The sequence below is a fragment of the Geobacillus sp. CX412 genome (assembly GCF_027942335.1).
In the GTDB taxonomy this organism is placed as follows: domain Bacteria; phylum Bacillota; class Bacilli; order Bacillales; family Anoxybacillaceae; genus Parageobacillus_B; species Parageobacillus_B toebii.
In genome coordinates this window covers 807,400-1,038,085 of record NZ_CP103461.1, presented here as the reverse complement: position 1 = coordinate 1,038,085, position 230,686 = coordinate 807,400, and the positions used below count along the sequence as shown (strand labels likewise).

Below are 230,686 nucleotides of genomic sequence, written 5' to 3'. Positions count from 1 at the left end.
CATCATGCAAAAGCGTCGCATCGGCTTATCGGATTTATATGTCAGCGAAATCGGGCTCGGCTGCATGTCGCTTGGCACGGACGAAAAAAAAGCGATTCGCATTATTCATGAGGCGTTAGAACGGGGCATTAACTATTTAGACACGGCCGACCTTTATGACCGTGGACTAAATGAAGAATTTGTCGGAAAAGCAATCAAAGGAAAACGCGATCAAGTCATCCTTGCAACAAAAGTGGGCAACCGCTGGGAAGACGGAAAAGACGGCTGGTTTTGGGATCCGTCCAAAAAATACATTAAATCGGAAGTAAAAGAAAGCTTGCGCCGTCTGCAAACGAATTACATTGACTTATATCAGCTTCACGGCGGTACGATCGATGACCCGATCGACGAAACGATTGAAGCGTTCGAGGAATTAAAACAAGAAGGAGTGATCCGCTATTACGGCATTTCTTCCATTCGCCCAAACGTTATTCGTGAATATGTAAAACGTTCCAATATCGTCAGCGTCATGATGCAATACAGCCTGCTTGACCGCCGACCAGAAGAGTGGTTTCCGCTTTTGCGCGAACACAACATCAGCGTCATCGCCCGCGGGCCTGTTGCGAAAGGATTGCTCACAGAGCGGCCGCTGGAGGCGGCGAGCGATTCCGTCAAGAAAAACGGTTATCTTGATTATACATATGAGGAATTGCAGACGCTGCTTCCAAAGTTAAAAGCGAAAACAGCGCAAAAACGTTCATTCACCGCAACGGCGCTGCAGTTTTGCCTATATGACCCGGTTGTCGCCGCCGTCATTCCAGGAGCGAGCAGCGTTGAGCAGCTCATCGAAAACATAAACGCCGCTTCCGCCCCACGCTTAACAGAGGAAGAATATGAATGGCTCCGTCAGCATACGAAATCTTCCGTATACGAAATGCATCGATAGGATACTTACAATGATGCGGAAAGAGAACTTTCTCTTTCCGCAAATACACATCCGACAGCGAACAAACAGCGTGATTGGCATCCGAAAATTCGCCGCAAGAAAAATCACGCTTTGTATGCGGATTTCTCCGCTCTCCCATAAAACAGGATATCTCCATTCAACGATTTACTTAAAATTCCGCCAATCCAAATTGCTCTCATTCAGCAACTCTTCAAATGTTTTTTGTTGTTCGCGTTTGCGCTGTTCCTCTCGTCTCCGTGCTTCTTCTTCCTCTTTTCGTCGCTGTTCTTGTTGTTCCAATTCCCGTTTTTTCTCCTTCAGCTTAGCGAACAATTCCTCATTTAAACGATCCTTCAGCGTAAGCAATTCGTCTGCTCGATTTTTTTGTTTCTTGTTCACACCTATCCCTCCAATGTATAAAACGTTGTTCATTCTTCCATGATAAAAACAAACACTTTCAAGAAAAGGAGTTAAACGAAATGGCAAAAAACAGAGCGCAAAAAGGAAAACCAACTGCTGATACCGTAAAACAAACAATCGCAAAAGAAGAATTAGAAAAAGCGATCCATCCAACAAAACGCCAAAACACCCCGCAATAACGAAAAGCGGAAGGCGCAAACAAAATGAATGATAAAACCGTAACCGAAGTGGGTTACGGTTTTATAAGATTTCCGTAATATTAGGCATATGCTCATCCATCCACGCTATTGCTTCATCTAGTGTGGCAAATTCTTTTGTCTCAAACGTCATTTCATTCTGCAAAAGCCAGACGTCTTTTGGCTCATGATATACACCGGCAATCGACCAATGCAGCAAACTGTATGGATCGTTTTCATGCAAAAATGATACCCAAGTTTTTTGCTTCGCTACATTGGCGATTTGTTTCAGCTTATCTTTCATGTTGCTCACTCACTTCTACAAGCGGCATGCGTGGACTTAAAATTTGTCCAGGGCTTTTCAGCAAAAACTGCTCGTCCCTTCGACAACGTCAATCGCCATCGTATCGTCATAAAAGACGAGACGGGACTTTTCCAAAAGAACGGGAACGAAATTCGTCTCGACAACGATATCGTCATCATCGGCTTGATCGACTAACCATAACGAAATAACACCGCTTACAAGGCATCCACATCCATCTGTATCATATTTCAGCTTTAACATTCGCCCTGTTTCCGTTAAAATAGGAGTAAGCTGTTTGATTGCTTTATCTGTAAAAGAAATATTCACGCTACACGATGCTCCTTTTCCTCTTGTTTCAGCTCCTATTTTACCTACATAGGCAAGTTGCTGTCAAAAATAAAAAGGAGGAATGGATGATGGCAAAAGTGCAAATTAAAGTCAACGATAACGGTTCCTACCGCGTCACTGGCGATGTGGAGCTCATTGACGCGGAAGGAAATAAATTTGTGACAAAGCAGACGTTTTCGCTTTGCCGATGCGGCCTGTCCAACAATAAGCCATTTTGCGACGGCACGCATAAAGGAAAATTCCACTCTGTTGTCCGTGCCACTCCGTCTGAATCGCAATGATCGGAAGTGACGCCATGGATGAAAAATGGCTGGCAAAACTTGTTCGCAATTGCTTGCTGCAATACGGATATGACACGGAATCGTTTCCGCTTAACGATTCGGAATGGAGACAGTTGCGCGAAAAAATTTTATCTGCAAAAATAAACGATGAAGAAATGGATATGTACGAAATTGTCAATGACGTCATTTACGAATATATAACGAAATAACACTCCTTGTCTTGGCAAGGAGTGTTATTTTTTGAAGAATGCGCGTTTTCCCACTTTCTCGACAATCGACGGAAATAAGCGATGGAGTTGACTGCCAATATTCATCCAGCGTGGCATATTTACTTCCCTTGTCGGCGTCATCATAATCGAAACGACCTGTTTTGCTACTTTTTCCGGCGAGAGCATCCATCGTTCCACATTTTTTACATATTCTCCCGATTGGTCGGCTACATGAAAAAAATTCGTCCGAATCGGTCCCGGATTGACAGCAGTAACAAAAATCCCGTACTGTTCCGCTTCCATCCGCAAGCTGTCCGTAAACCCAAGAACCGCATGTTTGGTAGCTGCGTATACGCTCGATTTTGGAGTTGCCAATTTTCCTGCTTGTGAAGCAATATTAATAATATGGCCGCTCCGCCTTTTTTGCATATGTAAATATACAATTTTTGTACAAGCGATTAAACCAAACACATTTACAGCAAACATGTCTTTCATTTCCTTTAGATCGATGTCTTCCACATTGCGAAACACGCCAAAACCTGCGTTATTTACTAATACATCAACCGTTTGGACATCACGAAATAATTGTTGAAACACCGTTTCTACCGCATCTGTATCACTCACATCCAACCGATAATAACGTGGCGAAATGCCATATGTATGTTCAATTTGTCTTGCCACCGCTTTCAACTTTTCTTCATTTCTGGCAAGCAACACCGGCAGCGCCTTTTGGCGTGCCGCTTCATAGGCGATCTGTTCACCGATGCCGCTTGACGCTCCAGTAATGACGATATGTTTGCCTTCTATCCGCAAATAGATCCCTCCATCGCTTCATAAATGTAATAATCATTTACTTTTGTCTTTCTCACTGCGCCGTTCTCTTCTAAGTAATCAAGCTGCCCAATCGTTTCAGACATCGTTAATATAAACTCTTGTTGATATACAGTAGGAAATAGCTTTTGGCAAACTTCAAATACCGTATGCGGTCTTTGCTTGAGCATATCGAGCACTTGCTCGGCGCGCTCCCGTTGTTTGCGAAGCCGTTTTTCAATCAACTCCGATACGTCAGTCACATCTTCTCCGTGTCCAGTCATTACAAAAGAAATATCATAATCACGCATTTTAAGCAATGAAGCATTATACTGTACTAATGGTTTCGGGCGCTCCGTCTCCCTGGAAAAGGCGGCTCCATCAACGGATTTGGAGAAATATGCAAAAGCAAATGATCCCCCAATCATCACACCGTCCGTTTCGCGGTAAAACACAACATGGCTTTGGGCATGTCCCGGTGTTTCAATTACTTTCCAATGCGGCAAGCCCGGCAGCGAATCACCTTCTTTGACCGCAGCGGTAAGCGGACGATGACATGCATAGCGGAGCGAGCCCCGTAAATTTGGAAGTTCTGCGAGAAACGAACGATCCACGCCACACTCTAACAAAAACTGTTCAAAAAATCGTTGATGTTGTTGAAAAAATGTTTCGTCCTGGCGAAGCCAGCGATCTGCTTTCTGATGGCCAATGACCGGAATTGTATCTGGTAAATAATCGAGCAAGCCGACATGGTCAGGATGGTGATGGGTAATGACAACTTGATCAATGTCGGAAGGAGCATATCCAATTTGACGAAGCTGCTGTTGAAACGAGCGCCACGCCTCTTCTGTTTTCACACCGGCATCAATCAGAGTCAAGCTATCTCCTTTAATCAAGTACATGTTTACATTTCCAACCGGAAACGGCGTCGGCACGACGATGCGATAAATATGTTCATTCATCATCGACGATCCCCTTCTAATGATATATTTATAAAATAAATCGACAATAATGATATTTAACAGTTTACACCGATTTTATCGGTTTGTCATTTTTTTCGAATAATTCACAAAAAAATTATCTTTTCCTATTGACAACACACCTGTTTTCATTGCATAATTGCAAACAAAATTAAACATTGCAAACGGGCAATGAGTGGGGCCAGTAAACCATGAATGGTATCCAGAGAGTGAAACCCATAGGCTGGAAGGTTTCATTACCCTCTTCATGGTTGAACCTACCCCATGAGCTGTTAGGAAAACCTAAACGCTCAACCGGCGTTATCGGTGAAGAGGTGGACTCTTTTTTGGCCGTTTGTCGGCAAAAGAGTCAAAAAAGGTGGTACCGCGGAAACAAGACCTTCCGTCCTTTTTAGGATGCAAGGTCTTTTTTATTTGATCAAAAGGAGGAATTCGCCGTGAAACGAGAAACGACAATTACGTTTATTGGTGCCGGCGCGATGGCAGAAGCGCTTATTTCTGGAATGACAAAAACGTTGTACCGGCCTGAGCAAATTATTGTGACAAATCGCTGCGATCAAAAGCGTCTTGAATATATGAAAAAAACATACGGAGTCCGGATCGAAACAAATAAAGGAAAAGCGGTAAAAGAAGCGGATATTGTCATTTTAGCGATGAAGCCGAAAGATGCGGTAGAAGGCATCACTTCCATTGCTCCGATGATTGATGTACATCAGCTGATCATTTCCGTGCTGGCTGGTGTTACAACGGAAACCATCGTTTCACTAATTGGAAAAATGTTGCCGTGATTCGTGCCATGCCAAATACATCAGCAACGATCGGTCAGTCAGCTACCGCCATCTCCCAAGGTCGTTTTGCCAGCGAAGCGCATTTAGCTGTGGCAAAAACTTTGTTTGAGACTGTGGGCATTGTCACGGTCGTTCCTGAACATGATTTGCACGCCGTTACCGCACTTTCCGGAAGCGGACCTGCCTATGTCTATTATTTAGTGGAAGCAATGGAAAAGGCGGCGGAAGAAATCGGACTTGACCGCACTGTCGCAAAAGAATTGATTTTACAAACGATTATCGGCGCGGCACAAATGTTGCAACAACAACAAACATCCTTCTATCTTGCGCAAAGAAGTAACTAGTCCGGGCGGAACGACCGAAGCTGGCATTCAAGTGCTGGAGCGTTACCGATACCAAGAAGCGGTTGTTGCATGTATCAAACGGGCAACGGAGCGATCTGAAGAATTAGGAAAACGCTTATTTCTTCCTTTTTTCGAGCTCCGCTCCATCTCGCTAATATTGCAAGTGAATTCCTCTTTTGCAAACACATCGTTTTTCTTCATAATAAACGTGCTATCATTTAAATTGAAAACGCATGCTTGGGGGGAAAACGGCCAATGGAAACGATGCTTTTTTCACCGTATACGATACGCGGGGTTACTATCAAAAACCGGATTGTTATGTCTCCTATGTGTATGTATTCTTGCGATACAGAAGATGGAAAAGTACGAAATTGGCATAAAATTCATTATCCGACACGTGCTGTCGGCCAAGTCGGTCTTATTATCGTGGAAGCGACTGCCGTTGCTGCTCAAGGAAGAATTTCGTCACGCGACTTAGGAATCTGGAGCGATGAGCATGTAGATGGATTGCGTGAATTAGTCTCGCTCGTCAAAGAACATGGGGCCAAAATCGGCATCCAGCTTGCCCATGCCGGGCGCAAATCGGAAGTAGATGGAGAAATTATCGCTCCTTCGGCAATTCCATTCAGTGAAAAAACACGCACCCCGAAAGAAATGACGAAAGCAGATATCGAAGAAACGATTCAAGCGTTCCAAAATGGGGCGCGCCGCGCCAAAGAAGCCGGTTTTGATATCATCGAAATTCACGGTGCGCACGGCTATTTGATTAACGAATTTTTGTCGCCGCTGTCGAACAGGCGGCAAGACGAGTACGGCGGTTCACCAGAAAACCGCTACCGCTTTTTAGGAGAAATTATCGATGCCGTAAGAGAAGTATGGGACGGACCGCTCTTTGTGCGCATTTCCGCTTCTGATTACCACCCGGAAGGCTTGACGGTCAAAGATTATGTTCCATATGCAAAACGCATGAAAGAACAAGGAGTCGACCTTATTGACGTAAGCTCTGGAGCAGTGGTTCCTGCAAAGATCCGTGTGTATCCGGGCTACCAAGTTCCGTTTGCGGAAACGATTCGCCGCGAAGCGAATATTGCAACTGGCGCAGTCGGTCTCATTACTTCCGGTCTGCAAGCGGAAGAAATTTTAAGAAACGGCCGGGCCGATTTAGTATTTCTTGCGCGCGAACTGTTACGCAACCCATATTGGCCATACGCCGCCGCAAAAGAGTTGGGAACTGCGATTTCCGCCCCAGTACAATATGAGCGGGGATGGCGTTTCTAAAGCTGCCGATTTTCCGGCAGCTTTATTTTTTTCGCGGAATGATAAAGGAAGAAAAATCGGATGCCAACTCCGTATTCGGAAACAACTTTCTTGCCTGTTCTAGCAGCTCTTCACTTAACACTCCTTGATAGCGGGAACTAATATGAGTTAAAATCAGTCTCTTTACTCCAGCGAGTTTCGCCACTTCCGCCGCTTGGACAGCGGTAGAATGAAAATAATCATAGGCTAAAGCGCTATCCTCTGCCGCAAACGTTGCTTCGTGAACGAGCACATCTGCTTCTTTCGCCAGTTCCACGCTCGCTTCGCAATAGCGTGTATCGCCAAGAATCGTGACAATTCTCCCTTTTTGTGGAGGACCGACAAAATCGCGCCCGTCAATGACCGTACCGTCGTCTAACTGCACCGTTTTCCCTAGCTTAATTTGTTGATAAATAGGACCAGGACGAATGCCGAGCACCTTCAATTTATCTACTAAAAGTGTGCCAGGCAAATCTTTTTCCACAACCCGAAAGCCATAGGAAGGGATGCCGTGATCGAGCTGCTTGGCAATCACTAAAAATCGTTCGTCCTCAAAAATCGTTCCTTCCTCGATTTCGACAACTTGCAGGTCGTATTTCAAACGTGTGTAACTAACGGAAAGCGATATTTCGATAAACGCTTGAATTCCTTTCGGGCCATATATGGTTAACGGTGTATCACCGCCTTGAAAAGAGCGGCTGCCAAGCAATCCCGGCAACCCGAAAATATGATCACCGTGAAGATGGGTGATAAAAATATTTTCAATTCGTCTCGGACGAATGGACGTATGTAAAATTTGATGTTGTGTCGCCTCTCCGCAATCAAATAACCACGTTGCCCCGCGTTCTTCTAATAGCTGCAGCGCAATCGATGATACGTTTCTTTCCTTTGCCGGTACTCCAGCTCCTGTACCTAAAAACAATAATTCCAACGCACCCACTCCTTATGTAAAGCAACTTTTGTCTGTTGTTAGCGTATCAATGTTTCGTGTCTTATTTCAACACTCTTTTACAAAAACATAAAATGTTTGCGTTCATCGCCATAAATCTCTACAATTAATTACTTGAAGAGACAAATTTGGCTAAAGCGAGGTACATATCGTGAACAACATGGATCCGAAATCATTAATTGTGATTTTTGGTGCAACTGGTGACTTAGCAAAACGCAAGTTATTTCCTTCTATTTACCGATTATATGAAAAAGGAAAACTGTCCGAAGAATTTGCCGTTGTCGGTGTCGCACGACGACCGTTATCCAATGATGAGTTTCGCAACTATGTCCGTCAATCAGTGGAAAATGCGCTTAATCAAGAATTAAGCGATCAGCGCTTCGTATCTCATTTTTATTATCATCCATTCGATGTAACCGATACGGCTTCTTACCAGCAATTAAAGTCATTGCTTCAACAGTTAGATGAAATATATCATGTTGATGGAAACCGCATTTTTTATTTAGCGATGGCGCCAGAATTTTTTGGCACGATTACGTCCCGCTTAAAATCGGAAGGTCTTACCGCGACAAACGGCTGGAAGCGGCTCGTCATTGAAAAACCGTTCGGTCATGACCTTCAAAGCGCACAACAACTAAATGAAGAAATTCGTCAATCGTTTTCGGAAAATGAAATTTACCGCATCGACCATTATCTTGGCAAGGAAATGGTGCAAAACATCGAAGTAATCCGTTTTTCGAACGCAATTTTTGAACCGCTTTGGAACAACCGGTTTATTTCTAACATTCAAATTACGTCAAGTGAAACGCTTGGTGTCGAGGACCGCGGACGCTATTACGACCATTCCGGAGCGCTTCGCGATATGGTGCAAAATCACATGCTTCAGATGGTCGCGCTCTTGGCGATGGAACCGCCGATTAAACTGACAACCGATGACATCCGCAACGAAAAAATAAAAGTGCTTCGCGCGCTTCGGCCAATTTCTCACGAGGAAGTAGACCAATACTTTGTACGAGGACAATACGGCAGAGGAATCGTCAACGGAAAAGAAGTCGTAAGCTACCGTGAGGAAAATAACGTCGATCCAAACTCCAATACAGAAACGTTTGTAGCTGGAAAGTTGATGATCGATAATTTCCGTTGGGCCGGCGTGCCGTTTTATATTCGCACAGGCAAACGCATGACAGAAAAATCAACAAAAATTGTGGTCCAATTTAAAGATGTGCCAATGAACTTGTATTATCGGACAAATGAAAAAATCCAGCCAAACTTATTGATTATTCATATTCAGCCGGATGAAGGCATCACCCTTCATTTAAACGGTAAAAAAAGCGGCGAATATATGAAAACAACACCAATTAAATTAGACTACTGCAACAACTGCATCGATGGCATTAACACGCCAGAAGCGTATGAAAAATTGTTATATGACTGCATGCGCGGTGATGCGACAAACTTTACGCATTGGGATGAAGTAGCCGCTTCATGGCAGTTTGTCGACCCTATTTCCGAAGTATGGGAAAATACAAAAGCTATCGATTTTCCAAACTATGAAGCCGGATCGATGGGACCGAAAGCTTCAGATGAATTACTGCAAAAAGATGGATTCCATTGGTGGCCGATTTGCCACCCTAAACAATAACGAAGGGAGCTAATGAAACGATGAAATTTTATGACGTGACCGCACCAATTTTTGAAGGAATGCCTGTCTATAAAAATAAACCGGAAAAGCAACCGAAACTAACGAGCGTGACAAATGATTACGTCACGGAATCCCGTATTGACATGGATGTACATACCGGGACCCATATCGATGCGCCGCTTCATATGGTCAAAGGCGGCGAAACGTTTGAAACGATTTCTCTCGACCGCCTTGTTGGCACATGCAAACTATTCGATCTTACGCATGTGAGCGATAAAATTTCGAAAGAGGATATCGCTTCATTAGATATTCATGAAAATGATTTTGTATTGTTTAAAACGAAAAACTCGCTAGAAGATGCCTTTAATTTTGAATTTATTTATGTTGCTGAAGATGCGGCCCGGTATCTTGCCGATAAAAAAGTTCGTGGTGTCGGCATCGACGCCCTAGGCATTGAACGAAGCCAGCCGGGGCATCCGACGCATAAAACGTTATTTTCCGCAGGTGTGATCGTGATCGAAGGGCTGCGGTTAAAAGACGTTCCAGAAGGCTCATACTTTATGGTCGCAGCACCGCTTAAACTTGTCGGCACGGACGCCGCGCCGGCGCGTGTTATTTTATTTGAAAACATGCAATAAAAAAATTCCCCTTATTGCGAGGCAATAAGGGGAATTTTTTTACTTCTTCAACCACTCTGTATGGAAAACTCCTTCTTTGTCTACACGTTCATATGTGTGCGCGCCAAAGTAGTCGCGCTGTGCTTGAATTAAGTTCGCCGGCAATGTTTCCATCCGGTAGCTGTCATAATATGCTAACGCGCTTGAGAATGCCGGAACTGGAATGCCACGCATAACAGCGATTGCAATGATTTCACGCAGCGCTTCTTGATAATTTTCCACAATTTCTTTGAAATACGGGTCTAACAATAAGTTTGGCAACTGTGGATCGCGATCGTATGCGTCTTTAATTTTTTGCAAAAATTGCGCGCGAATGATGCAGCCGCCGCGGAAAATCATCGCAATATTGCCGTACTGCAAATTCCAGTTATATTCATCAGACGCCGCTTTCATTTGCGCAAAACCTTGGGCATACGAACAAATTTTGCTCATGTACAGCGCACGGCGCACCGCTTCGATAAAGCGGGCACGATCGCCTTCAAACGGTTTGACCGCAGGACCAGAAAGAAGTTTGCTCGCTTTCACCCGTTCGTCTTTCATCGCCGAAATAAAGCGGGCAAACACTGATTCCGTGATGATTGGAAGCGGCACTCCTAGGTCAAGCGCATTTTGGCTTGTCCATTTTCCCGTTCCTTTTTGACCGGCTTTATCTAAAATAACATCGACAAGCGGCTTGCCCGTTTCCTCATCGATCTTTGTAAAAATATCTGCCGTAATTTCGATTAAATAGCTATTTAATTCACCTTTATTCCACTCGGCAAACACTTCATGCAGCTCTTGGGCGTTTAAGCCGAGCACATGCTTTAACAAGAAGTACGCTTCGGCAATAAGCTGCATATCGCCGTATTCAATGCCGTTATGAACCATTTTCACATAATGTCCCGCACCGTCCGGACCGATGTACGTCGTGCACGGCTCGCCATCTACTTTCGCCGCAATCGCTTCGAAAATCGGGCGAACAAGTTCATGCGCTTCTTTTTGGCCACCAGGCATGATGGATGGACCTTTTAACGCGCCTTCTTCGCCGCCCGAAACACCCGTGCCGATAAAGTGAATGCCAAGTTCAGCCAATTCTTTGTTGCGGCGCTGTGTATCTTTGAAATACGTATTGCCGCCATCGATTAAAATATCACCTTTTTCTAGATATGGTTTTAATTGTTCAATGGTTGCGTCCGTCGGTGCGCCCGCTTTCACCATTAACAAAATTTTCCGCGGTTTTTCAAGTGCATTGACAAATTCTTCAATGCTGTATGTACCAACAATATTTTTTCCTTGCGCTTCCTTTAAAAATTCGTCCGTCTTTTCACGGGAACGATTATACACGGCAACTGAATATCCCTTGCTTTCAATATTTAGCGCAAGGTTTTTTCCCATTACTGCTAATCCAATGACGCCAATTTGTTGTTTTGCCATCGTCAAACGTTCCTTTCTATAAACTTTTTATTTTGTTCATGAAAGAACATACCACAGTTCATTTTACCATATCAAGTTTTGAATTACATTTAGAGCAATTTAGAAAAGCTTGCCGCAGACGTAACGCAACACGATGTTTCTTCATAATAAAAAAAGAGTCCTAAAACCAGGACTCTGTAAGATCATCTTAATATCCGCCGTATTGATGGCCGTATGGATAGTGCGGATAGTGCGGAAAGTGATGGTAGTAATGATGGTAATACGGATAGGAAGGATAATGCGGATAATGATAATACGGGTAATGATGATGCGGGTAATGATGATGCGGGTAGTATCCACCAGTCGGATACATTCCAAATTGTCTGTCGTCCATTTAAGATTCCTCCTTTGATATTCCACGTGATAACAATTAGGAAACGAATGAAATCGTTCCTTCCTTTTTCTAGGATATGTGTGGAATACAAAAATGTCTGGGCAAAAATCCTAAATGCATCAAAAACAAAAAGGCCGCGTACAGCAGCCTCTCCTCGTTATTCCGTGCCTTCTTGTGCCAGCACTTGCTTCACATACTCCCGAAAATCATCAAGATGTTTTTCGACAATCATTTGAACGATCTGCAAATTAATTTCCTGATAATCATGGACCGCAATATTGCGAAAACCGACCATTGCTTTCATTTTCTTCATAACCGATTCAGTAATGATATGATTTTTGTAAAGCAATTCGAACGCGTCACGGCTTGTTTGTGGAATGCCTAATTTTTTTTCTGCCACAATATGCATAGCGATATCGATGCTTGCCTCACATGCCCGTTGTATATTCAAAATAATGGAGTCTTGTTTTGTATAGTTTTGTAAATTTTTCGGATTGTTATCATATTCTTCGTTTATTCTTTTGATGCAGCGCTCAATAACGCTAATTTTGTTGAGGATGACATCATTATTCATACACCGCTCCCCTTTTGCGAATCCGCTCGAGAATTTCTGCCCGCTCTTCGTTTAATTTCGCATATTCCTTGAACACTTTCATCTCAAATTGTGCTTTTTATCATCATCGGCACAATACAGCACTTTCCCCTTCCCAACAACTTGCGCTTGAAAAACGGTCGTTGCTTCTTTCAAATCAACTAAGTCAACGTCACAATTCAAGATTGCCGCAAGCTCCCCGGCAATCATAAACCGTTCGTAATGGCTTAATGTTCGTTCGCTTAAAAAAGCAAGATCAATATCGCTATCTTGCCGCGCTTGTTGTTGCGCTTCAGAACCGAAAAGATAGATGACATAAGGATTTATTTTTTTTACAAGAAATTGGACAATGGTTTGAAAATCATGATTCATTAGACTCTCTCCGTTTCTAAGGAAAAAGCCGCACTATAAATATGCTCCTTAATCGCTTTCGTCCCTTCCAAATGGGCAAATAATCGGTTTGGGTCAATTAATGTAATCAACCGCTCCGGCAAGCTGGCGATCCCGACAAGATATGGTGTTTGCTCGTACGCAAGCATATTCACTTGCTTTACTGCTTCTTCCGGAATATCGAGAATCTCTTTCGCCTCATCGACAATAAACGCAACGGAAATATCTTCGGCCTTGGTGACAACAAGACGCGTCCTACCCGTTTCTTCAAAAGGACGACCGTACAACAGTTTTCGCGTATCAAGCACCGGCACCAACTCGCCGCGAATGCGAATGACTCCGACCATATAATCTGGCATTTGCGGAACGATTGTTGGAGCCATCATTTTTTCAATGGAAATGACAAGCTCAACCGGTATCGCATATTGTTCACGCTCCAATTGAAAAACGACAAATTTTTTCATTCGACCGTCTCCCCTCACCGTCTATCGCTCTACTCTATTTCTATATAGAAAGAAGCATCCAAACAATGGATGCTCCGTTATTATTTTGCCACTTCTTCAACGATTGCGACAACCATTTCCGTTAATTTGACAAGCTCTTCAATCGGCATGCGTTCATTCGTCGTATGAATATCTTCGTAGCCAACTGCTAAGTTCACTGTCGGAATGCCAAAACCGGCAATGACGTTCGCATCGCTGCCGCCGCCGCTGCGAAGCAATTCGCACGGACGCCCGATTTTTGCCGCGGCGCGTTTTGCAACCTCCACAACATGGTCGCCGTCGCCGAACTTAAATCCTGGATACATCACCTCGACATCTACTTCGGCGCGTCCTCCCATTTCTTTGGCAACCGTTTCAAATGCCTCTTTCATTTTTGCGACTTGGGCTTCCATCTTTTCCGGCACTAAGGATCGTGCTTCTGCTAAAATATCGACGCGGTCGCAGACGATGTTCGTTTGCGTTCCACCTTCAAAACGGCCGATGTTTGCCGTTGTTTCTTCATCAATGCGGCCGAGCGGCATTTGAGCAATTGCTTTTGCGGCGATCGTAATTGCCGATACGCCTTTTTCAGGAGCGACGCCGGCATGCGCCGTTTTTCCGTAAACAACGACTTTCAATTTTGCTTGTGTCGGCGCGGCAACGACGATGTTTCCGACTTTGCCATCGCTGTCTAACGCATAGCCAAATTTTGCTTGAATCAATGACGGATCGAGCGCTTTCGCTCCGACAAGGCCAGATTCTTCCCCGACCGTAATGATAAATTGAATCGTGCCATGCGGAATGTTTTGCTCTTTTAAGACGCGAATCGCCTCGAACATCGCCGCCAATCCCGCTTTATCGTCCGCTCCTAAAATCGTCGTTCCATCGGTCACGACATATCCATCTTGGATGGACGGCTTCACTCCTTTTCCAGGAACAACGGTATCCATATGGGACGTAAAATAAATCGGGTCTACCCCTTCTTTTGTCGCTTCTAACGTACAAATTAAGTTTCCAGCGCCATGTCCGGTTTTCGCCGCTGCATCATCTTCAATGACATGCAGTCCAAGCGCTTCAAATTTTTGCTTTAATACTTTGGCGATTTCTCCTTCATGCTTTGTCTCCGAATCGATTTGCACGAGTTCCAAAAATTCGTCGACTAAACGTTGCTGATTGATCATGTTCGTTCTTCCTCCTACTTATGTACTCATTTAAAAGTATACCCGATTTAACCAACGATTGCGAAAAATTGTTTTTGAAGAATAAAAAAAGCCCAGTTTCCATGATCGATGCCGATGCCCCTTGACAGCCTGAAAAACACACTCCTGTCAAATCACGTTCTAAAAAGATGGAACGCACTTTAATGTTCGCGGCATAAATATGCCAATAGTTAGCGGTGACTCTTTCTATTTTTGAAAAATAAAAAACGATTCGAATCAATCAAACCCGCCGCCACAGATGATCGTGACAGCGGGTTTCATTGTTTTACAACGGAATATTTCCATGTTTTTTCTTCGGACGTTCCTCGTGTTTATTCCGAAGCATCTCGAGCGCTTGGATGAGTTTGATTCTCGTATCACGCGGATCGATGACATCATCGACCATGCCGTATTTCGCCGCAACGTATGGGTTGGCAAATTTACTGCGATATTCTTCGATCTTTTGCGCCCGCGTTTCTTCCGGATTTGGGCTGTTTTCGATTTCGCTTGCAAAAATGATATTCGCCGCTCCTTGCGGACCCATGACGGCGATTTCCGCATTCGGCCACGCGTAAACGACATCGGCGCCAATCGACTTGCTGTTGAGCGCCACATACGCGCCGCCGTATGCTTTCCGCAAAATGACGGTAATTTTCGGGACGGTCGCCTCAGAATACGCATACAAAATTTTCGCTCCGTGGCGAATGATGCCTCCATGTTCCTGCTTGACGCCCGGGAAAAAGCCAGTGACATCTTCAAATGTAATAATCGGGATGTTAAATGAGTCACAGAAGCGGATAAATCGCGCCGCTTTATCCGATGAATCAATATCAAGACCGCCAGCCATAAATTTCGGCTGATTGCACACAAGCCCGACGACTTCGCCTTTAATGCGAGCAAAACCGATGACAATATTTTTAGCAAAATCTTTTTGTACTTCCATAAACGAACCTTCATCAACGACCTGCAAAATGACGTTGCGCACATCATACGGACGGACTGCGTCAATCGGCACAACATCCGCTAAATCAGGCCGATAATCGTCTCCGTTTGGAATCGGGCCAAACGGCGGTTTTTCTTGATTGTTTTGCGGCAAATAACTTAACAGCTGCCGCACTTTATTAAGCACTTCTTCCTCGGTTGCACCGGAAAAGTGAGCGTTGCCGCTGATCGTGTTGTGGACGCGGGCGCCGCCTAAATCTTCGGCGCTAATTTTTTCCCCTGTCACCGCTTCGATCACTTTCGGTCCTGTAATAAACATTTGGCTCGTTTTTTCCACCATAAAGACAAAATCGGTGATCGCCGGCGAATATACGGCACCACCCGCACAAGGCCCCATGATTACAGAAATTTGCGGAATGACACCGGAATAAATCGAGTTACGGTAGAAAATATGGCCATAACCATCTAACGACAAGACCCCTTCTTGAATGCGCGCCCCGCCTGAATCGTTGAGACCAATTACAGGTGCGCCTGTTTTTGCGGCTAAATCCATAATATTCGCAATTTTTTTCGCGTGCATTTCTCCAAGCGCACCGCCGAATACGGTAAAATCTTGGGAAAAGACAAATACGGTGCGGCCGTTGATTTTCCCATATCCGGTCACAACGCCGTCTCCTGGGCCTTTTTTTCCATCTAAACCGAAATCGGTACAACGATGCTCGATAAATGGATTCAGTTCCACAAATGTTCCTTCATCAAGAAGCAAATCAATACGCTCACGGGCTGTCAGTTTTCCTTTGGCGTGCTGCTTTTCAATTTTATCGTCACCGCCGCCTAATTCGATTTCGCGGCGGCGGTCGTATAACTCATTAATTTTATCATACATGTCTGTCATTATTGTTGTATTTGCCATTATTGCTGCACCTCCGCATCCGTCTTTTCGCAAAGTTCATACAAAACGCCTCCTGTTGATTTCGGATGCATAAACGCAACGAGCGCCCCGCCAGCGCCGCGTTTTGGTGCATCTTGAATCATGCGAATTCCTTTTTCCTTTAATTCATTAATACGTTCTTGAATATGATCAACACCAAGTGCAACGTGATGAATTCCTTCTCCTCGTTTTTCGATAAACTTAGCGATCGCACTATCTGGCGACGTCGGCTCTAATAATTCAATTTTTGTCTCTCCTGCCTTTAAAAAAGCGACTTTTACTTTTTCTGATTCCACTTCCTCGATGCCAAGCAACTTCAGCTGCAAAATATCGGCATAAAATGGCAACGCTTTCTCGATAGACTTAACGGCAATTCCAACATGGTCTACTTTTTTTACATCCATTGTCCAATCCCCTTTGCTGTAGAATGTTGCGAACATTAAGTATATTCGCTATTTCGACAAAAAATCCTGCTTTTTCTCTTACAATCATGGACAAGTTTTTCCCTTGTCCCCCTGTTTTCATCACGGTACAATGATAGACAGGAACGTTTGTAATAAGGAGGTGTGGACCTGGTTACTAAAATCGTTGTCGTGTACTGATCGATGGAAGGAATGGTGCACGACAGGTGCCGTCGCTGACAGCGATCCACGGGGTATCTTTCACAGCAGGTGAGACATAAGGACTCCCTTCCTGATGGAACCCAGGTGTTTCCTGAGCGGCAAGCAGTTTTGCTGGTTCCATCGCGATGAATCGATTTTTATATTAGTAACCAGGAACGGAAATGTCCCGCAAAAAAACACAAAAATTAGTCGTTTATTTAATGCTGATCGCTATGCTCATCACAACGATTTTAACCGGCATCAGCATGTGGGTTTAATAAGAAAAGCGAAGGCGGCGCGATTAGCTCTCGAAGCGAAATGTTCTTCGCCCGCAGAAGTGCTTGCACTTCAAGGGCGAAGGTTATTTCGCACAAGAGAGCTAGCCGCCGAAACTAGACAATAAGAAAAGCGAAGGGCGACTGCTTATCGGCGAAACGCGCTGGAGGGCCTGCGAGGAGGCTGTCGCCGCCACAGCAGGACCGAAGCGTCGCGAGCCGATGGCGCCCGAAGCTAGACAATAAAGAAAAGCGAAGGCGGCCCAATTTCGCCTAAAGGCTGCCCATATCCTTCGTGTGGTGAATGTTGCCTTCTTGGCTTTGCGAAACACTTTTTTGTAGATGCAAAAAGGGCAAGCTTCATTATTGCGGAGCTTGCCCTTTTATAGTCATAGTGCGCCATACCGTTTGGCAATTGCATAAAACGATTCGTTGCTGCGAACAATCACTACTTTTGTGCCAATCGGGATTTTTTCATACAATTGTTCGACATCGCGATTGTACATGCGCACACAGCCTTTCGATACATATTTTCCGATGGATGATGGATTATTCGTTCCATGAATCCCATATATGCGTCCGTCCGTTCCTCTAGCATTAAATCCAACCCACCGTGTTCCAAGCGGATTGTTCGGCGCACCGCCCGGGATATTTTGTTTGCGATAATATGGGTTTTCCGCCTTGACAGTAACCATAAACAATCCTTCTGGCGTTAGTGACTCATTAAAACCAGTGGCGACAGGATATACGGCTTCAATTTTTCCGTTATGAATAAAGGCGAGTTGATTGACCGCCTTATTGATAATAATAAACGGTTTTGTTTCTGCCGTCCCGGAAGCGGGGATGGATAAAAATGAAAATAACATAAGCATCATTGTTAATATAAAGCGCATATTTCCCACACCCTTTGTTTTTCTTTGTTATAGTGTGAGGCAAAAGGGGAGTGGGCATACATATTTGTTACATGGCAGCAGAAGCCCGTTTTTTTCCTTCTGAAACACGAAATTGACTTTTTATAATCAAATATTGTTCAAGTTCTTTCACCAAGTGCAGCAAAGCAGCCCGTTCCTCAAATTCTTCTCGCGTTTTTGGAAGAGGCATTGTTTCAAACCTTTTTTTCATACGATGAAGTTCACGAAGAAAGCGGTCTGCCGTATTTCCCGGATGAACGGCATCGCTTAATTTGTCGATAAAATCGGCGACAATGTTGCGTTGCTCCACCGTATAAGTGAGTGATGTGACAAGCGGCAATACTCGTTCAATAATTTCCAATTGCTTCTCCCGCATTAGAAAATAATGATAATATCCTTCTTCACTTCGCAGCATATGATTTTCAACATTTCTTATCGCAAGCAGTTTTGCCTTTGTAAAATATCTCCTGCTAGCGTCAATTCTTTTCCATCCCAATCGATTTCATTGGTGCGCAAATAACGAACGATCTCCTTCAGAATAATGCGAAATAAATCTTCAACAATGCGCTGATATTCCTTTAATTGCTTTTCCGCACTTGGCATATACATATTCATTAATAAGGCAACACTAATGCCGATTAAAATAAGCAACAATTCATTGCAAATAATTTCCCACGTAAACTTCCTTGCTGCGTACAAATGGAGAATAATAACCGAACTTGTCGCAATCCCTTCATTTACTTTTAACCACACTGTTGTTGGAATAAAAAAGAGCAGCATCAATCCGACGGTAAACGGATAATACCCAATTCCTTGAAAGAAAATATATGAAAACAGCATCGCGACAACACATGCGACAAAACGAGCCCATGCGGCTTTTAACGATCTTTTTTTCGTTACTTGAACGCATAAAATCGTAATGATGCCGGCAGAAGCAAAATTATGTAATCCCGCTAGCTGAGCGATGCTAATTGAAAGCGCGGTGCCTATTGCTGTTTTCGCTGTGCGATATCCAATCTTCACCATTTTTTTACTCTCCTGCTTAAAAAAGTAAAAAGATGATCCAAGGGACCATCTTTTTATTGTACTTGATTATAGCATCTTTTCAAGGAATTCTTGAGCCCGCTTGCTTTTCGGAGATGTGAAAAATTCTTGCGGGGGCGCGTCCTCGACGAGCTGGCCGCCGTCTAAAAACAACACCCGGTCGGCAACTTCGCGGGCAAAGCCCATTTCATGCGTAACAATCGCCATCGTCATTCCCGTATGGGCAAGCGACTTCATGACTTCAAGCACTTCTTTGACCATTTCCGGATCCAACGCTGACGTTGGTTCGTCAAACAACATTACATCCGGCGACATGGCAAGCGCCCTCGCAATCGCTACGCGCTGTTTTTGGCCTCCCGACAGCCGGCTTGGATATTCGTTTGCCTTTTGTTCCAATCCGACCTTTTTCAACAGTTCGATTCCTTTCGCTTCCGCTTCGGCCTTTGTCATTCCTTTTACTTTAATCGGCGCATACGTGACGTTTTCAAGCACGGTCATATGCGGAAACAAATGGAAATGCTGAAACACCATGCCGACATGCTGGCGCACTTTCATGATGTTTGTCTTTTTATCTGTAATTTCCTCGTCACCGATCCAAATTCTCCCCCTTGTCGGTTCTTCCAACAAGTTTAAGCAGCGTAAAAACGTGGATTTTCCTGACCCAGATGGACCGATAACCGCCACTACTTCGCCTTGCTTAATCGTTGTTGTAATTCCTTTTAATACTTCTAATTTGCCAAACGATTTATGCAAATCTTCTACTTTAATCACTTTTTCTCAATCTCCCTTCTAACGCTTTGCCAAGCAGCGTAAGAAGCATGACTAAAACGTAGTAAATAAGCCCGGCAATCAACAGCGGCTCAATATACCGATACACTTGTCCGCCAACGATGTAAGCACGCCGCATGACATCCATCGCTCCAATTACCGTTACGACGGCAGATTCTTTCGTCAATGTAATAAATTCATTCATCAATGCCGGCAAAATATTTTTCAGCGCTTGCGGCAAAATAATATCACGCATCATTAGCTTGTACGGAACACCAAGCGCCAGCGCCGCTTCCCGCTGCCCTTTATCAACGGCTAAAATGCCGGCGCGGATGATTTCAGAAACATAGGCGGCAGAGTTTAGCCCGAACGCGATGACCGCTGCGGGAAATGCGTCAATTTCAACACCGGTAAGCTGCGGTATTCCAAAATAAATAAGGACAAGCTGCAACACAAGCGGCGTGCCGCGAAATACGGATGTATACGCATCGGCAAACCATGTCAAAACCTTCATTCTACCAATTTTCATTAACGCTAAAATAACTCCAAGCACAAACCCTAACAACACCGCGAAAACGACAATTTTTAATGTAACTGCAATTCCTGCTAATATAAATGGAATTGATGGAACAATTTGTGAAAAATCTAAGTTCACCGACCCTTCATCCTTCCTTGCAACATAGTGAAAACGTTCAAAAAGGACCCCCCCTTTTTGAACGCATTACAAATTATTGGTCAAACCATTTTTTAATCAACTTGTCCACTTCGCCGTTTTTGATCTTTTCTTGCAATACTTTATTAAACTCATCGCGAAGCTTGCTTCCTTTTGGAAAAGCAATCGCATATCCTGATTTTTCTTTGTCTGTCGGGATTGTATGACCTTCTAGTTTGCCATTGCTGCTATCTAGATATCCTTTTGCAACTGTATCTTCGATAATTGCTGCATCAAAGCGCCCTGCTTGAATCTCTTGAATTAACTCCGGAATGCGGTTGCGGCTTTCAATTTTCATGTCAACTTTTTTTGCAATTTTATTTGCTTCTCCTTCTTGAATCGAGCCGGTTTGAACACCAACCGTTTTTCCTTTTAAATCCTCAACTGTTTTAATGCCGCTTCCTTTCTTGGAAACGATCATGTTTCGCGCTACATAATACACATCCGAGAAATCAACGTTTTTCTTGCGTTCTTTCGTTGGAGTCATCCCCGCTAATACAAAATCTACTTTTCCTGACTGCAGTGCTGGGATAAGACCGCTAAAATCCATATCAACAATTTGAACGTCATATCCCAATTCTTTCGCAATCATTTTCGCCAAATCGACATCAAATCCGATAATTTCATTGCCTTTTGTGGTATCGATATATTCAAATGGCGCATAGTCGGCGGAAGTACCCATTCTTAACACTTTCTTTTGTTCTCCGCTTCCGTTTTTCTGTTCTCCGCCTGTGCCGCATGCCGAGAGCAAACCAATTAATAAAATGCTAGCAATAAAAAGCAACAATGATTTTTTCATACGGTGTCTCTCCCTCTCTTCTCAAAAGTTTAAATAATTTTTATAATATTGCGAAATAAGTTTTGAAGATTAATAAAATACATACTTGTTTTTTTGAATATATATTCTATGTTTTGTATATTAACACACATAGTAATAATTATGCAATCTATTTTTTAATTATAAATAAATTATTTTTGCTTTTTGAGAATAACAAAATAAATAACGGAGCTGAAAAATTCAGCTCCGTTATACTTCATCGCAATATTGATCAAACGCCGCCTGCAGCTTTTGGACGACTTCGATCGGCTCGTGCCCTTCGATTTCATGACGATGAATCATCGTACAAAGCTTGCCGTCCTTTAGTAAAGCGAAAGATGGAGAAGAAGGCGGCTGTCCTTCAAAATATTCCCTTGCTCGCGCTGTCGCCTCTTTATCTTGTCCGGCAAATACGGTCACAAGATGATCCGGACGTTTGTCATAATGAATTGCATGCGCCGCTGCAGGACGGGCAATGCCCCCCGCACAGCCGCATACCGAGTTAATCATTACAAGCGTTGTGCCTGGACGCTTAAATGCGGCATCGACTTCTTCAGGAGTGCGCAGCTCTTCAAAGCCGGCCTCAACGATTTCCCGACGTGCTTGCTCCACAATATCATTAAATAGTGGAAATTGAAACATGCTAAACACCTCCTTTTTTATCGTATCACATTTTTCCATTAAGACCTACTTTCATACAACGCAATCAGTTCCCGTACCGCAGAAGTAACGGACTGGGTTCCAGAAATAACGTTATTTTCAATGACCGGCAGCTTCTCTTTTACCGCGGGATGGGAAAAGAAACTCGTTTCTAAATAATCTTTGATCATCGAGTAAATCCAATCTTTTTGCTGATGGCGCCGGCGCATGTCAAACACGCCTGACCGTTTTGTCGTTTCCACAAACTTCTCGATGACGCGCCAAATTTCTTCGATTCCTTCCCCTAAAAGCGCCGAGCATGTATATGCTTTTGTCTCCCATCCAGGTGTTGCCGGACGCAAATAATGAAGAATTTGATTATATTCTTTTTGCGCTGCCAGCGCTTTTGGCTTATTGTCCCCATCCGCCTTGTTAATGACGATCGCATCCGTTAATTCCATAATTCCGCGTTTATTCCTTGCAGTTCGTCACCGGCGCCTGTTAAAACAAGCATTAAAAAGAAATCGACCATGCCGCGTACGACAAATTCGCTTTGCCCGACACCGACCGTTTCTACCAAAATAACATCATATCCTGCCGCTTCGCAAAGCATCATCGTCTCACGCGTTTTTCGATGCACACCGCCGAGCGCTCCTCCTGATGGCGACGGACGGATAAATGCACGCGGATGGCGCGCTAACGACTCCATCCGCGTTTTATCGCCAAGAATACTGCCGCCTGTTAAAGAACTGCTCGGGTCAACCGCTAATACGGCAACACGGTGCCCTTGTTCGCATAAAAACGTGCCAAACGCTTCAATAAACGTGCTTTTTCCTGCTCCCGGCACGCCGGTGATGCCAATGCGGATCGATTTTCCGACATGTGGAAGCAGTTCGTTTAACACTTGTTGGGCAATGTCCATATGCTTGGGCGCATTGCTCTCAACAAGGGTGATTGCCTGGGCTAAAATCGTGCGGTCATTGTTCAACACGCCTTCGACATATTCTTTTACTGACCTTTCTTTCCGCTTCACCCAACGTTTTGGCGAAGCGGAAGCAGTGGTTTTCACATAAGCGGTCGCAAACTCATTTTCTCTCTCTTTTTCCACCCATTCAGGGCGATGCGTCCATTCGCCGTTCATTGCCTCACTTCCTCGTAGCCGAGACGTTTATAAATTTCTTTCAATACTTTTTCCGCTGCGGTTGGAATGACCGTGCCTGGTCCGAAAATCGCCGCCGCTCCATGCTCATACAAAAATTCATAGTCTTGCGGCGGAATAACGCCGCCGACGACGACAATAATGTCTTCGCGTCCAAGCTTCCGCAATTCCTCCACTAATTGCGGCAATAATGTTTTATGCCCGCCAGCAAGCGAACTGATCCCAACGACATGGACGTCGTTTTCGACCGCCTGACGCGCCGTTTCTTCCGGAGTTTGGAACAATGGACCAATATCGACGTCAAATCCTAAGTCGGCAAAGGCAGTGGCGATCACTTTCGCTCCTCGGTCATGGCCGTCTTGCCCCATTTTCGCTACCATTAAACGCGGACGGCGGCCTTCTAATTCATAAAATTCATTAGTCATTTTCTTTACTCGCTCGAATTGTTCTTCATTTGTGAATTCGGAGCTGTACACCCCGCTAATCGAGCGAATGACCGCTTTGTGTCGCTTCGCTACTTTTTCGATCGCGTACGAAATTTCGCCTAATGTCGCGCGGGCGCGCGCTGCCTGTACGGCAAGCTCGAGCAAGTTTCCTTCTCCCGTTTCCGTTGCTTTTGTAATCGCGTCAAGCGCTTCCTGCACTTTTTGTTCATCACGGGAAGCGCGCAGCTGTTTTAATTTTTCGATTTGCCGCATCCGAACCGCCGTATTGTCGACTTCTAAAATCTCGATTGGTTCTTCTTTTTCCGGGCGATATTTGTTGACGCCGATAATCGTTTCCGCACCAGAATCGATTCTCGCTTGGCGTCTTGCCGCCGCTTCCTCGATGCGCATTTTCGGAAGCCCCGTTTCAATCGCTTTCGCCATGCCTCCAAGGCTTTCGATTTCTTCAATATGCTTCCACGCGCGATTCATCAATTCGTTCGTTAACGTTTCCACATAGTAAGAACCTGCCCATGGGTCAATGACATTGCAAATGCCTGTTTCATCTTGCAAGTAAAGCTGTGTATTGCGGGCAATGCGCGCGGAGAAATCAGTCGGAAGCGCGATCGCTTCATCGAGCGCGTTCGTATGAAGCGACTGCGTATGCCCAAGCGCAGCGGCGTGCGCTTCAATACATGTACGCACAACGTTGTTAAATGGATCTTGCTCGGTTAAGCTCCAGCCAGATGTTTGCGAATGCGTCCGCAATGCGAGCGATTTTGGATTTTTCGGATTGAACGTTTTCATCATTTTTGCCCACATAATGCGCGCCGCACGCATTTTCGCGACTTCCATGAAATAGTTCATGCCGATTGCCCAGAAGAATGACAATCTTGGCGCGAACGAGTCAATATCAATTCCTGCTTTTAATCCTGTACGAACATATTCTAATCCGTCCGCAAGCGTATACGCCAATTCAATATCCGCCGGCGCTCCCGCTTCTTGCATATGATATCCGGAAATGCTGATGCTGTTAAACTTTGGCATGTATTTGGAAGTGTATTCAAAAATGTCAGCGATAATGCGCATCGACGTTTCCGGAGGATAAATATACGTGTTGCGCACCATATATTCTTTTAAAATATCGTTTTGAATCGTTCCGGAAAGCTTATCTTGCGTGACGCCTTGCTCTTCGGCGGTGACGATATAAAATGCCATAATTGGCAGCACCGCGCCGTTCATGGTCATCGATACCGATATTTGATCAAGCGGAATGCCGTCAAACAAAATTTTCATATCTAAAATCGAATCGACCGCCACTCCCGCTTTGCCGACGTCACCAACGACGCGCGGATGGTCGGAGTCATAGCCGCGGTGGGTCGCAAGGTCAAACGCAACGGACAGCCCCTTTTGCCCCATCGCTAAGTTGCGTCGATAAAATGCGTTGCTTTCTTCCGCCGTCGAAAACCCTGCGTATTGCCGGATCGTCCACGGCCGATTCACGTACATCGATGGATACGGTCCGCGCAAATACGGTGGAATTCCCGGCATATAATCAAGAAAATCAAAGCCTTCGATATCTTTTTTCGTATATAGCGGTTTTACGGTGATATGTTCATTTGTTTGAAACAATAAGTCATCGATGGACGCGCGCACTTTTTCTTCGATCGCCTGCTTCCATTGCTGTTCATCTGCCGTTTTTTTCGGCATGCGCAGCGAAATATTTGTAAAATCTACCTTTTTACTCATTGAGGTCCACCCCCATTTCCTTCATAAACGATACAATCGTTTCATAACAATTCGAACCGATGTGAATAAAACCATCCACGCCAGCTTGCACGAATGATTGTTCCACATCCGGCGCTTGCTTTCCAGCCACGTACAGCTTTACATTTGAATTCGCTTGCTTTAACGCTTTCGCGATGGCAGGAACGATGTCCGTGTAGCTTTCATCAGATCCGCAAATAATATAATGCGTGCCGTTTGCGTTTATTGCTTCCGACACCGCTTTCTCAGCGGTATGTATCCCTTCGCTTTTCACTACTGCCATGCCGCCGGCTTCAAAAAGCCGGTAATAAAATCGGCGCGTGCTTTATAGTTTGGAATGGAGCCAATGTTAATTAAATGCACCGTCGGACGCGCTCCATGTTTTTCAAGATGAGCTTCCGAAGCTTTGCGCAGTTGTTCAAACGGTTCAGCCAAGCGCCATTGTTTGATCGGCTTGACGCTTACGGATGCTTCATCTGCTTTTAATGCCGCTTCGATTTCCTGAGCGGTTGCTCGACGAACTGCCATAAAAATAGCTGTCTCGATCCATCGTTTTTCACCGAATCCCGCTTGCAATTGTGCGACGTTTTCTTCGTTTAGCGCGGAAGAAGATAGTTGTTTTTCATCGTTTTCGTTGTTTTCACTCGCTTTTTGCACAGGCGCTTCCGCTAAGTTGGCGTAAAAGTTCGTTCCAACAATCTTTTCTTTCCGTTTTTTCACATTATTTTTTCGCTGTTCGGCGACGTTTTCCACTTCTGCTTGTACAAAACCGTCTTGAAGTGCTTTCACGATACCGCCTTTTTCTTCGATTTGCTGGAACAGCTTCCACGCCTCTTCCGCCACTTGCGCCGTCAATGTTTCGACATAGTACGAACCGCCGGCCGGATCGATGACATTGGCGATATGCGCTTCTTCCAACAAAATAAGCTGTGTATTGCGGGCGATTCTTCGAGAAAATTCGTCCGCGCGTCCAATCGCTTCATCAAACGGAGAGACGTGAAGACTGTCGGCGCCGCCAATGGTTGCGGCGAACGCTTCCGCCGTCGCCCGAAGCATGTTTACATATGGATCGTAAACCGTTTTCGTAAAATAAGACGTGCGCGCATGCATCGCGATTTTTTGCGATGATTCGCTGCCGCCAAACGCCTGTACGATGTTGGACCAAACAAGTCTTGCTGCGCGAAGCTTTGCGATTTCCATAAAAAAGTTCGAACCGATTGCAAACGAAAAGTGGATTTGCGGCGCAATGGCATCAATCACCAATCCTCTGTCCAAGCATGCACGAATATATTCCACCGCTGTTGCGAACGCAAACGCTAATTCTTGAACCGCGTTTGCCCCGCCGTTATGGTACGGTTCGCCGCGGACAATGACCGTCTTTACACCCTGCATGTTTTCTTTTGTCCATTTCGTCACATCGGCCATCACGTCATACAATGCCGCAAGCGGGGTTGAAAGCTGGCCTTTTTCCGCAAGTGCACCGACTGGATCCATCCCAATCGTTCCGCGCACTGCGTCAAATGGTATTTGCTGTTTTTGCAAATAGGCGGCAAGCAATGCCAAAAATGAAAGCGATTGTACCCCCGCATCGATGCGAAGCGAATATTTATCCAAAGAAATGCCGGAAAACATGGCTTCGATATCGTCAACCGATGTTACCGGAAAACCTAGCCGTTCCAACACGATATGGATTTCCGTTTGCCCTCTTTCCAAATCGTGTTTAACGATTTCATTCCACTCCGTCGGACTGCTAGCTGAAATTTCCTGGCTGACCTTCCACGGCTCGCGAATATATCCGTTCGGCTTGGTTCCGCGAACATAGCCCGGAAAACCTGGATACTGTTCGACATGAGCAAGCGACTCTATGTCCTGACGCGTATAAATGGGTTTAATCGTGATATTTTCATATGTAGTCGAATAAAGTTTTTCGAATGGCTTCCCTTTTAACGACTTCTCGACTTCCTGTTTCCATTCCTCGAAGCTTGGAATGGGAAACGACTGCTGCTTCATCGCTGAAATATCGCTCACTGCGTTCTCCCCCTTATATCTTTTCTCCCATCCTTTAGAAATCGCTTTCTTTTTTCATTTTTAAAAATATTGCTGATATTTTTATTGTAATATATGAGGAGAGTTCTAGCAATGAACAAAACACAATCCGTCTTTTGATAATTTATCAAAATAAACGGCAAATATCAGGAAGAGCTGGTCCAATGCAATCCCCGCTTTCTAAAAGCTCCGCTGTAGTTATCGATAAACCCTTCTTAGAAAAGATTTGTATTAGGAGTATTATAACACGAAAAACCCCACCACAAACGAAGCTGTGGTGAGGTTTTCCTATTAATAAATCGGCGTATTATCTTTGGATATGTTTTCTAAAATTTCTTTGACGCGCGCAAGGAAGCGGCCGCAGATTAAGCCGTCCAAAACGCGGTGGTCAAGGGATAGACATAAGTTGACCATATCGCGGATGGCAATCATGCCGTCTTTGACAACCGGGCGTTTGACGATCGATTCCACTTGCAAAATCGCCGCTTGCGGATAGTTGATAATGCCCATCGATTGCACGGAGCCGAAGGAACCGGTGTTGTTCACCGTAAACGTGCCGCCTTGCATATCTTCCGGGCGAAGTTTGCCAGCGCGCGCCTTTGCGGCTAGCTCGGCGATTTCGCGTGCGATGCCTTTGATCGATTTTTCGTCGGCGTGCTTAATGACTGGAACAAATAACGCATCATCTGTCGCCACTGCGATCGAGATGTTGATGTCTTTTTTCTGGACAATTTTGTCGCCTGCCCACATCGAGTTGATCTGTGGGAATTCTTTCAATGCTTGCGCGACCGCTTTGACGAAAAAGGCAAAATATGTTAAATTGAAGCCTTCGCGTTTTTTGAATTCGTCTTTGATCGAGTCGCGGTATGCCACTAAGTTCGTCACATCGACTTCGACCATCGTCCATGCGTGCGGCGCTTCGTGTTTGCTGCGAAGCATGTTCGTGGCGATCGCTTTGCGCACAGGGGTGACTGGAATTTCGATGTCGCCTGCATGAACAGGAACGCTTGTCGCCGCCTGTTTTGGAACAGCTGCGGGTTCTGCTTTCGGCGCTTCTTGCACTGGTGTTGGCTGCGGTGCAGGCTGGGACGAAGCGGCCGACTGCCCACCGGCTTTCGGAATATTTCCAGATTCGATGAGCTTTAACAAATCTTTGCGCGTAATCCGTCCTCCCAGTCCCGTTCCTTGCACTTGCTCTAAATCAATATTATGTTCTTGAGCGAGGCGAAGAACAGCTGGCGAATAGCGGCCTTTATTGGCCCGATCCGCTTTTTTTGGCGCTTGAGCAGCTGCTCCTTTTGTCTCTTCTGCTTTCGGTGCTTCCTCTTGTTTCGCTTCCGTTGCTGTTCCTTCGCCTTCCACTTCGATCGTACAAATCACGGCGCCAACCGGTAGCGTTTCTCCTTCATTCGCGATAATTTCTTTGATCACGCCCGTAAATGACGAAGGAATTTCCGCATTCACTTTATCTGTCATGACTTCGGCGATCGGATCGTATTTGTTTACTTTGTCGCCGACAGATACAAGCCATTTGCTGATCGTTCCTTCGGTGACGCTTTCCCCGAGCTGGGGCATGGTAAGTTGTTCAATTGCCACGTGGGATAACCTCCTATCTCCGTTCAAATCTGCATTTTGAATCGCAAAAATCCGTCTGCTTAAAACGCCGCTAGCTCGCGCATTGCCTTTTCGACCTTGTCCGGGTTCACCATAAAGAATTTTTCCATCGTCGGTGCGTATGGCATCGCCGGGACGTCCGGGCCGGCAAGGCGCATAATTGGCGCGTCTAAATCAAACAAGCAATGTTCGGCGATAATGGCGGCCACTTCGCTCATGACGCTTCCTTCTTTGTTATCTTCCGTAATCAGCAGCACTTTTCCTGTTTTGCTTGCCGCTTCGATAATCGCTTCTTTATCTAGCGGATATACCGTACGCAAATCAAGGATGTGCGCGGAAATGCCATCTTGCGCTACCCGTTCTGCCGCTTGCAGCGCAAAATGAACACATAATCCATACGTAATAACGGTAATATCGTCGCCCTCGCGTTTAACGTCTGCTTTGCCGATTGGCAATACATAATCTCCTTCCGGCACTTCTCCTTTAATCAGACGATACGCGCGCTTATGTTCAAAGAAAAGCACCGGGTCTTCATCGCGAATCGCCGCTTTTAATAACCCTTTTACATCATATGGTGTCGATGGCATGACAATTTTTAAACCTGGCTGGTTCGCAAAAATCGCTTCCACTGATTGCGAATGGTATAAGGCGCCGTGAACGCCGCCGCCGTATGGAGCACGGATGACGATCGGACAGTTCCAGTCATTATTGGAGCGGTAGCGAATCCGCGCCGCTTCCGAAATAATTTGGTTGACCGCAGGCATGATGAAATCAGCAAATTGAATTTCAGCAATTGGGCGCAATCCGTACATCGCCGCACCGATTCCGACCCCAACGATCGCAGATTCAGATAACGGAGTATCAATGACACGTTCTTCGCCGAACTGTTCATACAATCCTTGTGTCGCTTTAAACACCCCGCCCTTTTTTCCAACATCTTCTCCTAATACGAAGACGCGCGGGTCGCGTTCCATTTCCTCGCGAATCGCCATCGTCACAGCATCAATATAGGAAATCACTGGCATCGTCCATTCCCCCTTACTTCTCTGCATATACGTACTTTAAGGCATGTTCTGGTTCCGCGTATGGCGCCTTTTCCGCATAATCGGTCGCTTCGTCCACCTGTTTCATGACGCGGTCATGAATTTCTTTTTCTAGTTCGTCTGTTAACACACCGGCTTCTTTTAAATATTTCGCAAACGAAATAATCGGGTCTTTGGCACGCGCTTCTTCTAATTCTTCTTCGGACCGGTATGCGCGTTGATCGTCGTCGGAAGAATGCGAGGTTAAACGATAGGAAACCGTTTCAATCAATGTCGGTCCTTCACCGCGGCGGGCACGATCAGCTGCCTCTTTCACGACTTTGTACACTTCAAGCGGATCGTTTCCGTCTACCGTATAGCCCGGCATACCGTAACCGATGGCGCGGTCCGATACTTTTTCGCACGCCAATTGTTTTGAAATTGGCACAGAAATCGCGTATTTGTTATTTTCGCACATGAAAATAACAGGCAATTTATGCACGCCGGCAAAGTTCGCTCCTTCATGGAAATCGCCTTGGTTTGATGAACCTTCCCCAAACGTGACAAACGCGATAAAATCTTTCTTCTCCATTTTTGCCGCCAGCGCAATGCCAACCGCATGCGGCACTTGCGTCGTTACTGGAGATGAGCCGGTTACGATGCGATTTTTCTTTTTCCCGAAGTGGCCTGGCATTTGCCGGCCGCCGGAGTTTGGATCTTCCGCTTTCGCAAACGCGGAAAGCATTAATTCCGTCGGCGTCATCCCGAATGTTAAAACAACGCCCATATCACGGTAGTAAGGCAAAACATAATCTTTCGTACGATCAAGGGCAAACGCCGCGCCGACTTGCGCCGCTTCCTGCCCTTGGCAGGAGATAACGAACGGAATTTTTCCAGCGCGGTTTAATAACCACATACGCTCGTCGATTTTACGAGCCAACAACATCGTTTCATACATTTGCAATACCGTTTCATCGCTTAAGCCTAGCGCTTGGTGACGATTTTCAGCCATCGAAACAACCTCCCTTTATTCGCTTAAAAATGAATCGCTTTTCCATCCACGGCAAGCGCCGCTTCTGCCATCGCTTCTGATAACGTTGGATGCGGATGAATCGTATGCGCGACTTCCCACGGCGTCGCATCCAGCACGCGAGCGAGTCCCGCTTCGGAAATCATATCGGTAACGTGAGGTCCTACCATATGAACGCCAAGCAAGTCGTTCGTTTTTTGATCGGCTACGATTTTCACGAATCCTTCCGCTTCGCCAAACACGAGCGCTTTGCCGATCGCTTTAAACGGGAATTTTCCGACTTTGACATCATATCCTTTTGCTTTCGCTTCTTCTTCCGTTAAGCCGACGCTTGCGACTTCCGGACGGCTGTAGACGCATTTCGAAATCATGGTATAGTCGATCGGTGATGGATTTTGGCCGGCAATATGCTCGACAGCAACGATGCCTTCATGGGATGCTACATGTGCTAGCTGCAAGCCGCCGATGACATCGCCAATCGCATAAATATGCGATTCTTTCGTTTGGTAAAACTCGTTCGTTTGAATAAATCCCTTTTCGACGACAATATCGGTATTTTCTAAGCCGATTCCTTCAATGTTTGCCTGGCGGCCGACGGAAACGAGCATTTTTTCGGCGGTAAACGTTTTTTGCTCGCCGTTATATTCCGCTTTAATCGTCACACCATTTCCTTTTTCCAACGTTTCCGGCAAGACTTTTGCCCCTGCGACAATCGTAATGCCGCGGCGCTTTAAAAGCTTTTCCACTTCTTTGGAGACGTCATGATCTTCCGTCGGCAAAATGCGCTCCGCGTATTCCAATACCGTCACTTCCACCCCAAAATCATTCAGCATCGATGCCCATTCAATGCCAATGACACCGCCGCCGACGATAATAATGGAAGAAGGAAGTGTTTCCATTTGCAGCGCTTCATCGGATGTCATGACCAATTTGCCGTCAATGTCAAGGCCTGGCAGCGTCCGCGGACGCGAACCTGTGGCGATGATAACATTTTTCGGCACGAGCATCTCGTTTTCCGAACCGTCATTCATTTCCACGGAAATCGTCCCCGGCATCGGCGAGAAAATGGATGGGCCTAAAATGCGCCCAGTTCCGGCATAAACGTCAATTTTTCCTTTTTTCATTAAGTGCTGAACGCCTTTATGGAGCTGTTCGATAATGGCTGCTTTGCGCGCCTGCACTTTGGCGAAGTCAAGGCGTACATCGCTTGCCATGACTCCGAACGTTTCGCTGTTTTTCGTTTGTGCGTATACTTCCGCGCTTCGCAGCAGCGCCTTGCTTGGAATGCAGCCGGCATGCAGACACGTTCCGCCCAGCTTGCCTTTTTCGACAACGGCTGTTTTTAGCCCTAGCTGGGAAGCGCGAATCGCTGCCACATATCCTCCGGTGCCGCCGCCAAGGATGACAAGATCATATTCTTTTGCCATATCGTTTTCTCCTTTCTATCGCAAAACGGTTGTGTGTGCCACATTCCCGCTCGGATATACTTTGTCTTTTTCTTCGCCGCGCAACACGCGCAACGCCCCTTCCGCAAGCGCTTGCAACTCGTTTTCACCCGGGTGGACAAACACATCGGCAATCCAGTTCACACGATCAATAATTTCTTTCACAAATTGTTTTCCGTATGCAAGTCCTCCTGTTAAAATAATCGCGTCGACTTTTCCCGCCAATACGGCGCTTGCTGCACCAATTTCTTTCGCCACTTGATAGGCCATTGCGCTATAGATAAGCTTTGCTTTTTCATCTCCCGCTTCGATCATTTTTTCGACTTTCACGGCATCATTCGTGCCAAGGTAACCGACTAACCCGCCTTTTCCAACGAGCATGCTCATTACCTCATCACGATAATACTCTCCCGAGAAACATAGCGAAACGAGATCTCCCGCAGGCACCGTACCGGCTCGCTCTGGGCTGAACGGTCCTTCCCCGTCCAAACCGTTATTCACATCCACCACTCGACCTTTTTTATGAGCGCCGACGGTAATCCCGCCGCCCATATGAGCGACAATCAGGTTCAGTTCTTCATATGGTTTGCCAAGCTGCTTGGCGACACGGCGTGCTACCGCCTTTTGGTTTAGCGCATGAAAAATGCTTCTTCGTTCAATCAGCGCAAATCCCGAAATGCGGGCAATTGGTTCCAGTTCATCGACAACAACAGGGTCAACAATAAACGCAGGGATATTTAGCGCCGAAGCAATTTCATGCGCCAAAATGCCGCCAAGATTGGAAGCGTGCTGCCCAGAATAGCCTTTTTTCAAATCTTCCAGCATTTGCTCATTGACGCGGTACGTTCCGCCTTCAATCGGGCGCAAAAGTCCGCCGCGGCCGCAAACAGCGCTTAATTTGGAAAGATTGATGCCTTCTTCATCAAGCGCGTCTAAAATCGTTTGTTTACGAAACTCATATTGATCAATAATCGATGGATAGCGCTGCAGCGTTTCCGCGTCATGGCGAATCGTTTTTTCAAAAATGGAGCGTTCATCTTCAAACACACCAATTTTTGTCGAGGTCGATCCAGGATTAATGGTTAAAATGCGAAACTTCTGCTCTTGCAACGTTTGTAACCTCCATTTCTGACCATGGAAGCGGGAATCATTCTCCCGCCTCCATGTGTTGTAATTAACGACCGCGACGTCGACTTAAAATGTGATGGCCGTTTTGTAAAAATTGGCTGCGGGACTTGCGCATCGTTTCAATCCGTTCCTCCGCAAGGCGGTCTGCCGCTTTATATGTTGGAATACCATCACGTTTGGCAATCGCAAATACTTTTTCGATATTGTCGTAAATTTGTTCGATTTTTTTCATTGCACGCTCGCGATTGTAGCCGTACAACTCATCGGCAACGTTAATGACGCCGCCGGCATTGATGACATAATCTGGCGCGTACACGATGCCCATTTCATGAATGATATCGCCATGTCTTGCCTCTTTTAGCTGGTTGTTCGCCGAACCGGCAATGACTTTCGCTTTTAATTGCGGAATCGTTTGGTCGTTAATAATCCCGCCAAGCGCACATGGAGCAAAAATGTCGCAATCGACGCCGTAAATATCGTTCGGATCTACCGCTTTGGCGCCAAATTCTTCAACGGCGCGCTGCACCGCTTCTTTGTTAATGTCAGTAACAATAAGTTGCGCCCCTTCTTCATGAAGATGACGGCATAAATGATAGGCGACATTGCCGACCCCTTGCACAGCAACGACTTTTCCCTCTAATGAATCGCTGCCAAATGCTTCTTTTGCCGCCGCTTTCATACCGCGATAAACACCATAGGCGGTTGCGGGAGATGGATTTCCGGAAGAACCAAATTCAGGGGAAATTCCTGTGACATAATCTGTTTCTTGATAAATAATATCCATGTCTTCCACCGTCGTACCAACATCTTCCGCTGTAATATAGCGGCCGTTTAAGCCTTGAATAAAGCGGCCGAACGCGCGGAACATCGCTTCATTTTTATCTTTGCGCGGGTCACCGATAATGACCGTTTTTCCGCCGCCAAGGTTGAGCCCTGCCGCAGCGTTTTTATACGTCATGCCGCGGGCTAAGCGGAGCGCATCTTCAATCGCTTCTTCTTCCGAGTTATACATCCACATGCGCGTACCGCCTAGCGCCGGTCCGAGCGTTGTATCGTGAATAGCGATGATCGCTTTCAATCCCGATTCTTTATCTTGGCAAAACAGCAATTGTTCATAATCGTATTTTTCCATGTATTTAAACAGTTCCATGATAACTTCCTCCCTAATGGTTTATTTGGACGCGGAACAAACCGCGAGCGCTAACGAATATAATTTGCTTTCCGCCGAATCGGCGCGTGATGTAAGGACAATCGGTGCCTTCGCCCCAGCGATGACGGCCCCGACTTTGGCATTGGCAAAATAAACAAGTGACTTATATAGCATGTTTCCCGCTTCAATGTCAGGAACAAGCAAAATATCTGCCCTTCCCGCCACTTCGCTGTCAATGCGCTTATGCTCCGCCGCTATAGCCGAAACAGCATTGTCGAGGGCAAGCGGTCCATCAATGATGCAATCTTTTATTTGTCCGCGTTTTTGCATCGTGGTCAGCGCTGCCGCATCAACGGTAGCCGGCATCGCTGGGTTGACTACTTCCACCGCCGCAAGCGGCGCCACTTTCGGCACGTCAATGCCAATTGACCGGGCTACGGCAACGGCATTCGCCACAATCTGCGCTTTTTGTTCTAAATCAGGTGAAATATTCATCGCGGCATCCGTCACAATAATGAAACGGTCATAGCCGGGTACTTCAAATACCGCGACATGGGAAAGCACCTTTCCCGTGCGCAAACCATACTCTTTGTTTAACACCGCTTTTAAAAGCGTAGCGGTCGGGATGTTCCCTTTCATCAAGACATTTGCCTCATTGAAGTGAACGGCTTTTACCGCCAGCTCAGCGGCTTGCACAGTGGAATTGGCATGGACGATTTCAATATGTCTGGAATTCTCATAGCCTTTTCGCCTCAACAGTTGCACAATTTGTTCACGGTCTCCATACAACACAAACTTTCCGAAATGGCGATCGATCGCCATCGTTACGGCATCAATTACTTCTTCATCTTCCGCTGCCGCGACGGCTACCGTCATATCGGTATATTTGGTTGCATGATCGATCAACGATTGCAGCTTCATCTTATGCACCAACCTCTTTATGAAATTTGTGGAGGCACCTTTATTAGTATGCAAAAAACGTGCCAACCCCAAAAACTTGAAAGCGCTTTATTTTTTTTGCTGATTATAAGCAATAATTTGCATGGTGTGCAAATTATTGCATGCTATTTTTGTCAATATTATATTTCTCCAACTTGTAATATAAATTGCGAATCGAAATGCCCAGCGCCCGCGCTGTCGCCGTTTTATTGTTGTTGTATTTTCGCAGCGCCTGCTTGATGATGCTTGCTTCATATTGCTCCACCATCTCCTCAAGCGGACGGATTTCCGTCTCCTTCTCATTTTTATGGGGAGAAGAATCGGCTCGCGAAATATCAAGGGGCGGAATATGATGAACATCGATCATCACTTCATTAAACTTCATAAAAATCATCGCCCGGCCTAATACATTTTCCAATTCGCGAACATTTCCCGGCCAATCGTAAGCAAGCAGGAGGTCAAGCGCGGCCGAAGTGACTCCTTCGACATTGCGTCCGTAGTCTTGATTAAGTTTTTGAATTAAATGCTGGCATAGTGCGGGTATATCTTCTTTTCTCGCCCGCAATGGAGGAATATAAATTGGCATGCGATTTAACCGGTAGTATAAGTCTTCACGAAACGTTCCTTCTGCGATTGCTTTTTCCAAGTTGACATTCGTGGCGGCAATGACACGGACGTTAATCGGGATTGGCTTCGTGCCTCCGACGCGGACGATTTCCCCTTCTTGCAAAACGCGAAGCAGTTTCGCCTGCGTATTCGCAGAAAGCTCACCGATTTCGTCCAGGAAAATGCTGCCGTTGTTCGCTTCTTCAAACAAGCCGCGTTTGCCGCCGCGCTTTGCCCCGGAAAATGCCCCTTCTTCATAACCAAACAGCTCGCTCTCTAATAGTGTTTCAGGAATGGCCGCACAATTGACACGGATAAATTTGTTATATTTTCTATCACTTGCATTATGAATCGCGTGAGCAAATAATTCCTTTCCTGTGCCGGATTCGCCACGCAGCAATATCGTCACCGGCGTTTTTGCGGCTACTTTCGCTTGTTCAATTGCTACCTTTATTCCCTCTGACGTACCGATAATATCGGCAAACGAATATTTCGCTTCGAGGGTACGAATAATTTGCCTTGCCCGATTAAGCTCCGCTGTCAGCCGCTGGATCTCGGATACGTCATGAATCACCCCGACGCTGCCTTTCAGCACTCCATCGACAATAATCGGCGCTACATTCACGACCACGTCGCGGTTTTTCGGCCCGACTTTCATGCGCACCCCGCGGACGGGCCGTCGCGTTTTGAGCACTTGCATATGCATGCTTTCCCCTTCGGCGATATCGGCGGTCGCCGGCTTGCCGATTACTTCTTCTTCCGTCAGGCCGGTAATGCGCGTATAAGCGGGATTAATTAAAATGCCGTTTCCATGCTCATCAACAACGGAAATAGCTTCCTCTGAAGAATGAATAATCGCCTCCAACATCATGCGCATTTCTTTCAAGTCGGTAATTTCCTCCGCTAGCTTTACTAATTCCGTAATATCTTTAAAAACAGCTAATGCACCGAACAGTTTACCTGTTTCATCAATCATTGGAATTCTCGTTGTAATAATTTTTTTGCCATTTTCTAATTTTAATTCTTGATGAAATTCTGTTTGTTTTGTTTTTAACACTCGCGGCAGGCCGCTCGTTGGAATGACTTCTAAAATGTGTTTTCCGATGACTTCCTCTTTATCCACTTCAATCATTTCCGCGGCGCTGTTATTGATATCCGTAATATAAGCAAACTCGTCAACGACAATCATTCCGTCATGCGCAGAATTAAAAATCAAACCACGCCTTGTTGTTTCGCTTTTCAGTTTCGCAATCAACATTTCTTTTTCTTCAACAAGTTCGGCCATTATATGAGCAACTGTCCCTGGCACGACAATCGTATTCGGCGAACAATGTTTGCGGATCTCATCCAACACTTCCTGTTTTCCTGTCGCTTCAATAATAAGGTCAATTTCTTCACTCGTAAAAGCACGCCAGTCGGTTCCAGTAGCAATATTCATTTCTTTCGCAAGTTTTATACCGCAAGCTTTCTCATTGATATCAACTACTGCGACAATTTGAAACATTGTTGTTTTTTCCAGCAGCTTTAATAGTGCTGTGCCTCCATTTCCAGCTCCAATAATCAATACCTTTTTCATTTTTATTCACCGCTCTTTTCAATGTGCAAGTTTTTGCAGGTATTTTTATCATAATTATTTTTTCTTTGCTTGACAAATAAAACGGAACCGTTATGATGAGGGATGAAACAACTTTTTCTCTGTGAAAGGATCATGATCATAATGGTACGGATCATCGCTCTGCTCATTTTAGTCATTCCTGGTTTGTTAGCCGCACTAGGCATTAAATGGATGCGTGATACACTATTTGGTATTTTGCATTCTCCATTTCCGTCCCTTTCACTGCAATTTTTGGGCGGCTTTCTTTTGTTTGCAGCCGGCTTGTCTTTTATCGGGGGGTTTATTTTACATCGTGACCGAAAACGAAATAAAGTCCAACCACGATTTCAAAAAAAGAAAAAAACGCCTTAAACGGTTCTCGCGCTTAGGGCGTTTTTTTATTTTCCCGAATATTCTTCGCATTGCGCGGATAATCAGTAAAAATGGCATCCACTCCGTATTGGAACATTTTTTCCATTAGTGGCTCTTGATTAATCGTAAATGGACGGATGGCAATTTGATAATGACGAGCTTGGCGAACAAACGGCTCCGTCACCGTTCGATGATAAGGGTGCAACCCATCCGCTCTCATCACTCGAACATATTTCCACGGATCGTATAAAGACTCCATATATAATAAAGCCGTTTCTATATTTGGCGCAAGACTGCGACAAAGCGCCATACTATTATGATTAAAAGACGATAAAATAATGCGATCTTCTAGGCCATAATGTTTAAGAAGCTTTATGTTCCAATCTTAACTTATCCGCCACCATCGCGATGAATTCGCTGTTTGTCGGTTTGGCTTTGGACATGCTGACCGTGTAGCCGAACAAGGAAGAAATCGATTCAATGTTGCCGCGGCTCCAAGCAACTTCAATCGCATGGCGGATCGCCCGCTCTACACGGCTGGCGGTTGTGTTGTATTTTTTCGCAATGTCTGGATAAAGCACTTTCGTAATGGAACCGAGCAATTCGATATCGTTATATACCATCGCGATTGCTTCACGTAAATATAAATATCCTTTAATATGCGCCGGAACGCCAATTTCATGAATAATGCTCGTAATGCTTGCATCCAAGTTTTTCGGCTTGTTATCCCGTGCTTGGTAGGAAGACGATGCTTTTTTCACCATTGGTGTTGTTTTTCCATACACTTGGCGGATATGATGTACTAAATTTTCCATGTCAAACGGTTTTAAAATAAAGTAGGAGGCGCCAAGTTCAACCGCTTTCTTCGTCACGTCTTCTTGGCCAAATGCCGTTAACATAATCACGTTTGGTTGTTTTTCTAGCTTTGTGCGGATTTTTTCCAATACAGCCAACCCATCTAAATGCGGCATAATAATGTCTAGCAGCAAAATGTCCGGCTGTTTTTCCTCAAGCATATATAAGCAATCTTGCCCATTATAGGCAGTCCCGATCACTTCCATATCGTTTTGGCTGGAAATATACTCTTCCAGCAAGCTCACTAATTCACGATTATCATCTGCGATACATACTTTAATTTTCAAGAAAATCTTCCTCCTTACTTCCCAATTTATTTATTTTCACTATGTAGAAAATTCCATTAAGACAATTCGACAATATGATGAAAAATCCTTTTACTTTTTTCAAAAATGCTAAAAAAACAAATAATTCATGAAATTATAACAGAAATTGAGTTGATTGGACAATTTTAATATAAATATTGCCACATTTTTGTCGAAAAATCTTTACACATTCATTTTATATGATGTTTCACCAAATATCTATGCAAAAACGCTGAATTTATTGACGTTTTTCACGAAATTTTTTACATAAAAAATTGGAAAAGGCGAGCTACATGTCAGCTCGCCTTTTTATTTGATTTTCCATATACATCAATTCCTGCTTCATTTAACATCCATTCGATATGGACGCCATAGCCAGATGTCGGATCATTGACAAATACGTGAGTAACTGCGCCAACTAATTTCCCGTCTTGAATAATTGGACTTCCGCTCATTCCTTGAACGATGCCACCCGTCTTTTTTAATAAGCGCGGATCCGTAACACGAATGACCAGTCCCTTTGTTGCTGGAAATTTTTGCGGGATAGTGCTTACGATTTCAATATCAAATTGCTCGACTTTATCGTTTTCCACAACGGTTAACATTTTTGCGGGGCCTTCTTTTACTTGGTTCGATAAGGCAATTGGAATTGGTTTATTCATAATTCCATTGTCTACCGGTTCCGTCAACTTTCCGAAAATGCCAAACGGGCTGTTATTCGTAATATTCCCAATCACTTCTTCCTCATCGGAAAACCGTGCTAATTTTTCGCCAGGGCTGCCGCTGCTTCCTTTTTCAATTGATGTCACAGTTGATCTCATAATTTGGCCATTTTGAACAACAATCGGTTTTTTCGTATCCATATCGGAAATGACATGACCTAGTGCTCCATATTTTTTGGAAACAGGGTCATAAAACGTCATCGTCCCGATACCAGCGGCAGAATCCCGAATGTATAATCCAACGCGGTAAGCATGATCATGTTTATCCTTTAACGGAACTAATTTCGTCGTAAAAGAGTGTTTGTCGCGAAGAACTTGAAGATGTAGCGGTTTTCCTGTTTTTCCTGCTTCCTCAATAAAAGGAGAAAGGTCACTCATCTTTTCAATTTTTTTGCCATTAATCCTTGTAATAATATCTCCTACTTTAATCCCAGCAATTTCGCCTGGTGATTTTTTTCCTTTTTCTGTTTCGACGAGATGGTAGCCAACCACAAGAACTCCTACTGTATTTAACTTAACACCAATGGATTGCCCTCCAGGGATGACTTTCAAAGTCGGCAAAACGTTTACATCTACCTGTTTTACCGGCATTCCGGCAACTTCTAATACCATTTTCTTTTCTCCACTTTGTTTTGCTTTTACGGAAAACGAATCAGCATGTTTGTGAACTTCTATCGATTTGGGAGCGTCTTTCACCGTTGCTTGGACTGGAAGCGCTGCAGTAGAAAATCGCATCGCTTCACCTTCAAACATCACGATTTGTTTTGGAATTTGAAAATATTCTTTAACCGGTTTCGACATACCGATCATGATGAACGAAACAAGGAGAAAAACCCCCATTATTTTTCGGATTGCCTCTGTATTCAATCTTTGTCACTCTCCTCGCTCCCACCTACACCCTCCAAAAAGCGGCTACAGTTTTAATTTTGCCTTAAACAGTGGAAATATAATCGTTTTCCCCATAAAAAAAGCTACCCATAATGGATAGCGTTTCATCCTTTGATTTTTGTTGCTAGCTCAAGCAACTCTTTTGCATGTTTTTTCGTCAGTTCTGTAATTTCTACACCAGAAATCATCCGGCCGATTTCCTTTACTTTTTCTTCGTCCGATAATTCTTTGACTGACGTTCTTGTGCGGCTTCCATCTGTTTCTTTCGCAATAAACAAATGCGTATCAGCCATCGCCGCTACTTGCGGCAGGTGGGAAATGCAAAGCACTTGCGAATCGATGGAGATGCGGTAAATTTTTTCGGCAATCGCCTGTGCAACCCGGCCGCTAACCCCCGTATCGACTTCATCAAAAATAATCGATGTAACTCCTTGATGTTTGGAAAATATGCTTTTTAATGCAAGCATGATGCGCGACAATTCCCCGCCAGAGGCAATTTTCGCTAACGGTTTTAACGGTTCGCCAACGTTTGTGGAAATATAAAATTCCACATCATCGACACCATCTTCATGAAATTTCACTGGTACACCATCAAGCAGCGGTGCATCAAGCGATCCTTCTCGTTTCGTAAATACGATATCAAATTGTGTTTTTTCCATATACAGCTCTTTTAATTCTTGATGAATATGGTTAATTAATGTTTTCGCGTACTTTTTGCGAACATTCGTCACATTTTTCGCTTCGATTAATAAATCTTCCGTCACCGATTTCAATTCTTTTTGCAGTTCGTGAATATGGGTTTCGCGATGTTGAATCGTATCGATTTCTTCTGTAATTTTTTCTGCATATTGCAAAATATCTTCGATGGTCGATCCGTATTTTCGTTTTAATTGATTGATTTCACTAAGGCGGCTTTCAATAAAATCAAGGCGGGCTGGATCATATTCCAATTGTTCGAGTTCATCGCGTAATTTATACGTAATATCCTCCAATAAATAATAACTATTCGCAATCGTTTCATACGCTTCTTTTAATGCCGGGTCAATAGAAGCGACATCATCTAAATGGCTCATTGCCAAACCAATCCAGTCAAGACCGCGCTGCTCGCCGGATAATGCCTCATAACTATGTTTAAGCGCTTCGTAAATCTTTTGGAAGTTCATAATTTTTACTTTTTCTTCCATCAACTGTTCATCTTCGTTTGGCTGTAAATTCGCTTTTTGAATTTCATCTAGCTGAAATGTTAATAAATCAAGGCGATGCGCCATTTGCTGCTCATTTTCATTTAACTTTTTTAGTTTCTTCCGCAATTGCTCATACTTCTCATAAACGGCGCGATATTCCTCAAGAGCCTCCGCAATTTCCGCCCCGCCGTATTCATCAAGTAGCGGAAGATGCCGAGATGGATTCATTAATTCTTGATGTTCATGTTGCCCATGAATATCGACAAGCGTAGAACCGATATCGCGCAATATAGCCGTCGTCACTAATTTTCCGTTTACGCGGCATACGCTTTTTCCAGTTGCGAAAATTTCACGGCGCAAAACAACCATGCCTTCGCTAATGTCAATGCCGACTTCGGCACATTTGTCATAACATGGATGGTTTTCATTATCTAGTAAAAAAAGTCCTTCTATTTCCGCCTTGTCTTCTCCGTAGCGGACAAATTCTGCCGAACCCCGTCCTCCGATCAGCAGATGGATCGCATCAATAATAATCGACTTTCCCGCTCCCGTTTCCCCAGTTAACACCGTCAGTCCTTTTTCAAACGAAATGGACAATGATTCAATAATCGCAAAATTTTTTATGGATAATTCCGCTAGCAAGTGGAATCACCACCTTCATTTAAAGCATTTCTAATAATTGTTTGGAAACCTTCTCGGCATCTTCCGCTGTTCGACAAATAATAAGACAAGTGTCATCTCCACAAATCGTTCCAACGATTTCGTTCCAGTCTAAATTATCAAGCAAAACACCAATGGCATGCGCATTGCCTGGCAATGTTTTTAAAACGAGCAAATTGCCAGCACCATCAAGCTTGATAAACACATCCATTAAAGCGCGTTTTAATTTTTGAACAGGATTAAAACGCTGATCGGAAGGAAGGCTATATTTATAACGGCCATTTGCCATCGGCACCTTGACAAGCTGCATTTCTTTAATGTCTCTTGACACCGTCGCCTGCGTGACATTAAACCCTGCTTTCTTAAGCATATCAACGAGCTCATCTTGTGTTTCTATGTCGTGGCTCATAATAATTTCGCGAATTTTAATATGCCTTTGTCCTTTATTCAAATTCGACACCTCTCACAAGTAAATTCACGGTAAAAACGGGAATAACCATGTCCGTTATTCCCTTTCTTAAGTAGAATTGCTTTTCAGCTGCAAATGAGCTTCTTTCACTACCGCGCTTACCGATTGCGATAAGAAGTTTTCTCCCATTTCTTTGCCGCCTTGGAAGCGAAGATGAAGCAAAAATTCGATATTCCCGTCCCCGCCGGTAATCGGGGAATACGATAAGTTCATGACATCAAATCCTTCGCAAAGCGCAAAGTCGATAATGGACGTTAACACTTCTTCATGCACGTTCGGGTCGCGAACGATGCCTTTTTTGCCGACTTTTTCTTTGCCGGCTTCGAATTGCGGTTTGACTAAAGCGATCACATCGCTTTCAGGGATAAGCACGGTCTTTAATACAGGCAATATTAGTTTCAATGAAATAAATGAGACATCGATCGTCGCAAATTGTGGAAGCCCTTTCGTAAAATAATCAGGCGTGACGTAGCGGAAATTCGTCCGTTCCATCACAACAACACGATCATCTTGGCGTAATTTCCATGCGAGTTGGTTATAGCCGACGTCAACCGCGTATGATAATTTTGCCCCATGCTGCAACGCGCAATCTGTAAATCCTCCCGTAGATGCCCCGATATCTAAAATAATTTTATCTTGGACACTGACATCAAACGTGCGCAACGCTTTTTCCAGCTTCAATCCTCCGCGGCTTACATACGGAAGCACGTCTCCTTTTATCGTTAGCGGGATATCTGCAGGCACCTTTTCTCCAGGCTTGTCTAATCGAATTTCATTCGAATACACAAGCCCAGCCATAATCGCGCGTTTTGCTTTTTCACGCGTCTCTATTAAACCTCGTTGAACAAGCAATACATCCAGACGTTCTTTTTTCCCTTTCATCTCTCATGCCCTTTTTTGTTTTCTTGGTAAATAGTTTTTACACGATCAATAATATGTGCTGTCGTTAAACCAATTTCATTTAACAACTCTTTGACACTGCCGTGTTCAATGAAGCGGTCAGGAATGCCCATTCGGTTAATCACCGCTTGATGATAGCCATGGTCGTGGGCAAACTCCAAAACAGCGCTGCCAAAGCCGCCTTGCAACACCGCTTCTTCAATCGTTAAAATTGGGATATTGCTTTCTAACAAATCATGTAATATTTTCTCATCCATCGGTTTAATAAAACGAGCGTTCACTACTTTTACAGAAATATTATCTTTAGCAAGCTTCTCTGCGGCCTCTAATGCCATGGAAATCGTAGTGCCAAACGTTAAAATCGCTAAATCTCGGCCTTCGCGCAATACTTCCCACGTTCCTATCGGAATTTTCTTCAATTCTTCATCGAGCTTGACGCCAAGTCCGTTGCCGCGCGGAAAGCGAAGCGCGATTGGTCCGTCATCATATTGAATCGCCGTATACACCATATGCTGCCCTTCGTTTTCGTCCTTTGGCATCATAATGACAAGGTTCGGAACGTGGCGCAAAAAGGCGATATCAAACACACCTTGGTGTGTTTCACCGTCCGCGCCGACTAGCCCTGCTCGATCAATGGCGAAAAAAACGTTTAAATTTTGCCGGCAAACATCATGAACAACTTGATCATACGCCCGCTGCAAAAATGTCGAGTAAATTGCTAAAAATGGCTTCATTCCTTGCGTCGCAAGCCCCGCAGCAAGCGTTGTTGCATGTTGTTCCGCAATTCCGACATCAAACATTCGGTCAGGAAATTCGCTTGCAAATCCTTCTAATTTTGATCCGACTGGCATTGCCGGTGTGATTGCGACAATCCGTTTATCTGTGCGAGCTAATTTTCGCACCGTCTCGCTAACAAGTTCGCTCCATGATGGAGCAGTATCCACCGGTTTTAGAAAATCACCTGTTTCAATTTTGTATGGTCCGGTACCATGCCATGTTCCGACTTTATCATTTTCCGCCGGACTATATCCCTTTCCTTTTTTCGTAATAACGTGAAGAAGTACAGGACCTTTTATTTTTTTGGCATAATGCAAATTCTCAAACAAATCGTCAAAATTATGTCCATCAACAGGACCGAGATACGTAAACCCTAATTCTTCAAAAAAAACGCCTGAAACAAGCAAATATTTTAAGCTATCTTTAATGCGCTCTGCCGTTGCCGCTAACTTTCCGCCAACAGCTGGAATTCTTTTTAATAAAAATTCCAGCTCGTCTTTCACCCATTGATATTTGCCCGCTGTCCGCAACCGTCCTAACACATTATGGAGCGCGCCAACGTTTGGAGCAATGGACATTTCGTTATCGTTTAAAACGACGATGATATCTTTTTTCTCATGTCCGATATGATTTAATGCTTCAAGCGCCATGCCGCCTGTTAATGCTCCGTCGCCAATAATCGGAACGATGTATTCATCCGTTCCTTTTAAATCGCGGGCAATTGCCATCCCCATCGCCGCAGATAAGGATGTAGAACTATGACCGGTTTCCCACACGTCATGTTCGCTTTCGCTTCTCTTTGGAAATCCCGATAAACCTTTATATTGACGTAATGTATCAAATTCGGATGCACGCCCCGTCAAAATTTTATGGACGTATGATTGGTGGCCGACATCCCAAATCAACTTATCTTTCGGACTATCAAACACTTTATGAAGCGCAATGGTCAGTTCGACAACGCCCAAATTTGGGCCGATATGCCCGCCTGTTTTCGACAGCTTTTCAATTAAAAATTTGCGAATATCAGCACTTAATTCGATTAACTGCTTTGTTGACATATTTTTTAAAAAGCGCGGATTTTTAATTTTGGTAACATCCAAACGAGATCACTCGCTTTCGTTTTTATCGTTCTCTTTTGTTATAGCTGATATAATACAGAAGTTAGTTATTATTATACATGATTAAACATAAAAAATCGATTTCCGTTAAAAAGAGAAAAAAGAGCCGCTAACACAACTGTGATAACGGCATGCAAGAAAAAACTCTCTATTATTTCACTATAACATATTCGCAAAAAAGCAGCAATGAGCGTTTCCTTAGTGGTCGCGCGTAGCGACTAAATCGCAAATATAACTTAGTACACTGTCATTTATTTCTGCTTTTTGCAAATAACGTTTTGCTTCTGCGATATGAAAAGATAGCTTTTCTTTCGCCCCAGCAATCGTTAAAAGCGATGGATATGTCACTTTTTTATTTTCTATATCGCTGCCAACCCGTTTGCCAATCTTTTCTTCTGAGCCTTCGATATCAAGAATGTCATCGCGAATTTGAAAAGCGAGACCGAGATGGGATGCAAACGTATGGAGATGGTGCAGCTGCTCGTCTTTCGCATCTGCGAGCAACGCTCCTGCCAATACGCTGTATTGCAGCATTTTCCCTGTTTTATGACGATGGATATATTCCAGCTGTTCAAGCGACAGCTGTTTTCCTTCTCCTTCGATATCGGCAACTTGCCCTGCCACCATTCCTTCCGGTCCAGCCGCTTTTGCCAGTTCTTCGATTAAACGAATCTTTGTCGCCGGAACGATGCGCGCATCACTCATTTCCGCAATCACTTGAAACGCGTAAGTGAGCAATCCGTCTCCCGCTAAAATAGCCATCGCTTCTCCAAACACTTTATGATTCGTTGGTTTCCCTCGTCGCAAATCATCGTTATCCATACTTGGCAAATCATCATGGATCAATGAGTATGTATGAATCATCTCAATAGCACACGCAACTGGAAGCCCGATATCCGGTTCTTTTCCAAACGAATGCAGCGTCGCAAACAACAGAAGCGGACGGATGCGCTTCCCGCCTGCCTCCAGCGAATAAGACATCGCCCGTTTAATCGTTCCAGGAGCATTCAGCCTTGCAATATAGTGCGGCAACGATTCTTCTAAACGCTGTTTTTGTTGTTGTAAAAATTGCTCTACCTCCGCCCGGTTCAAGGCTATTCCTCCTCCTGAATCGAGAAAGGAGCGAGTTGCCCATCCTCTCGTAAAATGTATTCCATCTGTTTTTCCACATGTTGCAATTTATCATGACAAAGTTTGGAAAGCTTCATTCCTTCTTGGAAAAAGGAAATCGCCTGTTCAAGCGGTACATTTCCTTCTTCTAATTTTTCGACGATCTCTTCTAACTTTTGCATTGCTTCCTCAAACGTCAATTCTTTTTCCTCACTCATGTAAATGCTTCTCCTGGTTACTAAAATCTATAAAAATCGACTCATCGCGATGGAACCAGGAAACACCGCTTGCCGCTCGGATTCTCACCGAGTTCCATCAGGAAGGGAATTTCCCTTGTCATTCATCTATTGTGAAAGACACCCCGTGGCTCGCTGTCAGCGACGGCACCTGTCGTGCACCATTCCTTCCCTCGGTCAGTACACGACAACGATTTTAGTAACCAGGTCTACACCTCCTTCAGTTGAATTTGGTCCTGGTTCAGCCAACAACATTTGTGCAAGATATTCCATAACGACCATTCATGCTCTTGTTTGAAATTCTCGATTTTGCGTAACATCATCGCGATATATTGGCGTTGTTTCTTGCCGCTTTTCGATTGCTTGTAGGATTCTTCCATTGACCCTAGCACCGCAATCAAATGGTTTTTCACTTTCGTTTTTATGATGTGAATGAGTTCTTTTGGCAACCGTTCCTGATACCCTAATCCCCGTCTGCCAATCACCAAAGCGGCGCTTTCATGGACGGATAACCCATACTTCTTCATATACTTGAAACGACCGATGACGCTGGTGTACGCCGGATTCACTTTTTTGATGCGAAACCCAAGCCGCATCCCACGGCGAATGATAGTATCAGTCAGTTTTTTCTTGTTGAAATTATGGGTCAAGCGATTGAATCGTTTGTCCGTATCGTGCCGCTGTCTTAGTTGAATGTTTTCGATGACCACTGCCCCCACATTCTCTTGAAGCAGCCAGTCATACACATCTCGTACGGTTTCTCCAACGATGTTGTTTCGTTTATTCGCTTTCACATATTCGAGTTCATGGCAGTAAAACACTTTTGATTGGATGAAGTTTCCTTGTTTCGAAACGATGCTTACAGCGATGCGGTCAATATTGATATCCATCCCTGCGATTCGTTCCGCTTGAATCGGTTCATCATAGGCAAGTTCCCTGCCATATACCTCTTCTTCATAGATGAGATGAACATAATATTCCCCGTTTTTGCGTTGGATTTCGACAGTGTATGGTCGATATTCGATGATCGGCTTTCCTTTTGCATTCACCCCGACTTGTTCTCCCATGACGAGATCCATGATTTCCTCTTCATATTTTTCAGGAACGGACACAGGGAATCGTAAACGGGGAGCGGTTTTGTTTTCCTGTTGTCCAAGTGGATTGGCGATTTCTACATAACATTGGTACGTCTTGTCGTCATAGGTGAGGCGAATATTCAAATTCCCTTTTTTGCTTTTATCGCCTCTGGCGTACAACTGATTGGAACGCAAATCTTTCCATTCTTCGTTCGTGATTTTTCCTTTTAGACGCTTATAAAAGTTCTCTTTTCCGCCAAAAATCACACGTGGAATCGTTCCATGGTCGAGATGGTGCTTTAGCTCCTCTTCTTTGGATTTGAGTTTTTCTAATCGTCGGTGTAATCCGGCTAAACATGTTGGAAGATCGACTTTTTTCGGTGTTTTTCGTCCATGTTGGTACTCATCGATTTTCTTTTCGGTTTTTTCAATTTTCGCCTGCACATCCTCCAAGCGCATTGGAAGCAACTCACGTTGGGAAGAAATCAGCGATTGAGCAAGCAAGACCGCATCTTCGGCAAACCGTTTGTTGAGCCGAAATTGGCGCGGAAGGTGCTGGATGATGTCTTTTGCGTTCCTTCCCTCCAGCAAACGATTAAACGCATATCGCTTCGCGGAACCAAAGACGCGCATTAACTCATCTAATGAACGAAGTTGTAATTCATCATGAGAAACGATTTTCATACCCCGAACCGTTTTCATCCCCTTGCCTTCCCCCTTCGTTTGGATACTTAAGAACATATATTCGCCAACTTTTCTTCATTTCCTTTTTTACATACGGAAGGGGGAGGGAATTTTTTATTAAAAGACAAGGGACGATGGAAAAGATGGAGAACATCCACCTCTTTACGTTCAATAACAGGAGATATTTACATAATTTTATAGAGGTTTAACAAACTGCTTCTCCTCCATTCCCCATACATGACAATCAATTTGCCCATCTTGCAAACGCACTTGAATCGTATCTCCTAGTTGAAGCTGGCGAATGCTTTTTACAAGTTCCTTTTTTTCATTATAAACTAAGCTATAACCTCTCTCCATAATTTTGAGCGGACTAAGCGCATGCAAATGTGAAACGAGAGACGTAAAACGAAGCTGTTGATGATGAATATGGGAGCGCATCTCTTTTTCCAATGATTTAGTAAGAGATTCGTGTTTTTCTTTCATTCTTGATAACTGTTCGTTCGGGTGATGCCGCAACAATTTCAAGCGAAGCTGCTCGAGCCGTTCGCGTTTTTTATCAAAAAGCCGTTCTGTATGACGTTCGAGACGTTCTAGCAAAGAGTCTAATTGCTGTTCCTTTTGTTCATATAGTTTTTCTGGATAACGAAACGCATACGATTTTTGCAAGCGCAAAAGACGATCGGATTCTGTCGCTATTTTTTCTTTCATCGCGCGCATTAACCGCAATTTTCGTTGTGAAATCCGTTCCATCAATTCCGCAATATGCGGCACCGCCAGTTCCGCAGCACCGGTTGGGGTTGGGGCGCGCAAATCGGCAACAAAATCGGCAATCGTAAAATCCGTTTCGTGTCCAACCGCGGAAATAATCGGCACTTCGGAAGCAAAAATCGCACGGGCGACTATTTCTTCATTAAACGCCCATAACTCTTCGATCGAACCGCCTCCACGTCCGACAATAAGCACATCGATGTAACCAAGCTCGTTTGCTTTTTCAATAGAGCGAACGATGGATTCTGCAGCTTGTTCCCCCTGAACGAGCGTCGGAAATAAAATCACTGTCGCAATTGGGTAGCGGCGGCGAATCGTCGTCATAATATCGCGAATCGCCGCGCCGGTCGGGGAAGTGACCACACCAATATAGCGTGGAAACGCAGGAATCGGCTTTTTATGCTCTGGCGAAAACAGTCCTTCTGCCTCCAGCCGCTTTTTTAGTTGTTCGTACGCCAAATATAAATTTCCGATTCCTTCTGGCTGCATTTCTTTCACATAAATTTGATAGTTTCCGCTCGGCTCGTACACCGAAATTTCGCCGCGAACGAGCACTTTCATGCCATCTTCCGGACGAAAGCTTAAATATTGATTATATCCAGCGAACATGACCGCTTGAATGCGGGCCTGTTCATCTTTTAACGTAAAATACATATGTCCGCGCGAGTGGTATTTAAAATTAGAAATTTCCCCTTTGATCCATAAGTCGCGTAAATGCGGATCTACTTCAAATTTGCGCTTAATATATTTTGTCAACGCTCCAACGGTTACATATTTTACTTCTGCCACAAGCATAACCCTCGCTTATTAGTGAACTTCCCGATGCGCACGTTCTTTTGCCGCTTCGAGCGTGTTATGAAGCAACATTGTAATCGTCATCGGTCCGACCCCTTTTGGAACCGGCGTGATATAGCCTGCCACTTCCTTTACTTCATCAAAGTTGACATCTCCGCAAAGTTTTCCGTTTTCTAACCGGTTGACGCCAACATCAATGACGATGGCCCCTTGTTTCACATGTTCCGCACCAATAAGACGCGCTTTGCCTACAGCAACAATTAAAATATCTGCTTGGCGCGTAATAGACGCTAAATCTTTTGTTTTTGAATGGCAGTACGTGACAGTCGCATGTTCGCGCAAAAATAATTGTCCGACCGGTTTGCCGACGATATTGCTGCGGCCAACGACCACAACGTGTTTTCCAGCGATATCCACTCCGATGGACTTTACCATCACTAAAATGCCATGTGGCGTGCAGGGGAGAAACGCTTTTTGCCCAACCATCATTCTTCCTACATTGATAGGATGAAACCCATCTACATCTTTTTCAGGTGAAATCGTTTCAATTACTTTTAATTCGTTAATATGCTTTGGAAGCGGAAGCTGCACTAAAATGCCGTGTACAGAAGGATCTTCGTTCAATTCTTTTATTTTCTCCAATAAAAATTCTTCTGTAATGGTAGCTGGAAATGTTAACAATGTAGAACGAATTCCGACTTCCGCACACGCTTTTTGTTTCCCCTTTACATATGAATGAGAAGCAGGATCATCGCCGACAAGAATCACTGCCAATCCTGGTTCGATTCCTTCACGTTTAAGCTGTTCTACCTCTTTGGCTAATTGCATCCGTTTTTCTTTTGCCAATTCTGCACCGCTAATGATTTGTGCTGTCATCGTTTCCATTTCCCCTCTCTATTCTTGAATATGTAACGCATCTTTCACTTTTGAAAGCACACCGTTTACAAAACTGCCTGATTTCGTGTCGCCAAATTTTTTCGCTAATTCGACCGCCTCATCTAAACTCACTTTAACCGGAACATCATCGACATATTTCATTTCATATGTCGCCATCCGCAAAATCGCCCGGTCAACGTTGGCAACACGCTCTAACGTCCATTTTTCAAGATTAGCGCGCAGCAATGCATCAATTTCTTCTTGATGCTCTGTAACACCAATGACAAGATGACGTAAAAATGGGTCGACCTCTTTGCCACCTGTTACGTTTTGCAGCGCTTCCTCTGGAGGTATATGCCCTACATCAACTTGAAATAGCGCCTGCAACGCCTTTTCTCTCGCTTCATGCCGCTTCATCATTTTCGCCTCCTTCCCTCAAACACGAACATTTATATGATGATCATATCATATTTTTCGGATAAACGATACTATTATTTACACAAATCATTAGCTCCATTTTTTAGCGGTTCATTTTCCGATCGTTCCTATGTCAAAATGGAAGTTTTTCATTGGGCAATCATCTTTTTTCCTGCATCTTCCTCTCCATAAAAAAGGCCCGTTCATTACAATAACAAACTTTCAGCAAAAATACAAAGGGGCACCATCGCTAAGCGAATGTGCCCTGCATTCTTATTGTTCTGCTTCTTGTTCTTTTCCTCCATCAAACTGAATTCCAACAATATGAACATTCACTTCGCTCGCTTCAAGCCCTGTCATGTTAAAGAGAGCCTGGCGAACGTTTTCTTGAACTTTTTTCGCTACATTTGGAATCGAAACGCCAAATTGAATGAGACAATAAATGTCGATCGCAACACCTTCTTCTCTTAAATCCACTTTTACGCCTTTTCCATGATTTTTCTTTCCAAAGCGTTCGACAACACCGGCAGCAAAGTTCCCCCGCATTTGCGCAATTCCTTCTACTTCACTTGCAGCGATGCCGGCGATGACTTCAATGACTTCAGGCGCAATTTCCACTTTTCCTAATCCGCCTTCTTCTTGCTCCATCTCAAAAATATGTTCTGACATCGTACACACCTCCCGTTATTATGATTTCATAATATCATATAACTCCAGAAATTTCGTATTAAACTCGCCTTTTACGAATTTTTCGTGCTCGAATAATTTTATGTGAAACGGAATCGTTGTATGAATACCATCAATGATAAACTCGCTTAATGCTCGCTTCATGCGGGCGATTGCTTCCTCACGGGTAGGGGCGTGTACGATCAATTTGGCAATCATCGAATCGTAATAAGGCGGAATCGTATAGCCTGGATATGCCGCGGAGTCAACCCGTACACCTAAACCGCCTGGAGGCAAGTACATATTGATTTTTCCAGGTGATGGCATAAAGTTTTTCTCTGGATTTTCCGCGTTGATCCGACATTCAATGGCCCATCCGTTAAACGTCACTTCATCTTGGGTAAGCGACAGCTTTTCTCCTGAAGCAATGCGAATTTGTTCTTTAATTAAATCTACTCCGGTAATTAACTCTGTGACCGGATGCTCCACTTGAATGCGTGTATTCATTTCCATGAAGTAAAATTTTTTCTCGTTATGGTCATAAATAAATTCTACCGTACCAGCGCCGGTATAATTGACGGCGCGCGCCGCTTGCACTGCTGCTTGTCCCATTTTTTGACGCGTTTCCTCGTCAAGCGCCGGCGATGGTGCTTCCTCAACAAGCTTTTGCAGACGGCGTTGAATCGAGCAGTCGCGTTCCCCAAGATGGATCACATTTCCGTATGAATCAGCAAGCACTTGAATTTCAACATGACGGAAGTCTTCAATGTATTTCTCTATGTATACACCTGGATTTCCAAACGCTGTGGCTGCCTCTTGCTGTGTAATGTTAATTCCTTTAACAAGCTCTTGCTCGTTTCTTGCCACGCGAATTCCTTTTCCGCCTCCGCCTGCTGTCGCTTTAATGATGACCGGATAGCCGATTTCGTTCGCTAAAGCAATCGCTTCATCCACACTTTCAATAATTCCTTTCGAACCTGGAACGATTGGTACGCCAGCCTCCCGCATCGTTTCACGAGCAACATCTTTAATTCCCATTTTTGTAATCGCTTCCGGGCTTGGACCGATAAACGTGATATTGCATTCGCGGCATAGCTCAGCAAACGCGGCATTTTCGGCTAAAAACCCGTACCCTGGGTGAATCGCGTCGCAACCCGTCAACGTAGCCACACTCATGATATTGGTAAAGTTTAAATAACTATCTTTTGATGCTGTCGGACCAATGCAATACGCTTCATCCGCAAGCTGTACGTGAAGCGCATCGCGATCTGCTTCTGAAAAAACGGCAACCGTTTCAATTCCAAGCTCTTTGCAAGCACGAATAATTCGAACGGCGATTTCTCCGCGATTGGCAATTAATACTTTTTTAATCATCGCTCGTTCTCTCCCTTATTCCGGTTTCACAAGAAATAGAGGTTGTCCATACTCAACAAGCTGCCCGTTTTCAACAAGCACTTCAACGATCTCTCCATTTACCTCTGCTTCGATTTCGTTAAATAGCTTCATCGCTTCAATAATACACACGACCGTATCTGTTTTTACTTTATCGCCCACTTTCACGTATGGAGGTGCGTCTGGCGATGGAGCTGCATAAAATGTGCCAACCATCGGCGAAGTGATTTTATGTAAATTTTCTGTATTTTTTACTTCTTGTTTTGGTGATTCTTGTTGTTTCACTTCTGTTGGCGAAGCAACTGGCTGTGTTGACGCTTGCGGTTTTACTTCCTCTATTACCGGCTTTGCTGCTTGTTCCACTGCTGGTTGAACCGTCGCTTGAACCAGTGCTTCTTTGGTTGGTTTTTTCATATGTACTTTTGTTCCATCATGTTCGTAAACAAATTCTTCGATGTTTGATTGATCAATGAGACGAATCAGTTCGCGAATTTCTTGGATTTTCATTTTCTCCACACCTTTCTTTCCGTTGTTCAGATTATGAATTCGTTATTATAAAATCCATTCATAACGATTATACACATAATGATTATACAATAAAACGGTTTTTTTTATCATAAAAATAAGCTGCCCTTTGTAGAGCAGCTGTTTTTCATTATCCAGCTGGTTGGAATTCGACAGTCACATTATCGACTTCCGGAATTTCACTTTTTACCATATGAATAACATCATTGGCAGATTGCGCAGAATGCTTTTTCGCTTTAATTGTCACACGCACTTGATCATCTTCAGCACGCACCAATACATCATTATACCCACCTTTTGATTTGATTAATGTTTCTAATGTCGCCTCTTTTTCCGCTAACGCCTCTAGCTTTTCAATTTTATCCATTGCTTCGCTTTTTTGCTGTGCGGTTGCGTTTGCGGAAGCAACAATATCATTTAATTGGTCGCGCAACCGGCTTCGTTCATCCTCAATTTGCATGCGAAGAGCAGTAAATACATCATCGCTTGAAACGCTGGAAGTGACTTTCCCATCTTTTGTTTCCATTTCTTCCACCGCTACGTCTGCCTTTTCTTTATCATTTACTTGCTGCTTTGTCACATTTTCATTATTCGTAAAAGCCATATCGTCATTCATGTCTTTCGGGGCCGTTACATAATAAACGGATAACACAACGACTAAACTTAGCATCGTTAATAGCCAAACGGTTTGTCTCTTTAACATACAACCATCCTCCCCACAACGTATTATTTTTTCGGCAATACAGCAACACGATAGCTTGGAACATTTAAAACGCGCGTCACTGCCTCAACAATCCATTTTTTTATTTGTAAGTTATCAGCGCCTTTCGCCACTACTAATACCCCTCGAATTTCCGGTTTTTTTGTTGTCAGTACGATCGGCGTTTCGTTCTCCCCATCGCGAACGATAACGACTTGTTCATTAGTAGAATGGTTTTCAATTTTTCGCTTTCCACCTTCGCGATCCGTTTCCTCTGTTGTTTGTTGTTGAGTGACGCGATTTTTCTCCAATATTTTCGTTTCCGTTGTGTCAATATTGACGACGACGGTCACATCTTCAACCCCTTCGATAGCTTCCAATGCGGTTTTCAGCTGTTCTTCGTAACGTTGTTCATAAGCGGCGATGATTTTTGATTTCGTATCTTGTTTTTGTCCAAATACTGGTTCTGCTTGTTGCGGCTCTTCTACTTTTCCTTTGATTGTTGGCGTAACTTCTTCTTTAGAGAAGTGGCTCATCACCATTAATGCAATCCCTGCTAATAATAAGAGAAACACATACGAAAACGGCGTTCGCTTCTGTTCTCCAGCTTCTTTTTTGGTGGACAAAAACAATCGTTTAATGACCTCGAGCATCCCCCCATTCCCTCCCCTTTACTTGCACGGCAATTTTATTTTCATCTACTTCCCATGTTGTTGCTAAAAATGTGCGTATTTCTTTTTCAAGTTGGTGATCATTGTTTGGTTCATTGATCGGCTTTGATGTGTCAATAATAACAGGCTGAATTTCTCCCAGCTTCTCCTGTTTTGTCAGCACTACTTCAATCGTTTCAATATCTTTTGGAATTTGTAAATTCTCTTTTTCTTTTGTTTGAAGAGAGACGTCCTCCACGCTTAATCCATATTCTTTCATCAACTCCTCATCCACCTTGTTTTTCATCTGGACAGCCATTTGTTCTAAAATATATGCACGTTGTGAGGCTTGTATTTCTTTTTTCTTCATTTCAATTTCATTTTTCATCATTTCTTGTTGACTCCCCTTTTCTGATATAATCGAGGCGAACCATCGATCCGGATCGATGGACAACAATTTTAAAATCGGAGACAACATAAGCAAAAGCAAAATCAGTCCAACGACCATTTTTACATATTTTTGCATATTGCTAGATGGAAGCAGTAAATCGATCATCGTAGCAAATAAAATGAAAATAAGAATATTTGTAACCCATTCGATCACAATTTGCATTGCTTTCCCCCTCTAACGAACCATCATCGTGATGTTTCCTGCTGTAATGATAATAGTTAAACTGAGGAAAAACATAAGCGATACGATCGCAAGAGAAGCGAAAACATACGCAATGCTTTTGCTCATAATACTAAGACAAGAAATGACCGGTCCCCCTCCAAGCGGCTGCATCACCGCTGCGGAAACCTTATAAATAAACGCAATGGCAAAAATTTTAAGCGCCGGAAACGCCGCGATGATAAATAAAATGACAACACCGACGATGCCAACTGTATTTTTCAATAACATCGAAGCTGTCACTACCGTATCCGCTGCATCGGTAAACATTTTTCCAACGACCGGGATAAAATTCCCCGTCACAAATTTTGCCGTCCGCAATGCAATGCCATCGGCAATCGCTGACGTTGCTCCTTTCACAGACATGACACCAAGAAAAATCGTCAAAATCACACCAAGTATTCCAATCCCAACTTTCGTGAGCAATTCAGCAAGCTGTGTTACTTTATAATGATCGGTTAACGTACTGACAATGCTTAAAAGCGCAGCTAAAAATAAAAGAGGCAACGTTACGTATTCCACAATCGTTCCCGTCGTATTCATCAGAAAAAGAATAATGGGATGGAAAAATGCCGCGGATATTACTCCCCCTGAAGAAGCTAGCAGCGCCAACAACAGCGGAATCATCGCGATCATAAAATGACTCATCGTCTGGACAGCGTCCAATGCGTAATCCATCGCCACCCGAAAACTATTTAACGCAATAATAAGGAGCACCATATAAACAACCGCGTAGGCAACTTTGCTGACGGTCTGTTGTTCAAATGCGTTTTGCAATGATTGCAGCACCATGCTAAATACCGTTAATAAAATTAAGGTACCAAGCAGCTTTCCGTTTGCTTGTAATTCATAAAAAAGAAATTTTCCAAACGCGATCAGCCATTCTTTTAGTGATAATTGTTTTTCCCCGCTTAAAAACTCGGCAATCGACCCTTTTTGGCTTTCTGGCAAAAATCCTCCGTATTTTGTCACAATATCTTCCCAATATTGACGAATTTCACTTATATCCAGCTGTTCCATTTGCTTTTGCACAAGTTGATCATTCGGCGAAGAAGCTTGTACAACAAATGGCGATAAAAAGAAGAAAAATAAGCCGACGACCATGACTACTTTTTCTTTCAATCCATCACCTCCCATTCTCACGTTATGACGAAGGAATTAAACCGATTACCGTTTCAATAATGGCTGTCAAAATCGGAATGGCCAGCGCCAAAATAATAATTTTCCCGCCAAGTTCGATTTTGGAAGCAATTGCTCCCTGACCAGCATCTTTCGAAATTTGGGCGGCAAATTCGGCAATGTAAGCAATACCAACAATTTTTAAAATCGTTTCAAAATAAATCATATTTATTTTTGTATCAGATGCCATTTTTTGTAACATACGCAAAATCTCGCTAATTTTATCGATGAGGAAAAGGAAAATAACACATCCTACAAATACCGTCAGTAAAAACGCCACACTTGATTTATGTTCTTTCAATAACACCACTAAAAACGTTGCAATTAAGCCAAGGCCGACAATTTGCAAAATTTCAATCGCCGCTCCCCCCTAACCTTGAAACAAAAACACATCTTTAATTTTTTGAAACAAGTCGCTGACAATCGAGGCGACCATAAATAAAATGTAAATGAAACCAAGAAGCGTCACCCATTGAGCGTATTCCTTCTTCCCCATTTGATCCAGCACCGTATGCAAAAACGCCACAACAATCCCGACCCCGGCGATTTTAAAAATAATATCCACGTCAATGCCCATTTTGTTCTGCCTCCTGTTTTATCTTAAATAGGCGAGAAGACTCCCACTTCTATGAAGCAAAAGTTCAAATCAATAAAATCACTAGTAACAATCCCGCAAGAACCCCTAAACTTTTCGCCATTTTTTCATAGCGGGCCTGCCTTTCGCGCGCATCCGCCTCTTCGCGCTCCAAATGAGCGAGCGCCAGCGCAATTTGTTTTTGTTGTGTCAGGCGATCATACTGTCCAAGCGTTTCTCCGAATTGTTTCATAATTTCTAACTCCCCCTGCTTTAACGCAGTCTCCTTCCATACCGCCTGCAGGCTTTCTTCCCATGCCTGATGCACACTCGTTTCGCCGACTTGCAGCTTAGCAGCGAATTGTGCAAACAGCTTGGACAGCGGCGATGATATTTGCCTGCTAATATGTAATGCTGCCTCAGATAAAGGAGTATGAGCATACATAATTTCTGCTTCTAATGCTTGCAGGGCCGCCTTTAACTGGCGAAGCTGTCTTGGGCGTTCATGCAACATTCTTGCTGCCTCAAATCCAGCCCATGTTGTCGTCAGCAGAATAAGAAGCGCACCGACAAGTTTCATCTGCTCCTCACCGCCTGTTCATACAGCACCACCCCATTTGCATCAGTAATGCGCCTTACTGTTCCTGGCCCATATTCGTTTGTCAATTCCACAAATCGGTCAAATACACCTTGTTCAATAATCGGACGCAATGTGGGGCGTTGAAACACATCCTTCCATTTTCTACCGTGTACAGTTGTCCATATACATACCCCTGCATTTACTGCTTCTAAAATTGCTTCACTATCTTCGGCACGGCCAATTTCATCCACGATTAGTACGTCTGGACTCATCGAGCGAATCATCATCATCATTCCCTCTGCTTTTGGGCATGCATCGAGTACGTCAACACGGTTTCCGAGCTCAAATTGCGGAATTCCTTTCACACATCCCGCAATTTCAGAACGTTCATCGACAATGCCAACTTTTTGTGATGGAATGTGTTTCTCATTAATTCCCATACTTATCATTCGCGCCGCGTCACGAAGCAGTGTCGTTTTTCCTGTTTGCGGTGAACCGATAATCATCGTGTTATACCAGCGGCCATTGTACACATACGGAAGGAGAGGCTCGGCAATTCCGATTCTTTGCTTAGCAATTCGAATGTTAAAAGAAGTAACATGGCGAATCGCTTTCACGCTTCCGCCGTCTGTCACTACTTTTCCTGCTAGTCCAACACGATGGCCTCCTTGTACTGTAATAAACCCTCGCTTGAGCTCTTCTTCTATGGCATAAATCGAATATTGGCTTAGTTTATTGAGCAAATGTATGCCATCTTCGGAAGTCACTTGATATGGCAAAAAATGTGCTTTCCCTTTTACGATCACTTCTAATGGACGAAGAACTCTCACCCGAATTTCCTCGATTTGCTCATGCCATGAAGGAGGCAGTTGTTGCAATATCGCAGCAATCGTTTTTGGAAGTATATCCCATACGGCTTGCATTTTGTTCCTCCTTCCTGATGGACTAGTTCATATGTATGGGATAGAAAACGAATTTATGACTTACTTATAAATACCGATGAGAATAAGAATGACCCCTAAAGCGATAAAACCTAATTTCGAAAAAGAAAGCTCGTCTGCTAAAGAAAGCAGGCCAATCGTCATCGTGATGATAAAAATAGTCGGTCCAACCACTGCAAGGATTGCATTGACGGCCAACGCTTTTTTGACATCATTGAACAGCAGCATGACAAGAGCAGCGATCATCTCTATCGCAGCCGACAGCAACCGCATTCCTGCCATTGACAAAACAGCTGGTTCGATAAATTGCAGCCACCGTTTCATTTGTTCCTCCTAATATAAAAATGAGATGGTTAGTACAAGCGTATGCCGTAACAGGGAATTTCAGAAGAGATTTTTTTGCGACAATGAACTCTTAAGAAGAGGTATATGGACACATTTTCAAAAACAGTTTTATAATGGAAGAAGAGGGGGATGGTAAATAATCATCGAAAACGAAGGGGGGAAAATTATGTGGAAACTTTCTACATTCGGGAAAATTACCTTTTGGATTGGATGTATATTTGCAGTTCCCGGAATTTTTGGTCTGTTCCATAATTTTTTGCTAGCAAGAGATATATCGACATCGATTAATTATGTCTTCATTGGCGTCATGCTCATCAGTGCATCTTTTTTATACGAAAAGAAAAACAAAAAACCCCCTGCGCCAAGCGCAAGGGGCAAACAACGTTAGGCACGGGAAACGTATGTGCCATCTGCTGTGTTGATAATTAACGTGTCTCCTTCATTGACAAAGAACGGAACTTGAACAACAAGACCAGTTTCTAACTTCGCTGGCTTCGAACCGCCAGAAGCGGTATCGCCTTTAATGCCCGGTTCTGTTTCTACTACTTTTAATTCAACAGTATTTGGAAGTTCTACCCCAATCGTTTCACCTTGGTACATCATGATGTAAACTTCCATGTTTTCTTTTAAAAATTTCAATTCATGTTCGATTTGTTTCGCCGGAAGTTCGATTTGCTCGTATGTTTCCATATCCATAAATACGTGCTGATCGCCGTTGGCATATAAATATTGCATTTTTCGCGTATCGATTTGCGCGCGGTTTACTTTTTCACCAGCGCGGAACGTTTTTTCCTGAATCGCACCTGTACGAAGGTTGCGAAGTTTTGAACGGACAAATGCCGCACCTTTACCAGGTTTGACGTGCTGGAAGTCCATAACACGCCAAATATCGCCATCTACTTCAATCGTTAATCCTGTACGAAAATCGTTTACTGAAATCATCCGTTAAAATCCTCCCACACGATAAATTTATAAAATGATCAGTTCCTTTGGCGAATGAGTCAGCGATTCATTACCGTTTTCGGTGACAACCGTATCATCTTCAATGCGCACGCCGCCAAGTCCCGCTATGTAAATGCCCGGCTCTACGGTGACAACCATTCCAGGCTCGAGCACAACATCGGAACGAACTGATAGCGCCGGTCCTTCATGAATCTCCAATCCAATCCCGTGACCAGTCGAATGCCCAAAATACTCTCCATACCCTTTTTCTGTAATGTAATCACGAGTAAGCGCATCCGCTTCCTTTCCGGTCATTCCGGGCTTAATCCCTTCCATGCCGCGCAATTGAGCTTGGAGCACAATGTCATAAATCGTTTTCAACTCGTCGCTAATTTCGCCCACTGCGACTGTTCTTGTAATGTCGGAACAATATCCTTTGTAATAGGCGCCAAAATCAAGGGTGACGAGCTCGCCTTTTTCAATGACTTTATCAGTTGCCACTCCATGCGGCAATGCAGAGCGGTAGCCAGATGCGACAATGATATCAAATGAAGAGGAAGTCGCACCTTGTTTGCGCATAAAAAATTCCAGCTCATTCGCCACATCAATTTCTTTTACGCCTGGACGAATAAAGGAAAGAATGTGTTCAAATGCCGCATCGGCAATTTCCGCCGCTTCCTTTAATATCTTAATCTCTGATTCCGACTTAATCAAGCGCAACTTTTCAATCACATTGGAAGTCGGGACGAGTTTCGCGTTAACCTCTTTTTCATATGCTTTAAACGTTGCATAAGAAATGTCTTCTTGCTCAAAACCGAGTTTTTGAATGTTGAGGCGGGCAACTTGCTTAGCGACTTCTTCTATAATCGGCCCGGTATGTTTTATAATTTCAAAACCTTGCACTTGTTTGGACGCTTGCTCGACATAGCGGAAATCAGTAATAAATACCGCTTTATCTTGGCTAATGACAGCGACGCCTGCCGTACCCGTAAAACCGGTAATATAACGACGGTTATATGGATTGGTTACAAGCATTCCGTCAATGCCATGTTCGGCAAACGATGCACGTAATTTTACTAATTTTTCCATATCCACTCTCCTCTTCCTATATGTCTAATAACGCTAAAATGGCTATCCGCTACCCTGCTAATCCAAAGGCAAAATTAAAACAGTGACAGACTAATGACGAAGCGGCTCACGCGCGTGAATATTGGAAATATGTACTTCCACCACTGGGGCGCTAACATTAGCAATCGCGCCATGAATTGCATAGCTATAATGTGTAGATGCACCGACATTTAAAATGATTTTCCTTCCATCTCATGAATACTGCTCTGAAAGCAAGTTAACGTTGCACCCAGCGCGCTCCTCAGCAAACGATATTCATTCCTGTTCTAAGTTATGGAGCGTTGTGCTTCCATAAAATACGGTTCCCGCTTGCCAAGAAGATTCAAGTTCGGACCGTTAATGAGAAGAAGATGCGCTATGTTCATATGCTTCAATCATCGAAAGAATATTTAAACATTCATTATTTTATCATAAAAGCGCACTGCCTCACACTACTTATTTGCTGTTTTCGTTTGTGTTTGTCGATTCATTTCTTGCATTTCAAATGAAATCGAATATCCGATGAAAACTCCATATAAAATGTATAAACAAAGTGTCGTAATAATTGTATTCCGCTCTAAATGTGAAACAGCTTCCAAATTCGGAAAAAGCGGATTTAACCCATAAAATACGATAAGCCATAAAACGACGCCGTACAAAATTCCTCCCCACATTCCTTTAATTTGTTTTAAGGCAACATAATAAATAAGAGCGACTAATATGGATAATAATCCGATGAGAAAAATGGCGATGTAATTTCCAAGCTTTCCGTATTTCCAGTCACCGGCAACCCATGGGAACAAAATCATATTTGGGCTAATTTCCGTAAAGTGAAAAAAGTAAGCTAAATATCCTAATAGACTCCAAAATACTCCACCGACAAACCCAGTAATCACGACTTTCATAAGAATAGACATCGAGCGCTCCTTCTTATTTTGCTCATACTGCGCCTGATTTTCTGCCATTTCGCTTTGCACCTCCTTATAGGTAGTATGACCGATTATCAATAAAGTCATGAATATAACGATAAAAAAAGCACAACATCGTATGTGTAAATATTGAAATTTTTGGAAATAATAATTATTGCACCAATCTAGAGGTTTCTAGATGTTTCTTGTAGAATAAAATTAGTAAAGAAAAAATAGGTTGGTGTCAACAATGAAAAACATAACAAAACCAGTGTATGGCGGCCAGGCAGTGGTAGAAGGGGTCATGTTTGCTGGAAAAATATATTCTGTTACCGCAATTCGCCGCAAAGATCATTCCATTGAATACTTTCGTTTGCCGCGCCAAACAAATCCAACAGTTGCGTTTCTCAAAAAAATCCCGTTTATTCGCGGAATCGTCGCGATTATAGAAGCGAGCGCAAACGGGGCGAAACACTTGCAGTTTGCCAGCGAGCGTTATGAACTAGATCCAAACGAAGAACAAGCTTTGCAAAAAACAAAAACGGATTCGTCAAAACTTTCCCTCGTACTTGGCGTCGCAGTGATCGGGGTATTGTCCTTTTTATTCGCTAAAACCATTTTTACGCTTGTTCCTGTATTTTTAGCAGCATCCTTAAAACCGTTATTTCCTACAAAAATGGCACAAATTTTTGTAGAAGGAGCGTTTAAGCTTGCTTTGCTGCTAGCTTATATTTACTTTATTTCTTTAACCCCACTCATTAAACGCGTTTTTCAATATCATGGCGCGGAACATAAAGTAATCAACGCGTTCGAAGCAGGACTTCCTCTTACGGTAGAGAACGTCCAGCGTTCATCCCGGCTTCACTATCGCTGCGGCAGTAGCTTTATTTTATTTACTGTCATCGTCGGCTTATTTGTATATATGTTTGTTCCAACAGACCCTCTCTGGTTAAGAGTAGTCAACCGGCTTGCTCTTATTCCGGTTGTACTTGGCATTTCGTTTGAGGTATTGCAGTTTACGAATAAATTGCGTAATATCCCGGTTTTACGCTGGCTCGGTTACCCTGGTTTATGGCTACAGCTTCTTACCACAAAAGAACCGACAGATGACCAAGTCGAAGTTGCGATTGCTTCCTTTCAAGAGCTGCTTCGTTTAGAGAAAAACGTGGAAACAGAAACAAAAGCAGTTCAGTAATAATGTAAGGGGGTGGATTCATTGCGGCGCGGTGCCATTCATCCGCTTGTCGGGATTATCCTTTTTTTCGGAGTGTTCGGTTTCATATACGCCATTTTCGAACAGCCGACCGCTCTGTTTCGAAAAGCGATGTTCATTGCTCTTATGATTGCGGGAATATATGTTATCTATCATTTTGTTTTCAGACGACGTGTCAATAAAGATCATATCGCGTATTTAAAAGCGGTTCGCCAATCGAAAAAAACTCCATCCCCAAGCGGTTCGAAAACAAAAAACAAAAAGTACGAATCTAAAAATGAAACGCCTGCCAAGAAAACGAACCACTCATTTAACCGTCATCGAAGGAAAAAAAGGCAAAAAAAAGAATCGAGCATCGTTTTAGCTTGATTCTTTTTATTTTTGAAAAACTATATCAATTACGCTTTGACGCCTTTCTTCTATTTTTCACGAAGCCAGAATGGCGACATTTCGCCGCCCGAACGACGCGGACCGCTTTTAGACGAAATTGGGGTGCCTCCGCTTTTCTAGTTAATACGTCCATTTTGTGAGAAATTGTTCGGTTTTTTCTCTTCCGTATTGAATTAAGCGGTCTCTAATATCTGGGGTGAGGGAAAATTCGGTGGAAAAAACATTTTCTACGGGAAGAAACACGATATTTTTTCATGTCTCCGGGAAATGTAGCGGGTATCGTGTGCCTCCTTCATTGCGCTAAAAAGAGCTTCAAACAATTGGATGGCATTGTTAATGTTTCGCTTTGGCCTTTCCGTAAGCTTCGCGCTTAACTGTATGCCAAGAACAGGTCGTTTTTTCACTTTCTTTTCTTCATCAAATAAAAAAAGTGGGAAATTGCTGAGCACACCTCCGTCTACAATGATATATTTTCCTTCCTTCGTCTGTAATTTGACCGGTTCAAAAAAATATGGGATGCTAATGCTCATTCGAACCGCTTTGGCAACAGAAAATGTTGCTGGGTCGATTCCGTATTGCGGCAAATCATCTGGCAAAATACACATTCGTCCATTGGTGACATCTGACGCAATGATATATAAACTTTCTTTCGGCAAATCACCAAATGTTTTGACATCGCGTGCTGCCAATACTTCCTTTAACCATTGTTCAAATGCATCCCCTTTATAAAGTCCCATCCGCCAATAAAGCCTCACCCATTTCCATACTGGAAATGGAAACGGGCATTTCCGTTCATCAAGGAAACGCTCTAGCTCCAATTCATCCAACAAATCGGTCATTTCCTTGCTTGTATATCCCGCGGCAATCAATGCGGCAATGAGTGATCCTGCGCTCGTCCCAGCAAGCCGTCTCCAGCGAAGTCCTTTTGCTTCAATTGCTCCGTAAGCACCAATGAGCGCAAACCCTTTTATTCCACCGCCAGAAAATACGATGTCAATCTCCATGCTGCCTCCCCCTCTTATTTGCCGTTTGTATATATGTAAGAGGGAGAAACCCAATTTAGTACGCCAAATAAAAAAGAGTAAGATTTCCCTTACTCTTCTGCTTGTTCGTTCCGTTTTTGAATGTTACGAAGCGTCTCGATGCGCTTTGGATCTTCCTGGAAATATTGCACCAAATCGCCGATGCGGTCAATCGCGTTCCAGCTTAAATGGTGTTCAATTCCCTCGACATCGTGATAAATGTTTTCCTCATCCACACCGATAATGCGCATAAATTGTTCTAACAATTCGTGGCGGTATACAAGTCTTTTTCCGATTTTCTTTCCTTTCGCCGTTAACACTAAACCGCGGTATTTTTCATAAACTAAATACTCATCTTTATCCAATTTTTGCACCATTTTTGTGACAGAGGAGGGATGTACGGACAATGCCTCAGCTATATCTGATACTCGCGCATATCCTTTTTCTTCGATTAAAATGTAGATTTGTTCAATATAATCTTCCATACTTGGTGTCGGCAATTTCTGTTCCCTCCTATAAAACCATTGTAAGAAAAAAATAACAATCAGTATTATTATATCATGAGGGCTTAAAATGACAAGATTGGACTTCCTCTTCAGGGAAAAACTCGTCAATATATCGCTCATCTGTTAAAAATTTGTCATAAAATTTTCCACTACGAACAGAATGTTCCTCGTTTGCCATCCGATTCTTTTGGCGCTAGAACCATTAAATCAGCGCTTTGATTCCCGTTAAAAAAATCCCGATAATAAAACCGCAAATAGCTCCATTCACCCGAATCCATTGCAGGTCTTTTCCGATTTTATTTTCCATCATATGAATAAGCGTTTCATCATCCAGCTTATCCAAATTCTCCTGTACCAGCTTGCCTATTTTTGAATGGTTCTCTTCAACAAGGCTGTTAATTCCCTTTTTTATCCAATTTTCGATGATATTGATTTTTATTGGATCTTCTTTTAGTTTGTTCAGAAAGCGTGTTAAAAAGGGAAGAAGATACATATCCACAAACTTGCTGTCTTGAACAAAGGCCAATGCTTTCTGCTGAGCTTTCTGCAAAATTCCTGTTATTTTTTCAGCTGGCTCCCAATCAGCAATAAGATGGTTCTTCCAATTTTCGATTTCTTCCAACAGTTCCTTATTGTCCTTTATGTTTTTCAATTCCGTACGAACATGCAAAAGCAAAGCCTTCCTGTTTGGATTATCAGTCTGGCGCAAACTGCTTACAACACTAAGAAGGAAGTTTTGTAGTATGCTGCCGAGTTTTTCTTCATTCAATAGATTCTGAAAAGACTTTAACGCAAACTGCAGAAAACCGTCTAACTTTATATTGTCAAGCGCCCGTATTGCCAGATTTCCGAGTTGATTCTTTGTGGTACTTTTCCTTATCCATTCTTCTGCCTTGCCAAGAAGATAATCTAACGCCTTCTCATCATATTCACGAATGAGCGCTTGATTGATGGCAGACTGAAGAACAGTGCACATTTTAATGGAATAAAAAGAAGACTTTATTTCTTTTTCAACAAAAGGGGTAATTTTTTCAAGATTGATATGACTGATCATTTGTACGACGAGTGACACAGCCCCTTTTTTAACTGAGTCTGAATGAAGCATTTTCTCAAGGACGGGCAACATTTTCTCTGTAAAATGGATTTGTTTGATTTTATCCCTAATGCTTTCTTTTGAAAGCCAATCATTTTCAAGTGTAGAAACGAGTGCTTTTGTCATTCTTTCCCGATTTTTAGGCAAAAGAGCTGTATGGGGGATGGGAAGCCCCAATGGATGTCGGAATAAGGCAGTAACGGCGAACCAGTCGGCTAATCCACCCACAAGCCCCGCCTCAAAGCCTCCTTGTAGTAATCCGCCTAGAAACGATCCTTGGAAAGGAATGGTTGCGACAAAGCCGGTTCCCATAACAACAAGCGAAAAACTAGCTAATCGCTTTGATTTCTTTGGTTGCTTTGACTTTTTAGATATCATGCTTCCCTCATCCTTTATGATATAAATTACTTTAACCAAATGAGTGTAAAATGATGCACAAAGGAGTACTATGTCCAGCTTTTCTCGAATCCAACTTCTTGACGGTACCAAATATCGTTACAGATATGATATTGCCTTACAACAATATAGCAAATCTTTGTTCATATTTCATTCACATAGACTGGAATGACGCTGTTCTGCCTTTTCAATGAACCTCTCCCACCTACACTCTGTTTAGAGGTGGGAGACTTCTCGGTGGACATGTTAAATTAGCTGTGATCAAGCTCCCAGCGAAACCAACGGGCATGTCCATCTGTTTCTGCGACAATTTCGTTATGTTCGATGCCATCGATAAAGTAGTCAAGATGAAGCTTTGTGTCCCACATATTGTTATATAGATGGAAAATATCCCTCATTTGGCCAATCTCCCGAATTTGTTTGATAAGAAGCTGTTTTGCTTTATCAGGAATTTGGTTCGCCACATGGGTGTGAAACACGCAAATAATAGTATCTTCTGGAATTGTAGCTACTATGTTAGGTAAGAGCGCTATTCCATCTCCTTCTATGAAGCGAACAGGTGTTTGCTGCAGGCAGCGGGCGGCTTTTTGAAATAATTCGCGCCGCTCTTTATGCTCCGGCCAAATAAGCGCTTGCATCCATAAACAATCTTCCTCGTTTTGCAAATCATTCACATGCAAATCAATCCCTATACGCTCCGCAATCGGAGGACTTTTCGGCAGCAAAAATGGAAAGCGCTCTCCACGAACTTCGGAGGCAATCAAAACATTGGAATGCGGGTTTCCGTATGTCACGTGCGAACCGTAATCGTATCGGTACTTGTCCCACGCCAGCTGCAAACCGGCGCTCGTGCCAATTTCAATGAGCGATAAAGGCTTTTTGACCATATCATAAATAAAACAAAAACTCGGATACAAATACGCACAACGCCGAACCTCATTCGTCTGCACGAGTTTATTTGTCAACATCGCTGTAATGTCTTCTTGATAGTGGATACAGAAATCACGGAAATAAGGGAAAGCGTGTTGCGGGTTTCGTGGCCGGTCGACTATACTTCCATAGAATTCACGCAGCTCGTGCGTATATCCTTTGAGCAATAAATAGTGCACCGCTCCAAATAACAAGTTCGGAATCGGCTGGCCGCTTCGGGCAGCTGAAGCAAGGCGCAATATCTCTTCATCTTCGGCAACGTTTAATGACAGCTGTTCGTACAGTTCACTAGACCCACGGCATTCACGAATGGCAAAACGGCGAAACCGCTCAGAAATAATCTTTAGCGACATCTTTATCTTCTCCTCTCGTTTTCTATTCGTCAAAAACTTCTTTTCTCCCATTATCCATCATGACATTCCATTCCGGCAATGGTACAATGGAGTCAATAGAAAGGAGGGACATAAAATGGCGCAAGAATTAATCGAATTATTTCGTTCCGTTTTAAAAGAAGAGCTGCAGCCGGTTCATGAGCGGCTTGGTCGTCTCGAAGAGGGACAACAGCGGCTCGAAGAAAATCAACTTCGTTTGGAAGAACGACAGCAGCGATTGGAAGAACGGCAACAGCGGTTGGAAGAGCGACAGCAACGGTTAGAAGAACGGCAACAACGATTGGAAGAGCGACAGCAACGATTGGAAGAACGGCAACAACGATTGGAAGAGCAACAGCAGCGGTTAGAAGAGCGGCAACAACGTTGGGAAGAAAAACTAGACAATTTCCTTATTGAAACAAGAAGTCATTTCAAAAAAATCGAAGAAGAATTGGCTGAGCACCGCCGGATGTTTGAGCTACTTTCCAATGACTGGAGAAATGCGAAAATCGACATCGACTATTTAAGCGCAAAAACCGGAAAACATGACGCGGAAATTCATCAAATAAAGAAACGGCTCGAATTACAGCAGCTATAAACAACCATCCCCACAAACGAAAAAAAGCGCGTGCTGTCGGAGTGACCCGCTTACACGCACCTTCGTTGGAAAAGGCCATTTATCATCGCTTGCGAATTTGAAAATTGTCCTCTAACAGCACCCAATTTTCCGGATAAGAATAACCAAGCACCCAATAGCTAATGCCTCTTAGCTGATATTCTTTCACCAACTCAAATTTTGCCTGGGCACTGCGGGCATCCTCAAACCAGACTTCATGCGTCCGCCCCTGGTTGTCGACATAGCGGTAAAACGGCGATGCGGCGATTGGATCGTATTGAATCGTTGCTCCATAACGAATGGCGCGTTCTACTGCTTCCTGCGGGCTGAACGTTTCCGCCTCTTGCCCTTGTACGTGCGGAAGAACCCAGTCGCGCGCGTAAACTTGAAACCCCATAAAAATTTTATTTCTTGGTATTACGCTGACCGCGTAATTGAGCACCCTTCTAATTTGATGAACCGGGGAAATCGCCTGCGGCGGGCCAAGCCGGTATCCCCATTCATACGTCATCAGCACGACAAAATCGGCAATTCTCCCATGGGCTGGGTAATCATGCGCCTCATATAACAGTCCTTTTTGCTCCCCGCTTGTTTTTGGAGCAAGAGAAGTGGATACAAAATAGCCTTCCTGATGAAGGCGCTCCACAGCGCGTTGCAAAAACTGATTATACCGCTCCCGGTCAGACGGATAGACGTTTTCAAAATCAATGTTCAACCCGCGATATCCTTTTTCCCGCATCGTACGGACAACATTATCAAGCAGCCGGTTTTGCAATTGTGTATTGGAAAGGATCGTTTGCGCCAATCTGGATCCCGGATCTTTATACGTAAAATTGGTGATCGCCATCATTGGAACGACCCTTTCTGCCGCTATAGCCTGAATGATGGCTGCATCATTGAACGGATTGAGCCCGCCATCTGCTCTGATTGTATACGCAAACGGAGATACGTACGTTAAATGGCGGCCTACTTCCCTGACTTGCTGCGCCCCTTTTTCCCCCGGATCAATCGTAAATGCATTCACTTCAATGACCGGCTTAGAATGAGGAATCGTTAATACCATGCCGGGGAAAATTACGTTTGGATCGGCAATCCGATTGACTTGCAGGATGTCTTGCACGGTCATCCCATACCGCGCGGCGATTTGTGCCAACGTTTCTCCCCGCTGCACCGTGTGTGTTCTTGGCGGAATAAGAAGAACCGTTCCTGGGTAAAGAACGGAAGGGTTGCTGATTCGGTTGGCCCGAACAATCGCATCCATTGAAACGCCGTATCGCCTAGCGATAGCCCATAATGTTTCTCCCGGACGAACGGTATGATAGCGATATGGAACCGGAATGACGAGCGCCTGCCCGACCGCGAGACGATTGGGATCTTTGAGACCATTAGCCGCAATGATTTGATCCAGCATCACCCCGTAGCGTTGAGCAATCGCCCATAAGTTTTCCCCTCTCTGCACAATATGGATCAGCATCGTCTTCCTCCCCCAGTCAATAATTACACCTCATGCTACTATATTTTCGTTTTTCTGCTCTTATGAATGAAAAAAGCTGGCTCAGTCAGTTGACTAAGCCAGCTTTTCCGTTTTATTGATTTGCCTTGCTTACAGCCCGCATTTTAGCTGCGCGCCGCAGCTTGTGCATGTGTTGCAGCCGCCGATTTCTTCGACCGTACCTTCACGGCAAACCGGGCAAATGTTGCCGACTTCGGACCCGATCGTTACATCAGTTGCGCGCAAATCTTGAATCGTATCAACGAGAACAACGGCGCGTTTTGTTTCTTTGTCCTCTTCCTCTTCCGGGAGCAGTTCGAGCTGCTCTTCGGGCGTATTTTCTTCCGCTTTCAGTGTCAATACTTGCGCATCGCGGCTTCCGTCCACATAGACCGTACCGCCTTTTGCGCCGCCGCGCCATAAGCGTTCATATACTTTTTGCACTTGCTCAACGGTATATCCTTTTGGCGCGTTTACCGTTTTTGAAAGGCTGGAGTCGACCCAGCGCTGAATGATGCATTGCACATCCGCATGCGCTTCCGGCGATAAATCCATCGCCGTGACAAACCAATGCGGCAAGTTGTTCGGATCCGCTTCCGGATGTTTGTCCAAATATTCTTGAACGATATCGGCCTTCACCTCAATAAACTTGCCTAGGCGGCCGCTGCGGTAGTAAGAGAAGGAAAAATATGGTTCAAGCCCTGTAGAAACCCCAACCATCGTTCCAGTGGATCCAGTCGGAGCGACCGTAAGCAAATGCGAATTGCGAATGCCGTATTTCAAAATATCTTGGCGAATATCTTCCGGCATTCGTTTCATATAGCCGGTATTAATAAACGCTTCCCGCAGTTTTTGCGTTTCTTCTTCCGTTTCCCCAACAAGGAATGGGAAGCTGCCTTTTTCTTTCGCTAGTTCAATTGATGCGCGATAAGCGGTCGTCGCAATCGTCTTAAACAATTCATCGACAAGTTTGTTTCCTTCCTCGGAACCGTACTCTTTTTCGCAGTAAATAAGCAAATCAGCTAGTCCCATAACGCCAAGACCGATGCGGCGCTCCCCGAGCGCTTGTTTTTTGTTTTCTTCTAGGAAATACGGCGTTGCGTCAATAACGTTATCTTGCATTCTCACGCCGATTTCGACGGTGCGTTTTAATTTTTCATAGTCGACGACTTTCTTTTCTTTATCGACCATATTCGCCAGGTTAATGGCTGCTAGGTTGCAGACGGAATATGGTGCGAGAGGTTGTTCCCCACACGGGTTTGTCGCAACCACTTTTTGACCGTACGCTCGGGCGTTCGTCATTTCGTTGGCGTTATCGATGAAGAAAATGCCTGGTTCCGCGGAATACGTCGCGCAAATATTAATCAGCTTCCAAAGCTCGCGGGCGCGAATTTTGCGGTACACGCGCACGCGGTATCCCATTTTCTCCCATTCGCGTACATCGCCGACTTCGTGCCATTTTTCGTTGTAAATTCGCATTTCTTCTTCTGAGTAAGTTTCTACATCCGGGAAGCGCAGTTCGTACTCTTCATCTTTTTCGACGGCTTCCATAAACTCTTTTGTCAGGCAGACGGAAATGTTTGCTCCTGTTAAAAAGTCCGGATTATGTACCGTGTATGTGCCGCCTGTACGTAATTTTTCTTCTGCTTCTTTAATAATTTCTTCACTGAAGCCGCCGTAGCCCGGAACGTTTTTGTAGTTGACGATTGCTTGGTACATTGCTCGTTCCCGTTCGGTAAGCGGCGTGAATTTCAGTTTATCTTGCGCCGCTTTTTTAATTCCTTCGTCTTCCATATTTTCAATTAAGTAGCGCAAAATGCGCGGATTTTGCATTTTTGAGACGATGAACTCGATAATTTCCGGATGCCAGTCTGCCAGCATAATCATTTGCGCGCCACGCTATTTGTTACTCACTCCATATGATGGAGCGGGCTAGGTCATTTCTGCCTAGCTCTCCGTCTTTCGAACGGAGGTCAGACTATATCATCAAAGAAGAGAATGTGTCATCATCTCTTCTTTGTCTCGTGCCTCGTAACGTCGTTGCCGAGCGTTACGATTTACTCCTTCCATGGCCCCCAATATAACAACCACCTTGATTAATATTATAATTTTAATTTAATTATATTGGGAGCTGTAGGAAGTTTCAATAGTCGTTGAACCTTCATCTCCGTTTCCAGAGATGCTTGGCTGCTGGTTGCCCATTGTTACATCCAACTTGTTTTCAAACCATCACGCTCGCCGTTGCCGGCCACGTTGTGGTCAAGTTGGCTTTAGGGGGTTCCAGCAATTCACGAGATTTTACTCCCGCCATGGCGCTTTTTAACGGGAGCCACCTTGTTCGACAAGGTGGGTTAATTTCGCAATATCGTCAAGCCAGGAGACCGATCCGGACGATTTTCCGTTCACCCCGCGCGCTAACGTGTTGCGCGGACGCAATGTCGAGCCATTCGTGCCGACGCCGCCGCCGCGGCTCATAATTTCCATTACTTGTTTGCGATGCTCGGAAATCCCTTCACGAGAATCTTTTATAAACGGCATGACATAGCAGTTGAAATACGTCACATCTTTCCCGGATCCTGCGCCGTACAATACGCGGCCCGCTGGAACAAAGTTCAAGCTGACAAGCTCTTGATAAAACTTTTCAAACCACTCTTTCCGTTTTTCCTCCGTTTTTTCCACCGCTGCCAAGCCTGTTGCATTTCGTTTCGCGATTTGTTCGTAAAAGATTTCGAGCGGTTTGTCGATCACATCAAGCGAGCGGACGACGGTTCCCGTCTCTGCTTCTTCTCCTTCGAGTACGTGTCGATATTCTTCCTCAACGAGCACTTTCGCTTTTTTTGCTTCCCAATCAATATCGACGATAAAGCCCAAGCCGCGAGCCGGGAATTTCGGATCTTCTTTAATCGTCAATACGACAAAATCGCCGACTCCCAGCGTCAATTTTTCTGTATCTTTAAATGAGTAGCGATCCAACATCACTAAACGAGAAACGCCTTTATGCGTAATTTTCATATCCTCCGTAATTGGATGCACTTGCGGAAAAAGACGAATATCCTCATTCAACTTTTCGATATTAATTTTCATTTTTTCCGAAGACGCGACCGTCATTCTCCAATCTCTCCTCTTCTTTCTATTTTTTTATTACTTTTCTGCCTGCGTGTTCTGTCTTTTCTACCTTACCATATTAACCATAAAAAAACAATATATAGTATGTTTTTTAACAAAAAACATACTATATATTGTGTTTTGGTCAACTGTTTTTCATTTTGTCAAATAAAAAAAATAATAGAAAACGGCGAAAAAAGGAGAGAAACGAAAAAATTACGCCTTTTTTGCCGATAAATGAATGATTTTCCATGTTGCCAATCAGCGTTTGAAATTCCATTCATCGCTTTCATATTTCGTTCGTGCTAGCTCATGAACATATTCTAGTTCTTCCGACGATAACGTATATGGTTCCAGCACGATATCAAGCCCTTTTTCAAATCCTTTATAAAACGCTTCTTTCGCTTCTTCGATCGTAATCTTGCGGTCGGTCAATTCGTTAATCGCCACCGCCTTGTTTTTAAAATTGCGTTGCAGGCGCTCTTTTACCCGTTCGTTTGGATATTTAAACAAGCTGAAAAGCAAATCTTCATCCAAGTCAAGCAAAATCGAGCCGTGCTGCAAAATAACCCCTTTTTGCCGCGTCTGCGCACTGCCGGCAATTTTGCGGCCTTCGACGACAAGCTCATACCATGACGGCGCATCAAAACAGACGGCAGATCTTGGGCTTCTTAAATCCGCTTTCTCCTCTTCCGTTTTTGGCATGGCAAAATAGGCATTTAAGCCGAGAAAACGAAATCCTTCTAAAATTCCTTGCGAAATCACCCGATACGCCTCGGTCACCGTTTTTGGCATATCCGGATGTTCTTCGGAAACAATCACACTATACGTCAGCTCTTTATCATGAAGAACGCCTCGTCCTCCTGTCGGCCGTCTCACAAACCCGAGACCATGGCGTTTTACCGCTTCTAAATCAATTTCTTTTTCCACTTTTTGAAAATACCCGATCGATAACGTCGGCGGATTCCAACCATAAAAGCGAATCGTCGGCGGAATTTTGCCTTCGCTATGCCAGTCTAAAAGCGCCTCATCTAGCGCCATATTAAACGAAGGAGAACAGTATCCGGAGTCGATAAAGCGCCAAATTTCTTTTGCCATCTTTCAACCCTTCTTTTAATTTTAAAGTTTGCGTGCGTCTACTAGTTTAACAAACAATCCGAATCATGGAAAGAAAAAACGCTGTTATACTCTTCGAAAATATTTTGCTTATCAAAAGCAACGCTTATATAATAGAAGTTGGCAAATGAACGGAAAGGGGGCGCTACTTGTGGAAATATTGCTTATTATTCTCGGCGCAATCATCATCTATTCTGTTGTCACCTATCTCATGCAGCGAAAAATAGTAAAAGCATTAACAGAAGAAGAATTCCGCGCCGGTTATCGCAAAGCGCAATTAATTGACGTCCGCGAACCGGATGAGTTTGCGGCTGGACATATTTTAGGAGCGCGCAATATTCCTTTGACCCAACTGCGCATGCGCATGAAAGAGTTGCGAAAGGATCAGCCAATTTATTTATATTGCCAAAACGGGCTGCGCAGCGGCCGCGCCGCGCAAATGCTGTACCGTAAAGGATACCGCGATTTGTACCATTTAAAAGGCGGTTTTAAAACATGGACGGGGAAAATCAAGAAAAAGGCTTAAGGCAGCTAGAAAGGATAGATGGAAGCCGCGAAACGCTTTCATCTATCCTTTTTTCTCATCGTCAATTATAAAGAAAACAGTAGGCTCCGCTTTACTTTTTGCCAAAGTGAAGGATTTATTATGCAATAAGGTGCCCAAAAAACGTTTAGGGCACCCAGTTTAGACTGCTAGGAAATGACTTCTAACTCCGAAGGCATCACTACTTTTTCTAGTACAGAAGCCACGGCGCCGATCGCACAGCTTTTTTCCAATAACTGTGATGGAATAATGAACGGACCGTTCCCATTTTTCACTAATATCCTTTTTTCGACTTCTTCCCGTGCCGGCTCCAGCACCCATTTGCCCGCCTTGCCAATCGTACTGCCGACAATAACGGCTTCCGGGTTATACGCATAAATGATATGTAAAATGCCAATCCCCAGGTAATGGCCGACCTCCGCCAATATTTGCGCCATTTGCTTGTCGCCGCTTTCAGCTAATGCGCGTACTTTCTCTACGGAAAAGCCTTCTAACATGGAATGATAATGTTCCTGCTCGAGCCGACGCTGAATATACTTTTCTGACGCGTACATCTCCCAACATCCGTTATTGCCGCAGCTGCAACGAAAGCCGTGAACGTCAATGACATGATGGCCGATTTCGCCGGCAATGCCATCAATCCCGCGGTATAGCTGGTTGTGAATGATGACTCCGGCGCCGATCCCGATCCCGGCGCTGACATATACAAAATTCGCAAACTCTTTGCCGGCGCCAAACCATTTTTCACCGAGCGCCGCCAACTTTGCTTCGTTTTCAATAATAATCGGATAATTTGGCCATTGTTTTTGAAGAATGGAAGAAAGGGAAACATGATCCCAATGAAGGTTCGGCGCAAATACAACAAGCCCTTCTTCCGCATCCACAATCCCTGGCACGCCAATGCCGATGCCCATTATTCCATACGGAGTAGTCGGCGCCTGGCGAATGGCTTCGTGAATCATCGCGATCATTTTTTCGATGATTGTTTCCTGCTTTTCATTGGCACGAAAATGGCACATCTTCTCCCAAATGATCTCGGCGTTTAAGTCCGTTAACACGGCATAAATGTAGTTGACCCCCAACTCTATGCCGATTAGTGAGCCAGCCGCTTCGTTAAAGCGGAGCATGAGCGGCCGGCGGCCACCGGTGGAAACGCCAATTCCGCTTTCGCTGACAAAATGTTCGGAAATTAATTCATCGACTAACGCTGATACCGTAGCCTTGTTTAATCCGGTGATTTTGGCGATCTCCGCCCGCGAAATATTATTTTTTTCGCGAATCAGCTTTAATACGATCTGTTTATTGATTTTTTTGACGAGTCCTATATTTCCTGTTCGCACCATATACGGTCATTCCTTCTGCAACCTTTTTTAGTATGCCGCGCGAATAGGCGGATGAGTCTCTGATCAATATCCATCGCCAGCGGCTGTATGAAAAAAGTTTATCTCGTGAGCCATGACATATGCAAACGCACGCAGCAATTCTTCATCGCTTACTTTTTCCCACGATCCCTGCGGCCAAAACTGATTTCACCCACTACTAATCGCTGTTCCTCAGTCTCCTATATTCCATCTTTGATGTACAATACAAAAACGACTTATTGCTTCTGTTTAATAACATTAGTTTATATACTAAACTAACATAGTTTTTATGTCAATAAAAAACAGATGAATTCATCTTCTTTGCAGAGAAAGGAACTATGTGTTTGTGGTATGGGCATTACTTTTCATTAACTAAAAGATACACTTCATCAGTCCATCACTCTCGTTTTTTGTGCACGTTCTTCTTGAAACGATTTGACAGGATAGCGCATGATTTCCTGTATGTAACCGATGAGCATCTTTTCACTTCCTTCATTATTTTCTTATTTTTCTGTCTACAATTAATATACAAAAACAAGCGATCCATTCCCAGCGGAATGAATCGCTTGTTTTATTCGTTTTATTGTTTTTGGTAGCGCAAGATTGGCTTGCGCGCAGCTGTCGTTTCGTCGAGGCGTTTGACAACGGTCGTATGCGGTGCTTCTTGCACGATTTCTGGATTTCTTTCCGCTTCTTTAGCGATTTGAATCATCGCATCGATAAACGCGTCTAACGTTTCTTTCGATTCGGTTTCCGTCGGCTCGATCATCATACATTCCTCGACAATAAGCGGGAAATATACTGTCGGCGGATGGAAGCCGAAATCCAGCAAACGCTTAGCAATATCGAGCGTGCGGACACCGAGTTTCTTTTGCCGTTTGCCCGACAAGACAAATTCATGCTTGCAATGGCGGTCGTACGGCAACTCGTAATATTCCGCGAGACGGCGCATCATATAGTTGGCATTTAACACGGCATATTCCGTCACCGCTTTTAAACCGTCTGGACCCATGGAGCGAATATACGTGTAAGCGCGGACGTTAATGCCGAAATTGCCGTAGAAAGGTTTTACGCGTCCAATCGCTTGCGGTCTGTCATAGTCCAAATAATAGCCATTTTCCCCTTTTGAAACGACCGGCTTTGGTAAAAACGGGATAAGGTCCGCTTTCACCCCGACTGGACCGGAGCCTGGACCGCCTCCACCGTGCGGACCAGTAAATGTTTTATGCAAGTTGAGATGCACGACATCAAAACCCATATCTCCCGGTCTTGCCTTGCTTAATACAGCATTTAAATTAGCGCCGTCATAGTACAGCTTTCCGCCAGCTTCATGCACAATCTCGGCCATTTCTAAAATATTTTTCTCAAACAAGCCGAGCGTATTTGGATTTGTAAGCATCAATGCCGCTGTATCCGGGCCAACGACGCGTTTTAAATCTTCTAAGTCCACTAACCCGTCTTCTGTCGACTTGACAGTAACGGTTTCAAAACCGGCTACCGTTGCGGAAGCTGGATTCGTTCCGTGAGCGGAGTCAGGAATAATCACTTTCGTCCGGTGAAAGTCGCCGTTTGCCTCGTGATACGCACGAATCATCATCAGCCCTGTCCATTCGCCGTGCGCTCCCGCCGCCGGCTGTAGCGTAACGGCGTCCATCCCGGTGATTTCTTTTAAATGCTCCTGCAGGTCATACATTAATTCTAACGCACCTTGCACCGTTTCCTCAGGCTGAAGCGGATGAATATGAGCAAATCCAGCGAGACGTGCGACATTTTCATTGATTTTCGGATTGTATTTCATCGTACAAGAACCGAGCGGATAAAAGCCGGAATCGACGCCATGATTCCGTTTGGACAATGCGGTGTAATGGCGCATAATATCGAGTTCCGACACTTCTGGAAGCTCCGGCTCCTCCGTACGAATATAATCGGCCGGTACGACATCTTCGATATGGACAGCCGGAACATCTAACTCCGGCAAACTATAGCCAATGCGCCCAGGTTTGCTTAATTCAAAAATAAGCGGCTGATCTTTATGCATGACAATCCCCCAATTCTTTCACGAACGTGTCGATTTCTTTTTTTGTTCGCAATTCGGTTACCGCAATTAACATATGATTTTGCAATTCCGGATAATCGCGGCCGACATCATAACCGCCGATGATTCCTTTTTCAAGAAGGCGTTTGTTCACTTCCGCCACCGGCTTGCGAAGCCGGATAACAAATTCATTGAAAAACGGCCCGGTAAACGGCACATCAAACCCATGTTTGACGAATTCATTTTTCGCATACTGCGCTTTTTGTATATTCATCGCCGCCATTTCTTTCACACCTTTTTTGCCAAGCGCCGTCATCGCAACAGAAGCAGCGAGCGCGTTTAGCGCTTGGTTCGAGCAAATATTGGACGTCGCTTTATCGCGGCGAATGTGTTGCTCGCGCGCCTGCAATGTCAACACAAAGCCTCGTCGTCCTTCTTCATCGCTCGTCTGTCCGACAAGGCGTCCAGGAATTTTGCGTATTAGTGCTGATTTGACGGCAAAATAGCCGCAATGTGGTCCGCCAAATTGCATTGGAATGCCAAATGGCTGGGCATCGCCGACAACGATATCTGCGCCAAACTGTCCTGGCGGAGTAAGGATGCCAAGAGCAAGTGGATTGCTCGCAACAACGAACATGCTTTTTCCGCTATGGGCGATCGGTTCGATGTCTTTTAGCGGTTCAATTTGTCCGAAAAAGTTTGGATATTGAACAATAACACAAGCAACTTCCTCATCCATTTCCATCTTTAATGCCTCTAAGTCGGTTACGCCATTTTGAAACGGAATTTCTACGACACAAAGCCGCTGTCCTTTTGCGTATGTTTTCACCACATCGCGGTATTCCGGATGAACCGTTTTCGATAGCAATACTTTTTTCTTTTTCGTATGCGCAGCACTTAATAGCATTGCTTCCGCTAGCGCTGTGCCTCCATCGTACATGGAAGAGTTCGCTACATCCATTCCTGTCAATTCACAAATCATCGTTTGAAACTCGAAAATCGCTTGCAGTTCGCCTTGCGAGATTTCCGGCTGATATGGAGTATATGCTGTGTAAAATTCAGAACGTGAAATAACATGATCCACAATCACAGGAATATAATGATCATACACTCCTGCACCTAAAAAGGACGTATATTTTTTCGTATCCGCGTTTTTCTCTGCAAGCGCGGACAGTTCTTTGAACAGTTCCGGCTCCGATTTCGCCTTTTTAATGTTTAACTCGCCGCGAAAGCGTACGCTTTCCGGAATATCTGCAAACAAATCATCAATCGAATCAACGCCAATTACTTTCAACATTTCCCGCTTATCTTCTTCTGTCATCGGCAAATAACGATGAAGCACGTCCATTCTCCCCTTTTTTTTCTTTACTTTGCCCGCTTATAAAACGGAGTTGCGATTACTTTCGCTTTCAGACGTTTACCGCGGATTTCGACTTCTACTTCCGTATCCATCTCGGTAAATTCTGTTTTTATAAGCGCTAGGCCGATATTTTTCTTCAATGTCGGTGATTGCGTTCCAGTCGTGACAAATCCGATTTCTTCTCCATTGGCAAACACTTTATAGCCATGGCGCGGAATGCCTTTGTCAATCATTTCGATCCCGACCAGTTTTCGCGCTGTTCCTTCTTCTTTTTGTTTTTCAATACATCTTTTCCGATAAAATCGGCATCTTTGTTCGTTTTCACCGCAAATCCAAGACCGGCTTCAATCGGGGTAATGTCTTTCGATAGCTCTTGTCCGTAAAGCGGCAGCGTCGCTTCAAAACGAAGCGTATCGCGCGCACCGAGTCCGCATGGAAGCACTCCTTCTTCTTTCCCTGCTTCTAAAATGGATTCCCAGAGCGTCACTGCATCTTCTTTTCGGCAATAAATTTCAAAACCATCTTCCCCAGTGTAACCGGTACGGGAAACAAGCGCTTTTACGCCGTTAATATTTATATCATCTTGAAACGAGAAAAATTTGATTGCCGATAAATCGGTATTCGTTAATTTTTGTAACACTTGTTCTGCAAGCGGCCCTTGCAAAGCAAGTTGAGCAATTTCCTGAGAAATGTTTACAAGTTCCACATCGCCAAATAAGTGGTCATGCAGCCACTCAAAATCTTTCTCAATATTGGCGGCATTGACAACAAGGAGATAATGGCCATCCGCTTTTTTATAAATTAATAAGTCATCCACCGTTCCGCCATCTTCATAACACATAAGCGAATATTGCACACGGCCGTCTGTCAATTTCGATACATCGTTCGTCATCATTTTTGCAAAAACGCAAGGCTGTCGTCCCCTTTAACGACAAACTCTCCCATATGTGATACATCGAATAAGCCAGCACGTGTACGCACTGCTTCATGTTCTTCTTTAATGCTGGAAAATTGAACAGGAAGCTCCCATCCGCCAAAATCGATTGTTTTGGCACCATAACGCTCGTAAACAGCAAATAACGGCGTGCGTTTTAGCATTTCTTCCCCTCCTAATTTTTTACATAAACGCAAAAAGGACAGACTCCTCCCTACCATGATGAGTGGAGGCTCTGTCCTGGCACCTGAAAGTTTCCCTATTGTAAAATAGGTTTCCTCTTTGGTGGTTCACAAGGTCGTGAACACTCTCCAGAGCTGCGTCAAACAAGAGTCTTTTTGCCTGAGAGATTCGCGTTTCCGCTTGCTCCTTCGGCGCTACATTACGTAGTCTCTCCCCTTGTTCTCATCCGCGTCCATATATAATTTTCAAGAAAATGGGCACACTATTAGTAAAAAATCGCAAAATAAATTTTAACTTTCTAACTTTACTATTATACTACCATTAAAAAATGGAAAAGAGCAATAAAAAAATAAAAAAATAACCGAACTTTTTAATGTTATTAAACAACAAAAAACAAATAATATACGTATATTAATAAAAATTATAAATAAAATGTTCGTGAAAATAAAGGAGTTGGATGCAATGATGGACATCGAGATGGATGAAACGTGGAAGGAAGAATTTATCGAACGAATCGAAAAGGACGGGCCTTGGGCGAGCTGGGAAATGTATCAATTAGCGCTCGAGGCTGCTGCGCATTTAAGCGTACCTGAGTTTGACGGTCTGCAAGCGCCAAAACATTTGCCACACTTGACTCCGCTTCCTCATCAGCTTGAAGTTGCAAGGCAAGTCGTCGAAAACATGAATGGAAAAGCGATTCTTGCCGATGAAGTCGGTCTTGGAAAAACCATTGAAGCAGGCCTTATTTTAAAAGAATATATGATCCGCGGATTGGTAAAAAAAGTGCTGATTCTTGTCCCTGCCTCTCTTGTATCGCAATGGGTAAAGGAGCTAAACGAAAAGTTTTTTATTCCTGCCGTGCAACAGAAAAAAAGCTATGTGTGGGAACAATGCGATGTCGTCGTATCCTCGATCGACACGGCAAAAAAAAGCCCGCATCGGGAAATTATTTACAAACAGCAATACGACATGGTCATCATTGATGAAGCGCACAAGCTGAAAAACAATAAAACAAAAAACTATGAGTTTGTTCAAAATTTAAAAAAGAAGTTTTGCTTGCTCCTAACAGCGACGCCGATTCAAAACCGGATTGAAGAAATTTTTAACCTCGTTTCCCTACTAAAGCCCGGTCATTTAGGAAACGCAGAATATTTTGCAAAAACGTACGGAAAAACGCGCTCTTTACAAACAAATGAACATTTAAAAGCACTTATTAATAAAGTCATGATTCGCAACCGCCGCGTTGACACTGGCATCGAATGGTCCAAACGCCACGTAAAAACCGTGCTTATTGAGTTTACGAAAGAGGAACGAGAATTGTATGAGGCGGTACAAGCGTTAAAATATGATGGATCACTGTTATTCGGCAATCAATTTTCACTTATCACCATGTTGCGGGAAGCGTGCAGCAGCCGCGAAGCGCTATTTCTCACCGTAAAAAACATGATGGACAAGTACGAAGGAGAGGTTCCAGATTCTTTCCACAAACTAATGGAAAAAATAAATGCCGTTACAACCAATTCGAAGGCAGAAAAAGCGTTGCAGCTTATTCAATCCATTAATGACAAAGTCATTATTTTTACCGAATACCGGTCGACCCAGCTGTATTTGCAATGGTTTTTAAAGCAGCATGGCATCTCTTCCGTCCCGTTCCGCGGCGGATTTAAACGTGGAAAAAAAGATTGGATGAAAGAGTTATTTAAAAATCATGCGCAAGTTTTTATCGCAACAGAAGCGGGCGGAGAAGGAATTAACTTACAATTTTGCCGCCATGTCATCAACTATGACCTGCCTTGGAATCCGATGCGGCTCGAACAGCGAATTGGACGCGTTCACCGGCTCGGTCAAACAAGCGATGTGTACATTTACAATTTCGCTGTAAAAAATACAGTGGAAGAACATATTTTAACGCTGTTATATGAAAAAATTCGTCTATTTGAACGGGTAGTTGGCCAATTGGATGACATTTTGGCAAAAATGAACTTCGCGAATTTGGAACATTATTTGCAAGACGCACTCCTGAACTCTCGAAGCGAAGGAGAAATGAAAATTAAAATGGAGAATATTACCGCAATGATTGAGCTAGCAGACCAGCTCACTAAAGGAGGGGAACAATATGCAGCAACATGAGATCCACCAATTTTTAGAACGATATTTTCGCGCCAATGAATGCGACATTCTCGAAGCAGATGACGAATATATAAAAGTGCAATTGTCGATTGAAATGGATAAAGAGTTAATGAATCGCCCGTTTTATTGGCATTATATTGAGCGAACCGGCGGCACGCCTGCGCCGATGCAACTAACGCTTATTACAAAACAAACGGAGAAAACAAACTCACTAGAAGGAGAACGGCTGCATTTTGGTTCACCTAGATTGCATCAAATTTTCCGCTCCGCGCAAAAACGCGGCGGCTTCATTCGCTTGTATGAGGAAGTAGATACTTACCAGCAATCACACATTCCACTTCATCCTTGGCTTGGATTAAACGTGAAAATTTCTTACCAGTGTGACAGAACGAAAGATCAAATTTTGTCACTCGGATTGCACTTAATCAGCGGAACAATTATCGAGCAATTTCATGACCGATTACAGAAACTGAAGCTTACCCCGAAAATACCTGATTATTGTTTTACGATTTCCCCGCTCATCAAACCAAAAAGCGGTATTGGACGTTTAGAACAATACATTCGTAGACACATCTTTCAAGATGATCACACATGGGCGGAAAAAGCGAAAGAAAGATGGGCAGAAGATTTGGCGCTTCTTGATCATTTTTATGAAGGGATGGAAGAAAAACCAGAATGTTATTATATTGAAAAAGAAGCGCTTGAAGAGCAGTATAAACCAAGAATTATCGTTTCCGTCATTAACGGAGGACTATTTTACTTGCATCCCCGTTCCTAATCGTTCTGTTTTCGCTAACTGCTATTGAAAAAGGAGCGTTTCAGTCATGGGAACGCTCCTTTACGAATGGCGCCGAAATAAGAGACGAAGAGAGATAGGAATCATTCCAAACCAACGGTATAATAGCGGCGGCTTCTCCTGTTTGCGCTGCATCCGCTTTTTCTTGCGCTCTTCTTTCGGCAAATCCATATAGGTTACAAGCTGTTGGGTGACAAACTTTACGTAATCGTTTGTCGACATACATGCCACCCCCTTTTCCATTAGCTTTTCCATTCTTTTTCTACTTTAATCACATTTGCAATCTTTTCGGCCATTTTGCTCCACCGTTCGATTGGTTGTACTGACGCTTATATCTTCTTCTCGATAATAAGGAAGAGTAATTTTTCAATTCATCAAAATGAAGTAACGGATAATAATGAATCACAAACCGTTTATCACGAATTATTCTCCGTCCATTCGATAATATCAAGGGATGGAAATAAAACGATAAACGTAGCGCTATAGCGAATTCCTCCATCGGAACGGGCAAAAATCAAAGCTTTTACTTTCGTTTCATCAATTTTTTCCCACTTATAATTTGCTTTGCCAATCGGGTAAACAAAAACCCCCTCATTCCCTTGTAAATCGGGAAAAGATGCAATCTGTTTTTTGACATCAAAAACCGCCATTTGCATAATCGAATCGACTTCATACGATTGTTGCTCGTACGCGATTGATTCCATTTCCACCTGATACAATTCGAGCACATGAGAAAATGCTAACAGAAAGAAAAAAGAAACCACGACTGTAATTGGAAAAATCATACCGCTTTGATTTCGCATCACAAACGCCACCTTGCTAAAAAAGTCGAGAAATAAACGCTTCATATGTTTTTCCGTCCGTCGCTCTTACATGAAGAAAAATTCCGTGATTGGTCAATGTATATGTGACATTTTCGACAAATTGCAGCGCCGTTTCATTGCCTGTGCCGTTTACTTGTCTGCGAATCGATGAGCGGTATAGGTCAAAACTGACTTGATCCCCTGTAAATTTTTCTAAATATAGCGTCGTACCATTGCTTTTCCATTGTTTCGATTCATTTAACTCCCTTTTGAGCTGCTGTACAAAAATTTCCCACTCGATACGATGAAATCCATTAACATTTTCATATGTGAATAAACGCGCATCTAAAAGAAGCGGCAACAATGATGTAATCAGTAAAACGATCAACAAGACGATCAGCATTTCTAAAAAAGTAAACCCATTTTTCGAACCGATCATCGTTTTACATATCCACACCTTTCTGCGCTGCGGTTTGCGTAGTCAGTCCAACGTACGCATACTTTCCACATATCGTTTTCTTCGTAATCCGAATGAATCACAAATGTTGTTCGTCCATCTACTACCGTCATTTCTTTGTGGATATTTTCTTCGTATAATGCCGCATCCAATATTTGTTGCGCCTTTGCTTTTAGAGCAATATTTTGACGCTCCATCATTATTTGTGCAAACAAAGGCAACAATACTGTTGTAATAGCGAGCAATAACGCCAAAGCAAAAACCGCTTCCACTAAGGTAAAGCCATTACAGTTTTTGCACATAAAACCTCCCTTTTCCTAGCAAAAATACGATTTTATATGTTCTATCTTTTCTTTTTAACAATAGCGATCCCGCTTTATTGATATTTCCGTTTTCTAAAAAAATGAGCGGCATCGTCAATGTAGTCAGCTGAAATTTCCATTCGCTAGAGATCGATCGTTTTAAAATCGTTTTCTCTGATGTTATTTCCGTGATACGATACTCTGGGTGATTTTCCGAAAACGTAACCGCTACCGATGTTTTATGGGTCATTGCATATTGTTGTGCATACAACAAATCATTGCGGAGCTGTGTAATGATATACATTTCTGTTTTCTGTTTCGCAACGCTGTTTAAAGAAGGGAAAGACACCGCCATCAATACCGTGATGGCGGTTAAAACAAGAAGCATTTCAATAAAGGTGAAGCCATCATTACGCGCCACTTTCACTTACTTCCCCGTTGCTATTAATTTGAATTTTATGTCCGTTTGGACAATGGTCTGACTTAATATACTTTCCATCAATAAGCTGCTGTATTGTCGGAATTTGTTTATGTTCCATTTCATATGCCTTCACTTGGGCTTGGACGGTGTTCACAAACGCTTCACATCCTTTGTTATTAATCATTCCATTGTGTTTCGTTATATTTGGAATGACAATAAGCAATAAAATAGAAATAACCATTAATACAATTAACATTTCGATTAACGTAAACCCTTTTTCATTCATTGGCATTTTCCCTCCTATAAATTGTTCATCATCGAAAACATCGGAAGCAAAATCGCTAAATACATGCAAATAACGAGAATGCCCACAAAGGAAAGCAAGATCGGTTGAACGAGTTTCATCGATGTTTCTATACGATCTTCCATTGTTTGAAAAACAATTTCGCTATAATGGCTTAATTCTTTTGCCAATTCTCCGTTTGATTGCCCGTGACGAACGACAAGCGCCAACTCTTGTTCGTAGTACTCACGTGACGCGACAATGGCATCTAACGATATTCCTTTGACAAGCTGTTGTTTCATTCTTTTTCCTTCCTCACGTAAAAAAGGGAGTTTCTCTTGCCGCTCAAATATTTGCAGCGATTCATAAATAGATAAACCACCTTGTAATAAATGGCCTAATTGCATTGCGAACATATGCGTAAAATATAGCTTCGCAAAGGAACGAATAAAAGGGATTTTCATTATTATGTTGATCTGTGTAGGTATTTCGAGTTTTTGAAACCAGCTAATGTATAAAAGAAAACAAGCAATAGCGAAAACACCTAAAACGCCAAACATATTGGGAATGATCGAAACAACTTGAATAAAAATAGAGGTAATGGAAGAAGAAGATAACGATGCGGAAAACTGAAAAAATTGAGGAAGGAGCACATGTTGCACGATCGCTAACATCAATACCATAAAGAAAAGCAAAAATAGCGGATAGCTGCTGGTTTTCCGAAACCTTTGTAAATATTCAGCCTTGTGCAACAGCATTTTCCCTGCTTCCGCGATTCCATGTGACAAATCGCCATGTTGTTCGGCAAAAAACAAATAGCCGATTGCTTCCCGATGAAAATGAAGCGGGGCAAGCGATTGATAAAAAGGCAGTCCAGAACGAAGATGGGAAAGACAATGCTGTAAGTCGCTGCGGCGGGAAAGAGGCTGCTGAATTTCTAGAAATTCAATGGCTTGAGATAATGAATACCCTTTTTCAAGCAAGTCTCCAAGCCGTACTAAAAATGCTCCTTGCTGACGCAGCGGCCATTTTCGTTTATTCATTTTCTCCCCCCCTAGCCTTTTCCGATGGAATGTCAAGAGGCGATGGCGTCCCTCGTTTCTCCACCAAATTCCTTATTTATCAAACTTTTGACACTACCTGTAAAGAAGGTGTGCTGGCAAAAATCCAAGAGCAACTCCTTTTCGAATAACGTGTTGCAACGTATAGTAGTGATGCGTCTTTTCCTTTGTTTGTACGGATTGAATGGCGTTCGACAAAGCATTCCCATACAGCAATTCATGGACAGCAGCGCGGCGAATGGGGCGATATTTACGGCAAAATATGGAGCAATGTTCACCGCAAAACGGGCATACTAAGTCCACGAGCCGCTGTGCGACAACGGCGAGCAATGTTTGCTCAATATCTCCAAGCGGAATCCCGAATTCACGCAAACGGTAAATCGCACCAACAGCGTTTTTTGTATGCATGGTCGTAGCAATCAAATGTCCCGTCATTGCTGAGCGTACCGCAATTTTTGCGGTCTCGGCGTCGCGAATTTCGCCGATCATAATCACATCCGGATCATGGCGCAAAACAGCTTTTAAACCGGTTGTATACGTAATTCCCGCTTTCTCATTAATTTGCACTTGCAATATGTTGTCGATTCGCTTTTCAACAGGGTCTTCCAATGTGATGACATTGCGATGCCACTCATATTGACAAATGCGCAATAACGTATATAATGTTGACGTTTTGCCTGATCCAGTTGGTCCTGTAAAAATAATTAATCCTTGGGGCTGCCGAAAAAGGGAAAGTAACGTTTTCGTGGCATTTGCAAATAGAGAAAGTTGTGATCGAGGAATAAAAAAATTCTGCGGAAGAAGCCGGATAACGAGGCTTTCATCATACGATGTCGGTAATGTGGAGAGGCGTAAGTGAATGATTTCTTCCTGATGCCTTGCTTCCATCGCTCCGCTTTGCGGACGGCGGCGTTCGCCAATGTCCATCCCTGCTAAAAATTTAAAATGCGTAATAAGCCGCTCGCACATTTCTTTTGTCAGCGCTTCCTTTTCCATCAGCAATCCATCTAACCGGAAACGCACAATCGCATCGTCTTTGCGCGGAACGATATGAATGTCAGATACATGAAGCAAACTCGCTTCTTTTATGAGACGATCGGCAACATATTCAATTTCATTCATTTGCTCATCCTATTCCCCCTTTCTCCGTTTATGTATTCGACTTGCTTTTTTATTTTCCTGCTTCAAAAATAAAAAAATTTCATGAACATTTAATGAAATTTTCACGATATTTATGATGATAGTGCTAAATATCATTTCTTCTGAAAAAGCCGTTGTATTATAATGAACTTAGTAATTTATCCGTCTAGGAGTGATGGAATATGGAACAAACATTAAAAATTACAAACGTATTGGCAGATCCAACACGCTACCATATTTATGAATACATTACAAAAAAGCATAAGAAGGTATCTGTCCAAGAAATTGCAGAAGCGTTTAACATCCATCCAAATGTCGCCCGCCTTCATTTAACAAAGCTTGAGGATGTAAATATGATCGTTTCGGAAACACAAAAAACAGGAAAAGGAGGACGGCCGAGCCGGCTTTATCGTCTATCTGACAAAGTAATTCAACTTCATTTTCCATTTCGGGATTACCAACTTCTCTCAAAAATCGCCATTCAAACAATGGCAAAGCTTGGTGATGTTGGAAAGCAAGCGCTATATGAAACAGGAAAAAATTTCGGAAAAGAACTCGTTGCCCAGCGAATCCCTCATGACCAATCTGTGCAAGAATTAACGTTTGCGGAAAAAGCGGAAATCGTGAAAGAAGCAGCAGAAGCGGCGGGACTTTATCCAACGTTTGAATATAATGAAAAAGGAGGTAAAATATATTTACAAGTTTTCAATTGTCCATTTAAAGAAATCGCCCTTTCAAGAACCAGAAATCATTTGCCAAATGCACTATGCATTTTTGCACGGAATGTTTGAAGTTCTCTTTCCAAACGTCGAGCTAGTCGAAATGGAAAACATGATGAAAGGCTGCAACTATTGTTCATATCGGGCGAATTTAGTAAAGTAAGCGCTTATGCAGATGATCATCGCTTTTCTGCCGAAATCGGCAGAAAAGCATTTTTTATGGCCACAGCGGTCCATCTTGTTTTCAGTGTATCGACTTATTATTGAAAGCATTATTTACATTCTCATAAATTGTACATTATAATAATTAAAGATAGGGACTTGGTCATAAAAAGGAGGGATACATAATGGATCGAATGTTCCGCGTCTTAGCATTTTGGACCGGCATTTTTGCAGTCATGTTTTATCTCGGACATATGCATACGACCTCATTAATTTTCTTTGGTCAAACAGTGTTTTTCCTATTTCTCGGTTTTTTGAAATTGACGGAAAGAATGTACATTTATATTTTCGGAGCATACTTAACAATTTTCTTCGCTGCATTTACGTATTGGACAACATTTATGATGGTCCCTGGCATGGGAGAATAAGAAAAATGAGCGGGAGGATAATTTCTCCTGCTCATTTTTTGTGACCAATCAGGCAAATGATAAAAACTCTGGCTGTACCCATATATCATCCCAATGAATACGAACTCCTTTTTGTTGGATCATTACATGGAAATCCGTACTCATCCCTCCATCCATGATCAATGAACGAATCGCCCGATTTTGCCGGCTTTTTTCGGAAAATGGATTCGAGTCATTATGTTCTTCTAAATATAGCAATATTCCTGCAGCGAGCAAAAAGCGGTCTTGCCTTAGCATAGAAACATATTGCCATCCTGCTTGTTTGCCATACATTCGTAACGCATCCCACTGAATATGAGCAGTCAAATCCATTTCTCCAGGATACATAAGCGGATTTGTTATTAGATGATGGCGATAATACCCTCGCAAGCTTCCTTGCCGTCTTGCCGGCAATTGCAGCTCTTCATCCGTATAACCATAATCAATAGTAAACATCACGCAATGACGAAAAAATGGGGCTGTCTCCAAAAGAAATGTTTTCAGCGCAAGCGGCACTTCTAAACGTTGCCCGTCCGCTAAAGAAAGCTGTCTTTCGTGCAAATATTGAATAATATGTTCATTTTCTAACGGATATTTTTCCTCTACCAACTTGTGGTCATCAACAGTAACAAACAACTCATACACTGTTCCGTTCTCCTTTGTGATGACATGAACGGGAAAAGCATCAAAAAACTCGTTGCTAAAAACGATTCCCGAAAACGAGGATACATGCTGTTGGAATTCTTTTATATCTTTATATTGCTTCACTTTTTCAGCAACATCGCCAAGTGTTTCCAATTGTTTTACCCGATGGGCAGGACTTGTTTCAATCATCGTATATGTTAGCTGCCTGTATGTATTTGGACTTTTTGCTTTCCACTCGTTTAACACGGCACGAGCGAATCTGCCATCTCCACCCCCAAGTTCACAAATATGCGGCGGCACATTTTGCCTCTCTACTAGACGAAGAAAAAAAGAAGCAAACAGCTTGCCAAACACATCAGAAACATGGCTGTTTGTAAAAAAGTCCCCCTCTTTTCCTATTTTCGTTTTTTTGCGCATATAATAACCGCACCGTTCATCGTATAAAGCAAGTTGCATGTAATCTGCATACGATAATCGCCGCAGCTCCGAAGTTTTGATTGCTTCATAAATCGGGTTCACCACTCGCATATTTCCTTCTCCTATTTTTGTTTTCACTATTGACATAGTAAAAATACTGTTATATTGTTATAGATAGTAGCTTAACTATATCCCCTCCCATTATATGGATAGAACATCCCCCAAAAACCCTTCTTCTTAAAGAAGGGTTTTTTGTTTTTAAAAAGCAAAACGTGCCGCTTTTGCAGTAGTTAAAGAGAATTCGACACGTTTGCTTTTTCATTCACCATCTTCTCCTCTTTTCCTATTGAAAAGTCAAAAATCTCCTCCCTTCAAAGAAAAGAAGGAGCGTTAAAATCCATGCAAAAATGGATTTGTATCCATTTCTGCTCCAATTGTCGTTTCGCGCCCATGCCCAGACAATACGACTGTTTCTTCCGGCAATGTAAGCAGCTTATCGTGAATGCTGCGCAATAGCTGTTCATGATTTCCACCTGGTAAATCAGTGCGTCCAATGCTTCCTAGAAAAAGGACATCTCCCGAAAACACCGCTTCAATCTCTTTACAATAGTAAGAGATGCTTCCTGGAGAATGTCCAGGTGTTTCCAAAAGTTCAAAAGCAAAGTCTCCAATTTGCAATGTTTGTTCTCCTCGCAAACAAGTCGGTTCATGATGAACAACCACTTGACCGATGCCAAAATAAGCAGATCCGTTTAAATCAGGATCAGTCAGCCACTCTTTTTCATTTTCATGAATATAAATTGGAAGCTCCCATTTCTTTCTCACTTCATTGATGCCGCCGATATGATCGAAATGTGCATGTGTCAGCAAAATCGCAAGTGGTGTTAATCCTTGTTCTTCAATATGGCGTACAATTTTATCCCCTTCGCCTCCCGGATCAAAAATAACACAAGTTCCATCATCATGCGATAAAATGTACGCATTTGCCTGAATCGGCCCAACTGGAATACGTTTCCATTCCATCATGATTCCTCCCTATAATTAGACATGATTACAATTGAAGAAAATCCATTGGAGAAGATAGCGGCAGATAAAGAAGCGGACCGTTTATCCACTTTTCCAGCTTCAACAAAAAAGCGCTTCGTACATTTACAAGTAAATTCCTATCGCATCATCATTTTTATTTTATCTTAACATTTATCGATTTGCCATTGGTTAGTGGATTCGCTTACATATTTTCAAAAGGCATGTTATAATGGTCATGTGATGATTCATATTTTCATCCTCGACAAATAAATAAAAAATGATTACAATGAAAAGGAATTAGTCGGTTTTCTACATAATCTTGTATACGGATTATTTCGAAAAGGAGGGGAAACATAATGGGTACAGTCATTATTTTTGCATTAGTTGCACTGTTAGCGCTTTACGGAGTTGTACGCTCATTGCGTGACAAAAATATACTCGGGGTTCTTTTCGGACTTGGGGCTGTCGCTGTATTTGGCTGGTTTACCATCATGACCGTATTGCACCATGGTATTCCAACAGGCACGCATTAAAACGCAAGAGGCATTTACAAGCCTCTTGCGTTTTTTATATGTTACGATTTTCCTCAAGCCATATACAGCGCTGCTAGAAAAATGCCAAGACTATCTTCATAAATCTCTGTAAACTGTTCAATTGGCAGCGGATTTACTCCTTCGCCTAATTCCACCGTATACCCTCTTCGCTTCCACGTTTGAATAAACCAATCGCGATATCCCGCATGGCTGTCAATATACTTTACTGCTTGATAACCGCTCGTTTTCGCAAATTCCTTTACCGTTTCTTCCGCCTCAGATGGCTCAAATCCTTCATATCCCCAGTATATCTCTTTTCCTTGCGTGTGAAACGCTAAAATCATGTCAAAATCACTTTCTTCCGCTAATGCAGCCATCGCCTTTGCCTCCGGTTCAGTAAGCGGTGCAAATCCCGGAAAATCACGGGGAGCAGGTGCTTTTGGAATTTTACGGGCTCGTTCGACTTCCCATTTCGCCGGAAATTGATTATTTAAATCAACGCCGCGAATGTTCGCTTTCCATTGTGAAAAGTCATCGGAGAATCCTCCATTCATTCGAATCACTTCGCTACGATACGGTTCTTGCTCAGGGGGACCGTGTAAAACGAGGTCGACGCCATCTGGATTCACCATCGGCACAACAGATAATGTCACTTTTTTATAATAATCAAGCATATGATGTCCTCGAAGCGGCTCACTGTTTGTCACTGCTAGCAAGTAATCGTTGAGAAACGTCATGATAATCGCCGTTGTAATCCATTCGTTCGCATGAAACGAACCGTTCAGATGAACGCGAATCGGCCCTTGACCAATTTTTATTTCGATTAATGGCAATCCGAGCACACTATATCCGATCGTTCTTGTTCGCGCGAATGGATAACAGCGGCAAAGTGCTTCAATATCTTGCTGTAGTGCGGAAAAATCATATGTTTTCTGCCCTTGAACAACGCGGGAAATCACTCTCTTTGGCAGCTGCACTGATCCGCTGATAATTTCAGGCGTTCCTTTCATCCGTTGCAATGCTTCTTCATGCACAGGGAAAAAACTAGCCAACTCTTCCCACGTATGAACGGTTTCATATCCTGGAATACGTACAACTTCACCTGGTTCTAGTTCATCCTTTTTTATATGTGGATTAGAGTCTGCCAACAATTCGTAAGGAACGGAAAACCATTTGCTATACATCGCTAGCGTATCACCTAGAGAAGCATATATATTCAAAGCGGTCTCTCCTTCCTAGATGTTCTACCTTCAACATATGAGCATATGGTGTAGAAAATGAAAAATAAAAAACGATTCATCGGCAGATGTCCTTTCGATGAATCGTTTACCTCTTGCATATTCACTTTCTAATCAAACAGACAGTGACATTTTTGCCAACCATGCACCGCCAATTACTCCCGCATCATTGCCAAGCGTCGCCAATACAATCGTGGCTCCCTCCGCGACACGCGGAAACGCAAAACGACGGAAATAAGTACTGACACGTTCTACTAATATATTACCTGCTTTTGACACACCGCCGCCAATAACGATTTTTTCCGGATTTGACACATTCGCTGCATTCGCCAATGCCAGTCCGAGGTAAAACATCACTTCATCCACAACCTCGAGCGCTAGTTCGTCATTCGCTCTCGCCGCGTCAAATACCGCTTTGGCAGTTACGGTTTCATCGCGAAGCAAAGTCGGTTTATCCCAATGTGATAATTTTTCTTTTGCGATTCTTACAATTCCCGTGGCAGAAGCAATCGTTTCCAAACAGCCGGTTTTACCGCAATTACACGGCGCACCGCCTTTTGGAAGCATTGTCATGTGGCCGATTTCTCCACCGGCACCGTTTACGCCGTGCACAATTCGACCATTGGCAATAACCCCACCTCCGACACCGGTACCAAGTGTGACACAAATAAGGTCGCGCGCGCCACTTCCAGCTCCTTTCCACATTTCCCCGAGGGCGGCAATATTCGCATCATTGTCCACCGCTACAGGAAGGGATGTTTCTCGCTCAAGCCGCTCTTTTAATGGGTAATTTTTCCACCCTAAATTCACCGCTTCATAAAGCATCCCTGTTTCCATATGCACCGGTCCCGGCGCGCCGATCCCAATGGCTAAAAGCCGATCTTTGCTTTCTCCAAGGTGATGTAACGTCTCCTCTAGCGATCGTGATATATGCTTTACAATGTTTTCCCCTTTGTTCGAAATATCGGTATCGATCTCCCATTTATGTACGATATCACCATCTGTTGTCACAAACGCCATTTTAGTCGTCGTTCCGCCTAAATCCACTCCAACAAGCCATTTTTCCGTCATGTTTCGTCATTCCTTTTCATTCGTTTTTCTCTTTCGAGTTGCGCCTCATGTCTTAATATAAAAAGCGCCATTTGATAATCTTTCACATCAATCAGCTGCGACTGGTATAGTTCTTTTAATTCTTCCTCCATCAGCTCTAAATCTGCTAAACGATCCCCTACATATATAATCGTTCCAAACTGTTTTAAAAGTTGCTGCACATCGTATACCGTTTTCATTGTTTCACCTGCACATTTTTTACTCAATATAAATGTATAAAGAAACGTCCATTTTCGTCAAGAAAGGAAAAAACTTGAACGCATCATGGACAATGGAAAACAAATTCATACATCTTTTCCCCTTTACGTGCATATATTGGTGACAAACTTGTCCGTGTAGGGGGCTATTATGAGAAAATTAGTTCCAATCACAATGATTATAGCAGCGTTTTTATGCATTATTTCATTGTTTCCATTTTCCTTCCATCGACCAACGAAAGAAACGATCATCTTTTTCCCGATTAATCCGCACGTAAAGTTTCATGATGCAAAAACAAAGCTTCAATTGCAGCCGCGAAAACGGGAAGGAAAGTATTCATTGCTTTGGTCAACATCGTCTTCATTAGACCGGAACGCTTACTTGCGTCAAGATATTTCCTTGCTTTTTGCAGATGGGCGTCTTGTTGATCGTCTGTCAAAATGGAAGAATAATGTCCAAACATTAGTGCAGGAAAAAAAAGTGACAGCAAAAGATAGCCATCTTTTTCAAACGATTTCTTTTCACCATGGAGAACTTCATGAAGGAAATGCAATAACAAGCAGCCAAACAATGACAAGCGATTACTTGTACGTGATCGATTCTCCGTACAGCCCGCTTGCTTCCTTTCACCGTGCAACAACAAGGGATGAAAAAGAGTGGCAAAAAGTATTAAACAAAACGACAAACGAATTTCTTCAGCAGAAAGCACAATCGCTCTTATCTCACTTCTCTATAAACAGCCAACAATATTATTCATTCTATTTGCCTGATTTAATTATTTACAATGAACAACCTTTGCCTGACCTTTCTATGGAAAAAACGCAAGAAATACTTGGGAAACTTTGGGAAGGAATATATAAATCTTATTTTCTCGGCATAAAAAAAGAGGATGGATCCATCCTCTCGCCAATCGGCAGTACAATACCGCTTATTTTAATAAGCAAAGATTATTCCCACTTAATTGTTCTCACTGAGACAAAAGATGGAGAAAAAATTCAGCTGATCCAGCAAATTTCCAGTTAGAATCCGATATATAAACCTAAGGCGGCAGCGCTCACCGTCACTAGCAATGTTCGCACTTGCCGCTTCCAATCAAGATGGTTTGGCAAATGGACAATACCCGAAGCGAGAAATCCGCCAATTAATCCGCCAATATGCCCGGCATTATCAATTCCAGGCACCATTATCCCAAATAACAGGTTGATAATAATCAAACCGATAATATTGGTTCCGATCGTTTGGAAAAATAGATGCCGATATACAGTGCCAAAATAAAGAAGCGCTCCGAATAAACCAAAAATGGCGCCTGATGCTCCTGCGGAAAGAGAAGTAGTAAATAAAAAACTGCCCAGCGTCCCAAAAAACCCCGCAATAAGATAGATAAAGAAAAAGCGCCACGATCCGTAAAGACGTTCGACCGTCATACCTAAATAGTAAAGGGCGAACGTATTCATCAATAAATGCAAAAAGCCAATGTGCAAAAAAATCGGTGTAAAAAAGCGCCACCACTCCCCTTCTTGAATAAGGGGATTAAATTTTGCGCCATATTGGATCAAAACCGCCGGATTCGTGCTGCCTCCACTCCATTCCATTAACAGAAAGACGAGCACTTGCAATGCGATAAAAATATATGTAAAAACAGGCTTCCCGTATTCAAACAATCGTCTTTCTCTTTCATGCTGTTCTCTCGCTTCCCGTAAAATATCCTGCTTCAGCCGCTCCGCTTCAAAAAATGGATCAATATCATTCACTACTGTCGGAAGGACAATAGGTGTTTGGACAATTTCCGTTAACTGTTGCAATGACATATTTACGTTTCCGGAATGAATAAGAAATGTTCGAAAAACAGCATTTCGCTTTTGTGAAAGCGGCAGCGGCTTCTCGATAAGAAACTCCCAATCGTCAACAGGAGGGTATGTGGAAACATAAATATTGACAATTTCCCTGAATCTTCTTATCCGCCGTTTTTGAATTTGTTCGGCAATGCGCCAAGCATATTCCATATCCCGCTTCAACCATTGGCTCCAATCGATGTCATAACGCACAACCCGAACAATAGGAACGTGTTTATTTTCAAGCGACTCCAGCCAAATTTCATGTGAATGATTGGACAGCTGAATTATACGATAACGCTGTTTTATAAAAAAATAAACAAGCTGCCAAAATAATAATTCCATTTTTCCATTCAAAGTCCCCTCTCCCTTCGTTCCACAAAATCAAACTCCCTATAATTCCTTTTGGCTACAAAACCATTGGAATGCACGAAACTATGACTTCGTTTCGAAAAAATATCGCAAAACAATGGGAAATGGCAGCACGAAATGTCCGCTCATAGCCAATATGTCTTGAGATTAAAACATCCCACTGTTTCATTGTACCACACTTATTGAAATACTTGAGAAATGATTGTATTGCGGACAAGCGGGATATTCATTGCAAAGCGTACAAGCCATTGTTGTAAAAGGCGAACACGCAATATAGTGTTCACAATCCGGTAGCGGCAGCGATACACCACTATACTACCTATAAACATCAACACGAAATAAACAAATTTGTTCATATTCTCTTTCTCCTTCCTTACCAAAATTCCTCTTTATTGTTTTTTCCCATTCGCTTGTAAATTATGAAATCACTATAAAATAGCAAAAAACGGGCCATAAAATGGACCGTTTTTGATCATTTGCCAAGATAAATAACAAAAACATAAATAATCGTAGAACATGCAATCGATAAAACATTTACAACATCATTGTTTACAAAGCGGCTCCCTTTTATGTGCACGGTTTTTTGCCCGCAATGTTCCTTTCGTTCTGTTTTGAGACCGCATACCGGACAGCGATAAACAGTCTGCCAAGCCGCGCCGAACAATGTATCAAAAAAACTGCCGAGCCATCCAAAAAACGCTACCGTCATAATGGAAATGTTGTCCCATTGAAAAGCACTTGCAAAGCCGATAAAAGCAGCTCCCAAAAAAGCGGCAATCGTACCTAATAACGTTACCGCGCCCGATGTTCCGACTTCCGCTTTTTTGAAATTCGGCAATAACCTCGGAGCTTGCCGGCTTAAACTGCCGATTTCCGATGCCCACGTATCCGCGTTTGCAGCGGCGATGGAAATAATAAAGAGGTTAAGCCAAAGCGGCGATGGATTCAAAATGGAAAGAAAACTGATCAGTGCGGGAACTCCCCCGTTTGCAAATACTTGTATATAGTCGCGACATTCTCCTTTTTCTACTTTCTCCATCAGTTGCTGTTTTCTCTTTTTGCCAATCTTACTCCAGATGCTAGAACTAACGAAAAATATACCTAATAATATCATTCCTTTCCAGGAAAACCCTTTTCCAACGATTGTTCCAACAAGCACTGCTGCTATTGCGCCGGAAATGGAAAGGGAACGAATAAAATAGCCGCCAATCGCCACAATAGCGGAAGCAAATACGTATAACCATTCATTCATTACATCTTATAACTCCTTCGTTTGTAATAATCAATTGAACAGGGATGTCATGTTCTTCTACAGGGAGAGAGTCCATCACTTGAAATGAATAAGCTAATGAAATCGTTGGAACGGATACATGCCGCAAATAGCGGTCATAATACCCCCCTCCATATCCAATGCGATAGCCATTTTTTGAAAAACATATTCCAGGAACGACCATTATATCCATATCATTTCCTTTGACTTCGTCCGTGATCTTTTCAATCGGCTCCCACAGGCCAAAATAAGCAGACTCCAATTGAGAAAAAGATTGAATTTTCCGAAATACCATCGTTTTTGTTGCCGGATCGCATTTCGGTACGCCCACCGTTTTGCCTTCACGCCATGCTCGTTCAATAATTGGTTTTGTGTCCACTTCTTTTTCCTTGGAAATAGTAATGCCGATTGTTTTTGCGCTTTTCCATAACGGAAGCCTATACAATCTATCCGCGATTTGTTTATCATATGCTTGTTTTTCTTCATCGGTTAATTGTTGCAATTTTGCTTTTATCATCTTGCGAATTTGCTTCTTTTCCTCCATCTCCTTTTCCTCCTTCACCGGCATCCATCCGCCTAGTATAATGAAACAGAAAAAGACAAAAAGCAGCAGGAATCAATTTCCTACTGCTTACTTCGTTTCACGATGAGGTACCGCCTTTTTGCATCTTGGACAATATTTTTTTAATTCGAGACGGTCAGGATTATTGCGTTTATTTTTCGATGTAATATAGTTACGTTCACCGCATTCTGTGCAAGCTAGTGTAACGTTAACACGCATGTTTCTTCCCTCCAAACTATAATAACTTATAATCAGACTTTTCTATGATAGCATTTTTTTATGTCGATTTCCACATCTAATTTACGCTTTTTACAAATTATCAATTAAGTATTTATCGAAAAAACAAACCTATGATATAGTGAAATGGGGTGATGAGCATAATGGAATACATCATGATAGGCCTTATCGTCTTCTCTATTTTTCTTTTTTTTATTTCTTTTCTCGCAAAAGACAATATAAAACAAATGGAAGAACAGCTTGATCATCTTACACTATCATTCGCACAAGAATCATATCAATTGAAAAAACGATTGCAAGTATTAGAAGAAGAATTGTTAATTCATCATGAAAATCCGACGCATATCGCTTCGGCTCATGACAGCGATCGATCCACTTTAACCAAAAATCGTGTATTTACGCTCTATAAGCAAGGTCTTTCTTATGAACAAATCGCCCGCGAAACCGCCCTTACAACAGAAGAAGTGCGCATGATTTTAAGGGGACTGGCACGATGATGACGAAGCAGACAATACGCGCGATTGCTCTTGGAATGTTATTTGCCACTTCCGTAATCGGCGCTGCTTACTACATGGAATTCGACACATTGACAGCGACAAAACTTCATGACGCACTGAAAAAAGAAGGGCTGATTGCAATCAGTGAATCAGAATATAAAAGGTTAAAAGAAGCAGCTAAACAGGATAATCCTGCTTCTGTTTCCGACCATCCACCTTCATCCAAAACCATATATGTTTACTTTCTTACGATTCAAAAAGGCGAAGTGCCAAACGACTTCGCACAAAAGTTAGAAGATGCTCATATTATTTCCGATGCTAACGCATTTGTAACCTATTTAGAAACACATGGGCTGACTCGCTACGTTCGCGCCGGCACTTACAAAGTACATAGCGGTATGAGTTACGAAGAAATAGGCGATCTAATCACGAACAAATCCAAATAAAAATGGGGTTACTCCCTAAAACAAGGGAATAACCCCATTTTCGATTTTTATCCAAATCGTCCTGTAATATAATCTTCTGTTCGTTTATCTCTCGGATTCGAAAACAATTGGTGCGTATCTCCAAATTCGATGACTTCCCCGTTTAGGAAAAATGCCGTTTTATCCGAAATACGCGCCGCTTGCTGCATATTATGAGTAACGATAATAATGCTATAGTTTTCTTTCAGCTGTTGCATCAATTCTTCAATTTTCGCCGTTGACACTGGGTCCAATGCGGAAGTAGGCTCATCCATCAAAATAACATCCGGCTCAACCGCTAAACAGCGAGCGATGCATAGCCGTTGTTGCTGTCCTCCCGAAAGCATATGCGCATGCTCATGAAGGCGATCTTTTACTTCATCCCAAAGCGCTGCGGCACGTAAACTTTTCTCGACAATGTCGTCTAACACGCTTTTATTTCGTATTCCATGAATGCGTGGACCGTAAGCAACATTATCATAAATGGATTTAGGGAACGGGTTTGGGTTTTTGGAAAACCATTCCGACGCTCGCGCGCAATTCTTCAACATGGTAAGAACGATCAAAAATATTGCGGCCGCGATAGCTGATTTCCCCAGTAATGCGGACATTTGGCGATAATTCAATCATTCGGTTTAACGTTTTAACGTAAGTGGATTTGCCGCAACCAGATGGACCGATAATTGCCGTAATTTCGTTTTCATAAAAAGATAAGTTAATATTTTTTAAAGCGTGATGCTCTCCGTACCATACGTTTAGTTGGTTTGTATGATATACCATCTCCTTTTTCGCGGTTTCTCTTATATTCATATGAGGCCGTTCCATTATTACTGTTACACCCATAAATGTCTCCCCTTTTATTTTGCTATAAAAAGGTAAAACCCGCCTTTAATTCACTATCGTTTTCACTAAAAACGTTTCTATCGCTCACTTATTTTCACTAAGCCTCTAAACTTAGGATACACCGGAACTATTAACGGCATTTTAATTAAATGTTAAGCTTTTGTTAAGGAAAATTTTAAAAAAGAAGGCACCATACGAAACAGTGCCTTCTTTTCCGATTCATTGTTGTTATTCATTTTCGTCCGTGTTTGTCTCTATATCTCCGCTTGTCGTATTGTTTGCAACATTTCCTTTTGCTCTCTCAGCCTTTAGCTTAAAATACGTATCTAAGATTCGTCTGCCGATTCTATTGTTAATGCCGTCGCTCTGTCCTTGCGTCGCCCAAGGAACGACAACAGCAAATGCAACGTCCGGATCGTTATAAGGAGCATATCCGACTAATGTCAAATTATATGTTGGATCATTTCGTCTGCTTTGGATCGGTCCGTCATAGAAAGCTTCCGCTGTTCCTGTTTTTCCGGCCGGCTTATATGGTGCATCGGCAAAAAACGCATACGCTGTTCCTTTCGGCTCCTGCATCACCCGGCGGAATCCTTCCTGCACCCGTTTAATATACTCCGTCTTCATATCGATCCGGTTCAATACAACCGGTTCAAAGTGTTGGACAATCGGCCCCAATTCCTTTGCGTTATCCGTCGGCTTGCGAATTTCTTTAACAATTTGCGGCTTCATCCGATAGCCGCCGTTGGCAATCGTTGATACATATTGCGCCATTTGCAGCGGGGTGTACATATCGTATTGGCCGATGGAAAGGTCTAGTAATTTCCCGGCTCCCGTTTCTTTTCCCTGAAAACCGCTAAGCTCATTTGGCAAATCAATTCCCGTCTTCACTCCCAGCCCGAATTGGCTAAAATACTTGCGAATGGTCGTGAACGCTTCCGGATTAACGCTTAACGGCCGGTGTGGGCGATACTTCCCGCCGCCGATGGCGATCACCGTTTTAAACATATATACGTTCGAGGAACGCTGCAGCGCGGTCAACTCATTGATCGTCCCCATCGTCTGCCACGATTTTTTAACGGGCGTGTCTTTGATATATAATGGTTCGTCATGGATGTAAGTATTTGGACGCAATACTCCTGTTTGAAAGCCCGACAGCACCGTCGCACCTTTTACTGCCGATCCCATGGCATATGCCGAGGTGATGTTGCCAATAGCAAAATCAACAAATTGTGTTTTTCCATTTTCACCTTTTGTGAGCAGTTTTCCGGCCATGGATAAAACTTCTCCCGTTTTCGGGTTCATCATCACCACAAACGCCCGGTCAAGCAAAGGAGAATTTCCTTTTCGCTTTGTCGCCATGATTTCTTCCTCGATGATGTTTTCCACCTGCTTCTGAAGTTCGATGTCGATCGTCAGTACAAGATCCTTCCCGCGCTCTCCGTCATATATTTGCTCTATCGAAGTCACATTGCCGGACTTGTCGACGACATTTTTGATTTTTGCCTTTTTGCCGTGCAATACACCTTCAAATTGCGCTTCAAGGTAGCTTTTCCCAACGCGTTCATTGCGGCTGTAGTCACGCGCCAAAAAATAGTCGAGCCGTTCGCGCGGAACTCCCTCATCATCTTTCGTCACATTGCCTAGTACAGAACGAAACGTATTGCCATACACATAATGTCGTTTCCAGTCAACCGTGGTATTTACCCCTGGAAGCTCCTCGAGGTGTTCGCTGACAACAGCGTACTCTCTATTCGTTACGCCCTCATTCTTCACCATTTGCGGAGTTAGCGCATATCCGCTGTCCATCTCATGTTTGATTGCGATAATTTCTAATTCTTTTTTTGTAATCTCGCGCAAATCATCTGGTGTAATTCGTTTTAATGTGAGCTCATATATTTTTTTATCGATTTCTTTTTGTGACAATCCTTGTTTTTCTAATCGTTCTCGTTCTTTTTTACTTACTTTTTTCTCTGCTTTTTCTTTTCGTGTTAAAATCCAATAATCTTTCATATCACGTTCCGTAACTTTGTCAACTGGTTTGTTGATATATTTAGCCAATTTGCGTGCAACTTCGAGCGTATCTTCTGGTTTCGTCGTTTTGGAACGCGTATATGTAATGGCATTTCTCGGAATATTATCCACAATGACGCGATGAAAACGGTCGTAAATTTTTCCGCGTGGCACTGGGGTGCTGACAATTTCATCCTCCGTACGCTCTGCCTCTTTCCGGTAATATTCCCCATAAACGATTTGTACGACACCAAGCCGTAAAATAAGTGCCGAAAACAGCAAAACACAACAAAAAAAAGTATGTTCAATCGAAACGGCACTTGTGCTCTTTTTTTCTTTTTCAACTAGCCTCCTCCTCTTCTTTTAGCACTTGCTTTTTATTGTAAAAGAAAGATGGCAACTTTTCTAGAAAAAAACCATGGGAAAAGAGGGCTGCCTATGCTGGAGAGCCCCCTTCTTCATTCGCCAACTTTGGTGAAATAAACGGATGCCTTTCTTCATTCGTTCCTCTGCCATCTAAATGAATATGTCGTACAAATAAATAAATGATGAAATGCCCTGCGCCAAGTATTAACATTAAAATCGATATTCCTGTTCTTTCGTCAAACAATGTAATCGCAGTTAAAAAAGCGAGAATGGATACGATACGCCCGCCGTTTAAAAACAACTCGCGGACAACGATATACTCAATTCGCATTTCTGCCGATTTCCAGCTTCTCCCTATCACATCAAACGTCAATGACGAATACGGAACGAGCAATAGAGGATAAGCGATGGCAATCGCAATCGCATATAAGATCAAGCGCGGATAGGAGACATGAAAAACGATAAGAAAAACAGCCCCATATAACAATAAGCCGCCACATAAAATCGCTTTTTTTCGATATTTCCGTTTCATCAACCTGGAAACAATATAGTAGGCAATAAATGATGTCAGCGAGTTCACGAAGCCAAATTTTCCTAATGCCATCTCACTTTTCGAAGTGATATACACTAATACGGAAATAACGAACATAAACGTTCCTTCGCGCAACCCTTGGAAAAAATGAGCGTTCGTAATCAACCGCCAATTTTTATTATAACGCCGTTCTTTTAAAATGCGAAGAAATAAATAATTTCCTTTCGCGGGGCGTCGTTTGAGAAAAAAACTGCAAATGACAGCAATAACAAACAATCCAAGTGAAATAGAAAAGATAAACGTATATCCTTTCGTATTTGCCAATGAAGAAATAATATATCCCGCAACGATCGGGCCAATCATTCCAGCCATAGAAGTAAGAATCCCGAAAAACCCGTTAAAAAAATCGCGAGTTTCCGGTTCGGTAATTTCAAATGTCAATACATTAAAAGCAAGCCAATAAAATCCATAGCCGATACCTAAAAGCGCACCCAGCACGATCAAGTAGTTATGGGCGCGACTTCCGGCAAGCAACACGGTAATAAAAAAAATCGCCAAAAACGATACGCCTAAACGCAATACAATAATGCGGTCCACTTTTTTAGCCAATTTTCCAGCGAAAATAAACGTCAGCGGCTGCAATGTAACAACGGACAAATTGTATAGCGCTAAATCACGAAACTCCCCAGACTGTTTCCATAAATACACATTGACAAACGTATTGGAAAGCGCAACACTCAATGCATAAAATCCGCCGATGCACAGCAGCAACACTAAGTCCCGAGTAATTTGTTCTTGACCAGTAATTTTTTTGATGATTGCCATGATAAACTCCCCTTTTTCGTCTAAAGGGTAGTGTTGCAAATTTTCGTTGTTCTATGCATCGGGGACGGAAAAAGCACTTATCCCTTGCAAAAACAAAAAAACCGGGCTAAAAGCATCCTCTACTTTTAGCCCAGTCCGTACGCTTCAGCAGTTCATTATTTCGCTTTTGCTTCGCTGTAGCGTCTTGCTACTTCGTCCCAGTTGACAATGTTCCAGAATGCGGCAATGTATTCTGGACGACGGTTTTGATATTTTAAGTAATATGCATGCTCCCAAACGTCTAAACCAAGAATTGGCGTTTTTCCTTCCATTAATGGAGAGTCTTGGTTTGGAGTGCTTGTCACTTCAAGCTCACCGTTGTTGACAACAAGCCAAGCCCAACCAGAACCGAAGCGAGTTGCAGCTGCTTTTGTAAATTCTTCTTTAAACGCAGCAAAGCTGCCAAATTTTTTGTTAATCGCATCTGCTAGTTCGCCTGTTGGCTCACCGCCGCCGTTTGGCGAAAGAATCGTCCAGAATAGAGAGTGGTTAGCATGTCCGCCGCCATTATTGCGAACTGCTGTGCGAATGCTTTCTGGAAGTGCTTCCAAATTGCTGAGCAGTTCCTCAATCGATTTGTTTTGTAAGTCCGCATGTCCTTCTAAAGCGGCATTTAGGTTTGTGACATAAGTGTTATGGTGTTTTGTGTGGTGAATGTTCATTGTTTCCTTGTCAATGTGTGGCTCTAACGCATCATAAGCATAAGGCAATTGCGGTAATTCGAAAGCCATATTAACTCCTCCTTTTTTGTTTTTATGTATCCGAACGCAAAATATAGTATAACCACTGTGCGTTCGTTTAAAATTAGCTTACCAAAATTGCCACAATGTTTCAATTTATTTGCTTGTAACTCCTAGGAACAGAAACGTTCCTAGGGAGATTTTTTATACGTGCGTCTTTAGTTGAATTATCAACGCGCACAATATACAATGAACAATGGAGGACAGGAAGGATGTGTCAAGGATGAATATGTTTGCGCAGCTATGGAAAAGTTTATATTCCCCGAAAGATATCGCACGTTTTCGCTTTCAAGGAATTGGAAAAACCATTGGATATGTATTTTTGTTAACCTTTCTTTCAATCCTGCCGATGGCCTATTACTTAACCACTTCTTTTGTCGAAGGAATTCGTAATACAAGCGCTCTTTTACAAAATGAACTCCCTTCGTTTACGATTGAAAACGGTCAATTGCATTCTTCTGCAAAAGAGCCCATTCATATTGATCAGCACGGCTTTACCATTATTTTTGACAGCACCGGCCAAGTAACAAAAGAAGACGTAGAGCGCTTTAGCAACGCCATCGGGCTTTTAAAACACGAAGCTGTATTAGTCGCCAATCATCAACCACAATATTATAGCTATTCTACGTTTCCAGATATAAAAATAACAGACGAAGATGTCCATTCCTTTATCGAAACCTTGCAGTCACTGCTGCCTGTTTTCATTCCGTTGTCGCTTCTTATTATTTATTTATTCGCAAGCGCGAGCAAATTTATTGGCATCTGTATTCTCGCCTTCTTCGGATTAATTTTGCGCAGCACTCTTGATAAAAAACTACAATATCGCCATACTTGGATTATGTCAGCATATGCCGTTACTTTATCAACGGTGTTTTTCACGGTTATGGAGGCGCTGCAAACCGTTGTGCCATATGCTCCATTTATTCATTGGTTCGTCTCGATTGCCGTGCTATTTTTGGCAATGAAAGAAGTTCCTTCCGCAAAACCGCAAAACGAATAGGCCGCTATCGGCAACGATAGTGGCCTTTTTATGCAGCGTTACTCATCTTTTTTTTGGTTCGGCGACTCCCCGAAAAATAGCGTTGCAATGCAGCGGAGGCAAAACGAGCGGTAATATTAAACAAAAGAACCATAATAACAAGTATCGCTGCGGATTTCGCCGCAATTATTTTCGCATCTGGAACAATTCCCTCTGAATTTAATTTCCAAATGTGTACGGTTAACGTTTCTGCCGGCCGAAAAACATTCAATGGGTGTGCTTTGCTCGATAAATCGGCAGCAAAGTTTAATAACGGTGTCGTTAATCCTGCGGTATAAATTAATGCGGCTGCCTCGCCAAAAATTCGCCCCGCTGCTAAAATGACCCCTGTCATGATTTGCGGAAGCGCAGCCGGAAGAATTACTTTCACTAACGTTTGCCACCGCGTCGCTCCTAACCCAAGACTAGCTTCCTTTATGCTCGAGGGAACATCTAAAATCGCATTCTCACATATACGCGTCAATCCTGGCAAGTTTAATATGGTAATCGCCAACGCGCCGCCAATTAACGTGTAGCCCCATCCTGTTAGCGTCACAAACGCCAATAATCCAAACAATCCAACGACAATCGATGGGAGAGATGCCATCGTTTCGATGCACAACCGAATAAAATTAAGCATTCTTCCTTGTTTGGCATATTCCGCCAAATAAATTCCCGCTCCTAATCCTAATGGAACAGAAATCAATAACGTAATAACAAGCATATAAAGCGAGTTAATAAGCTGAGGACCAACTCCTCCACCTGCTTGCGTATTGCTTGGTTTTCCAAACAGAAAATCTGGCTGCCAAAATCCCCAGCCTTTTGACAAAACCGTCACAAAAAAGAAGATAAGCAAACTAATGACGAAAGCAGCAATCACATAAAATATGCCCGTCCAAATTTTATCGACCACTCTCGATCTCATATTATCGTTCCCCTCTTTGTCCGATCATTCGTATAAGCACAATAAAGAAAAAGGAAATAAGCAGCAAAATCATCGCCAATGTCCACAACGCATTGTTCCAAGCAGTACCGTTTATCGTATTAGCCATATCCATCGTTAAAATTCCGGTTAATGTCGCTGTTGGGCTATATAATCCTGAAGGAAGTTTCACCGTGTTTCCGATCACCATTTGCACCGCTAATGCTTCGCCGAACGCTCTCGCTAACCCAAGGACGATGCCAGTTAAAATTCCCGTTTTTGCTGCGGGAACGATGACTCGGCTAATCGCCTGCCATCTCGTTGAACCAAGTCCGTATGACGCTTCCAAGTAAGAAAACGGAACACTGTTCAGCGCATCTGACGTGATGCTTGTGATCGTCGGTAAAATCATTACACTTAATACGATAATTCCAGCTAACAAACTAAATCCCACGCCGCCAAACCATTCACGAAGAAGCGGAACAAGAATCGTAACACCTAACCAACCGTAAACGACGGACGGAATGCCGACAAGCAGCTCCAATACTGGTTTTAATACGGACGAACCGAATTTTGGAGAAATAAAATGCATGAAAATAGCAAGAGCGATCGCAATCGGCGTGCTTAACAACACCGCTCCAATCGATACAAGCGTTGACCCAACGATAAAAATAACGGCTCCATATTTCGGCTGCGAATCACTTGGCCTCCACTCTGTCGAGAACAGCATTTCCTTCAGAGAAATTCCTCTTTCCGTAAATGACTGGATTCCTTTGCCACAAATAAACGCAATAATAGAAAGAGTAGTAATAACGATCAAGAGACCACAAAAAGTTACTAGGATCCTTCCTATATATTCGTTTTTCCAATAATTGAGCTTTCTTTTCTCTTTCATTCTTCCATCACCTCATGAAGCACAAGACTGGCTAAACGATGTAGCCAGCCTTTAATGGAATTACTCTAATTCAGGCATAGGAATGTAGCCCATTTCTTTTACTTTCGGAGCAAATTCTTTGCTTTTCACGTATTCGATAAATCCGCGCACTGCATCTTTCGGCTCGCCTTTTGTAATCATGTATTCATAAGACCAGAAAGGATACTTTTCCGTTTTGATATTTTCGATCGTTGGTTCTACACCATCGATTTTTAACGTTTTTAAATCTTTCTTTTCACCGATTAAGTAGGACATCGCAACATAACTAATCGATCCCGGCGTTGAGTTAATCGCTTGTTCGACCGCACCATTGGAATCTTGAACAGTTCCAATCGCTTCGTTTATTTTTACGTCTTTCATCACCGTTTTTTCAAAAGTAGCACGTGTTCCAGAGGAAGCAGGACGATTAATGACGTTAATTTTTTCGTCTTTTCCGCCAACATCTTTCCAGTTTGTAATTTTTCCAGAGAAAATATCTTGAATTTGTTGTACTGTTAAAGAATCAACATTGACATCTTTATTCACTACAAGGGCAAAAGCAATTCCTGCTACTTTATGATCGATAAGCTCTCCAGCTTTTGATTTATCTTCCAGCTTTTCTGCAGATGGAACATCCGAGTTTCCGATTTGTACAGCACCAGCAGCAACTTGGTTAACGCCTGTTCCGCTTCCTCCCCCTTGTACAGTAATCGAAACATCAGGGTATTTTTCCATAAATTGATTTGCTGCTTCTTCAGCAAGCGGTTGAAGAGCGGTTGATCCAGCTAACGTAATCGTTCCAGAATACGATTCTTCTTGCTTTGTTTCTGTGTTTCCGGAATTTTCCCCTGTTGTGTTATCCGATTTTCCGCACCCCGCAAGCATCCCCGTTATTAACAATGCAGCAATTCCGAATCTGATTGGTTTCTTCCGCATCATCGATTGACCCTCCCAATTATTTTCTGTTGCCCATGTACATGTTCATTGTAACGAACGAGTTTTATGCCTTTATTAAGCAAATGTTAAGTTTACGTAAAGAAGACAAGCATATTTTACATATTTTTTTCGGGACGAGCATACATAGTTACTAACAACGTTCATTGGAGGAATAATAGGTGAAAAAAGCAATCAGCGCCTTCGTCCTATGTCTCGCCATCTATATCATTTATTACGATGTAACAACAGGGACATTGATCGCTTCAACGAAAGCAACAGCACCCCCGGAACATACTGCAGACGCAAAAACAAACGTTCATATCCCGTATCAAATGGTAGCCGTCAAACCGGGAGATACGCTATTGTCCATTATGGAAAAGCTGCAAAACGGGTCGATTCCCGTTCCTATTGACAAGGCGATCACCGATTTTGAAGCATTAAATCCAGGTGAAAAAGCACAAACATTACAAATTGGAAAAAAATATAAAATACCGGTATACAAACATTAAGCTGCGAATTTCTTGTCAAGTGACGATAAACATTGTTACAATAGTTCAGAAAGCGGCATGAACTTGTTTCTTAAAGGAGCGAATTTCTCGTGGGTGAAATTATTCATCGTTCAAAAACTCGTCCTGTTCGCGTTGGCAATTTAACAATTGGCGGAAATAACGAGGTTATTATTCAAAGCATGACAACAACAAAAACACATGATGTAGAAGCAACAGTCGCCCAAATAAAGCGGCTTGAGGAAGCGGGATGCCAAATCGTCCGCGTTGCTTGTCCAGACGAGCGAGCGGCCAACGCCATTCCAGAAATTAAAAAGCGCATTAACATTCCGCTGGTGGCGGATATTCATTTTGACTATAAGTTAGCGCTGAAAGCAATTGAAGGCGGAGTAGACAAAATTCGCATCAATCCTGGAAATATTGGACGCCGTGAAAAAGTAGAAGCGGTCGTAAAAGCAGCAAAAGAACGCGGTGTGCCGATTCGCATTGGCGTCAATGCCGGATCGTTGGAAAAACGGATTTTGGAAAAATATGGCTATCCTACCGCTGACGGCATGGTCGAAAGCGCGTTATACCATATTCGCATTTTAGAAGAACTTGATTTCCACGATATTATCGTTTCGTTAAAAGCGTCCGATGTTCGCTTGGCGATTGAAGCATATGAAAAAGCCGCACAGGCGTTTGATTATCCGCTTCATCTTGGTATTACTGAGTCGGGTACGCTTTTTGCCGGAACGTTAAAAAGCGCGGCTGGGCTCGGTGCCATTTTAAGCAAAGGAATCGGCAATACGATTCGCGTATCGCTTAGCGCCGACCCGGTCGAAGAAGTAAAAGTCGCAAAAGAAATATTAAAGGCGTTCGGATTAGCGTCCAATGCGGCTACATTAATTTCCTGCCCAACGTGCGGACGCATTGAAATTGATTTAATCAGCATCGCTAACGAGATTGAAGAATATATTTCAAAAATTAAAGCACCAATTAAAGTCGCGGTGCTCGGGTGCGCCGTCAACGGGCCTGGCGAGGCGCGCGAAGCGGATATTGGCATCGCCGGAGCACGCGGCGAAGGCTTGCTATTCCGTCATGGCAAAATCGTCCGTAAAGTTCCAGAAGAAAAGATGGTTGAAGAATTGAAAAAAGAAGTCGACAAATTAGCGGAAGAATACTTCGCAAAACAAAAAGCTTGACGCTTCATGCGCCAAGCTTTTTACATTAATCATAAAACGGCATGATGAACAGACGGACGATAATCGCTACAACCCCAATACCGATGGCCCATGCACCTAGCGTTTCCGCACCACGCCGGCGTGCGATAAAACCGACAATAATGCCTGTTGCTCCTAATAAGACAGGCCAAATAAATAAGGAAATAATCGAAAGAGCAAGCGCTAACCAGCCTAATCCTGCTCCATTTGCTGCTTTTTCGTCCCGTTCATCATAGCGGCGAACTGGTTCTGCTATTTCTGTCGCCGTTTCTTCCATAAAATCACGTTCTGGTTCTTCTTTTCCTATTGATTGCACGTAGCTTTCGTTATACGTGCGGTTGCGATCTTCAACCATGTGCTTCCCTCGCTTTCCTTAATTAAGGAGCATTAATTAGTATGAGACGGTTATGCGAAATTATAAATGTGAATATTTTCTATGGCAAAAAGCGAATAGGAAGCATTGGATTTGTCCCAAATCGCCATCCATATCTTTTCTGACAATTACTGTGGGCTTTACTTCTGTACAACGGATCATGAACACAAAATAATGCATACTTGTCCTAATGGTGCTACAATATACATGGATGTTTGGATTAAAGGAGTGCAAAAATAAATATGAAAAAGCGGCTTGGTATTGATATTGATGGGACGGTTACTTGTCCGAGTACTTTTATTCCATATTTGAACCAATCTTTTCAGAAAAATTTAACACTGAATGACATTACCCAATATAATTTAGCTCCACTGTATGATACAACGGAAGAAGAAATGGATCGATGGATGGAAAAATACGAGGCAATGATTTACGAATGTGCTCCGCTGGCGGAACATGCGCTTGAAGTCATCAATAGCTGGAAAAACAAATATGAATTATTTTATATAAGCGCCCGAGGCAGACATTTATATGATCTGACTGAACGATGGTTTCAAATAAACGGCATTCATTATCATCATATTGAATTAATTGGTTCACACGACAAAATTGAAGCGGTAAAAACATATCATATTTCCGCCTTTTTCGAAGACAAATACGACAATGCCTGCGATATTGCCGAAGAATGCAATATTCCCGTCATTTTATTTGATACGCCGTATAATCAAGGCCCCCTTCCTAAGCAAGTGATTCGCGTCAAAGACTGGTTGGAAGCAAAGCAACATATTGAACGGCTTCTATAAATGACCAAAGGGATATCTCCTTTTATGTTGAGATATCCCTTTGGCATTCCGGGCACTTCCCATATATTTCAAATTTATGATCGGATATTTCATATCCATGCAATTGCCCTGTTAAATCGTCCATTGGGCAAACCGAAATTTCTTTTGTTTTTCCACATTCTATACAAATAAAATGATGGTGATGATGAGGTGCGCTGCATGTAAAACGGAAGTGTTTTTCTCCTGATAACTCGGTCATTTCCAAAATACCAAGTCCTACAAATAGCGATAAATTGCGATAAATCGTATCAAAACTTAATCCCGGATAATCGTCCCGTAATGCTTCTAATACATCTTTGGCAGTTAAATATTTATCGGTGTTAGCAAATAGCTGCAGCATATCTTCCCGCTTGCCAGTGTGTTTAAATCCCTTTTTTTTCATTAAGCGAATTGCTTCCTCAACATTCATCGCTCCTCATCCCCTTTTCCAATTTTTCCACATGATTACGATAAGCAAAATGAAAACAGCAAGCATAACGATCGTTCCACCAGGCGCCAAATCAAGCTGATATGACAGCAGCAAACCAGCAATAACAGATAATTCACCAAACAAAATCGAATAACCAATCGCCTGCTTAAATCCTTTTGCAATCCGAATGCTCGCCGCCACAGGAAGCGTCATTAACGAAGAAATAAGCAATACGCCGACAATCCGCATTGATGCAGCAATCACGAGCGCTACTAAAACGATAAATATAAAATGAATAAGCTTCGCACGAATGCCAGAGATCGCCGCATACTCTTCATCAAATGAAAGGAGAAATAATTCTTTATATAACAATAAAATAATGCCAATGACAACACAAGCAATGATAAATACCGTCCATACGTCTTGACGGCTCACTGCACTTACACTGCCAAACAAATAGGAAAATAAATCCGTATTAAATCCATCGGCAAGTGAAATAAAAATTACACTAAGACCAATTCCACCAGAAAGAATGATCGGAATCGCTAATTCTTGATAATGTTTATATATTGCTCGCAATTTTTCAATAAACAGTGAACCTAAAACGGAAAACCCCATTCCCACATAAAGCGGATTCCAGTTTGTAAAATAAGCAAAGCTTTTGCCCAACAGCAAACTTGCCGCAATACCGGCAAGCGTCACATGGCTGAGCGCATCGGCAATTAACGACAGACGACGGACAACAATAAATACACCGAGGAGCGGAGCAGCCAAGCCGATTAATATTCCAGCTATAAACGCGTTGCGTAAAAATTCGTATTGCCATATTGCTTCAATCATCGTGCCATTCCTCCATCAATGTTGATGAGAAAGCACATGAAGTGAATGCCCGTAAAATTGCGACAATGCCTGCTCCTCGAGCTTCTCAAATTCTTCGGCTTTCCCATGAAAATATAAATGTTTATTTAGACATGCAACATGCGTCACTTTTTTGGTAATGGTTCCAATATCATGCGTGACGAGTACAAGCGTAATGCCAAGGCGCCGGTTTAGCACATCAAGCATGTTGTAAAAACTTTGTACGTGATGAATATCAACACCAACAGTCGGCTCATCTAAAATAAGCAATTCAGGTTTGCTGACAATCGCCCGGGCAATAAATACACGCTGCTGTTGCCCGCCGGATAATTCTCCGATGTTTTGGCGGGAAAAATCGCTCATCCCAACCGCTTCAATTGCCTCCAATACCGCCTGTCTATCTTTTTTTGTAAAAAAGCGAAACATTCCGCGTTTAGCCGTTAATCCGCTTGCGACAACTTCGTACACAGTGGCAGGGAATCCGGTATTAAAGCTGTTTGCCTTTTGTGATACAAAGCCGATGCGGTGCCAATCTTTAAACGACTCGATTGGCGTCCCAAACAAATAAATATTGCCTTGCTGCGGTTTTAATACGCCTAATACGCATTTTAAAAGCGTCGATTTCCCTGATCCATTCGGACCAACGATCCCTAAAAACGCACCTTTAGGCACGGCCAAATTGATATCTTCCAACACGTTCTCTCTTTCGTACCGAAATGAGACATGTTCGATTTTCAACACATATTCTGTTTTCATTCTGTTCTCCCCTGCTAATTCAGAATAATTACGATTTAACTACGAACGTAGTATAACCGATCGAACGGCATTTGTAAATGTTAATGAATCGCCGATTTAATCTGGAATTAAATAATCTAAAATAAGCGAACTCCCGATAACCCGACCATCAATAATTCGGTTTGGGATTAAAAGCTGCTCGATCGAAAATGCCGCAAGGGAAGCTCCCAAAAAAATAAAGAAAAAATATGGCTGAGAGCCTCCTTTTTATGTTGTTTCTGTGCCAAAAAACACCCTTCTTTTTTGTTTTTATTTCATTACAATACACGTTTTGGCTCTTCATTTCATATGATGCCTATGGAAGAGGAGGAGTCGAAAATGAACCTTTATCAACAGCTGATTCAGCAAAAAATAAAAACGATCACCCCCGAGGAGCTTGTTTCATATAGTCATGATTACGACATTCCATTAACGGTGGAACAAGCGAAAAAAATTCTCCATATCGCCCGAACGAATAAAATTAATGTGTTTGATCCACAAGAACGAAAAAAATGGGTGAAAGAACTTGCCAAAATTACATCACCGCAAACCGCTAAAAAAGCAAATGAACTATTTTTAAAATTTATCAATAAAAAGGGCATCTGACTTTTGCCCTTTTTATTCATCATTCATAATTTTTGTCAACAACTCTTCATCGAATACTTGCGCGCGCAACATGGCAATTTCGTGCTTATATGGCGGTTTTTTATTGTTTTTATCCTCTCCGACATACGGTGTTTCTAAAATTTTCGGAATGTCGGCAAGCTGTGGATGATGAACGATATAGTTTAATGCGGCAAAACCGATATGTCCAAAACCGATGTTTTCGTGGCGGTCTTTCCGGCTTCCGCGCGGATTTTTGCTATCGTTAATATGGAGCACTTTAAGCCGGTCTAACCCGATAATTCGATCGAATTCTTCCAATACCCCATCAAAATCATCGACGATGTTATAACCGGCATCATGCGTATGGCACGTATCAAAGCAAACCGACAATTTTTCGTTATGGGTGACACCATCAATAATTTGGGCGAGTTCCTCAAAGCTGCGGCCGCATTCCGAACCTTTTCCCGCCATTGTTTCTAATGCGATTTGCACCGTTTGTTCACGCGTTAATACTTCATTTAACCCCTCAATAATTTTGCGGATTCCTGCTTCCGGGCCTGCCCCGACATGCGCTCCAGGATGAAGAACAATTTGTTTTGCGCCAATCGCCTCGGTCCGTTCGATTTCAGATCGCAAAAATTCTACACCGAGAGCAAACGTGTCCGGATTTTTTGTGTTGCCGATATTAATGATATATGGAGCGTGTACAACAATTTCTTCAATGCCATGCTCTTTCATATGGGCAAGCCCTGCTTCAATATTCAGCTCCTCAATTTTTTTACGCCGTGTATTTTGCGGAGCCCCCGTGTAGATCATGAACGTATTTGCTCCGTAGGAAACAGCTTCCTCACTTGCTGCAAGCAGCATCTTTTTTCCGCTCATTGACACGTGTGATCCAATTTTTAACATTTCTCTTCTCCCTTTCCTGTTTAACATGTTATTGTTTCTTTAAACGCCGCAACCGCTTTTTTTGTTTTTCTATTTCGGCAAGCAACTTTTTCTTATAACCTGGCTTGATTTGTTTCGATTTTTTCATTTTCGCAAGAAGCTGCTCTATTTCCCCATCTTGCTTGGCCCGCTTGCTTCGCCGATTCCAAGGCGGCAAATCTACCCATTCTCCACGGATAAGATCGCGATGAAGAAACTCAATTCCCATTTTTTCTAATTTGGTTATTGCATCTTGATCCGATGGTTCATAAATCGTCGTCGCAATTCCTGTGTAACCAGCGCGCGCAGTGCGGCCGACACGATGAATGTAAAACTGTAAATCTTTTGGCAGTTCGTAGTTAATGACATGGCTTACTCCTTCAATATCAATGCCGCGGGCAGCTAGATCGGTAGCAACAATATATTGAAACTCCAAATCGCGAATTTGCCTCATCATTTTTTTACGTTCGCGCGGAGTTAGATCACCGTGTAAAATCCCGACTTTCATCCCTTTTTCGATCAGTCTATCTGCCACTTCATCCGCCATTTTTTTTGTATTGGTAAATACAATTGCTAAATACGGATTATACGCAACTAACATTTCGTGCAGCAGCTTCGCTTTATCACGGCTGCGAAGCGGCACAAGAACGTGCTCAATTTTTTCCGCTGTGACTTGCTTTGGTGCAACATGAACATATTTTGGATTTTCCATATATTTTTTCAAAAATGGTTTTAACTTTTCCGGGATTGTCGCAGAAAAGACGAGCATTTGCAGTTCTTTTGGCATGCGTGCTGCAATTTGATCGACATCGACAATAAATCCCATATCTAACATTAAGTCTGCTTCGTCAACGACAAGTGTAGTTGCTGTCCAAACATTCAGTGCTTGTTCGCGAATGAGGTCGTTAATTCTTCCTGGAGTCCCAACTACGATATGGGGCTGTGTTTTCAATTTTTCGATCGCTTTTTGCTTATCTGTTCCTCCAATAAAGCAACGTGCCGTAATTTGTCTATCACTCGGACAAAATTTTATAATTTTTAAAATTTCATGGTAAATTTGCGTTGCAAGCTCCCGCGTCGGTGCGGTAATAACCGCTTGTACCGCCTCGTGATCCGGGTCAATTTTTTCAATGATCGGCAATAAATAGGCGTGAGTCTTTCCTGTTCCTGTTTGTGACTGACCAATCACACTTTCGCCGCGAAGAATGCTCGGAATGATGCGCTCCTGAATTTCTGTTGGTTTATAAAAACGAAGCGCCTTAATCGCTTCAATAATAAATGGCTGAAATGAAAATCTCTCAAATAACGTTTCCTTCATTCGCCACTACTCCCTTCTGCTTCAATTTAACGACCAAATCCGAATAACTCGATTCATCATTATATCTGATTTTTGCACAAGGCTGCAACTTAGACCGTAAACGAAAAACATTTCCCATTTTTTCGCATACTTTATGAAAGAGATATTCTCTTACTTCAGCCTAGAAAGGAGGAAAATGTGATGATTTACAACCGGCCACCGATATTTCCTTTTTCCCCGATGCCACGCTCCTTTTCAGGAATGCCGCCTTCCTTTCCTATGATGAGAACACCCGGTCCCCGCCCGGGCTTTGGCGGTTTCTTATCGCAATTATTTTCAAGGGGACGGCCGATCGCTTCTCCATCTCCGTGGATAACACCTGCGATTCGTCACGCCGCTGCCACTACGGGCGCTGGCGCAAACACAGGCGGGGGCTTTATCGGCATGTTGACAAACATCCAAAAAATGTTAGGCGTCGCCACAAACGTCATGCCAATGGTGCAGCAATACGGACCGCTGATAAAAAACCTTCCAGCTATGATAAAAATATTTAGAGAATTAAAAACAACCGAGCAAGAAGAGAACAAAACAGAAAAAAACATTCCGGAAAATAAGAAAAAAACATCATCTTCATCCAAAAAACGCACTGTACCGAAAGTGAAAACATCCGAAAATAAATCATCCCAATCTACAAAAACACCAAAGCCATCTACGCCAAAACTATATGTTTAAAATGTGTTATACTTTGTGTTCTTCCTCTTTCTCCGATATAATGTAAAAGAAAGAGATAGTCTCTCCGTATGTCGGAGTTTAGGAGGAACCAATATGGAAGTGATTAAAATTACCCCTCGCGGTTACTGCTACGGGGTTGTTGATGCGATGGTAATCGCAAGAAATGTAGCATTAGATCCTACGTTGCCAAGACCGATTTATATTCTCGGAATGATCGTTCACAATAAACATGTTACCGACGCATTTGCCGAGGAAGGAATTATTACGCTCGATGGAGAAAACCGATTAGAGATTCTAGAAAAAATTGACAAAGGGACAGTGATCTTTACTGCGCACGGCGTATCGCCCGAAGTGAAAAGGCGCGCCCGCGAAAAAGGGCTTGTCACGATCGATGCGACATGTCCAGACGTGACAAAAACCCACAACTTAATTAAAGAAAAGCTGGCGGACGGATATGAAATTATTTATATTGGCAAAAAGGGCCATCCCGAACCAGAAGGAGCGGTCGGCATTGATCCGACGCGCATCCATCTTGTCGAAACGATGGAAGATGTGGAACGTCTAACGATTGAAAACGACCGCATCATGGTGACAAACCAAACAACGATGAGCCAATGGGATGTTGCCGATATTATGGCAAAAGTAAAAGAAAAATATCCACATGTCGAAATGCATAAAGAAATTTGCATGGCAACCCAGCTCCGCCAAGAAGCAGTGGCGGAACAGGCAAAAGACGCCGATGTCACAATCGTCGTTGGCGATCCAAGAAGCAACAACTCCAATCGCCTTGCGCAAGTATCGGAAGAAATTGCTGGCACGAAAGCGTACCGCGTTGCCGATGTAACAGAAATTGATATTAATTGGATTAAAGACGCAAAAAAAGTAGCCGTTACAGCAGGAGCTTCAACACCAACCCCAATTACAAAAGAAGTAATCGATTTTTTAGAGCAGTTTGATCCAAATGATCCTAATACATGGAAACGCGAGCGGAAAGTACCGCTGCAAAAAATTTTACCGAAAGTAAAAGCAAAAAAAGAATAAAACAATAGCCGATATTCGTTTAGCGAATATCGGCTATATGTTTATACGAACGTAAATGGATCGGTATGCACTTTCGAAATGCAGACGGTCGTTGCAAACTGATGTTTAGCAAACGCATTTTCTAAAAAGCGGGCGACCCCTTGTTTCATTACTTTCTCCACATTATGTCCCGGATCCACGATATTTAGCCCAAGCATCATTGCATCGTGCGCAACATGATAATATACATCCCCCGTCACATAAACATCAGCGCCGGCTAATTTTGCTTGTGAGATATATTTATTTCCATCACCGCCAACCACTGCGACTTTTTGAACCGTATCTTGCAAATGGCCAACAACGCGCACCGCCGGAACGTCCAACGCTTTTTTCACATGCTCTGCAAACTCCCCAAGTGTCATCGCTTCCGGCAAGCGGCCAATTCTTCCTAATCCGAATACTTTTCCTTTATTTTCAAGCGGATATATGTCATACGCCACTTCTTCGTACGGATGTGCTTTTAACATCGCAGAAATAACCTTGTTTTGCAAGGAAGCCGGGACAATCGTTTCAATACGCACCTCTTCCACTTGCTCCAGTGTCCCGGATTTCCCGATAAACGGATTCGCCCCTTCTAGCGGTAAAAAAGTACCGATACCGCGGCCGTTGAACGTACAATGGCTGTAGTTGCCGATATGGCCTGCCCCCGCGTTACCGATCGCCTCACGAACAAGGTCGGCATGTGTCTCCGGAACATAAACGACTAGTTTTTTCAGCGGCTCTTCATACGTCGGAATCAATACATCTACATGCTCCAGCCCCAACGCCTCCGCTAACCAGTCATTTACCCCTCCATTGGCGATATCTAAATTCGTATGAGCAGCATAAATGGCAATATGATGTTTCATACATTTTTCAATGATACGTCCTTGCGCTTGATCAGTAATGATCTGCTTTAGCGGACGGTAAAGCGGTGGATGGTGCGCGATAATAAGATCTACCTCTTCCGCTACAGCCTCATCGATTACTTCTTCTAAAACATCCAAGGCAATCATTACCTTTTTGACTGGTTTATTTAACGTTCCAATTTGCAAACCGATTCTGTCGCCTTCCATCGCTAAATGTTTTGGTGCAAATTGCTCAAATAATTGAATGATTTCATGACCGCTTGGAATTTTGTTCACCGCAATGCCTCCTCAACCATCTTCATTTTTTTCTCTAGTTCTCGTTTTTTTGCGATGGCAGACTCTGTTTCTGCCTTTTCATTTAATTGGCGGTAAATCTGTTTCCAGTGAGCAAGTTCATGACGCCATTTTTTTAAAAACACATCATTTTTTTCTTTCAATAAAAACGGGCCTAACAATAATTCCGTCTCTATATTTTCATATGGCCTTTTTCCATCGCCTTTTTCAGCAACAAGAACTTCATAAATTTTCCCCTCTTCTTCCAATATGCGCTCCGCAATCAGTTCCCAGTCATGGTCCAGCAGCCATTTGCGCACAATATGCGCGCCGACATTCGGCTGCAAAATCAGCCTCTTTACGCCGAGAAGCTTGTCTTTTCCAGCCTCTAAAATGTTATCAATCAATGTGCCTCCCATACCGGCAATCGTAATACAGTCCACTTCGCCAGGTTTAATCACTTCCAATCCATCGCCTTTTCGCACAGAAATGACGTCTTTAAGTCCTGTCCTTTCGACTTGTTGTTTGGCGGAGCGAAGCGGACCATCTGCTACTTCGCCCGCTACCGCTTTTGTAATATATCCATGCAAATATGCATAACACGGCAAATATGCATGGTCTGAACCGATATCAGCTAGCTTTGCACCTTTTGGAATGAAAGAGGCAACTGTTTCAAGACGTTTGGACAGACGAAATTCATTCACCTTTTCTATTCACATCCCTTTCACTCTTCTGTATATTGTATCATAAACAAAAAATCCCTTCACCTAAGGCAAAGGGATTTTTTGTTTATTTCAGCTTAGAAAGCCATTTTGCCATTTCATCCGCTTTGTCCGGCGGAACGAGGCCTCCAGGCATGCCGCCGCGGCCATTTTGGATCACGTTTTTAATTTCGTCTACTGAAAGCCGTTGGCCCACACCTTTTAATGCCGGACCAGCACCGCCTTCATAATTTTGTCCATGACAGCCGCTGCATGTTTGTTGATAAAGTTCTTCTGGATTTGCCGCAGCCGTTTGCTCTGTTTTCTCGCCGCCTTTTTTCTCTTTTGCAAGTTCCTTTGCATCGCCGAGCCCCTTAAATGAAAGCCCAAGAGTAAGTCCGATCCCAATCAGCATAATGATGAAAAATGGGATTAACGGATTTCGATTCATTTTTTTACCTCCCTTATGTATAACCATTGTTCAGCAAATGTAACCGCTACAAACAATTTTATTTTACTGTAAATTACCGCAAAGGAAAAGCCCCTAATCTCATTCTACGACAAAATTGCCAAAAAGTTAAAATAAAAGAAAAACAATTAAAACTCCTATTCCGATTACACCGGATATAAACAAATAAAGAAAACGGAACCGCTTTCCTACGAAGATCCATAATAAACAATTTACGAAAACAATCGATGCAATAACCGCTTTTTGTTTCGGAAAATAATATTCGCCAACTTCGATCGATGCAATAAGAAAAATGAACGCACCACTAATAAGCGGGATATGAACAATATTTCCTTGTCCCTTCCACATCCATGCAGCTATGACGCATATAAAGAAAAAAAGAAATAAAAGGGGCATTTGCAAAACGAATGACAATTCAGTAAAATAAATGACAAGAGCATTTGCTGGCAACAATAGACAAATGAATGCCACTAAAAGGAAACGGATCATCCCCCGTTGACGAGTTCGGAGGATGTCGCTTGGGCATTTTTTATACTCGCCCTCCGTATATAATGCCAGCAAATAATCGCAATATTGCTCTGGAAGGAGGCGAGAACGTTTCCAATATTCAATTTCCCGTACAATAATTTCGCGCCTTTGTTTGTTCATAATTAATCGGCCTCTCGAAAAGGAAAGGAAAAATAGTTTACTTCTCAAATAGTACAAGAAGTAAACTATTTAGAAAGTGGTTACTCTAAAAAGTCTTTTAACCGTTTGCTGCGGCTTGGATGACGCAACTTGCGAAGCGCTTTTGCTTCAATTTGACGAATGCGTTCGCGGGTAACACCAAATACTTTTCCGACCTCTTCGAGCGTCCGCGTACGACCGTCGTCTAGCCCAAAACGCAAACGAAGCACGTTTTCTTCGCGGTCTGTAAGTGTATCTAATACATCTTCTAGCTGTTCCTTTAACAGCTCGTAGGCCGCATGCTCGGATGGCGATGTCGCTTCCTGGTCTTCAATGAAATCACCTAAATGTGAATCATCTTCTTCGCCAATTGGCGTTTCAAGAGAAACTGGTTCTTGGGCGATTTTTAAAATTTCGCGCACTTTTTCTGGAGTTAAATCCATCTCTTCAGCGATTTCTTCTGGAGTTGGTTCACGTCCAAGATCTTGAAGTAATTGCCGTTGCACGCGAATAAGCTTATTAATGGTTTCCACCATATGCACTGGTATACGAATGGTCCGTGCTTGATCAGCAATCGCACGCGTAATTGCTTGACGGATCCACCATGTTGCATAAGTGCTAAATTTATATCCTTTACGATAATCAAACTTTTCGACTGCTTTAATAAGCCCCATATTTCCTTCTTGAATTAAGTCAAGAAATAGCATGCCGCGACCGACGTAACGTTTAGCAATGCTAACAACAAGACGAAGGTTTGCTTCTGTTAAGCGGCGTTTTGCTTCTTCGTCGCCTTGTTCGATTCGTTTCGCTAGTTCAATTTCTTCTTCAGCAGACAGTAGTGGAACGCGCCCGATTTCCTTTAAGTACATGCGCACAGGATCGTTAATTTTTACGCCAGGAGGAACCGATAAATCATTTAAATCAAATTCTTCTTCTTTTGATAAATCATCGATATCAGGATCAGCGTCTAAATCAGATTCACTAATGACTTCGATCCCTTGATCAGCTAAGTATTCGTAAAATTCGTCCATTTGGTCAGAATCAAGATCAAAACCGGATAAACGTTCAGCAATTTCTTCATATGTTAAAATACCGCGTTTTTTACCAAGCTCTGTCAGCTGTTCTTTCGCTTGTTCAAATGTTACGTCTGCATCGGCTTGTTTTGAACGAGCTGGTTTTTCAGCCATTTCACTACCTCCTTTAACTTATAACATAATATTACGAAGATGATAACATCTTTTTCATTTCGATGATCTCTTTTGCAATGCGCGCAGCAGTTAAAAAGTCTTTTTTTCGCTCTGCTTCAATTTTTTCTTGTTCTTTTTCCTTTAGCTTTAACCATTTTGGGTAATTCAACACATGCCGCATATAATCGTTCAGTTCCTGATTGGAAATTTCATCAGTGATCAACAATAGCGACAGTTCTGTCACAAGAGGTTTCAAATCATCAGGAAGACGCGAAAGCAACAAACTGACATCAGGCTCATTCCCTTCTTCGTAAAATGCGTAAATATAAGCAGCAATCGCCCGATGTTCTTCGATATTGAATGCCCCTGCAATCGTCTGCTGAACAATCATAGCCACATCACGACTGCGAAGCATATGGGCAAGCAACATTCGTTCAGCATTTTGAAAGGCAGGAAGAAGCTTCTTTTGTAGCGGCGGTCTCGGCGCCTCTTTGCTTTGCGCATTGTTAGAATGTATTTTATTATTTCGATGACGATTCAACTGCTCTTGCAAAGCAGATAACGAAAGGGAAAACTCGTCAGCCAACTGCCGTAAATAGTAATCCCACTCGATGGGATTCGATAATTTGCTAATTTCTTGAAGTACTTCTTCAATGTAGCGAATTTTATCATTTTCATTTTGCAAGTTTTTTCCCTTGCGAAAATACATCATTTTAAACGCCATCAGCGAACTGCTGGCATCAATAATATCACGGCGAAATCGATCTGAACCATATTTCTTTATATATTCATCTGGGTCAAGACCGTCGGGAATTGTTGCAATTTTCACATGACAGCCTGCATCTGCTAACAGCTCCGCTGCGCGGAATGTCGCTTCTATTCCTGAAGCATCACCGTCATAGCAAATAATAACGGTATCGACATTGCGTCGAAGAATACGCGCGTGCTCTTCCGTTAACGCTGTTCCCATCGTTGCTACTGAATGGGCAATGCCTGCTTGCACAGCGGAAACGACATCAGCAAATCCCTCTAATAAAATGGCTTCTTGATGTTTTCGGATATGTAAACGCGCTTGATGAAAATTGTATAAAATTTTTCCTTTATGGAAAATGGGTGTTTCCGGACTGTTCAAATATTTCGGCTGACCTTCTCCAAGAAGTCTGCCCGAAAAACCAACAGCATCTCCATGATGATTATGAATCGGAAACATAATTCGATGACGAAAACGGTCAAAATAGCCACCGCCGTTTTCTTTTCGAATAATTAACCCGGCTTTTTCCATCAGCTCGAGCGAAAAACCGCGCCCTGATAAAAGTTTGACGGCAAAATCCCATGAATCAGGGGCATAGCCGATTTCAAATTGATCAATAATTTCCCTTGTCCATCCACGCGCCTGTAAATAATCAAAAGCTTCCTGTCCTTCCTTTGTATTTACAAGCAAATGATGGTAAAATTTTTTCAGAAGCTCATGCGCTTCTACCATTATTTTTGTTTCGCCCGTATCAGCACGGCTTTGTTTATTCGCGTCGTCCAGCTCTAAATCCGCTAAATCGACGTTTGCCTTTATCGCTAATCGTTTTACTGCTTCAATAAAGGAAATTCCTTCAATATCCATTAGAAACGAAAATACATTTCCACCGGCCCCACAGCCGAAACAATGAAAAATTTGCTTTTCTGGGGAAACCGAAAACGATGGCGTCTTTTCCCCATGAAATGGGCATAATCCAAAATAGTTACGTCCTTGTTTTTTCAATTGGACATAATCGCTAATTACATCGACAATATCAACAGCACGACGAATCGCTTCAATCGTTTCCTCGGGAATACGGTATCCCATATAAACAACTCCGTATCTTATTATTCTCGACCTATGTCTATTTTCCTTCGAGTTTCGACAAAATTTTTTCGAAATTTTGCAGAAAAAGGCGACGATCGCGATCAGAAAACCGCTTCATTCCCTTTGGGTATACACCTTGCCTTCGCTGTTTTGCTTGAAGATAACGATGATAAAGAGCGCTATCCATCTCTCCTTCTTCGTACACATTTCCACGCGGAGAAATCACATGTACACCACGGTTAACAAGCATGCTTGCCAACCCGATGTCTTGAGTAACAACTACATCTCCTCTTGTGGCATGATTCAAAATATATAAATCCACCGCTTCTTTTTCTGTATCGACATATACCCATTTCATTTTCTGGAAGGGAGAAAAATGATTGTACGAAGAAATAAACACACTTGGTATATTATATTTACAAGCAAGCGAGAAAATTTCACTTTTTATTGGGCAAGCATCCGCGTCCACAAAAACGGTCGGTCTCAATGTCCAGATCTGATTGCTGTCATCATATTGCCAGCTCCGCTTCGGATCAAAGTCAATCGAGCAATCAGATTCACACCTCCTATTATTCTACACCGTTCTCGAAAATCCTTCTTTTTCTCCTATATAATAAACGAATTTTGTCGAAAAAGATTTCTTCTTTCCTATTGACAAGTTGGCTATAAATAGTTTACTCGTTCTTTATGCACTCTAAACCTGCATTGTTCATTTTTCTCGCAATTTTTTATTATAATACAAATGGCGAAAATATGCTATAAAAAAGTAAAAGCACAGTTCACATTATCGTGAATGTGCTATAATCTTCTTTTTTTCATAATAATGTTTGCTGTCTCTTCGACTGCTTTATTGGTTACATCGATAACATCACAGCCAATTTTTTTCACTATCCCATCAAAATAAGCAAGTTCTTCTTTAATGCGATCCATGTTCGCATAAATAGCCTGGTCGTTCAATCCGAGCGATTTTAGGCGCTCACGGCGAATCGAAAGCAGTTTTTCCGGGCTGATTTTTAATCCGAAACATTTTTCGGGAGGTACTTTAAAAAGTTGTTCTGGCGGCTCGACTTCTGGTACGATCGGCACGTTTGCCACCTTCAATCGCTTATGCGCTAAATATTGGGATAACGGTGTTTTAGAGGTGCGCGATACACCGATTAACACAATGTCAGCACGCAAAATTCCCCGTGGATCACGTCCATCATCATATTTCACGGCAAATTCAATCGCTTCAATCTTCTTGAAATAATCCTCATCAAGCACACGCACTTGTCCCGGCTCATATCGTGGCGTCAACTTAAATAAATCGCTCATTTTTTCAATAAGCGGTCCAATAATATCGTACGCCACTACTCCTTCGCGTGCAGCTTCCTCAATAAGAAACTGGCGCATTTCCGGAACAACTAGTGTAAACGCAATAATTGCTTGATTCATTTTTGCTAATGCAACCACTTCCGCTAGCATCGTCTTATCTTCCACATACGGCACGCGCTTTAATTGAATGTGAGAATTATAAAACTGGCTTGCCGCTGCTCTCACTACGAGTTCCGCCGTTTCCCCTCCTGAATCGGAAACAACATAAACAAGGCGCTGATTCATCTTCCTCCTCCTTTTTGTCCTATAACAAATCGTCTTTCGCTAGCGCAACGAACGCTTTTGTCATATTTGTTTTCGTTATTCTCCCAATGACTTCATATCCTTTTTCTGTTTTTCGCACTACCGGCATCGCATCAATCTGTTTTTCAATTAATTGTTCCGCTACTTCAATAAGCGGGTCGTCTTTATAACAAACCGCTATATTCGGCATTCTCGTCATAATAATATTGACAGGAATCGTTGTTAACTCCTGTTTGCCAATACTTGCACGCAATAAATCTTTTCTCGATAAAACACCAACTAAAAGCGATTCATCATCGATGACAAATAATGTGCCGACATCTTCAAGAAACATGGTGACAATCGCATCATATACACTGACATTTTCATTAACAACGACCGGGATAGATTGATAGTCACCTACTTTTATCTTTTTTATTTTATCGGCAAGCAGTTGAGATCCGGTTTTTCCTGTATAAAAATACCCTACTCGAGGTCGTGCTTCTAAATAACCAGCCATTGTTAATATCGCTAAATCCGGGCGTAATGTCGCTCTTGTTAAATTCAACTTTTCAGCGATACTTTCACCTGTAATCGGACCATGATCCTTGACAATTTGCAAAATTTGTTCTTGGCGTTTATTCAGTTCGATCGCTGCTCACCACCTTATGAAAAGCTGGATCATATTATCTTCTCATCCATTTATTATTTTATTATACTACACTCTGTTTTAAAGAAGGAAACTTTGTCTTTTATAAGAGTCAGTCAAGATTTTGTGGGAACTTTTTTGGTTCGCTGAAAACAGGTGTAAGTCATAGATTGGCGAACCATTTTTTTGAATTTTATCCGTAAGCGCTTTCGAACTCTCATCCCTTGCCATGACAGATCGATATGTATACCTTTTTTACCATCCTTTGAGTTCAGACAGGGCATGATAGATCGGTGTCCCGGACGATTGCTGTAAATATGGCACGTTATTCCGCGTTACCTCCGGAAGAAGACGGCGGACGCGTTGTTTCGCCTTGTTCACGACCGTCTGTTTAGTGGATGCCGTTTCCTCCGCCGGATGCGACGATTCTTCTCCGAAACGACGTCCGAAAAGACGAATCCCATCCATCCGGGCAATCATTGCCTTGAAAAACGCCCTGAGTCCCTTGTCTGTCCAACTGCGGCGGTATTTCACCCGATACGCCAACTGGCTCATCACGCTTTCAGCCCTCCCCATCGGATACATGCCCGTTGTGTCCACTCCTTGCTCCTTCAGCCATTCCCGGTAATCACGGATGCATCCCGGCATCGATTCGATCCGGTGGATCAAGGCAGCCAGCTGTTGTTCTTTCGCTTCGTCCCCCAGCGTACCGAGGGCGCTGTTCAGTTCCACAAGCAACCCCTCTTCATCCTGCTTCACCAGCTTTTGCCGAATCGCCTGCCACCGTGGATGGCCCGAGAGGCATTGGCGCAATTCACGCGCCACGTGGAATCGATCCAATTGAAAGCAGACCCGTCCCTTGAAATACTCCCGGCACGCGGTAATCCATGGAGCGCCGTCCCCGTTGATGACAAGAAGATCCCGGCAAGGATCATAGGCATATTCATTTATCAAAAATTCCTCGAAGCCTTCCCACACCTCCCCCTTGCCCTCATGGACGTAATGGCGCTGATTCACGAATTCGATCCGGGAGCCGTTGCGCTTCCATCCTTCGTGAACGGTCAGGATTTTGTCTTCCTTGGCCCGTTTTCCCTTCCCTTGGCGGGAAACAAACAGTCCATCGGCCTCCACCAACAGCACCCGTCCATATCGCTGGTCCACCGGGCAGTGCAGCGGAACTTCGGCCTCGAGCACCAACTGGCGGATCGCCTCATGGCTCATCACCGGATACCCGACCATCTGGGCAAGCGTACGAGCCGCTTTGCGATAGGAAGAGCACTCCACCGCCAATCCCACCGCTGTTTCTTCTAGACAAGGGCTGATTGACTGCGATCCATCAAACGCGAGAAAGGAATCCAGCAAAAATGTGTAACGGTTTTGTTCTCGGTCTAAATAGTAGTTTCGCTCAAAGGTGACTTCGCCAAACAGGGTTTGAATCGTGGTGCGTCGTTTGTCTTTCAAGTGGTATCGGCGCTTATCTCGATTCTCTGCCAATTGCCGGTCGATGTCCTCCAACAGAGCCGTAAACAGCTCGGCGAAGGCGTTTTGCAAGGCTCGAAACAAAGCAAGTTCGATCTCTTTCCATGTCAACGAATTTGTGGTAAGATGTTGTTGAATATTCATAGGACTCTCTCCTCCTGTTTGTAGTGTGGTCAATGAACATCTTACCAGGGAGAGAGTCCTTTTTTCATGTTTCCTGCTTGGGATCCTACCGCGCTTCGCTTGGTGGCCCCGATGAGGGGGGATTGCGAACCTACGTTCCCAACCCCCTCATCGGGGAACTTCTAAGAATTTTTCCCACAAACATTTTACTCACACCTTTTATAAAGACAACTAATGACCGCTTTTTCATCCGCCGCTTCCATTTTCCGTTTGATTTTGATAAGGATAGCCAATCTTTTTTAGTTCATCTATTTGCATTAAAAATCGCTTTGTTTTTAACGACAATCCCGAATATTCATCATAATAGGACGAAAGAACGGCGCGAAGCTCTTTTTTTGTTTCCTCTTTTACAGAAATTGTACCAAGCCTTGATAAATCTATATAGTAAAATAAGCGCAATAGCCTTACAGAAGCTGCGGAAAGCGGAATTCGGTACGGGTCGGTTTTCTCGCAGCGGTGGCAAAGAAATCCAGCTTCTTTTATGGAAAAAGAAAACTTTCCTTCTGTCCGGCCGCATACAGCGCAATGGTCTAATTTAGGAGGAATCCCCATTACAGATAACATTTTCATTTCATAAATACAAGCAAGAATCTCTAAATCGAGCCCTTCATTCATATATTGTAATGTCTGCAAAAGCAGCTCGAACAAATACGGATTGCGCTGCTGTTCTTCTGTTACTTTATCTGTCATCTCCACAATATAAGAGGCATATGCTGCAGTGAAAATGTCTTCGCGGATCGTTCGCATCGAATCGATAATATCTCCTTGATGTAAAACACCGACACCGCGGCTTCTTTGAATTAAGTAATAGCCATGCGTAAACGGTTGTGTAACGGCAGAAAGGCGGCTACTTGGCTTTTTTGCTCCGCGTGCCATCGTAGCCACCTTTCCCCATTCTCTCGTGAAGAATGTGACAATTTTATTTGTTTCGCCATAATCGATTGCGCGAATGACAATTGCTTCACATTTTTCAAACAATCGTATCACCACCGACCCTAAAACACAAATCAAAAAATAGGTTGATCGACTTCCTTTAGTTCCGTTTCTTGCTCATCGCCACTAGGTTGCTGTTCTTTTTCTAGCTCTTTAAAAAGAAGATAGGTGTCGATGTTGCCGGTTTGACTAAATAACTTCCAAGTAAATTCAAGCATGGAACCACACCTCTTTCCGCCCGCAGCATTGCTTGTTTTCCCGTCTAATTATAGGTTGACCACGCTAGGAAACGTTTATGTTGCATAAAATTTTCTAATTAATACTCTTCTTCCCGGAATCCGAAATCACGCAGCTGTGCTAACCGATTGCGCCAATCTTTTTGTACTTTTACCCATAGTTCTAAAAATACTTTTGACCCAAGAAGCGCTTCAATATCCATACGTGCTCGCTGCCCGATCTCTTTTAACATTCGTCCTTGTTTTCCAATAATAATTCCTTTTTGCGAATCACGTTCTACAATAATCACCGCGCCGACATACACTGTATCGCTATCTTCGCGCCGCTCAATCGTTTCTACCACGACAGCAATGGAATGCGGAACTTCTTCACGCGTTAAATGAAGCGCTTTCTCGCGAATCAACTCGGCAATGATAAACCGTTCCGGATGATCTGTTATTTGGTCAGGTGGATAATATTGCGGACCTTCTGGCAAATATTTTTTGATTTGTTCCACTAATGTTTCGATATTGTTTCCTTGCAATGCAGAAATCGGAATAATCTCAGCAAATGGATAAAGGTCTTTATACTGATCGATTAGCGGCAATAAATCATCTGGATGAACTTTGTCAATTTTATTGATGACTAAAAACACTGGAGTATTTACTGCTTTAAGCTGTTCAATAATAAATGCGTCGCCGCGTCCAAACCCTTCTTCTGCATTAATCATGAATAATATGAGGTCCACTTCTCTTAACGCGTTCAGCGCTACTTTCATCATAAAATCGCCAAGTTTATGTTTTGGTTTATGCATTCCTGGCGTATCAATAAAAATAATTTGTGCATCATCTGTCGTGTAAACACCTTGAATTTTATTGCGCGTCGTTTGCGGCTTATCGCTCATAATAGCGATTTTTTGACCGATGACGCGATTTAAAAATGTCGATTTTCCAACGTTCGGTCTACCAACAATAGAAACGAATCCTGATTTATATCCTTCCTTATTCATGCAAATCCTCCGCTGAAAAAGCATTTGGTAGTAGTTCTTTCACTGTTAGTTCGGTGATATCCCCGTTTAAATTTGCCAATATTATTTTCATATCACTTGGACATAGCTCAGAAATAACCTGGCGACATGCACCACACGGCGGTACCGGACGGGGCGTATCAGCAATAACAGCAAGTGCAGCAAATTCTTTATCCCCTTCCGAATACGCCTTAAAAAGCGCAGTTCGTTCCGCACAATTACACATGCTATAAGCAGCATTTTCAATGTTGCAGCCGCGATACACTTTGCCGTCTTTTGTTAACAAAGCGGCGCCAACTTTAAATTTTGAATAAGGAACATAAGCGTATCCTCTTGCTTTTTTTGCTTCTTCTATGAGTTCGTTTATTTTCAATGTTTCTCTTCCTTTCACAACTTGGGAAGCAATAAGCTTCCTTACTTTTATTTTACAAAAAATCTTTGTAAATTTCATCATTCTTGATGAAAATATAACAGAAAAATTAGAATTTTCTCACTCATTGATTATACGAGATATGGCAGAAAGATGGTGATTCCAACAATAACAGCAACAATCGCAGCGACCAAAACGGCGCCTGCAGCGATATCTTTTGCTGCTTTTGCTAAAGGATGGAAGTCGGCCGTCACTAAATCAACTACACGTTCAATTGCCGTATTGATTAATTCCAAAGCAATGACACTTCCGATCGTTAACAAAAGAATAAGCCATTCCATCCTGGAAATGTGAAAGATTGCTGCAGCAATAATCGCAACAACAGCCAGCGCAATATGGATGCGCATATGCACTTCTTCCTTTACCGCAGCCATCACTCCTGCCCATGCGCAAGCAAACCGCTTTTTTTCGTCCTTCCAGTTCATATTTTATCTCGTTAACCCATATCGTTCTAGAATATCTTTTTGTTTTGAAAACATTATTTTTTCTTCTTCTTCTGTTTTATGATCATATCCTAACAAATGCAAAAAACCGTGCACCGCCAAAAATCCAAGCTCGCGCATGAACGAATGCCCATATTCCTTCGCCTGTTCTTTTGCTTTTGGAATTGAAATAATAATATCGCCAAGCAGCGGGGGAATATCCGCATCGACAATCTCCACCTCTCCTTCGCCTTTTTCCTCGAGAGCGAAGGAAATAACATCGGTCGGCTGATCCTTTCCCCGATAGTCGCGATTGATGATGCGAATCCGCTCGTTATCTACAAACGAAATGCCCACTTCCGCTCCGCTAGGGACATGTTCGATTTCTGCCGCGTAGTTTAACAACTGTTCGATGATATTCATTTGCTCTTTTGTAACTTCGTTCGTTTCGTCGATAAAATCGATGTTGAGAATCATGCGTGTTTCACCTTTTCCTTTCGAATTTCTGGATATTCAATCCGTGAATGGAATACGCCATTTAGTGTTTCACAAAGCGATCTTGCAACCATTTCAAGTTCTTTTAACGTAATATCACACTCGTTCAATTGATTATCTTGCAATCGCTCCGCAATAATACTGCGGACAATTTTTCCAATTTCCTCCTGAGACGGATTAGAAAGCGATCGTACCGCTGCCTCCACGCTATCCGCAATGCTAATAATCGCCGCTTCCTTCGTTTGCGGCTTCGGGCCAGGATAGCGAAATTCTTCCTCTAACACATAGCCCGTCTGCTCAAGTGCTTTATGATAAAAATATTTTAATAATGTTGTACCATGATGTTGTTCAGCAATGTCAACAATTTCTTTCGGCATGCGGTGTTTTTTTAAAATGGCCACCCCATCAGACACGTGGGCAAGAATAATATTTTTGCTTAACTGTGGCGATAAGTGATCATGTGGATTACCGCCTATTTGGTTTTCAATAAAATACTGCGGCCGTTTCGTTTTCCCGATGTCATGATAATAGCAAGCAACACGCGCTAATAAACCGTTTGCTCCAATCGCTTCACAAGCCGCTTCCGCTAAATTAGCAACCATGATGCTGTGATGGTACGTCCCAGGAGCTTCCGTTAAAATTTTGCGAAGCAATGGATGATTTGGATTCGATAATTCAATTAATTTCATCGATGACAAAATACCGAAGCACGCCTCAAAAACCGGCAAAAGCCCAATAGTTAAAATCGCTGAGAAAATGCCAGAAGCAAACGCCATCAGCAGAAACATGCCGATCTCTGTTAACGAATAATGGCCATTTTTAAGCAAGGTTAATGCTAGCATAACAACCATATTAATGAAAGCGACAAATACTCCTGCCTGCCAAATTTTTGCTCTTCGAAGCTGTTTATGTAAAAAGAAACTTCCTGCTAACCCGCTTGTCACCAAATAAATCGCTAACGAAACTTGAATAGTGCCATTTACGCCCATTCCCTCGTTAAACATTAAGCTTCCGCATATGGCATAAAGAATACTTGTCATAATTGCGATTCGTTCCCCGATGAAAATACGGACGAGCATGGTGCCGAAAGCAACCGGCACAAGATACCCAGTGGAGAACACATCACTTTCCGGAATGAGACGAACGAGTTTCATCACAAGAAGCATAATCGTAAAAATGGCCGTATATACAAACAAATTCTTGTTCGCCTGCTCTCGTCCAAAGTAATAAACAACAGGCGATAGCAATAATAACACGAAAAGAAAAAGACCGATAAGAGGCTGAAAAGAGCGATCATTTTGCAATAAGCCGACAAGCTGCAGCTGATGATAAATTTCATTTGTAATAAATTGTCCTTCCTCGACAATGACTTGTCCTTGCAAAATTTTTACCGGCTTTACTTCATCCATCGCCTGTCTTCGCTTTTCTTCTGTAGCGGTTCGATCGTAAATAACGTTTGGAATGATTGCTTGTTTTGTCAGCTTGACAACAATTTCTTTTAATGAAGGCGAAAGCATGACATACTTCAATTCATCTTGTACTTTTGCCCTTGCCTTCTCCAATTCTGATTGCGTAATGCGCTCGGCCATAATGGAATGGACAGCCGTTACCGCCGCTTCTTTTGCCGTTTCGATGTCTTCTGGAGCTGCATGAAGCAACTTTTCCCATTCATCTGCGGACAAATAAGAAAACCATTCTTGCGGCAGACGTTCCTTTAGCGCATCCATCATTTTCGTCGGCTCTTTTTTTTCTTCCTTGATTTCATTTTGAATTTCAACAATGGTTGTAAATAGCGACGAAATTAAATCAACACGATTTTCGGCATATTCTTTTTTTAATGTATAAATATCCGTTACTTTATCTGCCGCTTCCTTTTTTAGCCTTTCTGTCGTCTCCTTATCTTCAATCGTAATTGGCGAACGAATCGTTTCGGTGGCAATATCGAACAGGCGCAGTTCATATTGATGCGGTTTTGCTTGATCATATAACACCGCAAATAGAAAAAGCCCTAAAAACAGAAACAAAAGATAACGAACAAAACGAACATGGTTAACATGCTCCAGAAAAAAACGAATCCTTTCCAACGGTTTTTCCCCTCACTTTAAAGAAAAGACCCTTTGAAAACGGGTCTTTTCTCTCTATATGCCAGCTTCATCATACGCTTCAATAATTTTAGCCACTAGCGGATGACGCACAACATCTGTTTGTTCTAGAAAGACAAAGGATACACCGCTGACCGCCGTCAATATTTCTTTTGCGACGGCAAGTCCTGATTTCACGCCTTTTGGCAAATCGACTTGCGAAATATCACCGGTAATGACCATTTTGGAGCCAAAGCCTAATCTTGTTAGAAACATTTTCATCTGTGCCGGTGTCGTATTTTGTGCTTCATCTAAAATGACGAAAGCATCTTCGAGCGTTCTCCCCCGCATATATGCTAGCGGCGCGATTTCAATCGTTCCTCGTTCAATTAACCGCTGCGTATGGTCTACTCCCAATACATCATGCAGCGCATCGTAAAGAGGGCGCAAATATGGATCCACCTTTTCTTTTAAATCTCCCGGTAAAAATCCTAAACTTTCTCCTGCTTCTACCGCCGGGCGAGTTAAAATAATACGCTTCACTTGACCGTTTTTTAACGCACGGACAGCCATCACCACCGCCAAATACGTTTTTCCTGTTCCGGCAGGTCCTATTCCGAAAACAAGGTCATGCTGTTTAATGGCGGTAACATAATGGCGCTGTCCTAACGTTTTTACACGAATGGATTTTCCTTTGGCGTTTTTTGTGATTTCTTCCTCGTACAAATTAATTAAATAGTCGAGCGCTCCTTTTTTCGCTAATTGAATCGCATACATCACATCTCGTTCACTAATGGAAATGCCTTTCCGGACAATGATCAACAAGTGGCGCAGCAGGTCATCAACAAGCTGTACTTGTTCGGGGGTACCAGAAACGCTCACCGATTCTCCTCGTGTTACAATGGACACTCCCAATTCTTGTTCCATCCGTTTTAGATGGGCATCATGAATGCCGAAAAGTGCAATCGCTTCGTTCGCATTTTCTAATTGCTGACTGATTGTTACAAACTCCTCTGACATTCTCAATCTCCTTGAACTATTGGTTGTGGTATTGCGATATTTTCAATCACTTGATAATGCAATTCTACCCTTACTTTACCATTCTCTTTCGTCTGATGCAAAACTTTTTCTCCTTTAATCGATGCATCTTCCGGCAATTTTGCCTTTAATTCCTCGCGAGCAAGTTCCTTTGCTTTTGCGAACGCTTCTTCCCATGTATAGTTGCGCTCTACTTCCTCCTTTTCCCGAAAGATGACGCGTTCATAATAAATAGGCAAGTCCCATTTCCAAAAGCGGAGTGGCCTTTTCTGTTGATCTATTTCATAATAGTGAAATGCAGGCTTTTGAAATCCCCATATCGGAATGGAAATATTTTTCATCGCTATATAATGTTTTTCCATATATTTTCCCGTTAATACTCCGAACTTTGCATGAAGCGGTAGAACAACGGTAGACTTGTACCATGTTTCGCCAAAAATTTTTCCTCGCGCTGGCACAAGTTTTGTTTGCCCTTCCTTCCCAATGATTCCAGATACTAATAACTGCCCTTTTGTCACATGATCGTTCACCGAAACAAGTGATTGCCCTTCTTCAACAAACATGTCCGTAATAACCGCCTTTTTTTTCGCCACTAAATGGCGAACACCAATTTTTTCAGGCTCTTTCGGTTGATTTTTCTCCACAACTTGAAAATAAAGCGTCGTCCCTTTAAGTTCCACACCGATCCATGTAACGACATCCATACGATCGGTCAATTTCTTTTGAATCGTTTCCGGATCATCGATGAGAAATTGCAATGCTCCTTTTTCCACTCCCATTTGTTTTAGTTCTTTCAATATGCGGTATTCCGTCTCCGGTTTTGCGCCTTTAATTTCTATTCCCCATACCATATTTGAAAGGAAAAAACGATAACAAAAAAGAAGCATACTCCGACTAAAATCCTGAGTTCGTTAGCATTTTTTTTAGAAAAAACGGAAATCCCGCTTTTCCAACAAAATAAAGTTTACAATCACTTTTGCGGGCGACAACGCGCAATCGTCTGACATCCTTTAGTAAAATAAAAAACGTCGCAATATGATCGCCATGCTTTTTTACATTCCAAATCGCAATATCGTTGCGCACACACGCATTAATCAATCGTTCTACCCCTTTTCCTTGCGCTTTCACCCTTACGCTACCTACCAATAAGTTCATCCATTGGTTTTTCATCGTATTTCCTCCTATGAAACGTTATTCATCTATATAAATCACTTGGTTTATTTTTCCTTCGAGTAAAATTTCTTCTGGCAAAATCATCTTAATAACAAAATTTTCACCGCGAACAAGAAGCTGCCCTTGCTCTAAGAGCAGGCGCAGTTCTTTATCACTAAACGTCAGTAAACCACGATGATTTTCGATATAAATATGTATTTGCCCAACCATCGTAATTCGGGGAAGGTCCATCACTATGTCGGCGGGAAGCTCCAATTTATCTGTAAGCCATCTTCTCATATGCTGTCGCCATTTTTTCACCATAAAAAGAACCCCCTTTCATCTCATATGTATGAGAAGAAAGGGGGTTCTAGCACCACTTGTTGTTCCCAAACGGCAAAAACAACGGGTGCCCGATTGAATCGGAACACCCGTTTGTCATTATTGTGAAAGTTGCTGTTGAACAAGCCTATTGACGAGAGAGCCATCCGCTTTTCCTTTTACTTTTGGCATGATCGCTCCCATCACTTTACCCATATCTGCTTTGGAAGAAGCTCCTACTTCTGCAATCGTCTGTTTGACAATTTCTAGAAGTTCTTCCTCTGTCAATGGTTTCGGCATATATAATTGAACAATTTCGATTTCTGCCTTTGTTTTTTCAACAAGGTCCGCACGACCAGCGTTTTCAAATTCCTGGAGGGAGTCTTTACGCTGTTTTAATTCACGAGAAAGAACGGTTAGCTCTTCGTCTTCTGATAATTCGCTTTTTCCTAGTTTAATCGCTTCATTTTGCAACGCCGCTTTTAACATCCGAAGAACGGAGAGTTTATCTTTTTCTTTGTTTTTCATTGCCTGCTTCATATCGTCATTTAAACGATTAAGAAGACTCATATATACACCCTCTTTTAATACTTGCGCTTTCTAGCCGCCTCAGACTTTTTCTTCCGTCTGACGCTTGGCTTTTCATAAAATTCACGCTTTCTTACTTCTTGCAATGTACCCGTTTTCGAAACGGCACGTTTGAAGCGACGAAGAGCGTCGTCAATGGATTCGTTTTTACGAACGATTGTTTTTGACATCCTACTTCCCTCCCTCCGAGCAACAACCATTACATTTTATACTATGCGTGTACTCGTCAATTATAATACATGGCTGCCTAACAGGTCAATAAAAAAACTGTCATCGTCTTCCTTTCCTTCCCATACACATATGATGAAAGGGGGAAAGGACAAGTGGTACAGCTAATAATTTGGTTTTCCGTTTATACCGGCATTTTCCTTCTCGGTATGTTCATGATGAAAGCAGGGCTTTATGCTTTATCCGGTCACCGCTTGAAACAATGGTTACTGCGCTTTACAAACACTCCTTTACAAGGATTTCTTACCGGAACGATTATTACCGCATTGTTGCAAAGCAGTACCGCAGTGATGGTCATTACAGTTGGCCTCGTCTCTACCGGCTATTTTACATTTCGACAATCCATCGGTATTATTTTAGGGAGCAACATCGGCTCTACGATCACAACAGAAATTATGACTCTTGACCTTGGAGACAACGTTATTCCGATGCTTTTCATTGGGGCAATTCTCGTGTTTTTCGGGCATTACCGACCTGCTTATAGCATCGGCATGATCTTCGTTGGACTCGCTTCTTTATTTTTTGCCATGAATGGATTTAGTCAACTCGCAAAACCGCTATCTACATATCCCATTGTTGACGAATGGCTGCAAAAAACGAATCATTCTCCTTTCATCGGAATCATGATCGGCATGATCCTTACAGCCATTATTCATTCAAGCGCAGCAACAATTGGGATTTCGATGGGATTTCTGAATGAACATATTCTCACACTTCCAGCTGGCATTGCGATTTTGCTTGGCGCGAATATCGGCACATGCGTAACCGTCTTCTGGCAAGCATCGGTTCAACGTATGAAGCGAAATTAACCGCTTATACTCACTTATGGTTTAATGTTATCGGAGTCATGATCTTTTATTTCCTGATCGATCCACTTGCCTTTGCTGCTGTAAAGCTTAGCTCTGCTCCGGATGTACAGTTAGCCCATGTCAGCGTCCTGTTTAATGTTATTTGTTCGCTGGCGGCGCTGCCATTTACCCGCTGGATCGAAGCGGCTATATTATTTTTCCACGGCCGGCGTCCTTAATAATCAGAACGTGCCGTTTTTCCTTCGACGATCGATACGCCGGAGCTTGTCCCAATGCGCGTCGCTCCCGCTTGAATCATCGCCTCTGCGCTTTGCATATCACGGACGCCGCCGGAAGCTTTCACACCGATGTTTGGTCCGACCGTTTTCCGCATAAGTTCGACATCTTCCGGCGTAGCACCACCTGTTGAAAATCCAGTCGATGTTTTCACATAATCCGCACCTGCTTTAACGGCGAGCTGGCAAGCGCGCACTTTTTCTTCTTCGGTAAGCAGACACGCCTCAATAATCACTTTCACAAGCGCTTTCCCTTTTGCCACATCGACGACGGCGCGAATATCGCGTTCGACAAGGTCGTCATTTCCATCTTTAAGCGCGCCGACATTGATAACCATATCGACTTCCGCCGCCCCGTTTTCAATTGCATTTTTTGTTTCAAATGCTTTCGTTTCCGGTGTGTTCGCTCCGAGCGGGAAGCCGATCACCGTACATACTTTCACGTCCGTGCCTTTTAATAGTTCAGCAGCGGTTGCCACCCATGTCGGATTGACACAAACAGAAGCAAACCCGTATTGTTTTGCCTCCTCGCATAGCTTCACAATTTGCGCTTTTGTTGCATCCGCTTTCAATAACGTATGATCAATCATTTTTGCAATGTTATTTTCCATTTTAACAAATCTCCTTTCATTAGCAGCATAGAAGTCTGACATCTATCATCATACCATTATTTTAACAAAAAAACTAGTTTACACAATTTTCTTATTGTAAACAAAAACCCAGCTGCACGAGCTGGGTTATGAGCTTAATTTTACGGATTGTGGGATGTCATCGGTAACAACGCGGACAAATTCCCCTTCATTATACGGATATCCGGCTTTTGTAATTTTCACTTTTACGATTTCCCCAACCATTTCTTCCGTAGCCGGGAATTTCACTTTCAGATAGTTGTCCGTATACCCGATGTACAACCCGCTTTCAGGGTTTTCTTTATCTCGTTCTTCCGGAATGACTTCGAGCACTTGTCCTTCAAACTGCGATGCATATTCTTTTGCAAGCTGGTCGGACAATGCAATTAAACGGTGTACGCGTTCATTTTTTACTTCTTCATCCACTTGGTTTGGCATACGCGCTGCCGGTGTGCCTGTCCGTTTTGAATACGGGAAGACATGAAGTTCGGAAAAACGTTGTTCGCGAATAAAATGGTATGTTTCCATAAATTCTTCTTCCGTCTCGCCAGGAAAACCAACGATCACGTCTGATGTGATCGCAAGTTCCGGGAAGACTTCGCGCAAACGTTGAAGCCGCTCTGCAAAAAATTCGACTGTATATTTGCGGCGCATCCGTTTTAACACCGTATTCGAACCGGATTGAAGCGGAATATGCAAATGACGGACAATTTTATCTGAACGTTGCAACACCTCGATAATTTCGTCTGTAATTTGGCTTGCTTCAATGGACGAAATACGGAGCCGTTTTAAACCGACAACTTGCTCATCCAAATCGCGGAGCAGCGCGGCGAAGCTATAGTCTTTCAAATCGGTGCCGTAACCGCCTGTATGAATGCCCGTTAACACAATTTCTTTATAACCGGCATCGACTAGCTGCTGTGCCTGGCGAATAACTTCTTTCGGATCACGGGAACGCATTAACCCGCGCGCCCATGGAATGATGCAAAATGTACAGAAGTTATTGCAGCCTTCTTGAATTTTTAACGATGCACGTGTTCTATCCGTAAATTCCGGAACGTCCATTTCTTCAAATACGCGCGTTTTCATAATGTTGCTGACCCCGTTAATCGGCTGGCGTTCGCGTTGGAACCGTTCGATATATTCCAAAATTTTTCCACGATCTTGCGTACCGATCACAATGTCCACACCCGGAATTGCCATCACTTCCGCCGGGGATGTTTGAGCGTAACATCCTGTTACACAAACAACGGCGTCTGGATTTCTTCGAATCGCGCGGCGAATGACTTGCCGGCTTTTTTTATCGCCTGTGTTCGTCACTGTACATGTATTGATAACATATACATCCGCACGGCTGTCAAAATCCTTACGTTCGTAACCGGCTTTTTTAAACAACTGCCAAATTGCTTCTGTCTCATAATGGTTTACTTTACATCCAAGCGTATGAAATGCAACTGTTGGCATTCGTTTTCACCTCACTGTAGTTCAAATTGATACGAAGCAACTGCCAAAAGATAAAGCGGCGCCGTTTCTGTCCGTAAAATCCGCGGCCCAAGGCTACACGAAAAAAAGCCATGATGTTTAAATAGCTCAACTTCTTCATCGGAAAATCCTCCTTCCGGGCCAAACACGGCAAGAAGAGAATGTCCGCGCTTCATTTGCTGAAAAACGGCAGCGAGCGTTTGATGGTTTCCTTGCTTCGCTTCTTCCTCATAAGCAAAAACCCGGTAATCGACCGTCTTTGCAAATTCTATAAGTTCGTGTATCGTCATCGGCGCATGCACATCAGGAATTTTTCCACGATGTGATTGTTCCGCCGCTTCTTTTGCAATCTTTTTCCAACGCTCCAGCTTTTTATTTGCTTTCTTTGCGTCCCATTTAACAATAGAGCGAGCCGCCACAAAAGGGATAAACGATGAAGCGCCAAGCTCCGTTCCTTTCTGAATAACAAACTCCAGTTTATCCCCTTTCGGCAGCCCGTGAGCAATATAAATTTGAATCGGCAGTTCTGTTTGTTCATCTATCCATTTTACTACACGAACGATCACATGCTCATTGGTAATTTGTTCAATTTTGCACAATACTGCCTTATTGCTAGGAAGAACACAGATCAATTCGCTTCCTTTTTCCATACGCATGACACGGACAATATGATGATAATCATCCCCTTGAATAATAAGACGGTCGTTTTTCACTTGGTCGTCCGAAACAAAATACCGTTGCAAAGCGACACCTTCTTTTCATGCTTTTCTTGCAATAAATGCAATCCAGTCTTCCATCACTAACGTTTCCTCAATAGCAAACCCTGCTTTCATTAACCCTTCTTTTACCTCTTGCTTTTTCGCCTGAATAATTCCCGAGGTGATAAAATATCCGTTCTTTTCAAGAAGACGATACGCATCATCGACAAAGCGCAATATAATTTCTGCTAAAATATTCGCAACAATTACGTTCGCTTGTTCCTCAATATGATCGAGTAAATTATTTTGAGAAACGGTAACAATATGCTGCACTTTATTTAATTTTACATTTAGTCTCGCGCTATCGACAGCAACCGGATCTAAATCAAGTGCACGGACGGATTTTGCTCCGAGCATCGCCGCAGCAATGCTTAAAATTCCCGAACCTGTGCCGACATCAATGACTGTATCACCAGGTTTCATATATTTTTCAAGCGCTTGGATACACATCACTGTCGTTGGATGTGTTCCTGTGCCAAACGCCATGCCTGGGTCCAGCTCAATAATTAACTCATCGCTTGACACCGGTTCATATGTTTCCCATGTTGGAACGATCGTAAATTTCTCTGATATTTTGACAGGATTATAATATTTTTTCCAGGCGGTTGCCCATTCTTCCTCATTCACTTCGCTAATGGTGATTTTATTTTTTCCAATATCAATATCATACAATAATAAATTATTGATCGCCTGTTTAATCGCCTCAACTGTTTCACCAAGAAAGCTATTAACCGGTAAATATGCTTTAATAATTACTCCTTCTTCCGGATAATCGTCTGGATTTAATTCATAAACTTCGCCGAAAGAAGCATCTCGTTCCTTTATTAAATCATTAGGGTCTTCAATGACTACCCCGCCAGCACCTGCTTCGTGCAAAATATTCGAAATCGCCTCCACTGCCTCGTGCGTCGTATGGATACTAATTTCTGACCATTTCATAAAATTCATGATTCCCCTTTAAACGCTTTTTTTACCTTGTCAAAAAAGCGGCCGTATGGTCCTTGATGCATGCTTGAACCGCCTAATTGATCAAATTCGCGCAATAATTGCTTTTGTTTTTCTGTCAGTTTTGTCGGCGTCACAACGCGGACAATCACATGTTGGTCGCCATAGCCATAGCCTCGTACATTCGGCACCCCTTTCCCTTTTAAGCGGAATTTTGTTCCTGTTTGGGTGCCTGCTGGTATTTTCAGCTTCACTTTGCCATGAAGCGTCGGCACTTCGATTTCGTCACCGAGCGCAGCCTGAGCAAATGTAAGCGGTATTTCACAGTAAATATCATCGCCATCACGCTCAAAAAACTCATGTGGCTCCACATGGAAAACGATATATAAATCTCCCGGAGGTCCGCCGTTAATTCCCGGTTCTCCTTGGCCAGCGACCCGCAATTGTTGTCCATCATCAATTCCAGCTGGGATTTTGACATGGATTTTCTTCCGTTTTTTCACGCGGCCAGTCCCGCCGCATGTTGTGCATTTTTCTTTGATATATTGCCCTGTCCCGCCGCAATATGGGCATGTGCGGCGATTAACGATGCGGCCAAACGGTGTGGACTGCTCTGTGCTGATTTGACCTGTTCCATGACAATATGAACATGTTTCTTTTTTCGTTCCCGGTTTTGCTCCCGTGCCATGGCATGTGTCACACGTTTCTTCCCGTGGAATTTCAATATCCGTTTCTTTTCCAAATGCCGCCTCTTCAAATGTTAATGTCATCGTATATTGTAAATCGGCACCAGCTCTTGGCGCATTTGGATCGCGCCGGCGGCCGCCGCCAAAAAAGGTGCTGAAAATATCCTCGAAACCACCGAAGCCGCTGAAACCGCCAAAGTCAAAATCATCGCTGCGGAACCCGCCGAACCCTTGATTTGGATCCGCATGCCCAAACTGATCGTAATGCGCACGTTTTTGATCATCGCTTAATACTTCATACGCTTCTTTAATTTCTTTGAATTTTTCTGCCGCATCTGGTTCTTTGTTAATATCTGGATGATACTTTTTCGAAAGTTTTCGGTACGCTTTTTTAATCTCTTCTTTTGTCGCGTTTTTGCTCACTCCGAGAATTTCGTAATAATCTCGTTTCGCCATGATGATCATCCACTCCCGATTCACTCACATAAGGGTTATTTTACATTTATCTCTTTTTTATTGCAATAGATTTAACCGGCATCTCCTTATTAGCAAAAAAGTCAAAGCCAAGACAGGCCTGACTTTGACTTTTTTAGATTTATTATTTGTCGTCTTTTACTTCTTCGAATTCTGCATCGACAACATTTTCGTCTTTTTTCTCAGCGCCGCCGGCTCCTGCCTGCTGCTGAGCTTGTGCTTGTTTTGCCGCTTGTTCGTATAGCTTGATGGAAAGCTGCTGTACGATTTCTTGAAGCGCTTCTTTCTTTTTGCGAATGTCATCGATGTCGTTTTTCTCAAGCGCAGCTTTTAACGCGTCTTTTGCTTCTTGCGCTTTTTTCACTTCTGCTTCGTCTACTTTTCCTTCTACCTCTTTTAATGTTTTTTCGGTCGTGAATACTAATTGGTCGGCTTCGTTGCGAAGTTCGGCCGCTTCTTTACGTTTTCTGTCCGCCTCCGCGTTTTCTTCTGCTTCTTTAATCATTCGTTGAATCTCTTCTTCAGAAAGACCGGATGAAGATTTAATCGTAATGGATTGTTCTTTATTTGTGCCCAAATCTTTCGCGCGAACATGGACAATACCGTTGGCGTCGATGTCAAACGTTACTTCGATTTGCGGTACGCCGCGTGGTGCAGGTGGGATATCTGTTAATTGGAAACGGCCGAGCGTTTTGTTGTCAGCAGCCATCGGACGTTCGCCTTGCAGCACATGAATGTCAACCGTTGTTTGGTTATCGGCTGCCGTAGTGAAAATTTGTGATTTACTTGTTGGAATCGTTGTGTTGCGTTCAATTAATTTTGTAAATACGCCACCCATTGTTTCAATTCCAAGCGATAGCGGCGTTACGTCAAGAAGAACGACGTCTTTTACTTCACCGGCAATGACACCGCCTTGAATCGCCGCGCCGATCGCTACCACTTCGTCTGGGTTAACGCCTTTATGCGGCTCTTTTCCAAGCTCGCGTTTAATCGCTTCTTGTACCGCTGGAATGCGCGTCGAACCGCCGACAAGGATCACTTTATCGATATCCGAAGGCGTCAATCCCGCATCTTGCAACGCTTGACGTACCGGTCCCATTGTCCGTTCAACCAGATGGGCGGATAGCTCTTCAAATTTCGCTCTTGTTAATGTCGTTTCTAAGTGTAATGGCCCCGTTTCATTTGCGCTAATGAACGGCAATGAAATTTGCGTTTGCGTTACGCCGGAAAGTTCTTTTTTCGCTTTTTCCGCAGCATCTTTAAGGCGTTGCACCGCCATTTTGTCTTTAGATAAATCGATGCCGTGTTCTTGTTTGAATTGCTCTACTAAGTAATCGATGATGACTTGGTCAAAATCGTCGCCGCCAAGATGGTTGTCGCCGGCAGTCGCTTTTACTTCAAATACCCCGTCACCAAGTTCAAGGATCGATACGTCAAACGTACCGCCGCCTAAGTCGTAAACGAGGATCGTTTGATCTTCTTCTTTATCCAAACCGTACGCAAGCGCTGCTGCTGTCGGCTCGTTAATGATCCGTTCTACTTCCAATCCAGCGATGCGCCCTGCGTCTTTTGTCGCTTGGCGTTGCGCATCGTTAAAGTACGCCGGAACGGTAATTACCGCTTTTGTCACTGGTTCGCCTAAATAGTCTTCTGCATATGATTTTAAGTATTGTAGAATAATTGCCGAAATTTCTTGTGGTGTATATTTTTTCCCTTCAATTTCTACCTTATAATCCGTTCCCATATGGCGTTTAATCGAAATGATGGTGTTTGGGTTGGTAATTGCCTGACGTTTGGCGACTTCTCCGACTAAACGTTCGCCGTTTTTAAACGCCACAACAGAAGGAGTGGTTCGGTTTCCTTCTGGTTTGGAATTACTTTTGGTTCGCCGCCTTCTAGCACAGCGACGCATGAGTTGGTTGTACCTAAGTCAATACCGATAATTTTACTCATAAACATCACCCTCCTACTACTTTATTGGCTTACTTTCACCATTGCTGGACGAATGACACGATCTTTCAGTTTATAACCTTTCTGAAATTCTTCCACAACTGTATTCGGCTCATAATTGCTGTCTTCTACTTGCATCACGGCTTGATGCAAGTTCGGATCAAACGGTTTGCCAACCGCTTCGATCGCTTCTACTCCTTCTTTTTTCAGCGCATCCAACACGGAGCGATACACCATTTCCATTCCTTGCAGAATCGATTTTGCTTGTTCGTTATCAGCCTCTATCTTTAACGCACGCTCAAAGTTGTCCAAAGCAGGCAAAAGATCGCTAACCAAGCTTTGGGCGCGATATTTTTCAGCTGCTTCCATTTCCATTTTTGTACGACGGCGGAAATTTTCAAAATCGGCGTATAAACGAAGATAGCGGTTCTCCATTTCTTTTATTTTCGCTTCCAGTTCAGCAATTTTTGCGTTTGCCGCCGCCAATTCATCGTTTTGCTCTTCTTGTGCTTTTTCTTGCTCTTCTATTTCGATTTCCTCTTGATGTTCATTTACTTCATGTTGCTCTACTTTTTCCTCTTGCGGTTCCGTATTTAACGGTTCCTGTTCGTATGTAGCCTGTTCTTGTGCTGCTTTCTGCTCTTTTTCCATCGGTTTCACCTCCCTTTAAAGCGGCCTATTCTATGTATAAATAGTCACAAGGAAAGGATGGATTGTGCAAATCCATCCATTATCCAATATGACCATTGTTAATTGTTTTGATACCATTTTGTCAATGCGGTTGATAAGTCAGAAGCGACACGATTTAAAATGGTAATGACACGTGAATATTCCATTCGTGTCGGTCCAAGGATAGCGATCGTCCCCAGCTGTTCATTGCCAATCGAATACGTAGCGGTAATGAGGCTGCAGTTTTCCATTCCGCTTAATTGATTTTCCCGGCCAATCGTTACTTGAATTCCTTTTCGATTATGTTTGCGCAACAACCGGTAAAAATCTTTTTCCTGCTCAATCATTTTCATTAGTGAACGGACTTTTTGAATATCGCTAAATTCAGGCTGGTTTAACATATTCGTTGTCCCGGCAAAGAACATTTTTTCTTCTTGCGGTATGTCAAGCGTATCTACAATGGTTTTCAACATGCTGTCATAGTTATGAATATGCGTTCGCAAAACGTCCGCCACTTCTTTATAAATTTTATCTTTCAAATCTATAAGCGGAACCCCGATTAACCGTTCGTTTAAAATATTGACCATTTTTTCGAGGTCAGAAGGGTTTACAGAAGCAGGAACGGTAATCACATGGTTTTCCACATGTCCTGTATCTGTAACAATAATGGCTACAGCTGTTTGTTGATTGAGCGGAATAATTTGAATTCGTTTTAACTTATTCTCTTTCACAGCTGGCCCAAGGGCAATCGATGTATAATTCGTTAAATCAGATAAAATTTGCGCTGATTTTTGGACCACTTTCTCTAGTTCATAAATTCGCTCAGCAAAAATAGATTTGATTTTTTGAATATCTTCCTGTGTCAAACGTTGCGGGGACAACAAATGATCGACATAATAACGATAGCCTTTTTCCGACGGTACCCTGCCTGATGAAACATGCGTTTTTTCGATGTATCCAAGTTCTTCCAAATCAGCCATTTCGTTGCGGATTGTCGCCGAACTTAAAGCAATTTCATGTTTTTTCGATAACGTCCGCGAACCGACAGGCTGTCCCGAACGAATAAAATCATCGATAATAACTTGTAAAATAAGCAATTGGCGATCCGTTAACACGCTCATCACCTCTGTTAGCACTCAGACAGCCCGAGTGCTAAATCTATTATTACAGTATCAAATCCATATGCTAATGTCAATGTTTAGATTCCGCGATAAACGCTTGAAACACCTCGTTTCCTAGCAATTTCCCCCGATGAGTCAATCGAATATGTGTTTGTGTTTCTTCGAGCAGCCCTTTTTGTTTTTCCGCAGCGATCGCTCGGCCAAATACATCATGGACGCTCATCCCAAACTTTTCAAGAAAGCGCTGCTTAGATACTCCTTCCGTTTTCCTTAGCCCCAAAAACATTTCTTCTTCCATTTGTTCCGATACCGTTACATGGTGAACTTCCAAATACGGGAAACCTGTTTTTTGAACTGTCTCAATATATTTATTGATCGGTTTGATATTCGCACGCCGAACGCCGCCTACGTAGCTGTGAGCGCCCGCGCCAATTCCATAATATTCTTCATTGTTCCAATACGTTAAGTTATGGCGGCTTTCAAAGGAAGGACGCGCGTAATTACTAATTTCATATTGGTGGTACCCGTGTATTTCCATTTGCCGCATCGCTTCTTCATACATTTGCGCTTCTTCTTCCTCTGTTGGTAATAGCAGTTTTCCTTTTCTCATCAAATTGTAAAAAATGGTTTTCGGTTCAATGATGAGTGAATAAGCAGAAATATGTTGAATGTCAAGAGAAAAGGCGATCTCTAAATCCGCTTGGAACTGTGCTAACGTCTGTTGCGGCAGTCCGTACATTAAATCAATGCTAATATTTTCAAAACCAATTTCTTTTGCTAAGGCAATCGTTTTCATGACATCTTCATAACGATGAGTTCGTCCAATTGCTTTTAATAATGAATCATCAAACGTTTGAACACCGAAACTTAAGCGATTGACCCCTGCTTCTTTTAACAACTGTAGTTTTTCTTTGGAAAGCTCATTCGGATTTGCTTCAAACGTAAACTCTACTTCATGAATAGAAAAGCGGAAATGCTTATAAATGTTTTGCAGGAAAAAGTCGAGCTGCTTCATTTCTAAAACAGTCGGGGTTCCCCCGCCAACAAACAACGTATCAAGCCGATCCGTTGGAAATGCTTCCACCGTCCATTTCATTTCATTTTCCATTGCTTCTAAATATTCATCGACTGGCTGTCCATGAAAAAATACTTTATTAAAATCGCAGTAATAACATATTTGCGCACAAAACGGAATATGGAAATAAGCTGATTTTACCAAGATAAACATCCTTTCTTAAAAATAAACAAGGCTATCCCAAAAAAGCGAAGAGACAGCCTTGTATACGATCTTCCTTACTTTTTATTATCGTCGATTTTTAAGATCGCCATAAACGGAATTCCACCGACCGATTTGCTTCATTCGTTTCTTTCCTTCTTTTTGTTTCTCAAGAAGCTTTCGTTTCCGTGATACGTCTCCACCGTAACATTTCGCCAAGACGTTTTTGCGCAACGCTTTAATCGTGGAACGAGCGATAATTTTATTGCCGATTGCTGCTTGCACAGGCACTTCAAACTGTTGCCGAGGGATTACATCTTTCAATTTTTCTACAATCACTTTCCCACGTTCATAAGCAGAATCACGATGAACAATGAAAGAAAGCGCATCAATTTTTTCACCGTTAAGAAGAATATCCATTTTCACGAGTTTCGACGGTTTATAACCAATCAGTTCATAGTCAAACGATGCGTATCCTTTTGTGCTTGATTTTAGTGTATCAAAGAAATCGTACACAATTTCCGACAATGGAATTTCATAAATTAATGTTACTCGTTTTTCATCTAAATATTGCATATCAACAAAGTTGCCGCGTTTTCCTTGGCATAGCTCCATCACTGGCCCGACATAATCGTTCGGCACCATAATGGTTGCTTTTACATACGGCTCCTCGACATGATCGATTTTTTGTGGATCCGGCATATTGGACGGATTGTCCACCTGGACTTCCGTACCATCCGTTAAATATACTTTATATACAACGCTTGGCGCTGTTGTGATTAAATCAATGTTAAATTCGCGTTCAATGCGCTCTTGAATAATTTCCATATGCAATAATCCTAAAAAGCCGCATCGGAAGCCGAACCCAAGCGCTTGCGATGTTTCCGGTTCAAAGTGCAAAGCAGCATCGTTCAATTGCAATTTTTCTAACGCTTCGCGCAAATCGTTATAACGTGCCGTATCAATCGGATACATGCCGCAAAATACCATCGGATTTAGCTTACGGTATCCTGGCAGCGGTTCTGCTGCCGGATTTTCCGCATCGGTAATCGTATCACCGACGCGCGTATCGCTCACATTTTTAATGGACGCAGTTAAAAAGCCGACATCGCCCACCGTTAATTCATCGACCAGCTTCGGTTTCGGTGTAAACACACCGACTTCTGCCACTTCAAATTCTTTGCCTGTCGACATCATTTTAATTTTTTGCCCAGGCTTTACTGTTCCATCCATCACGCGAATATATGCAACTACACCGCGATACGAATCGTACATCGAATCAAAAATAAGCGCTTTTAACGGCGCATCCGGATCACCCGACGGTGCTGGAATTTTCTCAACGATTTGTTCCAAAATCTCTTCGATGCCAATGCCGACCTTCGCGGAGGCAAGTACTGCTTCCGATGCGTCAAGCCCGATTACCTCTTCAATTTCTTGACGAACGCGTTCCGGTTCAGCGCTTGGCAAATCGATTTTATTAATGACCGGCAAAATTTCTAAATTATTATCAATCGCTAAATAGACGTTTGCCAGCGTCTGTGCCTCAATTCCTTGTGCTGCGTCGACGACAAGAATCGCCCCTTCGCAAGCGGCAAGGCTCCGCGACACCTCGTACGTAAAATCGACATGCCCAGGTGTATCGATTAAATGAAGAATATATTCTTCGCCATTTTTGCTTTATACTTTAACTGAACGGCGTTCAGCTTAATCGTAATTCCGCGCTCCCGTTCCAATTCCATCGAATCTAGCGTTTGTTCTCTCATTTCCCGCTCCGAAAGCGCTCCGGTTTTTTCTAAAATGCGGTCTGCTAACGTCGATTTTCCATGATCTATATGAGCGATAATGGAAAAGTTGCGAATTCGATCGCGTCGTTTTAATCTCTCTTCCCGATTCATCATTTTCTCACTCCCACTATTTCCCGAAACTACACTAGCTTTGATTATAGCAACACAACAAGCAAGATTCAATGACATAGTTTTGCAAACTTTCATGATGATAAAGAAAAAACATTGGCGAAAATTTGTACTATTCCGCCAATGTTCTCACGCCATCTTTCTATTTATTTTTGATCACATAGAAACATGCCGATAACACGCTGTTTTCCTATCATTTTTCGAAAAAGGAAAGCACCTGTTCCATCAATGATCTTACCGCTCCGGCAAATTGTTTGCCAAGCTCGGAAAACAGATTGAATGTTTTCATATTTTCAATTTTTTCTTTCTTTTCTTGCAAATCTTCCGCCATCACTTTGTTTCCTAATACGGATGCTTCTACTTCTCCGTTTTTGCCTTTTGAAATATGAAATACAGAAGGCAACGATGAATCATCATATCCTCTCATCTTTTGCAATCCTTCATTTGCCTGCTCCATGCCGAGCAACACTCCAAAAAAAGAATCATCACCGCTAAAAAAAATTTAACCGTAAATTTAACCATACCACTCCGCTCCTTTACCGTTTTTCTGCCGGTGCGGGTGCTTGAACTTTTTGCGCTTGCCAATAATATTCGCTAAAAACATCGGCAACAGCAGATACAGACCGGAATAGCTCTTCAAACGTATTGTCGACTCCACCAAACTCAATTAAAATCGCATTTTCCGATAAATCTTGATTAAACTTTCCGTTCGTTTCCGCTCCTTTTTTTTCGATAATCCCGCGGCTCAGCCCAGGATATTTCTTTTGCAGCAAATGGTGGAGCTGTGTGGCAAGCTGCAAATTTTTTTCGTACTTCGCGTTTTCCCCTCCGATAATAAACGCAACGCGGGCATAATCCACTCCATTAATCGTAACGGTCGTATATTTCCGTCTTCGTGAATCACGGTGAATATCGATCAAATATTGCAAATCATGATTGCGGCTCATTGCTTCGACAACTGTTTTTCTAGACATATCGTACGCTTGGTAATATTTCATGCCTTTTTTCTGCAACTCTCCTACAATATCAATGGTGCTTACTTCCGCCCCAATTCCTCGTTTTTCCATCTCTTCCGCTAGTTTTTCTCCCACTTTTGTGACGTTTACCGTACGATGGAACGCTAAATCAGGATCTGTAACTCCTTTTAAGGCAGGCAAGTACGATTCACGTGTATGTGTATGATAAATATATACAACTTTTTTTCCTCCTGTCGTTTGGGACGGTGGAGGAATTTGTTTTTCATTATTCTTTTTGTCTGCTTCTTCCAAGTTCTCTAAAGAAGCTTGCCGTTCTGCTAGCATTACCTCCAGCGGCGGAGCAGATTCGTACGGCATGTTTGTATAATCCGTCCCTTCCCTGCTACGATAATTTTGCTGTCATACAGCGCAAATCCCGGGAGCTCGCCGCCAAGCAAACTGCGCGGGTCGTCGGGGTTGATGCTTGTGGCCATGCGAAACAATAATGCTGAATAATTCGGCTTTTGCCGCTCCTTTGGCAACAGTTGCGAAAAATAATGATTTTCAAAACTAAATAAATGAATAAACGTTTCTTGTGAAAAATGGTTCGTCATATTGTTGACAGAGGAAGAAGAAATGCGGTATTCCGGTTTTAATGACGTAATCGCTCCTACTAGCATAAACATCATCATACATCCTAATACCGCTAAAATAATCACTTTTTTTAGACTCGCACCTTGTACCGTAACCATCATTTGCGGAGAACGCCACTTTTTCATGTTCTCACCCTTTCCCAGCTTGTCTACTAATTTAACGTATGGGCAAGCCGGGAAAGATAGAACTTCTTTTTTCTCTATTTTATTTCATTAATGTGTATAAGAACCGGTATTATCTTGATCAATTTGTTCATGCAATGCAGCATTTAATCCGCTCGCTAATAAATTTGCCATATCTTCAATAAACATATCGACTTCTTTCGGAGTAACCATTAAATTATGACCGAGTGGAGAAAGCACTTCATAAATGAGTCTGCGTTTTTCTTCTTCCTCTAATGTGCCGATTATGCCAAGAAATGTCGAACGTTGCTCCGTTGATGGCATATCTTCCTCTGTAAGCTTCTTTTTCTTGCCAAACGTCCATCCCGCTGGAGCGAGAGCACTAGACGGCCGCTTCCCTTCACGCATTTCCCTTCCAAAATGTTTTAAAATAAAATCGATCGTATCACTTGTAATCGATACAGCATCGACAACCGTTGGAACACCGATAGAAATAACAGGAATACCTAACGTTTCTTTACTTAATTCTTTTCGTTTATTCCCTACACCTGAACCTGGATGAATTCCCGTATCAGAAATTTGAATCGTTGCGTTGACCCGTTCAATCGATCGTGCCGCTAACGCATCAATGACGATCACAAAATCTGGTTTTGTTTTTTCCACAATTCCGTGAATAATATCGCTTGTTTCAATCCCTGTCGTCCCCATCACACCTGGAGCAATCGCGCTTACTGGACGAAATCCTTCTTCTACGCTCTCCGGCTGAAGATGAAATAAATGTCTTGTAATAAGTAGATTTTCCACCGTTAGCGGACCTAACGCATCCGGTGTCACATTTGAATTACCTAATCCTACAACAAGGCAGCTTGATTCTTTTCTAATGTCCAATTTTCGTAAAAATGCGTTGAACTCTTTTGCAAATATATCTTGTACTTTCTGTTGCAACTCCGTATTATGTTCACGAATTCCTTGTGCTTCAATGGTTAAATAATTTCCCGGTTTTTTACCAATCGATTTTGCTCCTTCTTCCGTTACTTCTACATGCGACAATTTAATCCCGTCTATTTCGCGATCGTGAATAATGACTCCTTCAATAGGGGAAGAGCTTTCCCTTTTTTGTTGGAGACGCTCTTCCACAGCTATTTCATGAGCTTCGATCGCTAAATCGGTTCGTACCGAATACATGCTTAAATCGATTGAGCGGTTCATATCGTTCCTCCTAAAACGTATCATTTTTCCTTTATTTTCACCGCTTTTTGCATTTTCCATTCGTTTTGCGCAAACATTTTCGCAATCAGTAAAGTATTTTTGCTTGAATACTCTTGCATAATTTAACCTCGTTTGATAGAATAACACTTGTTCTTACATGTCCTAATAACGGAAATGATCAACCAAGGACAGAGATGGCAAGATGACGGAGGTGAGAGAACGTGGCAAACATTAAATCTGCAATTAAACGTGCAAAAACAAGTGAAAAACGTCGCGCTCATAACGCTTCAATGAGATCTGCAATGCGTACGGCGATCAAAAAATTTGAAGCGTTTGTTGAATTAAAAGATGTGGAAAAAGCTCAAGAAGCATTCATCATTGCTTCCAAAAAATTAGACAAAGCAGTAACAAAAGGTCTTATTCATAAAAACACAGCAAGTCGCAAAAAATCCCGCTTAGCGAAAAAACTAAACAGCATTATTGCATCTTAAGAAAAACGACCTGGCAGCAGGTCGTTTTTCTTATTCTGATAAAATTGTCTCATTGGATATTGTTTGTGATCCCTTCATTCCATCTCATCAACAATAGCTCCATAACAAGCTGCCTGTCCATTGTTCCGCTCTTCATTTTATAGTCAGCCTCAGCAATTTGCTCATCACTGTCGTAAGCTCTTCTTCTGAAAACAGTGCCGCTTGTCCCATGGCAAGTTTAATCCGAAACGGATGCACATTTAAGATGGAAGCAATTTGTTGCTGCCCATATCCTTTTGCCGCAAGCCATTTTACTTGATATAAAAGACGAAATTGACCGGCAAGAAGCGACAAAATTTTCAGCGGCTCTTCATTATTCTCCAGCAATCATAAAATACTTGCAGTGCATCACGATTTGCCGTTTCGTCACTTTCTCCACTAATACAAACACATTTTGCTCCAACGTACGCGATACAAGCTTTTCGACGGTCTCTTGCTGAATCATTCCGCCTGGCCCAACGAACAAAATGAGCTTGTCCAATTCGTTCGCAAGTGTCATTAAATTCGTTCCTGCCAGCTTTAACAAAGTGTCAATCGCATGTTCTTCCACCATCACACCACTTTGTCCTGCTCTTTCTACAATCCATTCGCGCAGCTCTTTTTCGGCAAGCGGAGATGCGACAAAAACTTCCGCATGTTCCTTCATTAGCTTTGTTATTTTTTTGCGTTCATCTAGTTTTTCATACGGTCCAACGAAGACGACAATCGAAAAAGGGGAAGGGGACATTATGTACGATTCTAATTTTTTTAAGTCATGCTCCACTTCTTTTTCTTTCTCCGCTGTAAAAAAATAAGGATTTTTAATAAGAATCACTCGTTTTTCCCCTAAAAACGGAAATGTTTCCGCATCTTCTAGCGCAGTTTGCACAGGAGTATCTTCGCAATCGTACACAGATACATTAAATTCCCGCTCTTCTTCCGTTAATACCGTACGAACGAGAAGTTCATACGTTTCCGTTAATAAAAATGATTCGGTTCCATATAATAAATAAAGGGAAGACAAACGTCGTTTTTTAATTTTTCCCCAAAAGTCCACCACCATATTTCTCTTCTCCATTCTGTCTGCAGTCTTTCTATGTTGAAAAGATACAACGTTTTTCTTATTTTTACAAGGGAATCGGTTAGCGGGAAAACCGATTCCCCTTTATATAAACGTTGACAAATAAGTCCTAGGACCTTATTTGTCAACGGGTTATCTTTATCTTTTCCCGGTCGCAAAAAAGTATTTGTGTTAACTGTTGTCAATGAAGGAAATGAATAAGGAGGATATAGATTTTTTTTTCTTTTTCGTCTATACTAAAAATGATTGCACGAGGAGGGGTAAACGATGAACGTATTTGAAAAAGATGTACAATGCAAACGAAATGATGCTGTTGACTCTGCCGTTGGTTTTATCGTTTCATTCGGTTTTTTTGCAACAATGTTTATTATCGCAACATTGATTAAATTTTTCGGTTCGTGAAGAGATTGCTTACATAAGCAGTCTCTTTTCTTTATTAGTTATGCTATGGCAGCATGACGGAAAAGGTTCCACGATTTTTCGAATAAATATAGCGAATCGCGCCATGCTGGTCTGTCCGCAAAATAATGACATTCCTTTTCCGGAGCCGTTCGATAACATATGGGGAAGGATGATGGTAACGGTTATGTTTGCCGACGGAAATAAGTGCAATCTTCGGCTGTACTTTTTCTAAAAATAACTCTGTTGTAGACGTATCGCTCCCATGATGGGCCACTTTTAACACATCGGCTTCTAAGCGCGGAAAAACGCTGATTAACTCCCTTTCCCCCGTTTCCTCTAAATCACCCGTAAATAACCAGGATAATCCACCGAGCTTTGTATACAATACAATCGAATGGTTATTATCATCACGATGCGTTTTCCATGGATGAAGTACATAAAATGAAATTCCATCCTCTATCCATCTGTCACCCCTTGATATTTTCACCACTTCTATATTTTGTCGTTCAGCAAGTTGAACAAGTTTTTCTTGTATCGAATTTTTTGTTTCTCCTTTGCCAATGACCATTTGCTTGACAGAAAAATGCCGAATGATTTCTTCTGCCGCTCCAATATGGTCCAAATCTCCATGTGTCGCAATAAGTTTATCGATATATCTCACTCCGTTTGATTTTAAAAATGGAACGACAACGTCTTTTCCTACATCCCACTTCCGCTTTCGTTCCTGCCATGGCTGTCTTTGGTGTGGAAGTGTTCCTCCTGTGTCAATAAGATATACTCCTTTTCGATACGGCAATTCAATGTATATACAATCCCCTTGCCCGACATCGAGTAAATTGACCTCACCGTAACGATCCATATATGGGCTCCATGCATGAAGCGTAATAACGAAGGCGACCCATCCTATACTAAAGTAACGCCGCTTCTCCATTTGTACAAATGCAGCAAAAATCGCGGCCGCATAACAGATAAGAAAAAAGAAAGAAGGCCGGCCTAGAACGAGTGACAACGAATGGTTAGATGAGAAAAATGCAACAACATCGCTAGAGATTACGATAATTTTTTGCAACAGCCAAATAAAAGGAAAAGAAAGAAGCGAATGTATATAATGCGTGCCTACAGCTGCAAACGAAAGCGGCATAATGGCGAAGGAATAAAGCGGCACAAAAATAATATTTAGGGGAATGCTCCATAACGAAACTTCGAAAAAATAGTATAAAAGAAACGGAAGGGCGCTCAACTGGGCAATAAAAGCCGTAAAAAAGAGGCGCCAAAAGACAGAATCATGCGACAATATCATTTGGGAAGATAAAATAAGAGCAAATGTTACAATAAACGATAACTGAAATCCGACATCCCATAACATATACGGATCGAAAAGCAGCATCATGACTAGCGTTATACTTAATGCATCGAGCGGCGATAACTTCGATTTCCAGTAATCGGAAACTAAAAAGATCATTGCTGTAAAGGAGGCGCGAATAACGGAAGGAGAAGCACCTGTTAGCACAATATAAATGGGAAGGAAAATCAATAGGATTATCGTTGCCGTTTCCTTGGTGATAAAGCGAATCAATATGGAAAACATGGCTCCGACTAATAACGTGACATGCAACCCGGAAATGGCTAATAAATGGATTAATCCGAGTTTTTGGTATCCTTCCAAAAGCGTCTCGTCTAATTGCCCTCGTTCTCCGTATAAAAGTGCTTGGACAATTCCAACCGTTTCCGATGGAAAATGTGTTTCTACCGTGTGCAGCCCTTTTTCACGAAGCGAAAGAAGCCATTCATATAACGTTGGGGATGTGTTGTGGCAGTCTTGCAAGGAGATTGATTGGGGTTTGAGAATCCAATGAATATGATGAAATCGTAAATAACGACGATAATCGAAAGCATTAGGATTTCGCGGTAGCGCCGGACGTTCAAGCCTTCCCTTCACCGTGCATACTGCTTTAGGAGTTAAAGAAGAAAGCTCTTGTTTTTCCTGTGCCGATTTTATGTAGTAAATAAGCTGAAGCTTTTCTTTTCCCACTTTGACAATCGATTTTAGTTGATCCCCATCCACCGAAATGGGAGCAATAAAACGAATAGTAAATAACGTCATGTTGCCAGACAGTTTCGTCTTATTATGATGGTCGATATAAACGAAATACATATAAAAAAGGCAAATCGTTATGATAGAAAAAAGAAAGAGGCGCCTTTTTCGCGTGAAAAGAAATATAGCATACAGCACGATAAACACCAAAGAAATGTTTGGCCTCCCGCACCCAGCGATGATCCCAAAAACAGCAGCAAGCGCTATATAAACAATATTCCCCCGCATGGTTTGCGCCCCTTTCCGTAGGCGTGATTTATTATTTTTGCAGAAGTGACAATATTTCTTTATTAAATGGTACGTGTTCTACCCGGACTTTCGCTTGTTCAAAAAGTTCAAGCGCATACGGATGATTTTTGTAATCTTGCGCATAATATACAGCGCGAATTCCGCTTTGAATAATCGCCTTACAGCAATGTAGACAAGGAAAATGAGTTACGTACATCTCTGCTCCTTCTGTCGGTACGCCAAATTTCGCACATTGAATAATCGCATTCATTTCCGCATGGATGGTGCGAACACAATGCCCGTCAATAACATAACATCCCTCATCAATGCAATGAGCGCCGCCGGCAATGGAACCGTTATATCCCCGGCAATAATTCGTTTATCTCGGACAATGGTGGCGCCAACCGCCAATCGTGTACAAGTGCTGCGCAATGCCAACAAATGGCTTTGTGCCATAAAATATTGATCCCATGTAATCCGTTCCATACTTCCTCCCCCGCTTGTCCATCGCAAATTGATTTTTCCTTCAGAAAGTGCACATATTTTTAGTGTAATGGGCGAGCCAGCAAAGCGTCAACGACATTATGGCACAACAATGTGTTCTTTTATTTTTTCCAACGTCTTTTCTCCAATGCCTGTAACATTTAATAAATCTTCTGCTTTTTGAAACGGTCCATGCTCTTCGCGATAGGCAATAATGGCTGCCGCTTTAGTCGGTCCAATTCCCGGAAGTTGCAATATTTCTTCCTCCGACGCTGTATTAATATAAATTTTCTTGGAATCATTAGAGGAAACAAGAGAAGAATCTATGGAAGGAATGTTCGTCTCCCCGCGTTCCGGTACATAAATCATCATTTCATCATGTACTTTTGCCGCCAAATTGACCTTTGTTTGATCCGCTTCTTTTGTAAATCCGCCAGCCATTGCTACCACATCATTGACACGCGCCGTATCCTTTATTTCGTATACTCCCGGTTGGGCAACTGCTCCCTTTATATCGACAATAATTGTTTTGGATTGCACTTTCTCTTCCTTTTTCTCCGATACTTCCATCATCATTTGTTCCGAAGCTAGTATAGAACCTTGTTCCTTTTCGATCATTTCATTGTTTCTAAATAAAATGACCACCGCAACGATGAACACTGCCAAGAGCAGAATATACCATCGTTTGTCATACTTTTTTATTGCTTCCCACATGTCCATCATCCTTTCAAATTAGTCATAAAATAAAGAAAACGCTCATACATATCGTTGAAAAGACTATACGTACTGCAATCAGGGAGGGGGGAGTGAAGCATGGAAATCGGAATGATTGGGACAGGAAATATGGGAAGGATTTTAATTGAAGCGTTTCTTGAATCTGGTTCCGTCAAAGAAGACCAGCTTATTATCACGAATCGTACGTTAGAAAAAGCGCTCGACATCCAGCGCCGCTATCCGGGCATATATGTTGCTGCCAGCGCGGAAGAAGTGGTACAGAAGGCAACGATTGTGTTTTTATGTGTAAAACCGTTAGATATTCACCCCCTTTTGCAACAATTGTCTTCCTTTTGGACAAAGGAACATTGTCTTGTATCGATTACAAGCCCGATTAGTGTACAACAACTTGAAGCTGCCGTCCCTTGCCACGTAGTGCGCGTTATTCCAAGCATTACAAACCGGGCGTTTGCTGGAAGCACGCTAATCACGGTTGGACAGCGCTGTTCTTCACACTATCAAAACTATATAGAAACGCTATTTCGTCAAATTTCTGCTCCTTGCTATATTAATGATGAAATTACGCGAATCGCTTCTGATATCGCTAGTTGTGGTCCCGCTTTTTTTAGCTATTTGCTTCAACGATTTATTGAGGCAGCCGCCGCAAAAACATCGATTACAAAAGAACAAGCAACAGAATTGACAAGCAATATGATTATTGGATTAGGGGAATTATTGAAGAAGAATCTTTATACACTTCCAACACTGCGAGAAAAAGTTTGCGTGAAAGGCGGTATTACTGGAGAAGGAATTGCGGTGCTTGAAAAAGAAATCGAAGGGGTATTTGAACGCGTATTTGATAAAACACATGAAAAATTTAAAGATGACATCGAAAAAATAAAAAAGCAATTCGGTAGTTAATTATTCGTTAAAAAAAGAAAAAATCCTGCTTAGCAACAAAAAATGTTTTATTCCGTACCGAAGTCAAAATCAATCAATAGCTTTTCTGCCGAAGCCAGCGTGTAATCGCTTTAACGGGCTTTGGCAGAAAAGCATAAAGCTTTAAAAAGAGGGAAGCGCCGCTGTTTTTCATTTTTTCGCAACAAAGAAAACACGTTCCGACGTTTCGCTTGGCGCTTCATCTGTAAAATCCGCGGTTATTTCCAGCACTGTAAATCCCGCTTCCGTCAGCCATTGTTTATACTGATCAATCTCATAGGTGCACTGTCGATGCAGTTCATCATGCCGTTCATATTTTCCATCATCGCCACGGACGAAAAACGTTAATTCATGCTCAACGCTATGCGGCAACGAAAGCGGATAGCAAGACCAAATATAACTGATTTCCTCGTCATTGCTTGTAAATATCGCATCTTGAAAAATATGATCCATTTTATACGTCGAATGAACGTCAAATAACAATAAACCGTCTTCTTTTAACAGTTCATAAATGCGGGAAAAAGTTTGCCGAACTTCACTTTCTTCTAATAAATAGTTGAGTGAATCGCAAAAAATAGTGACACAATCAAACGACGAAAATCCTTCTAATTCCGTCATATTTTGTTGAAAAAATTCAATGGTAACCTGTTGCGCTTCCGCTTTCGCTTGTGCAATAGCGAGCATATTTTCAGACAAATCGACACCTGTGACCAAAAATCCTTCTTTCGCCAATCGAACAGCTAATTCTCCTGTGCCACATCCGACATCAAGAATGCGTTTTGCACCTTGACGTCCATACTGCTTTAGCTTTTTTTGCACAAACGACTGCCATGCATCATACGGCGCTTCATTCATTAATTTATCATACCAATAAGCAAATGACTCATACGTCATTGCTGCAACACGCTCTCCACATCTTCCAACGGCGCATCTCCCCATAAACGTTCTAAATTGTAATAATTGCGTTCCTCTTTATCAAAAATATGGGCGACGATATCGCCTAAATCGACTAAAACCCATTTTGCCTCATGAAACCCTTCTACCCGTTTCACCGGAATATGGTGTTCCTCTGCTTTCTCTTTTATTTCCCGCGCAATCGCTTGTACTTGTTTCTCCGAATTTCCATGACAAATCACAAAATAATCAGCGACAAGAGAAATTCCTTTCATATTTAGGACAACGATATTTTCCGCTTTTTTGTCATCGGCTGCTCGAACAACCAATTGCAATATTTCCTGTTCTGTCATTCTTCACATTCCCCTTTATTTCCATCATCAACGAATTATATGTGTGAATCGTGTCTGGATAAATGAGCTGATTTTTTTTCAACAAAAATTGAATGGTGTTTTGTAACGATTTTACTAACGCCTTGTTCAGATCTTGTTTGGCCAGATCACGAACTTCATCTACTCCTGGGAATATCCGCCCAGGTTCAATATAATCGGCAAGGTAAATAATTTTTTCCAATAATGTCATATTTGCTCGTCCTGATGTATGATAACGAATCGCGTTTAATATATCTTCATCTTCGATTCCAACTTCCGTCCTTACTAAGTAAGCACCGACTGGAGCATGCCAAAGTTCCGAGTTGTAAGAAAGCAAGTCTTTTGGCATATTTTGCTCTAAAATGATTTGTTTCATTTCTTCTTTCGGACGGAACTTCGCATAGTCATGAAAAATAGCCGCCAATTCCGCTTTTTTCACATCCGCTCCATACTGCTCCGCAAGCTCGATTGCCGTTTCCATAACGCCAATTGTATGTTGATAGCGATGTTCTGTCAATTGTTTTTTAACGAGAGTTAACGCTTTTTCTCGCTCCATATAGCTTTCTCTCCTCAATATAAAGTCTTACACATTCCGGCACTAAATATCGGATTGTTTGTCCTTTTCTTACCCGATCACGAATCATCGAAGAAGATACCGCAAATTGCGGTACTTCTACTTCTATAACCGGATAAGATGTTTTAGTGGAAAAACCAGGTCGTTTTACACCTACAAATGTCACTAACTGGACCAATTCAGCAATTTTATGCCAGTGTGGCAAATATTCCACCATATCTGCACCGATAATAAAATAAAACTCATGATCTGGGTGCATAGAAAGCAGTTGACGAATTGTATCATACGTATACGACGGTCCTTCTCTTTCTAGTTCAATCGTTTCGATATGAAAGCGCGGATGATCAGCAATCGCTAATTCAAGCATGCGCAAGCGATCTTCGCTTTTTGTCACTTGTTCATGTTGTTTATGTGGAGGGATGCGGTTCGGCATAAACCAAATTTCTGACAACTGAAGAGCATGCAGCACTTCATTCGCCATTAATAAATGCCCGTAATGCGGTGGATCAAATGTCCCTCCAAAAATCCCGATTTTTCTCATATTTTCTTCCCTCCGCCATGCATATGCGCAACTTTGCCGTTTAGCGCGGTAACACAATTTGCTTATTTTCTTTTGACTCCTTATACAATACAATGGTATTCCCAATTACTTGTACAAGTTCCGCGCCCGCTCCTTGTGCAAGTTGCTCGGCGACAACATGGCGATCTTCCTCACAATTTTGCAGCACGCTCACTTTAATAAGCTCACGCGCTTCGAGCGCATCGATAATTTGCTTAATCATATTTTCATTAACTCCGCCTTTTCCAACTTGAAAAATTGGTTTCAAATGATGGGCTTTCGCCCGCAAAAAACGTTTTTGTTTTCCTGTTAACATATGTTATGTTACCCCCTAAGCTGTTCGATCACTATTTTTTTCATACGTTGGACATCCGGGAATATTCCTGTCCATTTTTCAAATGCTAACGCCCCTTGATATACAAACATCCCGACTCCATTTTGGATAATTCCATTTCTTTTTCGTGCTTCCTTCAACCATTTTGTCTCTAATGGATTGTAAATAATATCAGAAACGATCGTTCCTTCTTTCATATTTGCAAGAGAAAGCGGCATTTCTTCCATATTAGGATACATTCCAACAGACGTCGTATTAATGAGAATATCATATTCTCCTAAACGCTCTTCCGCTTCATTTAACGAGTATACAACTGATGAAACAGAAGCATTACATTCATCAATAAGCTGTTTTGCTTTGGATACCGTTCGATTGCAAATATCGATTTGTTTTGCACCGCGATCGGCAAGAGAAACGTAAATGCCTCTTGCTGCTCCACCAGCTCCAATAAGCAAAATGCGCTTTTCTTTTATATCGACGTTTATTTCTTCCTCTAGCGCCCGAACATATCCAGGACCATCTGTATTATAGCCGATCAATCGTCCATTTCTATTCACGATCGTATTGACCGCACCGATGCGGCGCGCTGTTGGATCCACCTCATCGAGCAATGGCATCACCGCTGTTTTATGAGGAATCGTTACATTTACCCCCGAAATGCCAAGGGCCCTTACCCCGGCAATAGCATCCTTCAAGCGTTCCGGCTCTACATGAAATGCATGGTAGTGTGCGGCAATGTTCATGTTTTGAAATGCATCATTATGCATAATTGGCGATAGGGAATGGTGAACAGGGCAACCAAATAACGCATATAATTTTTCCATTTTCTCTTCTCCCCTATTTTACTTACAAAAGAATTAAATCAATGATTTCCTTATTAAGATGTCGACTCCCTTTGGTGCATACGCAACCACTTGCGCTCCTGGTTCGTTGCATGTCACCCAACCAAGTCCGGAAAATACAATGTCTGTCTTTCTTTCTTTTATGGTGAATGTATGCGCCTCTAATGGCGGGAATTGGTCGATATAATGTTTGCGCGGAGGAGAAAGAAGTTCACCTAATTGATTGGCATATAACGCATCCGCTTTTTCTAACTTCGTCCGATGAATGAGCAGCTCATTGGAGAAATAACATACAAAAGACCGTCGTCCCCCTTTTATATAATCAAGCCGGGCGAGCCCCCCGAAAAATAACGTTTGTTGTTCATTCAGCTGATACACTTTCGGATGGATTTCTCGCTTTGGAGTGATGATTTTTAAATCTTTTTTGTCCACAAAGTGCGCCATTTGATGGTGATTAATAATTCCCGGCGTATCATAAATCGCCGCTCCATCATCTAATGGAATTTCGATCATATCCAACGTCGTTCCCGGAAAATAGGATGTTGTAATTACATTTCCTTTCCCCGTTGCCTCTTGAATAATACGATTAATAAACGTTGATTTTCCAACATTCGTACAGCCAACCACATAAACGTCTTTCCCAAACCGATATTTTTCAATCGCCTCCATTACTTTCGCCATTCCGATTCCTTTGACAGCGCTCACTAAACATATGTCAATTGGCTTCAAGCCGAGATCGCTTGCCGATTGTTTCATCCAATGAATAAGCTTTGGATATTTCACCGATTTTGGAAGCAAGTCCACTTTATTGCCAACGAGCAAAATCGGGTTGTTCGCGACAAACCGATGCAATCCTGGAAGCCAGCTTCCATTGAAGTCAAAAATATCAACAATTTTTACGACAAGTGCTTCCGACTGTCCGATGCGGTGTAAAATTTTTAAAAAGTCATCATCTGTCAGTGCTACATCTTGCACTTCGTTATAGTGCTTTAAGCGAAAGCAGCGTTGACAAATGACTTCTTCTTTTTCTTTTTCTAAAACGCTTTTTGGTGCATACCCAGGTTTTGTCTCATCTTCCGATTGAATTAGCGCTCCACAGCCAATGCAGCGAATTTGTTGTTCCACCATCATTCCTCCCAATAAATCATGCCTTTTTTACGCATCATATTTAAAATTATCCGTTCTATCTTTCGGTTCAATCGGGTCCAAAGCCCGTCTGTCTGCGCAACCGGTACAACTAAAATGGTATTTAATCCTAACCGGTTTCCTCCAAACACATCGGTTAGCAATTGATCACCGATGACAACAACTTCATCTTTCCTCAATTGCATCATCGATAACGCTTTTTGGAAAGCGCTTGTCAGCGGCTTCCGTGCTTCGAAAATAAACGGAATGCCAAGCGGTTCCGCGAAAGATTGCACCCGCTTTTTATTATTATTCGATACGATGATCACCTTAATGCCCTCTTGCTTCATATTCTCAAACCACTCCATTAGCTCCGGAGTGGCGCTTGGACGATCCCACTCGACAAGCGTATTATCTAAATCTGTAATGATTCCTTTAATTCCTTTTTCTTTTAACTCACTAGGAGTAATATCCAGTACACGTTTGACAAACTGGCTTGGCAAAAAATAATGAAGCATGTCCATCACCTTACCTTTTTAGGCACTGACTTTCGGCTTTTCTGCCTTTAACCATCATACCTAATTTTCACTAGTCTTTCAAAACAAACTTTGACAAATATATACAATCACAAAAATTTTTTCGACAAAGTTCGTTATCCCCAAAATTGTGGATAAGTTTTGTCCACATCATTCACAAGCATAAAATCAGATCCCGACAACCTTATAAACATGTTTTCCACATGTTATCCACTTGTTGTTGTGGATAACAGAACGGTTGTTCTACATCGGAAATCATGGTACAGTTAAAGTAACTTACCATTATATGTATTGACTGCAAATCATATTCCATTGCTGAAGGGGGTTTTCAGCATGAAACATCTATCTGATGAGTTGTTAATCGAATCATATTATAAAGCAAAAGAATTAAAATTAAGCCCGGAGTTTATTGAATTAATTGAAAAAGAAATTCGCCGCCGTTCGTTAGAACATAAAATTAAGCTTTCATCATAATAGCCTCCAGGGCTTTTTTTATTTTAAATAGCCAATCCGTTCCCCTACTTTCACTCCCATCGGCACCACAATTCGTTCATCAAGCTCAATACTGTCTTTTTCAAACAATAAAACGACGGTAGATCCAAAAGAAAAATAGGCAATTTCTTGCCCTTTCGTAAGATGCTTGCTCACATGGGTAAGCTCAATGCTGTTGACAAACATCGCACCTATTTTTACAATCGCGATATGTTTTCCGTTTGCAGCTACTTCTGTAATCATGCGATAGTTTTTCGATAACGGCCGCTTTCCATATTTTAAGCCAAGGCGGTTGACAGGGTACGATTTTTTTCCAAGAGCCCATTGTTTTTGCACAACTCCAGATATTGGGCTATGGATGCGATGATAATGGCTTGGGCTTAAATACAAAATAATGAATAATCCGTTTAAATATTTTTTTGCCGCTTCGCCGCTTCCAAGCATTTCTGCAATCGAATATGTCTTGCCCTTAACGACGATTTCGCTATTTTCACGGATCACACCGATATCTTCAATAATCGCATCAACAGGGCTAATAACACTGTTTTTCGTTTGATCAATCGGTCTTGTCCCCGCTTTTAGCTTGCGAATAAATAGTTGTTGCAACGTTTTATAATTTTTTAAATTTTTTTCCATCTCTTCTTGATTAATATCATAAATTTTTGCATACGATGGAATAAGTAATGCACTTAAACGAGACTTTGTAAAAATTGCGATCATTTTTGATGAAAATGAATGATTCGTCAATTCAATCATAAGACGATACAACCATTTTAACAAATATATTCCCTCCAATTTATGGCGGTCATGTTTTTTACTACTTTTCATATTATAAATAAAATGAGTATAATTGTAGTAGACTTTGTTTGCCGCGTTTTAGAGCGAAAAGGAGTGAGGAGAATGTTTTTATTGGATTATTTAGATTACACATTAAAAAAGCTAAAAGCAAATATGGCAAATATTTTAACGATGACCAATTTATCACTAGGTGGTTTTTCCGTCTTAACGACGTTAAAAGGGCAGCTTAATGTCAGTTTGCTTCTCGTTTTTTTAGCAGCCTTAGTCGACCGCTTTGATGGGGCTGTTGCCCGCAAATTAAATATTGAATCAGAACTCGGAAAACAATTGGACTCCATGAGTGATATTATATCATTTGGAGTAGCTCCTGCGTTGTTAATTTATCAAAGCCTGCTGCATGAATTTGGCGCGCCTGGTGCGTTTTTTACGATTTTATACATCGGCTGCGGCGCCTTTCGTCTTGCTCGTTTTAACATTACAGAAAACAGCGGCTATTTTTCGGGACTTCCAATTACAGCTGCGGGAGTACTGCTAACATTAAGCTATTTAACGATTCATTATTTTCCTCCGCAATTTTTCATTTTCCTTATGATTACATTGTCGTTTTTAATGGTTGGAACATTTAAATTGAAAAAAATATAAAACAAACATAGGAAGACTGTCCTTTCCAAAATGAAGTCATAATGGATTGGGCAGCCTTTTTTATTTTCTATTCACACCATTTTCTCTTTTCAATCCTTATTATTAATTATATGATAAATGTGAATTCATTATAAAGTACAAATAACATATGAATATGGTGTTTTAAGAAATAACGGGGGATTTCATTTGGACAAAACATCCATTATCGGCATTCTTCTTGGTATTATCGCTGTAGGTGTTGGAATGTACTTTAAAGGTGTCAATCCAAGCGTATTAATTAACCCTGCAGCGATTTTAATTATTATCGTTGGAACTATCGCTTCTGTTACCATCGCTTTTCCAACTCGCGAAATTAAAAAAGTGCCAAAACTGTTCGGCGTGCTTTTTAAAGAACAAAACATCCCAACCATCGAAGAATTAATTCCATTGTTCGTCGATTGGGCGAACGTGGCTCGACGGGAAGGATTGCTCGCACTGGAAGCAAAATTAGACGAAATTGATGATCCATTTTTACGAAATGGTTTGAGCATGGCAATTGATGGGCAGACACAAGATTTTATTCGCGATGTAATGACAGAGGAAATTGAAGCGATGGAAGAACGGCATGAAGCGAATGCAGCCATTTTTTCGCAAGCAGGTACATACGCGCCAACACTTGGGGTGCTAGGAGCGGTCATCGGGCTAATTTCGGCATTAGGCAATATCGATAACATTAGCGAGCTCGGCAAAGCAATTAGCGCGGCATTCGTCGCAACACTGCTGGGAATTTTCACTGGGTACGTGTTATGGCATCCATTTGCCAATAAATTAAGAAGAAAATCAAAAGAAGAGGCGAAAATACGGCGAGTCATGATTGAAGGGGTCCTTTCCATTCTAGAAGGACAAGCACCGCGGACAATTGAACAAAAACTTGCTTCCTATCTTCCGGAAACTGAACGCAAGAAAATTGTAGAACAGGGAGAAAAAAGAAATGAGTAAGAAAAAAAACAAAAACAAGAAGAGCATATTAACGAGTCATGGCTTATTCCGTACTCTGATTTATTAACGTTATTACTCGCTCTTTTTATCGTTTTGTTTGCAAGCAGCCAAATCGATCAAAAAAAATTCCAGCAAATCGCCCGGTCATTTAATACAGCATTGGCTGGCGGAACAGGTGTGCTTGATTTTGAAAGCCCAATCGAACAGAAAATTCCGCCTTCGCCATCAAAACAAGAACCTAAACAGCAACAAAATAATAAAGAGGCCCTAAATAAACAAGATCAAGAAGAGCTGCATGACGTGCAAGAAAAAATTGATACATATATCACAAAAAAACACTTAAACGGGAAATTACAAACCTCTTTAACAGATGAGGGGCTGGCGATTACGATCTTAAACGATATTTTATTTGATTCAGGAAGTGCAGAAGTGCGACCAAAAGATCGAAAGCTAGCTAAAGAGATTTCCCAACTGCTTGTCATGAATCCACCGCGCCATATTATTATTAGCGGGCATACCGATAACGTACCGATTCACAATGCACAATTTGCCTCAAACTGGGAACTAAGCGTCATGCGTGCTGTCAATTTTATGAAAGTATTATTGGAAAATCCAAATCTCGATCCGCGTTGGTTTAGCGCGAAAGGATACGGAGAATTTAAACCAGTAGCGCCCAATAATACTCCTGAAGGGCGGATGAAAAACCGGCGCGTTGAAATCTTAATTTTGCCAAAAACCAAAGCTTCCCGTCAATAATTTGACGTTTCCATCTCTCTCCCTATTGATGAAAAAGGCTGGCAGATGTTTGCCAGCCTTTTTATGCTAAAGCTTAATAGAAAATTTAATCACTCCTGCTTTTACCATTGTTTCCACCAAAATCACAAATGCTGGACCAATAAACAGCCCGATAAAACCTAACAGTTGAAATCCTAAATAAACGCTCACTAATGCAGCCAAAGGGGAAATGCCTAAATTGGTTGAGAAAACTTTCGGCTCAATAATACGACGCACTACCGTAATAATCACAAATAATACAATGAGACCGACCCCTAGGCCGCTATTGCCATTCGCAATACTTATTATCCCCCATGGCACTAACACCGAGCCAGTCCCTAAAATCGGCAAAATATCCACAACAACAATTAGCAGTGCCATAATAACCGCATAATCCACTTTCAACAACAATAAACCGGCCAATGCAAGAAAAAAAGTGATGAGACTTAACAAAAATTGCGCTTTAATAAACCCGATGCCAGCTTTGCTTAATTGCGTCACAATCATCGCTAACCGCTGATGTGTACGTTCAGACAAATATTTTTTGAGCCTCTTTTTTAACTTTGGCAAATCTAAACTAATTAAAAACAGCGCTACTAAATATACTAAAAAATGAATAAGAAAGCCGGGAATAAGCGTGATAAAATGAACAATCGACTGCGTCGAATTCGTCGCAAATTCCAAAAGCAAACGTTGTATCGTTTCGATGCTGTTTTCCAACGAAGCGATAATCTCTTTTGGAATCGAACTCGAATATGATTCCCATGTTTGAATAAACTTATTAAAAACTTCTGTCGCTTCACTCAAAAAATGTGGCAGTTTTTGCGAAAATGTCATAATTTGCTGCACAAGTATGACAATAAGAAAATAAAACGCAAAGCCAACGATAATAAGAAATAACAAAAAACCGTCGTTACTGCATGCACCCGTTTCAGCCGGTAATTGTTCTGCAAATTTTTTACTGCTGGCTCTAATAATAATGCTGTCGCTAATGCAAAGACAAGCGGCAAGCTATACGGCAGCAAAAATAAACCTATTGCAATCACGAAGGCAATAATAATAAACTTTTTCACTATCATACCCCATTCAATTTGATTTTACTTCGCAACTTCTATTATAAATATAGCGAATGGAGTAAAGACAATCAACAACATTAAAATCTCCCTGCTATTTGGAAAACGAGAACAATCATCCAAGAAACCATACATACATCGCAAATCCTTTTAATGAATGACGCTTTCAATAGTTAATCATCCAGCGCACTGCAATATAGCCAAATAACGCCGAAGAAACCGTCCCGATCACAAACGCATCGGTATATGTAATGTCATCCATTCGTTTATACCCATGCTTTACACCATCAGCTATCCAAAGAAATAAGCCAGTTACTAAAAATTCCCATCCAATAGTCTCCCCTGTCTTAGAAATTTCTTCAAAGTAATAAACAACTGCCCGACAACAACTGCTGGAATCGTCCCTATCACTAACAAAAACGTTAGCTTGCTAAACGGCTTGCGAATCATATAGACAATTCCTCTTTGTAAATGACAAACACGGCTAACAGGGTGCCGATATGAAGCATAGTATCAAGGAATAACCCCGCCTCATCAAGCCCAAACAAATGTCTCCCCAAATATAAATGTCCCGTACTGCTGATTGGCAAAAACTCCGTAAGCCCTTGAATCATTCCTAAAATAAACGCCTCTATTTTTGTCATCGTTCTCTCCCCCAACATTCCCCTTAAAAACAATTATGTTCGTTTTCGACGATAAACTTGAAGCACAATATAAATGACAGTAACCACAATCGCAACGATGATCACCGGCCGCAAATAAGGCCGGGCAATCTCATCAATTTCCTGCCAGTGGCTTCCTAGCCGTTCCCCTAAAAAAATAAAGAAAATAGACCATGGGATAACCGCACATGTTGTATAAAAGGTAAATTTCTTCCATGACATTTTTGCGATACCAGCTGGAATAGAAATGGCATGGCGCACAACCGGAATAAAGCGCGCGGTAAAAATGACGCCCGAGCCGTATTTTTCAAACCATTGCTCTGATAAATCGAGATGTTTCTTTTTAATCAATAAATATTTTCCATACTTATCAAGAAACGGTCTTCCCCCGTAGTATCCCATCCAATATAGAAAAAGCTGGGCTATCGTTCCGCCGATGGTTCCAGCTATCACCGCTCCAACAAATGATATTTCCTCACGTGATACTAAATACCCCGCATATGCTAGCACAATTTCACTTGGAATCACCTCAATCATTAATGCTAAAGCAATTCCGATATAGCCTAAATCCGCTAAAAATGTAAAAATACTTTGTATGAATTCGTGCATGGTTCTTCCTCCTATGTATTATGTACTCTTAGCCAAGCATCCCATTACAACCTTATTCAGCACCAAATTATACTATACTACGTGGAAGAAAAAAATAAGTCCTTGCACTGAAAAAGCTGTCCTTTTCTAGCAGGACAGCTTTTTCAGCATTTATGCACTTTGCTGCAATTGCGCGATGTATTGTTTTCCTTTTTCTTCGTTATATTGGCCTTCCCATTTTGACATAATGATCGCTGCTAACGAGTTGCCAATAACATTCACTGCTGTGCGCGCCATATCTAAAATACGGTCGATTCCAGCGATAAATGCTAATCCTTCTATCGGAATCCCAACCGTGCCTAACGTAGCAAGCAGCACGACAAAGGATACACCCGGCACCCCAGCGATTCCTTTCGAAGTCACCATTAACACAAGCAAAAGCGAGATTTGTTGAGAAATCGGCATGTCAATACCGTACAACTGCGCGATAAAAATGGCCGCCAACGACTGATATAACGTAGAACCGTCTAAGTTAAAGGAATACCCTGTCGGAATGACAAAGGATGTAATCGCTTTTGGACAACCGAAATTCTCCATTTTCTCCATAATTTTCGGAAGAACGGTTTCCGAACTTGCTGTACTATAAGCAAGAATTAACTCATCTTTCAAAATTTTTATAATATGAAAAATATTTATATCAAATAACTTAGCAACACCGCCAAGCACGACAAAGATAAAGAACACCATCGTTGCGTAAACAACAATGACGAGCTTGCTGAGCGGAATAAGCGACTCTACCCCAAACTTAGAAACGGTTACACCAATCAGCGCAAACACGCCGAACGGCGCAAACTTCATAATTTGGTTTGTTACATAAAACATCGCTTCTGCTGTACTTTGGAAAAATTGAAGAACTGGCTTTCCTTTTTCGCCAATCGCCGCTACTCCTAAACCGAACATAACAGAGAAGAAAATGATCGGCAGCATATCCCCTTTGGTTAACGATTCAAAAATATTTTTTGGAACAATATTAACAAAAGTTTCTACCATCGAATGATGCTGCACTTCGTTTGTTGTATCAACATAGCTTTGAATATCGGTTTTTTCTAATGATTTCATATTAACGCCGGTCCCTGGCTGAAAAATATTCGCTGCCAATAAACCGACGACAATCGCGATCGTTGTGATAATCTCGAAATAAATAATCGTTTTGCCGCCTAATTTTCCAAGCTTTTTCAAATCCCCAACGCTGGCGACTCCAACTACAAGGCTAGAAATAACAATCGGAATGACAATCATTTTGATTAAACGAAGGAAAATATCCCCAATAGGCTGTAAATAAGTGGCAACCTTCGGATTTCCATAAAAAATGGCTCCCACGATAATCCCTAGAATGAGACCAATAAAAATTTGCCAAGCTAATCCAATTTTTCTCATTCATTCGCCCCCTTCTTTTATGACATTTTTAGACAAAAAGAGACAAAACTATTCTACTATCATATTTTCGTTATGTCAAGAATATTCATATAATATTGTCATTGAATTCCAATTTCTTTTTTGTGTCCAAACACGTACAACCCCGCTTCATCATATACATAAGTAATAGGCAATCGCCTAAAACAATAAAGGTGGGGGTAACACGATGTCAGGCATTTTATCTGCGTTCACATTCCTCATTAAGGAATTAGTGTTTTTAGTATCATACATTAAAAACAATGCATTTCCCCAACCGTTAAGCGCCAAAGAAGAAGAAAAATACTTACAGCTTATGGCGAAAGGAGATGAACAAGCTCGTAATATTTTAATTGAACATAATTTACGCCTCGTTGCACATATTGTAAAAAAATTTGAAAATACCGGCGAAGATGTAGAGGATCTAATTTCCATTGGCACCATCGGTCTTATTAAAGCAATCGAGAGTTACTCTCCTGGCAAAGGGACAAAATTAGCGACATATGCAGCTCGCTGCATTGAAAACGAAATTTTAATGCATTTGCGCTCATTAAAAAAAACACGAAAAGATGTCTCGTTGCACGAGCCGATCGGGCAAGATAAGGAAGGAAATGAAATCAGCCTGATCGATGTCTTGAAATCGGAAGGAAACGATATCATCGATGAAATTCAGCTAAATATGGAACTCGAACAAGTGAAAAAATATATCGATGTGCTCGATGAACGGGAAAAAGAAGTGATTATCAGCCGCTTCGGCCTTGATATGCAGCGGGAAAAAACACAGCGGGAGATCGCAAAAGAACTCGGCATCTCAAGGAGCTATGTATCGCGCATCGAAAAGCGCGCATTGATGAAAATGTTTCATGAGTTTTATCGGAATGAAAAGGAAAAGCGGAGATAGCCTCATACTTTCGTAAAGAAAAAGGAGCAATGTCAGGCGATTGCTCCTTTTTCTGTTTAATCCAAGTGCAAACACAATATCCCATTCCTTTATAGTCGGAAATAATTCGAGTACAACAGCCGCATCATGTCGATTCGCAGTTGTGTAATATTGAATGGTTCTCCCAAACAATAATGCAAATATTAAAAAACTAAAAAATTTATACTCATATTCTCATCTAACAGGTTATCTGTGCTTTAAAATGGATTCTTTCGTATACTAGAGTTCAACACTTGCTAGGCAAATCGTGCTATTCCATGGTCGCGTTCCTTAAATAGTAAATATAGTCTGTAGATATTCCCGGATAACCCAACTGCCTGATATTACAGATTAATTTTGTGCTTCCACACTTACTTCCGCCGTTATAATCAATGCTATCGTTGCAGTAATCACAATCCCCATCACCATGGCGAACATCCCAATATTCCTCCCCTATCATTCTTTAACTATTATTTTACATGTGAAAATAATGCATTTCTTTGCATGGTTTTGAACATTTTATGAAACTTTTTAAAGAAAAACACCTGCTCTTCTAAACGAAGAAGCAGGTGTTTATTCATCTATTTCACGCAAAAGCCGAATATATTTGATCGCTCGTTGAAAAAAGGAAAACGCGCCGATTAACAATATCGCAATGAAAGGAAGCAAATACGCCTTTTTCTCTGGCGCAATTGTAGGAAGAAGCGTGCCAATATACAAAAAGACGCTTAATGCCAGCAATACACCAGCAAACATTTTATAATCAGCCGCTTTTTCCTTCCAATGCTGTTTTTGTTGTTCCATCGTATCCCCCACTTTCCATCCTTAACTGTACCATATGGGACAGCAAATGTGGGGATGTAATTTTAACCATGCAATGCTTGGGCTAAATCTTCGATTAAATCTTCCACATCTTCCAATCCGACAGAAATGCGGATCAGCCCATCAGTAATGCCTAATTGTTCGCGGCGTTCTTTCGGAATGGATGCGTGCGTCATTTTCGCCGGCAGCGAAATTAAGCTTTCAACCGCTCCCAAGCTTTCTGCGAGCGTAAAATAGCGCACACGGTTTAACACTTGATCCGCTTTCTCCGCACTTCCGACATCAAAAGAGACCATGCCGCCAAATCCACGCATTTGTTTTTTGGCAACCTCATAGTTTGGATGTGTTTCCAATCCTGGATAATGCACTTTTTGGACCGCTGAATGGTTCACTAAAAATCCAACGATTTTTCTCGTGTTTTCTTCATGCTCCTCCATGCGCACGCCAAGCGTCTTGATGCCGCGCATTAAAAGCCATGAATCTTGCGGGCCGAGAATTCCTCCGGTAGAGTTTTGAATAAAATGCAGTTTTTCTGCTAACTCTTCCGAATTGACAACTGCCAATCCAGCAACAACATCGCTATGGCCGCCTAAATATTTCGTCGCGCTATGGACAACAATGTCGGCGCCAAGGGCAAGCGGCGTTTGCCAATACGGGGTGCTGAACGTGTTGTCGACGATCGTAAGCAAGCCATGCTTTTTGGCGATGGCGGAAGCAGCTTGAATGTCCGTAATTTTTAAGAGTGGGTTGGTTGGCGTTTCAATGTAAAGCGCTTTCGTATTCGGCTGGATATGTTTCTCGATGTTGGAAAGGTCGCTTGTATCAATAAAAGTCGATTCAATCCCCAAGCGATTTAGCACTTTCGTCATGACGCGATATGTGCCGCCATACACATCGTCCGTTAAAATGACGTGATCGCCGCTGTTAAACAGCATCATGACCGCCGTGATCGCCGCCATTCCGGAGCCAAACGCAAAACCGGCATAACCTTCTTCTAAATCTTTAATCAGCTCTTCTAATGCGTGGCGGGTTGGATTGCCGGTACGCGAATATTCAAAGCCTTTATGGCCGCCGATTCCTTCTTGTTTATACGTGCTGACTTGATAAATCGGAACAGAAACCGCTCCCGTATGCGGATCACCCGGGATGCCGCCGTGAATCAGTTTTGTTTTTCGTCTCATTTAAATCCCACCTTCATAAATTTTTTTGCTTAAATATCGCTCGCTGCTATCCGGGAAAATAACAACGATATTCGTTCCCGGTTTCGCCTTTTTGGCCTCAAGCAACGCGGCATGAAACGCAGCGCCTGAAGAGCTTCCGACAAGCAGCCCTTCTTTTTCGGCAAGTTCTTTTACCCACTTAAACGCGTCTTCATCGCGAATCGTATGAATCGCATCAAAATAGCTTGGATCCATATAATTCGGCAAAAATTCCATTCCGATTCCTTCTGTTTTATGCGGCCCCGGCTCTCCGCCGTTTAAAATCGACCCTTCTGGTTCGACAATGACTGTTTTAATGTTTGGGTTTTTTTCTTTTAAAAACGTTGCCGTTCCCATAAACGTTCCGCCTGAACCGGCCCCGGCGACAAATATATCGATTTGTCCGTCAAGGTCATCCCATAGTTCCGGGCCGAGCGTTTTATAATATGTTCTTGGGTTGGCCGGGTTGGCAAACTGCTGCGGGCAATAGGAGTTAGGGATTTCACGGGCAAGCTCTTGCGCCTTGCGGATCGCTCCTTGCATTCCTTCGCTCGTTGGTGTATGGACAATCGTTGCTCCTAGCGCTTTCATGATTTGCTGCTTTTCGATGCTGAATTTCTCGGGAACGCAAAAAATCACGTTGATGTTTTTGCCAATCGCCGCCAACGCCAACCCAATGCCAGTGTTTCCCGCCGTCGGCTCAATGATCGTTCCGCCTTCTTTTAATTTTCCTGTCTCTAATGCGTCGCGCAATAACTCTTGGCCAAGCCGGTCTTTAATGCTGCCTCCCGGGTTGAAATATTCCAATTTGGCAAATATGCGAACACCCTCGGGCAACGGAATTTGCGTAATTTCCACCACCGGCGTATATCCAATCAGCTCATGCACATTTTTGGCCACTCGCATGTTTGTCACTCCATTTCTTTACAAATATAGATCGAGGAAGGAATTCCTTCCTCGATTATTTTTGCAGCGATGACACGATGGACAGGACTAAATCAGCTGAATGTTTGGCGGCAGTATCTAAAAATTGCTCAAATGATACATCGGATTCTTTGCCGGCAATATCGGACAACGCCCGAATAATGACAAACGGAACGGCAAATTGCGTACATACTTGGGCAATTGCCGCCGCCTCCATTTCAACAGCGCATAAATCCGGAAACTTGCCGCGGACAAATTCAACGCGCGCCGGATCGTTCATAAACGAATCGCCGGTCGCAATGAGTCCGGTTACTACTTGAATATCCTTGATTTGCTTCGCGTTTTGCTCCGCGATCTTTACTAATGTTTCATCCGCTTTATAACGCGCCGGCATTCCCGGCACTTGGCCATACTCATAGCCAAAGGCCGTCACATCAACATCATGATGTACTACTTCATTGGAAATGATGACATCCCCAACATTTAGCGTGGATAAAAAGCCACCCGCTGAACCGGTGTTAATGACATAATCTGGACGGAATCGCTCCAATAAGATCGCTGTTGACATCGCTGCGTTTACTTTTCCGATTCCCGATTTCAACAGAATGACATCGGCACCGTTTAAGCGTCCTTTTGAAAATTCGCAATTAGCGATCACCGTTTCTTCCCGATCTTCTATTTTGTCGCGCAAAATCGTTACTTCTTCTTCCATTGCACCAATAATCGCTATTTTCATTTATCTCCCTCTTTCTGCTTTTTTTACTGCTTCACCGCTTCCATCACCCATACAAACGCATTCTTTTGCGTAAACGCGACGGTAAAGCCATTTTCCTCAAATAGTTTTGTTAATACATCAAGCGTCGTATAATACTCCCGTTCTAGGTCATCTGCTAAATGATGAAATCCGCGCTCCCTTGCCTCTTCCACCGTGCGCTGAAATGCTTGGCGATCGCGAAATACCGTATCGGCAAACACTATTTTATCACCTTTTTTTAATAGATTGCCATACTTGGCGATTGCCTCCCCTTTTTCCTCGTCAGTGAGATGATGAAATGCATAAGTGCTAACAATGGTATCAATCAGCTTAGGAGGAAGAGGAAATTGTAAAAAATCCCCGTCGATAATCGATACGTTGTCTCCAAGCTTTTCACGCGCTTTTTTCCGCATCGGTTCAGACGGCTCAATGCCGTATACCGTTTTTCCTTGTTCCAACAGCTTTTTCGTTAAATTTCCCGTTCCGACGCCAAATTCAAGTACAACGCTTCCCGCTTTGCTGGCAACTGTATTTAAAATATCTTCATAATTCGCAAACACTTCACGATATTCTTCATCATATCCTTCGACAGATTGGTCATAGGAATCTGCCCATTCTTCAAACAAATCAAGAAATTCTCTCCCCATTTGATGTCACACCCCATAATTTTTATAATTCCTATGAATATACTATGGTTTTTGTCTTAAATCTGTTCTCAATGTATCATAAGTTTTTATTTTCTTCAATGAAAATATAAAATGCAACAAGCTTATAGTCTCCGACAATCGAAAAATTATGGTTCTTTGCACTTTTTATCAAGAAATTTTTCGACTGTCGGAGGCAAGTCGATGACTTGCCTTCGTCACGCATAAGCGTGACAGATGACCGAACAACACCGTAGCGGACAAATGACATTTGTCCGCATAACGGGTTGTTGTTCGGTTACCGACAGTCGAAAAAATAGATCACAAGAAGCAGAATTTATAGATAATGCTGCTGAAGTTTGCTACACTTGGCGGTGAAAGGAGGAATGATGGATATGAATATTTCCCTTGATCTCATTGAAGATAAAATCGAATTTTTTGAAGCAGATGATTTGCAGACACTAGAGAAAAAAATTAACGAACAAATTGAACATAATAAAGCGCTATTGCTTCATGTCCACCACGTTTCCCACCAAATGCATATGGCGGAAAACGGAAAGCGGTTTTACAGCGCAGTGGTTCACTTTAAGGCGAAAAAATAAGCGGATTTCCTGTAAAAAGGAAATCCGCTTATTTTCTTAATTTCTGCACTTTCGTCGGTTTCCATCCTTGGTTTTCCACCCATTCAATATATACTTTGTAATACTGTGTTTTATCTCTAGTAGAGATCGTTGCTACAGCTTTATTCGGTCCGTTGTTGCCGATAAACCAAACAATCATATCGGATTGGGAAAGGCCGGTCGCATAGCTAACGGCGTCTAACATTTCCTTCCAATCCACAGAATCTTTCTTAAACTGGGTGACATGTGGTTCAGACTGCGTCGTACCAATCGGTTGCCATGCAGGATTCACAATTTCTGTTTCTATATTCGACCCAGGAGGCCCTGGAGTTTCTATCACTTCTTGCTCTTCTTCGCTCGTTTCTTCCTGATCTGTTTGCTCGCTTTCTTCGTCTTTCTCTTGTTGTTCATTAATCTCTACTTCCACTTTTTTTTCGTCACTATCTTTTTTGACTTCTGTCTTTGGTTGTGGCTTTGCTGCTTGTTCGCTCGATCGGTCGTCATTGGAAAACAAATTCCATGCGACAACGATAATGAACAAAACTACTATGGCAATCGCTGTATTGAGAATACGATTGATTTTACGGCGCTTTGCCCGCTGTGCAAAACGCTGGCCCATTTCGTTTGCCAACCGTTTCACCCCTCCTTCGTATAGCTGTTCTTATTGTATCAGATGATGCTCCCCTAATAAACTGTTTCGTTGTTATTGCGAATTTTTGTCCCAATTGTCCAATTCATATATTTTTTGTACAAGATCATAAAATACATCGTTTGTCACTGTCTGCGAGCCAGGGCAGTCTAACTCTACGACAACGAGCGCGTATCTCGGTTCATCGGCAGGAAAATAGCCTGCAAACCATTTATTAACCAACTCTTCATTATGGGACATTTTCCCTGTTTCCGCCGTTCCCGATTTTCCGGCTACCGCATATGGAAGTGACTGAAATCGGCGTCCTGTGCCGCGTTCATCAACAACCACTTTTCTCAATAATTGCTGCAGTTTACTCGCAGTGACAGGAGAAATCGGCTGTTCATCGGAAAAAGGCTGCTGTGGAAACGTAAAAAAGGTGGTGCCGTTTTTATATAAAACTTTACTTACTGCTCTCACTTGCTTTGCCTCGCCATTTCGCGCAATGGTGGCCATCATATTGGCAACCGCAAGCGGCGATACACGTACATCTTTTTGCCCGATCGACGTTTGTGCCACAGCAAGCGGTATACGCTTATCTTTGGCATCGTGCCAGATCGTTCCCTTTCGTTCTTCTGGAAATTGCTCAAAATTGGTCTCATGATATACATCTCCTTGCCATCCTGAAAGCGGATATAATCCCAGCTTTTTTGCATATATTTCAAGAATGTCAGGGTCTTGTTGAACGAGTTTTTTTCCAAGTGTCGCAAAGGCGTTGTTGCAGCTTGCGGCAAAACTTTCTTCAAATCCTAGCATTCCGTAAGAATGAGCATCATCAGGCGTCACTCCGTCTATTTTTTTACTGCAATCAAACGTTGTTTGTTTGGAAACCATTCCTTTTTCTAGCGCTGCTGCCGCAACAACGGTTTTAAATATCGATCCAGGGGTTTGCGGCAAAATCATTTGATTTTCCGCTCCGTGATTTTTATATGGATTTCGAGGATCCATATCAGGGCGGCTAACCATGGCAAGCACACTATTCGTTTCGATGTCCAACAATACAATGCCGCCTTTTTTCAAATGATGCTTTCGAACAATGGTTTCAGCGATTTGCTGCAAATCACGATCGATCGTCGTTTGAACAGAAACAGGATAAAATGGATTGCCAGGATCACTATACTTCACATTAATCCCAAATAAAGGGCCGCCTTCCGCATCGACATGATACAACAGTTTCGTTTCCCCCTCCGGGATTAAAAATTCGTCAAACGCCTTTTGCAACCCATGAATTCCTACTTCAGTATGTGGCGAAAGATTCCGTTTTGGATAACGGGAACGCAAAAGCTGGGTGTCCGTGCGGGTAAAACCAATTAAATGTTGTGCATATGTTTTCTCAAGCGGATGCTGTTTTTGAACCGCAAACACACCAGGAATATGTAATTGATTAATTTTTTCCATTTGTTCTTCTTTCAACACAAATGGAGTACCATCAATGGTAAAAATAAACGGTTCTTTTGCCTTTTCTAGTTGATCGATAATGATATGAGGAGAAATATGGAGGATTTCTGCTAATTTTTCGACAGGCCACTCCATCTTCTTTAAAAAAGGAAACAAAACAAGAGAAGGAATATACTCATTCGTAAGCGGCTTTCCGTGCCGATCAATAAACGTTCCCCTTCCATTATCAATGACCATTTCTTGTGTTCGTTGTTCGATGCTTTTTTCGATCAAGTTGACTTTTTTATTCGAAAACGACTCTGTGCTAATCAGTTGAATTTGAACAAGCCGCCCGATAAGAAGAAAAATTCCAATTTGAATAATAGAAAGTATAACCATTGTTCGTTTTTTCCACATAAAAAAACACCTCATCTTCATTTTCGACGAGGTGTTTCGTTTTAAAACCTATTTTACTGCAACAATTTTGACAAGCATTTCGCCTCCTGGCGTTTGTACCGTAACTTCTTCCCCAACTCTTCTGCCAAGAAGCGATTTTGCAATTGGAGAGTCGTTGGAAATTTTTCCTTCAAACGGATCCGCTTCTGCGCTTCCGACAATCGTATATGTTTCTTCTTCCCCATCTGGAAGTTCGATAAACGTAACCGATTTTCCTAGCGAAACCACATCTGGATTTTCGGTGTCCTCTTCGATAATAACCGCATTGCGGATCATGTTTTCAAGCGTTTGAATTCGCGCTTCTACAAATGCTTGTTCATCTTTTGCCGCATCGTACTCGGAGTTTTCCGATAAATCACCAAATCCACGGGCGATTTTAATGCGTTCTACTACTTCTTTTCGCTTTACTGTTTTTAAATACTCAAGTTCCTGTTCCAGTTTCTCTTTTCCCTCTTTTGTCATTGGAAATTGCTTTTCGTTTGCCATCATGCTTCACTCCTCTATATACTTTCTTTATTGTTGTTATGATGCAAAAAATGTGTTTATGTAAAACGTACGAACAACAAAAAAAGTTGCTCGTACGCTTACTTGTTATTATAAATATTTATTTTGTTTATGTTATGTTATTATAAAAACGATTTTTGTTCAAGAATTGTGCGAATTTTTGTAACCATTAAATCAATGGCTACATGATTGTGGCCGCCTTCTGGAATAATAATATCGGCATAACGCTTCGTCGGCTCCACAAATTGATTATGCATTGGGCGAACGACGGAAACGTACTGTTCGATCACCGACTCCAGCGTACGGCCACGCTCATTAATATCACGGAGCAAACGGCGAATAATGCGAATGTCCGCATCCGTATCCACATATACTTTAATATCCATTAAGTTGCGCAATCGCTCATCCTCTAATACAAGAATCCCTTCTAAAATAATAACATCTTTTGGCTCAACGTGAATAACTTTATCGGATCTCGTATGAAGCTTGTAATCATAAACTGGCTTTTCGATCGGCTCATACCGCAATAATTTGTGAATATGTTCGATCAACAAATCGTTATCGAACGCAAGCGGATGGTCATAATTCGTCCGCAGCCGCTCTTCAAACGGGAGATGGCTTTGATCTTTATAGTAAAAATCTTGCTCAAGCACTAAAATCGAGCGATCGCCAAAATGCTCATAAATCGCCCTGGCCACACTCGTTTTCCCCGATCCGGACCCGCCAGCAACACCGATGACAACAGGCTTCTTCCCCATGTTAGATCTCCTTTCTCATCATGTTGTATGGGAAGACTTCTCGCTCTACTTTAAACTTGACAATTTGCAATGGATGGCGTGCAGCATCTAACTCGTTTCCATCTTCGTCCCAAATTTTTTCCACTACTTGTGTGAAGTTTTCAATTTCCGGTCCAAAAAATTCGACTTCATCTCCTGGTTTAAAAAAGTTGCGTTGTTGTAATGTGACGATCTTCGTTTCTTTATCATACTCCAGTACAAGACCGGCAAATTCATGGCTTGTTTTTCGGCTATGAGAACCGTACATATGATCTGTATAGCCCGGCATTCCTTCAAAGAAAGATGGAGCCGTATCGCGGTTTGCACATTTATCAAGCTCTTTTATCCATTCTTCGCGAATGACAAAATTGTCTGGGTCGGCGCAATAGGCATCGATTACTTTGCGATAAACACTCACGACTGTCGCCACATAATGGATCGATTTCATCCGCCCCTCGATTTTCAAGCTGTCGACGCCTAATTCAATCATCGTTGGAATCGCGCGAATTAAATTCAAATCTTTTGCGCTCATCGCGAACGGTGCATCATTTTCATCAAACAACGGTATTTCTTTATCCCCTTCTAATTGGTATAAATCGTAATCCCAGCGGCATGATTGACAGCATCCCCCGCGGTTGGAGTCGCGTGCTGTCATATGGTTGCTTAATACACAGCGGCCGGAGTACGCGGAACACATCGCCCCATGAATAAACGCCTCAATTTCAATATCGACTTTTTCTTTAATTTCCCGAATTTCTTCCGCGGTCGTTTCGCGTGCGAGCACCACGCGTTCCAATCCTTCTTCTTTCCAAAATTGAACTGCTTTCCAGTTTGCCATCGACTGCTGCGTACTCAAGTGCACTTCTAATTTCGGCGCCACCCGACGCGCCGTTTCGATAATAAGCGGATCAGCGACAATAATGCCGTGAACACCTGCTTGTTCTAGCGCCTGCAAATATTCTTCGAGCCCGGGAATGTTTTCGTTATGTGCATAAATGTTCGCTGTCACATACACTTTTGCGCCATATTGGTTCGCAAAACGCACTCCTTCCGCAATTTCTTCAAGCGTAAAATTGTCGGCGTTGGCGCGTAAGCTATATTCTTGTCCGCCGATAAATACCGCATCTGCTCCATAATGCACGGCGATTTTTAGCTTTTCTAGGTTGCCGGCTGGAGCGAGAAGCTCGGGCTTCTTCACAATCACGCGCTTGCCGTTAATGACCTCGGAAATTTTATCGTTTTTTAACAGCATCCGACTGCTCCTCCTTTTCTGTTTGTATTAGTAAACCGTTTCTTTAAAGAAAAATCCGGTATCCAACGGGCGATGTTTTGGCTGGATCGCTTCGATTTTCGCCAGCAGCTCATCCTTTTCTTCCTCGTATTGCTTCCGATTTTCGGCACATAAATCAATGGCGCGGCGATATAGCTTTGTCACTTCCGTAATATAGTCTGGCTGATGCAATACTCCATCAATTTTGAAGCTGTCGATGCCTGCATCCACCATCTCACTAAGCTCATCAATAATGCAAATATCGTTCGGGCTCATAATATGTGTGCCGTTTTCGTCTTCAAAAATCGGGTATTTACTATCGCGCTCTTTATCATACAAAAACATGCCTTTTTCATATTTTTTTCGTTCGATTTCCATTACTTTTCCTTGATATTCGAAATAGTTTCCAATTAAAGAGCGTTTAGATTGATACATGCAAGTCATCCCGTGCACTTGCACTTCAATTTCTACTTCGGCGTGCTCTTTAATTTCTAAAATCGCATCCATATTTAATTCCCGGGCGAGGACAGCACGTTTCGCTCCTTTCCGCCCCCAATAATTGCACGTATACCAGTTTGTTGCCGTCGTTTCTGGATTCCAATGCAATTTCATATGAGGGGCCACTTCACGTACAGTCATTAAAACCGCCGGGTCGCCAAAAACAATCGCATCCACGTCTGTATCAGAGAGAAACTTTATATAATCACCAAGTTCGTCCACCTTGTCGTTATGGAAAATTGCATTCATCGCAACATATACTTTCATGCCATATGAACGGGCAATCTTCACCGCCTCTGCCACATCCGCACGGGAAAACTCTCCCGCTAGGCGCAGACCGTAACGCTGCTGGCCGATCATCACCGCATCAGCGCCGGCATTGGCTAAATCATGTATATGAGAAACGCTCGTCGGCGTCACTAATAATTCTGGTTTTTTCATAGCTTTTCACCTCTTTTTCGTGATATGGCGATCCCATCGCCGATCGGAAGAATGACTGTTTCGTAATCAGACCGCCCGATAAGCCATTCGTTGTAGCGGCGAATTTTCGACACTAACTGGCGAATCCGTTTATTTTCAACCGGTTCTTCGGTTGCGACAAGCCCCTTGAATAATACGTTATCCGTAATGATTAGGCCGTTTTCTTGCAATAGCGGCTCATACATTTGAAAAAAACGCTGATATTGCCCTTTCGCCGCATCGATAAAAATGACATCAAACGGGGCATATTTTGCGACATCGTTGTATACGTTCAGCGCATCGCCGAAAATTACGCGAATTTGCTCGCTTGTCCCCGTTTTGTTTATATAAAAAAGCGCGCGTTCATATCGCCCTTGATCCCGCTCAATGGTCACGATATTTGCATCAGGAAGCGCTTTTGCCATGCGAATGGCGGAATAGCCAATAGCAGCGCCGATTTCCAAAATACGCTTCGGCTTAGCAATTTTTAATAATTGCAGCATCATTTCAATTCCGACAACCTCCATAATCGGAATATGATGCTGCTTGGCGTAACGCTCTATCTCTTTTATTTGCTCATCCCGTTCAGGGATAAACTGTTCAAGATAATGTGCTACTTCTTTTGATATCAAAAGAGCCCCTCCTCGTAAAAATAAGAGTCACATAAGGACTCTTATTACAGGGTGGTGATTGATAACTTTATATATACTACCATAAAACATGCGAAATGCGAAATATTTTTGCTCCTGCTCCAGCGATTCACATATCATTCTATTGTTTTCCAATGTATTTTTCTTTCTCGCGATTATGTTCTTCCAATGTCTTTGTAAAAATGACATCCCCTGCTGGTGTGGCAAGAAAATACAAATAATCGGTTTTCGCAGGTTTCAGTGCCGCTCGAATCGACATTTCCCCAGCGTTCGCAATCGGTCCGGGAGGAAGTCCTTTATGAATATACGTATTATAAGGAGATTTCACTTCTAAATCTTTATAATAGACGCGATCTTTATGTTTACCAAGCGCATATAAGACAGTAGGGTCTGTCTGCAACGGCATGCCTATACGGAGACGGTTGTAAAACACGCTCGCGATTTTTTCGCGATCTGCCTTTTCTGTCGCTTCTTCTTCAATTAAGGAAGACATGGTTAAAAGCTGATGTGTCGTCATGTTCATTTCTTTCTTATCACGTTCATACTTTGCTAATACTTTTTCTGTTTTTCTTAACATCGTTTCCACAATCTCCGCAATAGAAGGCTTTTTTTCATGAAAGGAATAAGTAGCAGGAAACAAATAACCTTCTAGTGGGTAGCGTATATTTTTATTTAAAATATCTTTGGATAAAATGGACGGGTATTTTTGAATAAGATTTTCGATATATTTGCGGTCATTTAATTGTCGAAGCACTTCTTCTTTCTTATACCCTGTTTTCTCCGCAATAATAGCAGCAATTTGCGTAATTTGCGTCCCTTCCGGAATAGTCAGCTTTAACCCCTTTTTTTCTGTTACTTTTCCCATTTTTAAGACGGCAATAATATCTTCCATCGACATGGATCGATTTAATCGGTATTCTCCCGCTTGAAAACCAACATGGTTTTTCAACTTCACGTAATAGCGAAACACCAATGAGCTTTTAATTAGCTGTTTTTCTTCTAACATATTGGCAATATCATTAACAGAAGAGCCGATCGGTATCGATATATGAACAGGAGTGCGGTCATCCGGATCGACGGGTTGTAACGCTGATTTTATATAGAAATAGCTTCCTCCTGCTATAGCGATGCATGCGATAAAAACAGCGATGCAAACAATCAACACAATCTTTCGTACAATTTGTGCATCTTTTTGAAAAAATTGGTCATTATACATGGAAAACCTCCTTTCACTCGTGATATTATACTACAAACTTTCACATTTTTCGCTATCCTCCTGCTTTTTTCTACAAAAAAAGATGGCCCATCTATCATCGGCCATCTTTGTATTTTCTTATTCTTCATCTTGTTCGGCGCAGAACGTATTCCATACCTCTTCAATCATTTCCCATTCTTCTTCTGATTCAATCGGCAACAATTCTCCTTCTTGTTCTCCCTCTCCTGGAATAAATGCCGACACATGAATTTCCGTTTCTTCCTCATCTTCAAATTCTGCGCCTACCGGATAATAAAACACATAAGATTTTCCAAAATCCTCTGATTCAAACGTAAACAATATTTCACACAATTGTTCGTTGCCGTTTTCATCGACAACAGTAATATGTCGATCTCCGTGTTCCATATTTTCTCCTCCATTTACTGTTTGCTGTCAAGATATGACTGTAAAATAACGACAGCCGCCATTTTATCGATGACTTGCTTTCGTTTTTTCCGGCTGACGTCAGCGGTGATTAACATCCGCTCCGCTGCCATTGTGGACAAACGTTCGTCCCACAATATAACAGGAAGCGAAAATTCGCTCTCTAATAATTTGGCAAAGCGCTGACTCGCCTCTGCGCGCGGTCCGACTGTACCATTCATATTTTTTGGAAATCCAACGACGATCGTATCGACTTCGTATTCATCAATAATTTCCCGGAGCCGTTTTAATCCATATTCTCCGCGTTCCTCATCAATCGAAATCGTTTCAATGCCTTGCGCAGTCCAGCCTAATTCATCGCTAACGGCCACCCCAAGCGTCTTTGTGCCTAAATCAAGTCCTAATACACGCATACGTTAATCCTTTCGCTGTCCTTGTAAATAAAATTTCACTAATTCTTCAATTAATTCATCGCGCTCCACTTTTCGAATTAACGTCCGGGCATCTTTATGACGAGGGATGTAAGCAGGGTCGCCAGATAGTAAATAACCGACAATTTGGTTAATTGGATTGTACCCTTTTTCTTGAAGAGCGTCATACACCGTTAACAACACTTCACGAATATTCGTTTCGGCCGGCTCTTCAGAAAAATGAAACTGCATAGTTTGGTCAAATGAGCTCACCGTTCCACCTCTCTCCGTTCTGGCATCTCCCTATCTTACATCCATTGTACACTATCTTTGCCAATTATCAAACGGATTTTATCCATTGTTCGACATATTGCAAGGCTTCTCCGACTTTGCTTGGGTCCTTTCCGCCTGCCTGCGCCATGTCAGCGCGGCCGCCGCCTCCACCTCCGCAGCGAACGGCAACTTCTTTAATCAATTTTCCGGCATGATATCCCTTTTCAATTAAATCATTTGTAATTCCGGCGATCAAGTTTACTTTTTCCCCTTGTACAGCTGCTAATACGATAATCGCCGATCCTAATTTTTGTTTTAGTTCATCCACCATTGTGCGCAAATGATTCATGTCATTGGCATTTACTTTGCTTGCGAGCACAGGAATTCCGTTTACCTCTTTCACTTTGTTTACAAGGTTGGCTGCTTCCATGTTTCCGAGGCGTGCCGCCAGTGATTCATTTTCACGCTGCAATTGGCGGATCTCATTCATTAATGCATCAATGCGGTTAACAATCTCTTTCGGATTCGTTTTTAATTTTTGTGCGACTTCTTGCAACAAGGTGATTTGTTCATTCATGAAGCGATACGCCGCTTCGCCTGTCACGGCTTCAATCCGGCGAGTGCCTGCGCCAATACCCGATTCAGAAACGATTTTAAACAAACCGATTGCCGAAGTGTTTGGCACATGGCAGCCTCCGCAAAGCTCTAAACTGTAATCGCCTACTTGCACGACACGGACGATATCCCCGTATTTTTCGCCGAATAAAGCCATCGCCCCCATCGCTTTTGCTTCCGCAAGCGGCTTATAGAAAATCTCGACAGGAATGCTGCGCCAAATTTTTTCATTGACAATCGCTTCGATGCGTTCTAACTCCTCTGGTTTTACTTGTCCGAAATGCGAGAAGTCAAAGCGCAAGCGGTCTGGGGCGACTAGCGATCCTGCCTGGTTGACGTGTGGCCCGAGCACGTCTTTTAACGCTTGATGCAACAAATGGGTCGCCGTATGATTTTTAATAATGCTCGCCCGTTTCGCCTCATCGATTTGCGCTGTATATGTTTCTCCTTTTCTCAACGTTCCTTTTTCGACAATGATATGGTGCAGGTGCTGCCCGTTTGGCGCTTTTTGGACATCTTTTACAAACGCTTTTGTCGTTTCATTTTCAATCCATCCCTGGTCAGCGATTTGACCGCCGCTTTCCGCATAGAACGGGGTTACATCCAATATATTTGCGCTTCTTCTCCTTCTTTCACCTCATTGACAAGCTGGCCGTCTTTTACGATAACGGCGACAGTAGATTGCGCATGAAGCTGATCGTAACCGACAAACTCGCTTTCTGTTTTGATATCGCCAAGCACACCGCCTTGTACTTGCATCGAATCAACATCTTGGCGAGCAGCGCGAGCGCGCTCACGTTGACGTTCCATTTCCCGTTCAAATCCGTCATGGTCGACTTCCATTCCTTCTTCATGCGCGTATTCTTCCGTTAGTTTAACTGGAAAGCCGTAAGTGTCATAAAGGCGGAACACATCTTCTCCGGAAATGATATTGCTTCCGCGCTCTTTTTCTTTTTGGATGACGCTTGCTAAAATCGCCAATCCTTCATGAAGCGTTTCATGGAAACGCTCTTCTTCGTTTTTGACGACTTTTTGGATAAACGCCGCTTTTTCTTTTACTTCTGGATAGAAGTCATTCATAATTTCGCCAACAACTGGCACCAACTCATACATAAACGGACGTTCAATATGAAGTTGTTTTGCATAACGAACCGCGCGGCGCAACAAACGGCGCAATACATATCCACGGCCTTCATTAGATGGAAGCGCTCCATCGCCAATCGCAAACGTGACCGCCCGAATATGGTCGGCAATCACTTTAAATGCTACGTCTTTTTCCTTATCGACACCGTATTTTTCCCCGGAAATTTGTTCTGTCGCGCGAATGATTGGCATAAATAAATCTGTTTCAAAGTTGGTTGGCACTCCCTGCAAAATCGAACACATCCGCTCTAGTCCCATGCCTGTATCAATATTTTTCTTCGGAAGCGGTGTATACGTGCCGTCTGGGTTATGGTTGAATTGCGAAAATACCAAGTTCCAGACTTCTAGATAGCGGTCATTTTCCCCGCCTGGATACAACTCTGGATCATTTGGGTCATTTCCAAACTCTTCGCCGCGATCATAGAAGATTTCTGTATTCGGTCCGCTCGGTCCTTCCCCGATATCCCAGAAATTTCCTTCCAAACGAATAATGCGTTCTTCCGGAAGGCCGATTTCTTTATGCCAAATTTCAAACGCTTCATCGTCTTCCGGATGAATCGTTACAGACAACCGGTCCGGATCAAAGCCAATCCATTTTTCGCTTGTTAAAAATTCCCACGCCCAATGAATTGCTTCTCGCTTAAAATAATCGCCAATCGAAAAGTTTCCGAGCATTTCGAAAAATGTGTGGTGGCGTGCCGTTTTTCCGACATTTTCAATGTCGTTTGTACGGATGGACTTTTGTGCGTTACAAATGCGCGGATTATCCGGAACTACGCGGCCATCAAAATATTTCTTTAATGTAGCAACACCGCTGTTAATCCACAACAATGACGGATCATCGACAGGAATGAGCGATGCACTCGGTTCAACCGCATGGCCTTTTTCTTTGAAAAAATCTAAAAACATTTTCCTTACTTGTGCGGAAGTAAGCTTTTTCATCATGATCCTCCCTTTCTTCGCCGTATTGAACTTGAATATAAAAAACTCTCATCCCCTTCAGGGACGAGAGTTACGCTCGCGGTACCACCCTGTTTATGAACGGCAAGCCGTTCATCACCTCAAACGCCGTAACGTGGCTATTACGTCAGGTTTTGCCTGCGCTCCGGATTAGCGTTCTGTTACCCTTCATCTGGAATTTCTTTCAGCCGCGGAAATTCCTCTCTGTGCGCGAGCACGCGCTTTAAGATGGACTGTAACATACTCGATCCGTCATCGCGTTATGTATTCGCTTTTTCATTGAAGATTATAGACAAGCTGCATTTATTTGTCAATGTGGTTGATAATGTTCTTTCCAATGAAGAAGAGCCACTTTTAATACGGCAAGAAGCGGAACAGCAACAATAAGGCCAAGCACTCCTGCGATTTCCCCGCCAAAAAATAAAGCAAACATAATCGCGAGCGGATGCATATGCAAACTTTTTCCGACGATGAGCGGCGATAAAATATTTCCTTCTAAAAATTGAAGAAGAAAAATAATGACAGCGACAATAAGCACCATTTTTAGCGAAACGGTAGCTGCCAAAATCACGGCGGGAATCGCCCCAATCACTGGTCCAAAATATGGAATAATATTCGTTGCCCCAATAATAAACCCAAGTAAAAGCGGATAATCCATACCAGCAATCCATAAAAGAAATGCGGCAACACTTCCAATTACTAATCCTACGAACAATTGTCCGCGTATATAGTTGCCAAGAGATTCTTCTACATCTTTTAAAAATGCGATCCCTGGTTCGCGCCATCGTTTTGGAGTAATGTACCATACTGCTTTTTTCAATTGATCGATATCTTTGAGCATATAAAAAACAATAAACGGAATGAGCAAAAACAACATCGCGGAATTTACAATCCCTTTTACGCCATTGATCACCATTGTTAACGCATTCGCTGCTGTTTGTTCCAGCTGTGTAAGCATCGCTTCAATTCTTGTGTGAATTTCCATTGGCCATGCCGATGTTTGATTATGAATTTGTTTTGTCCAGTTCCGATATGTCTCTATCAATGCCGGCAAACTTTCGCTTAAATCTTTTAGCTGTTGAATAAACAGCGGAATTCCTTTATAAAGCCCATACCCAATTCCACCGAAAAAAAGAAAATAAATGAACAAAATAGCCGCCCAGCGCGGAATGCCTTTTTCATGAATGTATTCCACCAATGGATGCAATAAATACGTAATAAACGCGGCAATAAAAAACGGAATGAGTGCAGTAGCGAATAAATCAACAACCGGCAGCCATACTTCTTTCATGCGAATAACTAAATAAATAATGATCGTAACAAACAGCCATTTGCCAACACGAATGATGGACAGCCATTGCTTCTCTCCCATGGCAACACCCCCCTATCGTTAGTGTGGGTGCAGAAAACGGAATTATACAAAAAAGCACCGACTCCCGTAAGAAATATCGGGAATCGGCACTTTGTACTTCTTGCTAACGAATGGCTTTCGCCACACGGCGGCGCATTTTTTTCATGGCACGATTGTTCATCAAACCGTTGCGTTGTGCAAATTGGTAAGCAGCAACTCCTAATCCTAACGCTAACAAAGAGGTCATTGTGCGATTCATGCTCGTTCCCTCCTAAAATTGGATCGTGCGCTCATGTTCATCAAACAAGTCATCTAGCGAGCTTAACGTTCCGTCTTCCTCGACTTGATGAGCATGAATAATTCCCTTCGAAACAGAAAGCTCGATAAAGCAATCCCAACAATAATATTGGTTGACACCAATTTTCCCTAAATTTTTACTTTTACAATTTGGGCAAATGAGCACAAACAGCCACTCTCCTTACATGGTCGTGTTTACAATAACCGCTTCTTCCCCTACCGTAAAAGGGACAGCGTCTACTCGCTTTTTTCCTTCCGTCAAATCGGCAAAAAAACCGTCTGTGATCTCATATCCTCCGATTATGCCCAATTGCCCATGAAAATATACATCTTCTAATAATCCGAGTTTTTTCCCATCCGCGGTAATCACCGGTTTTCCGGCAATTCCCGCTCGCCGTAAAGAGAGTAGCCATTTTGGAAAGAGGAGAACGATTGTAAAAGCGCAGCATCATAAACGACAACTCCATCCGCTCCGATCGCTTGGATGCCGTCAAGCGGAAGATATCGATGGCGCGCAAGCCATCCTTTGCTTTCCACGATAAATCCTTGAACTTTCCCCATATTGGTAAAACAAATATCACTTATTTTTCCAACAGTGTTTCCCGTTTTTTGTTCATATACGGGAAGACCTTTTAGATGTGAAAATGTCCGCAAAGATCTCTCCACCTTTCCAGACATGTTTAGCTTGGCTAGTCGTTCATAAAATCATACGGTGAAACGTTTTCCATTCCGATGTTCGCATCCTCCATCGGCAGTTCTCCTTCTGTAATCGGTGCAAGAGATCTTTGCAACTTTTCCGTTAACGTTGTTTGCCGAGCCCCATCATCACTGCGGGCAATGCCTAACTTAAACGCTTCTTCTTCCCCACATAAAATTAAAAACTGTTTGCTTCTTGTCACCGCAGTATATAATAAATTTCTCTTTAACATGCGATAATAGCTTTTTACAACCGGCAAAATGACAATTGGAAATTCGCTTCCTTGCGATTTATGAATGGAACAACAATACGCATGTGTAATTTGCGACAAATCTTGCCGCGAATACGTTACCTCAATGCCATCAAAAGAAACAACGACTAAATCTTGTTTTTCCGTATTTTCTTTCGCGTAAAAAATGGCGACAATTTCACCGATATCACCATTAAATACATTGTCATCAGGCTGATTGACAAGCTGCAGAACCTTATCGCCAACCCGATACACTACATCGCCGACAGAAAGTTCCCGCTTTTTCTCTGATTTTGGATTAAACAAATCTTGCAACACTTGATTAAGGCGGTCAATTCCGGCAGGACCGCGATACATTGGCGCAAGCACTTGAATATCTTTTACTGCAAAGCCTTTTCTTCGCGCATTATCAGCAATTTGCCGGACGACTTCAGCAATTTGCCCTGTCTGACAGCGAATGAATGAGCGATCCGCCTTTTGTGCTGTTAAATCCGGGGGGATGACACCATTTTTCATTTGGTGCGCCAATTCAATAATCGATGAACCTTCCGCTTGCCGATATACTTCTGTTAGCCGAATGGTCGGGATGACACCCGCTTGTAATAAATCCTTTAACACTTGTCCAGGTCCAACGGATGGCAGCTGATCTTCGTCGCCGACGAGAATCACTTGCATGCCGTCCGGAATCGACTTAAATAGCTGATTGGCCAGCCACGTATCGACCATGGACATTTCGTCAACAATTAAGAGCTTCCCGCGAATCGGCTCATCCTCATCATGTGTAAAGCCTTCCGCGCCATTCCAGCCAAGCAAACGATGAATCGTAACAGCAGGCAATCCCGTCGCTTCACTCATTCTCTTTGCCGCCCTTCCTGTCGGCGCGGCAAGCAAAATCGGAAATGGGTGATCTTTCGTGTAATCTTTCGGATCGAGAGAAAGACCGTGCAAATCAGCGAAAATTTCTACGATTCCTTTAATCACCGTCGTTTTTCCTGTGCCAGGACCACCCGTCAAAATAAATAACGGGGAAGAAATCGCTTGTCGAATGGCTTCTTTTTGTAATGGAGCATATTGAACGGATAAACGTTCCTCCAGCCTTCCGAGCGCTAATAAAAATTCCGATTCCGGAAACGTCATCACTGCTTCTGTTTGTTGCAAAAGACGTTTTACATTGGTTACGATTCCTTTTTCGGCAAAATAAAGGGATGGAATATAAAATTTTTCCTCTTCATTGATTAATTTTCCTTCCTCCGCAAGCATTAACAGCATTTGCTCGATGGCTTCCTCACTGATCGCTTCGTTCCGTTTCGCCTCCAAAAGCTGTTTCGCGCTTGTCATAAGCTGTTCTTTCGTCACATAAACATGCCCTTCTTGAAGACAATCCCGCTCTAACACAAACAAACAAGCTGCACGAATGCGCGCAGGATGGCTGCCGGAAATGCCAAGACGGTATCCTAATTCATCGGCACGGCCAAATCCGATCCCTTCCACATCTTCGACAAGCTGGTATGGATTTTGCTGAATAACAGAAAGGGTTTCATCTTGATATACTTGGTAAATTTTCATCGACAATTGCGGACCAAAACCAAATTGAGAAAGAGCAATCATCGTTTGTTCTAACCCTTCATGGGCACGCAACGTATCATACAACTCTTTTGCTTTTTGTTTTGACAATTTCGGAACATCGTCCAATACGCTAGGATCCGCTAAAATTTTCGAAATAGCATTTTCGCCGAGCGCTTCGACGATCGCTTTTGCCGTTTTTTTCCCAATTCCTTTAAACAAATCGCTTGATAAGTAATGAATGATTCCGTCTTTTGTGTTTGGAAATTGTTTACGAAAATGTTCCACAACATATTGCCGCCCGAACTTCGGGTGGTCGTGAAATTTTCCATAAAAAATATACGTATCATGCTCATTCATTTTGGGGAAATATCCAGTTACAACAACTTCTTGTTCATCATATGCTTCGTTCGTTTCCACCACTCGAACGCGAACGACGGAATATAAATTTGCTTCATTATGAAAAATCGTAGAAATATATGACCCTTTAATAAACGATGTTTCCCCTAAAACAAACGATTCTTGTTGCTGCAATGGGAATCCCCTACCCTTTATTTCCTAACGCTTTTTCCATCATCTTTTTCCCATATCCCGCCAACAGATGGTCCGGCTGGATCTGAAGAGCGGTCGTAAACATTTCCATCGCTGTCTTTATATCATCTTTATAAGCATATATAACACCTAAATTATAGTACGCATCTGCATGTCTGCTATCTAACTGAATCGTTTTCTGAAAATAATTCATCGCTTCATCAACAAATTCGAGTTGCGCAAGACATAGCCCAAGCTGAAATATCGCCTCGGTATCTTGTTCATTCAACTCCACCGCTCTCTGTAAATACGGAAGAGCAAGACGCGGTGCCTCTAAATGCATCAACGACATTCCAAGCATAAAAAAGGCGTCTCCATTGTTTAGCCCCTTTTGAATAGCTTGTTCAAACATATCCTTCGCCTGCGCAAATTGTTGACGCTTGTAATATACAGATCCTATCCCGTAATATGCGGTCGCCGCGTTGTTGTCGAGCTCAATCGCTTTTTTGAAAAAATGGAGCGCTTTTTCCTCTTCTCCAGCACTGGCTAACACTGTTCCAAAATTAATGTAGCCAATCGGGTCATCCGGATTTTCCTCAATCGCATCATGAAAGCATTTTATCGCTTCTTCATAGTTTCCTTTTTGCATATGGGAAATTCCTATTTGATTTTTATCTTCCATTTTCCGTTCACTCCTTATATCAATTATAGCACATATGTTCGTAATTTTCTATCAATTTATAGAAAAACCCCAACCCACAATAGAGTTGAGGCTTTTTTTGGCTGTTTGGATTGCTTCTATTTTCTTCGTCCACAGCTTTCTTAGCTGCACAAACCGCCTTTCGTTTGTCTAGGCAACATACCAAAGTTTTTCTCCATTGCGGAATACTTCGTCTATCGTTCCGCCGCCGAGACATTCTTCACCATTGTAAAATACAACAGCTTGTCCCGGCGTAACAGCGCGAACCGGCTCATCAAAGACGACTTCTACTTTGTCATCGTCGATAATATGAACAGTAACACCTGTATCTGGCTGACGATAACGGAATTTTGCCGTGCATTGGAATGAATTTGTCGGTTTGCGGTCCGATACCCAGTTAACATTTGTCGCAATGAGCGAAGTCGAATATAAATATTCATTGTTGAATCCTTGTGCAACGTACAAAATATTTTCTTTTACATTTTTGCCAACGACAAACCATGGCTCGCCGCTTCCGCCAATGCCAAGACCGTGGCGCTGCCCGATTGTATAATACATCACTCCGTCATGCTTTCCTTTCACTTCACCGTCCAGTGTTTGCATAATACCTGGCTTCGCCGGCAAATAATTGCTTAAAAACTCTTTAAAATCGCGTTCGCCGATAAAGCAGATTCCCGTGCTGTCTTTTTTTGTCGCTGTGACAAGCCCAGCATCTTTAGCAATTTGCCGTACTTGCGCTTTTTCGAGATGCCCGATCGGAAACATCACTTTCGATAGTACCGACTGCCCTAATTGGTTCAAAAAATACGTTTGATCTTTATTTTGGTCAACACCGCGCAACATTTTATATTCGCCGTCGCGATACTCCACTCGCGCGTAATGCCCGGTCGCTACGTAGTCAGCGCCGATCGATAGCGCATGTTCTAAAAATGCTTTGAACTTAATTTCTTTGTTGCACATGACATCGGGATTCGGAGTGCGTCCAGCTTTATATTCATCCAAAAAATACGTAAACACTTTATCCCAATATTGTTTTTCAAAATTAACAGCGTAATATGGGATTCCAATTTGATTGCAGACGCGTACAACATCTTCATAATCTTCTGTCGCTGTGCAAACACCGTTTTCATCTGTGTCATCCCAGTTTTTCATAAAAATCCCGATGACATCGTATCCTTGTTGTTTTAAAAGCAACGCCGCTACCGATGAATCAACGCCGCCTGACATGCCGACAACAACGCGCGTATCTTTTGGGGCTTTGTTCATTTTATTCACCACCTTATCTACTCATTTGTTAATCTCTTCACAATTTTTACTGTTTCCGATGCCGCACGTTCAATCTGTTCTTTCGTATTGCCTAAACCAAAACTAAAGCGAACGGAAGAACGAATGCGTTCCGATTCCTTGCCAAACATCGCCACAAGCACGTGCGATGGATCGATCGAACCAGCAGTGCATGCAGAACCGCTTGAAGCTGCTATCCCCGCCAAATCAAGATTGACAAGCATGGATTCCACGTTCGTTCCAGGAAATGCGACATTGACGATATGTGGCAAACAATGATCTTGATTTCCGTTAACATAATAAGAAATGCCTGACTCCGCAAAAATAGACAGCATCGCCTCTCTCATCGAACGGTACTCCTGTTGCTTATGGTTCATTGTCTCTTGGGCAATTTCCACCGCTTTAGCAAATCCAACGATGCCGGCTACATTTTCGGTTCCAGCGCGACGCTTCCGCTCTTGTTCTCCGCCATAAAAAAGCGGGGACAGTTTTACCGTTTCACGGACATATAAAGCGCCAATTCCTTTAGGACCATTTATTTTATGGGAAGAAACAGACAACAAATCAATATGATAATCGTTCACATCAATCGGAACGAGTCCATACGCTTGCACCGCGTCTGTATGAAAGTAAGCTTGATGATCCTTTAATAATTCGCCAATCTCGCCAATAGGCTGCAGCACGCCTACTTCGTTGTTGGCAAACATGATGGATACAAGAATCGTATCATCACGGAGCGCTGCTTTTACATCTGCCAATGAAACATTCCCTTTTTCATCAACAGGGAGATAAGTTACTTCAAACCCTTGTTTTTCTAAGTACTCACATGCGCGCAATACAGCATGATGCTCAATCATCGTTGTAATAATATGGCGTCCTCGATGACGATTCGCCATCGCCGTTCCGATGAGCGCAATATTATCCGCTTCCGTTCCTCCGCTTGTGAAAATGATTTCTGATTCTTTCGCACCGATGCTTTTTGCTACTACAGTTCTTGCTTCATCGACTGCCTGACGGCTTTGTCTTCCGAAATAATGAATGCTTGACGGATTTCCAAACACTTCGGTCATAAACGGAATCATGCGCTCCACTACATCTGGATGAACAGGAGAGGTAGCGGCATGATCCAAATAAATTCGATCCAATGATCATTCTCCTTTCAACTTTAAATATAAAACATGTATGCACCCTCATCGCCTTCACTATATTTCGCTAAATCTTCCAATGTCGTGTTGTCCAACACTTCCTCTACGGCATTACGAATGCGAATCCATAATTCGCGTTTTGCCGGTTCTTCCTCATCTAGCTCTTCCACAGGAGTAATTGGCCCTTCTAATACACGAATAACGTCCCCGGCAGTAATTTTAGCCGGATGATCTGCAAGCACGTACCCGCCATATGCTCCGCGGATACTTTTGACAAGCCCGGCATTCCTCAGCGGTGTAACAAGCTGTTCAAGATAATGTTCAGATAAATTGTTCGCCTTTGCAATGGAGCGTAACGAAATTGGGCGATCTCCATACTTTTTTGCGAGTTCAATCATAATCGTTAATCCATATCTACCTTTTGTTGAAATCTTCATCTTACTCCCCCTAACGATTTATAAACCATGTGTTTCAATATCAACTCGTCTTACTAATATCCATTCTGCCATACGCCGGCATTGCGGCAAAGCAACGCCGGCTACAGACCCAATCATAATGCAAAATATTAATGTTCCAATCGATACTGGCCCGCCTAAAATCCAGCCATAAAAAGAACAAATGCTTCCATCGCAATCCGTATATATTGCACTTTCCACCCTGTTAATTCCGTCAATGCAAGCATTAAGCTGTCACGCGGACCTGCTCCTATATTAGCTGAAATATATATTCCCATTCCATAACCCGTAATAACAATCCCAACAAGCAGCATAACAAACTTGCCGATTAATGTATTTGGGACTTGTAAATACGGAATCATCATATACAAATCAATAAATATACCGACGAAAATCATATTGAGAAAAGCGCCAATTCTCGGAAGTTGTTTTAAAAGTAAAGCAGAAATCGTTAAAACCACAAGGCCGACAATAATCGACCACGTTCCAATCGTCAATCCAAAATTCCGGTATAATCCGATATGCAGTACATCCCATGGCGCGCACCCGACATTCGCTTTAATCGTTAATACGATGCCGAACGACATAATCAATAGCCCGATAAAATAAATAGCCCATCGGAAAATAGATGCATATTCGCGATGAGAATGGGCCATATTCTCACCCCATCATAAATGAAATAAGCAAATCGATTGTCATTATATCATAAAATTTCGTTTCCTTCATTGCCGGAATTTATTTCGTTGTTTTAACTGTTCTAACCGTTCATACACTTTCGCATAATATTTTTCCTCTCCGTTTTCCTTCGGTGAGTAATATTTCACTCCTGCCAATTCATTTGGCAAATATTGTTGAAAAACCCAACCATTTGGATAATCATGCGGATATTGATACCCTTTTCCATGTCCGAGCACGCTTGCCCCTTTATAATGAGCATCTTTTAAATGATCAGGAATATCTCCGATTTTTCCATTGCGTACATCATCAATCGCGGCATCAAGCGCCTTATAGGCAGAATTCGATTTCGCGCTTAAACATAACTCGATCGTAACCACAGCAAGTGGAATTCTCGCTTCAGGAAGCCCTAATCGTTCAACCGCTTCAATCGCCGCTTGTACTTTCACTCCCATCATCGGATTTGCCAGCCCAATATCTTCGTACGCAATAACAAGAAGCCGCCGGCAAACAGCCGCCAAATCCCCTCCTTCCAGCAAACGAGCTAAATAATGCAGCGCCGCGTCCACGTCACTGCCACGAACACTTTTTTGGAACGCGGATAAAAGCGAATAATACACATCCCCTTTCTTATCATGGGTAAATCCTCGATTTTCCACAAATTCTCTTACCGTTTGTTCAGCAACACGAATTTGACCGTCGTTTTCCGAAGCATATACAATTGCTTCTAACAGATTCAACGCTAAACGGGCATCCCCACCGGACGATTCCGCAATCATGGAAAGCAAACGTTCCTCCATGTCAATCGAAAGTTTTCCTAATCCTCTGTCACGATCATGCAAAGCTCGCTGTAAAAGTATAAGAATATCGGCAGGCTCAAGACGCTTTAACTGCTTTATTTGCCCGCAGCGGCTGCGGATGGCTGGGTTCACTTCATGAAACGGATTTTCCGTTGTAGCGCCGATGAGCGTAATCAGCCCTTGCTCGATGTGGGGAAGCAAATAATCTTGCTGCGCCTTGTTAAAACGGTGAATTTCATCGATAAATAAAATAACGTTTCCCGTCAGTTTCGCTGTTTCCACTACTTCTTCCAGCTCTTTTTTTCCGGAAGTCGTAGCATTAACCGCGAAAAAATCACGCTGAACGGTTCCAGCAATCGCATGCGCCAACGATGTTTTTCCTACCCCCGGCTCACCATATAAAAGCAGCGAAGGAACGTACCCATTTTTAATCATTTTATATAATGCGGTATGCGGGCCGATAATATGTTGTTGCCCGACAATCTCGTCAATGTTTCTCGGTCTCATCCGAACAGAAAGCGGTTCTGAAGCAAACAGCATAGGCATCCCTCATTTCGTCTGACAGCATTACTATTTGTTGATTCATCTTCTGTCCCTCTTCATCTCGGCAAAACCGCTTCATGAAAAACAGAAACAGCAACTTTCGATTTCCTTTCAAGCTGTGCCTTTTCACCATTCTGTACTGTCCGGTAATTTCTGCAGCAATGCGGCAAGATTTTTTGCCCCACTATTTATACAGCCTATATTCCAATATCTTTTCCTTGTTATTATAATGGATTTTTTTCTGAAAAAAAATGAAACAACTATGCCAACTATAACGTAATGAAAAAGAGAGCTCGTAAAACGAGCCGTCCTTCATATCGGCATGAAACAGACATGCAAGCTGAATTATGGCAATAGCTGTTTGCTTAAGCCATCCGATTGAGCTGATGTGAGTTTGCTTCAAACTGGTGAATTCAAAGGAAGGTGCTGCTTATCTGCCAGATAGCAGAGAGAAAATGGAATCATTCGCGAGATATCCATTTTAAGGGCAAAAAAGACTTCCCGGTTTCAGGAAGCCTTTGGATGCGAAGATGATGCGATCCGGCTGCGAAAGTCAGCATTGCTGAAAAGGATGGGGACATCAACTAAGCAAAAGGTACAATTGATTATATTATTTTTCTTTTAAATGAAAATATTTTTTGATTTGCCTTTGTAAAGGCAAGGTATCTTCTATATCTTTTAAATTGGAGAGCATTCCTTGGATGACCGGGATTCTTGGCTTTTCATTGCTGATTTCCGACTCCAGTACGTCTAGTGTTATATAGAGGTCTGAGGAATGAGAATACTGCTTTTTGATTTTTCTTATTTGGTGAAGCAGATCCTTTTTATGGAGCTTTTTTGTTAATTGGTTAATATGTAAGAACCCTTGATCCAGCTCTTCAAATGGCACGATTGCTTCTTTACCGTTTTTCAATAAACCTTTAACAAGATCATCCATCCGTTGGAGAATAAATGTTGCCAGTTTATAATAATCGATCTTTTTTTTCTGAAATAACGTCCAATGCATATATGATTGAAAAATGCCATGTAAAATGATGATTAAATCACCGATAAATGGTTCAATTTGCTTTCCGTAAATGTCCATTAAAGATAATTTATAAAATTGTGTGGTTTCCACATACATTTTATGCGGGAGGTTGAAAAAATGCTAGACCGAATTATTCATTTTTCCTTAAAAAACAAATTTGCTGTTTGGCTGCTCACCATCATTGTTATGGCAGCAGGCTTATATTCAGGAATGACGATGAAACTTGAAACCATACCGAATATTAACACACCAGTGATTAGTGTCGTGACGGCCTATCCGGGAGCAACCCCAGAAGAAGTGGCAAATAAAGTGACGATACCGATTGAAAAAGCTGTAAAAAATTTAAACGGGGTAGATATTGTTACTTCCTCTTCTTTTCAAAATGCCTCATCTGTACAAATTACATATGATTATGAAAAAGATATGGATGAAGCGAAAAAAGAATTAGAAGAAGCATTAACGTCGATACAGTTTCCTGAAGGTGTGGATAAACCAAAGATTTCGAAAATAAGCTTTAATTCTATTCCGGTAATGGCTTTAAGCATTTCGGATAAAAAGGCGTCGCTAGCTGATCTTACAAAAATGGTGGAAGACGAGATTGTCCCATCATTGGAAAGAATTAACGGCGTTTCTTCGGTGCAAATTTCTGGCCAACAAATCGAAGAAGTGCAAATCGCTTTGGATGACAAAAAATTGGCACAGCTCGGTTTAAATAAAGAAACGGTGCAAAATGTAATCAAAGGTTCCGATGTATCCTTTCCTCTCGGTTTATACACGTTTAACGATAAAGAGCAATCCGTTGTCGTAGATGGCAATATAACAACATTGGAAGATTTGAAGAATTTAGAAATCCCGATCATCCCACAAGCCAGCAGTCCAAATAATGGAATGAATGCAAATGCTGGAGGCCCGGATCTTCAAGGAGGCCAACCGGCGCCCGACGCCAACCATTCAGCAATCACGCCAAACCATAACACTGGCAACCAAACGATCGCGCGAAATAACCAAGCAAATGGCTTAAGCCAGCAAGCACAAGGCCTTCCTACAGTAAAATTAGGTGAGATTGCTGATATTCAAGTCGTTGAAGAAGCGGAATCGATCTCAAGAACGAATGGAAAGGAAGCGATCGGCCTTCAAATTGTTAAAGCAGCAGATGCGAACACAGTAACGGTCGTCAATGAAATAAAAAAAGAATTAGATAAATTTGCAGATAAAATAGATGGATTACAAATCATAACAAGTTTTGATATGGCAACACCAATCGAAGAATCGATCAAAACAATGGTCGATAAAGCGTTATTTGGTGCTCTATTTGCAGCGATCATTATCCTTTTATTCTTAAGAAACATTCGCTCAACTCTCATTGCCGTGATTTCCATCCCACTATCTGTCTTAATTGCTTTACTCGTATTAAAGCAATTAGATATTACACTAAATATGATGACGCTAGGCGCAATGACGGTTGCGATTGGCCGCGTCATAGACGATTCGATTGTTGTTATTGAAAATATTTATCGAAGACTGCATTTAAAAGAGGAAAAATTAAAAGGAAAACAGTTAATCCGAGAAGCAACAAAAGAAATGTTTATTCCGATCATGTCATCCACCATTGTCACGATAGTTGTGTTCCTTCCTCTCGGACTGGTTAAAGGGATGGTCGGAGAATTATTTTTGCCTTTTGCATTAACCATTGTTTTTGCTTTGCTCGCTTCATTACTTGTTGCCATTACGATTGTTCCTTTAATGGGACACACTTTATTTCAAAAAGAATTAAAAGGACAAAGTGAGCATAAAAAAGAAAAACATGGAAAACTTGCAGAGCAATATAAGAAAATCTTAAATTGGTCATTAAACCATAAAATTGTAACAAGCCTCATTGCCGTATTCCTTCTTGTTGCAAGTGTATTTCTCGTCCCTGTGATCGGTGTTAGCTTTTTGCCTGCTGATGAAGAAAAAATGATGGTCATTACCTACAAACCGGCTCCGGGCGAAACGCTTGAGCAAGTAAAAGAATATACGTTTGCGGCTGAAAAATATTTCTTAAACAAAAAGAATGTGAAAACAGTACAGCTTTCAATTGGCAGCGAAAACCCAATGAATCCTGGGGATACAAACAGTGCAATGATGTTCGTTGCTTATGATGATGACACACCAAATTTTGAAAAAGAAAAAGAACAAGTGATTAAAGACCTTCAAGGAAAAGTAAAACAAGGAGAATGGCAGCAACAAGATTTCTCCGGTAATGCAGGCAGTAATCAACTAGTATACTATGTGTATGGGGAAAGCAGGGAAGAACTGGAGCCAATCGTTAATAAAATCCAAGACCTTATGAAAAAGGAAAAAGATTTAACCAAAATCGACTCCAGTATTTCCGAAACCTATGATGAATTTACGTTAGTTGCTGATCATGAAAAATTAAGCAAACTTGGCTTAACAGCAGCACAAATTGGCTTAGAACTAATGCCAACAAGACAGAATCCAGTTGTAACAACAATTGAAAAAGACGGAAAAGAATTGAATGTGTATTTTAAAATAGAAGAACAAAACCATGAAAGTATCAATGATTTAACCAATCAAAAGATTCAGTCTCCACTCGGATTTGAAGTGCCAATTAAAGAGTTAGTGGAAGTAAAGAAAGGGAAAACGTCCGATACAATTACCCACCGGGATGGAAAAATTTACGCAGAGGTTAGCGCCCAAGTAAAAACAAAAGACGTATCCAAAGTGGCGGCAAGCTTGCAAAAAGAAGTGGATAAGATTAAGCTGCCTAAAAATGTTGAAATATCAACAGGCGGCGTAACCGAAGATATTACCGAAACATTTACTCAACTAGGATTAGCGATGATAGCAGCGGTTGCGATCGTCTATTTTGTCCTTGTTGTCACATTTGGCGGCGCACTTACGCCATTTGTCATCCTATTCTCATTGCCGTTTACCATTATTGGGGCATTATTGGCTCTCTTCATAACAGGTGAGACCATTAGTGTTTCAGCGATGATCGGTGCTCTTATGCTGATCGGTATTGTCGTGACCAATGCGATCGTATTAATCGACCGTGTGATTCATAAAGAAAAAGAAGGACTAAGCACAAGAGAAGCTTTACTCGAAGCCGGAGCAACTCGCCTGCGTCCAATCTTAATGACAGCACTCGCGACAGTTGGGGCATTAATACCGCTAGCAGTAGGAATGGAAGGCAGCGGATTGATTTCGAAAGGAATGGCGGTGACCGTTATGGGCGGATTAACAAGCTCCACATTGCTGACACTGTTAATTGTCCCAATCGTATATGAATCATTAAGCAGATTTAGAAGAAAGAAATTCCAAGAAACAGAAGAATAATTCATGCAAAAAGGCACCAGTGAAAAATCTGGTGCCTTTTTCGATGATGGCAGGAATGAATATTCTAAGCAACCAGCAAATCCCCGAGTTGTCATGATGCAGATCCATAAAAAAATGATTAGTAAACTTTTGACTTGGATAAAATATATAGAAAGTTTAAATTTTCCAGTATGAGGAAAGAATATCATCTATCAACATCGATTGCGGGGTGTAGGGAAATGAAAACACGACAAGATGCTTGGACACATGAAGAAGACGTTATATTGGCGGAAACGGTATTGCGGTATATTCGTGAAGGGGGAACACAACTTGCTGCGTTTGAAGAAGTTGGAGATCGCCTGAATCGGACAGCGGCAGCATGCGGATTCCGCTGGAACGCTGAAGTACGAAAGCGATACGTGGAAGCAATTGAATTAGCAAAAAAACAGCGAAAAGAACGGAAGCGAGCATTAGAACAAGCGAAAAAAATGCAGCAATCAGAAAATAAAGCACAGCCGCTTTCTACCAATTTCGTCTCTTTCCAACAAGAAACATCCGCTTTTCTTACAGAACCTTCCATTACGCTCGAACAATGCATTGCTTTTTTACAGACATTAAAATCTGATTATGAGCGTTCCGAAACGATCCAAATGGAAAACAAACGGTTAAATAATGAAAATGCACAATTGCGGACGCGCAACGAGGAACTGCAAAAAAAATTAGAGCGTCTTGAAGAACAACAATCCACTATTAAAGAAGATTACGAGGCATTAGTAAAAATTATGGAACGCGCTCGCAAACTGATCGTAGATGAAGAATACGGTGTACAGCCAGCCCATATTTTCCGAATGGATAAAAACGGAAATCTAGAACACATCGCCCAATCCTGATAAAAACGTCGCAGAATGTTTTCTGCGACGTTTTTATTCTTCGCCAACCCGATAAATTTTAATATCTTTCAATAGTTCACGTACAACGTATGAAGCCATAATAAGTCCCGCTACCGATGGAACAAATGCATTCGAAGATGGCGGCATTTGCGCTTTGCGAATTGGAGATTGGTCATTCCCTACCACTTTACGGACATCTTCGCGAATAATAATTGGCTTTTCATCAGAAAACACAACTGGAATACCGCTCCGAATCCCTTCTTTGCGCAATTTGGAGCGAATTATCTTTGCGATCGGGTCCGTATGGGTTTTCGAAATATCCACGATGCGGAAGCGTGTCGGATCCATTTTATTGGCTGCGCCCATGCTCGAAATAATCGGGATATTGCGCTTTAAACATTCTTTCATTAAATGGACTTTATATATGATCGTATCGGAAGCATCAATAACAAAATCAAGATCATAGCTAAAAAATTGCTCATATGTTTCTTCTGTATAAAACATTTGCAAAGCGATGACTTCACATTCCGGATTGATATCAGCAATTCGTTCTTTCATTAATTCCACTTTCGGACGGCCAATGGTGGAAAGAAGCGCATGAATTTGCCGGTTAATATTTGTAATATCAACATTATCCCGATCTACAAGAACAAGGCGTCCGATGCCGGAACGCGCCAACGCCTCAACAGCAAAGGAACCGACTCCGCCGACGCCAAGAACGGCAACCGTTGCATTTTTTAATTTTTCCAATCCTTCTTTTCCTATTGCTAATTCGTTCCGCGAAAATTGGTGTAACATGTATATCCCCCGTCACATAAATATTGCTTCCATAACGCTTTTTATCCTACAATAACAATTCCCTAAATTTCAATCTAAATTTTTGGTAAAACAAAAGAAATCCCTATGTAAAGAGCAATCTTTACATAGGGAAGTTTTTCAAACGATATATAACAATAAACTAACGTATAAGTCCCAATCGTGCCGTCGATGCCTTCGTTTTGAACCCGCTCCAAGCAGGTGGGTGCCCTGTTCCAAGGTTTGCACTTCCTCCCTCGTCAAAGGCATGTACGCTGCTTGGAAACTCCGGGCTCCCGTATAACTTATTGTTCGGTCAAAACAATAGGTTATACGACGAACACATCAGGACTATGCTTCTTTATTTAGATTTTATCATACATTTTACATCTTTTCAACGAAACAACTAATATTGCTCACTCTTTTTTTCCGAGTTAACAACTAAATGTAATTCTTCTAGCTGTTGTTCACTAACTGGGCTTGGCGCCTCTGTTAGCAAGCAGCTTGCACTTGCTGTTTTTGGAAATGCGATCGTATCGCGCAAGTTCGTTCGTCCTGCCAACAACATGACAAGACGGTCCAAGCCTAGCGCAATCCCTCCATGCGGCGGGGTGCCATATTCAAATGCTTCTAATAAGAAACCAAACTGCTTACGCGCTTCTTCTTCCGTAAATCCTAGTGCGCGAAACATCTTTTCCTGAACTTCCCGCTCAAAAATACGCATCGAACCGCCGCCGAGTTCATAGCCGTTTAACACAAGGTCATATGCCTGTGCCCGTACTTTTTCTGGATTTGTCTCTAATTGTGGCAAGTCTTCACGCACTGGCATGGTAAACGGATGATGCGCCGCGTAATAACGCCCGTCTTCTTCATCATACTCTAACAGTGGCCAGTCTGTAATCCAAAGGAAATTAAATTTCGTTTCATCAATTAAATTTAAATCTTTTCCAAGTTTTACACGCAACGCGCCAAGCGCATTGGCAACCACCGTCTTATGATCGGCAACAAACAACAATAAATCGCCGGCTTCTGCCTCAAGCGTTCGAATCAGTCCGTTTTGTTCTTCTTCTGTGAAAAATTTAGCGATTGGTCCTTTCAATCCATCTTCTTCCACTTTCAACCACGCCAGTCCTTTTGCCCCGTAACGCGCGACAAACTCAGCTAGCGCATCGATGTCTTTGCGCGAATATTGATCTGCTGCTCCTTTTACATTAATCGCCTTTACTTGTCCTCCGTTTGCAATGGCGCCTGCAAATACTTTGAAGGAAGAATTCTTCACGATTTCCGATACATCGACAAGTTCTAGACCAAAGCGCGTATCCGGCTTGTCCGAACCATAACGGCTTATTGCCTCATCGTAAGACATGCGCGGGAATGGCAAGGAAATGTCGATTCCTTTCGCCATTTTCATGACATATGCCATCATTCGTTCCGTTAGCTGCATAATCTCTTCTTGGCTCATAAACGATGTTTCAATATCAATTTGGGTAAACTCTGGCTGACGGTCTGCACGTAAGTCTTCGTCACGGAAACAACGAGCAATTTGATAATATCGTTCGAATCCCGCTACCATTAAGAGCTGCTTAAATATTTGCGGCGATTGCGGAAGCGCGTAAAACTCGCCTGGATGAACGCGGCTTGGCACTAAATAGTCACGCGCCCCTTCCGGCGTGCTTTTCGTTAAAATTGGCGTTTCCACTTCCAAAAAGCCTTCTCCGTCTAAAAAGTCGCGAATAGCCTTTGTCACTCGGTGCCGCAATTGCAAAGTACGAAACATAACCGGGCGGCGCAAGTCTAAATAACGATATTTAAGACGCACTTCTTCAGCTACGTCCGTTTGATCCGTGATGACAAACGGCGGTGTTTTTGCTTCGTTAATGATGGTTATACGCTCTGCTTGAATTTCAATTTTTCCTGTCGGAAGATTTGGATTGATCGTTCCTCCTCCCGGGCAACAACGGTGCCTTCCACACTCAATACGTATTCATTCCGCACTTTTTCTGCCACATTCAGCGCTTCTTTTGACACTTCCGGACTGAACACGACTTGCACGATTCCCGTCCGGTCACGAAGATCGATGAAAATCAGCCCGCCAAGGTCGCGGCGTTTTTGTACCCAACCTTTTAAAACCACTTTTTCCCCAATCGCTTTTTCGGTGATTTCACCGCAATAATATGTCCTTCCAAACACGCTCTCATCCCTCCTATGACAATCTTTCTTTTAAATAATCGACGACAGAATGTAGCGGTACTTCTGTTTGCTCTCCTGTGCTCATCTCTTTTATATTGATTACTTCTTTTGCGAGTTCATCGTCGCCGAGAATCGCCACAAACTTGGCGTTCAAGCGGTCTGCCGATTTTAATTGCGCTTTTATTTTCCGGTCCTGATAATCTTTATCAGCGACAATTCCAGCTTTTCGCAGCTTGTGAACAAGTAATATGGACTCATCTTTTGCTTTTTCGCCAACAGCGACAACATAGCAATCAATGCCTTCGCTAATCGGCAATGTAATCCCTTCTGCCTCTAAAGCGGCGAGCAACCGCTCAATACTTAGCGCAAATCCAATCCCAGGTGTTTCTGGCCCGCCTATTTCTTGCACCAACCCGCTATAGCGACCTCCACCGCATAACGTTGTAATCGCTCCAAATCCTTCTGCATCACTCATAATTTCAAACGTCGTATGATGATAATAATCTAATCCGCGTACGAGGCGAGGATCTACTTCAAATGGAATTCCCAATTTCGTTAAGTAAGCTTTTACTTTTTCAAAATAATGCCGCGATTCATCGTTTAAATAATCGAGAATCGATGGCGCCGTTGCCATTAATTCATGGTCACGGTCTTTTTTGCAATCTAAAATGCGAAGCGGATTTTTTTCCAGACGCACCTGGCAATCTTCGCAAAGTTCATGAATCCGGCTTTTAAAATGATCGATCAGCGCTTGACGATGCGCTTTTCGGGTTTCTACATCCCCTAGGCTGTTAATGACCAGTCTTAATTTTTTTAATCCTAACGATCGATACAATTCCATCGCCATTGCAATAACTTCCGCGTCAATCGCCGGATCATTGCTTCCAATCGCTTCCACACCAAATTGAACAAATTGACGGAACCGCCCTGCCTGCGGCCGTTCGTAGCGGAACATCGGACCTATGTAATATAACTTAATTGGCTGATTTGGATTGCCGTACATTTTATTTTCAACGAACGAACGCACAACCGGCGCAGTCCCTTCCGGACGAAGCGTCATGCTTCTTCCCGCCCGGTCTTCAAACGTATACATTTCTTTTTGCACAATATCCGTCGTATCGCCAACACCGCGCAAAAATAATTCGGTATGTTCAAAGATCGGAGTGCGAATTTCATGGTAATTGTAACGTTTGCAAATATCACGCGCTATTTTTTCAACATATTGCCACTTTTCTACTTCACCAGGCAAAATATCCTGCGTTCCTCGCGGAATTTGAAAAGCCATAAACAAACCCTCCTTCTCCAAAAATAAAAACGCCCTTCTTCCCTACTTATAAATAGGGACGAGAGCGTTGTTCCCGTGGTGCCACCCTAATTGAAGCAAAAAGCTTCCACTTATTACCGATAACGCGAGATTCGCGTTCCCTTTTACTGGCGCAAATGACGCGTTCAAAGGGAAACCTACGGAGTGTCTTTCGTTAAGTCATCATGGAGAAATGCTTCCAGCCTAAGGCATTTCCTCTCTGGCCATGTGTATTCTTAACTACTTTTCTCCGTCATTGGTTGTTATTATATACAATTTTTATAACCTATCTTACGAATGAAAATTCATTTTGTCAAGGAGAAAATGACACTTTTCAAGAACGAAACAGTTGTTTTTTTAGTTTTTGTACGTCTCTTAGCGTCAATCCAAACTCTGACGCTAATTCAAATGCTGTATGTTCCGCCTCTTTTCTCATAAATTCGTGAAAATCAATATGAAACAGTTCACTTGCTCTTCGATGCGCAAACTCTCCTTTCGCGCTATGCCGCAATTTTGCTCATCCTTCCTCTGTGCTATATTCTTTTTTATTTTTTCCCATTTAGATAAAAAATAAAAAAGAATTTGGCCGCTTTGAAAGGATAAAAAAAAAGCGGGCGAACATTATTTGTTCCCCGCTTTTTCCTTACTTTCTACAATCAAAGTGACAGGACCATCATTAATTAATTCCACTTCCATCATCGCTCCAAACTTTCCCGTTTCAACACGGATGCCTTTTTGACGAAGCGCTTCGTTCATCGCTTCATAAATTGGCAATGCATGATCCGGTTTCGCCGCTTCCATAAAGTTCGGGCGCCGGCCTTTTCGGCAATCGCCATACAAGGTAAATTGCGATACGGATAAAATTTCTCCGCCAACGTCCAGCACGGAGAGATTCATTTTTCCGGATTCATCCTCGAAAATGCGCAAATGTGCGATTTTATCTGCAATAAACGCTGCATCCTCAACCGTATCGCTATGAGTGACGCCAACCAGAAGAACAAGACCATGGTCAATGGAACCGACAACTTCCCCATTCACTGTCACTTTTGCATGTTTTGCCCGTTGTACTACTACTCTCATCACACTTTTCCTTTCTAATTATTCATGATTCGCTGTACTGAGTAAATATCTGGTATTTGTTTAATTCGATCGACCACTTTTTGTAAATGGCTAATATTGCGAATGGCAATCGTCATATGAATAGTTGCGATTTTATTGCGGTGATCGGATCTTCCTGAAACAGCCGAAATGTCCGTTTTCGTTTCATTTACCGCTTGCAGCACTTCGTTTAACAACCCGCGGCGGTCAAAACCAGTAATTTCAATCTCCACGTTATATTCGCGATTTGATTGTACATCACTTTCCCATTCCACCGAAATTAAGCGGTCTAATGCCTCTTCTGTCTGCACATTTGGACAATCAGCACGATGAACTGATATTCCGCGTCCTCTTGTAATAAAGCCGATGATTTCATCCCCAGGAACTGGATTACAGCAACGCGACAAACGAATAAGCAAGTTGTCCATTCCTTGCACACGAATGCCGTAATCACGTTTCTTTGCAGTTGGTATTTTCGTTTCTGGTATTGTCTCTGTCAATTTTTTCTGTTGTTCTTCCAAATCACGCTGCTTTCGCCATTTGTCTGTTAAACGGTGAGCAATTTGCGCCGCGGTAATCCCATGATAACCGACCGCGGCGTACATATCCTCTTCGTTGGAAAAATTAAATTTCTCCGCAACGCGCTTGACGTTTTCCGCCGTTAAAATTTCTTTGACATCAAATCCGAGGCTGCGGACTTCTTTTTCGACAAGCTCTCTTCCTTTTTCAATATTTTCTTCCCGTCTTTGCTTTTTGAAAAACTGACGGATTTTATTTTTCGCATGGGACGTTTGCGCCAGCTTCAGCCAATCTTGACTTGGCCCGTACGAGTGCTTCGAAGTCAGAATCTCGACAATGTCGCCTGTCTGCAGCTTGTAATCGAGCGGCACCATTTTGCCGTTGACCTTGGCGCCGATCGTTTTATTGCCAATTTCCGAATGGATGCGATAGGCGAAATCAATCGGCACCGAACCGGCCGGCAATTCGATGACATCTCCTTTTGGCGTAAACACAAACACCATATCGGAGAATAAATCCATCTTCAGCGATTCCATAAATTCTTCGGCGTTGCTTGCATCGTTTTGCCATTCTAAAATTTCACGGAACCATGATAATTTTTCTTCAAACGAATTTGGTTTAATCGTCTTTCCTTCTTTATATGCCCAGTGCGCGGCAATTCCGAACTCAGCGATTTGATGCATTTCAAACGTGCGAATTTGTACCTCTAGCGGTTCTCCTTTTGGACCAATCACCGTTGTGTGAAGCGATTGATACATATTCGGTTTTGGCATCGCAATATAATCTTTGAAACGCCCCGGCATCGGCTTCCAACATGTATGAATGATGCCCAATACGGCATAGCAGTCTTTAATGCTGTTAACAATAATGCGGACAGCAAGCAGATCGTAAATTTCATTAAACTGTTTATTTTGCATGACCATTTTGCGATAGATGCTATAAATATGTTTCGGTCTTCCGGAAATTTCGCACGGAATAGAAACTTCGTTCAGCCGTTCACGCACTTCCTGAATGACTTCTTCCAAATATTGCTCGCGTTCGGCCCGTTTTTTCTTCATTAAATTTACGATGCGGTAATATTGCTGCGGATTTAAGTAGCGAAGGGCGGTATCTTCCAGTTCCCACTTAATTTTGGAAATTCCAAGGCGGTGTGCCAATGGCGCAAAAATCTCTAACGTTTCATTTGCAATTCTCCGCTGTTTTTCGATCGGCAAATGCTTCAGTGTCCGCATATTATGGAGGCGATCCGCTAATTTAATGAGAATGACACGAATGTCTTGCGCCATTGCCAAAAACATTTTCCGGTGGTTTTCCGCTTGCTGTTCTTCTTGGGATTTATATTTAATTTTTCCTAACTTTGTCACGCCATCTACGAGCATCGCCACTTCGCTGCCGAATTCCCGTTCCAAATCTTCCTTCGTTGCCTCCGTATCTTCGACAACGTCATGCAAAAATCCAGCTGCGATCGTGGCAGGATCCATTTTTAAATCTACTAAAATGCCGGCAACTTGAATCGGATGAATAATGTATGGTTCTCCCGATTTGCGATATTGATCGCGATGAGCGTGGTTAGCAAATTCATACGCCTTCTTAATAAATTCGACATCTCTTTCAGACAAATAGCAGCTTGCCTGCTCAAAGACTTGTTCCGCTGTTAATACCTGTTCGTTGGCCATAGGATCAAATCACCTTTACGTATAATAAAATCATGTATTGATTACTATTATCATGAAAATTTTTTATAATGTAAAGAGTTATGTAACGCTTGCTGCCTCATGTTAACAATTACCACCATTAGAAACTAATAAGAAAGAGCACTCACTAGAGTGCCCTTTTTATTTATTGTAACGAAATATGACAGCTATGTCGATGGTTAGAATTGCATAAGTGCTAAAATATCATAACCTTCTAATTTTTTGCGTCCCTCAAGCTCGGTAAGCTCTATTAAAAAGGCAATGCCAGCTACCACACCGCCTAGCTGTTCGACAAGTTGAATCGTAGCGCGAATCGTTCCGCCTGTCGCCAATAAATCATCTGTAATTAACACGCGTTGTCCCGGTTTAATCGCATCTTTATGCATCGTCAATACATCTTTTCCATATTCTAATCCGTATTCCACACGAACTACTTCGCGCGGAAGCTTTCCTTCCTTGCGCACCGGAGCAAATCCTACACCAAGCGCATACGCAACAGGACAGCCAATAATAAATCCTCGCGCTTCAGGTCCAACAACAATATCAATTTTCTTTTCGCGCGCGTACTCCACAATTTGATCTGTCGCATATTTATATACTTCGCCTTTATCCATCAATGTGGTAATATCTTTAAACATAATCCCAGGTTTAGGGAAATCTGGAACAATTGTAACATATTGTTTCAAGTCCATTACACATTTGCCTCCTCGTATGTTTGCGAACCTTTCATTTCGAAAAGACAACGCTTTAATTGTTCATATGTTGAATACAAAAATAGATTTTCAAGCTCAAACTGAGCTTGTTTAAAGCGATAAGTCGGCGATTCGCTTAAATCGCGTTTAGCCGGTTGAGGAACAAGCGATACAACTCCATCCTGTTGCGTAATAAATTCCAGCTCGAGAAATACTTTTGCCATAAACCGGACAGTTTCTTCTGTCCATCCACGCGCACGTGCTAACTCGCCACCATACTTAGCCAAGTTAAACACACCTTTTTTTCTCAAAAACGCATAAAACCATTTAAAATGATCACGCGTTGGCAACGTGCGAAAAAAATGAGTCTCCCTTTGATAGAATAACGCATAAATGCGCGCAGGTAAACTAGAACGTAACAACATTTTTATGATTTCCAAAGACGTTGGCATATCTAACAGCACAACGTACCGGTTATCTAAACAAAGCCGCGACGCTTCTTCCACTGAGGCCGTGTAGTAAATCTCTTCTTTATATGCTTCAAGCCCTAATGCATCTGCCGTACCTTCCCGAAACATAATCAACATCCGCTTATCTTTCGGAAGAGACGCAATCAGTGGCCGTACATCGCGCATACCGCGAATATCAAACAATTGACATTCATGCACCGCTACATCGCAAATCATTAGCTGCGGTTTGCGAAGATTGTTCCACTCATTCACCATTAACTCGCCAACCACGGACACTTTCGCATCTGGAGCGATTTCATCGCACAAATAACCAAAGCCGAACCCGACGCTATCAATCGCAGCGCCATTTTGGGCGAAAACAGCCTTTAAATGCGACTGGTCAGCCCCGATGCGTCGGATCGTTTCCACTGATACATTTTCCATTAAAAAAAGAGGCTTTGCGTTATCTACACCAAACGGAGCAAACTTTTCAAGCTGTTCGGCTACCGAAAGCGTTAAATCAGATACGGAACAAACTGCATCAATCGGTGTAATTGGGGTAAAATCATCGGCTGTCAACATATCATCGGCAAGTGCGTTGAGACGCTGACGCAATTCATCAATATGATCAACCGATAATGTCATTCCCGCCGCCATTGGATGCCCGCCAAAATGTGGCAAAATATCGCGACATGTCGATAAGCTTGAAAACATATCAAACCCATGAATGCTTCGCGCCGAACCTTTTGCAATTCCTTTCTCGGAATCAATGCTCAAAACAATCGTCGGACGGTAAAATTGTTCAACCAATCGGGAAGCAACAATGCCAATGACCCCTGGATTCCATCCTTCTTTTGCGATCACAAGCACTTTATTTTCGGATGGCGGAAATTGTTCATTTACTATTTGTGCCGCTTCCTCCGCTATTTTCGCGACAAGCTGCTGCCGCTCCCGATTTAAATCATCCATTTCTTTCGCAAGTCTTTGTGCTTCCTCTTCTTTCTCCGTCATTAACAATCTGACAGCAGGGGTTGCTTCTCCCAACCGGCCAACTGCATTCATCCGCGGCGCAATAACGAACCCAACCGTCTGTTCGTTAATTTCTTTTGCTTCTATTCCACATTGTTTACACAATGCACGCAATCCAATACGTTTCGTATTTCGCAACTGTTCAAGCCCTTGTGCAACCAACAGCCGATTTTCTCCGGTAAGGGAAACGAGATCAGCGATCGTTCCAATTGCTACGACATCTAAAAAATGACGCGGCACATCCCCAAGCAATGCGTGGGCAACTTTAAATGCTACTCCGACGCCTGCTAATTCACGAAACGGGTATGTACTGCCGGGCTTTTTCGGATGAATAATTTCATATGCTTCCGGCAACGCCGGTCCCACTTCATGATGATCTGTAATAATGACATCCATACCAAACTCATTGGCAAGCGCCACTTCCTTCACTGCAGCAATGCCGTTATCGACCGTGATAATCAGTGAAAATCCTTGCTCCTTTGCCCAACGAAATGCATTCTCATTCGGACCGTATCCTTCGGTAAATCGATTGGGAATGTAAAAATCCACAATGGCGCCAGCTTCCTTCAGAGCACTAACCATTACCGTCGTGCTGCTTACGCCGTCAGCATCATAATCACCATATACCAAAATATGCTCTCCATGTTGTATCGCCCGTTGAATCCGCTCAATTGCCCGTTCCATCCCATCTAGCAAAAACGGATCATGAAACGGTTGTTTCAGCGGATATAAAAACGCGTTCGCCTCTTCTACCGTACGAACTCCACGATGAACAAGAAGCTTCGCAATCAACGGATCCATATGCGACTGTTCTACTAAATGCGTTACGATATTTTCGTCAGGACGTTTCACATCCCAACGTGTTTTTGCTATTAACATGTATCCCACCTCAACTCTTCCTATTATACAAAAAGGAAAAAAGGGTGAGCAATGAAGTTACTGTTTTTTTTGAATGATACGCGGGCTAACCATTTATTCGTCCAATCGATAATATAAGACATAAAACAAAAATGCCCCATAAAAACATGGGGCATTTTTTGCCTTCCGCTTTTCGTTATACTTGTGGTTCCAATTCTTTTTCTGAACGTTTTTTCGTCTTTCCTTTTTTCAATTGGTTGCCTTTCCAAACAATCCATAATTGCGCGGCGATGAATAAAGAAGAGTAAACCCCGCATATTAAACCAACGAAAAGGGCGATATTAAAGTTGAGAATCGCTTCACTGCCGAAGATCAAGAGAGCAACAACGGTAAAGATGACCGTTAACACCGTGTTAATGGAACGAGTAAGCGTTTGTTGCAATGCTCTGTTGACGATATGTTTTAAATCATCCACCGTTTTCACTTTGCGTTTTTTCAGTAAATCACGGATGCGGTCAAAAGTAACGATCGTATCGTTAATCGAATAACCGATAATCGTTAACACCGCAGCAATAAACGTTAAGTCAACTTCTAAACGAGTCAAGCTGAAAAAGGTGACGATGACAAACGCATCGTGAAGAAGCGCCACGATCGCGGCAAGCGCCATATATATTTCAAAACGAATCGTCACATAAATAATAATCCCAATGGACGAAATGAGCACAGCGATCAATGCGTTACGCGCCAATTCTTTTCCAATAACCGGAGATACCGTGCTGACGTTCGGCTCTGAACCATATTGCTGTTTAAAATGTGCTTTTAGCTCCGCAATTTCTTTTTTGCTTAACACGCCGATCAAACGAGCAACACCGATATTATTATGCTCGCCTGATAATACGATGTCCTCCGGTTTTAAGTCAAGCTTTTGAAACTCTTCTTTTAACTGCTGAACATTAATTGGTTTATCACTCATTACTTCTATGCGCGTGCCGCTCGTAAAATCGATGCCAAGATTAAGCTTCAGCGTTAATAAGGCAATAATCCCGATCACCGTTAGCAAACCAGAAAAAATGAAAAACTTTTTACTATGTTTTACGAAGTCCAAACGATCAAATTTTGTCGGTACTTCCGTATGATCCGTTGTTTCGGCGATATTTAAGATTTCCGATTTTTTTACACCGAAATAGCCTGGCTTATTGTTCAGCCAGCGGCTATGGACAAGCAGGCCAAGCAACAGGCGCGTGCCGTACACCGCGGTGATGAAGCTTGCTAAAATGCTGATGATCAGCATCGTTGCGAACCCTTTTACTGAGCTTGTCCCGTAAATAAAGAGAACAATACCGGCAATCATCGTCGTAATGTTCGCATCCACAATTGTCGCCAACGATCCTCTATTCCCAGAACGGAATGCCGACATAACCGACTTGCCTAGCTTAATTTCCTCTTTAATCCGCTCATACGTAATAATATTGGCATCAACCGCCATCCCGACACCTAAAACAAGAGCGGCAATTCCCGGCAATGTCAATACGCCGTTCATCCAATCAAAGATAAGCAAAATAAGGTAAATATAAACAGTTAATGTAATGACAGCGATAACCCCTGGCAAACGATAAAACAAAATCATAAAGAGGAAAATCGCGGCAACCCCTACAATGCCGGCAAAAATTGTTTTTTGCAGGGCATTTTGGCCAAACTGTGCCCCGACCGATGTCGAGTAAATTTCTTTTAACTCGACTGGAAGCGCGCCAGCATTAAGCAGGTCAGCTAATTGCTGTGCCTCCTTAACGGTGAAATTGCCTACGATGGAGACATCTGTTTGGGCAAATACTTGGTTTACCGCTGCCGCGGAAATAAATTTTGGATCTGCTTTTCCCGCTTCTTTCGCGTAGGAATCTTCTCCTTCTTTAAAGTCCAGCCAAATGACCAATAAGTTATTTGGCGGTCCCATTTTATATACTTTTTCTGTCACTTGTTTAAATTTATCCGCATCTTTTAATTTAATGGCAACACTCGGTTTCCCGTTTTCGTCAAAGGACAGCTTTGCTCCGCCTTGAACAAGATCGCTTCCATCCATTAACACGTTATCATGCACGTCACGGAACGTTAATTTTGCCTGCGTCGATAAAATCTCGCGCGCTTGATTTTGATCTTTTATCCCCGCAAGCTGCACGCGAATCCGATTTTTTCCTTCTATTTGAATGTTTGGCTCGCTCACACCGAGCACGTTAATCCGTTTGTTTAGCGCGCTCACCGTGCTTTTTAATGTTTCTTTGTCAATTTTATCGCCTTTTTTCGCTGGCTTTACTTCATACAGCACTTCAAAGCCGCCTTGCAAATCAAGACCTAATTTAATGTTATGTAAAATTCCTTGAATCGTCGGCCCCATCACTCCTGCAAAAAGCAAAAGCAACAGGAAAAACGCGACAATGCGACTGCGTTTTACCATAATAAAAAAGTCCTCCTTCAACTCGTCTTACCACTTACTTCTCATGATTGTCACTCATCTAGAAATTACTTGCTAGACTAATTTTCGAAAAAAAGAAAACTTCTCTTACACCGAAAAACAATGCTTGCGAGCGCTTGTTTTTTCTCAATAATCCAATTATGAAACAGTTAACGGAAACTGTCAATTTTCTACATCACTATAATAATTCGTTTAACACTGCTTCTAAATCATCATTTCCAGAACAGTGCTGTTCTTTATATGATTGCATCGTAATAAATGACATGTACTCGCCGATTTGTAACGATAAAATATCGTTGACAAGCTCAAATAACTTTCTTTCTTCTTTAAAATTTTTCCATTTCTTTTGAACTAGACAATCCCATATTTGATCCATCGTCACTTGTTTATAACCAAGCAGGCGAAATTCATCATACTTGCATTGTAATGCGGGCATCAGCTGTTCTCGCAGTTCTTTTTGTTTTTCCTTTTCCATTCTCTCGCCTTCTCCCTCTGAAAACTTGTCATGCTTGTTTATATGTATTGCATATAGTTAATTGTATAAAAGATCATGACATTTGAGAAGGTAGGGAGACGAGATGTCTAAATTTCTACAAGGAACGATGATTTTAATCGTTGCTGGTTTGATTACAAGGATTCTTGGATTTGTCAACCGCATTGTCGTCGCCCGCGTTATTGGCGAGGAAGGCGTTGGATTGTACATGATGGCGATGCCAACGCTTGTGTTAGCCATTACGATCACGCAAATGGGGCTCCCTGTCGCCATTTCGAAACTAGTTGCAGAAGCCGAAGCGGTTGGCGATCGACAAAAAGTGAAAAAAATTCTTGTTGTCTCTTTAACGATTACAAGTATACTTAGCGTTATCTTCTTCCCTACTATGATATTGCTTGCACCATTTTTATCACGAACATTATTTACTGACCCACGCACTTATTATCCGTTAATCGCTATTGCTCCTGTCGTCCCAATCATAGCGGTTTCTTCCGTGTTACGCGGTTATTTCCAAGGAAAACAGCAAATGAAGCCGTACGCATATTCACAGCTTTTAGAACAAATCGTTCGCATTAGTTTGATTGCCTATTGTACAAAAGCATTATTGCCGTATGGCATTGAATATGCTGCTGCAGGTGCGATGTTTTCATCTGTTATTGGTGAATTCATGTCATTATTATATTTGCTTTACATGTTTAAATTAAAAAAATCCATTAAGCTGCGAACAAAGTTTATTCAATATGTCAAGGCAGGAAAAGAAACGTTTGCAAGTTTAATGCGCATCGCTTTGCCAACGACAGGAAGCCGTTTAATTGGCTCTCTTTCTTGGTTTTTGGAGCCGATTGTCGTTGCAAACAGCTTGGCAATGGCCGGAGTCGCAACAACGCTAGCTACAAAACAATATGGTCAGCTGACTGGCTATGCTCTTCCATTATTAATGCTGCCGTCTTTTATTACGTATTCACTATCCACCTCTCTTGTTCCAGCAATCAGTGAAGCAATGGCACAAAAACAAACATTATTGGTTGAACATCGCATTCAGCAAGCAATGCGTCTTTCTCTCGTCACAGGCGGGCTCTCTGTCGTCGTCTTATATGTATTTGCAGAACCGCTCATGCAACTGATGTACGGTACAAGTGAAGCGACTATTTTTGTCAAAGTGATGGCACCATTTTTTCTATTTTATTACTTTCAAGGTCCGCTGCAGGCAGTATTGCAGGCCCTTGATTTAGCGAAAGCAGCGATGACAAATAGCTTAATTGGCGCAGCCGTAAAAATTGTCTGTATTTTCGCCTTAGCAACCCAACCGAGCTTAGGAATTATGGGAGCAGCATTGGCCGTTGCGATCAACACTGTGTTAGTCACATTGCTTCATTTTGCAACGATTATAAAAGTAGTATCTTATTCTATTTATCCACTCGAATATGTCAAGGCTTGTTTATCCATCACTATAGCAGGTGTTGCTGGGTACGTATCATTCCACTATTCTTTCATCATGCTGCCACTGCCTATACGAACGTTGGCTTCTATTACCGTTACCGCCATCGTTTACTTGCTTCTGCTGATTATTTTTCAATTGGTCAAACGAGAAGAGCTTGCACATATTCCGGCAATTGGTGCTTTTTTTGCGAAAAAAAATCGCAAATAAACTTCTAAACATGTCCGAATAGGAATATATTTTGGTGAAACTTATTTATCAGGCGACAGGGGGGAATGAGATGACAAAATGGGGAACAGCTATTGTTTATGGGGTTGTAACTATTTTCTTATTGGCGGCTCTCATTAGCTTCTTTTTATCTCTCATACTAAAATGGACAAACGTGCAAGAACCTTCGTTAACATGGATTATTTTTGCCGGGTCGCTTCTTTCCATGTTCATTGGCGGGGTTGTAGCTGGTGGAAAAGGAAAAGAAAGAGGCTGGCTCATTGGCGGGGGAACAAGTTTATTATTTACATTCATCGTATTAGTATTTCAATTTTTGGGATTGGAAAAAGCATTCACTATTGAACAATGGTTATATCATCTCATCTTTTTTGTCGCAGCGGCGCTTGGCGGCATTGTCGGTGTAAACCTAGCCGCATCACGCAATTAAACGATGACGGCTACCTTTACTTGGGAAAGGTAGCCGTCATCGTTTACTTATTCTCTTTTTCCGTCACCACTTCGCGCACCGCCGAGCGGTCATATGTAAGACGCGTGCCATCGCCTGCACGAATGACAACTTTATCTTCATCGACCGAATCGATGATCCCATGCAGTCCGCCAATGGTGATGATTTTATCCCCTTTTTTTAAATTAGCCTGCATTTGCTGAATCTCACGCTGCCGTTTTTGCTGCGGCCGAATCAGCAAGAAATAAAAAATGACAAAAAACAAAATAATTGAAGAAATTAAGCAATCGCTGCTGACATTATTTCCCCTCTATGTTTTAAAAGTTTTTCGCATTTGGTTTATTAAAGCCATATCGCTCGAAAAATTCATCGCGAAAGTCCCCAAGACGATCTTCACGAATCGCTTGTCTCACTTGCTCCATTAATTTTATCAAAAAATAGACATTATGGTAAGAAGTTAAACGAATTCCAAACGTTTCATCACATTTGATGAGATGGCGAATATATGCGCGCGTATAATTGCGGCACGTATAGCATCGCAATTAGGATCAAGCGGCAAAAATCGCGGCGTATGTGCGTTTTTATGACACACTCCCTTTGGCTCGTCATTACTGTTCCATTGCGGCCAATACGTGTTGGAAGCACACAGTCAAACATGTCAATGCCGCGAATCGCCCCGTCGATAAGCGAATCCGGCGAACCGACTCCCATCAAGTAACGCGGTTTATTCGCCGGCAAAAGCGGGGTCGTAAACTCGAGCACACGATTCATTACTTCTTTCGGCTCACCAACAGATAAGCCGCCGACAGCATATCCCGGAAAATCTAACGACACTAAGTCTTGCGCGCTTTGTCTGCGAAGATCTTCGAATTCCCCGCCCTGCACAATCCCGAACAATCCTTGCTCATTCGGGCGCTTATGCGCTTTTAAACAGCGCTCCGCCCAACGGCTTGTTCGTTCCACGGACTGTTTCATATATTCATATGTTGCCGGATATGGGGGACATTCATCGAACGCCATCATAATGTCTGAACCAAGCGCATTTTGTATTTCGATCGCCTTTTCCGGAGATAAAAATAGCTTATCTCCGTTTAAATGATTTCGGAAGTATACGCCTTCTTCCTCAATTCTCCGAAATTCACTTAAACTAAACACTTGAAAACCGCCGGAATCCGTTAAAATGCCGCGGTCCCAATTCATAAATGAATGAAGGCCGCCGGCTTCTTTTACGATTTCATGTCCCGGCCGCAGCCATAGATGATACGTATTGCTCAAAATAATGCCGGCACCCATTTCTTTTAATTCTTCCGGCGATAATGTTTTCACAGTTGCTAATGTCCCAACCGGCATAAACATCGGTTTCAAACGAACCGTGCGGCGTATGAAGAATTCCAAGACGCGCACCCGTTTGTTTACACGTTTTAATGAGCTCAAAACGAATCGGTGATGCCAATCCAACGATCCCCTTTCTTAAATAATCAACATTGCATCGCCAAAACTAAAGAATCGATAGCGCTCTTTCACCGCCGCATTGTATGCCCGCAAAATATTTTCGCGGCCGGCAAGAGCGCTGACAAGCATAATAAGCGTAGACTTTGGCAAATGAAAGTTCGTCACTAATCCATCGATTGCCTTAAATTCATAGCCTGGATAAATGAAAATATCCGTCCAACCGCTTTCCGCCACAAATGCACCGTTATGTTTTGACGCAATCGTCTCTAACGTGCGTGTAGACGTTGTACCGACAGCAATAATGCGTCCTCCTTGCTGTCTGACCTCGTTCAGCAATCGCGCCGTTTCTTCTGTCATTTGATAAAATTCGGCGTGCATATCATGTTCTTCAATGTTTTCGACGCTGACTGGACGGAATGTACCAAGTCCAACATGGAGAGTAATAAACGCAATATGCACTCCTTTGGCCGTATATCATCAAGAAGCTGTTCCGTAAAGTGAAGGCCGGCTGTCGGCGCCGCCGCTGAACCCACTTCACGGGCATATACAGTCTGATAACGCTCCGGGTCATCCAATTTTTCTTTAATATACGGTGGAAGCGGCATTTCCCCAAGCTGTTCAAGCACTTCATAAAAGATGCCTTGATAAGAAAATTCCAAGATACGCCCCCCATGCTCAAGCGTATCGACACATGTCGCCTTCAGCCGTCCGTCGCCGAAAGTAATTTCCGTGCCAACTTTTACTCGTTTTGCTGGTTTGACCAATGTTTCCCATCGGTCTCCTTCCAATTGTTTTAATAACAGCACCTCGATATTGGCGCCAGTATTTTCTTTTTCCCCATAAAGCCGCGCCGGCATCACACGTGTATCGTTCAAAACAAGACAATCTCCTTCATGCAAATACGATAAAATATTGCGAAAGGTTTCATGACGAATTTCACCGGTTTTTTTATCGAGCACCATTAACCGCGATGCATCGCGGTTTGGCAGCGGTGTTTGTGCAATTAACTCTTCTGGCAGCTCAAAGTCAAACAAATCTATTTTCAATTTTTCTCACCTTTCCTTATTGTTTAACGAAATCGTCCAAGCACATAAAAAATGAGCGATAAAACAATGCTTAACAAAATAGACGTAACAACCGGAAAATAAAAAGTCGTATTCCCTTTCCGAATAATAATATCTCCCGGAAGCCGCCCTAGTTTAATAAACTGCATGAGAAATCCGATAATAATGAGAACAACCCCAATCATCATAATAAGCTTAGGCAGGCTATTCATTGTTTTGGAACCTCCATTCCAAAATGTTCGTAAGCAATAGGGGTAACGATACGGCCGCGCGGGGTGCGCTGTAAAAAGCCAATTTGCAGCAAGTACGGCTCATATACATCTTCAATGGTCTGCGCCTCTTCGCCGATCGTTGCAGCAATCGTATCAATGCCAACTGGTCCACCGCCAAACTTTTCCATAATCGCTTTGATTAATTTATGATCGATATGATCAAGTCCTAGTCGATCGACTTGCAGCAGCTCCAGCGCCTCTTTCGCTAACAAAAATGTGATCGTTCCGTCTCCCCGCACCTGAGCAAAATCGCGAACGCGTCGCAAAAGACGATTCGCGATGCGCGGTGTGCCTCGCGAGCGCCGAGCGATTTCCAACGCGGCTTCTGCCTTAATGTCCACGTGCAAAATCTCTGCTGTTCGCATCACAATTTGCGTAAGATGTTCAGGTGTATAATACTCTAATCGGCTAATCACTCCAAAACGGTCACGAAGCGGAGCAGATAAAGCACCGGCTCTTGTCGTAGCACCGACAAGCGTAAACGGCGGCAAATCAATGCGAATGGATCGAGCAGTTTGTCCTTTGCCAATGATGATATCTAAACAATAATCTTCCATTGCCGGATATAACACTTCTTCAACCGAACGGTGCAACCGATGAATTTCATCAATGAATAACACATCTCCTGGCTCCAAAGAAGTTAAAATTGCCGCCAAGTCGCCTGGGCGCTCAATCGCCGGCCCGGAAGTCGTGCGAAGATGAACTCCCATTTCATTCGCAATAATCGCTGCCAACGTTGTCTTTCCCAACCCAGGAGGACCGTACAACAACACATGATCAAGCGTTTCTTCACGCATTTTCGCCGCTTCAATAAATACTTTTAAATTATCTTTCACTTTGTCTTGTCCAATATATTCATGCAAAAACTTCGGGCGGAGACTGTATTCGAGCGAAACGTCTTCGCGGTGGACATCACCGGAAACAAGGCGTTCTTCCACTTTTCTCCCCTCCCTATTTTAACAATTGCTGAAGCGCACGTTTCACATATTGATCTGTCGATAAGTTTTCTTTCATTAACGACGGTACTACCTTTTGAATTTCCCGTTCTGCGTAGCCGAGCGCTTTTAACGCCTCGATCGCCTCCTCAAGAGCCGATAAATGCGGCCGTGCGGATTCCTCTTGCAAATGGAATAAATCCGGAAATGTTTTAGCAGTAACCGCTGTGAGCTTTCCTTTTAAATCGAGAATCATTTGCCGCGCTGTTTTTTTTCCGACCCCCGGAAACTTGCATAAAAACGCTTCATTTTCTTGTTCAATCGCTTCGACAAGCTGCTCGGGCCGACCCGCTGCTAAAATCGCTAATCCGCCTTTTGGGCCAATTCCTGAAACTTGCAATAGTTTCGCAAACAACGTTCGTTCTTCACGGGTGCGAAATCCGTACAAAGCAAGCACATCTTCGCGAACGTATTGATATGTATAAACCGTTACGATTGTATCACGGCTTTCTTGAAACGAAAACGGATTGGGTGTAAAGATTTGATACCCAATGCCGTTGTTGTCGATCACAATATATTCAGGGCAAACATAATCAACGTATCCGCGGACAAATTCAATCAACGCTGTACTCCACTCCTTTTCTTTCCTGCCTTTCATTGTACCATACCATTACATTATAACAAAAAGCGAATGTATATTCCTACTGTAGTTGAGCAATTTTAATTACAATAATTACCATGTAAAAGAGACAAACAGGGTACCCCTTATGCCACGTGGAGCTGTTTTTTCACGGTATCAATGGGAATATTTTGTTTCGCTGCACGGTAAATGAACTCCACGAGGCTATGTCCTTTTCTCTTGCGCAGAAGATCGAGCCCATCAGAAAAATCGCTGTTCGACTCGAACATGCTGTACACGTAAGCAAGCTGCACCAAGATCCAGTAGCGTTTCACCGCCCGACGTCCGCGAACGCGGTATCCATCGAGTTTCAGCTGGTCTTTCGCTTGACGGAAAAAACATTCGATCGACCAACGCTGGGCATAGTAGCGCAAGATCTCTTCATCGCTTAGATCCCGGTCGGTGCTCAAGACGCAGTGAAGATGTTCCGATGTCATCGGCTGATCGGCTTTCCAAGCGAGCAGCACCACGGCATCATCGAGACCTTTGAGAGAGCCTTCGTAGCGATAAACCCGATAACGCTCTTCTCCCACCGTGACGAGGTGAGTGTCTTTCGGTTCGATGTAGCGGGCAAACTCCCTCACCTGAACCGCAATGCCTTTTGGATAAAGAAGCCGATTGGCCTTGAGCATTGCGATTACGTGGAATCCCTTTTTCAGACAAGCTTCCACGAGCGTTTGCGATGGATACCAAGAGTCCATCAGCACATAAACAGGACGGTGTACATCCAACGAAGAAAGCATCTCGATCGCGAGTTCCCCCTTTGCTTTTCCCAGCCGCCTTGTCGTAGAGGCGGAACGCAAAGGGAAAAGCCTGGGTCATCGTATGAACCATGAGCCAAACGAGAGAATGTCCCCAGATCGACTTTTTCTCTGTGTGAGAATAGTGCCAATCACACCCTTGAATGGCGTGCGTTGCCTGTGACGAAGGCTTGGTTTTTGGCAAATCGTATCATCGATCGAAACAAAAAGGGGTTGATTCTCCTGTTTGGCGATGCGTTCGACACGACGAAGGATCCACTGTTGAAGTTTGCGAAGCAGCGTCTCTTCATCCCAAGGGCTTTTCGTGAAAAAATGGCTGAGTGTCGTGCGGTGGTTCGGATGAAAGCTCCAATGATGAAGATCGGTCAATGTTCCCGCAAATCCTTTGGTGGTCAGCGCATCCACGATATGAACGAGATGCTTCATGACAGGTTTTGAAAAATAAAGTGCCAACCCTAACATCGTGAAAAACTTGTGGATTCCTTGATGATGTGCTAATCTATTCATGAGACATGAACCTCCTTGTGAATAGTTTTGGTGACACATCTATTCTAATCAAGGAATCGGGTTCATGTCTCTTTTTTTGTTTGGTTGTAAATTTATGTTAGCGAATTTGCTCATCTACAGTTCCTATTTAGAAAACAAAAAAGACTTACCCTAGCGATAAGTCTTTCTAACGTATTAAAGCAAAATGACGATATGTTTCGATAATATCTTTATACTGTGACTTGGAGACGACGCGAATTCCTTTTTTCAGTTGCTCATGCTGGCGGCTTTCGAGTTTTTTTACATCAATTTGAAAAAATGATTGAATAACCCGTGTGGAATGAGCAGGTTTGCCTTCAAAAATAGATAATGTTCCGTCTTCGGTGATTCCAAAATAACCGTTCGCCTTTAATAATGGGGAAATATCATTCACTGTTTTGCGAAATACTATCGTTTGATCATCCATATTCACAAGCTGCCAGTCTTTATATTTTTTCCATATATCTTTCATGGAAACAACGGTTTCTTCTTTTGTTTCTTGGCTCACTTCTCCGTCTAAATATTGCTGCTCTAAAATAATCGTCATTTTTACGGAAGATGGCGCAGCAAAAGCAGCCTGGATGAACAATACATAGGAAGCGATCATAATGAAGAAAGTGGCAAGAATTCGCATCTCCTTTTCCTCTCTTTCTAGGTAAATAAACAATATGCTTATTTCTATTTTCACCAATGTGAGAAGTTTTATCCTTTGCACCGATTCCGCATTTCTCTATTTTCCGCCGTTATTATTGTGACAAACGCCAAAAAATAATGCCCTATGCAGCCAGCATAGGGCATTATTTCAATTATTGCTCTTCCAACACCGATTCGTCCAAATTGTGGTACACTTCTTGGACGTCGTCGTCATCTTCAAGGGTATCGATCAGTTTTAGCATTTTCTTTAGATCATCGCCAGCAAGCGTCGTATATGTTTGTGGAATCATTGTAATTTCAGCGCTAGCAAACGTAAAGCCGTTTTTCTCTAATTGTTCTTTTACTTCTTCAAATGCTTCCGGTGTTGTATAAATTTCAAACGAATCTTCGGTTGTTTCCATTTCTTCCGCTCCTGCTTCAATCGCTTGAAGAAGCATGTCATCTTCATCGATGTCAAGTCCTTCGCGGGCAATGACAAGAAGTCCTTTTCGGTCAAACAAATAAGAAACGCAGCCGGTTTCCCCTAAATTGCCGCCATTTTTTGAAAAGGCTACTCGCACGTTCGAAGCGGTACGGTTTTTATTATCGGTTAAGCAAACGACCATCACGGCAACGCCGCCAGGTCCGTATCCTTCATAGCGAACTTCTTCGTAGTTCGTATGTTCTTGTGTTCCTGTCGCCTTTTTTATTGCACGTTCAATATTTTCGTTTGGCATGTTCGCAGCCTTTGCTTTTTCAATAACAAGGCGCAAGGCTGGATTGGATGCTGGATCGCCTCCGCCCGTTTTAGCCGCTACATAAATTTCTTTCGCCAATTTCATAAACAATTTGCCGCGCTTTGCATCTTGCGCATTTTTACGGCGTTGAATATTCTTCCACTTCGAATGTCCAGCCATCGAAATTTCTCCTCTCATCGCAACGAAATTTCCGATATTACTATACCAAAAAAACAGGAAAATGTCATATAACAAAAATAGGCGGATTCTTCTCCTACACAGCCGATTTTCTTCGTTGAAGAAGAAGCCTTCTCGGCTATGTTTTACAAAAAAGTGGGAACACCTTTTTAGGTGTCCCCACTTTTTCACATTAACGTGTATTTGCAGGACGTTCGTTAATTTTTCCATCAATAAAAATCGTTTTTAAATCACGTTCGATTTCTTCCATTGGCCGGCCGCGGCGGATGTCGTTGTCGATCGTACGGACGCGGTTGTACATGCTAGGATTGGAAACGATGCGCACATGTTTGCCTTTCGTATGCGGTGCAACCGCTTGGGCGACAAGACGCTTCACGTGATCTGCGTATTTGGAATTGGTCGAAATCGCAACAAGCACATGATCACGGTAAACAAGCGTCCGGGCATCGTTGACTCCTCTTACCGCAGCGGCGCGGCGGGAGATCGTTTCCGCCAATCGTCCGTCATACTTCCTATAGTAAGAAGGAGTTGTTTTACTTTCCATCGAATTTAAATGCCCATGGTAGTTGCGGTCCGCATCACTGAAATCAGCATCGAGCGGAAGCGCAGGCGTATCCGTATCAAAACGGGTAATTCCCGGAATACGTGCACGGTTATTGTCTGTATCGAAAAAATCGG

The 230,686-nt window shown here is 42.5% G+C and carries 220 protein-coding genes, 1 other RNA gene, 31 pseudogenes, 1 riboswitch and 2 other annotated features (1 of these 255 cut by a window edge); of the genes and pseudogenes, 44 read left to right on the top strand and 208 right to left on the bottom strand.

Annotation, left to right across the window (positions count from 1 at the left end; all coding sequences use genetic code 11):
- Positions 1 to 4 precede the first annotated feature (4 nt).
- On the top strand, positions 5 to 925 hold the full coding sequence (locus NXM86_RS05380) for an aldo/keto reductase (RefSeq protein WP_498958709.1): 921 nt from the start codon (positions 5 to 7) through the stop codon (positions 923 to 925).
- Positions 926 to 1,090: 165 nt separating this feature from the next.
- Here the strand turns inward: NXM86_RS05380 and NXM86_RS05375 are convergent, their stop codons facing one another.
- From NXM86_RS05375 to NXM86_RS05365, 3 genes and pseudogenes are all read right to left on the bottom strand, one after another.
- A complete protein-coding gene (locus tag NXM86_RS05375) occupies positions 1,091 to 1,324 on the bottom strand; it encodes a YqkE family protein (protein WP_062678565.1) in 234 nt (77 codons plus the stop codon).
- Positions 1,325 to 1,585: 261 nt separating this feature from the next.
- Positions 1,586 to 1,825, bottom strand: coding sequence for a YqkC family protein (locus NXM86_RS05370; protein ID WP_015864395.1), 240 nt, complete (start codon positions 1,823 to 1,825; stop codon positions 1,586 to 1,588).
- Positions 1,815 to 2,152: pseudogene (locus tag NXM86_RS05365) on the bottom strand (iron-sulfur cluster biosynthesis family protein). The gene NXM86_RS05370 and the pseudogene NXM86_RS05365 overlap by 11 nt, the downstream one beginning before the upstream one ends.
- Before the next feature lie 89 nt (positions 2,153 to 2,241).
- Between NXM86_RS05365 and NXM86_RS05360 the strand changes: the two are divergent.
- A complete protein-coding gene (locus NXM86_RS05360; protein ID WP_498958999.1) occupies positions 2,242 to 2,454 on the top strand; it encodes a CDGSH iron-sulfur domain-containing protein in 213 nt (70 codons plus the stop codon).
- A gap of 14 nt (positions 2,455 to 2,468) precedes the next feature.
- Complete coding sequence (locus NXM86_RS05355) at positions 2,469 to 2,663, top strand: YqzH family protein (RefSeq protein ID WP_090948525.1); 195 nt, start codon at positions 2,469 to 2,471, stop codon at positions 2,661 to 2,663.
- A 24-nt stretch (positions 2,664 to 2,687) separates the two neighbouring features.
- Here the strand turns inward: NXM86_RS05355 and NXM86_RS05350 are convergent, their stop codons facing one another.
- Both NXM86_RS05350 and NXM86_RS05345 read right to left on the bottom strand, forming a co-directional pair.
- Positions 2,688 to 3,476 (bottom strand): SDR family NAD(P)-dependent oxidoreductase, encoded by a 789-nt coding sequence (locus tag NXM86_RS05350; RefSeq protein ID WP_498958708.1) that lies wholly within the window; start codon positions 3,474 to 3,476, stop codon positions 2,688 to 2,690.
- Positions 3,467 to 4,438, bottom strand: a complete 972-nt coding sequence (locus NXM86_RS05345; RefSeq protein ID WP_498958707.1) for an MBL fold metallo-hydrolase — start codon at positions 4,436 to 4,438, stop codon at positions 3,467 to 3,469. The genes NXM86_RS05350 and NXM86_RS05345 overlap by 10 nt, the downstream gene beginning before the upstream one ends.
- Positions 4,439 to 4,615: 177 nt before the next feature.
- Positions 4,616 to 4,846 (top strand) — a binding site (T-box leader).
- A 44-nt stretch (positions 4,847 to 4,890) separates the two neighbouring features.
- Here NXM86_RS05345 and proI point away from each other — a divergent pair.
- Positions 4,891 to 5,718 (top strand): annotated as a pseudogene (proI, locus tag NXM86_RS05340) (pyrroline-5-carboxylate reductase ProI); the annotation flags it as partial.
- 122 nt (positions 5,719 to 5,840) lie between these two features.
- Positions 5,841 to 6,863 (top strand): NADPH dehydrogenase NamA, encoded by a 1,023-nt coding sequence (gene namA / locus NXM86_RS05335; protein WP_498958706.1) that lies wholly within the window; start codon positions 5,841 to 5,843, stop codon positions 6,861 to 6,863.
- A gap of 22 nt (positions 6,864 to 6,885) precedes the next feature.
- Here namA and rnz read toward each other — a convergent pair whose 3' ends face one another.
- Positions 6,886 to 7,812, bottom strand: coding sequence for a ribonuclease Z (gene rnz / locus NXM86_RS05330; protein WP_498958705.1), 927 nt, complete (start codon positions 7,810 to 7,812; stop codon positions 6,886 to 6,888).
- A gap of 178 nt (positions 7,813 to 7,990) precedes the next feature.
- On the opposite strand from rnz, the gene zwf reads away from it, so the two are divergent.
- Both zwf and NXM86_RS05320 read left to right on the top strand, forming a co-directional pair.
- Positions 7,991 to 9,472, top strand: coding sequence for a glucose-6-phosphate dehydrogenase (zwf, locus tag NXM86_RS05325; RefSeq protein ID WP_216368217.1), 1,482 nt, complete (start codon positions 7,991 to 7,993; stop codon positions 9,470 to 9,472).
- Between the two features lie 20 nt (positions 9,473 to 9,492).
- The gene (locus NXM86_RS05320; RefSeq protein WP_015864405.1) at positions 9,493 to 10,110 is read left to right on the top strand and encodes a cyclase family protein; all 618 of its coding nucleotides are present in this window, start codon (positions 9,493 to 9,495) and stop codon (positions 10,108 to 10,110) included.
- Between the two features lie 39 nt (positions 10,111 to 10,149).
- Here the strand turns inward: NXM86_RS05320 and gnd are convergent, their stop codons facing one another.
- The 8 genes and pseudogenes from gnd to mce all read right to left on the bottom strand — a co-directional run bounded on the left by gnd (position 10,150) and on the right by mce (position 16,875).
- Entirely contained in the window at positions 10,150 to 11,562 is a 1,413-nt protein-coding gene (gene gnd, locus NXM86_RS05315; protein WP_062752842.1) for an NADP-dependent phosphogluconate dehydrogenase, read from the bottom strand.
- A 187-nt stretch (positions 11,563 to 11,749) separates the two neighbouring features.
- Complete coding sequence (locus NXM86_RS05310) at positions 11,750 to 11,935, bottom strand: hypothetical protein (protein WP_498958704.1); 186 nt, start codon at positions 11,933 to 11,935, stop codon at positions 11,750 to 11,752.
- A gap of 157 nt (positions 11,936 to 12,092) precedes the next feature.
- Positions 12,093 to 12,509: a type VII toxin-antitoxin system HepT family RNase toxin gene (gene hepT, locus NXM86_RS05305; protein WP_498958703.1), complete on the bottom strand. Its 417-nt coding sequence runs from the start codon at positions 12,507 to 12,509 to the stop codon at positions 12,093 to 12,095.
- Positions 12,502 to 12,899: pseudogene (gene mntA, locus NXM86_RS05300) on the bottom strand (type VII toxin-antitoxin system MntA family adenylyltransferase antitoxin). Before mntA ends, hepT begins: the two are co-directional and overlap by 8 nt.
- Positions 12,899 to 13,381, bottom strand: coding sequence for a chemotaxis protein CheW (locus tag NXM86_RS05295; RefSeq protein ID WP_015864409.1), 483 nt, complete (start codon positions 13,379 to 13,381; stop codon positions 12,899 to 12,901). Before NXM86_RS05295 ends, mntA begins: the two are co-directional and overlap by 1 nt.
- 80 nt (positions 13,382 to 13,461) lie before the next feature.
- Positions 13,462 to 14,580 (bottom strand): tripeptidase T, encoded by a 1,119-nt coding sequence (locus NXM86_RS05290; RefSeq protein ID WP_062678691.1) that lies wholly within the window; start codon positions 14,578 to 14,580, stop codon positions 13,462 to 13,464.
- 304 nt (positions 14,581 to 14,884) lie between these two features.
- The gene (locus NXM86_RS05285) at positions 14,885 to 16,435 is read right to left on the bottom strand and encodes an acyl-CoA carboxylase subunit beta (RefSeq protein ID WP_081188266.1); all 1,551 of its coding nucleotides are present in this window, start codon (positions 16,433 to 16,435) and stop codon (positions 14,885 to 14,887) included.
- A 17-nt stretch (positions 16,436 to 16,452) separates the two neighbouring features.
- Positions 16,453 to 16,875, bottom strand: coding sequence for a methylmalonyl-CoA epimerase (gene mce, locus NXM86_RS05280; protein WP_015864412.1), 423 nt, complete (start codon positions 16,873 to 16,875; stop codon positions 16,453 to 16,455).
- Between the two features lie 380 nt (positions 16,876 to 17,255).
- On the opposite strand from mce, the gene prli42 reads away from it, so the two are divergent.
- Positions 17,256 to 17,351 carry a stressosome-associated protein Prli42 gene (gene prli42 / locus NXM86_RS05275; protein ID WP_015864413.1) on the top strand — a complete coding sequence of 32 codons (96 nt, stop codon included), beginning with the start codon at positions 17,256 to 17,258 and terminating at the stop codon, positions 17,349 to 17,351.
- Between the two features lie 386 nt (positions 17,352 to 17,737).
- Here the strand turns inward: prli42 and NXM86_RS05270 are convergent, their stop codons facing one another.
- From NXM86_RS05270 to NXM86_RS05190, 17 genes and pseudogenes are all read right to left on the bottom strand, one after another.
- Entirely contained in the window at positions 17,738 to 18,241 is a 504-nt protein-coding gene (locus NXM86_RS05270; RefSeq protein ID WP_015864414.1) for a L,D-transpeptidase, read from the bottom strand.
- 67 nt (positions 18,242 to 18,308) lie between these two features.
- Positions 18,309 to 19,285: pseudogene (locus tag NXM86_RS05265) on the bottom strand (aromatic acid exporter family protein).
- Between the two features lie 66 nt (positions 19,286 to 19,351).
- The gene (locus tag NXM86_RS05260) at positions 19,352 to 20,074 is read right to left on the bottom strand and encodes an amino acid ABC transporter ATP-binding protein (RefSeq protein WP_015864416.1); all 723 of its coding nucleotides are present in this window, start codon (positions 20,072 to 20,074) and stop codon (positions 19,352 to 19,354) included.
- Complete coding sequence (locus NXM86_RS05255) at positions 20,067 to 20,726, bottom strand: amino acid ABC transporter permease (protein WP_015864417.1); 660 nt, start codon at positions 20,724 to 20,726, stop codon at positions 20,067 to 20,069. The genes NXM86_RS05260 and NXM86_RS05255 overlap by 8 nt, the downstream gene beginning before the upstream one ends.
- A 73-nt stretch (positions 20,727 to 20,799) precedes the next feature.
- On the bottom strand, positions 20,800 to 21,582 hold the full coding sequence (locus NXM86_RS05250; RefSeq protein WP_089097897.1) for a transporter substrate-binding domain-containing protein: 783 nt from the start codon (positions 21,580 to 21,582) through the stop codon (positions 20,800 to 20,802).
- Positions 21,583 to 21,810: 228 nt separating this feature from the next.
- A complete protein-coding gene (locus NXM86_RS05245) occupies positions 21,811 to 22,242 on the bottom strand; it encodes a BrxA/BrxB family bacilliredoxin (protein WP_498958701.1) in 432 nt (143 codons plus the stop codon).
- Between the two features lie 38 nt (positions 22,243 to 22,280).
- Positions 22,281 to 23,380, bottom strand: a pseudogene (gene meaB, locus NXM86_RS05240) (methylmalonyl Co-A mutase-associated GTPase MeaB).
- Positions 23,377 to 25,572, bottom strand: a complete 2,196-nt coding sequence (scpA, locus tag NXM86_RS05235; protein ID WP_015864421.1) for a methylmalonyl-CoA mutase — start codon at positions 25,570 to 25,572, stop codon at positions 23,377 to 23,379. The pseudogene meaB and the gene scpA overlap by 4 nt, the downstream one beginning before the upstream one ends.
- Positions 25,565 to 27,618, bottom strand: a pseudogene (locus NXM86_RS05230) (methylmalonyl-CoA mutase family protein). The gene scpA and the pseudogene NXM86_RS05230 overlap by 8 nt, the downstream one beginning before the upstream one ends.
- A 309-nt stretch (positions 27,619 to 27,927) precedes the next feature.
- Positions 27,928 to 29,232, bottom strand: a complete 1,305-nt coding sequence (locus NXM86_RS05225; protein WP_089097900.1) for a dihydrolipoamide acetyltransferase family protein — start codon at positions 29,230 to 29,232, stop codon at positions 27,928 to 27,930.
- Positions 29,233 to 29,291: 59 nt separating this feature from the next.
- The gene (locus NXM86_RS05220) at positions 29,292 to 30,275 is read right to left on the bottom strand and encodes an alpha-ketoacid dehydrogenase subunit beta (protein WP_015864425.1); all 984 of its coding nucleotides are present in this window, start codon (positions 30,273 to 30,275) and stop codon (positions 29,292 to 29,294) included.
- 13 nt (positions 30,276 to 30,288) lie between these two features.
- Positions 30,289 to 31,284, bottom strand: a complete 996-nt coding sequence (locus NXM86_RS05215) for a thiamine pyrophosphate-dependent dehydrogenase E1 component subunit alpha (RefSeq protein ID WP_015864426.1) — start codon at positions 31,282 to 31,284, stop codon at positions 30,289 to 30,291.
- 23 nt (positions 31,285 to 31,307) lie between these two features.
- Positions 31,308 to 32,729 (bottom strand): dihydrolipoyl dehydrogenase, encoded by a 1,422-nt coding sequence (gene lpdA / locus NXM86_RS05210; RefSeq protein ID WP_498958700.1) that lies wholly within the window; start codon positions 32,727 to 32,729, stop codon positions 31,308 to 31,310.
- Positions 32,730 to 32,744: 15 nt separating this feature from the next.
- Positions 32,745 to 33,857, bottom strand: coding sequence for a butyrate kinase (gene buk / locus NXM86_RS05205; RefSeq protein WP_015864428.1), 1,113 nt, complete (start codon positions 33,855 to 33,857; stop codon positions 32,745 to 32,747).
- A 64-nt stretch (positions 33,858 to 33,921) separates the two neighbouring features.
- Positions 33,922 to 35,025 (bottom strand): leucine dehydrogenase, encoded by a 1,104-nt coding sequence (locus tag NXM86_RS05200; protein ID WP_062752860.1) that lies wholly within the window; start codon positions 35,023 to 35,025, stop codon positions 33,922 to 33,924.
- A 21-nt stretch (positions 35,026 to 35,046) separates the two neighbouring features.
- Positions 35,047 to 35,946, bottom strand: coding sequence for a phosphate butyryltransferase (gene yqiS / locus NXM86_RS05195; RefSeq protein WP_097354720.1), 900 nt, complete (start codon positions 35,944 to 35,946; stop codon positions 35,047 to 35,049).
- Positions 35,947 to 36,079: 133 nt separating this feature from the next.
- Entirely contained in the window at positions 36,080 to 38,146 is a 2,067-nt protein-coding gene (locus NXM86_RS05190; RefSeq protein WP_062752863.1) for a sigma-54 interaction domain-containing protein, read from the bottom strand.
- Positions 38,147 to 38,287: 141 nt separating this feature from the next.
- Between NXM86_RS05190 and NXM86_RS05185 the strand changes: the two genes are divergently transcribed.
- Positions 38,288 to 38,536 carry a DUF2627 domain-containing protein gene (locus tag NXM86_RS05185; RefSeq protein WP_015864432.1) on the top strand — a complete coding sequence of 83 codons (249 nt, stop codon included), beginning with the start codon at positions 38,288 to 38,290 and terminating at the stop codon, positions 38,534 to 38,536.
- A 13-nt stretch (positions 38,537 to 38,549) separates the two neighbouring features.
- On the opposite strand, the gene NXM86_RS05180 is transcribed toward NXM86_RS05185, so the two are convergent.
- The 25 genes and pseudogenes from NXM86_RS05180 to NXM86_RS05060 all read right to left on the bottom strand — a co-directional run bounded on the left by NXM86_RS05180 (position 38,550) and on the right by NXM86_RS05060 (position 60,577).
- On the bottom strand, positions 38,550 to 38,846 hold the full coding sequence (locus NXM86_RS05180) for a glycerophosphodiester phosphodiesterase family protein (RefSeq protein WP_498958698.1): 297 nt from the start codon (positions 38,844 to 38,846) through the stop codon (positions 38,550 to 38,552).
- A gap of 52 nt (positions 38,847 to 38,898) precedes the next feature.
- Positions 38,899 to 39,678 (bottom strand): sporulation transcription factor Spo0A, encoded by a 780-nt coding sequence (gene spo0A, locus NXM86_RS05175; RefSeq protein ID WP_089097906.1) that lies wholly within the window; start codon positions 39,676 to 39,678, stop codon positions 38,899 to 38,901.
- 314 nt (positions 39,679 to 39,992) lie between these two features.
- On the bottom strand, positions 39,993 to 41,285 hold the full coding sequence (gene spoIVB, locus NXM86_RS05170) for a SpoIVB peptidase (RefSeq protein WP_015864436.1): 1,293 nt from the start codon (positions 41,283 to 41,285) through the stop codon (positions 39,993 to 39,995).
- Positions 41,286 to 41,410: 125 nt separating this feature from the next.
- Positions 41,411 to 43,132: a DNA repair protein RecN gene (gene recN / locus NXM86_RS05165; RefSeq protein ID WP_062752869.1), complete on the bottom strand. Its 1,722-nt coding sequence runs from the start codon at positions 43,130 to 43,132 to the stop codon at positions 41,411 to 41,413.
- Positions 43,133 to 43,151: 19 nt separating this feature from the next.
- Positions 43,152 to 43,601 carry a transcriptional regulator AhrC/ArgR gene (gene ahrC, locus NXM86_RS05160; protein WP_015864438.1) on the bottom strand — a complete coding sequence of 150 codons (450 nt, stop codon included), beginning with the start codon at positions 43,599 to 43,601 and terminating at the stop codon, positions 43,152 to 43,154.
- A gap of 66 nt (positions 43,602 to 43,667) precedes the next feature.
- Entirely contained in the window at positions 43,668 to 44,501 is an 834-nt protein-coding gene (locus tag NXM86_RS05155) for a TlyA family rRNA (cytidine-2'-O)-methyltransferase (protein WP_171698541.1), read from the bottom strand.
- A gap of 3 nt (positions 44,502 to 44,504) precedes the next feature.
- Positions 44,505 to 46,396 (bottom strand): annotated as a pseudogene (gene dxs / locus NXM86_RS05150) (1-deoxy-D-xylulose-5-phosphate synthase).
- Positions 46,397 to 46,612: 216 nt separating this feature from the next.
- Complete coding sequence (locus NXM86_RS05145; protein ID WP_015864441.1) at positions 46,613 to 47,506, bottom strand: polyprenyl synthetase family protein; 894 nt, start codon at positions 47,504 to 47,506, stop codon at positions 46,613 to 46,615.
- A gap of 2 nt (positions 47,507 to 47,508) precedes the next feature.
- Complete coding sequence (locus tag NXM86_RS05140) at positions 47,509 to 47,742, bottom strand: exodeoxyribonuclease VII small subunit (protein WP_015864442.1); 234 nt, start codon at positions 47,740 to 47,742, stop codon at positions 47,509 to 47,511.
- 227 nt (positions 47,743 to 47,969) lie between these two features.
- Positions 47,970 to 49,538 carry an IS200/IS605 family accessory protein TnpB-related protein gene (locus tag NXM86_RS05135; RefSeq protein WP_498958697.1) on the bottom strand — a complete coding sequence of 523 codons (1,569 nt, stop codon included), beginning with the start codon at positions 49,536 to 49,538 and terminating at the stop codon, positions 47,970 to 47,972.
- A 177-nt stretch (positions 49,539 to 49,715) separates the two neighbouring features.
- Entirely contained in the window at positions 49,716 to 51,083 is a 1,368-nt protein-coding gene (gene xseA / locus NXM86_RS05130; RefSeq protein ID WP_187252128.1) for an exodeoxyribonuclease VII large subunit, read from the bottom strand.
- Positions 51,084 to 51,095: 12 nt separating this feature from the next.
- Positions 51,096 to 51,959: a bifunctional methylenetetrahydrofolate dehydrogenase/methenyltetrahydrofolate cyclohydrolase FolD gene (folD, locus tag NXM86_RS05125; protein ID WP_171698543.1), complete on the bottom strand. Its 864-nt coding sequence runs from the start codon at positions 51,957 to 51,959 to the stop codon at positions 51,096 to 51,098.
- Between the two features lie 18 nt (positions 51,960 to 51,977).
- Positions 51,978 to 52,376, bottom strand: coding sequence for a transcription antitermination factor NusB (gene nusB / locus NXM86_RS05120; protein WP_498958998.1), 399 nt, complete (start codon positions 52,374 to 52,376; stop codon positions 51,978 to 51,980).
- A 273-nt stretch (positions 52,377 to 52,649) separates the two neighbouring features.
- Complete coding sequence (locus NXM86_RS05115) at positions 52,650 to 53,045, bottom strand: Asp23/Gls24 family envelope stress response protein (RefSeq protein WP_062752876.1); 396 nt, start codon at positions 53,043 to 53,045, stop codon at positions 52,650 to 52,652.
- A gap of 18 nt (positions 53,046 to 53,063) precedes the next feature.
- Positions 53,064 to 54,416, bottom strand: coding sequence for an acetyl-CoA carboxylase biotin carboxylase subunit (gene accC, locus NXM86_RS05110; protein WP_498958696.1), 1,353 nt, complete (start codon positions 54,414 to 54,416; stop codon positions 53,064 to 53,066).
- Between the two features lie 15 nt (positions 54,417 to 54,431).
- On the bottom strand, positions 54,432 to 54,941 hold the full coding sequence (gene accB / locus NXM86_RS05105) for an acetyl-CoA carboxylase biotin carboxyl carrier protein (protein ID WP_081188148.1): 510 nt from the start codon (positions 54,939 to 54,941) through the stop codon (positions 54,432 to 54,434).
- Positions 54,942 to 55,089: 148 nt separating this feature from the next.
- Entirely contained in the window at positions 55,090 to 55,662 is a 573-nt protein-coding gene (locus NXM86_RS05100; protein WP_015864450.1) for a SpoIIIAH-like family protein, read from the bottom strand.
- Between the two features lie 23 nt (positions 55,663 to 55,685).
- A complete protein-coding gene (gene spoIIIAG / locus NXM86_RS05095) occupies positions 55,686 to 56,312 on the bottom strand; it encodes a stage III sporulation protein AG (protein WP_015864451.1) in 627 nt (208 codons plus the stop codon).
- Entirely contained in the window at positions 56,296 to 56,922 is a 627-nt protein-coding gene (gene spoIIIAF / locus NXM86_RS05090) for a stage III sporulation protein AF (protein ID WP_015864452.1), read from the bottom strand. Before spoIIIAF ends, spoIIIAG begins: the two co-directional genes overlap by 17 nt.
- Positions 56,923 to 56,934: 12 nt before the next feature.
- The gene (gene spoIIIAE / locus NXM86_RS05085) at positions 56,935 to 58,083 is read right to left on the bottom strand and encodes a stage III sporulation protein AE (RefSeq protein ID WP_187252130.1); all 1,149 of its coding nucleotides are present in this window, start codon (positions 58,081 to 58,083) and stop codon (positions 56,935 to 56,937) included.
- A gap of 40 nt (positions 58,084 to 58,123) precedes the next feature.
- Positions 58,124 to 58,507, bottom strand: coding sequence for a stage III sporulation protein AD (gene spoIIIAD / locus NXM86_RS05080; RefSeq protein ID WP_062678715.1), 384 nt, complete (start codon positions 58,505 to 58,507; stop codon positions 58,124 to 58,126).
- Positions 58,508 to 58,528: 21 nt separating this feature from the next.
- Positions 58,529 to 58,735 carry a stage III sporulation protein AC gene (spoIIIAC, locus tag NXM86_RS05075; RefSeq protein ID WP_015864455.1) on the bottom strand — a complete coding sequence of 69 codons (207 nt, stop codon included), beginning with the start codon at positions 58,733 to 58,735 and terminating at the stop codon, positions 58,529 to 58,531.
- A 64-nt stretch (positions 58,736 to 58,799) separates the two neighbouring features.
- Entirely contained in the window at positions 58,800 to 59,312 is a 513-nt protein-coding gene (gene spoIIIAB, locus NXM86_RS05070) for a stage III sporulation protein SpoIIIAB (RefSeq protein ID WP_015864456.1), read from the bottom strand.
- Positions 59,309 to 60,235, bottom strand: a complete 927-nt coding sequence (gene spoIIIAA / locus NXM86_RS05065) for a stage III sporulation protein AA (RefSeq protein ID WP_015864457.1) — start codon at positions 60,233 to 60,235, stop codon at positions 59,309 to 59,311. Before spoIIIAA ends, spoIIIAB begins: the two co-directional genes overlap by 4 nt.
- Before the next feature lie 60 nt (positions 60,236 to 60,295).
- Positions 60,296 to 60,577, bottom strand: coding sequence for a YqhV family protein (locus NXM86_RS05060; RefSeq protein WP_015864458.1), 282 nt, complete (start codon positions 60,575 to 60,577; stop codon positions 60,296 to 60,298).
- 187 nt (positions 60,578 to 60,764) lie between these two features.
- Here NXM86_RS05060 and NXM86_RS05055 point away from each other — a divergent pair, with 187 nt between their 5' ends.
- Positions 60,765 to 60,986 carry a hypothetical protein gene (locus NXM86_RS05055; protein ID WP_062752880.1) on the top strand — a complete coding sequence of 74 codons (222 nt, stop codon included), beginning with the start codon at positions 60,765 to 60,767 and terminating at the stop codon, positions 60,984 to 60,986.
- On the opposite strand, the gene efp is transcribed toward NXM86_RS05055, so the two are convergent.
- From efp to NXM86_RS05035, 4 genes and pseudogenes are all read right to left on the bottom strand, one after another.
- On the bottom strand, positions 60,983 to 61,540 hold the full coding sequence (gene efp / locus NXM86_RS05050; protein ID WP_015864459.1) for an elongation factor P: 558 nt from the start codon (positions 61,538 to 61,540) through the stop codon (positions 60,983 to 60,985). The genes NXM86_RS05055 and efp overlap by 4 nt on opposite strands.
- Before the next feature lie 27 nt (positions 61,541 to 61,567).
- Entirely contained in the window at positions 61,568 to 62,629 is a 1,062-nt protein-coding gene (locus NXM86_RS05045) for a M24 family metallopeptidase (protein ID WP_081188142.1), read from the bottom strand.
- A gap of 93 nt (positions 62,630 to 62,722) precedes the next feature.
- A pseudogene (locus NXM86_RS05040) lies at positions 62,723 to 63,033 on the bottom strand (type II 3-dehydroquinate dehydratase); the annotation flags it as partial.
- A gap of 66 nt (positions 63,034 to 63,099) precedes the next feature.
- Positions 63,100 to 63,612, bottom strand: a complete 513-nt coding sequence (locus NXM86_RS05035) for a YqhR family membrane protein (RefSeq protein WP_205424580.1) — start codon at positions 63,610 to 63,612, stop codon at positions 63,100 to 63,102.
- Between the two features lie 193 nt (positions 63,613 to 63,805).
- Here NXM86_RS05035 and NXM86_RS05030 point away from each other — a divergent pair, with 193 nt between their 5' ends.
- Together NXM86_RS05030 and NXM86_RS05025 are read left to right on the top strand one after the other, a co-directional pair.
- Positions 63,806 to 64,750, top strand: a complete 945-nt coding sequence (locus NXM86_RS05030; RefSeq protein ID WP_081188140.1) for a DUF1385 domain-containing protein — start codon at positions 63,806 to 63,808, stop codon at positions 64,748 to 64,750.
- Between the two features lie 21 nt (positions 64,751 to 64,771).
- Positions 64,772 to 65,132, top strand: a pseudogene (locus tag NXM86_RS05025) (SA1362 family protein).
- 146 nt (positions 65,133 to 65,278) lie between these two features.
- Here the strand turns inward: NXM86_RS05025 and NXM86_RS05020 are convergent.
- From NXM86_RS05020 to NXM86_RS05005, 4 genes and pseudogenes are all read right to left on the bottom strand, one after another.
- Positions 65,279 to 66,162 (bottom strand): annotated as a pseudogene (locus tag NXM86_RS05020) (patatin-like phospholipase family protein).
- An 89-nt stretch (positions 66,163 to 66,251) separates the two neighbouring features.
- Positions 66,252 to 66,680, bottom strand: coding sequence for a transcriptional regulator MntR (mntR, locus tag NXM86_RS05015; protein ID WP_015864465.1), 429 nt, complete (start codon positions 66,678 to 66,680; stop codon positions 66,252 to 66,254).
- A 208-nt stretch (positions 66,681 to 66,888) separates the two neighbouring features.
- Positions 66,889 to 68,157, bottom strand: coding sequence for a DUF445 domain-containing protein (locus tag NXM86_RS05010; RefSeq protein WP_081188138.1), 1,269 nt, complete (start codon positions 68,155 to 68,157; stop codon positions 66,889 to 66,891).
- Positions 68,158 to 68,426: 269 nt separating this feature from the next.
- Complete coding sequence (locus tag NXM86_RS05005; RefSeq protein WP_081188137.1) at positions 68,427 to 69,458, bottom strand: DUF2332 domain-containing protein; 1,032 nt, start codon at positions 69,456 to 69,458, stop codon at positions 68,427 to 68,429.
- 115 nt (positions 69,459 to 69,573) lie between these two features.
- On the opposite strand from NXM86_RS05005, the gene NXM86_RS05000 reads away from it, so the two are divergent.
- Positions 69,574 to 70,074 carry a hypothetical protein gene (locus tag NXM86_RS05000; protein ID WP_015864468.1) on the top strand — a complete coding sequence of 167 codons (501 nt, stop codon included), beginning with the start codon at positions 69,574 to 69,576 and terminating at the stop codon, positions 70,072 to 70,074.
- A gap of 82 nt (positions 70,075 to 70,156) precedes the next feature.
- Here NXM86_RS05000 and NXM86_RS04995 read toward each other — a convergent pair whose 3' ends face one another.
- The 4 genes and pseudogenes from NXM86_RS04995 to NXM86_RS04980 all read right to left on the bottom strand — a co-directional run bounded on the left by NXM86_RS04995 (position 70,157) and on the right by NXM86_RS04980 (position 75,787).
- Positions 70,157 to 71,566: a glycoside hydrolase family 18 protein gene (locus NXM86_RS04995; protein ID WP_089097909.1), complete on the bottom strand. Its 1,410-nt coding sequence runs from the start codon at positions 71,564 to 71,566 to the stop codon at positions 70,157 to 70,159.
- A 129-nt stretch (positions 71,567 to 71,695) separates the two neighbouring features.
- A pseudogene (locus NXM86_RS04990) lies at positions 71,696 to 73,483 on the bottom strand (vitamin B12-dependent ribonucleotide reductase); the annotation flags it as partial.
- A gap of 423 nt (positions 73,484 to 73,906) precedes the next feature.
- Positions 73,907 to 74,692: pseudogene (locus tag NXM86_RS04985) on the bottom strand (ribonucleotide reductase N-terminal alpha domain-containing protein); the annotation flags it as partial.
- Positions 74,693 to 74,950: 258 nt separating this feature from the next.
- Positions 74,951 to 75,787 carry a lipoate--protein ligase family protein gene (locus NXM86_RS04980; RefSeq protein ID WP_498958694.1) on the bottom strand — a complete coding sequence of 279 codons (837 nt, stop codon included), beginning with the start codon at positions 75,785 to 75,787 and terminating at the stop codon, positions 74,951 to 74,953.
- 169 nt (positions 75,788 to 75,956) lie between these two features.
- Between NXM86_RS04980 and NXM86_RS04975 the strand changes: the two genes are divergently transcribed.
- Complete coding sequence (locus NXM86_RS04975) at positions 75,957 to 76,331, top strand: rhodanese-like domain-containing protein (protein ID WP_015864470.1); 375 nt, start codon at positions 75,957 to 75,959, stop codon at positions 76,329 to 76,331.
- Between the two features lie 167 nt (positions 76,332 to 76,498).
- Here the strand turns inward: NXM86_RS04975 and NXM86_RS04970 are convergent, their stop codons facing one another.
- The 4 genes and pseudogenes from NXM86_RS04970 to gcvT form a co-directional block, all read right to left on the bottom strand.
- A complete protein-coding gene (locus NXM86_RS04970) occupies positions 76,499 to 77,692 on the bottom strand; it encodes an ROK family transcriptional regulator (protein WP_062752894.1) in 1,194 nt (397 codons plus the stop codon).
- Positions 77,693 to 78,290: 598 nt separating this feature from the next.
- Positions 78,291 to 79,748: an aminomethyl-transferring glycine dehydrogenase subunit GcvPB gene (gcvPB, locus tag NXM86_RS04965; RefSeq protein WP_498958692.1), complete on the bottom strand. Its 1,458-nt coding sequence runs from the start codon at positions 79,746 to 79,748 to the stop codon at positions 78,291 to 78,293.
- Positions 79,741 to 81,087 carry an aminomethyl-transferring glycine dehydrogenase subunit GcvPA gene (gene gcvPA, locus NXM86_RS04960; RefSeq protein WP_062678733.1) on the bottom strand — a complete coding sequence of 449 codons (1,347 nt, stop codon included), beginning with the start codon at positions 81,085 to 81,087 and terminating at the stop codon, positions 79,741 to 79,743. The genes gcvPB and gcvPA overlap by 8 nt, the downstream gene beginning before the upstream one ends.
- A gap of 23 nt (positions 81,088 to 81,110) precedes the next feature.
- A pseudogene (gcvT, locus tag NXM86_RS04955) lies at positions 81,111 to 82,203 on the bottom strand (glycine cleavage system aminomethyltransferase GcvT).
- A gap of 156 nt (positions 82,204 to 82,359) precedes the next feature.
- Positions 82,360 to 82,448, bottom strand: a riboswitch (glycine riboswitch).
- A gap of 236 nt (positions 82,449 to 82,684) precedes the next feature.
- On the opposite strand from gcvT, the gene NXM86_RS04950 reads away from it, so the two are divergent.
- Both NXM86_RS04950 and NXM86_RS04945 read left to right on the top strand, forming a co-directional pair.
- Complete coding sequence (locus NXM86_RS04950) at positions 82,685 to 84,352, top strand: DEAD/DEAH box helicase (RefSeq protein WP_081188127.1); 1,668 nt, start codon at positions 82,685 to 82,687, stop codon at positions 84,350 to 84,352.
- A complete protein-coding gene (locus NXM86_RS04945; RefSeq protein ID WP_015864476.1) occupies positions 84,339 to 85,130 on the top strand; it encodes a YqhG family protein in 792 nt (263 codons plus the stop codon). Before NXM86_RS04950 ends, NXM86_RS04945 begins: the two co-directional genes overlap by 14 nt.
- Positions 85,131 to 85,190: 60 nt before the next feature.
- Here the strand turns inward: NXM86_RS04945 and NXM86_RS04940 are convergent, their stop codons facing one another.
- From NXM86_RS04940 to comGA, 8 genes are all read right to left on the bottom strand, one after another.
- A complete protein-coding gene (locus NXM86_RS04940; RefSeq protein WP_015864477.1) occupies positions 85,191 to 85,370 on the bottom strand; it encodes a YqzE family protein in 180 nt (59 codons plus the stop codon).
- A gap of 194 nt (positions 85,371 to 85,564) precedes the next feature.
- Entirely contained in the window at positions 85,565 to 85,951 is a 387-nt protein-coding gene (comGG, locus tag NXM86_RS04935; RefSeq protein ID WP_062678735.1) for a competence type IV pilus minor pilin ComGG, read from the bottom strand.
- Positions 85,952 to 85,967: 16 nt separating this feature from the next.
- Entirely contained in the window at positions 85,968 to 86,390 is a 423-nt protein-coding gene (gene comGF / locus NXM86_RS04930) for a competence type IV pilus minor pilin ComGF (protein ID WP_081188125.1), read from the bottom strand.
- Positions 86,387 to 86,710 carry a competence type IV pilus minor pilin ComGE gene (gene comGE / locus NXM86_RS04925; RefSeq protein WP_062678736.1) on the bottom strand — a complete coding sequence of 108 codons (324 nt, stop codon included), beginning with the start codon at positions 86,708 to 86,710 and terminating at the stop codon, positions 86,387 to 86,389. Before comGE ends, comGF begins: the two co-directional genes overlap by 4 nt.
- Positions 86,694 to 87,137: a competence type IV pilus minor pilin ComGD gene (gene comGD, locus NXM86_RS04920; protein ID WP_015864481.1), complete on the bottom strand. Its 444-nt coding sequence runs from the start codon at positions 87,135 to 87,137 to the stop codon at positions 86,694 to 86,696. The genes comGE and comGD overlap by 17 nt, the downstream gene beginning before the upstream one ends.
- On the bottom strand, positions 87,121 to 87,417 hold the full coding sequence (gene comGC, locus NXM86_RS04915) for a competence type IV pilus major pilin ComGC (protein WP_015864482.1): 297 nt from the start codon (positions 87,415 to 87,417) through the stop codon (positions 87,121 to 87,123). The genes comGD and comGC overlap by 17 nt, the downstream gene beginning before the upstream one ends.
- 14 nt (positions 87,418 to 87,431) lie before the next feature.
- On the bottom strand, positions 87,432 to 88,457 hold the full coding sequence (gene comGB / locus NXM86_RS04910) for a competence type IV pilus assembly protein ComGB (protein WP_015864483.1): 1,026 nt from the start codon (positions 88,455 to 88,457) through the stop codon (positions 87,432 to 87,434).
- A 93-nt stretch (positions 88,458 to 88,550) separates the two neighbouring features.
- A complete protein-coding gene (gene comGA, locus NXM86_RS04905) occupies positions 88,551 to 89,597 on the bottom strand; it encodes a competence type IV pilus ATPase ComGA (RefSeq protein WP_015864484.1) in 1,047 nt (348 codons plus the stop codon).
- Between the two features lie 200 nt (positions 89,598 to 89,797).
- On the opposite strand from comGA, the pseudogene NXM86_RS04900 reads away from it, so the two are divergent.
- Both NXM86_RS04900 and NXM86_RS04895 read left to right on the top strand, forming a co-directional pair.
- Positions 89,798 to 90,497: pseudogene (locus tag NXM86_RS04900) on the top strand (helix-turn-helix transcriptional regulator).
- A 184-nt stretch (positions 90,498 to 90,681) separates the two neighbouring features.
- Positions 90,682 to 90,924, top strand: a complete 243-nt coding sequence (locus NXM86_RS04895; RefSeq protein ID WP_008879854.1) for a DUF2626 family protein — start codon at positions 90,682 to 90,684, stop codon at positions 90,922 to 90,924.
- A gap of 48 nt (positions 90,925 to 90,972) precedes the next feature.
- Here the strand turns inward: NXM86_RS04895 and NXM86_RS04890 are convergent, their stop codons facing one another.
- Both NXM86_RS04890 and NXM86_RS04885 read right to left on the bottom strand, forming a co-directional pair.
- A complete protein-coding gene (locus tag NXM86_RS04890) occupies positions 90,973 to 92,106 on the bottom strand; it encodes a class I SAM-dependent methyltransferase (protein WP_062678761.1) in 1,134 nt (377 codons plus the stop codon).
- 288 nt (positions 92,107 to 92,394) lie between these two features.
- On the bottom strand, positions 92,395 to 93,027 hold the full coding sequence (locus tag NXM86_RS04885) for an MBL fold metallo-hydrolase (RefSeq protein ID WP_089097916.1): 633 nt from the start codon (positions 93,025 to 93,027) through the stop codon (positions 92,395 to 92,397).
- Between the two features lie 359 nt (positions 93,028 to 93,386).
- On the opposite strand from NXM86_RS04885, the gene NXM86_RS04880 reads away from it, so the two are divergent.
- A complete protein-coding gene (locus tag NXM86_RS04880; protein ID WP_015864488.1) occupies positions 93,387 to 93,563 on the top strand; it encodes a DUF2759 domain-containing protein in 177 nt (58 codons plus the stop codon).
- A 53-nt stretch (positions 93,564 to 93,616) separates the two neighbouring features.
- Here NXM86_RS04880 and NXM86_RS04875 read toward each other — a convergent pair whose 3' ends face one another.
- The 3 genes from NXM86_RS04875 to NXM86_RS04865 all read right to left on the bottom strand — a co-directional run bounded on the left by NXM86_RS04875 (position 93,617) and on the right by NXM86_RS04865 (position 96,090).
- Complete coding sequence (locus tag NXM86_RS04875; RefSeq protein WP_015864489.1) at positions 93,617 to 94,783, bottom strand: M14 family metallopeptidase; 1,167 nt, start codon at positions 94,781 to 94,783, stop codon at positions 93,617 to 93,619.
- 132 nt (positions 94,784 to 94,915) lie between these two features.
- Positions 94,916 to 95,872, bottom strand: coding sequence for an ROK family glucokinase (locus NXM86_RS04870; protein ID WP_498958690.1), 957 nt, complete (start codon positions 95,870 to 95,872; stop codon positions 94,916 to 94,918).
- Positions 95,869 to 96,090 (bottom strand): YqgQ family protein, encoded by a 222-nt coding sequence (locus NXM86_RS04865; RefSeq protein ID WP_015864491.1) that lies wholly within the window; start codon positions 96,088 to 96,090, stop codon positions 95,869 to 95,871. The genes NXM86_RS04870 and NXM86_RS04865 overlap by 4 nt, the downstream gene beginning before the upstream one ends.
- 169 nt (positions 96,091 to 96,259) lie before the next feature.
- Here NXM86_RS04865 and NXM86_RS04860 point away from each other — a divergent pair, with 169 nt between their 5' ends.
- The gene (locus tag NXM86_RS04860; RefSeq protein ID WP_015864492.1) at positions 96,260 to 97,132 is read left to right on the top strand and encodes a hypothetical protein; all 873 of its coding nucleotides are present in this window, start codon (positions 96,260 to 96,262) and stop codon (positions 97,130 to 97,132) included.
- On the opposite strand, the gene NXM86_RS04855 is transcribed toward NXM86_RS04860, so the two are convergent.
- The 5 genes from NXM86_RS04855 to rpmG form a co-directional block, all read right to left on the bottom strand.
- Positions 97,129 to 98,298: a rhomboid family intramembrane serine protease gene (locus tag NXM86_RS04855; protein WP_015864493.1), complete on the bottom strand. Its 1,170-nt coding sequence runs from the start codon at positions 98,296 to 98,298 to the stop codon at positions 97,129 to 97,131. The genes NXM86_RS04860 and NXM86_RS04855 overlap by 4 nt on opposite strands.
- A gap of 194 nt (positions 98,299 to 98,492) precedes the next feature.
- Positions 98,493 to 98,669, bottom strand: a complete 177-nt coding sequence (gene yqgO, locus NXM86_RS04850) for a protein YqgO (protein ID WP_171698598.1) — start codon at positions 98,667 to 98,669, stop codon at positions 98,493 to 98,495.
- A 116-nt stretch (positions 98,670 to 98,785) separates the two neighbouring features.
- Positions 98,786 to 99,565 (bottom strand): DUF92 domain-containing protein, encoded by a 780-nt coding sequence (locus NXM86_RS04845; protein WP_062678746.1) that lies wholly within the window; start codon positions 99,563 to 99,565, stop codon positions 98,786 to 98,788.
- A complete protein-coding gene (locus NXM86_RS04840) occupies positions 99,558 to 100,127 on the bottom strand; it encodes a 5-formyltetrahydrofolate cyclo-ligase (RefSeq protein ID WP_081188107.1) in 570 nt (189 codons plus the stop codon). The genes NXM86_RS04845 and NXM86_RS04840 overlap by 8 nt, the downstream gene beginning before the upstream one ends.
- Positions 100,128 to 100,214: 87 nt before the next feature.
- A complete protein-coding gene (gene rpmG / locus NXM86_RS04835) occupies positions 100,215 to 100,364 on the bottom strand; it encodes a 50S ribosomal protein L33 (RefSeq protein ID WP_015864497.1) in 150 nt (49 codons plus the stop codon).
- Between the two features lie 161 nt (positions 100,365 to 100,525).
- Here rpmG and NXM86_RS04830 point away from each other — a divergent pair, with 161 nt between their 5' ends.
- Together NXM86_RS04830 and NXM86_RS04825 are read left to right on the top strand one after the other, a co-directional pair.
- Positions 100,526 to 100,879 (top strand): hypothetical protein, encoded by a 354-nt coding sequence (locus tag NXM86_RS04830; RefSeq protein WP_373467248.1) that lies wholly within the window; start codon positions 100,526 to 100,528, stop codon positions 100,877 to 100,879.
- A complete protein-coding gene (locus NXM86_RS04825) occupies positions 100,876 to 101,325 on the top strand; it encodes an endolytic transglycosylase MltG (RefSeq protein WP_015864499.1) in 450 nt (149 codons plus the stop codon). Before NXM86_RS04830 ends, NXM86_RS04825 begins: the two co-directional genes overlap by 4 nt.
- A gap of 47 nt (positions 101,326 to 101,372) precedes the next feature.
- On the opposite strand, the pseudogene pstB reads toward NXM86_RS04825, so the two are convergent.
- The 4 genes and pseudogenes from pstB to sodA form a co-directional block, all read right to left on the bottom strand.
- Positions 101,373 to 102,186, bottom strand: a pseudogene (gene pstB, locus NXM86_RS04820) (phosphate ABC transporter ATP-binding protein PstB).
- A gap of 228 nt (positions 102,187 to 102,414) precedes the next feature.
- Positions 102,415 to 104,543, bottom strand: a pseudogene (locus NXM86_RS04815) (peptidoglycan D,D-transpeptidase FtsI family protein).
- A gap of 92 nt (positions 104,544 to 104,635) precedes the next feature.
- Entirely contained in the window at positions 104,636 to 105,922 is a 1,287-nt protein-coding gene (locus NXM86_RS04810; protein ID WP_081188103.1) for an MFS transporter, read from the bottom strand.
- Between the two features lie 155 nt (positions 105,923 to 106,077).
- Positions 106,078 to 106,692 (bottom strand): superoxide dismutase SodA, encoded by a 615-nt coding sequence (gene sodA, locus NXM86_RS04805; protein WP_015864503.1) that lies wholly within the window; start codon positions 106,690 to 106,692, stop codon positions 106,078 to 106,080.
- A 232-nt stretch (positions 106,693 to 106,924) separates the two neighbouring features.
- On the opposite strand from sodA, the gene NXM86_RS04800 reads away from it, so the two are divergent.
- Entirely contained in the window at positions 106,925 to 107,701 is a 777-nt protein-coding gene (locus NXM86_RS04800; protein ID WP_375216656.1) for a DUF1189 domain-containing protein, read from the top strand.
- Between the two features lie 28 nt (positions 107,702 to 107,729).
- Here NXM86_RS04800 and pstA read toward each other — a convergent pair whose 3' ends face one another.
- The 3 genes from pstA to NXM86_RS04785 are packed head-to-tail and all read right to left on the bottom strand — an operon-like array spanning position 107,730 to position 110,493.
- Positions 107,730 to 108,644: a phosphate ABC transporter permease PstA gene (gene pstA / locus NXM86_RS04795; RefSeq protein WP_062752923.1), complete on the bottom strand. Its 915-nt coding sequence runs from the start codon at positions 108,642 to 108,644 to the stop codon at positions 107,730 to 107,732.
- Position 108,645: 1 nt separating this feature from the next.
- On the bottom strand, positions 108,646 to 109,536 hold the full coding sequence (pstC, locus tag NXM86_RS04790; protein WP_498958688.1) for a phosphate ABC transporter permease subunit PstC: 891 nt from the start codon (positions 109,534 to 109,536) through the stop codon (positions 108,646 to 108,648).
- 60 nt (positions 109,537 to 109,596) lie between these two features.
- Entirely contained in the window at positions 109,597 to 110,493 is an 897-nt protein-coding gene (locus NXM86_RS04785) for a phosphate ABC transporter substrate-binding protein PstS family protein (protein WP_015864507.1), read from the bottom strand.
- Between the two features lie 176 nt (positions 110,494 to 110,669).
- Here NXM86_RS04785 and yqfZ point away from each other — a divergent pair, with 176 nt between their 5' ends.
- Together yqfZ and ispG are read left to right on the top strand one after the other, a co-directional pair.
- Positions 110,670 to 110,999: a protein YqfZ gene (gene yqfZ, locus NXM86_RS04780; protein ID WP_015864508.1), complete on the top strand. Its 330-nt coding sequence runs from the start codon at positions 110,670 to 110,672 to the stop codon at positions 110,997 to 110,999.
- Positions 111,000 to 111,088: 89 nt separating this feature from the next.
- Complete coding sequence (gene ispG / locus NXM86_RS04775) at positions 111,089 to 112,180, top strand: flavodoxin-dependent (E)-4-hydroxy-3-methylbut-2-enyl-diphosphate synthase (RefSeq protein ID WP_498958687.1); 1,092 nt, start codon at positions 111,089 to 111,091, stop codon at positions 112,178 to 112,180.
- A gap of 25 nt (positions 112,181 to 112,205) precedes the next feature.
- Here the strand turns inward: ispG and NXM86_RS04770 are convergent, their stop codons facing one another.
- A complete protein-coding gene (locus NXM86_RS04770; protein ID WP_015864510.1) occupies positions 112,206 to 112,553 on the bottom strand; it encodes a membrane protein in 348 nt (115 codons plus the stop codon).
- A 260-nt stretch (positions 112,554 to 112,813) separates the two neighbouring features.
- Here NXM86_RS04770 and NXM86_RS04765 point away from each other — a divergent pair, with 260 nt between their 5' ends.
- On the top strand, positions 112,814 to 113,374 hold the full coding sequence (locus tag NXM86_RS04765; RefSeq protein WP_015864511.1) for a nucleotidase: 561 nt from the start codon (positions 112,814 to 112,816) through the stop codon (positions 113,372 to 113,374).
- A 22-nt stretch (positions 113,375 to 113,396) separates the two neighbouring features.
- On the opposite strand, the gene zur is transcribed toward NXM86_RS04765, so the two are convergent.
- From zur to NXM86_RS04745, 4 genes are all read right to left on the bottom strand, one after another.
- The gene (gene zur / locus NXM86_RS04760; RefSeq protein ID WP_062752930.1) at positions 113,397 to 113,822 is read right to left on the bottom strand and encodes a zinc uptake transcriptional repressor Zur; all 426 of its coding nucleotides are present in this window, start codon (positions 113,820 to 113,822) and stop codon (positions 113,397 to 113,399) included.
- Between the two features lie 6 nt (positions 113,823 to 113,828).
- Positions 113,829 to 114,662 (bottom strand): metal ABC transporter permease, encoded by an 834-nt coding sequence (locus NXM86_RS04755; protein WP_015864513.1) that lies wholly within the window; start codon positions 114,660 to 114,662, stop codon positions 113,829 to 113,831.
- 15 nt (positions 114,663 to 114,677) lie between these two features.
- Positions 114,678 to 115,436: a metal ABC transporter ATP-binding protein gene (locus NXM86_RS04750; RefSeq protein WP_062752932.1), complete on the bottom strand. Its 759-nt coding sequence runs from the start codon at positions 115,434 to 115,436 to the stop codon at positions 114,678 to 114,680.
- 96 nt (positions 115,437 to 115,532) lie between these two features.
- Positions 115,533 to 115,646, bottom strand: a complete 114-nt coding sequence (locus NXM86_RS04745) for a hypothetical protein (RefSeq protein WP_375216655.1) — start codon at positions 115,644 to 115,646, stop codon at positions 115,533 to 115,535.
- 147 nt (positions 115,647 to 115,793) lie between these two features.
- Between NXM86_RS04745 and NXM86_RS04740 the strand changes: the two genes are divergently transcribed.
- On the top strand, positions 115,794 to 116,060 hold the full coding sequence (locus tag NXM86_RS04740) for a DUF2624 domain-containing protein (RefSeq protein ID WP_015864515.1): 267 nt from the start codon (positions 115,794 to 115,796) through the stop codon (positions 116,058 to 116,060).
- A 12-nt stretch (positions 116,061 to 116,072) separates the two neighbouring features.
- Here NXM86_RS04740 and NXM86_RS04735 read toward each other — a convergent pair whose 3' ends face one another.
- The gene (locus tag NXM86_RS04735) at positions 116,073 to 116,969 is read right to left on the bottom strand and encodes a deoxyribonuclease IV (RefSeq protein ID WP_015864516.1); all 897 of its coding nucleotides are present in this window, start codon (positions 116,967 to 116,969) and stop codon (positions 116,073 to 116,075) included.
- A 28-nt stretch (positions 116,970 to 116,997) separates the two neighbouring features.
- Positions 116,998 to 118,305, bottom strand: coding sequence for a DEAD/DEAH box helicase (locus NXM86_RS04730; RefSeq protein WP_062678756.1), 1,308 nt, complete (start codon positions 118,303 to 118,305; stop codon positions 116,998 to 117,000).
- Positions 118,306 to 118,485: 180 nt separating this feature from the next.
- Between NXM86_RS04730 and vrrA the strand changes: the two genes are divergently transcribed.
- Together vrrA and NXM86_RS04720 are read left to right on the top strand one after the other, a co-directional pair.
- On the top strand, positions 118,486 to 119,016 hold the full coding sequence (gene vrrA / locus NXM86_RS04725; RefSeq protein WP_498958686.1) for a VrrA/YqfQ family protein: 531 nt from the start codon (positions 118,486 to 118,488) through the stop codon (positions 119,014 to 119,016).
- A 93-nt stretch (positions 119,017 to 119,109) separates the two neighbouring features.
- Positions 119,110 to 120,057 (top strand): 4-hydroxy-3-methylbut-2-enyl diphosphate reductase, encoded by a 948-nt coding sequence (locus tag NXM86_RS04720; protein ID WP_015864519.1) that lies wholly within the window; start codon positions 119,110 to 119,112, stop codon positions 120,055 to 120,057.
- A 41-nt stretch (positions 120,058 to 120,098) separates the two neighbouring features.
- Here NXM86_RS04720 and NXM86_RS04715 read toward each other — a convergent pair whose 3' ends face one another.
- From NXM86_RS04715 to rpsU, 22 genes and pseudogenes are all read right to left on the bottom strand, one after another.
- A complete protein-coding gene (locus tag NXM86_RS04715; RefSeq protein WP_309218389.1) occupies positions 120,099 to 121,220 on the bottom strand; it encodes a Nif3-like dinuclear metal center hexameric protein in 1,122 nt (373 codons plus the stop codon).
- Positions 121,217 to 121,921, bottom strand: coding sequence for a tRNA (adenine(22)-N(1))-methyltransferase (locus NXM86_RS04710; protein ID WP_498958685.1), 705 nt, complete (start codon positions 121,919 to 121,921; stop codon positions 121,217 to 121,219). Before NXM86_RS04710 ends, NXM86_RS04715 begins: the two co-directional genes overlap by 4 nt.
- 85 nt (positions 121,922 to 122,006) lie before the next feature.
- Positions 122,007 to 122,369 carry a cytochrome c550 gene (cccA, locus tag NXM86_RS04705; protein ID WP_062752942.1) on the bottom strand — a complete coding sequence of 121 codons (363 nt, stop codon included), beginning with the start codon at positions 122,367 to 122,369 and terminating at the stop codon, positions 122,007 to 122,009.
- 126 nt (positions 122,370 to 122,495) lie between these two features.
- Positions 122,496 to 123,035, bottom strand: a complete 540-nt coding sequence (locus NXM86_RS04700) for a hypothetical protein (RefSeq protein WP_015864523.1) — start codon at positions 123,033 to 123,035, stop codon at positions 122,496 to 122,498.
- Positions 123,036 to 123,115: 80 nt separating this feature from the next.
- Positions 123,116 to 124,240 (bottom strand): RNA polymerase sigma factor RpoD, encoded by a 1,125-nt coding sequence (gene rpoD / locus NXM86_RS04695; RefSeq protein WP_015864524.1) that lies wholly within the window; start codon positions 124,238 to 124,240, stop codon positions 123,116 to 123,118.
- A 31-nt stretch (positions 124,241 to 124,271) separates the two neighbouring features.
- Complete coding sequence (gene dnaG, locus NXM86_RS04690; protein WP_081188095.1) at positions 124,272 to 126,077, bottom strand: DNA primase; 1,806 nt, start codon at positions 126,075 to 126,077, stop codon at positions 124,272 to 124,274.
- 37 nt (positions 126,078 to 126,114) lie between these two features.
- Positions 126,115 to 126,564, bottom strand: coding sequence for a YaiI/YqxD family protein (locus tag NXM86_RS04685; protein WP_081188093.1), 450 nt, complete (start codon positions 126,562 to 126,564; stop codon positions 126,115 to 126,117).
- Positions 126,565 to 126,875: 311 nt separating this feature from the next.
- The gene (locus NXM86_RS04680) at positions 126,876 to 127,676 is read right to left on the bottom strand and encodes a pyruvate, water dikinase regulatory protein (RefSeq protein WP_015864527.1); all 801 of its coding nucleotides are present in this window, start codon (positions 127,674 to 127,676) and stop codon (positions 126,876 to 126,878) included.
- Between the two features lie 19 nt (positions 127,677 to 127,695).
- Positions 127,696 to 128,295: a transcriptional regulator CcpN gene (gene ccpN, locus NXM86_RS04675; RefSeq protein WP_081188091.1), complete on the bottom strand. Its 600-nt coding sequence runs from the start codon at positions 128,293 to 128,295 to the stop codon at positions 127,696 to 127,698.
- Positions 128,296 to 128,577: 282 nt separating this feature from the next.
- Positions 128,578 to 129,945, bottom strand: coding sequence for an ISLre2 family transposase (locus NXM86_RS04670; protein ID WP_190305579.1), 1,368 nt, complete (start codon positions 129,943 to 129,945; stop codon positions 128,578 to 128,580).
- 225 nt (positions 129,946 to 130,170) lie between these two features.
- On the bottom strand, positions 130,171 to 130,962 hold the full coding sequence (gene recO, locus NXM86_RS04665) for a DNA repair protein RecO (protein ID WP_015864529.1): 792 nt from the start codon (positions 130,960 to 130,962) through the stop codon (positions 130,171 to 130,173).
- Positions 130,963 to 130,991: 29 nt separating this feature from the next.
- Entirely contained in the window at positions 130,992 to 131,135 is a 144-nt protein-coding gene (locus NXM86_RS04660) for a YqzL family protein (protein ID WP_015864530.1), read from the bottom strand.
- A gap of 98 nt (positions 131,136 to 131,233) precedes the next feature.
- Complete coding sequence (gene era, locus NXM86_RS04655; RefSeq protein WP_015864531.1) at positions 131,234 to 132,142, bottom strand: GTPase Era; 909 nt, start codon at positions 132,140 to 132,142, stop codon at positions 131,234 to 131,236.
- A complete protein-coding gene (locus NXM86_RS04650; protein WP_041269712.1) occupies positions 132,135 to 132,533 on the bottom strand; it encodes a cytidine deaminase in 399 nt (132 codons plus the stop codon). The genes era and NXM86_RS04650 overlap by 8 nt, the downstream gene beginning before the upstream one ends.
- A gap of 128 nt (positions 132,534 to 132,661) precedes the next feature.
- Positions 132,662 to 133,015, bottom strand: a complete 354-nt coding sequence (locus NXM86_RS04645) for a diacylglycerol kinase family protein (RefSeq protein WP_015864533.1) — start codon at positions 133,013 to 133,015, stop codon at positions 132,662 to 132,664.
- Between the two features lie 3 nt (positions 133,016 to 133,018).
- On the bottom strand, positions 133,019 to 133,489 hold the full coding sequence (gene ybeY, locus NXM86_RS04640; RefSeq protein ID WP_015864534.1) for an rRNA maturation RNase YbeY: 471 nt from the start codon (positions 133,487 to 133,489) through the stop codon (positions 133,019 to 133,021).
- The gene (locus tag NXM86_RS04635) at positions 133,486 to 135,591 is read right to left on the bottom strand and encodes an HD family phosphohydrolase (RefSeq protein ID WP_015864535.1); all 2,106 of its coding nucleotides are present in this window, start codon (positions 135,589 to 135,591) and stop codon (positions 133,486 to 133,488) included. The genes ybeY and NXM86_RS04635 overlap by 4 nt, the downstream gene beginning before the upstream one ends.
- A 54-nt stretch (positions 135,592 to 135,645) precedes the next feature.
- Positions 135,646 to 136,608 carry a PhoH family protein gene (locus NXM86_RS04630; RefSeq protein ID WP_015864536.1) on the bottom strand — a complete coding sequence of 321 codons (963 nt, stop codon included), beginning with the start codon at positions 136,606 to 136,608 and terminating at the stop codon, positions 135,646 to 135,648.
- A gap of 2 nt (positions 136,609 to 136,610) precedes the next feature.
- Positions 136,611 to 137,796 (bottom strand): annotated as a pseudogene (yqfD, locus tag NXM86_RS04625) (sporulation protein YqfD).
- A gap of 21 nt (positions 137,797 to 137,817) precedes the next feature.
- Positions 137,818 to 138,102 (bottom strand): sporulation protein YqfC, encoded by a 285-nt coding sequence (gene yqfC / locus NXM86_RS04620; RefSeq protein ID WP_015864538.1) that lies wholly within the window; start codon positions 138,100 to 138,102, stop codon positions 137,818 to 137,820.
- 117 nt (positions 138,103 to 138,219) lie between these two features.
- Positions 138,220 to 138,669 (bottom strand): GatB/YqeY domain-containing protein, encoded by a 450-nt coding sequence (locus NXM86_RS04615; protein ID WP_015864539.1) that lies wholly within the window; start codon positions 138,667 to 138,669, stop codon positions 138,220 to 138,222.
- 14 nt (positions 138,670 to 138,683) lie between these two features.
- Complete coding sequence (gene rpsU, locus NXM86_RS04610) at positions 138,684 to 138,857, bottom strand: 30S ribosomal protein S21 (RefSeq protein WP_015864540.1); 174 nt, start codon at positions 138,855 to 138,857, stop codon at positions 138,684 to 138,686.
- A gap of 153 nt (positions 138,858 to 139,010) precedes the next feature.
- On the opposite strand from rpsU, the pseudogene NXM86_RS04605 reads away from it, so the two are divergent.
- Positions 139,011 to 139,942 (top strand): annotated as a pseudogene (locus tag NXM86_RS04605) (Na/Pi symporter).
- On the opposite strand, the gene deoC reads toward NXM86_RS04605, so the two are convergent.
- From deoC to gpr, 13 genes and pseudogenes are all read right to left on the bottom strand, one after another.
- The gene (gene deoC / locus NXM86_RS04600; RefSeq protein ID WP_081188085.1) at positions 139,939 to 140,610 is read right to left on the bottom strand and encodes a deoxyribose-phosphate aldolase; all 672 of its coding nucleotides are present in this window, start codon (positions 140,608 to 140,610) and stop codon (positions 139,939 to 139,941) included. The pseudogene NXM86_RS04605 and the gene deoC overlap by 4 nt on opposite strands.
- A gap of 126 nt (positions 140,611 to 140,736) precedes the next feature.
- The gene (gene mtaB, locus NXM86_RS04595) at positions 140,737 to 142,092 is read right to left on the bottom strand and encodes a tRNA (N(6)-L-threonylcarbamoyladenosine(37)-C(2))-methylthiotransferase MtaB (protein ID WP_015864543.1); all 1,356 of its coding nucleotides are present in this window, start codon (positions 142,090 to 142,092) and stop codon (positions 140,737 to 140,739) included.
- An 11-nt stretch (positions 142,093 to 142,103) separates the two neighbouring features.
- Entirely contained in the window at positions 142,104 to 142,853 is a 750-nt protein-coding gene (locus NXM86_RS04590) for a 16S rRNA (uracil(1498)-N(3))-methyltransferase (RefSeq protein WP_015864544.1), read from the bottom strand.
- A gap of 15 nt (positions 142,854 to 142,868) precedes the next feature.
- Positions 142,869 to 143,807, bottom strand: coding sequence for a 50S ribosomal protein L11 methyltransferase (gene prmA / locus NXM86_RS04585; RefSeq protein WP_041269945.1), 939 nt, complete (start codon positions 143,805 to 143,807; stop codon positions 142,869 to 142,871).
- 5 nt (positions 143,808 to 143,812) lie between these two features.
- A complete protein-coding gene (dnaJ, locus tag NXM86_RS04580) occupies positions 143,813 to 144,955 on the bottom strand; it encodes a molecular chaperone DnaJ (RefSeq protein ID WP_015864546.1) in 1,143 nt (380 codons plus the stop codon).
- Between the two features lie 142 nt (positions 144,956 to 145,097).
- Positions 145,098 to 146,926 (bottom strand): annotated as a pseudogene (dnaK, locus tag NXM86_RS04575) (molecular chaperone DnaK).
- 21 nt (positions 146,927 to 146,947) lie between these two features.
- Positions 146,948 to 147,574, bottom strand: a complete 627-nt coding sequence (grpE, locus tag NXM86_RS04570) for a nucleotide exchange factor GrpE (RefSeq protein ID WP_309218390.1) — start codon at positions 147,572 to 147,574, stop codon at positions 146,948 to 146,950.
- Positions 147,575 to 147,672: 98 nt separating this feature from the next.
- Positions 147,673 to 148,707 (bottom strand): heat-inducible transcriptional repressor HrcA, encoded by a 1,035-nt coding sequence (gene hrcA, locus NXM86_RS04565; protein WP_062752958.1) that lies wholly within the window; start codon positions 148,705 to 148,707, stop codon positions 147,673 to 147,675.
- 76 nt (positions 148,708 to 148,783) lie between these two features.
- A complete protein-coding gene (gene hemW / locus NXM86_RS04560; RefSeq protein ID WP_082798091.1) occupies positions 148,784 to 149,932 on the bottom strand; it encodes a radical SAM family heme chaperone HemW in 1,149 nt (382 codons plus the stop codon).
- 74 nt (positions 149,933 to 150,006) lie between these two features.
- A pseudogene (gene lepA, locus NXM86_RS04555) lies at positions 150,007 to 151,827 on the bottom strand (translation elongation factor 4).
- 208 nt (positions 151,828 to 152,035) lie between these two features.
- Positions 152,036 to 152,364 (bottom strand): annotated as a pseudogene (locus NXM86_RS04550) (YqxA family protein).
- Positions 152,365 to 152,378: 14 nt separating this feature from the next.
- Positions 152,379 to 153,577, bottom strand: a pseudogene (gene spoIIP, locus NXM86_RS04545) (stage II sporulation protein P).
- A gap of 87 nt (positions 153,578 to 153,664) precedes the next feature.
- Positions 153,665 to 154,783, bottom strand: coding sequence for a GPR endopeptidase (gpr, locus tag NXM86_RS04540; RefSeq protein ID WP_081188079.1), 1,119 nt, complete (start codon positions 154,781 to 154,783; stop codon positions 153,665 to 153,667).
- A 221-nt stretch (positions 154,784 to 155,004) separates the two neighbouring features.
- On the opposite strand from gpr, the gene rpsT reads away from it, so the two are divergent.
- Positions 155,005 to 155,274, top strand: coding sequence for a 30S ribosomal protein S20 (rpsT, locus tag NXM86_RS04535; protein ID WP_015864556.1), 270 nt, complete (start codon positions 155,005 to 155,007; stop codon positions 155,272 to 155,274).
- 49 nt (positions 155,275 to 155,323) lie between these two features.
- Here rpsT and holA read toward each other — a convergent pair.
- Positions 155,324 to 156,355: pseudogene (holA, locus tag NXM86_RS04530) on the bottom strand (DNA polymerase III subunit delta).
- Between the two features lie 285 nt (positions 156,356 to 156,640).
- On the opposite strand from holA, the gene NXM86_RS04525 reads away from it, so the two are divergent.
- A complete protein-coding gene (locus tag NXM86_RS04525; RefSeq protein ID WP_015864558.1) occupies positions 156,641 to 156,775 on the top strand; it encodes a YqzM family protein in 135 nt (44 codons plus the stop codon).
- Between the two features lie 43 nt (positions 156,776 to 156,818).
- Here the strand turns inward: NXM86_RS04525 and NXM86_RS04520 are convergent, their stop codons facing one another.
- The 3 genes and pseudogenes from NXM86_RS04520 to NXM86_RS04510 form a co-directional block, all read right to left on the bottom strand.
- Positions 156,819 to 159,098: a DNA internalization-related competence protein ComEC/Rec2 gene (locus tag NXM86_RS04520; protein WP_498958684.1), complete on the bottom strand. Its 2,280-nt coding sequence runs from the start codon at positions 159,096 to 159,098 to the stop codon at positions 156,819 to 156,821.
- Between the two features lie 31 nt (positions 159,099 to 159,129).
- Positions 159,130 to 159,584: pseudogene (locus tag NXM86_RS04515) on the bottom strand (ComE operon protein 2).
- Positions 159,585 to 159,680: 96 nt separating this feature from the next.
- The gene (locus tag NXM86_RS04510) at positions 159,681 to 160,295 is read right to left on the bottom strand and encodes a helix-hairpin-helix domain-containing protein (protein WP_062677199.1); all 615 of its coding nucleotides are present in this window, start codon (positions 160,293 to 160,295) and stop codon (positions 159,681 to 159,683) included.
- Positions 160,296 to 160,394: 99 nt separating this feature from the next.
- On the opposite strand from NXM86_RS04510, the gene comER reads away from it, so the two are divergent.
- Positions 160,395 to 161,216 carry a late competence protein ComER gene (gene comER / locus NXM86_RS04505; RefSeq protein ID WP_015864562.1) on the top strand — a complete coding sequence of 274 codons (822 nt, stop codon included), beginning with the start codon at positions 160,395 to 160,397 and terminating at the stop codon, positions 161,214 to 161,216.
- A gap of 168 nt (positions 161,217 to 161,384) precedes the next feature.
- Here comER and NXM86_RS04500 read toward each other — a convergent pair whose 3' ends face one another.
- The 8 genes from NXM86_RS04500 to NXM86_RS04465 are packed head-to-tail and all read right to left on the bottom strand — an operon-like array spanning position 161,385 to position 166,451.
- On the bottom strand, positions 161,385 to 162,128 hold the full coding sequence (locus tag NXM86_RS04500) for a class I SAM-dependent DNA methyltransferase (RefSeq protein ID WP_015864563.1): 744 nt from the start codon (positions 162,126 to 162,128) through the stop codon (positions 161,385 to 161,387).
- On the bottom strand, positions 162,125 to 162,481 hold the full coding sequence (gene rsfS / locus NXM86_RS04495; protein WP_015864564.1) for a ribosome silencing factor: 357 nt from the start codon (positions 162,479 to 162,481) through the stop codon (positions 162,125 to 162,127). The genes NXM86_RS04500 and rsfS overlap by 4 nt, the downstream gene beginning before the upstream one ends.
- On the bottom strand, positions 162,435 to 163,055 hold the full coding sequence (yqeK, locus tag NXM86_RS04490; protein ID WP_498958683.1) for a bis(5'-nucleosyl)-tetraphosphatase (symmetrical) YqeK: 621 nt from the start codon (positions 163,053 to 163,055) through the stop codon (positions 162,435 to 162,437). The genes rsfS and yqeK overlap by 47 nt, the downstream gene beginning before the upstream one ends.
- Positions 163,024 to 163,614, bottom strand: coding sequence for a nicotinate-nucleotide adenylyltransferase (locus NXM86_RS04485; protein ID WP_498958682.1), 591 nt, complete (start codon positions 163,612 to 163,614; stop codon positions 163,024 to 163,026). The genes yqeK and NXM86_RS04485 overlap by 32 nt, the downstream gene beginning before the upstream one ends.
- Before the next feature lie 40 nt (positions 163,615 to 163,654).
- A complete protein-coding gene (gene yhbY / locus NXM86_RS04480) occupies positions 163,655 to 163,948 on the bottom strand; it encodes a ribosome assembly RNA-binding protein YhbY (RefSeq protein WP_015864567.1) in 294 nt (97 codons plus the stop codon).
- Positions 163,949 to 163,956: 8 nt separating this feature from the next.
- Positions 163,957 to 164,790, bottom strand: a complete 834-nt coding sequence (gene aroE, locus NXM86_RS04475) for a shikimate dehydrogenase (RefSeq protein ID WP_062677195.1) — start codon at positions 164,788 to 164,790, stop codon at positions 163,957 to 163,959.
- Between the two features lie 33 nt (positions 164,791 to 164,823).
- Entirely contained in the window at positions 164,824 to 165,936 is a 1,113-nt protein-coding gene (gene yqeH, locus NXM86_RS04470; protein ID WP_216368231.1) for a ribosome biogenesis GTPase YqeH, read from the bottom strand.
- A complete protein-coding gene (locus NXM86_RS04465) occupies positions 165,936 to 166,451 on the bottom strand; it encodes a YqeG family HAD IIIA-type phosphatase (RefSeq protein ID WP_062752973.1) in 516 nt (171 codons plus the stop codon). Before NXM86_RS04465 ends, yqeH begins: the two co-directional genes overlap by 1 nt.
- A 351-nt stretch (positions 166,452 to 166,802) precedes the next feature.
- Between NXM86_RS04465 and NXM86_RS04460 the strand changes: the two genes are divergently transcribed.
- On the top strand, positions 166,803 to 166,943 hold the full coding sequence (locus NXM86_RS04460) for a sporulation histidine kinase inhibitor Sda (RefSeq protein ID WP_498958680.1): 141 nt from the start codon (positions 166,803 to 166,805) through the stop codon (positions 166,941 to 166,943).
- An 18-nt stretch (positions 166,944 to 166,961) separates the two neighbouring features.
- Here the strand turns inward: NXM86_RS04460 and NXM86_RS04455 are convergent, their stop codons facing one another.
- Positions 166,962 to 167,741 (bottom strand): phosphatidylserine decarboxylase, encoded by a 780-nt coding sequence (locus tag NXM86_RS04455; RefSeq protein ID WP_498958679.1) that lies wholly within the window; start codon positions 167,739 to 167,741, stop codon positions 166,962 to 166,964.
- Between the two features lie 120 nt (positions 167,742 to 167,861).
- On the opposite strand from NXM86_RS04455, the gene pssA reads away from it, so the two are divergent.
- The 3 genes from pssA to motB all read left to right on the top strand — a co-directional run bounded on the left by pssA (position 167,862) and on the right by motB (position 170,135).
- Positions 167,862 to 168,401: a CDP-diacylglycerol--serine O-phosphatidyltransferase gene (pssA, locus tag NXM86_RS04450; protein ID WP_062752977.1), complete on the top strand. Its 540-nt coding sequence runs from the start codon at positions 167,862 to 167,864 to the stop codon at positions 168,399 to 168,401.
- A gap of 186 nt (positions 168,402 to 168,587) precedes the next feature.
- Entirely contained in the window at positions 168,588 to 169,379 is a 792-nt protein-coding gene (gene motA, locus NXM86_RS04445; RefSeq protein WP_015864574.1) for a flagellar motor stator protein MotA, read from the top strand.
- Between the two features lie 27 nt (positions 169,380 to 169,406).
- Positions 169,407 to 170,135 (top strand): flagellar motor protein MotB, encoded by a 729-nt coding sequence (gene motB, locus NXM86_RS04440; RefSeq protein WP_498958997.1) that lies wholly within the window; start codon positions 169,407 to 169,409, stop codon positions 170,133 to 170,135.
- Between the two features lie 66 nt (positions 170,136 to 170,201).
- Here the strand turns inward: motB and ytvI are convergent.
- The 4 genes and pseudogenes from ytvI to gltP form a co-directional block, all read right to left on the bottom strand.
- Positions 170,202 to 171,226: pseudogene (gene ytvI, locus NXM86_RS04435) on the bottom strand (sporulation integral membrane protein YtvI).
- Between the two features lie 169 nt (positions 171,227 to 171,395).
- A pseudogene (locus tag NXM86_RS04430) lies at positions 171,396 to 171,870 on the bottom strand (undecaprenyl-diphosphate phosphatase); the annotation flags it as partial.
- A 33-nt stretch (positions 171,871 to 171,903) separates the two neighbouring features.
- Positions 171,904 to 172,497 carry an undecaprenyl phosphate transporter UptA gene (gene uptA / locus NXM86_RS04425; RefSeq protein WP_015864578.1) on the bottom strand — a complete coding sequence of 198 codons (594 nt, stop codon included), beginning with the start codon at positions 172,495 to 172,497 and terminating at the stop codon, positions 171,904 to 171,906.
- Positions 172,498 to 172,647: 150 nt separating this feature from the next.
- Positions 172,648 to 173,913, bottom strand: coding sequence for a glutamate/aspartate:proton symporter GltP (gene gltP / locus NXM86_RS04420; RefSeq protein WP_498958677.1), 1,266 nt, complete (start codon positions 173,911 to 173,913; stop codon positions 172,648 to 172,650).
- 205 nt (positions 173,914 to 174,118) lie between these two features.
- On the opposite strand from gltP, the gene sigK reads away from it, so the two are divergent.
- Positions 174,119 to 174,829 (top strand): RNA polymerase sporulation sigma factor SigK, encoded by a 711-nt coding sequence (sigK, locus tag NXM86_RS04415; protein WP_062752982.1) that lies wholly within the window; start codon positions 174,119 to 174,121, stop codon positions 174,827 to 174,829.
- 591 nt (positions 174,830 to 175,420) lie between these two features.
- On the opposite strand, the gene NXM86_RS04410 is transcribed toward sigK, so the two are convergent.
- The 5 genes from NXM86_RS04410 to NXM86_RS04390 all read right to left on the bottom strand — a co-directional run bounded on the left by NXM86_RS04410 (position 175,421) and on the right by NXM86_RS04390 (position 179,193).
- Positions 175,421 to 175,651 carry a YrhC family protein gene (locus tag NXM86_RS04410; RefSeq protein ID WP_089097935.1) on the bottom strand — a complete coding sequence of 77 codons (231 nt, stop codon included), beginning with the start codon at positions 175,649 to 175,651 and terminating at the stop codon, positions 175,421 to 175,423.
- Positions 175,652 to 175,713: 62 nt separating this feature from the next.
- Positions 175,714 to 176,850 (bottom strand): bifunctional cystathionine gamma-lyase/homocysteine desulfhydrase, encoded by a 1,137-nt coding sequence (locus NXM86_RS04405; RefSeq protein WP_498958676.1) that lies wholly within the window; start codon positions 176,848 to 176,850, stop codon positions 175,714 to 175,716.
- A complete protein-coding gene (locus NXM86_RS04400; protein ID WP_062752987.1) occupies positions 176,851 to 177,774 on the bottom strand; it encodes a PLP-dependent cysteine synthase family protein in 924 nt (307 codons plus the stop codon). It lies immediately after the preceding gene.
- Positions 177,775 to 177,829: 55 nt separating this feature from the next.
- Positions 177,830 to 178,528: a 5'-methylthioadenosine/S-adenosylhomocysteine nucleosidase gene (gene mtnN / locus NXM86_RS04395; RefSeq protein ID WP_089097937.1), complete on the bottom strand. Its 699-nt coding sequence runs from the start codon at positions 178,526 to 178,528 to the stop codon at positions 177,830 to 177,832.
- 23 nt (positions 178,529 to 178,551) lie between these two features.
- A complete protein-coding gene (locus NXM86_RS04390; protein WP_089097938.1) occupies positions 178,552 to 179,193 on the bottom strand; it encodes a class I SAM-dependent methyltransferase in 642 nt (213 codons plus the stop codon).
- Between the two features lie 392 nt (positions 179,194 to 179,585).
- On the opposite strand from NXM86_RS04390, the gene NXM86_RS04385 reads away from it, so the two are divergent.
- Complete coding sequence (locus NXM86_RS04385) at positions 179,586 to 179,792, top strand: YrzA family protein (protein ID WP_062753225.1); 207 nt, start codon at positions 179,586 to 179,588, stop codon at positions 179,790 to 179,792.
- 28 nt (positions 179,793 to 179,820) lie between these two features.
- On the opposite strand, the gene NXM86_RS04380 is transcribed toward NXM86_RS04385, so the two are convergent.
- From NXM86_RS04380 to NXM86_RS04260, 25 genes and pseudogenes are all read right to left on the bottom strand, one after another.
- A complete protein-coding gene (locus NXM86_RS04380) occupies positions 179,821 to 180,429 on the bottom strand; it encodes a YrrS family protein (RefSeq protein WP_171698633.1) in 609 nt (202 codons plus the stop codon).
- Between the two features lie 84 nt (positions 180,430 to 180,513).
- The gene (locus tag NXM86_RS04375; protein ID WP_498958675.1) at positions 180,514 to 182,292 is read right to left on the bottom strand and encodes a peptidoglycan D,D-transpeptidase FtsI family protein; all 1,779 of its coding nucleotides are present in this window, start codon (positions 182,290 to 182,292) and stop codon (positions 180,514 to 180,516) included.
- Positions 182,293 to 182,340: 48 nt separating this feature from the next.
- Positions 182,341 to 182,817 carry a transcription elongation factor GreA gene (greA, locus tag NXM86_RS04370; RefSeq protein WP_041269715.1) on the bottom strand — a complete coding sequence of 159 codons (477 nt, stop codon included), beginning with the start codon at positions 182,815 to 182,817 and terminating at the stop codon, positions 182,341 to 182,343.
- Between the two features lie 140 nt (positions 182,818 to 182,957).
- Positions 182,958 to 183,593 carry a uridine kinase gene (gene udk / locus NXM86_RS04365; protein ID WP_015864590.1) on the bottom strand — a complete coding sequence of 212 codons (636 nt, stop codon included), beginning with the start codon at positions 183,591 to 183,593 and terminating at the stop codon, positions 182,958 to 182,960.
- A 1-nt stretch (position 183,594) separates the two neighbouring features.
- Positions 183,595 to 184,863 carry a peptidase U32 family protein gene (locus tag NXM86_RS04360; protein WP_328267557.1) on the bottom strand — a complete coding sequence of 423 codons (1,269 nt, stop codon included), beginning with the start codon at positions 184,861 to 184,863 and terminating at the stop codon, positions 183,595 to 183,597.
- Between the two features lie 27 nt (positions 184,864 to 184,890).
- Positions 184,891 to 185,820 (bottom strand): peptidase U32 family protein, encoded by a 930-nt coding sequence (locus NXM86_RS04355; RefSeq protein ID WP_062677182.1) that lies wholly within the window; start codon positions 185,818 to 185,820, stop codon positions 184,891 to 184,893.
- Positions 185,817 to 186,470 carry an O-methyltransferase gene (locus NXM86_RS04350; RefSeq protein WP_498958673.1) on the bottom strand — a complete coding sequence of 218 codons (654 nt, stop codon included), beginning with the start codon at positions 186,468 to 186,470 and terminating at the stop codon, positions 185,817 to 185,819. Before NXM86_RS04350 ends, NXM86_RS04355 begins: the two co-directional genes overlap by 4 nt.
- Before the next feature lie 139 nt (positions 186,471 to 186,609).
- Complete coding sequence (mltG, locus tag NXM86_RS04345; protein WP_498958671.1) at positions 186,610 to 187,704, bottom strand: endolytic transglycosylase MltG; 1,095 nt, start codon at positions 187,702 to 187,704, stop codon at positions 186,610 to 186,612.
- A 117-nt stretch (positions 187,705 to 187,821) separates the two neighbouring features.
- The gene (locus NXM86_RS04340; RefSeq protein ID WP_015864595.1) at positions 187,822 to 188,109 is read right to left on the bottom strand and encodes a DUF1292 domain-containing protein; all 288 of its coding nucleotides are present in this window, start codon (positions 188,107 to 188,109) and stop codon (positions 187,822 to 187,824) included.
- 14 nt (positions 188,110 to 188,123) lie between these two features.
- The gene (gene ruvX, locus NXM86_RS04335; protein ID WP_015864596.1) at positions 188,124 to 188,540 is read right to left on the bottom strand and encodes a Holliday junction resolvase RuvX; all 417 of its coding nucleotides are present in this window, start codon (positions 188,538 to 188,540) and stop codon (positions 188,124 to 188,126) included.
- A gap of 3 nt (positions 188,541 to 188,543) precedes the next feature.
- Positions 188,544 to 188,810, bottom strand: a complete 267-nt coding sequence (locus tag NXM86_RS04330) for an IreB family regulatory phosphoprotein (RefSeq protein ID WP_015864597.1) — start codon at positions 188,808 to 188,810, stop codon at positions 188,544 to 188,546.
- Between the two features lie 67 nt (positions 188,811 to 188,877).
- Positions 188,878 to 191,510: pseudogene (alaS, locus tag NXM86_RS04325) on the bottom strand (alanine--tRNA ligase).
- 328 nt (positions 191,511 to 191,838) lie between these two features.
- Positions 191,839 to 192,900 carry an AI-2E family transporter gene (locus NXM86_RS04320; RefSeq protein ID WP_498958669.1) on the bottom strand — a complete coding sequence of 354 codons (1,062 nt, stop codon included), beginning with the start codon at positions 192,898 to 192,900 and terminating at the stop codon, positions 191,839 to 191,841.
- Positions 192,901 to 193,003: 103 nt separating this feature from the next.
- Positions 193,004 to 193,138 carry a YrzQ family protein gene (locus tag NXM86_RS04315; protein ID WP_015864600.1) on the bottom strand — a complete coding sequence of 45 codons (135 nt, stop codon included), beginning with the start codon at positions 193,136 to 193,138 and terminating at the stop codon, positions 193,004 to 193,006.
- Between the two features lie 12 nt (positions 193,139 to 193,150).
- Entirely contained in the window at positions 193,151 to 193,342 is a 192-nt protein-coding gene (locus tag NXM86_RS04310; RefSeq protein ID WP_015864601.1) for a YrzR-like zinc ribbon domain, read from the bottom strand.
- Positions 193,343 to 193,357: 15 nt separating this feature from the next.
- Positions 193,358 to 193,546: a PRC-barrel domain-containing protein gene (locus NXM86_RS04305; protein ID WP_498958668.1), complete on the bottom strand. Its 189-nt coding sequence runs from the start codon at positions 193,544 to 193,546 to the stop codon at positions 193,358 to 193,360.
- Positions 193,543 to 193,830: a PRC-barrel domain-containing protein gene (locus NXM86_RS04300; protein ID WP_498958666.1), complete on the bottom strand. Its 288-nt coding sequence runs from the start codon at positions 193,828 to 193,830 to the stop codon at positions 193,543 to 193,545. Before NXM86_RS04300 ends, NXM86_RS04305 begins: the two co-directional genes overlap by 4 nt.
- A gap of 35 nt (positions 193,831 to 193,865) precedes the next feature.
- Positions 193,866 to 196,220, bottom strand: a complete 2,355-nt coding sequence (gene recD2 / locus NXM86_RS04295; RefSeq protein ID WP_015864603.1) for an SF1B family DNA helicase RecD2 — start codon at positions 196,218 to 196,220, stop codon at positions 193,866 to 193,868.
- A 10-nt stretch (positions 196,221 to 196,230) separates the two neighbouring features.
- Positions 196,231 to 196,899, bottom strand: a complete 669-nt coding sequence (locus NXM86_RS04290) for a tetratricopeptide repeat protein (protein WP_498958664.1) — start codon at positions 196,897 to 196,899, stop codon at positions 196,231 to 196,233.
- Between the two features lie 168 nt (positions 196,900 to 197,067).
- Complete coding sequence (gene mnmA / locus NXM86_RS04285; RefSeq protein WP_015864605.1) at positions 197,068 to 198,183, bottom strand: tRNA 2-thiouridine(34) synthase MnmA; 1,116 nt, start codon at positions 198,181 to 198,183, stop codon at positions 197,068 to 197,070.
- A 17-nt stretch (positions 198,184 to 198,200) separates the two neighbouring features.
- The gene (locus NXM86_RS04280; protein WP_015864606.1) at positions 198,201 to 199,346 is read right to left on the bottom strand and encodes a cysteine desulfurase family protein; all 1,146 of its coding nucleotides are present in this window, start codon (positions 199,344 to 199,346) and stop codon (positions 198,201 to 198,203) included.
- A gap of 20 nt (positions 199,347 to 199,366) precedes the next feature.
- Positions 199,367 to 199,783, bottom strand: coding sequence for a cysteine metabolism transcriptional regulator CymR (gene cymR, locus NXM86_RS04275; protein WP_015864607.1), 417 nt, complete (start codon positions 199,781 to 199,783; stop codon positions 199,367 to 199,369).
- An 18-nt stretch (positions 199,784 to 199,801) separates the two neighbouring features.
- Positions 199,802 to 200,457: pseudogene (locus tag NXM86_RS04270) on the bottom strand (YczE/YyaS/YitT family protein).
- Positions 200,458 to 200,523: 66 nt separating this feature from the next.
- Positions 200,524 to 201,816, bottom strand: a complete 1,293-nt coding sequence (locus tag NXM86_RS04265; RefSeq protein WP_498958662.1) for a replication-associated recombination protein A — start codon at positions 201,814 to 201,816, stop codon at positions 200,524 to 200,526.
- Positions 201,817 to 202,429: 613 nt separating this feature from the next.
- Positions 202,430 to 202,936: a hypothetical protein gene (locus NXM86_RS04260; RefSeq protein WP_286173483.1), complete on the bottom strand. Its 507-nt coding sequence runs from the start codon at positions 202,934 to 202,936 to the stop codon at positions 202,430 to 202,432.
- A 27-nt stretch (positions 202,937 to 202,963) separates the two neighbouring features.
- On the opposite strand from NXM86_RS04260, the gene NXM86_RS04255 reads away from it, so the two are divergent.
- From NXM86_RS04255 to NXM86_RS04245, 3 genes are read left to right on the top strand one after another with little or no spacing between them, the layout of a single operon-like run.
- Positions 202,964 to 206,185, top strand: a complete 3,222-nt coding sequence (locus tag NXM86_RS04255; RefSeq protein WP_062677172.1) for an efflux RND transporter permease subunit — start codon at positions 202,964 to 202,966, stop codon at positions 206,183 to 206,185.
- A gap of 3 nt (positions 206,186 to 206,188) precedes the next feature.
- A complete protein-coding gene (locus tag NXM86_RS04250) occupies positions 206,189 to 206,359 on the top strand; it encodes a hypothetical protein (protein ID WP_155116375.1) in 171 nt (56 codons plus the stop codon).
- Positions 206,360 to 206,403: 44 nt separating this feature from the next.
- On the top strand, positions 206,404 to 207,054 hold the full coding sequence (locus NXM86_RS04245; protein WP_015864612.1) for an RsfA family transcriptional regulator: 651 nt from the start codon (positions 206,404 to 206,406) through the stop codon (positions 207,052 to 207,054).
- Between the two features lie 33 nt (positions 207,055 to 207,087).
- Here the strand turns inward: NXM86_RS04245 and NXM86_RS04240 are convergent, their stop codons facing one another.
- The 11 genes and pseudogenes from NXM86_RS04240 to NXM86_RS04190 all read right to left on the bottom strand — a co-directional run bounded on the left by NXM86_RS04240 (position 207,088) and on the right by NXM86_RS04190 (position 220,623).
- Entirely contained in the window at positions 207,088 to 207,852 is a 765-nt protein-coding gene (locus NXM86_RS04240) for a tRNA threonylcarbamoyladenosine dehydratase (protein WP_062677171.1), read from the bottom strand.
- Between the two features lie 167 nt (positions 207,853 to 208,019).
- Positions 208,020 to 208,204, bottom strand: a non-coding RNA gene (gene ssrS / locus NXM86_RS04235) — 6S RNA.
- A gap of 51 nt (positions 208,205 to 208,255) precedes the next feature.
- Positions 208,256 to 210,039: pseudogene (gene aspS, locus NXM86_RS04230) on the bottom strand (aspartate--tRNA ligase).
- 13 nt (positions 210,040 to 210,052) lie between these two features.
- Positions 210,053 to 211,324, bottom strand: a complete 1,272-nt coding sequence (hisS, locus tag NXM86_RS04225; RefSeq protein ID WP_015864615.1) for a histidine--tRNA ligase — start codon at positions 211,322 to 211,324, stop codon at positions 210,053 to 210,055.
- Between the two features lie 51 nt (positions 211,325 to 211,375).
- Positions 211,376 to 211,608: a binding site (T-box leader), on the bottom strand.
- A 68-nt stretch (positions 211,609 to 211,676) separates the two neighbouring features.
- Entirely contained in the window at positions 211,677 to 211,853 is a 177-nt protein-coding gene (locus NXM86_RS04220; RefSeq protein WP_015864616.1) for a hypothetical protein, read from the bottom strand.
- Between the two features lie 110 nt (positions 211,854 to 211,963).
- Positions 211,964 to 212,422, bottom strand: a complete 459-nt coding sequence (dtd, locus tag NXM86_RS04215) for a D-aminoacyl-tRNA deacylase (RefSeq protein ID WP_062677168.1) — start codon at positions 212,420 to 212,422, stop codon at positions 211,964 to 211,966.
- Positions 212,423 to 212,436: 14 nt separating this feature from the next.
- A complete protein-coding gene (locus NXM86_RS04210) occupies positions 212,437 to 214,635 on the bottom strand; it encodes a RelA/SpoT family protein (protein WP_015864618.1) in 2,199 nt (732 codons plus the stop codon).
- Between the two features lie 197 nt (positions 214,636 to 214,832).
- Positions 214,833 to 215,345: an adenine phosphoribosyltransferase gene (locus NXM86_RS04205; protein ID WP_015864619.1), complete on the bottom strand. Its 513-nt coding sequence runs from the start codon at positions 215,343 to 215,345 to the stop codon at positions 214,833 to 214,835.
- Complete coding sequence (recJ, locus tag NXM86_RS04200) at positions 215,345 to 217,702, bottom strand: single-stranded-DNA-specific exonuclease RecJ (RefSeq protein ID WP_498958661.1); 2,358 nt, start codon at positions 217,700 to 217,702, stop codon at positions 215,345 to 215,347. The genes NXM86_RS04205 and recJ overlap by 1 nt, the downstream gene beginning before the upstream one ends.
- Positions 217,703 to 217,877: 175 nt before the next feature.
- Complete coding sequence (gene secDF / locus NXM86_RS04195; RefSeq protein WP_015864621.1) at positions 217,878 to 220,130, bottom strand: protein translocase subunit SecDF; 2,253 nt, start codon at positions 220,128 to 220,130, stop codon at positions 217,878 to 217,880.
- 196 nt (positions 220,131 to 220,326) lie between these two features.
- A complete protein-coding gene (locus NXM86_RS04190) occupies positions 220,327 to 220,623 on the bottom strand; it encodes a post-transcriptional regulator (protein ID WP_062753020.1) in 297 nt (98 codons plus the stop codon).
- 103 nt (positions 220,624 to 220,726) lie between these two features.
- Between NXM86_RS04190 and spoVB the strand changes: the two genes are divergently transcribed.
- Entirely contained in the window at positions 220,727 to 222,289 is a 1,563-nt protein-coding gene (gene spoVB / locus NXM86_RS04185) for a stage V sporulation protein B (protein ID WP_097354784.1), read from the top strand.
- A gap of 70 nt (positions 222,290 to 222,359) precedes the next feature.
- Positions 222,360 to 222,734, top strand: a complete 375-nt coding sequence (locus tag NXM86_RS04180) for a TIGR04086 family membrane protein (RefSeq protein WP_041269716.1) — start codon at positions 222,360 to 222,362, stop codon at positions 222,732 to 222,734.
- Between the two features lie 43 nt (positions 222,735 to 222,777).
- Here NXM86_RS04180 and yajC read toward each other — a convergent pair whose 3' ends face one another.
- The 11 genes and pseudogenes from yajC to NXM86_RS04125 all read right to left on the bottom strand — a co-directional run.
- Entirely contained in the window at positions 222,778 to 223,032 is a 255-nt protein-coding gene (gene yajC, locus NXM86_RS04175; protein WP_498958996.1) for a preprotein translocase subunit YajC, read from the bottom strand.
- A 37-nt stretch (positions 223,033 to 223,069) separates the two neighbouring features.
- Entirely contained in the window at positions 223,070 to 223,294 is a 225-nt protein-coding gene (locus NXM86_RS04170; protein WP_498958660.1) for a tRNA-guanine transglycosylase, read from the bottom strand.
- Positions 223,233 to 224,210, bottom strand: coding sequence for a tRNA guanosine(34) transglycosylase Tgt (gene tgt, locus NXM86_RS04165; RefSeq protein WP_498958659.1), 978 nt, complete (start codon positions 224,208 to 224,210; stop codon positions 223,233 to 223,235). Before tgt ends, NXM86_RS04170 begins: the two co-directional genes overlap by 62 nt.
- 12 nt (positions 224,211 to 224,222) lie before the next feature.
- Positions 224,223 to 225,250 (bottom strand): annotated as a pseudogene (gene queA / locus NXM86_RS04160) (tRNA preQ1(34) S-adenosylmethionine ribosyltransferase-isomerase QueA).
- A gap of 23 nt (positions 225,251 to 225,273) precedes the next feature.
- On the bottom strand, positions 225,274 to 225,480 hold the full coding sequence (locus NXM86_RS04155; RefSeq protein ID WP_015864628.1) for a DUF2905 domain-containing protein: 207 nt from the start codon (positions 225,478 to 225,480) through the stop codon (positions 225,274 to 225,276).
- On the bottom strand, positions 225,477 to 226,478 hold the full coding sequence (gene ruvB / locus NXM86_RS04150) for a Holliday junction branch migration DNA helicase RuvB (protein WP_097354788.1): 1,002 nt from the start codon (positions 226,476 to 226,478) through the stop codon (positions 225,477 to 225,479). Before ruvB ends, NXM86_RS04155 begins: the two co-directional genes overlap by 4 nt.
- A gap of 13 nt (positions 226,479 to 226,491) precedes the next feature.
- Positions 226,492 to 227,097 (bottom strand): Holliday junction branch migration protein RuvA, encoded by a 606-nt coding sequence (gene ruvA / locus NXM86_RS04145; protein ID WP_498958658.1) that lies wholly within the window; start codon positions 227,095 to 227,097, stop codon positions 226,492 to 226,494.
- 143 nt (positions 227,098 to 227,240) lie between these two features.
- Positions 227,241 to 228,422: pseudogene (locus tag NXM86_RS04140) on the bottom strand (IS701 family transposase).
- A 166-nt stretch (positions 228,423 to 228,588) separates the two neighbouring features.
- Positions 228,589 to 229,074 (bottom strand): intercompartmental signaling factor BofC, encoded by a 486-nt coding sequence (locus tag NXM86_RS04135; RefSeq protein ID WP_062753036.1) that lies wholly within the window; start codon positions 229,072 to 229,074, stop codon positions 228,589 to 228,591.
- A 172-nt stretch (positions 229,075 to 229,246) separates the two neighbouring features.
- Positions 229,247 to 229,990, bottom strand: a complete 744-nt coding sequence (locus NXM86_RS04130) for a YebC/PmpR family DNA-binding transcriptional regulator (RefSeq protein WP_097354790.1) — start codon at positions 229,988 to 229,990, stop codon at positions 229,247 to 229,249.
- 190 nt (positions 229,991 to 230,180) lie between these two features.
- On the bottom strand, positions 230,181 to 230,686 hold the 3' portion of the coding sequence (locus tag NXM86_RS04125) for a YhcN/YlaJ family sporulation lipoprotein (protein ID WP_062753038.1). 223 nt of this gene lie beyond the right edge of the window; 506 of the gene's 729 nt are visible here — the last part of the coding sequence; its start codon lies beyond the right edge, outside the window; the stop codon is at positions 230,181 to 230,183.

Coding starts and splice junctions, on each gene's coding strand:
- NXM86_RS05380 (WP_498958709.1), top strand. CDS start 5: ATGCAAAAGCGTCGCATCGGCTTATCGGATTTATATGTCAGCGAAATC.
- NXM86_RS05370 (WP_015864395.1), bottom strand. CDS start 1,825: ATGAAAGATAAGCTGAAACAAATCGCCAATGTAGCGAAGCAAAAAACT.
- NXM86_RS05360 (WP_498958999.1), top strand. CDS start 2,242: ATGGCAAAAGTGCAAATTAAAGTCAACGATAACGGTTCCTACCGCGTC.
- NXM86_RS05355 (WP_090948525.1), top strand. CDS start 2,469: ATGGATGAAAAATGGCTGGCAAAACTTGTTCGCAATTGCTTGCTGCAA.
- NXM86_RS05345 (WP_498958707.1), bottom strand. CDS start 4,438: ATGATGAATGAACATATTTATCGCATCGTCGTGCCGACGCCGTTTCCG.
- namA (WP_498958706.1), top strand. CDS start 5,841: ATGGAAACGATGCTTTTTTCACCGTATACGATACGCGGGGTTACTATC.
- zwf (WP_216368217.1), top strand. CDS start 7,991: ATGGATCCGAAATCATTAATTGTGATTTTTGGTGCAACTGGTGACTTA.
- NXM86_RS05320 (WP_015864405.1), top strand. CDS start 9,493: ATGAAATTTTATGACGTGACCGCACCAATTTTTGAAGGAATGCCTGTC.
- gnd (WP_062752842.1), bottom strand. CDS start 11,562: ATGGCAAAACAACAAATTGGCGTCATTGGATTAGCAGTAATGGGAAAA.
- NXM86_RS05310 (WP_498958704.1), bottom strand. CDS start 11,935: ATGGACGACAGACAATTTGGAATGTATCCGACTGGTGGATACTACCCG.
- hepT (WP_498958703.1), bottom strand. CDS start 12,509: ATGAATAATGATGTCATCCTCAACAAAATTAGCGTTATTGAGCGCTGC.
- NXM86_RS05295 (WP_015864409.1), bottom strand. CDS start 13,381: ATGAAAAAATTTGTCGTTTTTCAATTGGAGCGTGAACAATATGCGATA.
- NXM86_RS05290 (WP_062678691.1), bottom strand. CDS start 14,580: ATGATCAATCAGCAACGTTTAGTCGACGAATTTTTGGAACTCGTGCAA.
- NXM86_RS05285 (WP_081188266.1), bottom strand. CDS start 16,435: ATGACAGACATGTATGATAAAATTAATGAGTTATACGACCGCCGCCGC.
- mce (WP_015864412.1), bottom strand. CDS start 16,875: ATGGATGTAAAAAAAGTAGACCATGTTGGAATTGCCGTTAAGTCTATC.
- prli42 (WP_015864413.1), top strand. CDS start 17,256: ATGTCCCGCAAAAAAACACAAAAATTAGTCGTTTATTTAATGCTGATC.
- NXM86_RS05270 (WP_015864414.1), bottom strand. CDS start 18,241: ATGCGCTTTATATTAACAATGATGCTTATGTTATTTTCATTTTTATCC.
- NXM86_RS05250 (WP_089097897.1), bottom strand. CDS start 21,582: ATGAAAAAATCATTGTTGCTTTTTATTGCTAGCATTTTATTAATTGGT.
- NXM86_RS05245 (WP_498958701.1), bottom strand. CDS start 22,242: ATGTTTCAATTTCCACTATTTAATGATATTGTGGAGCAAGCACGTCGG.
- scpA (WP_015864421.1), bottom strand. CDS start 25,572: ATGAGTAAAAAGGTAGATTTTACAAATATTTCGCTGCGCATGCCGAAA.
- NXM86_RS05220 (WP_015864425.1), bottom strand. CDS start 30,275: ATGCCAGTGATTTCCTATATTGATGCTGTGACGATGGCGATTCGCGAG.
- NXM86_RS05215 (WP_015864426.1), bottom strand. CDS start 31,284: ATGGCTGAAAATCGTCACCAAGCGCTAGGCTTAAGCGATGAAACGGTA.
- lpdA (WP_498958700.1), bottom strand. CDS start 32,729: ATGGCAAAAGAATATGATCTTGTCATCCTTGGCGGCGGCACCGGAGGA.
- NXM86_RS05200 (WP_062752860.1), bottom strand. CDS start 35,025: ATGGAACTGTTTAAATACATGGAAAAATACGATTATGAACAATTGCTG.
- yqiS (WP_097354720.1), bottom strand. CDS start 35,946: ATGAAGCTGCAATCGTTGATCGATCATGCAACCAAATATACCGATATG.
- NXM86_RS05190 (WP_062752863.1), bottom strand. CDS start 38,146: ATGAAAAAGGTATTGATTATTGGAGCTGGAAATGGAGGCACAGCACTA.
- NXM86_RS05185 (WP_015864432.1), top strand. CDS start 38,288: ATGGTACGGATCATCGCTCTGCTCATTTTAGTCATTCCTGGTTTGTTA.
- NXM86_RS05180 (WP_498958698.1), bottom strand. CDS start 38,846: ATGGCGCTTTGTCGCAGTCTTGCGCCAAATATAGAAACGGCTTTATTA.
- NXM86_RS05155 (WP_171698541.1), bottom strand. CDS start 44,501: ATGAAAGGGAAAAAAGAACGTCTGGATGTATTGCTTGTTCAACGAGGT.
- NXM86_RS05140 (WP_015864442.1), bottom strand. CDS start 47,742: ATGAGTGAGGAAAAAGAATTGACGTTTGAGGAAGCAATGCAAAAGTTA.
- NXM86_RS05135 (WP_498958697.1), bottom strand. CDS start 49,538: ATGAAAACGGTTCGGGGTATGAAAATCGTTTCTCATGATGAATTACAA.
- xseA (WP_187252128.1), bottom strand. CDS start 51,083: ATGCTTGTGGCAGAAGTAAAATATGTAACCGTTGGAGCGTTGACAAAA.
- folD (WP_171698543.1), bottom strand. CDS start 51,959: ATGACAGCACAAATCATTAGCGGTGCAGAATTGGCAAAAGAAAAACGG.
- nusB (WP_498958998.1), bottom strand. CDS start 52,376: ATGAAGCGGCATGAAGCGAGAGAAAAGGCGTTGCAGGCGCTATTTCAA.
- NXM86_RS05115 (WP_062752876.1), bottom strand. CDS start 53,045: ATGTCAGAACATATTTTTGAGATGGAGCAAGAAGAAGGCGGATTAGGA.
- accC (WP_498958696.1), bottom strand. CDS start 54,416: ATGATTAAAAAAGTATTAATTGCCAATCGCGGAGAAATCGCCGTTCGA.
- accB (WP_081188148.1), bottom strand. CDS start 54,941: ATGAAAATCCAAGAAATTCGCGAACTGATTCGTCTCATTGATCAATCA.
- NXM86_RS05100 (WP_015864450.1), bottom strand. CDS start 55,662: ATGTTAAAGAGACAAACCGTTTGGCTATTAACGATGCTAAGTTTAGTC.
- spoIIIAG (WP_015864451.1), bottom strand. CDS start 56,312: ATGCTCGAGGTCATTAAACGATTGTTTTTGTCCACCAAAAAAGAAGCT.
- spoIIIAF (WP_015864452.1), bottom strand. CDS start 56,922: ATGCAAATTGTGATCGAATGGGTTACAAATATTCTTATTTTCATTTTA.
- spoIIIAE (WP_187252130.1), bottom strand. CDS start 58,083: ATGGTCGTCGGCTTATTTTTCTTCTTTTTATCGCCATTTGTTGTACAA.
- spoIIIAC (WP_015864455.1), bottom strand. CDS start 58,735: ATGGGCATTGACGTGGATATTATTTTTAAAATCGCCGGGGTCGGGATT.
- spoIIIAB (WP_015864456.1), bottom strand. CDS start 59,312: ATGAAACTTGTCGGTGCGCTTCTTATTCTGCTGACGACAACATGGGCT.
- spoIIIAA (WP_015864457.1), bottom strand. CDS start 60,235: ATGCAAGCCGTATGGGATATACTTCCAAAAACGATTGCTGCGATATTG.
- NXM86_RS05060 (WP_015864458.1), bottom strand. CDS start 60,577: ATGAAACGGTGGCTGCAATTTATCGAACCAGCTGTTTTGTCAATGGCA.
- NXM86_RS05055 (WP_062752880.1), top strand. CDS start 60,765: ATGTGGAAACTTTCTACATTCGGGAAAATTACCTTTTGGATTGGATGT.
- efp (WP_015864459.1), bottom strand. CDS start 61,540: ATGATTTCAGTAAACGATTTTCGTACAGGATTAACGATTGAAGTAGAT.
- NXM86_RS05045 (WP_081188142.1), bottom strand. CDS start 62,629: ATGGAAAAATTAGTAAAATTACGTGCATCGTTTGCCGAACATGGCATT.
- NXM86_RS05035 (WP_205424580.1), bottom strand. CDS start 63,612: ATGGCAGAAAATCAGGCGCAGTATGAGCAAAATAAGAAGGAGCGCTCG.
- NXM86_RS05030 (WP_081188140.1), top strand. CDS start 63,806: ATGAAAAACATAACAAAACCAGTGTATGGCGGCCAGGCAGTGGTAGAA.
- NXM86_RS05010 (WP_081188138.1), bottom strand. CDS start 68,157: ATGATATCTAAAAAGTCAAAGCAACCAAAGAAATCAAAGCGATTAGCT.
- NXM86_RS05005 (WP_081188137.1), bottom strand. CDS start 69,458: ATGTCGCTAAAGATTATTTCTGAGCGGTTTCGCCGTTTTGCCATTCGT.
- NXM86_RS05000 (WP_015864468.1), top strand. CDS start 69,574: ATGGCGCAAGAATTAATCGAATTATTTCGTTCCGTTTTAAAAGAAGAG.
- NXM86_RS04995 (WP_089097909.1), bottom strand. CDS start 71,566: ATGCTGATCCATATTGTGCAGAGAGGGGAAAACTTATGGGCGATTGCT.
- NXM86_RS04980 (WP_498958694.1), bottom strand. CDS start 75,787: ATGGCAAAAGAAATTTGGCGCTTTATCGACTCCGGATACTGTTCTCCT.
- NXM86_RS04970 (WP_062752894.1), bottom strand. CDS start 77,692: ATGGTGCGAACAGGAAATATAGGACTCGTCAAAAAAATCAATAAACAG.
- gcvPB (WP_498958692.1), bottom strand. CDS start 79,748: ATGCATAAAGATCAGCCGCTTATTTTTGAATTAAGCAAACCTGGGCGC.
- NXM86_RS04950 (WP_081188127.1), top strand. CDS start 82,685: ATGATGGACATCGAGATGGATGAAACGTGGAAGGAAGAATTTATCGAA.
- NXM86_RS04945 (WP_015864476.1), top strand. CDS start 84,339: ATGCAGCAACATGAGATCCACCAATTTTTAGAACGATATTTTCGCGCC.
- NXM86_RS04940 (WP_015864477.1), bottom strand. CDS start 85,370: ATGTCGACAAACGATTACGTAAAGTTTGTCACCCAACAGCTTGTAACC.
- comGG (WP_062678735.1), bottom strand. CDS start 85,951: ATGCGAAATCAAAGCGGTATGATTTTTCCAATTACAGTCGTGGTTTCT.
- comGF (WP_081188125.1), bottom strand. CDS start 86,390: ATGATCGGTTCGAAAAATGGGTTTACTTTTTTAGAAATGCTGATCGTC.
- comGE (WP_062678736.1), bottom strand. CDS start 86,710: ATGTGCAAAAACTGTAATGGCTTTACCTTAGTGGAAGCGGTTTTTGCT.
- comGC (WP_015864482.1), bottom strand. CDS start 87,417: ATGAATGAAAAAGGGTTTACGTTAATCGAAATGTTAATTGTATTAATG.
- comGB (WP_015864483.1), bottom strand. CDS start 88,457: ATGAATAAACGAAAATGGCCGCTGCGTCAGCAAGGAGCATTTTTAGTA.
- comGA (WP_015864484.1), bottom strand. CDS start 89,597: ATGAATGAAATTGAATATGTTGCCGATCGTCTCATAAAAGAAGCGAGT.
- NXM86_RS04895 (WP_008879854.1), top strand. CDS start 90,682: ATGGATCGAATGTTCCGCGTCTTAGCATTTTGGACCGGCATTTTTGCA.
- NXM86_RS04885 (WP_089097916.1), bottom strand. CDS start 93,027: ATGGAATGGAAACGTATTCCAGTTGGGCCGATTCAGGCAAATGCGTAC.
- NXM86_RS04880 (WP_015864488.1), top strand. CDS start 93,387: ATGGGTACAGTCATTATTTTTGCATTAGTTGCACTGTTAGCGCTTTAC.
- NXM86_RS04870 (WP_498958690.1), bottom strand. CDS start 95,872: ATGACGGAAAAATGGCTTGTTGGAGTGGATTTAGGCGGAACGACGACT.
- NXM86_RS04865 (WP_015864491.1), bottom strand. CDS start 96,090: ATGAAAACGGTATACGATGTGCAGCAACTTTTAAAACAGTTTGGAACG.
- NXM86_RS04860 (WP_015864492.1), top strand. CDS start 96,260: ATGAGAAAATTAGTTCCAATCACAATGATTATAGCAGCGTTTTTATGC.
- yqgO (WP_171698598.1), bottom strand. CDS start 98,669: ATGAACAAATTTGTTTATTTCGTGTTGATGTTTATAGGTAGTATAGTG.
- NXM86_RS04845 (WP_062678746.1), bottom strand. CDS start 99,565: ATGAATGAATGGTTATACGTATTTGCTTCCGCTATTGTGGCGATTGGC.
- NXM86_RS04840 (WP_081188107.1), bottom strand. CDS start 100,127: ATGGAGGAAAAGAAGCAAATTCGCAAGATGATAAAAGCAAAATTGCAA.
- rpmG (WP_015864497.1), bottom strand. CDS start 100,364: ATGCGTGTTAACGTTACACTAGCTTGCACAGAATGCGGTGAACGTAAC.
- NXM86_RS04830 (WP_373467248.1), top strand. CDS start 100,526: ATGGAATACATCATGATAGGCCTTATCGTCTTCTCTATTTTTCTTTTT.
- NXM86_RS04825 (WP_015864499.1), top strand. CDS start 100,876: ATGATGACGAAGCAGACAATACGCGCGATTGCTCTTGGAATGTTATTT.
- NXM86_RS04810 (WP_081188103.1), bottom strand. CDS start 105,922: ATGGCAATCATCAAAAAAATTACTGGTCAAGAACAAATTACTCGGGAC.
- sodA (WP_015864503.1), bottom strand. CDS start 106,692: ATGGCTTTCGAATTACCGCAATTGCCTTATGCTTATGATGCGTTAGAG.
- NXM86_RS04800 (WP_375216656.1), top strand. CDS start 106,925: ATGAATATGTTTGCGCAGCTATGGAAAAGTTTATATTCCCCGAAAGAT.
- pstA (WP_062752923.1), bottom strand. CDS start 108,644: ATGAGATCGAGAGTGGTCGATAAAATTTGGACGGGCATATTTTATGTG.
- pstC (WP_498958688.1), bottom strand. CDS start 109,536: ATGAAAGAGAAAAGAAAGCTCAATTATTGGAAAAACGAATATATAGGA.
- NXM86_RS04785 (WP_015864507.1), bottom strand. CDS start 110,493: ATGATGCGGAAGAAACCAATCAGATTCGGAATTGCTGCATTGTTAATA.
- NXM86_RS04770 (WP_015864510.1), bottom strand. CDS start 112,553: ATGGTTGAAGATCGCAACCGCACGTATAACGAAAGCTACGTGCAATCA.
- NXM86_RS04765 (WP_015864511.1), top strand. CDS start 112,814: ATGAAAAAGCGGCTTGGTATTGATATTGATGGGACGGTTACTTGTCCG.
- zur (WP_062752930.1), bottom strand. CDS start 113,822: ATGAATGTTGAGGAAGCAATTCGCTTAATGAAAAAAAAGGGATTTAAA.
- NXM86_RS04755 (WP_015864513.1), bottom strand. CDS start 114,662: ATGATTGAAGCAATATGGCAATACGAATTTTTACGCAACGCGTTTATA.
- NXM86_RS04750 (WP_062752932.1), bottom strand. CDS start 115,436: ATGAAAACAGAATATGTGTTGAAAATCGAACATGTCTCATTTCGGTAC.
- NXM86_RS04740 (WP_015864515.1), top strand. CDS start 115,794: ATGAACCTTTATCAACAGCTGATTCAGCAAAAAATAAAAACGATCACC.
- NXM86_RS04735 (WP_015864516.1), bottom strand. CDS start 116,969: ATGTTAAAAATTGGATCACACGTGTCAATGAGCGGAAAAAAGATGCTG.
- NXM86_RS04730 (WP_062678756.1), bottom strand. CDS start 118,305: ATGAAGGAAACGTTATTTGAGAGATTTTCATTTCAGCCATTTATTATT.
- vrrA (WP_498958686.1), top strand. CDS start 118,486: ATGATTTACAACCGGCCACCGATATTTCCTTTTTCCCCGATGCCACGC.
- NXM86_RS04720 (WP_015864519.1), top strand. CDS start 119,110: ATGGAAGTGATTAAAATTACCCCTCGCGGTTACTGCTACGGGGTTGTT.
- cccA (WP_062752942.1), bottom strand. CDS start 122,369: ATGAATCGAAATCCGTTAATCCCATTTTTCATCATTATGCTGATTGGG.
- NXM86_RS04700 (WP_015864523.1), bottom strand. CDS start 123,035: ATGAACAAACAAAGGCGCGAAATTATTGTACGGGAAATTGAATATTGG.
- rpoD (WP_015864524.1), bottom strand. CDS start 124,240: ATGGCTGAAAAACCAGCTCGTTCAAAACAAGCCGATGCAGACGTAACA.
- dnaG (WP_081188095.1), bottom strand. CDS start 126,077: ATGGGATACCGTATTCCCGAGGAAACGATTGAAGCGATTCGTCGTGCT.
- NXM86_RS04680 (WP_015864527.1), bottom strand. CDS start 127,676: ATGAATCAGCGCCTTGTTTATGTTGTTTCCGATTCAGGAGGGGAAACG.
- NXM86_RS04670 (WP_190305579.1), bottom strand. CDS start 129,945: ATGAATATTCAACAACATCTTACCACAAATTCGTTGACATGGAAAGAG.
- NXM86_RS04660 (WP_015864530.1), bottom strand. CDS start 131,135: ATGCTTGAATTTACTTGGAAGTTATTTAGTCAAACCGGCAACATCGAC.
- era (WP_015864531.1), bottom strand. CDS start 132,142: ATGAATAAGGAAGGATATAAATCAGGATTCGTTTCTATTGTTGGTAGA.
- NXM86_RS04645 (WP_015864533.1), bottom strand. CDS start 133,015: ATGAACTGGAAGGACGAAAAAAAGCGGTTTGCTTGCGCATGGGCAGGA.
- ybeY (WP_015864534.1), bottom strand. CDS start 133,489: ATGATTCTCAACATCGATTTTATCGACGAAACGAACGAAGTTACAAAA.
- NXM86_RS04630 (WP_015864536.1), bottom strand. CDS start 136,608: ATGTCAGAGGAGTTTGTAACAATCAGTCAGCAATTAGAAAATGCGAAC.
- yqfC (WP_015864538.1), bottom strand. CDS start 138,102: ATGGTGAAAAAATGGCGACAGCATATGAGAAGATGGCTTACAGATAAA.
- NXM86_RS04615 (WP_015864539.1), bottom strand. CDS start 138,669: ATGAGTCTTCTTAATCGTTTAAATGACGATATGAAGCAGGCAATGAAA.
- rpsU (WP_015864540.1), bottom strand. CDS start 138,857: ATGTCAAAAACAATCGTTCGTAAAAACGAATCCATTGACGACGCTCTT.
- deoC (WP_081188085.1), bottom strand. CDS start 140,610: ATGGAAAATAACATTGCAAAAATGATTGATCATACGTTATTGAAAGCG.
- mtaB (WP_015864543.1), bottom strand. CDS start 142,092: ATGCCAACAGTTGCATTTCATACGCTTGGATGTAAAGTAAACCATTAT.
- prmA (WP_041269945.1), bottom strand. CDS start 143,807: ATGAAATGGTCAGAAATTAGTATCCATACGACGCACGAGGCAGTGGAG.
- dnaJ (WP_015864546.1), bottom strand. CDS start 144,955: ATGGCGAAACGAGATTATTACGAAATTCTCGGAGTGAGCAAAAACGCG.
- grpE (WP_309218390.1), bottom strand. CDS start 147,574: ATGGAAAAAGAGCAGAAAGCAGCACAAGAACAGGCTACATACGAACAG.
- gpr (WP_081188079.1), bottom strand. CDS start 154,783: ATGAACCGCTCAATCGATTTAAGCATGTATTCGGTACGAACCGATTTA.
- NXM86_RS04525 (WP_015864558.1), top strand. CDS start 156,641: ATGAACGTATTTGAAAAAGATGTACAATGCAAACGAAATGATGCTGTT.
- NXM86_RS04520 (WP_498958684.1), bottom strand. CDS start 159,098: ATGCGGGGGAATATTGTTTATATAGCGCTTGCTGCTGTTTTTGGGATC.
- NXM86_RS04510 (WP_062677199.1), bottom strand. CDS start 160,295: ATGTGGGAAGCAATAAAAAAGTATGACAAACGATGGTATATTCTGCTC.
- comER (WP_015864562.1), top strand. CDS start 160,395: ATGGAAATCGGAATGATTGGGACAGGAAATATGGGAAGGATTTTAATT.
- NXM86_RS04500 (WP_015864563.1), bottom strand. CDS start 162,128: ATGACGTATGAGTCATTTGCTTATTGGTATGATAAATTAATGAATGAA.
- rsfS (WP_015864564.1), bottom strand. CDS start 162,481: ATGACAGAACAGGAAATATTGCAATTGGTTGTTCGAGCAGCCGATGAC.
- yqeK (WP_498958683.1), bottom strand. CDS start 163,055: ATGGAGCGAGAAAAAGCGTTAACTCTCGTTAAAAAACAATTGACAGAA.
- NXM86_RS04485 (WP_498958682.1), bottom strand. CDS start 163,614: ATGAGAAAAATCGGGATTTTTGGAGGGACATTTGATCCACCGCATTAC.
- yhbY (WP_015864567.1), bottom strand. CDS start 163,948: ATGTTAACAGGAAAACAAAAACGTTTTTTGCGGGCGAAAGCCCATCAT.
- aroE (WP_062677195.1), bottom strand. CDS start 164,790: ATGGAAAAATTATATGCGTTATTTGGTTGCCCTGTTCACCATTCCCTA.
- yqeH (WP_216368231.1), bottom strand. CDS start 165,936: ATGGTGGAACAACAAATTCGCTGCATTGGCTGTGGAGCGCTAATTCAA.
- NXM86_RS04465 (WP_062752973.1), bottom strand. CDS start 166,451: ATGCTTCATTATTTTTTGCCAAGCCAGTTTGTCAAACGTGTACTGGAT.
- NXM86_RS04460 (WP_498958680.1), top strand. CDS start 166,803: ATGAAACATCTATCTGATGAGTTGTTAATCGAATCATATTATAAAGCA.
- pssA (WP_062752977.1), top strand. CDS start 167,862: ATGTTTTTATTGGATTATTTAGATTACACATTAAAAAAGCTAAAAGCA.
- uptA (WP_015864578.1), bottom strand. CDS start 172,497: ATGCACGAATTCATACAAAGTATTTTTACATTTTTAGCGGATTTAGGC.
- gltP (WP_498958677.1), bottom strand. CDS start 173,913: ATGAGAAAAATTGGATTAGCTTGGCAAATTTTTATTGGTCTCATTCTA.
- sigK (WP_062752982.1), top strand. CDS start 174,119: ATGTCAGGCATTTTATCTGCGTTCACATTCCTCATTAAGGAATTAGTG.
- NXM86_RS04410 (WP_089097935.1), bottom strand. CDS start 175,651: ATGGAACAACAAAAACAGCATTGGAAGGAAAAAGCGGCTGATTATAAA.
- NXM86_RS04405 (WP_498958676.1), bottom strand. CDS start 176,850: ATGAGACGAAAAACAAAACTGATTCACGGCGGCATCCCGGGTGATCCG.
- NXM86_RS04400 (WP_062752987.1), bottom strand. CDS start 177,774: ATGCGAGTGGCCAAAAATGTGCATGAGCTGATTGGATATACGCCGGTG.
- mtnN (WP_089097937.1), bottom strand. CDS start 178,528: ATGAAAATAGCGATTATTGGTGCAATGGAAGAAGAAGTAACGATTTTG.
- NXM86_RS04390 (WP_089097938.1), bottom strand. CDS start 179,193: ATGGGGAGAGAATTTCTTGATTTGTTTGAAGAATGGGCAGATTCCTAT.
- NXM86_RS04385 (WP_062753225.1), top strand. CDS start 179,586: ATGAATATTTCCCTTGATCTCATTGAAGATAAAATCGAATTTTTTGAA.
- NXM86_RS04380 (WP_171698633.1), bottom strand. CDS start 180,429: ATGGGCCAGCGTTTTGCACAGCGGGCAAAGCGCCGTAAAATCAATCGT.
- NXM86_RS04375 (WP_498958675.1), bottom strand. CDS start 182,292: ATGTGGAAAAAACGAACAATGGTTATACTTTCTATTATTCAAATTGGA.
- greA (WP_041269715.1), bottom strand. CDS start 182,817: ATGGCAAACGAAAAGCAATTTCCAATGACAAAAGAGGGAAAAGAGAAA.
- udk (WP_015864590.1), bottom strand. CDS start 183,593: ATGGGGAAGAAGCCTGTTGTCATCGGTGTTGCTGGCGGGTCCGGATCG.
- NXM86_RS04360 (WP_328267557.1), bottom strand. CDS start 184,863: ATGCTGTTAAAAAACGATAAAATTTCCGAGGTCATTAACGGCAAGCGC.
- NXM86_RS04355 (WP_062677182.1), bottom strand. CDS start 185,820: ATGAAAAAACCAGAATTATTAGTGACGCCGACGAGCGTTTCTCATATA.
- mltG (WP_498958671.1), bottom strand. CDS start 187,704: ATGTATAATGACCAATTTTTTCAAAAAGATGCACAAATTGTACGAAAG.
- NXM86_RS04340 (WP_015864595.1), bottom strand. CDS start 188,109: ATGGAACACGGAGATCGACATATTACTGTTGTCGATGAAAACGGCAAC.
- ruvX (WP_015864596.1), bottom strand. CDS start 188,540: ATGCGTGTATTAGGACTTGATTTAGGCACAAAGACGCTTGGGGTGGCC.
- NXM86_RS04320 (WP_498958669.1), bottom strand. CDS start 192,900: ATGGGAGAGAAGCAATGGCTGTCCATCATTCGTGTTGGCAAATGGCTG.
- NXM86_RS04315 (WP_015864600.1), bottom strand. CDS start 193,138: ATGAATCGCACAATGACCTCTTTGTTAGCGTTAGGATTAGGAGTTGCT.
- NXM86_RS04290 (WP_498958664.1), bottom strand. CDS start 196,899: ATGGAAGATAAAAATCAAATAGGAATTTCCCATATGCAAAAAGGAAAC.
- mnmA (WP_015864605.1), bottom strand. CDS start 198,183: ATGAACAAAGCCCCAAAAGATACGCGCGTTGTTGTCGGCATGTCAGGC.
- cymR (WP_015864607.1), bottom strand. CDS start 199,783: ATGAAGATTTCAACAAAAGGTAGATATGGATTAACGATTATGATTGAA.
- NXM86_RS04265 (WP_498958662.1), bottom strand. CDS start 201,816: ATGCTGTTTGCTTCAGAACCGCTTTCTGTTCGGATGAGACCGAGAAAC.
- NXM86_RS04255 (WP_062677172.1), top strand. CDS start 202,964: ATGCTAGACCGAATTATTCATTTTTCCTTAAAAAACAAATTTGCTGTT.
- NXM86_RS04250 (WP_155116375.1), top strand. CDS start 206,189: ATGCAAAAAGGCACCAGTGAAAAATCTGGTGCCTTTTTCGATGATGGC.
- NXM86_RS04245 (WP_015864612.1), top strand. CDS start 206,404: ATGAAAACACGACAAGATGCTTGGACACATGAAGAAGACGTTATATTG.
- NXM86_RS04240 (WP_062677171.1), bottom strand. CDS start 207,852: ATGTTACACCAATTTTCGCGGAACGAATTAGCAATAGGAAAAGAAGGA.
- hisS (WP_015864615.1), bottom strand. CDS start 211,324: ATGGCTTTTCAAATTCCGCGAGGAACGCAGGATATTTTGCCTGGTGAA.
- dtd (WP_062677168.1), bottom strand. CDS start 212,422: ATGAGAGTAGTAGTACAACGGGCAAAACATGCAAAAGTGACAGTGAAT.
- NXM86_RS04210 (WP_015864618.1), bottom strand. CDS start 214,635: ATGGCCAACGAACAGGTATTAACAGCGGAACAAGTCTTTGAGCAGGCA.
- NXM86_RS04205 (WP_015864619.1), bottom strand. CDS start 215,345: ATGGACTTGAAACAATATGTTACAATTGTTCCAGATTTCCCTAAACCT.
- recJ (WP_498958661.1), bottom strand. CDS start 217,702: ATGTTAATAGCAAAAACACGTTGGGATGTGAAACGTCCTGACGAAAAT.
- secDF (WP_015864621.1), bottom strand. CDS start 220,130: ATGGTAAAACGCAGTCGCATTGTCGCGTTTTTCCTGTTGCTTTTGCTT.
- NXM86_RS04190 (WP_062753020.1), bottom strand. CDS start 220,623: ATGGAAAAGGAAAAACAAAAAGAACTGCGAGAACAGCTGATGCCCGCA.
- spoVB (WP_097354784.1), top strand. CDS start 220,727: ATGTCTAAATTTCTACAAGGAACGATGATTTTAATCGTTGCTGGTTTG.
- NXM86_RS04180 (WP_041269716.1), top strand. CDS start 222,360: ATGACAAAATGGGGAACAGCTATTGTTTATGGGGTTGTAACTATTTTC.
- NXM86_RS04155 (WP_015864628.1), bottom strand. CDS start 225,480: ATGAATAGCCTGCCTAAGCTTATTATGATGATTGGGGTTGTTCTCATT.
- NXM86_RS04135 (WP_062753036.1), bottom strand. CDS start 229,074: ATGCGAATTCTTGCCACTTTCTTCATTATGATCGCTTCCTATGTATTG.
- NXM86_RS04130 (WP_097354790.1), bottom strand. CDS start 229,990: ATGGCTGGACATTCGAAGTGGAAGAATATTCAACGCCGTAAAAATGCG.